General features: G+C 66.5%; 181 protein-coding genes, 2 tRNA genes, 1 pseudogene and 1 riboswitch (2 of these 185 running past the window's edge). Of the genes and pseudogenes, 110 read left to right on the top strand and 74 right to left on the bottom strand.

Features of this window, described 5'->3' with window-relative positions:
* From M2319_RS03570 to M2319_RS03595, 6 genes are all read right to left on the bottom strand, one after another.
* Positions 1-720 carry the 5' end (the start) of an adenylate/guanylate cyclase domain-containing protein gene (locus M2319_RS03570; RefSeq protein WP_264600066.1) on the bottom strand. The gene continues 1,233 nt to the left of window position 1, outside the view, so 720 of the gene's 1,953 nt are visible here — the first part of the coding sequence; it begins with the start codon at positions 718-720; its stop codon lies off the left edge, out of view.
* Between the two features lie 24 nt (positions 721-744).
* Positions 745-2,919: a caspase family protein gene (locus tag M2319_RS03575; RefSeq protein ID WP_264600067.1), complete on the bottom strand. Its 2,175-nt coding sequence runs from the start codon at positions 2,917-2,919 to the stop codon at positions 745-747.
* Positions 2,920-3,007: 88 nt separating this feature from the next.
* Complete coding sequence (locus tag M2319_RS03580) at positions 3,008-3,451, bottom strand: DsrE family protein (protein ID WP_264600068.1); 444 nt, start codon at positions 3,449-3,451, stop codon at positions 3,008-3,010.
* A 355-nt stretch (positions 3,452-3,806) separates the two neighbouring features.
* Positions 3,807-4,622 carry an alpha/beta hydrolase gene (locus M2319_RS03585; RefSeq protein ID WP_264600069.1) on the bottom strand — a complete coding sequence of 272 codons (816 nt, stop codon included), beginning with the start codon at positions 4,620-4,622 and terminating at the stop codon, positions 3,807-3,809.
* A gap of 123 nt (positions 4,623-4,745) precedes the next feature.
* A complete protein-coding gene (locus M2319_RS03590) occupies positions 4,746-5,948 on the bottom strand; it encodes a lytic murein transglycosylase (RefSeq protein ID WP_264600070.1) in 1,203 nt (400 codons plus the stop codon).
* A 71-nt stretch (positions 5,949-6,019) separates the two neighbouring features.
* Entirely contained in the window at positions 6,020-6,499 is a 480-nt protein-coding gene (locus M2319_RS03595; protein WP_264600071.1) for a MarR family winged helix-turn-helix transcriptional regulator, read from the bottom strand.
* Between the two features lie 214 nt (positions 6,500-6,713).
* Between M2319_RS03595 and M2319_RS03600 the strand changes: the two genes are divergently transcribed.
* Both M2319_RS03600 and M2319_RS03605 read left to right on the top strand, forming a co-directional pair.
* Complete coding sequence (locus tag M2319_RS03600) at positions 6,714-8,330, top strand: FAD-dependent oxidoreductase (RefSeq protein ID WP_264600072.1); 1,617 nt, start codon at positions 6,714-6,716, stop codon at positions 8,328-8,330.
* A gap of 17 nt (positions 8,331-8,347) precedes the next feature.
* Positions 8,348-8,542 (top strand): DUF2783 domain-containing protein, encoded by a 195-nt coding sequence (locus M2319_RS03605; protein ID WP_264600073.1) that lies wholly within the window; start codon positions 8,348-8,350, stop codon positions 8,540-8,542.
* Between the two features lie 12 nt (positions 8,543-8,554).
* Here M2319_RS03605 and M2319_RS03610 read toward each other — a convergent pair whose 3' ends face one another.
* On the bottom strand, positions 8,555-9,061 hold the full coding sequence (locus M2319_RS03610) for a hypothetical protein (RefSeq protein WP_264600074.1): 507 nt from the start codon (positions 9,059-9,061) through the stop codon (positions 8,555-8,557).
* A gap of 87 nt (positions 9,062-9,148) precedes the next feature.
* On the opposite strand from M2319_RS03610, the gene hypF reads away from it, so the two are divergent.
* The 5 genes from hypF (at position 9,149) to M2319_RS03635 (ending at position 16,254) form a co-directional block, all read left to right on the top strand.
* On the top strand, positions 9,149-11,446 hold the full coding sequence (hypF, locus tag M2319_RS03615) for a carbamoyltransferase HypF (protein ID WP_264600075.1): 2,298 nt from the start codon (positions 9,149-9,151) through the stop codon (positions 11,444-11,446).
* Positions 11,447-11,728: 282 nt separating this feature from the next.
* Positions 11,729-12,310, top strand: a complete 582-nt coding sequence (locus tag M2319_RS03620) for a 2-oxoacid:acceptor oxidoreductase family protein (protein ID WP_264600076.1) — start codon at positions 11,729-11,731, stop codon at positions 12,308-12,310.
* Positions 12,303-13,577 carry a pyruvate ferredoxin oxidoreductase gene (gene porA, locus M2319_RS03625; RefSeq protein WP_264600077.1) on the top strand — a complete coding sequence of 425 codons (1,275 nt, stop codon included), beginning with the start codon at positions 12,303-12,305 and terminating at the stop codon, positions 13,575-13,577. The genes M2319_RS03620 and porA overlap by 8 nt, the downstream gene beginning before the upstream one ends.
* Positions 13,574-14,617 (top strand): thiamine pyrophosphate-dependent enzyme, encoded by a 1,044-nt coding sequence (locus tag M2319_RS03630; RefSeq protein ID WP_264600078.1) that lies wholly within the window; start codon positions 13,574-13,576, stop codon positions 14,615-14,617. The genes porA and M2319_RS03630 overlap by 4 nt, the downstream gene beginning before the upstream one ends.
* Entirely contained in the window at positions 14,617-16,254 is a 1,638-nt protein-coding gene (locus tag M2319_RS03635; RefSeq protein ID WP_264600079.1) for an NAD(P)-binding protein, read from the top strand. The genes M2319_RS03630 and M2319_RS03635 overlap by 1 nt, the downstream gene beginning before the upstream one ends.
* Before the next feature lie 418 nt (positions 16,255-16,672).
* Here the strand turns inward: M2319_RS03635 and M2319_RS03640 are convergent, their stop codons facing one another.
* Both M2319_RS03640 and ppk2 read right to left on the bottom strand, forming a co-directional pair.
* Positions 16,673-17,497, bottom strand: a complete 825-nt coding sequence (locus tag M2319_RS03640; protein ID WP_264600080.1) for a lytic murein transglycosylase — start codon at positions 17,495-17,497, stop codon at positions 16,673-16,675.
* 148 nt (positions 17,498-17,645) lie between these two features.
* Positions 17,646-18,521, bottom strand: a complete 876-nt coding sequence (ppk2, locus tag M2319_RS03645; protein ID WP_264600378.1) for a polyphosphate kinase 2 — start codon at positions 18,519-18,521, stop codon at positions 17,646-17,648.
* A 179-nt stretch (positions 18,522-18,700) separates the two neighbouring features.
* On the opposite strand from ppk2, the gene M2319_RS03650 reads away from it, so the two are divergent.
* The 7 genes from M2319_RS03650 (at position 18,701) to phoB (ending at position 26,454) form a co-directional block, all read left to right on the top strand.
* Positions 18,701-20,047 carry an ATP-binding protein gene (locus tag M2319_RS03650; RefSeq protein WP_264600081.1) on the top strand — a complete coding sequence of 449 codons (1,347 nt, stop codon included), beginning with the start codon at positions 18,701-18,703 and terminating at the stop codon, positions 20,045-20,047.
* Between the two features lie 166 nt (positions 20,048-20,213).
* A complete protein-coding gene (locus tag M2319_RS03655) occupies positions 20,214-21,254 on the top strand; it encodes a substrate-binding domain-containing protein (protein WP_264600082.1) in 1,041 nt (346 codons plus the stop codon).
* 78 nt (positions 21,255-21,332) lie between these two features.
* Entirely contained in the window at positions 21,333-22,802 is a 1,470-nt protein-coding gene (gene pstC / locus M2319_RS03660; RefSeq protein WP_264600083.1) for a phosphate ABC transporter permease subunit PstC, read from the top strand.
* Positions 22,799-24,139: a phosphate ABC transporter permease PstA gene (pstA, locus tag M2319_RS03665; RefSeq protein ID WP_264600084.1), complete on the top strand. Its 1,341-nt coding sequence runs from the start codon at positions 22,799-22,801 to the stop codon at positions 24,137-24,139. Before pstC ends, pstA begins: the two co-directional genes overlap by 4 nt.
* A 69-nt stretch (positions 24,140-24,208) precedes the next feature.
* Positions 24,209-24,979 carry a phosphate ABC transporter ATP-binding protein PstB gene (gene pstB / locus M2319_RS03670; RefSeq protein ID WP_406682070.1) on the top strand — a complete coding sequence of 257 codons (771 nt, stop codon included), beginning with the start codon at positions 24,209-24,211 and terminating at the stop codon, positions 24,977-24,979.
* 25 nt (positions 24,980-25,004) lie between these two features.
* Positions 25,005-25,730: a phosphate signaling complex protein PhoU gene (phoU, locus tag M2319_RS03675; RefSeq protein ID WP_264600086.1), complete on the top strand. Its 726-nt coding sequence runs from the start codon at positions 25,005-25,007 to the stop codon at positions 25,728-25,730.
* Between the two features lie 25 nt (positions 25,731-25,755).
* The gene (phoB, locus tag M2319_RS03680; protein ID WP_264600087.1) at positions 25,756-26,454 is read left to right on the top strand and encodes a phosphate regulon transcriptional regulator PhoB; all 699 of its coding nucleotides are present in this window, start codon (positions 25,756-25,758) and stop codon (positions 26,452-26,454) included.
* Between the two features lie 99 nt (positions 26,455-26,553).
* On the opposite strand, the gene M2319_RS03685 is transcribed toward phoB, so the two are convergent.
* Entirely contained in the window at positions 26,554-27,069 is a 516-nt protein-coding gene (locus M2319_RS03685; protein ID WP_264600088.1) for a GcrA family cell cycle regulator, read from the bottom strand.
* Between the two features lie 470 nt (positions 27,070-27,539).
* Between M2319_RS03685 and M2319_RS03690 the strand changes: the two genes are divergently transcribed.
* From M2319_RS03690 to M2319_RS03710, 5 genes are all read left to right on the top strand, one after another.
* The gene (locus M2319_RS03690) at positions 27,540-28,748 is read left to right on the top strand and encodes an aspartate aminotransferase family protein (RefSeq protein WP_264600089.1); all 1,209 of its coding nucleotides are present in this window, start codon (positions 27,540-27,542) and stop codon (positions 28,746-28,748) included.
* A 2-nt stretch (positions 28,749-28,750) separates the two neighbouring features.
* Positions 28,751-29,671 carry an ornithine carbamoyltransferase gene (gene argF, locus M2319_RS03695; RefSeq protein WP_264600379.1) on the top strand — a complete coding sequence of 307 codons (921 nt, stop codon included), beginning with the start codon at positions 28,751-28,753 and terminating at the stop codon, positions 29,669-29,671.
* Positions 29,668-30,663, top strand: a complete 996-nt coding sequence (locus M2319_RS03700) for an Hsp33 family molecular chaperone (RefSeq protein WP_264600090.1) — start codon at positions 29,668-29,670, stop codon at positions 30,661-30,663. The genes argF and M2319_RS03700 overlap by 4 nt, the downstream gene beginning before the upstream one ends.
* Positions 30,664-30,775: 112 nt before the next feature.
* Entirely contained in the window at positions 30,776-32,125 is a 1,350-nt protein-coding gene (locus M2319_RS03705) for an efflux RND transporter periplasmic adaptor subunit (protein ID WP_264600091.1), read from the top strand.
* A complete protein-coding gene (locus M2319_RS03710; RefSeq protein ID WP_264600092.1) occupies positions 32,122-35,652 on the top strand; it encodes an efflux RND transporter permease subunit in 3,531 nt (1,176 codons plus the stop codon). The genes M2319_RS03705 and M2319_RS03710 overlap by 4 nt, the downstream gene beginning before the upstream one ends.
* Positions 35,653-36,697: 1,045 nt before the next feature.
* On the opposite strand, the gene M2319_RS03715 is transcribed toward M2319_RS03710, so the two are convergent.
* Positions 36,698-37,345, bottom strand: coding sequence for an alpha/beta family hydrolase (locus M2319_RS03715; RefSeq protein WP_264600093.1), 648 nt, complete (start codon positions 37,343-37,345; stop codon positions 36,698-36,700).
* Positions 37,346-37,530: 185 nt separating this feature from the next.
* Between M2319_RS03715 and M2319_RS03720 the strand changes: the two genes are divergently transcribed.
* A complete protein-coding gene (locus tag M2319_RS03720) occupies positions 37,531-38,304 on the top strand; it encodes a sterol desaturase family protein (RefSeq protein WP_406682071.1) in 774 nt (257 codons plus the stop codon).
* Here the strand turns inward: M2319_RS03720 and M2319_RS03725 are convergent.
* Positions 38,291-39,247 carry a transporter substrate-binding domain-containing protein gene (locus M2319_RS03725; RefSeq protein ID WP_264600095.1) on the bottom strand — a complete coding sequence of 319 codons (957 nt, stop codon included), beginning with the start codon at positions 39,245-39,247 and terminating at the stop codon, positions 38,291-38,293. The two genes, M2319_RS03720 and M2319_RS03725, sit on opposite strands and share 14 nt — an antisense overlap.
* 1,292 nt (positions 39,248-40,539) lie before the next feature.
* Here M2319_RS03725 and M2319_RS03730 point away from each other — a divergent pair.
* Positions 40,540-41,559, top strand: a pseudogene (locus tag M2319_RS03730) (glycosyltransferase); the annotation flags it as partial.
* 244 nt (positions 41,560-41,803) lie between these two features.
* Here M2319_RS03730 and M2319_RS03735 read toward each other — a convergent pair.
* Together M2319_RS03735 and M2319_RS03740 are read right to left on the bottom strand one after the other, a co-directional pair.
* On the bottom strand, positions 41,804-42,460 hold the full coding sequence (locus M2319_RS03735) for a carboxymuconolactone decarboxylase family protein (RefSeq protein ID WP_264600096.1): 657 nt from the start codon (positions 42,458-42,460) through the stop codon (positions 41,804-41,806).
* Positions 42,461-42,776: 316 nt separating this feature from the next.
* Positions 42,777-42,850, bottom strand: a tRNA-Gly gene (locus M2319_RS03740).
* 239 nt (positions 42,851-43,089) lie between these two features.
* Here M2319_RS03740 and M2319_RS03745 point away from each other — a divergent pair.
* Positions 43,090-43,902, top strand: a complete 813-nt coding sequence (locus M2319_RS03745; protein ID WP_264600097.1) for an ion transporter — start codon at positions 43,090-43,092, stop codon at positions 43,900-43,902.
* A 483-nt stretch (positions 43,903-44,385) separates the two neighbouring features.
* Here the strand turns inward: M2319_RS03745 and M2319_RS03750 are convergent, their stop codons facing one another.
* The 4 genes from M2319_RS03750 to M2319_RS03765 form a co-directional block, all read right to left on the bottom strand.
* Entirely contained in the window at positions 44,386-45,498 is a 1,113-nt protein-coding gene (locus M2319_RS03750; protein WP_264600098.1) for a 2'-deoxycytidine 5'-triphosphate deaminase, read from the bottom strand.
* An 84-nt stretch (positions 45,499-45,582) separates the two neighbouring features.
* Complete coding sequence (locus tag M2319_RS03755) at positions 45,583-46,986, bottom strand: HAMP domain-containing sensor histidine kinase (RefSeq protein WP_264600099.1); 1,404 nt, start codon at positions 46,984-46,986, stop codon at positions 45,583-45,585.
* Positions 46,973-47,650, bottom strand: a complete 678-nt coding sequence (locus M2319_RS03760; RefSeq protein ID WP_264600100.1) for a response regulator transcription factor — start codon at positions 47,648-47,650, stop codon at positions 46,973-46,975. The genes M2319_RS03755 and M2319_RS03760 overlap by 14 nt, the downstream gene beginning before the upstream one ends.
* The gene (locus M2319_RS03765; RefSeq protein ID WP_264600101.1) at positions 47,625-48,248 is read right to left on the bottom strand and encodes a tyrosine-protein phosphatase; all 624 of its coding nucleotides are present in this window, start codon (positions 48,246-48,248) and stop codon (positions 47,625-47,627) included. Before M2319_RS03765 ends, M2319_RS03760 begins: the two co-directional genes overlap by 26 nt.
* A gap of 139 nt (positions 48,249-48,387) precedes the next feature.
* Positions 48,388-48,466, top strand: a riboswitch (SAM riboswitch).
* A 60-nt stretch (positions 48,467-48,526) separates the two neighbouring features.
* Here M2319_RS03765 and M2319_RS03770 point away from each other — a divergent pair.
* Positions 48,527-49,705 carry an O-succinylhomoserine sulfhydrylase gene (locus M2319_RS03770; RefSeq protein ID WP_264600102.1) on the top strand — a complete coding sequence of 393 codons (1,179 nt, stop codon included), beginning with the start codon at positions 48,527-48,529 and terminating at the stop codon, positions 49,703-49,705.
* A gap of 131 nt (positions 49,706-49,836) precedes the next feature.
* Positions 49,837-50,739, top strand: coding sequence for a TadE/TadG family type IV pilus assembly protein (locus M2319_RS03775; protein ID WP_264600103.1), 903 nt, complete (start codon positions 49,837-49,839; stop codon positions 50,737-50,739).
* Between the two features lie 18 nt (positions 50,740-50,757).
* Here M2319_RS03775 and M2319_RS03780 read toward each other — a convergent pair whose 3' ends face one another.
* Positions 50,758-51,369, bottom strand: coding sequence for a CDP-alcohol phosphatidyltransferase family protein (locus tag M2319_RS03780; RefSeq protein ID WP_264600104.1), 612 nt, complete (start codon positions 51,367-51,369; stop codon positions 50,758-50,760).
* 241 nt (positions 51,370-51,610) lie between these two features.
* Between M2319_RS03780 and apaG the strand changes: the two genes are divergently transcribed.
* Positions 51,611-52,003: a Co2+/Mg2+ efflux protein ApaG gene (gene apaG, locus M2319_RS03785; RefSeq protein WP_264600105.1), complete on the top strand. Its 393-nt coding sequence runs from the start codon at positions 51,611-51,613 to the stop codon at positions 52,001-52,003.
* Between the two features lie 69 nt (positions 52,004-52,072).
* On the top strand, positions 52,073-53,524 hold the full coding sequence (locus tag M2319_RS03790; protein WP_264600106.1) for a TrkH family potassium uptake protein: 1,452 nt from the start codon (positions 52,073-52,075) through the stop codon (positions 53,522-53,524).
* Positions 53,525-53,534: 10 nt separating this feature from the next.
* Here M2319_RS03790 and M2319_RS03795 read toward each other — a convergent pair whose 3' ends face one another.
* The gene (locus M2319_RS03795) at positions 53,535-53,945 is read right to left on the bottom strand and encodes a tellurite resistance TerB family protein (RefSeq protein WP_264600107.1); all 411 of its coding nucleotides are present in this window, start codon (positions 53,943-53,945) and stop codon (positions 53,535-53,537) included.
* 262 nt (positions 53,946-54,207) lie between these two features.
* On the opposite strand from M2319_RS03795, the gene M2319_RS03800 reads away from it, so the two are divergent.
* Positions 54,208-55,833 carry a lysine--tRNA ligase gene (locus M2319_RS03800; RefSeq protein ID WP_264600108.1) on the top strand — a complete coding sequence of 542 codons (1,626 nt, stop codon included), beginning with the start codon at positions 54,208-54,210 and terminating at the stop codon, positions 55,831-55,833.
* Positions 55,834-55,920: 87 nt separating this feature from the next.
* Here the strand turns inward: M2319_RS03800 and M2319_RS03805 are convergent, their stop codons facing one another.
* Together M2319_RS03805 and M2319_RS03810 are read right to left on the bottom strand one after the other, a co-directional pair.
* Entirely contained in the window at positions 55,921-56,406 is a 486-nt protein-coding gene (locus tag M2319_RS03805) for a response regulator (protein ID WP_264600109.1), read from the bottom strand.
* A 183-nt stretch (positions 56,407-56,589) separates the two neighbouring features.
* The gene (locus M2319_RS03810; RefSeq protein WP_264600110.1) at positions 56,590-58,377 is read right to left on the bottom strand and encodes a tetratricopeptide repeat protein; all 1,788 of its coding nucleotides are present in this window, start codon (positions 58,375-58,377) and stop codon (positions 56,590-56,592) included.
* Positions 58,378-58,774: 397 nt separating this feature from the next.
* Here M2319_RS03810 and M2319_RS03815 point away from each other — a divergent pair, with 397 nt between their 5' ends.
* Positions 58,775-60,256 (top strand): methyl-accepting chemotaxis protein, encoded by a 1,482-nt coding sequence (locus M2319_RS03815; protein WP_264600111.1) that lies wholly within the window; start codon positions 58,775-58,777, stop codon positions 60,254-60,256.
* A gap of 305 nt (positions 60,257-60,561) precedes the next feature.
* Here M2319_RS03815 and M2319_RS03820 read toward each other — a convergent pair whose 3' ends face one another.
* The 6 genes from M2319_RS03820 to M2319_RS03845 form a co-directional block, all read right to left on the bottom strand.
* On the bottom strand, positions 60,562-62,472 hold the full coding sequence (locus M2319_RS03820) for a putative bifunctional diguanylate cyclase/phosphodiesterase (protein ID WP_264600112.1): 1,911 nt from the start codon (positions 62,470-62,472) through the stop codon (positions 60,562-60,564).
* 24 nt (positions 62,473-62,496) lie between these two features.
* Complete coding sequence (locus tag M2319_RS03825) at positions 62,497-63,333, bottom strand: PstS family phosphate ABC transporter substrate-binding protein (RefSeq protein ID WP_264600113.1); 837 nt, start codon at positions 63,331-63,333, stop codon at positions 62,497-62,499.
* Positions 63,334-63,630: 297 nt separating this feature from the next.
* Positions 63,631-63,951 (bottom strand): hypothetical protein, encoded by a 321-nt coding sequence (locus M2319_RS03830; protein ID WP_264600114.1) that lies wholly within the window; start codon positions 63,949-63,951, stop codon positions 63,631-63,633.
* 10 nt (positions 63,952-63,961) lie between these two features.
* Positions 63,962-64,267: a hypothetical protein gene (locus M2319_RS03835; RefSeq protein ID WP_264600115.1), complete on the bottom strand. Its 306-nt coding sequence runs from the start codon at positions 64,265-64,267 to the stop codon at positions 63,962-63,964.
* Between the two features lie 151 nt (positions 64,268-64,418).
* Positions 64,419-66,266: a sodium:solute symporter family protein gene (locus M2319_RS03840; RefSeq protein ID WP_264600116.1), complete on the bottom strand. Its 1,848-nt coding sequence runs from the start codon at positions 66,264-66,266 to the stop codon at positions 64,419-64,421.
* 12 nt (positions 66,267-66,278) lie between these two features.
* Complete coding sequence (locus tag M2319_RS03845) at positions 66,279-66,536, bottom strand: DUF4212 domain-containing protein (protein WP_264600117.1); 258 nt, start codon at positions 66,534-66,536, stop codon at positions 66,279-66,281.
* A gap of 566 nt (positions 66,537-67,102) precedes the next feature.
* Between M2319_RS03845 and M2319_RS03850 the strand changes: the two genes are divergently transcribed.
* On the top strand, positions 67,103-67,780 hold the full coding sequence (locus tag M2319_RS03850) for a response regulator transcription factor (RefSeq protein WP_264600118.1): 678 nt from the start codon (positions 67,103-67,105) through the stop codon (positions 67,778-67,780).
* 74 nt (positions 67,781-67,854) lie between these two features.
* Here M2319_RS03850 and M2319_RS03855 read toward each other — a convergent pair whose 3' ends face one another.
* Positions 67,855-71,370 carry a PAS domain-containing hybrid sensor histidine kinase/response regulator gene (locus tag M2319_RS03855; RefSeq protein WP_264600119.1) on the bottom strand — a complete coding sequence of 1,172 codons (3,516 nt, stop codon included), beginning with the start codon at positions 71,368-71,370 and terminating at the stop codon, positions 67,855-67,857.
* Positions 71,371-71,562: 192 nt separating this feature from the next.
* Here M2319_RS03855 and M2319_RS03860 point away from each other — a divergent pair, with 192 nt between their 5' ends.
* The 8 genes from M2319_RS03860 to M2319_RS03895 all read left to right on the top strand — a co-directional run bounded on the left by M2319_RS03860 (position 71,563) and on the right by M2319_RS03895 (position 79,783).
* Positions 71,563-72,222, top strand: a complete 660-nt coding sequence (locus tag M2319_RS03860; RefSeq protein ID WP_264600120.1) for a hypothetical protein — start codon at positions 71,563-71,565, stop codon at positions 72,220-72,222.
* 113 nt (positions 72,223-72,335) lie between these two features.
* Positions 72,336-74,489, top strand: a complete 2,154-nt coding sequence (locus M2319_RS03865) for a DUF294 nucleotidyltransferase-like domain-containing protein (RefSeq protein ID WP_264600121.1) — start codon at positions 72,336-72,338, stop codon at positions 74,487-74,489.
* A gap of 154 nt (positions 74,490-74,643) precedes the next feature.
* Positions 74,644-75,069, top strand: a complete 426-nt coding sequence (gene mscL, locus M2319_RS03870) for a large conductance mechanosensitive channel protein MscL (RefSeq protein WP_264600122.1) — start codon at positions 74,644-74,646, stop codon at positions 75,067-75,069.
* A gap of 112 nt (positions 75,070-75,181) precedes the next feature.
* A complete protein-coding gene (locus M2319_RS03875) occupies positions 75,182-76,354 on the top strand; it encodes a pyridoxal phosphate-dependent aminotransferase (RefSeq protein WP_264600123.1) in 1,173 nt (390 codons plus the stop codon).
* Between the two features lie 134 nt (positions 76,355-76,488).
* Positions 76,489-77,592, top strand: a complete 1,104-nt coding sequence (locus M2319_RS03880; RefSeq protein WP_264600124.1) for a two-component system sensor histidine kinase NtrB — start codon at positions 76,489-76,491, stop codon at positions 77,590-77,592.
* A 33-nt stretch (positions 77,593-77,625) separates the two neighbouring features.
* Positions 77,626-78,252, top strand: a complete 627-nt coding sequence (locus M2319_RS03885; protein WP_264600125.1) for a response regulator transcription factor — start codon at positions 77,626-77,628, stop codon at positions 78,250-78,252.
* 188 nt (positions 78,253-78,440) lie between these two features.
* Positions 78,441-78,779, top strand: a complete 339-nt coding sequence (locus tag M2319_RS03890) for a response regulator (RefSeq protein WP_264600126.1) — start codon at positions 78,441-78,443, stop codon at positions 78,777-78,779.
* Positions 78,780-79,069: 290 nt separating this feature from the next.
* Positions 79,070-79,783: a helix-turn-helix domain-containing protein gene (locus M2319_RS03895; RefSeq protein ID WP_264600127.1), complete on the top strand. Its 714-nt coding sequence runs from the start codon at positions 79,070-79,072 to the stop codon at positions 79,781-79,783.
* Between the two features lie 115 nt (positions 79,784-79,898).
* Here the strand turns inward: M2319_RS03895 and M2319_RS03900 are convergent, their stop codons facing one another.
* Entirely contained in the window at positions 79,899-80,279 is a 381-nt protein-coding gene (locus tag M2319_RS03900; RefSeq protein ID WP_264600128.1) for a hypothetical protein, read from the bottom strand.
* 193 nt (positions 80,280-80,472) lie between these two features.
* Positions 80,473-81,822: an oxygen-independent coproporphyrinogen III oxidase gene (hemN, locus tag M2319_RS03905; protein WP_264600129.1), complete on the bottom strand. Its 1,350-nt coding sequence runs from the start codon at positions 81,820-81,822 to the stop codon at positions 80,473-80,475.
* A gap of 723 nt (positions 81,823-82,545) precedes the next feature.
* Here hemN and ccoN point away from each other — a divergent pair.
* The 8 genes from ccoN to ccoS all read left to right on the top strand — a co-directional run bounded on the left by ccoN (position 82,546) and on the right by ccoS (position 90,710).
* Positions 82,546-84,198: a cytochrome-c oxidase, cbb3-type subunit I gene (gene ccoN / locus M2319_RS03910; RefSeq protein WP_264600130.1), complete on the top strand. Its 1,653-nt coding sequence runs from the start codon at positions 82,546-82,548 to the stop codon at positions 84,196-84,198.
* Between the two features lie 12 nt (positions 84,199-84,210).
* Positions 84,211-84,945, top strand: a complete 735-nt coding sequence (gene ccoO, locus M2319_RS03915; RefSeq protein WP_264600131.1) for a cytochrome-c oxidase, cbb3-type subunit II — start codon at positions 84,211-84,213, stop codon at positions 84,943-84,945.
* A gap of 10 nt (positions 84,946-84,955) precedes the next feature.
* The gene (locus tag M2319_RS03920) at positions 84,956-85,102 is read left to right on the top strand and encodes a cbb3-type cytochrome c oxidase subunit 3 (protein ID WP_264600132.1); all 147 of its coding nucleotides are present in this window, start codon (positions 84,956-84,958) and stop codon (positions 85,100-85,102) included.
* 3 nt (positions 85,103-85,105) lie between these two features.
* The gene (ccoP, locus tag M2319_RS03925) at positions 85,106-85,999 is read left to right on the top strand and encodes a cytochrome-c oxidase, cbb3-type subunit III (RefSeq protein WP_264600133.1); all 894 of its coding nucleotides are present in this window, start codon (positions 85,106-85,108) and stop codon (positions 85,997-85,999) included.
* Between the two features lie 38 nt (positions 86,000-86,037).
* The gene (ccoG, locus tag M2319_RS03930; protein ID WP_264600134.1) at positions 86,038-87,489 is read left to right on the top strand and encodes a cytochrome c oxidase accessory protein CcoG; all 1,452 of its coding nucleotides are present in this window, start codon (positions 86,038-86,040) and stop codon (positions 87,487-87,489) included.
* A 107-nt stretch (positions 87,490-87,596) separates the two neighbouring features.
* A complete protein-coding gene (locus M2319_RS03935) occupies positions 87,597-88,094 on the top strand; it encodes a FixH family protein (protein ID WP_264600135.1) in 498 nt (165 codons plus the stop codon).
* 70 nt (positions 88,095-88,164) lie between these two features.
* A complete protein-coding gene (locus M2319_RS03940; RefSeq protein ID WP_264600136.1) occupies positions 88,165-90,417 on the top strand; it encodes a heavy metal translocating P-type ATPase in 2,253 nt (750 codons plus the stop codon).
* Between the two features lie 128 nt (positions 90,418-90,545).
* Positions 90,546-90,710, top strand: coding sequence for a cbb3-type cytochrome oxidase assembly protein CcoS (ccoS, locus tag M2319_RS03945; protein WP_264600137.1), 165 nt, complete (start codon positions 90,546-90,548; stop codon positions 90,708-90,710).
* A gap of 469 nt (positions 90,711-91,179) precedes the next feature.
* On the opposite strand, the gene hemA is transcribed toward ccoS, so the two are convergent.
* Positions 91,180-92,451 carry a 5-aminolevulinate synthase gene (gene hemA, locus M2319_RS03950; RefSeq protein ID WP_264600138.1) on the bottom strand — a complete coding sequence of 424 codons (1,272 nt, stop codon included), beginning with the start codon at positions 92,449-92,451 and terminating at the stop codon, positions 91,180-91,182.
* A gap of 346 nt (positions 92,452-92,797) precedes the next feature.
* On the bottom strand, positions 92,798-93,334 hold the full coding sequence (locus M2319_RS03955) for a DUF3617 domain-containing protein (protein WP_264600139.1): 537 nt from the start codon (positions 93,332-93,334) through the stop codon (positions 92,798-92,800).
* Positions 93,335-93,535: 201 nt separating this feature from the next.
* Here M2319_RS03955 and M2319_RS03960 point away from each other — a divergent pair, with 201 nt between their 5' ends.
* On the top strand, positions 93,536-94,261 hold the full coding sequence (locus M2319_RS03960; RefSeq protein WP_264600140.1) for a Crp/Fnr family transcriptional regulator: 726 nt from the start codon (positions 93,536-93,538) through the stop codon (positions 94,259-94,261).
* A 12-nt stretch (positions 94,262-94,273) separates the two neighbouring features.
* Here the strand turns inward: M2319_RS03960 and M2319_RS03965 are convergent, their stop codons facing one another.
* The gene (locus tag M2319_RS03965; RefSeq protein ID WP_264600141.1) at positions 94,274-95,521 is read right to left on the bottom strand and encodes an NnrS family protein; all 1,248 of its coding nucleotides are present in this window, start codon (positions 95,519-95,521) and stop codon (positions 94,274-94,276) included.
* A gap of 243 nt (positions 95,522-95,764) precedes the next feature.
* On the opposite strand from M2319_RS03965, the gene M2319_RS03970 reads away from it, so the two are divergent.
* The 5 genes from M2319_RS03970 to M2319_RS03990 all read left to right on the top strand — a co-directional run bounded on the left by M2319_RS03970 (position 95,765) and on the right by M2319_RS03990 (position 98,880).
* Positions 95,765-96,178, top strand: coding sequence for a bacteriohemerythrin (locus tag M2319_RS03970; protein ID WP_264600142.1), 414 nt, complete (start codon positions 95,765-95,767; stop codon positions 96,176-96,178).
* 317 nt (positions 96,179-96,495) lie between these two features.
* Positions 96,496-97,083, top strand: a complete 588-nt coding sequence (locus M2319_RS03975) for an SCO family protein (RefSeq protein ID WP_264600143.1) — start codon at positions 96,496-96,498, stop codon at positions 97,081-97,083.
* Entirely contained in the window at positions 97,080-97,613 is a 534-nt protein-coding gene (locus M2319_RS03980; protein WP_264600144.1) for a DUF3421 domain-containing protein, read from the top strand. The genes M2319_RS03975 and M2319_RS03980 overlap by 4 nt, the downstream gene beginning before the upstream one ends.
* 41 nt (positions 97,614-97,654) lie before the next feature.
* Positions 97,655-98,296, top strand: coding sequence for an SCO family protein (locus M2319_RS03985; RefSeq protein WP_264600145.1), 642 nt, complete (start codon positions 97,655-97,657; stop codon positions 98,294-98,296).
* On the top strand, positions 98,293-98,880 hold the full coding sequence (locus tag M2319_RS03990; protein WP_264600146.1) for a TlpA family protein disulfide reductase: 588 nt from the start codon (positions 98,293-98,295) through the stop codon (positions 98,878-98,880). Before M2319_RS03985 ends, M2319_RS03990 begins: the two co-directional genes overlap by 4 nt.
* Positions 98,881-99,444: 564 nt before the next feature.
* Here the strand turns inward: M2319_RS03990 and M2319_RS03995 are convergent.
* From M2319_RS03995 to M2319_RS04050, 12 genes are all read right to left on the bottom strand, one after another.
* Positions 99,445-100,272, bottom strand: coding sequence for an ABC transporter permease (locus M2319_RS03995; RefSeq protein WP_264600147.1), 828 nt, complete (start codon positions 100,270-100,272; stop codon positions 99,445-99,447).
* Between the two features lie 7 nt (positions 100,273-100,279).
* Positions 100,280-100,789, bottom strand: coding sequence for a nitrous oxide reductase accessory protein NosL (locus M2319_RS04000; RefSeq protein WP_264600148.1), 510 nt, complete (start codon positions 100,787-100,789; stop codon positions 100,280-100,282).
* On the bottom strand, positions 100,782-101,681 hold the full coding sequence (locus M2319_RS04005; RefSeq protein WP_264600149.1) for an ABC transporter ATP-binding protein: 900 nt from the start codon (positions 101,679-101,681) through the stop codon (positions 100,782-100,784). Before M2319_RS04005 ends, M2319_RS04000 begins: the two co-directional genes overlap by 8 nt.
* Positions 101,678-102,655, bottom strand: a complete 978-nt coding sequence (locus M2319_RS04010; RefSeq protein ID WP_264600150.1) for a NapH/MauN family ferredoxin-type protein — start codon at positions 102,653-102,655, stop codon at positions 101,678-101,680. Before M2319_RS04010 ends, M2319_RS04005 begins: the two co-directional genes overlap by 4 nt.
* On the bottom strand, positions 102,652-103,392 hold the full coding sequence (locus tag M2319_RS04015) for a 4Fe-4S dicluster domain-containing protein (RefSeq protein WP_264600151.1): 741 nt from the start codon (positions 103,390-103,392) through the stop codon (positions 102,652-102,654). Before M2319_RS04015 ends, M2319_RS04010 begins: the two co-directional genes overlap by 4 nt.
* Positions 103,393-103,416: 24 nt before the next feature.
* The gene (gene nosD / locus M2319_RS04020) at positions 103,417-104,781 is read right to left on the bottom strand and encodes a nitrous oxide reductase family maturation protein NosD (RefSeq protein WP_264600152.1); all 1,365 of its coding nucleotides are present in this window, start codon (positions 104,779-104,781) and stop codon (positions 103,417-103,419) included.
* Positions 104,782-104,893: 112 nt separating this feature from the next.
* Positions 104,894-106,084 carry a hypothetical protein gene (locus tag M2319_RS04025; protein WP_264600153.1) on the bottom strand — a complete coding sequence of 397 codons (1,191 nt, stop codon included), beginning with the start codon at positions 106,082-106,084 and terminating at the stop codon, positions 104,894-104,896.
* Positions 106,085-106,177: 93 nt separating this feature from the next.
* A complete protein-coding gene (locus tag M2319_RS04030) occupies positions 106,178-106,876 on the bottom strand; it encodes a c-type cytochrome (protein ID WP_264600154.1) in 699 nt (232 codons plus the stop codon).
* A gap of 42 nt (positions 106,877-106,918) precedes the next feature.
* A complete protein-coding gene (locus M2319_RS04035) occupies positions 106,919-107,644 on the bottom strand; it encodes a c-type cytochrome (protein WP_264600155.1) in 726 nt (241 codons plus the stop codon).
* 76 nt (positions 107,645-107,720) lie between these two features.
* A complete protein-coding gene (gene nosZ, locus M2319_RS04040) occupies positions 107,721-110,018 on the bottom strand; it encodes a Sec-dependent nitrous-oxide reductase (protein ID WP_264600156.1) in 2,298 nt (765 codons plus the stop codon).
* Positions 110,019-110,761: 743 nt separating this feature from the next.
* On the bottom strand, positions 110,762-111,523 hold the full coding sequence (locus tag M2319_RS04045) for a ubiquinone/menaquinone biosynthesis methyltransferase (RefSeq protein WP_264600157.1): 762 nt from the start codon (positions 111,521-111,523) through the stop codon (positions 110,762-110,764).
* A 149-nt stretch (positions 111,524-111,672) separates the two neighbouring features.
* Complete coding sequence (locus M2319_RS04050; protein ID WP_264600158.1) at positions 111,673-112,887, bottom strand: patatin-like phospholipase family protein; 1,215 nt, start codon at positions 112,885-112,887, stop codon at positions 111,673-111,675.
* Positions 112,888-113,051: 164 nt separating this feature from the next.
* On the opposite strand from M2319_RS04050, the gene M2319_RS04055 reads away from it, so the two are divergent.
* Positions 113,052-114,149: a PrpF domain-containing protein gene (locus tag M2319_RS04055; RefSeq protein ID WP_264600159.1), complete on the top strand. Its 1,098-nt coding sequence runs from the start codon at positions 113,052-113,054 to the stop codon at positions 114,147-114,149.
* A 19-nt stretch (positions 114,150-114,168) separates the two neighbouring features.
* On the opposite strand, the gene M2319_RS04060 is transcribed toward M2319_RS04055, so the two are convergent.
* The gene (locus tag M2319_RS04060; protein WP_264600160.1) at positions 114,169-115,155 is read right to left on the bottom strand and encodes a GlxA family transcriptional regulator; all 987 of its coding nucleotides are present in this window, start codon (positions 115,153-115,155) and stop codon (positions 114,169-114,171) included.
* Positions 115,156-115,312: 157 nt separating this feature from the next.
* On the opposite strand from M2319_RS04060, the gene M2319_RS04065 reads away from it, so the two are divergent.
* From M2319_RS04065 to M2319_RS04130, 14 genes are all read left to right on the top strand, one after another.
* Positions 115,313-116,215, top strand: a complete 903-nt coding sequence (locus M2319_RS04065) for a BKACE family enzyme (protein WP_264600161.1) — start codon at positions 115,313-115,315, stop codon at positions 116,213-116,215.
* A 416-nt stretch (positions 116,216-116,631) separates the two neighbouring features.
* Positions 116,632-118,119, top strand: coding sequence for a carnitine 3-dehydrogenase (locus tag M2319_RS04070; protein WP_264600162.1), 1,488 nt, complete (start codon positions 116,632-116,634; stop codon positions 118,117-118,119).
* A 155-nt stretch (positions 118,120-118,274) separates the two neighbouring features.
* Positions 118,275-119,825, top strand: coding sequence for a trimethylamine methyltransferase family protein (locus tag M2319_RS04075; protein ID WP_264600163.1), 1,551 nt, complete (start codon positions 118,275-118,277; stop codon positions 119,823-119,825).
* A gap of 104 nt (positions 119,826-119,929) precedes the next feature.
* Entirely contained in the window at positions 119,930-121,117 is a 1,188-nt protein-coding gene (locus M2319_RS04080; protein ID WP_264600164.1) for an iron-containing alcohol dehydrogenase, read from the top strand.
* A 28-nt stretch (positions 121,118-121,145) separates the two neighbouring features.
* Positions 121,146-122,273: a mandelate racemase/muconate lactonizing enzyme family protein gene (locus tag M2319_RS04085; protein ID WP_264600165.1), complete on the top strand. Its 1,128-nt coding sequence runs from the start codon at positions 121,146-121,148 to the stop codon at positions 122,271-122,273.
* A 606-nt stretch (positions 122,274-122,879) separates the two neighbouring features.
* Positions 122,880-124,535 carry an ABC transporter substrate-binding protein gene (locus tag M2319_RS04090; protein ID WP_264600166.1) on the top strand — a complete coding sequence of 552 codons (1,656 nt, stop codon included), beginning with the start codon at positions 122,880-122,882 and terminating at the stop codon, positions 124,533-124,535.
* A 76-nt stretch (positions 124,536-124,611) separates the two neighbouring features.
* A complete protein-coding gene (locus tag M2319_RS04095; RefSeq protein ID WP_264600167.1) occupies positions 124,612-125,547 on the top strand; it encodes an ABC transporter permease in 936 nt (311 codons plus the stop codon).
* Positions 125,548-125,558: 11 nt separating this feature from the next.
* On the top strand, positions 125,559-126,710 hold the full coding sequence (locus tag M2319_RS04100) for an ABC transporter permease (RefSeq protein ID WP_264600168.1): 1,152 nt from the start codon (positions 125,559-125,561) through the stop codon (positions 126,708-126,710).
* A 10-nt stretch (positions 126,711-126,720) separates the two neighbouring features.
* A complete protein-coding gene (locus M2319_RS04105; RefSeq protein ID WP_264600169.1) occupies positions 126,721-128,820 on the top strand; it encodes an ABC transporter ATP-binding protein in 2,100 nt (699 codons plus the stop codon).
* Between the two features lie 116 nt (positions 128,821-128,936).
* Entirely contained in the window at positions 128,937-129,950 is a 1,014-nt protein-coding gene (glk, locus tag M2319_RS04110; RefSeq protein ID WP_264600170.1) for a glucokinase, read from the top strand.
* Between the two features lie 77 nt (positions 129,951-130,027).
* Complete coding sequence (hrpB, locus tag M2319_RS04115) at positions 130,028-132,457, top strand: ATP-dependent helicase HrpB (protein WP_264600171.1); 2,430 nt, start codon at positions 130,028-130,030, stop codon at positions 132,455-132,457.
* 60 nt (positions 132,458-132,517) lie between these two features.
* Positions 132,518-133,036, top strand: coding sequence for a retropepsin-like aspartic protease family protein (locus tag M2319_RS04120; RefSeq protein ID WP_264600172.1), 519 nt, complete (start codon positions 132,518-132,520; stop codon positions 133,034-133,036).
* Positions 133,037-133,199: 163 nt separating this feature from the next.
* The gene (locus tag M2319_RS04125; RefSeq protein WP_264600173.1) at positions 133,200-134,720 is read left to right on the top strand and encodes a phosphomannomutase/phosphoglucomutase; all 1,521 of its coding nucleotides are present in this window, start codon (positions 133,200-133,202) and stop codon (positions 134,718-134,720) included.
* 100 nt (positions 134,721-134,820) lie between these two features.
* Positions 134,821-135,858, top strand: a complete 1,038-nt coding sequence (locus M2319_RS04130) for a histone deacetylase family protein (protein WP_264600174.1) — start codon at positions 134,821-134,823, stop codon at positions 135,856-135,858.
* Between the two features lie 261 nt (positions 135,859-136,119).
* Here M2319_RS04130 and M2319_RS04135 read toward each other — a convergent pair whose 3' ends face one another.
* Positions 136,120-136,740: an HAD family hydrolase gene (locus M2319_RS04135; RefSeq protein WP_264600175.1), complete on the bottom strand. Its 621-nt coding sequence runs from the start codon at positions 136,738-136,740 to the stop codon at positions 136,120-136,122.
* A gap of 176 nt (positions 136,741-136,916) precedes the next feature.
* On the opposite strand from M2319_RS04135, the gene phnD reads away from it, so the two are divergent.
* Positions 136,917-137,861, top strand: a complete 945-nt coding sequence (phnD, locus tag M2319_RS04140) for a phosphate/phosphite/phosphonate ABC transporter substrate-binding protein (RefSeq protein ID WP_264600176.1) — start codon at positions 136,917-136,919, stop codon at positions 137,859-137,861.
* A gap of 50 nt (positions 137,862-137,911) precedes the next feature.
* Here phnD and M2319_RS04145 read toward each other — a convergent pair whose 3' ends face one another.
* From M2319_RS04145 to M2319_RS04155, 3 genes are all read right to left on the bottom strand, one after another.
* Positions 137,912-138,493, bottom strand: coding sequence for a TadE/TadG family type IV pilus assembly protein (locus tag M2319_RS04145; RefSeq protein WP_264600177.1), 582 nt, complete (start codon positions 138,491-138,493; stop codon positions 137,912-137,914).
* 16 nt (positions 138,494-138,509) lie between these two features.
* A complete protein-coding gene (locus M2319_RS04150; RefSeq protein ID WP_264600178.1) occupies positions 138,510-139,109 on the bottom strand; it encodes a TadE/TadG family type IV pilus assembly protein in 600 nt (199 codons plus the stop codon).
* A gap of 199 nt (positions 139,110-139,308) precedes the next feature.
* Complete coding sequence (locus tag M2319_RS04155) at positions 139,309-139,800, bottom strand: pilus assembly protein N-terminal domain-containing protein (protein ID WP_264600179.1); 492 nt, start codon at positions 139,798-139,800, stop codon at positions 139,309-139,311.
* Between the two features lie 563 nt (positions 139,801-140,363).
* Between M2319_RS04155 and M2319_RS04160 the strand changes: the two genes are divergently transcribed.
* From M2319_RS04160 to M2319_RS04200, 9 genes are all read left to right on the top strand, one after another.
* The gene (locus M2319_RS04160; RefSeq protein ID WP_264600180.1) at positions 140,364-140,543 is read left to right on the top strand and encodes a Flp family type IVb pilin; all 180 of its coding nucleotides are present in this window, start codon (positions 140,364-140,366) and stop codon (positions 140,541-140,543) included.
* Between the two features lie 210 nt (positions 140,544-140,753).
* Complete coding sequence (locus tag M2319_RS04165; protein WP_264600181.1) at positions 140,754-141,275, top strand: A24 family peptidase; 522 nt, start codon at positions 140,754-140,756, stop codon at positions 141,273-141,275.
* A gap of 137 nt (positions 141,276-141,412) precedes the next feature.
* Positions 141,413-142,207, top strand: coding sequence for a Flp pilus assembly protein CpaB (cpaB, locus tag M2319_RS04170; protein WP_264600182.1), 795 nt, complete (start codon positions 141,413-141,415; stop codon positions 142,205-142,207).
* A gap of 38 nt (positions 142,208-142,245) precedes the next feature.
* Positions 142,246-143,688, top strand: coding sequence for a type II and III secretion system protein family protein (locus M2319_RS04175; RefSeq protein WP_264600183.1), 1,443 nt, complete (start codon positions 142,246-142,248; stop codon positions 143,686-143,688).
* A 34-nt stretch (positions 143,689-143,722) separates the two neighbouring features.
* Positions 143,723-144,463 (top strand): CpaD family pilus assembly protein, encoded by a 741-nt coding sequence (locus tag M2319_RS04180; protein WP_264600184.1) that lies wholly within the window; start codon positions 143,723-143,725, stop codon positions 144,461-144,463.
* Positions 144,464-144,465: 2 nt separating this feature from the next.
* Complete coding sequence (locus tag M2319_RS04185; protein WP_264600185.1) at positions 144,466-145,740, top strand: AAA family ATPase; 1,275 nt, start codon at positions 144,466-144,468, stop codon at positions 145,738-145,740.
* Between the two features lie 27 nt (positions 145,741-145,767).
* Positions 145,768-147,300 (top strand): CpaF family protein, encoded by a 1,533-nt coding sequence (locus M2319_RS04190; protein WP_264600186.1) that lies wholly within the window; start codon positions 145,768-145,770, stop codon positions 147,298-147,300.
* 9 nt (positions 147,301-147,309) lie between these two features.
* On the top strand, positions 147,310-148,314 hold the full coding sequence (locus tag M2319_RS04195; protein ID WP_264600187.1) for a type II secretion system F family protein: 1,005 nt from the start codon (positions 147,310-147,312) through the stop codon (positions 148,312-148,314).
* Between the two features lie 16 nt (positions 148,315-148,330).
* The gene (locus M2319_RS04200) at positions 148,331-149,308 is read left to right on the top strand and encodes a type II secretion system F family protein (RefSeq protein WP_264600188.1); all 978 of its coding nucleotides are present in this window, start codon (positions 148,331-148,333) and stop codon (positions 149,306-149,308) included.
* A gap of 99 nt (positions 149,309-149,407) precedes the next feature.
* Here the strand turns inward: M2319_RS04200 and M2319_RS04205 are convergent, their stop codons facing one another.
* Positions 149,408-150,238: a tetratricopeptide repeat protein gene (locus M2319_RS04205; protein ID WP_264600189.1), complete on the bottom strand. Its 831-nt coding sequence runs from the start codon at positions 150,236-150,238 to the stop codon at positions 149,408-149,410.
* 111 nt (positions 150,239-150,349) lie between these two features.
* Between M2319_RS04205 and M2319_RS04210 the strand changes: the two genes are divergently transcribed.
* The 3 genes from M2319_RS04210 (at position 150,350) to M2319_RS04220 (ending at position 153,118) form a co-directional block, all read left to right on the top strand.
* Positions 150,350-151,759, top strand: a complete 1,410-nt coding sequence (locus M2319_RS04210) for a leucyl aminopeptidase family protein (protein WP_264600190.1) — start codon at positions 150,350-150,352, stop codon at positions 151,757-151,759.
* Between the two features lie 148 nt (positions 151,760-151,907).
* On the top strand, positions 151,908-152,258 hold the full coding sequence (locus M2319_RS04215; RefSeq protein WP_264600191.1) for a MarR family winged helix-turn-helix transcriptional regulator: 351 nt from the start codon (positions 151,908-151,910) through the stop codon (positions 152,256-152,258).
* A complete protein-coding gene (locus M2319_RS04220; protein WP_264600192.1) occupies positions 152,255-153,118 on the top strand; it encodes a C40 family peptidase in 864 nt (287 codons plus the stop codon). The genes M2319_RS04215 and M2319_RS04220 overlap by 4 nt, the downstream gene beginning before the upstream one ends.
* Positions 153,119-153,599: 481 nt before the next feature.
* On the opposite strand, the gene M2319_RS04225 is transcribed toward M2319_RS04220, so the two are convergent.
* Both M2319_RS04225 and M2319_RS04230 read right to left on the bottom strand, forming a co-directional pair.
* The gene (locus M2319_RS04225) at positions 153,600-154,550 is read right to left on the bottom strand and encodes a 2-hydroxyacid dehydrogenase (RefSeq protein WP_264600193.1); all 951 of its coding nucleotides are present in this window, start codon (positions 154,548-154,550) and stop codon (positions 153,600-153,602) included.
* 17 nt (positions 154,551-154,567) lie between these two features.
* On the bottom strand, positions 154,568-155,770 hold the full coding sequence (locus M2319_RS04230) for a DNA recombination protein RmuC (protein ID WP_406682069.1): 1,203 nt from the start codon (positions 155,768-155,770) through the stop codon (positions 154,568-154,570).
* A gap of 101 nt (positions 155,771-155,871) precedes the next feature.
* Here M2319_RS04230 and def point away from each other — a divergent pair, with 101 nt between their 5' ends.
* From def to truA, 6 genes are all read left to right on the top strand, one after another.
* Entirely contained in the window at positions 155,872-156,408 is a 537-nt protein-coding gene (gene def / locus M2319_RS04235; RefSeq protein WP_264600195.1) for a peptide deformylase, read from the top strand.
* 103 nt (positions 156,409-156,511) lie between these two features.
* A complete protein-coding gene (locus M2319_RS04240; protein WP_264600196.1) occupies positions 156,512-156,754 on the top strand; it encodes a FitA-like ribbon-helix-helix domain-containing protein in 243 nt (80 codons plus the stop codon).
* A complete protein-coding gene (locus M2319_RS04245) occupies positions 156,751-157,176 on the top strand; it encodes a type II toxin-antitoxin system VapC family toxin (RefSeq protein WP_264600197.1) in 426 nt (141 codons plus the stop codon). Before M2319_RS04240 ends, M2319_RS04245 begins: the two co-directional genes overlap by 4 nt.
* A gap of 36 nt (positions 157,177-157,212) precedes the next feature.
* Complete coding sequence (gene fmt / locus M2319_RS04250; protein ID WP_264600198.1) at positions 157,213-158,145, top strand: methionyl-tRNA formyltransferase; 933 nt, start codon at positions 157,213-157,215, stop codon at positions 158,143-158,145.
* Between the two features lie 18 nt (positions 158,146-158,163).
* Entirely contained in the window at positions 158,164-158,715 is a 552-nt protein-coding gene (locus tag M2319_RS04255; protein ID WP_264600199.1) for a GNAT family N-acetyltransferase, read from the top strand.
* A gap of 7 nt (positions 158,716-158,722) precedes the next feature.
* Complete coding sequence (gene truA / locus M2319_RS04260) at positions 158,723-159,463, top strand: tRNA pseudouridine(38-40) synthase TruA (protein WP_264600200.1); 741 nt, start codon at positions 158,723-158,725, stop codon at positions 159,461-159,463.
* Positions 159,464-159,780: 317 nt separating this feature from the next.
* Here the strand turns inward: truA and M2319_RS04265 are convergent, their stop codons facing one another.
* From M2319_RS04265 to dapE, 3 genes are all read right to left on the bottom strand, one after another.
* Entirely contained in the window at positions 159,781-160,983 is a 1,203-nt protein-coding gene (locus M2319_RS04265) for a lytic murein transglycosylase (RefSeq protein ID WP_264600201.1), read from the bottom strand.
* Positions 160,984-161,124: 141 nt separating this feature from the next.
* On the bottom strand, positions 161,125-161,721 hold the full coding sequence (locus M2319_RS04270; protein WP_264600202.1) for a hypothetical protein: 597 nt from the start codon (positions 161,719-161,721) through the stop codon (positions 161,125-161,127).
* Positions 161,721-162,914, bottom strand: a complete 1,194-nt coding sequence (dapE, locus tag M2319_RS04275) for a succinyl-diaminopimelate desuccinylase (RefSeq protein ID WP_264600203.1) — start codon at positions 162,912-162,914, stop codon at positions 161,721-161,723. The genes M2319_RS04270 and dapE overlap by 1 nt, the downstream gene beginning before the upstream one ends.
* A 367-nt stretch (positions 162,915-163,281) precedes the next feature.
* On the opposite strand from dapE, the gene M2319_RS04280 reads away from it, so the two are divergent.
* The 4 genes from M2319_RS04280 (at position 163,282) to M2319_RS04295 (ending at position 166,759) form a co-directional block, all read left to right on the top strand.
* Positions 163,282-164,355, top strand: coding sequence for a calcium:proton antiporter (locus M2319_RS04280; protein ID WP_264600380.1), 1,074 nt, complete (start codon positions 163,282-163,284; stop codon positions 164,353-164,355).
* A gap of 114 nt (positions 164,356-164,469) precedes the next feature.
* A complete protein-coding gene (locus M2319_RS04285) occupies positions 164,470-165,609 on the top strand; it encodes a transporter substrate-binding domain-containing protein (RefSeq protein ID WP_264600204.1) in 1,140 nt (379 codons plus the stop codon).
* Between the two features lie 97 nt (positions 165,610-165,706).
* Complete coding sequence (locus tag M2319_RS04290) at positions 165,707-166,114, top strand: hypothetical protein (protein WP_264600205.1); 408 nt, start codon at positions 165,707-165,709, stop codon at positions 166,112-166,114.
* An 81-nt stretch (positions 166,115-166,195) separates the two neighbouring features.
* Positions 166,196-166,759, top strand: coding sequence for a copper chaperone PCu(A)C (locus M2319_RS04295; RefSeq protein ID WP_264600206.1), 564 nt, complete (start codon positions 166,196-166,198; stop codon positions 166,757-166,759).
* 92 nt (positions 166,760-166,851) lie between these two features.
* Here the strand turns inward: M2319_RS04295 and M2319_RS04300 are convergent, their stop codons facing one another.
* Together M2319_RS04300 and dapD are read right to left on the bottom strand one after the other, a co-directional pair.
* On the bottom strand, positions 166,852-167,238 hold the full coding sequence (locus tag M2319_RS04300; RefSeq protein ID WP_264600207.1) for a DUF805 domain-containing protein: 387 nt from the start codon (positions 167,236-167,238) through the stop codon (positions 166,852-166,854).
* Positions 167,239-167,300: 62 nt separating this feature from the next.
* On the bottom strand, positions 167,301-168,158 hold the full coding sequence (dapD, locus tag M2319_RS04305) for a 2,3,4,5-tetrahydropyridine-2,6-dicarboxylate N-succinyltransferase (RefSeq protein WP_264600381.1): 858 nt from the start codon (positions 168,156-168,158) through the stop codon (positions 167,301-167,303).
* 203 nt (positions 168,159-168,361) lie between these two features.
* On the opposite strand from dapD, the gene M2319_RS04310 reads away from it, so the two are divergent.
* Positions 168,362-169,204 (top strand): LOG family protein, encoded by an 843-nt coding sequence (locus M2319_RS04310; protein ID WP_264600208.1) that lies wholly within the window; start codon positions 168,362-168,364, stop codon positions 169,202-169,204.
* 117 nt (positions 169,205-169,321) lie between these two features.
* On the opposite strand, the gene M2319_RS04315 is transcribed toward M2319_RS04310, so the two are convergent.
* The 9 genes from M2319_RS04315 to rpmH form a co-directional block, all read right to left on the bottom strand.
* Positions 169,322-170,041 (bottom strand): pyrimidine 5'-nucleotidase, encoded by a 720-nt coding sequence (locus M2319_RS04315; protein ID WP_264600209.1) that lies wholly within the window; start codon positions 170,039-170,041, stop codon positions 169,322-169,324.
* A gap of 285 nt (positions 170,042-170,326) precedes the next feature.
* Positions 170,327-171,157 carry an acetylglutamate kinase gene (gene argB / locus M2319_RS04320; protein WP_264600382.1) on the bottom strand — a complete coding sequence of 277 codons (831 nt, stop codon included), beginning with the start codon at positions 171,155-171,157 and terminating at the stop codon, positions 170,327-170,329.
* A 267-nt stretch (positions 171,158-171,424) separates the two neighbouring features.
* Complete coding sequence (locus tag M2319_RS04325) at positions 171,425-171,973, bottom strand: NapC/NirT family cytochrome c (protein ID WP_264600210.1); 549 nt, start codon at positions 171,971-171,973, stop codon at positions 171,425-171,427.
* Positions 171,974-172,129: 156 nt separating this feature from the next.
* Positions 172,130-173,425: an NAD(P)/FAD-dependent oxidoreductase gene (locus M2319_RS04330; protein ID WP_264600211.1), complete on the bottom strand. Its 1,296-nt coding sequence runs from the start codon at positions 173,423-173,425 to the stop codon at positions 172,130-172,132.
* 12 nt (positions 173,426-173,437) lie between these two features.
* Positions 173,438-174,064: a c-type cytochrome gene (locus M2319_RS04335; RefSeq protein WP_264600212.1), complete on the bottom strand. Its 627-nt coding sequence runs from the start codon at positions 174,062-174,064 to the stop codon at positions 173,438-173,440.
* Positions 174,065-174,303: 239 nt separating this feature from the next.
* Positions 174,304-174,993: a ribosome biogenesis GTP-binding protein YihA/YsxC gene (yihA, locus tag M2319_RS04340; protein WP_264600213.1), complete on the bottom strand. Its 690-nt coding sequence runs from the start codon at positions 174,991-174,993 to the stop codon at positions 174,304-174,306.
* Between the two features lie 22 nt (positions 174,994-175,015).
* The gene (gene yidC, locus M2319_RS04345) at positions 175,016-176,884 is read right to left on the bottom strand and encodes a membrane protein insertase YidC (protein ID WP_264600214.1); all 1,869 of its coding nucleotides are present in this window, start codon (positions 176,882-176,884) and stop codon (positions 175,016-175,018) included.
* Between the two features lie 82 nt (positions 176,885-176,966).
* On the bottom strand, positions 176,967-177,368 hold the full coding sequence (gene rnpA / locus M2319_RS04350; RefSeq protein WP_264600215.1) for a ribonuclease P protein component: 402 nt from the start codon (positions 177,366-177,368) through the stop codon (positions 176,967-176,969).
* A 27-nt stretch (positions 177,369-177,395) separates the two neighbouring features.
* The gene (gene rpmH, locus M2319_RS04355) at positions 177,396-177,530 is read right to left on the bottom strand and encodes a 50S ribosomal protein L34 (protein ID WP_264600216.1); all 135 of its coding nucleotides are present in this window, start codon (positions 177,528-177,530) and stop codon (positions 177,396-177,398) included.
* 502 nt (positions 177,531-178,032) lie between these two features.
* On the opposite strand from rpmH, the gene M2319_RS04360 reads away from it, so the two are divergent.
* The 4 genes from M2319_RS04360 (at position 178,033) to M2319_RS04375 (ending at position 182,267) form a co-directional block, all read left to right on the top strand.
* On the top strand, positions 178,033-178,794 hold the full coding sequence (locus tag M2319_RS04360; protein ID WP_264600217.1) for a TVP38/TMEM64 family protein: 762 nt from the start codon (positions 178,033-178,035) through the stop codon (positions 178,792-178,794).
* A 79-nt stretch (positions 178,795-178,873) separates the two neighbouring features.
* A complete protein-coding gene (locus M2319_RS04365; RefSeq protein ID WP_264600218.1) occupies positions 178,874-180,304 on the top strand; it encodes a dihydrolipoyl dehydrogenase family protein in 1,431 nt (476 codons plus the stop codon).
* An 80-nt stretch (positions 180,305-180,384) separates the two neighbouring features.
* Positions 180,385-181,911 carry a sensor histidine kinase gene (locus tag M2319_RS04370; RefSeq protein WP_264600219.1) on the top strand — a complete coding sequence of 509 codons (1,527 nt, stop codon included), beginning with the start codon at positions 180,385-180,387 and terminating at the stop codon, positions 181,909-181,911.
* A 279-nt stretch (positions 181,912-182,190) separates the two neighbouring features.
* Positions 182,191-182,267 (top strand) — tRNA-Arg (locus M2319_RS04375).
* A gap of 293 nt (positions 182,268-182,560) precedes the next feature.
* On the opposite strand, the gene M2319_RS04380 is transcribed toward M2319_RS04375, so the two are convergent.
* Positions 182,561-186,325, bottom strand: a complete 3,765-nt coding sequence (locus M2319_RS04380) for a serine/threonine protein kinase (RefSeq protein ID WP_264600220.1) — start codon at positions 186,323-186,325, stop codon at positions 182,561-182,563.
* Positions 186,326-186,340: 15 nt separating this feature from the next.
* The gene (locus tag M2319_RS04385; protein WP_264600221.1) at positions 186,341-188,005 is read right to left on the bottom strand and encodes an FHA domain-containing protein; all 1,665 of its coding nucleotides are present in this window, start codon (positions 188,003-188,005) and stop codon (positions 186,341-186,343) included.
* A gap of 254 nt (positions 188,006-188,259) precedes the next feature.
* On the opposite strand from M2319_RS04385, the gene M2319_RS04390 reads away from it, so the two are divergent.
* From M2319_RS04390 to M2319_RS04410, 5 genes are all read left to right on the top strand, one after another.
* Entirely contained in the window at positions 188,260-189,762 is a 1,503-nt protein-coding gene (locus M2319_RS04390) for an FHA domain-containing protein (protein WP_264600222.1), read from the top strand.
* Positions 189,763-189,789: 27 nt separating this feature from the next.
* Entirely contained in the window at positions 189,790-190,578 is a 789-nt protein-coding gene (locus M2319_RS04395) for an FHA domain-containing protein (RefSeq protein ID WP_264600223.1), read from the top strand.
* On the top strand, positions 190,571-191,359 hold the full coding sequence (locus tag M2319_RS04400; protein WP_264600224.1) for a PP2C family protein-serine/threonine phosphatase: 789 nt from the start codon (positions 190,571-190,573) through the stop codon (positions 191,357-191,359). The genes M2319_RS04395 and M2319_RS04400 overlap by 8 nt, the downstream gene beginning before the upstream one ends.
* A gap of 9 nt (positions 191,360-191,368) precedes the next feature.
* Positions 191,369-192,424: a serine/threonine-protein kinase gene (locus tag M2319_RS04405; RefSeq protein WP_264600225.1), complete on the top strand. Its 1,056-nt coding sequence runs from the start codon at positions 191,369-191,371 to the stop codon at positions 192,422-192,424.
* A 123-nt stretch (positions 192,425-192,547) separates the two neighbouring features.
* Positions 192,548-194,269 (top strand): caspase family protein, encoded by a 1,722-nt coding sequence (locus M2319_RS04410; RefSeq protein ID WP_264600226.1) that lies wholly within the window; start codon positions 192,548-192,550, stop codon positions 194,267-194,269.
* A 68-nt stretch (positions 194,270-194,337) separates the two neighbouring features.
* Here the strand turns inward: M2319_RS04410 and M2319_RS04415 are convergent, their stop codons facing one another.
* On the bottom strand, positions 194,338-195,306 hold the full coding sequence (locus M2319_RS04415) for an acyltransferase domain-containing protein (RefSeq protein WP_264600227.1): 969 nt from the start codon (positions 195,304-195,306) through the stop codon (positions 194,338-194,340).
* On the opposite strand from M2319_RS04415, the gene M2319_RS04420 reads away from it, so the two are divergent.
* The gene (locus M2319_RS04420; RefSeq protein WP_264600228.1) at positions 195,305-196,120 is read left to right on the top strand and encodes a 4'-phosphopantetheinyl transferase family protein; all 816 of its coding nucleotides are present in this window, start codon (positions 195,305-195,307) and stop codon (positions 196,118-196,120) included. The genes M2319_RS04415 and M2319_RS04420 overlap by 2 nt on opposite strands.
* Here the strand turns inward: M2319_RS04420 and M2319_RS04425 are convergent.
* The gene (locus M2319_RS04425) at positions 196,093-196,953 is read right to left on the bottom strand and encodes a metallophosphoesterase family protein (RefSeq protein WP_264600229.1); all 861 of its coding nucleotides are present in this window, start codon (positions 196,951-196,953) and stop codon (positions 196,093-196,095) included. The two genes, M2319_RS04420 and M2319_RS04425, sit on opposite strands and share 28 nt — an antisense overlap.
* Before the next feature lie 125 nt (positions 196,954-197,078).
* Between M2319_RS04425 and M2319_RS04430 the strand changes: the two genes are divergently transcribed.
* Genes M2319_RS04430 through M2319_RS04455 form a run of 6 tightly spaced genes read left to right on the top strand, consistent with a single transcriptional unit; the run spans position 197,079 to position 202,646 of the window.
* Entirely contained in the window at positions 197,079-197,894 is an 816-nt protein-coding gene (locus tag M2319_RS04430) for an FkbM family methyltransferase (RefSeq protein ID WP_264600383.1), read from the top strand.
* Positions 197,891-199,138: a cytochrome P450 gene (locus tag M2319_RS04435; protein ID WP_264600230.1), complete on the top strand. Its 1,248-nt coding sequence runs from the start codon at positions 197,891-197,893 to the stop codon at positions 199,136-199,138. The genes M2319_RS04430 and M2319_RS04435 overlap by 4 nt, the downstream gene beginning before the upstream one ends.
* Complete coding sequence (locus tag M2319_RS04440; RefSeq protein ID WP_264600231.1) at positions 199,135-200,391, top strand: hydroxymethylglutaryl-CoA synthase family protein; 1,257 nt, start codon at positions 199,135-199,137, stop codon at positions 200,389-200,391. The genes M2319_RS04435 and M2319_RS04440 overlap by 4 nt, the downstream gene beginning before the upstream one ends.
* 29 nt (positions 200,392-200,420) lie before the next feature.
* Positions 200,421-200,678, top strand: coding sequence for an acyl carrier protein (locus tag M2319_RS04445; protein ID WP_264600232.1), 258 nt, complete (start codon positions 200,421-200,423; stop codon positions 200,676-200,678).
* Entirely contained in the window at positions 200,659-201,891 is a 1,233-nt protein-coding gene (locus M2319_RS04450; protein ID WP_264600233.1) for a beta-ketoacyl synthase N-terminal-like domain-containing protein, read from the top strand. Before M2319_RS04445 ends, M2319_RS04450 begins: the two co-directional genes overlap by 20 nt.
* Positions 201,888-202,646, top strand: coding sequence for an enoyl-CoA hydratase/isomerase (locus M2319_RS04455; protein WP_264600234.1), 759 nt, complete (start codon positions 201,888-201,890; stop codon positions 202,644-202,646). The genes M2319_RS04450 and M2319_RS04455 overlap by 4 nt, the downstream gene beginning before the upstream one ends.
* Here M2319_RS04455 and asnB read toward each other — a convergent pair.
* Both asnB and M2319_RS04465 read right to left on the bottom strand, forming a co-directional pair.
* Positions 202,615-204,609 carry an asparagine synthase (glutamine-hydrolyzing) gene (gene asnB / locus M2319_RS04460; protein ID WP_264600235.1) on the bottom strand — a complete coding sequence of 665 codons (1,995 nt, stop codon included), beginning with the start codon at positions 204,607-204,609 and terminating at the stop codon, positions 202,615-202,617. The genes M2319_RS04455 and asnB overlap by 32 nt on opposite strands.
* Positions 204,610-204,618: 9 nt before the next feature.
* Positions 204,619-204,873 (bottom strand): acyl carrier protein, encoded by a 255-nt coding sequence (locus M2319_RS04465; RefSeq protein ID WP_264600236.1) that lies wholly within the window; start codon positions 204,871-204,873, stop codon positions 204,619-204,621.
* 514 nt (positions 204,874-205,387) lie between these two features.
* Here M2319_RS04465 and M2319_RS04470 point away from each other — a divergent pair.
* The 4 genes in view from M2319_RS04470 to M2319_RS04485 are tightly spaced (at most 3 nt apart) and all read left to right on the top strand, a layout consistent with a single transcriptional unit that may run on beyond the window.
* Positions 205,388-207,019, top strand: a complete 1,632-nt coding sequence (locus M2319_RS04470; RefSeq protein ID WP_264600237.1) for a cyclic peptide export ABC transporter — start codon at positions 205,388-205,390, stop codon at positions 207,017-207,019.
* A gap of 2 nt (positions 207,020-207,021) precedes the next feature.
* Positions 207,022-208,671: a cyclic peptide export ABC transporter gene (locus M2319_RS04475; RefSeq protein WP_264600238.1), complete on the top strand. Its 1,650-nt coding sequence runs from the start codon at positions 207,022-207,024 to the stop codon at positions 208,669-208,671.
* Positions 208,668-211,103 carry an ACP S-malonyltransferase gene (fabD, locus tag M2319_RS04480; RefSeq protein ID WP_264600239.1) on the top strand — a complete coding sequence of 812 codons (2,436 nt, stop codon included), beginning with the start codon at positions 208,668-208,670 and terminating at the stop codon, positions 211,101-211,103. Before M2319_RS04475 ends, fabD begins: the two co-directional genes overlap by 4 nt.
* Before the next feature lie 3 nt (positions 211,104-211,106).
* A protein-coding gene (locus M2319_RS04485; RefSeq protein ID WP_264600240.1) for an SDR family NAD(P)-dependent oxidoreductase crosses the window boundary here: on the top strand, positions 211,107-230,686 show its 5' portion. Its footprint extends 1,150 nt past the window's final position; 19,580 of the gene's 20,730 nt are visible here — the first part of the coding sequence; it begins with the start codon at positions 211,107-211,109; its stop codon lies off the right edge, out of view.

Consider the following 230,686-nt stretch of genomic DNA (forward strand, 5'->3'; position numbering starts at 1 on the left):
CGCCTTGCCGGCAAACCAGGCATCGGGAAGGTTGGCCGCCACATGCGCGGGGTAGACCGGGAACCGGTGCGGCCGTCCCTCGGCGTCGCTGAAATAGGTGATGCGGCCCGGATCGCCTGCCCGCGGCACCTTCGCGCCGAGCCTTGTCGCTATCGCGGCGGCGAGCCCGTCCTGCCAATCGCCGTCGACGACGCGCCCGGCGGTCAGGTCGCGCACGGTGCCGTCGTCGCGCTCGCGCAGCAGCGTCACGAGCCCCTTGTCGAAGCCGGCAAGCGCGTCTGTCAGGAACGCCGCCTGCTTCTCCGTCAGACCGTCCATGCGGGTCGCGAACCCCATGACGATCGGCGTCCTGGCCGTCCGCACAGCGGAGAGAAGGGCAAGGTCCTTTGCCGGCTCACTTCGCTGGTCGATCAGGATGTCGAGGCCGATGACGGCGGGTTTCGCGCGGTCGATGCGGGCGATCAGTTCGGCAAGGAAGGCCCGGTCGATGGGCGAGCGATAGGGAAGGGTGGACAGCGTTTCCTCGTCCACGGCAACGACGACGATGTCCTTCGGCGGATCGTGCCAGACATGGAGGACAGAGGTAAGGATGTCGCCAATCCGCGGCTCCAGCCGGTGGCCGACGGCAAAGCCGACCCCGGTGGCCAGCGCGACGGCAAGGATCGCGGCCGGCCAGCCGCCGAAGCGCAGGCGCCGGCGGCGCTCGGGTCGTTCCGTCATGGTCCCGGCCGGCCCCCGGATGGCCTATTGCGGCACCACATCGAAGCGCTTGATCTCCGATTGGGTGCCGTCCTTGTAGGTGAGCCGCAGCGAGGTGTAGCCGGTGCCGCGCGGCACGGTCGCGTAGATGTCGGTCGGATTGCCGCTCGCGGTCTCCACCACATGGGGATTGTTCGGATCGCATGCGGCGAGCCGGTATTCCCGGTCGGGCATGTCCGTGTCGAAGCCGTATTCGACGCTGTCGATGGCGCAGCGATAGCTGATCAGGTGCGTGAAATAGATCAGCATCTTGCCGTTCCAGTCGCGGTAGCTGACCCAGGAATTGGACATCTGCTCCAGAATATTCTTCTGGCCGGCGATAAGCGCCGTATCCGGATCGAAATTGATCTCATAGGGACCTTGCGTCTCGCCGCGGATGTCCCGGTAGCGCACCTGCAGCGTCGTCGGCCCGGTATGGCCGGGCAGTTCCACGGTCGGGTAGGGGATCGGCTTGCCGGTGGTCGGATGGATCGCCCCTTGCAGGAAGCCGGTGGAGCGGAAGTCGGCGCCCTCCTTGGCAACGAAGATTTCCTCCACCTGGTCGGCGATGGAAAGGCTCAGCATCCAGCCCTGGTTGCTGCGCATGGAGGTGAGGCTCACCGGGTTGGTCAGCGCCTTCCTGCTGAGGAAGGAGAGGGCGGCGAGCCTCGTCTTGGCGTCCTCGATCTGGTCGGCGGCAAGCTGCTGGTCGATGAAATATTTGAGGAACTGGCCCTCGTCGACAAGCTCCATGAAGCGGGAGAGCAGCTCAAGCTCGCGCCGCTTGTCGGCGGTCGACTGGCGGCCGAGCCGGGCGAGCGAGAAGTCGCGGCTGAGTTCGTAATAGGCCGGCGCGAAGTCCGGATTGCGCTCGATCACGCCCTCCAGCTCCTCCACCCGCTGCTCCCGGTCGTTGAGGAGGACGGTGACGAAATTGAGGATCGGATCGCGCGTCCCGGCGGCAAGGGCGAAATAGGTCTCGCGGGCCCCGGCGCGGCCCTCCTGGGCCTTCAGAAAGTTCTGGAAGCGGTAGTGCGGATCGACGTAAGGCAGGCCGAAGGCGAAGAACTTCAGATAGTCCTGCCGGGCCTTCAGAAAATTGCCCTTGATCTCGTTGAGCCGCGCATTGGAGTAGAACTCGTAGGGCTCGGTCGGATTGTCGACGATGAGCGAGCGGCTGGCGAGCTGGGCGAAAAGCTGCTCCATCTGCGGCGTGATCTCGCCGCCGCTGCCGCCCGCCTCGGCAAGCCGCGCCTTGGCGAGCCCGGCAAAGGCGCCGTCCGGAAACTTGTCGAGATAGAGCTGCAGTTCCGGAGCCGAGCCGTTCTTGACGTCATTCCAGAGCTGCAACTCGATCTGCATGGCGCTCTGGTCGCCGCTTTTTTTCGAAAGCGCCGCGACGGCCGCATTCTCGGCCGCCGCATCGGCGGGCACGAAGACGATATCGGCGGTCAGCGAGGAATGGTCCCAGGGCACCTGCTTGCCGCCGGTCTCCGCAACGACCGAGCGGCGCACGTTCTTGAACGCGGTCTCCACCGTCTGGCCGGGCCGCAGGATCTCGCGCGCAATCGCGGCCGTATAGGGGCTGTTGAGGCTCGCGCCGTCGGTCGCCGTGGAACCCGGCGCGGTGGCAAAGCTGATGAAGGAACCTCGCGGCGTCGCGCGCAGGAGCGCGAGCCCCTCATTAGCGGTGTTGATGCTGCGTGAGAGTGCGGTGTTACGGCAGGCATCAAGCACGATGACATTGGCGCCCTTGTGCGCCTGTTCCAGCTTGCCGAGCACCCAGTCGACCGACAGCGCCTCGAACTCCGCGTCGACCTCGTCCTCAAGACTGGCCTTGAGAGGCGCCAGGTAGTTGAGGCCGTTCGCCTGGAAGCCGTGGCCGGAATAGTAGAACATGCCGAGTGCGTCGGGCCCGGCCTCGGTCAGCTTCTTGCCGAAGGACGCAATCGCCCGCTTCATGGTGCGAAGATCCGCATCGAGCACGGTGTCGACCGTAAAACCGGCCTTCTTCAGCGCATCGGCGATCAGCGCCGCATCGTTGGTCGGGTTCTTCAGCGCCGTCAGCGTGCTGCTGGAATAGCCGGCATTGCCAATGACGAGCGCCAGCCGCTCCGCGGCACTGGCGGGGGCGGCGATCGCGAGTGCGATCAGAAAAAGCGCAACGATCGAGCGCCGCATGGGCATCTCCGTCAAGGACCAGAAGAGAGGGACGGCGATGGTACACGCTCCCGGCACAAGGGCAAGGCGGGCAGCCCGCAGCAAGGCGCTAGGGCCTCACATAGGTGTAGCCTTCTTCCTGCAGCTCGATGAGGCGGGCAACGCCGGAGGGAACGATCGTCGCCTCCTCGATCAACGCCACTTCCTTGCCGTCCTTGCGGCTCATCGCTTGTTGCGTGTTGGCGCAGGCGGAAAAGGTGAGGTTCTCGATCTCAAGGCTCATCGTCTCGATGCGATCCTTCACCGGGCTGGTGTCGTCCCGCAGCATCGTCAGGCCCGGCCCGTAGGCGACCACCTCGATGATCGCCGTGTCGCCCTTGGCGTCGTAGTATTTTTTGAGGTTCTGGACGTTGTTGAGCGCCATGTTGAGGACGGTCTTGTCCGACTGGTCCACATGGACGGCGATCTTGTGGGTCCTGCCGGCGGCAAATCCGGGCTGGGCGGCGGCAACAAGGAATACGGCGGCCATCGCCGCCTTCAGGCTGATCGTCATGGTGCGTTTCTTCCCCAAGTGTCTGTCAGCGCCTCTTTTTCCGGGCGCCATGGGGGGAAGCTTAGAGACATATAGAAAAAACGGAAATCGTTTTGTCGTGAGGGTGCAACGCAGAGTCTTGCCCGAGAAAAGGAGTGCACGTGCGATGTCGCCCCGGCGTTTCCACCCTCTCCCGCATCATTGCCGGGCTTGACCCGGCAATCCATAGGGCCTTTGATTTCAATCCGTTAGGTTGAAAGTTGCCGCTCCTCATCATGGACCACCGTGTCAAGCACGGCGGTGACGCGGAGTGGGTGGCAAAGTTAGCGAAAAAGCCTCAAGAGGAGGAGGCGGGCAAGAAGACGGCGCAAGGCCCTCAGCCGTTCACACTCAACATCCAGTTCAGCACGGCCCGCCAGTCGGTCATGCGGATCGGTGTGCCGTGGCTGCCGGTCTCGAAGAGGACGAATTTGACCGGATAGCCGGGCGCCGCGCGGCGGATCTTTTCGAAGAATTCCTTCTGGCTTTCCCAGGGAAACACGCTGTCGGCGCTGCCGTGGCCGAAATAGATCGGCACCCAGCGCGACTTGTCCGTCAGCATCGGCATCTTGAAGAAGTCGTTGTTCCACATGGAGCCGAGGAAGAGGAGGCCGCCGAGGAGCCTTGCCGCCTCCGGGTCTTCCGACAGCCGCCAGCAGATCGCCCCGCCCATGGAGCCGCAGGCAACGAAGATCGGCGCGCCGGGCGAATTGGCGGCGACCAGCTTCATGAGCTGCTTGACCTCGTCCTTGCCGCGGGTGCCGAAGTCGGAAAAGTCGGTGGAGATGAAGAGCCCGTCATTGCGGGTCATCAGGTTCTTGATGCGGTTGAAATTGCCGCCGAAGCGCCAGTCGTTCGCGCCCTGGAAGCGGTTGCCGCCCTGGCCGTGGATGTAGATGACGGCCATGCGGGCATCGCGCGTCTTGCCGGCGGCAATGAATTTTATCATCCGCCCGCCGGCCTTGAACTGCAGCGTCTGCTCGGACCAGCGCGGCTTCAGGGAGACGTAGTCGGACTTGACCCGCTGCTCCTTGATGGCGTCGCGCTCGTCGAGGTCGCGGCGCTCGTCATAGTCGACCCGCAGGAACGCTCCGCCGTCCGTCTTCTCCAGAATGCCCGGATAGGCAAAGAGCTGGTCCTTGAAAGGCTTCAACTGATACTCGGCCGAAGCCGGCCCAGCCATCGCGACGAGCACCGTAAAGGCAAGGCCGACGAGCCCGCAGATGCTCCCCGGGCCCTTTTCCCGGCCGTATGACGGTCCCCTAATTCCCACCGTCTAGAGCCGGTTCAAAAGATCGGGCGTCGGGAAGGAATCCGCCGGCAGGCCGAGCTTCAACTGCATGTCCTTGACGGCCGCCCGCGTCTTCAGGCCGATGAAGCCGTCAACGCCGCCGACGTCGTAGCCGCGCGCCTTCAGCTTCCTCTGCAGTTGTTTGATCTGGTCGTAGCTGAGCGAGGCGACCTTGCCGCTGCCCGAATGCACCTTGGAGGCGCCGGCGAGGCGGGTCGCGAAATAGGCCGCCGTCGTGGAATAGATGTTCGACTTGTTCCACTGCCGGTAGATGTCGAAATTCGGATAGACGAGAAAGGCCGGGCCGTTGCGCCCCATCGGCAGTTGCAGCGAGGCGGCGAGCCCGTCGGAGGGCAGCTTCTTGCCGTTGGCGCGGGTGACGCCCCAGGCGGCCCATTGCGAGCGCGGATGCTTGATGGTGACGTCGGCCTGGTCCCAGGGCAGATTGTTCGGCACGCGCACCTCGGTCATCCACGGCTCGCCGCGGCGCCAGCCGTGGTGGGCAAGGAGGTTGGCGGTGGAGGCCAGCACGTCCGGCACGCTCTTGATCAGATTGACCTTGCCGTCGCCGTCATAGTCGACGCCGCGGTGGTAGTAGTCGGAGGGCAGGAACTGGGTCTGGCCGAGTTCGCCGGCCCAGGCGCCGAGCATCTGGCTCGGCTGCAGGTCGCCGCGCTCCACGATCCGCAGCGCATCAATGAGCTGCGGGCGGAACAGCTCCGGCCGCCGGCAGTCATAGGCGAGCGTTGCCAGCGCCGTCAGCACCGGGAAATCGCCGGTATTGGCGCCGAAATCGGTCTCCAGGCCCCAGAAGCCGGTGATCACCGGCGCCGGCACGCCATATTGCTGCTCGATCCTGTCGAAGGTGCCGGCATATTTCTTCATCAAGCTGCGGCCGGTCTTGAGCCGGTAGTTGTTCACCATCCGCCCGGCGAATTTCAGGAAGGTCTGCGAAAACACCACCTGCCGGCGGTCGTGCTTGACGACCTTGGCGCTGAAGCCGACGCCGCGGAGCCCCTTGTCGATGGCGCGCTTGGAGACGCCGGCCGCGGCTGCGTCGCGCTTGAAGTCCGCCATCCAGCGATCGAAGCTGCCCGTGTTCCGGCAGTTGCGATTGCCCGCTTCCGCCGTTGCCGGCGCGGCGGTCAGCACCGCCCCGATCATTATGCCTGCAAGGATCTGCCGCATCGTGTCCCGTTCCTCCCGATCTGGATTGTCCGATCAATCGCGAAGGAGCGCCCCGACCAGCCCCGTGCCGGTCACCCCCATTGCTGCAATTCGCGCGCCTTTTGAATCAGCTTGTCGACGACCTTGTCAAATGTTCGCAATTCCTCAGGCGTCAAGGTCGACAGGATGAACGATTCGCGGGCAAGCGCCAGCGGCGCAATCCGGGCGAAAAGCGTCTCGCCCTTCTTCGTCAGCCGAAGGATTTTGCGGCGCCGGTCGGCTGCATCGAGCCCGCCGACGAGGAGCTCCTCGGCAAGCATTCGATTCACCGCGCGGCTCACCTGCATCTTGTCGAGGGTGGAATAGTCGGAGATTTCGCGGGCCGTCATCGCCCCGCGCTCGCCGAGGGCCGCCAGTACCCGCCATTCGGGGCGCGAGAGGTTGAAGCGCTCGCCATAGAGCTGGGCGACGGCGCCGGAGACCTCGTGGGCGAGCACGGCGAGCCGGTAAGGCATGAAGCGTTCCAGCGACAGCGCTTCGCGGGTCTCGGGGGCATCGTCCGGCGTCAGCATGGCGTCAGGATAGTCACAGATGCGCGAAAATGACAATGCGGGCGCGAGCAGTCGCGGAGCCGGTCAGCGAGGAGGGGATTGCTGTTTTCCGGGGAAAATGCGGCCTCCTGATCCACGTTGACTTGCATATTCGAATTTGTCTAATGTGAATGGTAACAATCGTTACTAATAATAAGCGGCGCCGGCAACGCATCGGACGTCGCGGGAGGAAGCGATGCTGAAGACCTACGAATTCCCGGAATTCGACTATATCTGCTCGGCCGAACAGCGCGACGGCCGCTTGCGCCGCCATCCGGTGGTGATCGTCGGCGGCGGGCCGATCGGGCTCACCGCCGCGCTGGATTGCGCAAAGCGCGGCATCCCGGCCGTGCTCCTCGACGACAACAACACCGTCTCGGTCGGCTCGCGCGCCGTCTGCTACGCCAAGCGGCCGCTGGAAATCTGGGACCGGCTCGGCTGCGGCGACAGGCTGGTCGAGAAAGGCGTGAGCTGGCAGGTCGGCAAGGTGTTCTTCGGCGACGACCTCGCCTACAGCTTCAATCTCCTGCCGGAGGCCGACCACCACATGCCGGCGATGATCAACCTCCAGCAATATTACCTGGAGGAGGAACTGGTGGCGCTGTGCGATGCCAGCGATCTGGTCGATCTGCGCTGGAAACACAAGGTCGTCGGGCTGGAGCAGACGGAGGACCATGCAGTCCTCACGGTGGAGACGCCCGACGGCGTCTTTGCCATGGAGGCCGACTGGGTCATCGCCTGCGACGGCGCCCGGAGCGACCTGCGCGGCATGGTCGGCGCCGATTTCGCCGGCAAGGTGTTTGAGGACCGGTTCCTCATCGCCGACGTCGTCATGAAGGCCGACTTCCCGACCGAGCGCTGGTTCTGGTTCGACCCGCCCTTCCATCGCGGCCAGTCGGTGCTGCTGCACAAGCAGTCCGATAATGTCTGGCGCATCGACTTCCAGCTCGGCCGCGACGCCGATCCGGAGGAGGCCAAGAAGCCGGAAAACGTGCTGCCGCGCCTCAAAGCCATGCTCGGGGAGGACACGGAGTTTGAACTGGAATGGGTGTCGGTCTATCAGTTCGCCTGCCGGCGCATGGAGAAATTCCGCCACGGCCGGGTGCTCTTTGCCGGCGACGCCGCCCACCAGGTCTCGCCCTTCGGCGCCCGCGGCGCCAACACGGGCGTCCAGGACATCGACAATCTGACCTGGAAGCTGAGGCTGGTGCTCGACGGCCTGGCGCCCGAAGCCCTCATCGACAGCTATGAAGACGAGCGCATCTTTGCCGCCGACGAGAACCTTCTCGCCTCGACCCGCTCCACCGACTTCATCACCCCGAAGAACCGCATGAGCCGCGTCTTCCGCGACGCCGTGCTGGATCTTGCCAAGACCCACGATTTTGCCCGCCCGCTGGTCAACAGCGGCCGCCTGTCGACGCCGACGCCCTATTGCAACTCGCCGCTCAACACGCCGGACGAGGACGATTTTAGGGGCGCCATGGTACCGGGCACCAACTGCGCCGATGCACCGGTGAAGAAGGGCGGTAAGGACGATTGGTTCCTGCGCGCGCTCGGCGACGGCTTTGCCATCGTCGTCTTCGGCGACCTGCCGCACGGCAAGACCATCGCCGTCGGCGAGATCGAGGCCCCGGTGATCGCGGTCGGCACGGACATCGTCGACGAAAAGGGCGTACTGACGGAGCGCTATGACGGCGCCAGTGGCGCGGTCTACCTCATCCGCCCCGACCAGTACGTCGCCGGCCGCTGGCGCACCTTCGACCCCGACCGCATCGCCGCCGCCCTCGCCCGCGCCACCGGCCAGCGGCATTGACAGGAGGGGAACAAGAAATGCTCAATCTCAAGCCGAACATCGCCGATCCGGACGGGTTCTACGAGACCTTGATCAACGCCCAGCGCGATCTTACCGACGACGCCGTCGACCGCATGAACGCCAGGCTGATCCTGATCCTCTCCAACCACATCGGCGACAACGATGTGCTGGCCGAGGCGATCACATTGGCGGCGGGGGAGGCGAAGGCGTAGCGGGATGGCGGCCTACCGGATGCCGCGCGTCCGGCGTTCCCGGTCGAGGGCGCCGCGCAGCGAATCGCCGGTTTTTCGCCATATCCAGCGCGCCACTGCGGTGATCTCCCGGGCGAGCAACAGGCCGGCCGTAAATGCACAGGCGATCGATGCGGTGGAAAAAATGACGAGGCCAATGGTGTGGTGCACCGGGCCAACAATCGTGAAAGTCGTCACCCCATAAGTCCATTTTTCGGCGAGCAGGTTCGCCATGAACCAGATGAAAACCGCCGAAAGCAATATATTCGCGAGCAAAAACCGTGAATATGCGATCAGTATCCCGAACAGAACACTGATTGCAGTCAGCAGGACATAGTAAGAAAGCGACCACCCGAGCGCCAAATGTCTTGCGTAGACCGGATCGTATTTCGCGATCAGAACGATTGCGCAACAGAGACCGACAAAAAGAATCAAGCTCGCGCAAGAAAGCCCGACGGGAACTCTGAGGACAGAAAGCGTTTGCCGAAATCGTGCCGGCATCGGACCTCCGGAAAACCGACTCTGGCCAAATCGGTGCGATCGATTAGAAGTGGGCGGGGTACCTCAGGGATTCAACAAAAGGGCGAAATGGCCGCAGAAAAAATCCGGGTGCGCGGGCAGGTGCAGGGGGTCGGCTTCAGGCCCTTCGTCTGGCGGCTGGCCGCGGAGTTCGGCATTTCCGGCGACGTGCGCAATGACGGCGAGGGCGTGCTGATCCGGGCCTTTGCCGGCGATGTCGACGGCTTTGTCGCGGCGCTCGGAAAGGAGCCGCCGCCGCTCGCCCGGATCGATTCAATCGCGCGCGCGCCGCTGGGGGATAATGTCATCCGGCCCGGCTTTTCCATCGTCGAGACCGACCGGTCGGAGGCCCGCACCGGCGCGACGCCGGATGCCGCGATGTGCCCGGCCTGCCGCGCGGAAATCCTCGACCCCGGCGAGCGCCGTCACCGCTACGCCTTTGCCAACTGCACCCATTGCGGCCCGCGCTTTTCGATCCTGAAGGAGATTCCGTACGACCGGGCGTCGACGACGATGCGGGGATTTGAGATGTGTCCCGCCTGCCGCGCCGAATATGAGGACCCGGCTGACCGGCGCTTCCACGCCCAGCCCATCGCCTGCCCGGATTGCGGCCCGCGCCTCTGGCTGGAACGGGACGGAGCGGAGATCGACGGCGATGCGATCGTGGAGGCGGCAAGGCTGCTGCGTGCTGGAAAAATCCTTGGAATCAAGGGTATCGGCGGCTTTCACCTGGCCTGCGACGCCGCCAATGAGGACGCGGTCCGGCTCTTGCGGGAGCGCAAGCGGCGGCCGAAGAAACCCTTCGCCCTGATGGCGGATGTGGGCGCGATCCGCCGCCATGCCCGTGTCTCTCCGGCCGAGGAGGCGCTCCTCAACGATCCGGCGGCCCCCATCGTGCTCCTGGGGAAGGCCGGGGATATTCCGCTCGCCGCCGCGCTGGCACCTGGCCTGTCCGTTCTCGGCTGGATGCTGCCCTATACGCCATTGCACGCGCTGCTGATGGAGGCCGTCGGGGCGCCGCTCGTCATGACCAGCGGCAACCGTTCGGGCGAGCCCCAGGCGATCGGCAACGATGAGGCACGGGGAAAACTCGGGCCCTTCATCGATGCGTTCCTCATGCATGATCGGCCGATCGCCCGGCGGCTCGACGATTCCGTCGTGCGCATCGTCGCAGGCGACATCCGGCTGCTGCGCCGGGCGAGGGGCTATGCGCCGGCGCCCCTCGATCTGCCGCCGGGCCTGAAATCCGCGCCGCCGGTGGCGGCCTACGGCGGCGAGCTCAAATCCGCGCTCTGCCTGACACGCGACGGCAAGGCGATCCTGTCCCACCACCTCGGCGACCTGGAAGACGCTCTGTCCTATGAGGAATTTCAGAAGGCGGCAAAGGACTATTCCCGCCTCTTCGACCACAGCCCGGAAATCGTCGCCGCCGACCTCCACCCCGACTACCGCTCAACGCAATTCGCGGAAGGGGAAGCCGAACGCCTCGGCGTGCCGCTCACCCGCGTCCAGCACCACCACGCCCACATCGCGTCCGCCATGGCCGAAAACGGCTGGCCGCTGGACGGCGCCCCGGTCCTCGGCGTCGCCCTAGACGGCCTCGGCTACGGGCCGGACGGGACCGTCTGGGGCGGGGAATTCCTTGCCGCCACCTATGCCGACTACAGGCGCCTTGCCTCTCTGAAGCCGGTGCCGCTTGCCGGCGGCGACGCCGCCAACCGGGAACCCTGGCGCAACCTCGTCGCCCAGCTAGAGGCCGCGATGGGCTGGGACGTTGCCGCGGAACGTCTCGGAAAATCCGCCCTTTCCGATCTCCTCGCGGCAAAGCCCGTCGAGAACCTTCGCACGCTCATGCAACGCCGCCTCAACAGCCCGCTGACCTCGTCGGCCGGGCGCCTGTTCGATGCCGTCGGCGCCGCCCTGGGGCTGGCGGTCGACCGGCTGACCTATGAGGGCGAGGCGGCGATGGAACTGGAGGCCCTTGCCGCAGGGATATCCCCGGATCGCGCCTATCCGTTCGCAGTCGTCGCGGCCGAGGATATCCGACGTCTCGATCCGGCGCCGATGTGGGACGCCCTGCTGACCGATCTTGCCGACAGCGTCGCCCTCGGCCAAATCTCCGCCCGGTTCCACCTCGGCCTCGCCCGCGCGACCGCCCATCTGGCCCAAAAATTAGCCGGCGAAATATCAGCCGGCGCCATCGCCTTGTCCGGCGGCGTGTTCCAGAACGCGTTGCTGCTGAGGCTGGTATTGGAGGAACTCGACGGCTGCGGCCTGCCGGTGCTCGCCCAGCGCGAGGTGCCGGCGAATGACGGCGGCCTCGCCTTCGGCCAGGTCGCGGTTGCGGCCGCCCGTGCCCTTCGCTGAGCCGTTGCAGCGCCTGCCGCGCCGGGTCCGGTGCGAGCCTCCGACGAATCGCCGCTGCCGGGCTCCGGCAACTGGCGACGCCTTCGACTTTAGTTTATAAAGATCGCATGTGTCGAGGAGGGGTGTTTGTGAGTCCTTGGCCGGGCTCCGCTGCCGATTTCTGACGGAATCCCAGTCCGTCAACCTTGCTTGTCACGACATCTTGGCGCAGGTCCGCTTTGATGCGGGTCAAGGCCCGACGCGCTCAAATTCATAAGGTGCGCCGCGAAGAAAGGGGCTCTCATGTTCGAAATTCGTATTCATGGCCGCGGCGGGCAAGGCGTTGTCACTGCCGCGGAAGTGTTGTCCGTGGCCGCCTTCGACGAGGGCATGCATGCCCAGGCCTTCCCGAGTTTCGGGTCCGAGCGAATGGGCGCGCCGGTGATTTCCTACTGCCGCATCGACGACAAGGAGATCCGGCTGCGCGAGCCGATCCTGGAGCCGGACGCCCTGATCATCCAGGACCCGACGCTTCTGCATTCCGTTGACGTCTTTTCCGGCCTGAAGCGCGACGGCTACATCCTGATCAATTCCAGCCGCACATTCGAGGAACTCGGCATCGCCGACTTCGTCGCCAACCTGCCCGACCGCCAAGTCGTCGACATCGGCGCGACGGAGATCGCCGTCAAGCATATCGGCCGGCCGGTGCCGAACGCGGCCCTCCTCGGCGGCCTCGCCGCCATCACCGGCAGGCTGCAACTGGAATCGGTGGAAAAGGCGATCGGGGAGAAGTTTCCGCCCGCCCTTGCCAAGGCCAACATCGCCGCCGCCCGCGAGGCCTATGAACTCGCCAAGGCAGCCGTAGGGGAGCCCGTCAATGCTTAAGCAGACCGAAGGATCGCAGGCCGTCGCAGAGGCAGTCGCCCTCTCGCGGCCGGAAGTGGTATGCGCCTATCCGATCACGCCGCAGACCCATATCGTGGAAGGCGTCGGCGCGCTGGTGAAGGCCGGCACCCTGAAGAACTGCGAATTCATCAACGTGGAATCGGAGTTCGCCGCGCTCTCCGTCGCCATCGGCTCGTCGGCCGCCGGCGCACGCACCTATACGGCGACGGCCAGCCAGGGCCTCCTGTTCATGGCGGAAGCCGTCTACAACGCCGCCGGCCTCGGCCTCCCCATCGTCATGACCGTCGGCAACCGGGCGATCGGCGCGCCGATCAACATCTGGAACGACCAGACCGACTCCATGGCGCTGAAGGATTCCGGCTGGATCCAGCTCCATGCAGAAACCAACCAGGAAGCCGCTGACCTCCACATCCAGGCCTTCCGCCTCGCCGAGATGCTGTCCTGCCCGGTCATGGTCTGCATGGACGGCTTCATCCTCACCCACGCCTATGAGCGGGTCGACATCCCGACCCAGGAAGAGGTCGACGCCTTCCTGCCGCCCTTCGAACCGGTCCAGGTGGTCGATCCGGCCGAGCCCTATTCGATCGGCGCCATGGTCGGCCCGGACGCCTTCACCGAGGTGCGCTACCTGGCCCACCACAAGCAGCTCCGCGCCCTCGACCTGATCCCGGAGATCGCCGAGGACTTCGAGGCCCGCTTCGGGCGCAAGTCCGGCGGCCTGATCCATCCCTATCGCACCGAGGATGCGGAGACGATCGTCGTCGCCCTCGGCTCGGTCAACGGCACCATCAAGGACGTCATCGACGCCATGCGCGACGACGGCCACAAGATCGGCTGCGTCGCCGTCTGCTCGTTCCGGCCGTTCCCGCTGGAGGCCCTGCGCGACGCGCTGCACGATGCGCTGCGCATCGTCTGCGTTGAAAAGAGCCTCGCCATCGGTATCGGTGGCGTCCTCGCCTCGGCCGTGCGGATGTCGCTGCGCCGGCTCTACCGCGAGGTCTTCACCGTCGTCGCCGGTCTTGGCGGCCGGCCGATCACCCGCGCCTCCCTGCGCGACGTGTTCGAGCGCGCCGAGGCTGAAATGCTCGACGACGTCACCTTCCTCGACCTCAACTGGGAGGTCGTCAACGCCCATCTCGCCCGCGCCCGCGAGGTCCGCAAGTCCGGTCCGATCGCGGAGAACATCCTGAAGGCCATGCACGCCGACGAAGGTGCGGACATCGAAGAAGCGGAGGCAGGCGAATGACCACCGACCCCGTAAAGACCGAACCCGCTGTAGGCTCTGGCGCCCAGCAGAAGGTCAAGTTCTACCAGACCGGCACCCACACCGTCGGCAACCGGCTGCTCGACGAGGCCCAGCGCACCGTCCAGGCCTCCATGGACCGCTCCAACGCCATCACCTCCGGCCACCGCGCCTGCCAGGGCTGCGGCGAGGCGCTCGGCGCCCGCTATGCGCTGGACGCGGCGATGATGGCGACCGAAGGCCAGCTCATCGCGGTCAACGCCACCGGCTGCCTTGAGGTCTTCACCACGCCCTATCCGGAAACCTCCTGGCAGATCCCGTGGCTGCATTCCCTGTTCGGCAATGCGCCCGCGGTCGCCACCGGCGTTGCCGCCGCGCTCCGGGTCAAGGGCCGCGACAATGTCCGCGTCGTTGCGCAGGGCGGCGACGGCGGCACGGTCGACATCGGCTTCGGGTGCCTGTCCGGCATGTTCGAGCGCAACGACGACGTGCTCTACATCTGCTACGACAACGAGGCCTACATGAACACCGGCGTGCAGCGCTCCTCGGCGACGCCGCCGGCCGCCCGCACCGCGACGACGCCCGCCGTCGGCGACGAGCCGGGCAACGTCTTCGGCACCGGCAAGAACCTGCCGCTGATCGCCATGGCCCACAACATCCCCTATGTCGCCACCGCCAGCGTCGCCGACCTGCACGACCTGGAGGAAAAGGTGACCAAGGCGATGAGCATCCACGGCGCCCGCTACATCCACATCATGGTGCCCTGTCCGCTCGGCTGGGGCGCCGCCTCCCACGACACCATGAAGCTCGCCCGCCTTGCCGTCCAATCGGGCATCTTCCCGCTGTTCGAGGCCGAGCACGGCGAGGTCAAGACCGTCCAGAAGATCCGCCGCAAGGTGCCGGTGGAGGAATATCTGAAACCGCAGAAGCGCTTTGCGCATCTGTTCAAGGGCGAAGGCGACGTCGACCGCATCGCCGCCATCCAGCGCATGGCCGATGCCAACATCAAGCGCTTTGGCCTTCTCGACGGAGAGGAACGGTAATGTCCGGCAAGCTGCCCTTTGCGATCACGCTCGACCCCGGCACCAGCCTTGCCAACCACACCGGCTCCTGGCGCACCGAACGGCCCGTCTATATCGACCGCCTGCCGCCCTGCAACAATGCCTGCCCGGCCGGCGAGGACATCCAGGGCTGGCTGTTCCACGCCGAAAGCGGCGACTATGCCGAGGCCTGGCAGAGCCTTGTCCGCAACAATCCGCTGCCGGCCGTCATGGGCCGCGTCTGCTACCACCCCTGCGAGGGCGTCTGCAATCGCGGCCACCTCGACGAGGCCGTCAGCATCCACGGCGTGGAGCGCTTCCTCGGCGACTATGCGATCAAGAACAAGCTGGTCCCGCGGATCGATGCCGAACCCACCGGCAAGAAGGTGCTGGTCGTCGGCGCCGGCCCGAGCGGGCTCTCCGCCGCCTACCACCTGACCCGGTCCGGCCACAAGGTGACGATCCGCGAGGCCGGCCCGATGGCCGGCGGCATGATGCGCTTCGGCATCCCGAAATACCGCCTGCCGCGCGAGGTCCTCGATGCGGAGATCGCACGTATCGTCGACCTCGGCGTCGCGCTTGAGCTGAACACCAAGGTAGAGGACATCGAGGGTGCCTTCACCGAGGAAGGCTTCGATGCGGTGTTCGTCGCCGTCGGCGCGCACCTTGCCAAGCGCATCGACATCCCGGCCCACAGCGCCGGCAAGATCCTCGATGCCGTCTCGGTGCTGCGCGACATGGAGGTCGGCGCCGAACCGCCGCAACTCGGCCGCCGCGTCATCGTCTATGGCGGCGGCAACACGGCGATGGACGTCGCCCGCACCGCCAAGCGCCTCGGCGCCAACGAGGCGATGATCGTCTACCGCCGCACCCGCGAGCAGATGCCGGCGCACGAGTTCGAGGCCCGCGAGGCCGAGGAGGAGGGCGTCCTCATCCACTGGCTGCGCACCATCAAGGAGATCGACGAGACCACCTTCACGGTGGAGAAGATGACGATCGACGCGGACGGCCGGCCGGTCCCGACCGGCGAGTTCGAGACGCTGGAGGCCGACACCCTGGTGCTCGCCCTCGGCCAGGACGTCGACACCGGCTTCCTCACCAAGGTGCCGGGCGTCAACGTCGCCGGCGACGGCATCGTCGAGGTCGACGACCAGATGATGACCGGCCGCACCGGCCTCTTTGCCGGCGGCGACATGGTGCCGGCAGAGCGCACCGTCACGGTCGCCATCGGCCACGGCAAGCACGCCGCCCGCAACATCGATGCGTTCCTGCGCGGCGAGCGCTACGTCCACCCGGACGCCCACGAGCTGGCCGACTTTTCCAAGATCAACACCTGGTACTATGACGACGCGCCCCAGCGGGTGCAGGGCCAGCTCGACATCGTCCGCCGCCAGACCAGCTTCGACGAGGTCCTGAAGGGCTTCAACGAGGAAACGGCCCTGTTCGAGGCCCGGCGGTGCCTGTCCTGCGGCAACTGCTTTGAATGCGATAACTGCTACGGCATCTGCCCGGACAACGCCGTCATAAAACTCGGCCCCGGCAACCGCTTCCGGTTCAACTATGACTACTGCAAGGGCTGCGGCATGTGCGCCGCCGAATGCCCCTGCGGCGCCATCAAGATGGTGCCGGAGGAGGTGTAGCGCGGAGGTCTGACGGCGGGCGGCGCGTTCGTCGCCCGTCATTGCGAACGAGCGCAGCGAGTGCGGCAATCCAGGGCCAAACGCTCAGAGCAAGCTGCCCTGTATCGCCGCGTCGCCTTCCCGGGCTCGCGTCACGCGCCGCGCCCCGTCCTTCGGACCCTCGCGATGACGGGTGGTGGCGGTGCTTGTTTGCGCGCTCCTCATAACTCGGCGTCATTGCCGGGCTTGACCCGGTAATCCATGAGGCCTTTGAAATCAATCACTTATGGTGCGCCGTGTGTGGCGAGGCATCATGGACCACCGGGTCGAGCCCGGTGGTGACGCAGAGTGTTGGGATGCCGCAGTGTGCAAGCTGCGAACGGGATAGCACTGAGGCTGTTCCGGCCGCCGTCACGGCGACGGTCGCTGCCCGCCCGGCCTACCCGTCGATCCGCGCTGCGATAATAGCAATCGCCTTCTGGTACACCCCGGCCGCGTTCCAGCCCTGGATGGCCGCAAAGTTCGGCTGGCCGGGCTGGTAGCCGGCGCCGGGGCGCCAGCCGTGGCCTTTCAGGAAATTGGCCGTGGAGGCGAGGGCGTCGGGGCGCGAGCGGATCAGGTCGGCGCGGCCGTTGCCGTCGAAGTCGACGGCGTATTTCCAGTAGTTGGACGGCAGGAACTGGGTCTGGCCGAGTTCGCCGTGGCCGGCGCCGCGCATCTCGCCCCGGCTCAGGTGGCCCTTCTGGATGATCTTCAGGGCCGCATAGAGCTCGTTCTTGAAGAAGGCCGAGCGCCGGCAGTCATAGGCGAGCGTCGACAGCGCCGAGATGGCGTCCTGGTTGCCGAGATAGCCGCCGAAGCCGGTCTCCATGCCCCAGATCGCCAGCAGCACCCCCGGCGGCACGCCGTAGCGCCGCTCGATGCTGTCGAACAGCCGGCTCTGCTGGCGCTTGATCCGCTTGCCCTTGGCGACGATGGCGTTGGCGCCGCGCTTCTGCATGAAGGTCTCGAGCGACATCTTGAAGGAGCGCTGGTTGCGGTCGAGGTGGATCGTCTTGGTCGCATAGGAGACGTTGTCGAGGGTGGCGCGGATCGTGCTCTGGCGGATGCCGTTGGCCGCCGCCTCGCGCTTGAAGTCATCGACCCAGCGCTGGAAACCGGCGGAGGTGTTGCCGCATTTGGCGGCAAGCGCCGGCGCGGCGGCCGCGGCGAGAAAGGCGAGGGCGGCGATGACGCCGGCGATGGGGCGAACCATCAGATGCATGGGAAATCCTCCGTCTCATGCTGGCCCGTCCGGAAAACCGGCGGTGCGGATCGGGATTTTGCCGAAACGTCGCGGCGCTGTCACGACAGAACATCACCGGCGGTAAACATTGACGCAAATCCCCGGATTTCGGGGGTGAAATGCCGCTTTACTCCGAGCCGCGATGGAGGAAACCCGGGCCGCTGCCGACGATCTCCTCGTCGATGGCGCCGATCGCATTGCGGTCCTTGCCCTCGTAGTCGAACAGCATCAGCATGTGCCGGATGGCGTTGATCCGCGCGCGCCGCTTGTCGTTGGCGCGGATGATGGTCCAGGGCGCGTGGTCGGAATGCGACATCTCGATCATCCGGTCGCGGGCCTCGGTGTATTCGTCCCACATGCCGAGCGACTTGCGGTCGACCGGCGACAGCTTCCAGATCTTGAGCGGGTCGTGGCGCCGCTCGTGGAAGCGCACGAGCTGCATCTCCCGGCCGATATTGAGCCAGTATTTGATGAACAGGATGCCGGCCTCCACCAGCATGTCCTCAAAGCGCGGCACCTCGCGCAGGAAGGATTCGCTCTCCGCCTCCGTGCAGAACCCCATCACCCGCTCCACGACAGCCCGGTTGTACCAGGACCGGTCGAACAGCACGAACTCGCCGCTCGTCGGCAAGTGGTTGGCGTAGCGCTGGAAATACCACTGGCCCAGCTCCTTTTCGGTGGGCTTGGGCAGCGCCACGACCCGCGCGGACCGCGGGTTCATGTTTTCCACGAAGCGCTTGATGGTGCCGCCCTTGCCGGCCGCATCGCGCCCTTCGAACAGCATCACCACCCGGGCGCCGGTCTCGCGGGCATGGGCCTGCGCCTTCACCAGCTCGATCTGCAGGGCCTCCAGCTCGTCATCATAGGTGTCGCTGTCGAGCTTCTTGTCGTGCGGATAGCCGCCGGACGAGAACGCCGCCTTCCTGATTTTTTTAGGCAGCTCAGGATCGTCGAGGTCGAAATCCGTATACAATGCCGTAGATTTTTGACTGTCGTTCTTCATGTTGTCGTCGTGCGCTGGCTTCATGGTGCGATCGCAAAGGCGCGGTGAGTCGGAAAAGTGTAGCAACCCGGGGGCCCGCGCGAAACCGCAGCCGCGGATGGCTTGTCCCGGGGCGAAGCGGCGGCATCGGAGGAAACGGCAGTGCGCCGGAACGCAAAGAACGATAACGGGAACGACGCATGAGCGACCGCGACCGCATCGACGCGCCGGCGCCGGTCAGCGTGCCGGTGGCCCATGCCGCGCGCCAGCGCCTGGTCGAGGATCGCTGGGTGCTCGCCGTCGTCGCCGCCATCCTCGCCTGGCTCGTGTTCCTGCACGAGGTGCCGGTGGCCTATGCGCTCGGCGCCTTTGCCGCCGTCCTCTTCGCCGCCACCGTGATGCCGCGCCAGCGGGCGGTCAACCGGCTGGCGGCGCGCGGCGAGCGCGCCCGGGGCCTGTGGCCCGACACCGGCATGAAGGTGATCGTCGAGGCGCTGCCCCAGGCCGGCTTCCTGGTCGACCGCCGCGGCATCGTGCGCTACGTCAACGACGAGGCGCAGCAGATGTTCGGCCCGGTGCGGCCGGGCGACCCGCTGTCCTTCCGGCTGCGCATTCCCTCCGTCCTGGAGGCCATCGACCGGGTCTCGGCGGGCGAGCCGCCGGAGCGTATCCGCTGGTCGGAAAAGGTGCCGACCGAGCGCTGGCTGGAGGCCTTTGTGACGCGGGTCGGCCTCGCCCCGGCCGACACGGGCCGCGCCGCGCTGCGCGACGGCTTCATCCTCGTCGTCGTCAGCGACCTCACCGAACAGCGGCGGCTGGAGCGCATGCGCGCCGATTTCGTTGCCAATGCCAGCCACGAGCTGCGCACGCCGCTCGCCTCCCTCAGCGGCTTCATCGAGACCCTGCAGGGCGCGGCCCGCGACGATCCCGGCGCCCAGGAGCGCTTCCTGCAGATCATGAACGACCAGGCCGCGCGCATGTCGCGGCTGATCGACGACCTGTTGTCCCTGTCGCGGATCGAGATGCGCGCCCATGTCCGGCCCGACACCCTCATCGACCTCCACGATGTCGTCGACCACGTCGTCGATGCGCTGACGCCGTCGGCGAACGAGTTCGGGGTCGCCATCGAGACCGACCTGCCGGACACCCCGCTGGTCGTGCGCGGCGACCATGACGAGCTGGTGCAGGTGTTCGAGAACCTGGTGGAGAACGCCATCAAATACGGCAGCGACGGCGAGCGGGTGCGCGTCTCGGCCGTCTCGGAGGACATCGCCGGCGGCGACGGCTTCGTCACCGTCTCGGTGCGCGACTGGGGCCCCGGCATCGCCCGCGAGCACCTGCCGCGGCTGACGGAGCGCTTCTATCGGATCGACGTCGCCTCGAGCCGGGAGAAGAAGGGGACGGGTCTCGGCCTTGCCATCGTCAAGCATATTCTCAACCGCCACAGGGCCCACATGACGGTCGACAACGCTCCGGGCAGGGGCGCCGTGTTCACAGTTCGCATGGCGCGGGCGAAAATTCCGGGCGCCGACTCCAAAGCCGAATAAATAGTTAGAATAATCAATTGACTAAACTGTCATCAAACAGTCATTCAAGAGTCATAGAACGTTCGCGTGGCGCCATTAGCGTGCCGATCGGTGACGCGGCCCCCGGCCGCGGTCATTCATCACACAACCCCCTTCAGACGACCTACACATCACAGGGAGAGGTCACGTGAAATTCAACACTTATGCAAGTGTCGCCGCGTTCGCCATCGCTGGCGTGCTCGCCACCGGTGCCGCTGAGGCCCGCGATCAGATCCAGATCGCCGGCTCGTCCACCGTTCTGCCTTACGCCTCCATCGTTGCCGAGGCCTTCGGCGAGAACACCGATTTCCCGACCCCGGTTGTTGAGTCCGGCGGTTCGTCGGCCGGTCTGAAGAAGTTCTGCACCGGCGTCGGCGAGAACACCATCGACATCGCCAACGCCTCGCGCAAGATCAAGGACAAGGAAGTCAAGACCTGCGCCGAGAACGGCGTTGCCGACATCATCGAGGTCCGCATCGGCTATGACGGCATCGTCTTCGCCTCGGACATCAACGGCCCGTCCTTCTCCTTCACCCCCGCTGACTGGTACAAGGCCCTGTCCGCCAAGGTCGTCGTCGACGGCAAGATCGTCGACAACCCGTACAAGACCTGGAAGGACGTCAATCCGGACTTCCCGGCCCAGCCGATCATGGCCTTCGTTCCGGGCACCAAGCACGGCACCCGCGAAGTCTTCGAAGAGAAGGTGATCGTTGCCGGCTGCGAAGCCACCGGCGACATCGAGGCCTACAAGGAAGCCGCCGGCGGCGACGGCAAGGCTGCCGAGAAGGAATGCATGGCGCTGCGCACCGACGGCCTGTCGGTCGACATCGACGGCGACTACACCGAGACGCTGGCCCGCATCGACTCCAACAAGGACGGCATCGGCGTGTTCGGTCTGGCGTTCTACGAGAACAACACCGACAAGCTGCAGGTTGCCACCATGTCCGGCGTGACCCCGTCCACCGAGACGATCGCCTCCGGCGAGTATCCGGTGTCCCGGCCGCTGTTCTTCTACATCAAGAAGGCGCATATCGGCGTCATTCCGGGCCTCAAGGAATATGCCGAGTTCTTCGTCTCCGACGAGATCGCCGGCCCGAGCGGCCCGCTTGCCCAGTACGGCCTGGTCGCCGATCCCGAGCTCGCCCAGACTCAGGAAGCCGTGACCGCCGAAACCACCATGGGCAACTAATCCAGCCCACGGCTTGAAGGGCGGCGGCCTCCGCCGCCCTTCCTCAAGTTCCTGTCCCCGCCGAGGGTGGTCCTCCCCATGTCCCTTTCCGTCATTCTTTTGGTGCTTCTGGCACTGGCCGCGGTCGGCTATGTCCTTGGCCGCAGCCGGGCTCTCGGCTCAGCCGGCGGCGACATGCAGAAACTGCATTCCCTGCCGAGCTATTACGGATGGAACGCAGCGCTGATGGTGCTGATTCCGTCCCTTCTGGTCCTTGTCGCCTGGCTCATCGTCCAGCCGATCGTGATCCACAACCAGGTCGCCTCGATGATCTCCGAGGCCTCGATCGAGAAGAGCTCGCTCGACCTCGTCATGAGCGACGTCAAGCGCGTCGCCGACGGTCTCGATACGGCCGTCGAGGCCGGCGCCATGACCGCCGACCAGGCCGGCTCGATCCGCACCGAATTCACCGACGTCCGCGACCGCCTCGGAGACGTCGGCGTCGCGCTCGGCTCCGACGTCAATTCCGAGACCCTGCGCGCCGCCCAGCGCTACCGGGAGCTTGCCGGCACCGGCGCCCTGTTGCGGCTCATCGTCGTCGTCGGCTTCGGCATCGCCGGCCTCGCCTTCGCCTATCTGCGCAGCCACCGCGACTTCCGCGCCCGCAACGTCGTGGAACGGGTCGTGCGCTGGATCCTGCTCTCGGCCGCCTCCATCGCCATCCTGACGACCCTCGGCATCGTCCTGTCGCTGATCTTCAACACCATCGAGTTCTTCCGCGTCTATCCGGCCGCCGACTTCTTCTTCGGCCTGACCTGGAGCCCGAGCTTCGGCGGCGGATCGGAACTCGGCATCGTGCCGCTGATCTGGGCGACCCTCTACATCTCCTTCATCGCGCTGGCCGTCGCCGTGCCGATCGGCCTGTTCGCCGCGATCTATCTGTCCGAATATGCCGGCCCGCACGTGCGCTCCTTCGCCAAGCCGCTGCTTGAGGTGCTTGCCGGCATCCCGACCATCGTCTACGGCCTGTTCGCTCTGCTGACCGTCGGCCCGCTGCTGGTCGATGCCTTCGGCCAGGGCGGCCTCTTCGGCGTCGACTGGATGCAGGGCGCGTCCTCGGTGCTGACCGCCGGCTTCGTCATGGGCATCATGCTGATCCCCTTCGTCTCCTCGCTCTCCGACGACATCATCAATGCGGTGCCCCAGGCGATGCGCGACGGCTCGCTCGGCCTCGGCGCCACCCATTCGGAGACCGTCAAGCAGGTCATCCTGCCGGCGGCGCTGCCCGGCATCGTCGGCGCCATCCTGCTCGCCGCCTCGCGGGCCATCGGCGAGACCATGATCGTGGTGCTCGGCGCCGGCGCCGCCGCCCGCCTCAGCCTCAATCCGCTGGAGGCGATGACCACCGTCACCGCCAAGATCGTCAGTCAGCTCACCGGTGATGCGGACTTCGCCTCGCCGGAGGCGCTCGTCGCCTTCGCCCTCGGCATGACGCTCTTCGTGGTCACCCTGTTGCTGAACATCGCCGCCCTCTACATCGTGCGCAAATACCGGGAGCAGTACGAATGACCGACGCCACCCTCCGCTCCCCGATTTCGGAACCGGCAAGGAAGAAATCCTCGCTGCTCGCCGTCGATGCCCTGACCAAGAAGCGCAACCGCGCCGAGGCGCGCTTCAAGGCCTATGGCGTCTCGGCGGTCGTCATCGGCCTGCTGTTCCTCGTCGCGCTGCTCTGGGCGATCCTGTCCAACGGCCTCGGCGCCTTTTCCCAGACCTTCATCCAGGTTCCGGTGAGGCTCGACAGGACGGCGATCGAGGCGGCCGAGAAATCGGTCGTCAAGACCTCCAAATACCGCGCGATCATCAACACCGGTTTCCGCGCCGCCCTGTCCAAGGCCGGCATCGACACCGACATGGACGACCGCGGCCTGCAGAAGATGATGTCGTCCGGCGCCGCGGCGACCCTGCGCGAGTTCGTGCTTGCCAATCCCGACCAGATCGGCCGCACCGTCACCTTCGACTTCGTCGCCTCCTCGCGCGTCGACGGCTACCTGAAGGGCCGGGTCAAGCGCGAGGACCTCGTCCACGACAAGAATCTCGACGCCGCCCATCTCGACCTCGTCGACCAGATGCGCAAGGCCGACATCGTCACCAAGACCTTCAACTGGGAATTCGTCCTCGGCACCGACGCCTCGGACTCCCGGCCGGAACAGGCCGGCATGGGCGCCTCCATGGTCGGCTCCTTCTTCATGATGCTGGTCGTGCTCCTGCTGTCGCTGCCGATCGGCGTCGCCGCCTCGATCTACCTTGAGGAATTCGCGCCGCAGAACTGGTTCACCGACCTCATCGAGGTGAACATCTCCAACCTCGCCGCCGTCCCCTCGATCGTCTTCGGCATTCTCGGCCTTGCCGTCTTCATCCAGTTCGCGCATCTGCCGCAGTCGGCGCCGCTTGTCGGCGGCCTGGTGCTGACGCTGATGACACTGCCGACGATCATCATTTCCACCCGTGCCTCGCTGAAGGCGGTGCCGCCGTCGATCCGCGACGCCGCGCTCGGCGTCGGCGCCTCCAAGATGCAGTCGATCTTCCACCATGTGCTGCCGCTGGCCATGCCCGGCATCCTGACCGGCACCATCATCGGCCTTGCCCAGGCGCTCGGCGAAACCGCGCCGCTCTTGCTCATCGGCATGGTCGGCTTCATCGCCTCCAACTTCCCCGAAGGCCTCGGCGACGGCTTCCTGGCGCCGAACTCGGCGATGCCGGCGCAGATCTACGAATGGGCCAAGCGCGCCGATCCGGCCTTCTACGAACGGGCCTGGGGCGGCATCATCATCCTGTTGGTGTTCCTCATGGCCATGAACATCCTCGCCATTGTGTTGCGTCGCCGGTTCGAGCGTCGCTGGTAGTAACGAAAGGGCAGACCGATGAACGAACTGACACATGTCGACGAGGCTGCCATCTCGGGCCAGCCGAAGATGTCGCCCGCCGTCGAGCCGAAGATCGTCGCCCGCAAGGTGCAGGTGTTCTACGGCGAGAACCACGCGATCAAGGATGTCGACGTCGACATCCCGGCCAATTCGGTGATGTCCTTCATCGGCCCGTCCGGCTGCGGCAAGTCCACCTTCCTCAGGTGCCTCAACCGCATGAACGACACCATCGACGTGTGCCGGGTCGAGGGCAAGATCGAGATCGACCACGAGGACATCTACGATGCCAAGGTCGATCCGGTGCAGCTCCGCGCCAAGGTCGGCATGGTGTTCCAGAAGCCGAACCCGTTCCCGAAGTCGATCTTCGAGAACGTCGCCTACGGCCCTCGCATCCACGGCCTCGCCCGCACCAAGACCGACATGGAAGAGATCGTCGTCACCGCGCTGCAGAAGGCGGGCCTCTTTGCCGAGGTCAAGGACCGGCTCGATGCGCCCGGCACCGGCCTTTCCGGCGGCCAGCAGCAGCGCCTGTGCATCGCCCGCGCCATCGCCGTCAGCCCGGAAGTGATCCTGATGGACGAGCCGTGTTCCGCGCTCGACCCGATCGCCACCGCCAAGGTCGAGGAGCTGATCGACGAATTGCGCGAGAACTACACCATCGTCATCGTCACCCACTCCATGCAGCAGGCCGCCCGGGTCTCCCAGCGCACCGCGTTCTTCCATCTCGGACTGCTTGTCGAGGAAGGGCCGACGGACAATATCTTCACCAATCCGCACGACAAGCGGACCCAGGATTACATCACCGGCCGGTTCGGCTAGGCAACGCCCAAGGGGAAGCACTCTCATGTCCGAACACATCGTCAAATCGTTCGACGAGGAACTCCAGGAGCTTGCCGCCGGCATCGCCGAGATGGGCGGCCTCGCCGAGCGCCTGGTCGACGACGCCGTGACCGCGCTGGCACGCAACAACGCCGAGCTCGCCCAGGAAGTCATCCGCACCGACATCCGGCTCGACCAGATGCAGCGGGACCTGGAGGAAAAGGCGATCATCATGCTCGCACGGCGCCAGCCGATGGCGCTGGACCTGCGCCAGGCGGTTGCCGTGCTGCGCATCTCCGGCGACCTGGAGCGCGTCGGCGACCTCGCCAAGAACATCGCCAAGCGGGCGCTGGCCATCGACGGCCAGTTCAATTCCAAGTCGCTGACCCACGGCGTGGAGCACATCGCCGAGCTCGCCATGACCCAGCTCAAGGCCGTGCTCGACGCCTATGCCGCCCGCGACATCGCCGCCTCGGCCCAGATCCGCGACCGCGACCAGGAGGTCGACGCGCTTTACACCTCGCTGTTCCGCGAACTCCTCACCTACATGATGGAGGACCCGCGCAACATCTCCCAGTGCACCCACCTCCTGTTCTGCGCCAAGAACATCGAGCGCATCGGCGACCACGCCACCAACATCGCCGAGACGATCCACTACCTCGTCACCGGCCAGCAGCTTTCCGACGAGCGGGTCAAGGACGACCTGACCAGCACGACCTCGCTGGACTTCGATCCGGCCGCCAACGATTGAGCGAATGCAACGCGTCTGACATGCCATGCCCAAGGTTCTGATCGTCGAAGACGAGGAAGCGCTCAACCTTCTGCTGCGGTACAATCTGGAATCGGAAGGCTATGCGGTCGAGACCTGCGCCCGCGGCGACGAGGCGGAAATCCGCCTGCGCGAGGCCCAGCCCGACCTGCTGCTGCTCGACTGGATGCTGCCCGGCATTTCCGGCATCGAACTGTGCCGCCGCCTGCGCAACCGGGACAACACGCGGCAACTGCCGATCATCATGCTGACGGCGCGCGGCGAGGAGGCCGAGCGCATCCGCGGGCTTGCCACCGGTGCCGACGACTACGTCGTCAAGCCGTTCTCCATCCCGGAGCTGATGGCCCGGGTGCGGGCGATCCTGCGCCGCACGAAGCCGGAGATCATGTCGACGGTGCTCCAGGCCGGCGATTTGGAGCTCGACCGGGAAACCCACCGGGTGCGCCGCTCCGGCCGCGAGATCCATCTCGGGCCGACCGAGTTCCGCCTCTTGGAATTCCTCATGCAGTCGCCGGGGCGCGTGTTCAGCCGCGAGCAGCTCCTCGACGGCGTCTGGGGCCACGACGTCTATGTCGACGAGCGCACCGTCGACGTCCATGTCGGGCGCCTGCGCAAGGCGATCAATCGCGGCAAGGTGCGCGATCCGATCCGCACCGTGCGCGGCGCCGGCTACGCCTTCAACGACCAGTTCGCGCCCGCCCGCTGAAAAACCAAAAGCGCCGGCAAAAGCCCGACCACAAAAAACGCCGCCGAAATCTCCGGCGGCGTTTTTTTGCGGCTTTCAAGCCGGCAAGACGGAGAGCGCCTAGTCCTTGTTGGAGCGCCTGTCGCGGCGACGGTCGCCGACCGGCTGGTAGGCGATGTCGGCGTGATGGTCGCAATAGGGCTTTCCGGCTTCCTTGTGCCGGCCGCAGAAATAGAAATCCTCGCGGGTCGGATCGCCGATCGGCCACTTGCAGCGGTGCTCGTTGAGGCTGAGGATCGTCGCACGCTCCTCCGGCGGGATCTCAAGCTCGTGCACGGGCGCGGGCCGGGCGACCACCACCGGGCTCGGCGCCGGCTCGTAGTCGGCCTTCAGCGCCGTGTTGCCGACGCTGCGCGTCGGGCGCGGCCGGGCCGGTGCCGTGTTGGTGGCGCGGGGCTTGCGCGCCTTCGGCTGCTGCGCGGTGGTCTTGCCGCGGCCGGACAGCCCCAGCCGGTGCACCTTGCCGATCACCGCATTGCGGGTGATGCCGCCGAGTTCGGACGCGATCTGGCTGGCGCTCAGCCCCTCGGCCCACAATTTCTTCAGCAGTTCTACCCGTTCGTCAGTCCAGGACATCCGCCTTCTCCTGTTCTCATTTTCGGCGGCGGATCGGTTGGACTCCTTCCCCGGCCTCACGCTGGCCCAAGGCCTGCGAAAGGGAAACGCCCTACAACCAAAGACTTAAGTCCGCCGCACGAGATATCGTATCGATTTCACCGAAAGCTACTATATCGCGTGTATTTCTGGCAAGTCTGCGGCCGCCATGGCCGTCGACCTTCGAGGAGTTTTCCCCATCATTCGAACCCGGCTCAGCAACTCCGGCTGATTGCGTATACACGCCGGACAATTGACAAAACACCGGAATTCGGCTCTAAGAGACTCTGAATCCGTGCCGCCGATTTGGGCGGCACTGTTTGTTTTAGGAGCCGGTCGGCCCGCGACAATACGCGCGCCTACCGAAACGCGAAGGGCGCCGACCGGACAACCGGAAACGCGGCGCCCTAAAACGTTGGTGCCGGGGTTTTCGGCACCCGGGGACGGTACCCATGTCGAATACGTCGCTTTATCCCACCTATGCGCGGGCCGATCTCACATTCGAGAGAGGCGAGGGCGTCTGGCTGGAGGCCTCCGACGGCACCCGCTATCTGGATTTTGCCGCCGGCATCGCCGTCAACGGCCTCGGCCACGCCCATCCGCATCTGGTGGCGACCCTGACCGGCCAGGCCGAAAAGCTCTGGCACGTCTCCAACGTCTTCCGCATCCCGGACCAGGAGCGCCTGGCCGAGCGCCTGTGCGCGGCCAGCTTCGCCGACCGCGTCTTCTTCACCAATTCCGGCAGCGAGGCGATCGAGGGCGCGATCAAGACCGCGCGCCGCTACCACTTCGTCACCGGCAATCCGGAGCGCTACCGGCTGATCACCTTCGAGGGCGCCTTCCACGGCCGCACCCTCGGCGCCATCGCCGCCGGCGGCCAGGCCAAATATCTGGAAGGCTTCGGCCCGCGCGTGGAAGGCTTCGACCAGGTGCCGTTCGGCGACATCGAGGCGTTGAAGGCCGCGATCGGCCCGGAAACCGCCGGCGTCCTCATCGAGCCGATCCAGGGCGAGGGCGGCATTCGCCCGCTGCCCCACGGCGACCTGAAGCGCATCCGCGAGATCTGCGACGAGGCCGGCATCCTCTTGCTGCTCGACGAGGTCCAGTGCGGCATCGGCCGTACCGGCCGCCTGTTCGCCCATGAATGGGCCGGCATTACCCCGGACATCCTCGCCGCGGCCAAGGGCATCGGCGGCGGCTTTCCGGTCGGCGCCTGCATGGCGACGGAAGAGGCCGCCAAGGGCATGACCCTCGGCACCCACGGCTCGACCTATGGCGGCAACCCGCTCGCCATGGCCGTCGCCAACGCCGTCCTCGACGTTGTCCTGGAACCGGGCTTCTTCGAGCGCGTCAGCCGCCTCGGCCTGACCCTGAAACAGAAACTGGCCGGTCTCGTCGACAGCCATCCGGAGGTCTTTGAGACCATCCGCGGCGAGGGCCTGATGCTCGGCATCAAGTGCCGCGTCGCCCCGGCCGATGTCGTTGCCGCCGCGCGCGACCAGAAGCTTCTGACCGTCGGCGCCGGCGACAACGTGCTGCGCCTGCTGCCGCCGATGATCGTCACCGAGGAAGAGATTGACGCGGCCGTCGCCCGGCTCGATGCCGCGGCCAATGACATCGAGACCCGGATCGCTGAGAACCGCAGGGGGGCCGCGGAATGAGCATGAACGGAGACGCCCGGCATTTTCTCGACCTCGACGCCGTTCCGGCGAGCGAGCTGCGCCGCATCCTGGACGACTGCCGGTCGATGAAGGACCGCCTGAAGGCCGGCGACGTCGGCGATCGCCCGCTGGCCGGAAAATTCCTCGCCATGGTGTTCGAACGGGAGTCCACCCGCACAAGGGTGTCCTTCGACGTCGCCATGCGCCAGCTCGGCGGCGAGACCATCATGCTGACCGGCAAGGAGATGCAGCTCGGCCGCGGCGAGACCATCGCCGACACCGCCCGCGTGCTGTCGCGCTATGTCGACGCCATCATGATCCGCGTGCTGGAGACCGAGGCGCTGACCGAGCTTGCCCAATACGCCACGGTGCCGGTCATCAACGGCCTCACCCGCAATTCCCATCCGTGCCAGATCATGGCCGACATCATGACCTTCGAGGAGCACCTGGGGCCGATCACCGGCAAGAAGGTGCTGTGGTCGGGCGATGCCAACAACGTGCTGAATTCCTGGATCCACGCGGCCGAGCGCTTCGCCTTCGAGCTGCGCATCGCGGTGCCGGAAGAGCTGGCGCCCGACCAGGCGCTGGTGGAAAAGACCCGCGCCGCCGGCGCCTCCATCGACGTCCTCAGCGATCCCTTCACGGCCGCCGACGGCGTCGACTGCGTCGTCACCGACACCTGGGTGTCGATGGGCGACGAGGAGGGCGAACGCCGCCACAATCTGCTGAAACCCTACCAGGTCAACCAGCGCCTGATGGATGCGGCCAACCCGAACGCCATCTTCATGCACTGCCTGCCGGCCCACCGCGGCGAGGAGGTCACCGACGACGTCATCGACGGCCCCCAGTCGGTGGTGTTCGACGAGGCGGAGAACCGGCTGCACGCCCAGAAGGGCGTCCTTGCCTGGTGCTTCGGAAAATGATCGACGCCGCTCCCGGCCAGGGCTTTGAGCTTGCCGGAGACGACACCGTCCTTCCCTACGCCGTCGAGCCGCTCGATGCGCGGGGCCGGGTGGTGCGGCTCGGCCCGCTGCTCGATGCCGTCCTCGGCCGCCATGACTATCCGCCATCGGTGTCGCGCCTCCTCGGCGAGGCGATCGCGCTGACGGCGTTGCTCGGCAGTGCCCTGAAGTTCCGCGGCCGCTTCATCCTGCAGACGTCGAGCGACGGCCCGGTCAGCCTGATGGTCGTCGATTTCACCACCCCGTCCGACATGCGCGCCTATGCCCGCTTCGATGCCGACGCCGTGGCGGCTGCCGAGGCGGACGGCCACGCGGCGCCCCCGGATCTCCTCGGCACCGGGCACCTGGCGCTGACCATCGACCCCGGCGCCGGCCAGAACCGCTACCAGGGCATCGTCGCGCTCGCCGGCAATTCGCTGGAAGACGCCGCCCACGACTATTTCGCCCAGTCCGAACAGATCCCGACCCGCATCCGCCTCGCCGTTGCCGAAATCGTCGACCGCGATCCGGACGGCGGCCGCCGCCACCGCTGGCGCGCCGGCGGGGTGATGGTCCAGTTCCTGCCGGAATCGGAAGACCGCATCCGCGCCCGCGATCTCGATCCGGGCGATGCCCCGGAGGGCGCCGCGTCCCATGGCGAGCCGGACGACGACGCCTGGGTCGAGGCCCATTCGCTGGTCGACACGGTCGAGGACCATGAGCTGACCGATCCCGACATCGGCGCCGAAAAGCTCCTGTTCCGCCTGTTCCACGAGCGCGGCGTCAGGGTCTTCGAGCCGCTCTCCCTCAACGACCGCTGCGGCTGCTCGCGCGAAAAGGTCGCGGCCGTGCTCAGCGGCTTTTCAAAGGACGAGCGCGAGGAGATGACGGTCGACGGCGAGATCGTCGTGACCTGCGAGTTCTGCTCGACCCGCTACCATTTCGACCCCGAAGGGGCCGGCGGCGACGCGTGATTTCTGCCGCCCTGCGGCCATATGCGTAAATTAATATTACGTGAATTTAACTTGTCGCTGTGCTGATGCACTATATGACGGGAACCATGTTTGATCGGGCGAGGACCGAACGTTGAAGCCGATAGACCTCAACGTCCACCAGACGGCTGAGCTGAAAAAGCGCAGCCGCTTCTGGCTGATCCCGCAGATCCTCCTGCCGGTTCTGGTCGTCGCCGTCTCCATCTTTCTCTCAAATACGCTCGTCGCCACCAAGCCGGACGTGCCCCAGCGCCCGCCGCGCGAGCAGGTCTATATCGTCGACACCGAGCCGGTGGCGCTTGCCGCCAACCGGCCGATGCTGCAGGTGTTCGGCACGCTGGCTGCCGCCCGCAACGTCGAATTGCGCGCCCTCGTAGCCGGCGAAGTGGTCTCCGTGATGCCGGATCTGGTCGTCGGCGCGACGGTCAGGAAGGGCGACGTCCTCGTCCAGATCGACCGCTTCGACTATGAAGGCGCCGTCACGGAAGCGGAAATCAACCTTGCCGAGGCCGAGGCCCGGCTCGCGGAGAACCGGGCTCGGCTGGTGCTGGAGGAGCGAAGCATCGCCCGCTACGCCGAGCAGCTCGACTTCGCCGAGAAGGACCTTGAGCGCGCCCGCAACCTGTTGAAGTCCGGCAACATCACCCAGCGCGGCCTCGACGAGCGCGAACTGGTCGTCTCCCAGCGCCGCCAGGCCCTCGACCAGCGCCGCAACACCATCGACATCGAAAAGGCCAAGGTCGAGCAGCAGGCGGTCAGCCTGAAGCGGCTGGAATGGAAGCTCTCCCAGGCCCGGCGCAACCTCGCCAACACGAAACTCGTGGCTCCCTTCGACGGCATCGTGACGTCGGAAAACGTCGAGGCCGGCCGGCTCCTCAACGTCAACGACCTCGCCGTCGCCATGTATGAGGACGACCGGCTCGAGGCCCGCTTCGTGCTCTCCGACCGGCAATATGGCGAACTCGCCCTCGACGACGCGCCCGTGATCGGCCGCGACATCGAGGTCGTCTGGCATGTCGGCGGCGAGCCGGTGCGCTTTGCCGCGGTGATCGACCGGGTTGGCGCGGAGATCGCGCCGGAGCGCGGCGGCGTCGAGGTCTATGCCCGCATCCCGCAGCAGCAGACCCGGGTGGGCCTCAGGCCCGGCGCCTTCGTCGAGGTCACCGTCCCCGGCCGCGCCTTCCCGGCATCGGCACGCCTGCCGGAGACCGCCGTCTACAACAACGACCACGTCTTTGCCGTCGTCGACGGGCGCCTCGCCAAACGCCCCGTGACGGTCGAGGCCTGGGACAACGGCACCGTCATCGTCTCCGGCGAGCTGAAGGACGGCGAAGAGGTGCTGACGACGCGCATCGCCGAGGTCGGCGAGGGGCTGCGCGTGCGCGAGCCGGGCACCGGCAAGGCGCGGGCGAAGCCGGCTGATGACGACGTTGCGGCGCGATGAACTGGCCGCGCGATGACCGCTCCGGCGTGGTGTCGCTGTTCGCGCGCCACCCCAACGCCGCCAATCTCCTGATGGTCCTGATGCTGATGGCCGGCGTCTTTGCGCTCGGCCGCATCCCGATCCAGTTCTTCCCGACCCTTGAGGTCAAGACCATCACCATCACCGTCTCCTGGCCGGGCGCCAGCGCGGAGGACGTGGAGGGCAATATCCTCGGCGCCATCGAGCCGGAGGTCCGCTTCCTCGATGGCGTCACCGACGTGGAGTCCTCGGCCCGCGAGGGCTCCGGCTCGATCATCCTGGAATTCGACCAGCACACCGACATGCAAAAGGCCCTGTCGGACGTGGAATCGGCGATCGCCCAGGTGACGACGCTGCCGGAGGATTCGGAGACCCCGAAGGTCAGCTTCCGGCGATGGATGGACCGCGTCGCGCGGGTGTCGATCTCCGGGCCGTTCTCCGAGGCGGCGATGAAGGCGTTCGCCAAGCGCATGCGCGACGACCTCATCGAGCGCGGCATCGACCAGGTCACCTTCAACGGAATGCGCGACGAGGAATTCCGCATCGAGGTGCCGGAGCGCGAACTGCGCCGCCTCGGCCTCACCGTCTCCGACGTCGCGGGCAAGCTCTCCGGCAACACCCGCGACCAGCCCTCCGGCCAGCTCGAGGGCGCGGTCGAAAAGCAGCTTCGCGCCGAGACCGGCGGCGAGACCGTGGAGGGCCTCGGCGGCATTAACGTCAAGACCTTCCCGACCGGCGAACGGGTCCTGCTGCGCGACATCGCCAGGGTGGAAAAGAGCTTCGACAAGGATGCGCTGCGCGGCTTTGCCTTCGGCGAGCCGGCCATCGAGATGACCGTGTCGCGCTCCATCGCCACCGACACGCTGACCGCCGCCCGCATCCTCAACGACTACCTGGAGGAAGTGCGGCCGACGCTGCCGAACACCCTGAAGGTCGCCGTCTATGACGACCGTTCGACCAGCCTGAAGGGCCGCATCGACCTCCTCTTCCGCAACGGCGTCCAGGGCCTCTTCGTCGTCGTCGCGATCCTCTTTCTCTTCCTCAATGCGCGCATCGCCTTCTGGGTCGCCGCCGGCATTCCCGTCGCCATGATGGCGACCATCGGCTTCATGTATGTCACCGGCCAGACCATCAACATGATCTCGCTGTTCGCGCTGATCATGACCCTCGGCATCATCGTCGACGACGCCATCGTCGTCGGCGAGCACACCGCGACGCGCTCCAGCCTCGGCGATGACCCGTTGACCGCGGCCGAACTCGGCGCCGGCCACATGATCACGCCGGTCATGGGCGCCAGCCTCACGACGATCGCCGCCTTCGCGCCGATCCTGCTCGTCCGCGACACCATCGGCCAGATCATGGGCGCCCTGCCGCTGGTCGTCATCGCCGTCGTCATCGCGTCGATCATCGAGTGCTTCTTCGTCCTGCCGGGGCATCTTGCCCATTCCCTCGGCCGGCGCGGATCGAACCGCTGGTCGTTCTGGCGCCAGTTCCTGATCGCGCTCGTCATCGCCGTCGTGATCACCGTGCTGCCCGCCGACCTCGCCGCGCCGGGCGGCCCCGGCACCGAGGACTTCTCCGAGGCCGTCGCCGCCCTCACCGACGGGGCCGGCGGCATCGCGACGGTGGCGGGCGAACTGGTGCGGCTGTTCTTTTCCGCCGTCAGCCTCGCCCTCCTGTGGATCGCCTATGGCGCCGTGACGCTCGGCGTCGCGATCGCCCATGGCATGGCGGCCTTGCGCGCGTCCGTGCCGATCTGGGCCGTGACCTTGCTCGTCGCCGTCGGCGCCTTCGGCATCGCCGGGCTCCTGGAAGCCTTCTTCCTGGCCATGGGCCGGCGCCAGCGCCGCCGCGAAGGCCAGGGCAGCCGGGGCTTCCGCCGCGCCTTCGATGCCGGGTTCGCCCGCTTCCGCGACGGCCCGTTCAACGCCATGGTCACCGCCGCCTATCACTGGCGCTACATGACCATCGCCGTTGCCGCCTCGCTCCTGATCATCTTCGGCTACGGCTTCGTCTTCGGCGGCCGGGTCGGCTTCGTCTTCTTCCCCTCGCCGGAAGCGGAGGTGATCCGCGGCACGATCGAGTTCAACGCCGGCATCTCCGAGGACCGGGCCGTGGCCGGCATCCGCGACCTGGAAGCGGCCCTGCTGAAGACCGAAAAGCAGCTCACCGGCGGCAAGGAGGAGTTGATCGTCGCCTCCTTCGTCAGCCTCGGCAAGGCCGGGCGCGCGCGCGGCGACAACGTCGCCGAGGTCGATGTCCAGCTCACCCCGTCCGAGGACCGCTCGATCCGCACGCCGGACATCATCAAGGCCTGGCGCCGGCAGGTGCCGGACATCGTCGGCGTCAAGCGGCTGGCGATCTTTGAACGCAGGGGCGGACCGCCCGGCCGCGACATCGACATCCAGCTCACGGACGGGCCGCCCGAGACCCTGAAGGCCGCGGCCCACGAGGCGATCACGCTCCTGTCCGGCTTCCCCGGCGTCTCCGGCGTTGCCGACGACCTGCCCTACGGCAAGCCGGAACTGGTGATGACGCTGACCCCGCGCGGCGCGGCGCTCGGCTTCACCATCGAGGATATCGGCCGCCAGATCCGCAATTCCTTCGAGGGCGCGATCGCAAGGCGCATCGGCATCGGCGACGAGGAGGTCATCATCCGCGTCGTCAAGAAGATGCGCGAGGCGGGCGACGCCCAATTGCGCTCGCTGGAGCTGAGGACGCCGGCCGGCGACTTCGTGCCCCTGATGGAGGCCGTGAACCTCACCGAGCGCCAGGGCTTCTCCGTCATCCAGCGCGAGGACGGCCGCTCCAGCGTCTCGGTCACCGCCGACGTCGATGCCGACGTTACCTCCAACCAGGAGATCATCGACAAGCTGAACGCCGGCCCGCTGCCGGACCTTGCTGCCCGCTACGGCATCAACTACCGCTTCTCCGGCCGCGCCGAGGAGCGCATGAAGGCCTTCGAGGACCTGAAGATCGGCATCCTCCTCGCCCTCGGCGTCATCTACATCATCCTTGCCTGGATCTTCGCCAGCTACTGGCGGCCGCTGGCGGTCATGCTGATCATCCCCTTCGGCCTCGTCGGCGCCGTCGTCGGCCACTACCTGATGGGCTTCAAGCTGACGGTGATGAGCCTGATCAGCCTGCTCGGCCTTGCCGGCATCCTCGTCAACGATTCCATCATCCTGGTCAGCCGCATCGACGAGCGCGCCCGCGACGGCGACGATCTGGAACACGCCGCCATCGGCGCCAGCCGCGACCGCCTGCGCGCCGTGCTTTTGACCTCGCTGACCACCATCGGCGGCCTTGCCCCGCTGATGACGGAGCAGAACATCCAGGCCCAGTTCCTCCTGCCGATGGCCATCACCATCGTCTTCGGCCTCGCCGTTGCGACGCTGCTGGTGCTGTTCCTGGTGCCGGCGCTGATCGGCATCGGCGGCGACGTGCGCACGGGCCTGCGGGGCCTCTACGGCCGCCGCGACGGCCGCGGCTTCCTGCCGGCGGAATAGGCGGTCGGGCGCGCGGATCGAGCGGCCATCTTCACTGTTGTCATTGCGAGCGAGCGAAGCGAGCGCGGCAATCCAGGGGCCGCACGCTCCGAGCAAGCGGCTCTGGATCGCCGCGTCGGCCTTTCGGCCTCCTCGCGATGACGACTTTATGTGACGCGATCGCTCCGAAACGACCGCCGCTCGATCCTCTCCCGTCACCCCGGGCGGAGCGAAGCGGAGACCCGGGGCCTATTGCCCCTTTCCGCGCGGTATGCCGCTTCAAGGTCCGCTGCGGCTTCCCGCCTGGGCCGATCCCCGTTTCCACCATTCGACGGCGTACCGCATGGAGATGGGCAATAGGCCCCGGCTCGGGGGCCGGGGTGACGGCAGTTGTTTTGGCGGGCGGGAGCGGTCGCTTTTTGGCGACGGCGGAGTAGGCGGGAGCAGGCAGGCCGCGTTCATCGCCGATGGATCCTTGTCATTGCGAGCGAGCGAAGCGAGCGCGGCAATCCAGGGGCCTCACGCTCCGAGCAAGTTGCTCTGGATCGCCGCGTCGGCCTACGGCCTCCTCGCGATGACGACCATTTGTGACGCGACCGCACCAAAACGACCGCCGCTTCATCCTCTCCCGTCACCCCGGGCGGAGCAAAGCGGAGACCCGGGGCCTATTGCCCCTTTCCGCGCGGTATGCCGCTTCAAGGTCCGCTGCGGCTTCTCGCCTGGGCCGATGCCCGTTTCCACCATTCGACGGCGTACCGCATGGAGATGGGCAATAGGCCCCGGCTCGGGGGCCGGGGTGACGGCAGTTGTTTTGGCGGGCGGGAGCGGTCCGTTTTCGGCGACGGCGGAGTAGGCGGGAGCGGGCAGGCCGCGTTCATCGCCGATGGATCCTTGTCTTTGCGAGCGAGCGAAGCGAGCGCGGCAATCCAGAGCGGCGCGCTCGGAGCCCGCAGCCCCTGGATCGCCGCGTCGGCCTATGGCCTCCTCGCGATGACGACCTTGTGTAACGCAACGGCATGTGCACATGCGCTGCAAAGCCTGCGTCCCGCTTGAACGGCGGCGGCCCTCAGCCCTGGCCGAGCCCCTCCACAAACCCCGAAATCGCCTCTGCCGTCTTCTCCAGATTGCCTGACCACGTCGCCTCCGCCTTGCCGCGCGGGGCGAGGTCGTGGTTGCCGTCGGACAGCCAGACGATCCGGCAATGGGCGGGGAGGGCGAGGGCCTCGATCTCGGCCCTGGTGCCGAAGGTGTCGCGCTCGCCCTGGGCGATCAGCACCGGCAGGCGGGCCTCTTCAAGCGGCGCCAACCGCCACGCGTCCGGCTTGCCGGGCGGATGGAACGGATAGCCGAGGCAGGCAACGCCTTTTACCCGTGACGACAGGTCGTCCGTGCCTGAAAGCATCGCAGCGACGCGCCCGCCCATCGACTTGCCGCCGATGAGGACGGGGCCGTCGGGAAGGTCGGACCGCGCCAGCGCCTCGTTGAGAGCCTCTGAAAACTCCACGATCAGCTTGTCGGCCCGCGGCGGCGGGCGCTTTTTGCCGCCGTCGCGCCGGCCTGCCATGTAGGCGAACTCGAACCGGGCAACGGCAATGCCGCGCGCGACGCAGCCGGCGGCCACGCGCGCCATGAACGGCGTTTCCATGTTGGCGCCGGCGCCATGGGCGAAAACGAGCGTCCCCTTTGCGGGGCCCTCGGGCGCTTCAAAGAGCATGGCTTGCAGCCTTCCTGTTCACGTGGATTTCAAAGCTCTTGAATGTCGCTTCTAGGGGAGAAGAGGGTATATCATCAAATTCGAAAATACGTGCGACAGACCAAGGGAGATCATCGGTGCTGGAACAGATCCCGGGCGGCGAGGCGACGGTACGGATCGGCGCCTTCGTCTCGGTTTTTGCCGCAATGGCGTTGTGGGAGATCGCCGCCCCGCGCCGGCCGCGCCGCGACACGCGTCAGAGCCGCTGGGTCACCAATCTCGCCGTCGTCGTTATCGACAGCCTCGTCCTGCGCCTGCTGGTGCCGCTGCTCGCCGTCGGCACCGCGGCCTATGCGGCGGAAAACGGCTACGGCCTCCTCAACCGGATCGCCCTGCCGGCCGTCCTCGAATTCCTCATTGCCTTCGTCGTCCTCGACTTTGCCATCTGGCTGCAGCACGTCGCCTCCCACAAGATCCCGATCCTCTGGCGCCTGCACCGCATGCACCACGCGGACATCGATATCGACGTCTCCACGGCCCTGCGCTTCCACCCGGTGGAGATCCTGCTCTCCATGCTCTGGAAGATGGCCGTGGTGCTGGCGATCGGCGCGCCGGTCGGCGCCGTCATCCTGTTCGAGGTGGTGCTCAACGCCATGGCGATGTTCAACCACGGCAATGTGCGGCTGCCGGCGCCCATTGATGCCGTCCTCAGGCGCATCGTCGTCACGCCCGATTTCCACCGCGTCCACCATTCGGTGGTCCGGCGCGAGACGGATTCCAACTACGGCTTCAATCTCTCGATCTGGGACCGCCTGTTCCGCACCTACCGGGCCCAGCCGGAGGCCGGCCATCTCGGCATGACCATCGGCCTTGCCGAGTACCAGTCGAAGGCCGCCAGCGGCCTCTGGTGGTGCCTGATGCTGCCCTTCGACAACGGCCGCGGGGGCGGCCAGAAGCCCTCGGATATCAATAAAAGCTGACGGGGAAATAGCGCAGGTAGAGCTCGCCGTAGCGGCCTTCCTCATGCACCCGGTGGAGGGCGTAGTCGAGCGCGGCCTTCAGGGCCGTGTTGTCGCGGGCGACGGCGATGGAAAGCCCGCTGCCGAAATAGGTCGGGTCGAGATAGGCCCCGCCGAGGAAGTCGCAGCAGCCGTCGGCGGCATCGCCGGCGAGCCAGAAGGAGAGCGACAGGGCGCTGCCGAAGAAGGCGTCGACCTCGCCGGCCTTCAGCGCCTCGCGCGCCACCTGAGGCTCCGGATAGGTGATGATCCGCGAATTGCGGAAGAAGGCGTGCAGGAACGCCTCGTGCGCAGTGTTGGCGACGGTCGCCACCCACTTGTCGGCAAGGCCTTCCGGCGTTGCCTCAAGGCCGCTGTCGCGGCGCGCGACGAACCGCGCCGGCAGCCGCAGATAGACGTCGGAAAAGCCGAGCGCCTTGCGGTTTTCCGCGCTCATCGCCAGCCCGGCGATGATCGCATCGCCCCGGTCCTCTTCAAGCGCCGTCTCCAGCTCCGCAAAGGGCCGCATCTGGATCGTGCATTCGGCCTCCAGCACCTCGCAGATGGCGCGGGCGAGCTCGACGTTGAAGCCGGAGAGCCGGCCGTCGGAAGAGACGAAATTGAACGGCGGAAAGCCGTCGCTGGTCAGGAACCGGATGGTGCGGACGGCAACGTCGGGCTTTTCCGGCCGGCTGTGCGGGTCCCAGTAATTGGGGATGGTGACCGGGCCGGAGGCCTCGAAGGGCGGGCGCGGCTCCAGCGGCTTCGGCTCCTCGGCCTTTTCCGCCTCCGGCGTCGTCGCGCCTGCTGCCGTATCCGGGGCGTCGCCTGCGGCCGGCGTCTCCGCCGCCGGGGCCTGCGCGCGCGCCGGGGCGTCCGGCAAGGCGGTAACGAGCGCAAGAAACGCGGCGGCAAACAGGATCAAAGGTCGCATTTCTACACGCAAGACACGAAATCCGGTCGCAAGGGTTGTGGTGCTTTGGTACCGTTACTTCGTATCAGTACCGGTGTTCCTTGCCGCGACTTTACGGGAGCGCCGTGTCGGGGGGAAGGGGCATGGCGATCGAAGACGTCGAGGAGGCGCGTGCCGGCGCGGCGCCATCGTCCGGCCGGCAACCGGCATTCCCCCGACCAATGATCGGCCGCCCATCGTTCTCCGTCGCACCGTCTGCCAAACCTGCCGCGGCTGCCGGCCGACCGTTGCACCCCGCGCAGGCCTTTCTCGACCGCCTTCCTGGAAGGCCGCCGCGAAACCTTCTGAAGACCATCGGCGCCGATCGCCCCCGCGCCTTCGACGACGCCATTCCGCCCGGCACCGGCTTCCTCGTCCATGTCGGCCTTGGCGGCGCGGAGATCCGCGCGCTGGCGCAGAGGGCACGGGCCTTCGGCCTTAGCGTCGCCGAGCAGGCGCTCGCCGACGGCCGGCTCGGCGAGGCAGCGCTGACCCGCGCCCTTTCCGTCCATCTCAGCCTGCCGATGCTGTCCGGCGCGTCCCTGCCGGTTCCGGCCGCAACGAAGGTCTTCCTGGCAAGGGCGGGCGCGAAGGGCCTGCGCCACCTGATGATCGACGGCGGGCCGCTCGGCCCGCGCCTGGCCGTGGCGCCGCCGCCGGCCCGGATCGAGCGTTTCATTGCCCTCATCCGGCGCCATCCGGAGCTCGGCCATCGCATCGTCCTCGTCGAGACGACGCTGATCGCCCGCACCGCCGCCGCCTGCCGGGCGGAGATCGTGGCGGAGGTCGCCGAAACGCCCGAACTGCTGCTCACCTGGGCGGGCCTGTCGCGCCCGGACGCCCTTGCCCTCGGCGCCGAAGGGCGGGAGGTTGGCATCGATCCGTTTGTCCTCGCGGTTCGCCGCGGCCGGGTGACGGCGGACAGGCTGGCCGACGCATTGGCCGATCTGGCCGGCTGCCCGCGGCTTGACCGGTTCATGCTGACGGATGCGTGCGACGGCCTGCGACCCGGCGACTATCGCGGCCAGACGATTGCGCGCACGACGACGCGGGACGGTCCGCGCATCGCCGTTGTCCCGCGCACCGAGACGGTGCCGCGCCTGCTGCAGATGCTCACGCGCGACCCCGGCCTTGTCGAAAAAACGGCTGTGGTCGCCGAGGGCACGGTCGAGGCGCGCCTGCGCACCCGCCACGCCAGGCGCGATTGCGCCGAGGCCGTTGTCCTGCTCGCGCGCGGCATGCCCGAGCTGTCGGCGGCCCGGCGCATGACGACGGTCGAGGGCGGAACCTTTCTCGCGCTCGCCGCCGTCACCAGCCTGGTCGGGGCGGCCATCGCGCCCGTCGCGGTCGTCCTCGCCGAGATCCTGTCGGCCGGCGTCATCGCCGCCGTCACCCTGCCGCGGCTGCTGGCGGCCGTCGAGCGGCGCGGGAAACCGCCAACCTCAGCGCCGCTCGCCGATACCGACCTGCCGGACTACACCGTGCTGGTGCCGCTCTACCGCGAAAAACGCACCCTGCCGGGTCTTGTCGCAGCGCTCCAGGCCCTCGACTACCCGGCGGAAAAACTCGACATCAAGCTCATCGTCGAGGTCGACGACGCAACGACCCGCGGGCGCCTCACGGACCTTGCCTTGAGCCCGGCGATGGACGTCGTCGCCGTGCCGCAGCTCGGGCCCCGCACCAAGCCGAAGGCGCTCGCCCACGCGCTCGCCTTCGCCGCCGGCGACCTCGTGACGATCTTCGACGCCGAGGATCGGCCCGAGCCGGACCAGCTTCGCCGCGTCGCGGAAAGGTTCGCCGATGGCCCGGCCGGCCTCGGCTGCATCCAGGCAAGCCTTGCCATCGACCACGCCGGCGACAACTGGCTGACCCGCCATTTCGCGCTGGAATATGCCGCCCTCTTCGACGGCCTGATGCCCTGGCTCGCCCGCCGCGGGTTTGCCTTCCCGCTCGGCGGCACGTCGAACCACATCCGCCGCGAGGCGCTCGATGCGGTGCGTGGCTGGGACCCTTTCAACGTCACGGAGGACGCCGACCTCGGCTACCGGCTCGCCCGCCAAGGCTGGACGATGGCGACGATCGCCTCCACCACCTGGGAGGAGGCGCCGCTCACCCTGCCGGTCTGGTTCCGCCAGCGGACGCGCTGGTACAAGGGCTGGCTGCAGACCTGGCTGGTCCATATGCGCCGCCCGGTGCGGCTCTATCGCGAACTCGGGCTTGCCGATTTCGCCATGTTCCAGCTTCTGATCGGCGGCGGTCTTGCCGTGCTTGCCCTGCACCTGGTGCTGGCGGCAACGCTGGGCGGCGTGGCCCTCGGCGTGGTGCCGCCGCCGGACGCCTTTGCCGGCGGCAGGGCGACGCCGCTGGTGCTGCACGGGACCATCGGCCTGTTCGGCTGGCTCGCGCCCTCGCTCCTGATTTGGCGCGCGGCAAGGCGGCGGCGCCTGAAAACTCCGGCGCGTTTCTTCCTGACGCTACCCGTCTACTGGCTGCTGATGGCGGCAGCGCTCGTTGCCGCCATTGGCGACCTCATTCTCCGGCCGCTTCACTGGGCAAAGACGGAGCACGGACTGGCCCATCGTCCGCCGCCGCCGCAGTCGTCGGAAGCGGAACCCGGCAGAAGCCCTTCGGCGGCACGCCAAGGGCGGTGTTGAACTTCGCCGACATGTTCTGGAAAGCGATGAGGCCGGCGAGTTCGACGATGCCGTCATGGTCGTAGTGCTGGCCGAGGTCGGCGATGAGGTCGTCGTCGACCGTCTGCGGATCCCGCGTCATCCGCTCGGCAAGCTCCAGCACCAGGCGTTCCCTGGCATCGAACATCGGCGAGGTCCGCCAGTCGGCGAGCTCGAAGGCCTTTTCCTCCGACACGCCGCGCTTCAACAGCGTTGCCGTGTTGAGGTCGATGCAGAAGGCGCAGCCATTGAGCTGGGAGACCCGGACGGTGAGCAGCGAGCGCATCGCCGGATCGACGGGCGAGCGGCGGCGGTCGAAGGCCCCGTAGAGCAGCGCCAGCATGCGGAACACCCAAGGCGAGCGGCCCCAAAGGAGCGCGCCGTCGAGGACCGCACCATATTTGCGCTTCTGGTTCCAGAAGAACGGCCGAAGCGTCAGCGGATAATCCTTCAACGCCTTCGGCGGCACGCGCAAATGCGCCCGCGCCGCGTCAAGCGGCTCCCGATCTGCCATCAACTTCCCCCGATGTGTTCGTCGCCGCGCCTGGCTCGCGAAGGCCGGCGCGGTCGGTCGTTGGATGCTCCGTGGACTGTAACCCCTTGATCGGGCGAATGCATCCGCCGGCCACGCACATTTTTGTGCGCGCGGCATTTGCGCCGGCGACGAGGCCAAAGTGTCGGGCACGGGAAGGGGGCGGGAATCAGGCGATTGGGACGCCTGGGTGGCGACCGTTCGAACGCAAAGCGTTCTCAAGCCCGAACGGGCGCCGGCCGGTCAGGCCGCCTCATCGGAGCGGTGCGCGAAGCGCACTCGCGTGAGATACGTCAAATGGAGCGGGTGAAGGGAATCGAACCCTCGTCGTAAGCTTGGGAAGCTTCTGCTCTACCATTGAGCTACACCCGCCAAAGCGTGTTCCCGAAAAGTGCAAAGCGGTTTTCGGACAAGAACACGCTTGGGAAACCAAAACGCGACCGGCGGCGGTCCGTCGCTGTTCCGGTGCTTATTCAAGGGCAAGTGGCCCCCGTGTCAAGGCCTGGCGTCACTGCCACTTATTTCGCCTTGACGGATCGCCCCGGAAAACCGACTTGAAGGGCTGCCGCGAACCGGGCGGCCGGACGGGATTTTCAGACAGCGGGTCGGGAATGGACAAGCTTCGCTCGATTGTGACGTCGCCGCGTTTCGAAGGCGCCATCATCGTTCTCATCGTCATCAACGCCATCACCCTCGGCCTTGAGACCAGCCAGACCGTCTATGGCGAGATCGGTCCGTTCCTGAGGGTGCTCGACCGGATTATCCTCGCCATCTTCGTCATCGAGCTGGTCCTGCGGGTCATCGTCCATGGGCGCCGCTTCTTCGTCGATCCCTGGAGCCTCTTCGATACCTTCGTCGTCGCCATCGCGCTCGTGCCGGCGACCGGCAGCCTGTCGGTGCTGCGGGCGCTTCGTATCCTGCGTGTGCTGCGGCTGATTTCCGTGGTGCCGTCGCTGCGGCGCGTCGTCGGCGGCCTCGTCGCGGCACTCCCCGGCATGGGCTCCATCGTGCTCCTGATGGTGCTGATCTTCTACGTCTTCTCGGTGATGGCGACGAAACTCTACGGCGCCGAATTCCCCGAGTGGTTCGGCACCATCGGGGCGTCCGCCTATTCCCTGTTCCAGATCATGACGCTGGAAAGCTGGTCGATGGGGATCGTCCGACCGGTGATGGAGACCAACCCCTATGCCTGGGTCTTCTTCGTGCCCTTCATCCTGTCGACGGCCTTCACGGTGCTTAACCTCTTCATCGGTATCATCGTCTCGGCGATGCAGGAGGAGCACGAGGCCGAAGCCGCCGCCGACCGCGTGGCGATCCACGAGGAGACCGGCAACGTCGTCATCGAGCTCCGGGCCCTGCGCAAGGAAGTGGCTGAACTCCGCGACGTCATCGACAACCGCCGCCAGACGGAGGAGCGGGGGTAGGAGAATGAACCGCGCTCGGTCTGTTCGCAGTGCTGGTGAACACCGCGGGGCGGCGGGTTTTTTGTGTCTCACGGCTGAGCGCTCGCTAGCCTCCGACGGGGCGGCGCATCAGCGCCGGCGCGCGGTCGCGCTTGCAAGCCCGTTGAGCTCGATGGCGCACATGCGCCTGTGCACCTCTCCTCCGTCATCCCGGCCGGAGCGAAGCGGAGAGCCGGGACCCATTGCCCGTCTCGACACGGTATGCCGGGTGTTTTTTGGTGTGGCGCTGGCGGGACCTGATTCCGTGCCAAGAGCCGCCAGGGGCTACACTGCCGATGGGGGCATTGGATCCCGGACTAAATCCGGGATGACGGCCGAGTGTGGGGTGGCCGCCATCGATCCCAACGGGATCGCAAGGCCGAACGGCCGCCGGCGCTCATGCGCCGCCCCCGCGGAGCCGCGCGCGAAGCGCGCTGGCGTGAGCGAAAACAAACGGCGAAAACCCTAATCCAACGCCCGAAAGTGCTTCGAGAGCTTCAGCGCCTGGCCCTGGTAGCTCGACGTGCCGCCCTCGCCGTAGAGCGCTTCGGGTTTTTCGGCGAGGTGCTCGTAGACGAGGCGGCCGACGGTCTGGCCGTGGTCGACGATGAAGGGCACCTCGTGGCTGCGCACTTCCAGGACCGCCCGCGCGCCGGCGCCGCCGGCCCCGTCATAGCCGAAGCCGGGGTCGAAGAAGCCGGCATAGTGGACCCGGAACTCGCCGACCAGCGGATCGAACGGCACCATCTCCGCCGCCGTCTCCGGCGGCACGCAGACCGCTTCCCGCGAGACGAGGATGTAGAATTCGTTCGGGTCGAGGACGAGGGAGCGGCTGCCGCGGGTCGTCATCGGTTCCCAGAAATCGAGGACGTCGCAGGCGTTCTTGGCATCGACGTCGATGACTGCCGTGTGCCGCTTGGCCCGGAAGCCGACGAGGCCGTCATGGGGCCGGCCCTCAAGGTCGATGGAGACCGGAACGCCGCCGGAAAAGTCGTGGCCGGCCCCGTCGATCAGCGGCATTGCCCGGTGGAGGGCGGCGAGGTCGCCTTCGGTGATCCGGGCTGAGCCGCGCCGGAACCGGATCTGGGAGAGCCGCGAGCCGGCCCGCACCAGCACCGGGAAGGTGCGCGGGCTGATCTCCGCATAGAGCGGGCCGGAATAGCCCGCCGGCACCGTGTCGAAGGCGCGGCCGCGGTCGGCGATCACCCGGGTGAAGACGTCGAGCCGGCCGGTGGAGGATTTCGGGTTCGCCGCCGCCGCGATGTCGCCGGGCAAGGCCAGCCGCTCCATCAGCGGCACGATATAGACACAGCCGGTCTCCAGCACCGCGCCCCCGGTGAGGGGGATGGTGTGAAGCCTCAGGTCCTGGAGCTTTTCCTCGACGGTCAGCTCCGGGCCGGTCAAAAAACTCGCCCGCACCCGGTAGGCGACGTCGCCGAGCCGGAGGTCGAGGCTTGCCGGCTGGATCTGGTCGGCATCGAGCGGCCGGGCGCTTTCCGCCGCGCCCGATGCAAAAAGCTCGCGGATCATATGGGCGGGAAAGATGCCCGTCGGCCGCGTCCCGTCTGTTGCCGTCATTGGATGGCCCCGTCGCACTGTTTGGCATGCTCTACCCGATCACGTCGCCGGCGCCAAGGCGAGAGGGGGCACAAGCCACCGGATTCAGCGGCTCTCCCCGGCAAGCGGCAAGATGATGCGCACGCAAAGCCCCGGTGCGTTGTCGAGCGCGGCGACGGTGCCGGCATGCAACTCGGCGATGGCGGCAACGAGCGACAGGCCGAGCCCGCTTCCCGGCGTCGTCCGGCTCCGGTCCAGCCGGTAGAGGCGGCGGAAGATCTTCTCCCGCTCGCCCTCCGGGACGCCGGGGCCGTTGTCGGCGACGGCAAGCACGGCGTCGTCGCCCTCCCGGTGCAGGGAAACCGCGATCCGCCCCGGCGCCGGAACGTGGTTGATGGCATTCTCGATGAGGTTCGCCAAGAGTTGCGTTAGCAGTTCCTCGTCGCCGTCGACCGTTGCCCCTTCGACGCTGTCCCAGGCCATCGTGTGGCCGGTGTCGGTGGCCACCTCGGCATAGATGTCGCAGACCTTTTCCACGACCTGGGCGAGATCGAGCGGGCGGAAGCGCGATCGCCGCGTGCCCGCTTCGATCTGCGCGACCCGGAGGAGCGCGTTGAAGGTCTCGATCGCCGCGTCGCTCTCGGCGATCGCCGCATCGATCGCGGCCTCGTATTCCGCAAGGCTGCGCTGCTTGCGGCGCACGCTGTCGAGGCGCTGCCGGAGGCGGGCGAGCGGCGTGCGCAGATCGTGGGCGATATCCGTGGAGACCTGGCGGAGGCTGGCCAGCAGCGTCTCGATGCGCGCCAGCATCATGTTGATGTCGCCGGAGAGGCGGTCCAGTTCGTCGCGCCGGCCGGTGACCGGCAGGCGCTGGTCGAGATGGCCCTCGACGATCCGGCGCATCGTCGCCGCGATCCGGTCGACCCGGCGGGTCGGGCCGACGGAGATCAGGAAGCCGCCGGCAAGCGCCAGCAGCGTCGTCACCAGCCCGCCCCAGAGCATCGCCGACAGGATGGTCTCCTGGGTCTCGTGCAGGTCGTGCAGATTGCGCCCGATCATGATCTCGAACGGTCCGATGCGCTCGCCGAGGCTGAGGAGCAGGATCTCGTGGCTGGGGTCCTGCGCCGCCGCTTCCTGCATGTCCGCCGACTGCCCGAGGCGATCGGCGGAGATCTCGCGCTTAGCCCAGCCGTCGCGCCAGAGATCGGCCGGGATATTGCCGCCGGTGAGGGGCCCGTTCGGCTCGCGGTACAGCAGGAAGCGGTTCGGGGAGGCGCGTTCGCCGAGTTCGCCGATCTCGTGCCGCAGCTCGGCCTCGCCGCCGGTCCGGAACGCCTGTCGCAGCTCCCGCATGTCGTCGCCGACGGCCGAGCGCAGGATGCCGGCCATTTCCGAGGAGGCGACGAAATAGGTCGTGCCGAGGATGGCGAGCACGGAGCCGAGGAAAAACACCGTGTAGATCAGCGCCACACGGAACGAGATCGAGCGGAGTTCCCTAGGAAGGAACATTGAGGATGTATCCCGAGCCGCGGATCGTCTTGATCATCTCGGTCCCGAAGGGCTTGTCCACCTTGGAGCGCAGCCGGCTGACATGGGTCTCCACGACGTTGGTCTTCGGATCGAAATGGAAATCCCAGACCCGTTCCAGCAGCATGGTCCGGGTCAGCACCCGGCCGCGATTGCGCATCATGTATTCCAGCAGTCGGAATTCGCGGGGCTGGAGATCGATGGCCTGGCCCTGGCGCTTCACCCACCGTGAGATGACGTTCATCTCCAGGTCGCCGACCTTCAGGACGGTCTCTTCCTGGCGCAGCGGCGAGCGGCGGGCAAGGGCGTTCAGCCGGGCCATCAGTTCGGAAAACGCGAACGGCTTGGCGAGGTAGTCGTCAGCGCCGGCCTCCAGCCCCTCGACCCGGTCGTCGAGGCCGGAGACCGAGGTCAGGAAGATGATCGGCGTATCGCGCCCGGCCGAGCGCAGGGCGCGCACGATCGACAGGCCATCGAGCCCCGGCAGCATGCGGTCGACCACCACGGCATCGTAGTCGCGCGTGCAGGCGAGCTCGAGCCCCATCGGCCCGGACGCCGCCAGATCGGAATCGTGGCCTTCTTCCTGCAACCCGCCGGCGACATAGTCGGCGGTCGAGCGATCATCTTCGATGATCAGAACCTTCATCTGCCCTTCCCTGGACGTCGATCGGTCCCGCGGATGCCACCTGGTTCGATGCGACGAACCGCTGGAACGCGCGGTCCATGGCACCGGTGCGGCTCCAGAGCCACGGGAAATGACCATAGGCGAAGGATAGCTGATCGTCGGCCAGAGCGGCAGCTTTTCCTGCCACGGCATATTCGTAGATCGCCGCGGCAAGGCCGGTCCGGTCCGCGCCGCCCATGCAGTGGATGAGGAGGGGCTTGGGCGCGCTTTCCAGCGCCTGCTCGATGGCCGCGAGGGTCTCCAGGCGCGGCTCCTTATCGGCGGAAATATGGATCGACAGATGGGAAACCCCGTTCCGGCGCGCGACATCGGCCTCCGCTTCGTACCAGGGCGCATCCGGATAGGCGCCGCGCAGATTGAGGATCGAGCGGATGCCCTTGGCATCGAGAAGGCGCTTCAGTTGCCCGGCGTCGAGCTGGCCGGACCGGTAGACGACGCCCGGCTCCACGGCATGGATGTTTCCCGAGACGCGCAGATAGCCGGCATAGCCCGCCGCCGGCCCGACGATGACGACCAGCGCCACCAGGGCATGTTTCAGGAGTTTCGACGGGAAGGGCATGATCCGGGCTCCGGTCTGGAAGGGACCGGATTTGCGTATCATCGCTCCTATGTGGCCAGATTTCCCGAACTATACGGTTTCGTATAGTTGGCGCGTTTCCGCGGCCGGCGTTGACGCCGGCGCCAAGAGGGAGTAGAGGCTCATAGATCGTGGTCATTTGGGCCGGCCGGCTTGCCGCCACGTAAAACAAGGCGCTAAAAGGTCGGGAGTGCATGCCCCCGGTCAGACAAGCGTCGGCCGGGTTTTTTTGTGCGTGAACTTCAAAGAAGGCGAGAAAGATGGCAAAAGGCGAAAACTGGAAACCGGCAACGAAGCTGGTGCATGGCGGAACGATGCGCTCGCAGTTCGGCGAGATGTCCGAAGCGCTGTTCCTGACCCAGGGCTTTGCCTACGACACGGCCGAGGCCGCCGAGGCCCGCTTCAACGGCGAGGATCCCGGCTTCATCTATTCGCGCTTTTCCAATCCGACGACGGCGATGTTCGAGGACCGCATGGCGCTCCTGGAAGGCGCCGGGGCCGCGCGGGCGACCGCGAGCGGCATGGCCGCCGTCACCGCGGCCTTCCTCTGCCAGGTCTCGGCCGGCGACCATGTGGTGGCGGCAAAGGCGCTGTTCAGCTCCTGCCGCTACATCGTGGAGGACCTGTTGCCGCGCTTCGGCGTCACCTCGACGCTGGTCGACGGCACCGGCCTCGACCAGTGGCGCGCCGCGATCAAGCCTGAGACCAAGGCCCTGTTCCTGGAAAGCCCGACCAACCCGACCCTCGATGTCCTCGACATTGCGGCCGTCGCGGACATTGCCCACGAGGCCGGCGCGGTGCTCATCGTCGACAACGTCTTTGCCACCGCGATCTGGCAGTCGCCGCTTTCCCTCGGCGCCGACGTCGTCGTCTATTCCGCTACCAAGCACATCGACGGCCAGGGCCGCTGCCTTGGCGGCGTGGTGCTGTCGAGCGAGGGGTGGGTGGACGAATACCTGCACAATTTCCTGCGTCAGACCGGGCCGTCCATGAGCCCGTTCAACGCCTGGGTGCTCCTTAAGGGCCTTGAGACCCTCGACGTCCGCGTCGCCCGCCAGACCGAGAACGCCGCAAAGATCGCCGATTTCCTCGCCGACCACCCGGCCGTCGCGCGCCTCGTCTATCCCGGCCGGGCCGACCATCCCCAGGCCGACATCGTCGCCCGCCAGATGCGCGCCGGCTCCAACCTCATCTGCCTGGAGCTGAAGGGCGGCAAGGAAGCGGCCTATCGCCTGTGCAACGACCTGGAGATCGTCAAAATCTCCAACAATCTCGGCGACGCCAAGAGCCTCATCTGCCACCCGGCGACCACCACCCACCAGCGCATGGACGAGGACCAGCAGCTCGAACTCGGCATCACTCAAGGCACGCTGCGGCTCTCCGTCGGCCTGGAAGACGCGGACGACCTCATCGAGGACATCGAGCGCGGGCTGGGGTAGGGCGCAGAGCGACAGGGCGCCCGGCAATCGCGTCATGCGCGCTGTCGGAAACTTCACACTTTTAACGGTTTATTTCTACGAAGCGTCTAAGATTCCTCGATTGTCCGACGATAGCGAGGAAGGTGACGCCCATGTGTTGCCAGAAGCCTTGGCGGACCGGCTCGGCGCTCTCGCGCTTTTCGAGGTCGCAATCCGGCTCCATAGCCGTCATTTTTGCACTTGTCCTGGTGCCGATCCTGGCCCTGATCGGTCTTGCGGTCGAATACACGCTCGCCTGGAAGATGAAGTCGGACATGCAGATCGCCGCGGATTCCGCGGCCCTTGCCGCGACCGTTGCCGATGTCGGGCTCGACGAGGCCGCAGCGTCCAGGATCTTTCAGCAGAACACCGGGGAAGGCTCGCTCGTCTCCTACTCAAGGACCGAGAGCGGCGACGGGGTCACCGTTACCGTGACCGCCAGCGGCGCCTCGCCCGTCTTCTTCACCAGGGTGATTGGCGCCGATGCCTTCGATGTCGGCGTCACGTCCACGGCGTTCGCGCCCAAAAAGCTGTCGTCGGCGCGGTTTTTCCCGATCTCGGCGAATGGCTGGTACAACAAGGTCGTCAAGCTGATGGTCCGGCGCAAGGGCGAGACGGAGGACGAGGAACTCGCCGAGATCCGCTACAACTACCAGCCCGCCGTCTTCGAGGTCAGCAACACCGGATGGATCGACCTCGGCGACTATGAATCGGCCTATCTGCAGATGGACGTCGATCCCTACAGCAAGGGGCTGGAAAGCTGCCGCAGCGGCGGCTGCGACCTCACCTACCGGACCGACGATCCCGAATGGTCGAACCGGCTGATCATCGACCATGTCCAGGTCCCGGCGAACACCAAGATCGACATCTTCGACCTCGTGCCCTGCGGCACGACCTCCGAACACGCCTGGGAGGACGGCGGCAGCACGGTGAGCTACGCCAATGCCGATTTCTTCTACAAGGTCACCGGCCAGTGCAATCAGGTGTCGACGGAAAACGTCCGCCTTGTCAACTGAGCGACCGGGTTGGGCGGTCTACCGCGCCGCCAGCACCCGCATCGAAAAGACGATCCGGGCTGCGGCCGAGACGAAGCAGAGCGCTGCAAAGGCAAGCGCAATCACCGGAAACCAGGCCGGCAGCAGGCAGAAGAGGACGAAGACGAGGATCGTCTCCGCGCCCTCGGCGAGGCCGCCCAGATAGTAGAGCGATTTGAGGCCCTGGGCCGAGGTCTCAATCCCCTTCTTTTCCGCCATGATCGCAAAGGCAAGGAACGCCGCGCCATTGGCATAGAAGCTGGCGAGGAGGACGGCACCGGCGAGCCCATTGGCCTGCGGATCGGCGACGACGAAGCCGAGCGGGACGGCGCCGTAGAACAGGAAATCGAAGACGATGTCGAGATAGCCGCCGAGATCGGTGCGGTGTGTTGCCCGCGCCACCGCGCCGTCGAGCCCGTCGGCGAGCCGGTTGAGGAGGATGAGGCAGAGCGCCGCTCCCGTGGCGCCAAGGGCGATGGCGCCGGCAGCCCCGAACCCCAGCGCCAGCCCGACGACGGTGACCGCATTGGCGGTGACGCCAACATCGGCAAGCGCCCGCCCGGCGCGGTCCAGCGGCGCATCGATGAGTTTCCTGAGGGCGGCGTCGAACATGGCAAAATTCGGCAAGGACGGTCTGGCCGGGTCATAACCGACCCGGGCGCCGCCGTCACGTCATCACGTCGCCTGGCCGCGCCCCGGCGCTTCAGCCATATTGCAAAAACGCCGCCGGGACGGCACAAACGGCGATGGTCGGTTTGCCGCGCAACCTCCGGGAACGGAAAACCGGCCGGGTTTTGCCGGCCGCGGCCGCACCGCCGCCTATGCAGCAGGGATTCGTCACAGGGATTTGTCCATGTATCGCGCCGTCACCCGCAACATCCAGATTACCGTGGAGCCGGTCTATCTGGACGAGGAGTCCGCGCCGGACCAGAATCGCTATTTCTGGGCCTACACCGTGGAGATCGTCAATCTCGGCGGCGAACCGGTGCAGTTGCGCACGCGCCACTGGAAGATCACCGATGCGACGGGCCGGGTGCAGGAGGTGCACGGCGCCGGCGTCGTCGGCGAGGAGCCGGTGATCGAGCCGGACGAGGCCTACGAATATACCAGCGGCTGCCCGCTTTCGACGCCGGGCGGCATCATGGCCGGCCACTACCAGATGGAGCGCGACGACGGCGAGCGCTTCGACGTCGAGATCCCGGCCTTTTCGTTGGACGTGCCCGACATGCCGCGCGTCATCAACTAGGCCTTCGCGCATGGTCCCGAGGTCCCCTCGACAGCTCTCCGCCCGCATACGCCAAGCGGGGGCGGCGCCGTGATCGATCTCAGGCCCATCATGCTGATCGTCGGAGCGCTCCTGGCAACGCTCGGCAGCGCCATGATGGTGCCGGCGCTGATCGACCTTGCCGAGGGCAATCCGGACTGGCAGATCTTCACCGCCTCCGCACTCCTGACGATGATGGTCGGGTTTTCGTCCTGGGCCGTCGCCCGCGGCGCGCCGGCGGGCCTGTCCGTGCGCGAGGCCTTCATCATGACGGTCTTTGCCTGGGTGGTGCTGGCCGCCTTCGGGGCGCTGCCGATCTACTGGTCGGGGGTGGTGCCGTCCTATACCGACGCCTTTTTCGAATCCATGTCGGGCATCACCACGACCGGCGCGACGGTGATCACCGGGCTCGACACGGCGCCGCCCGGCATCCTGTTCTGGCGCGGCCTGCTGCAATGGCTCGGCGGCCTCGGCATCATCTTCATGGCGATCGCCGTCATGCCGATGCTGCAGGTCGGCGGCATGCAGCTCTTCAAGGCCGAGGCGTTCCACGCCGCGGACAAGATCCTGCCGCGCGCGACCCAGATCTCCGGCATCATGACGATCATCTTCCTGTCGATGACGGCGGCCTGCGCCTTTGCCTATGCGGCGGCCGGCATGACCCTCATCGACGCGGCGATCCACGCCATGACGACGGTCGCCACCGGCGGCTTTTCCTCAAAGGATGCCTCGATCGGCCACTACGACAGCGCCGCCATCGACTGGATCGCCATCGTCTTCATGTGCCTCGGCAGCCTGCCGTTCCTGATCTACATCCGCATCCTGCAGACCCGCTCGCTGACGTTCCTCAAGGACGACACCCAGGTCCACACCTTCTTTGCCTTCCTGATCATCTTCTCGCTGACGATCTGGCTCTACGAGCGCTACCTGCACATCCATCCGGGGCCGGATTCCCTGCGCTATGCGGTCTTCAACATCGTCTCGGTGATGACCGGCACCGGCTACGCCAACGACGACTACAACGCCTGGGGAACGTTCTCGGCGGCGCTGTTCTTCATGGTCATGTTCATCGGCGGCTGCTCGTCCTCGACCTCGTGCGGGGTCAAGATCTTCCGCTTCCAGATCATGTTCCAGGACATCCGCCAGCACCTCAACCGGATGCTCTATCCGAACGGCGTCTTCGTGAAGACCTATATGGGCCGGCCGCTGGAGGATTCCGTCTCCGCCGCCGTCATGACCTTCTTCTTCCTGTACCTGGTCTGCGTCGTCGGCCTGACGATCCTTTTGAGCCTCACCGGCCTTGACGACATGACGGCGCTCTCCGGCGCCGCGACCGCGATCTCAAATGTCGGCCCGGGCCTTGGCGAGATCATCGGCCCGGCCGGCAACTTCAAGGAACTCAACGACACGGCGAAATGGCTGCTCGCCTTCGGCATGCTGCTCGGAAGGCTGGAGCTCTTCACCGTGCTGCTGCTGTTCCTGCCGAAGTTCTGGCGGGATTGAGAGGCCGCCCTCAGAGCGTGCGGTGGCGGGCCCTGGCGCCGGCTTCGATGGCGGCGACCGTCAGCTTGTCGAGGTCGAGCCGGTCGCGCAGCATCTGCAGGAAGCGGAGCTCTTCCTGTTCCACGTGAAGATCGGCGGCGGCGACTTCCACGGCCAGCGCATAGGCGGTGTCGTAGAGCTTTTTCGGCAGCGCCTCGGCGATCTCGTCGAGCACCCGTTGCAGCCCGTCGTCGCCCTGCAGGATGTCGCCGCAGTCCTCGGCGGCGTTGATCAGCCGTTCGCGGTTGTAGGAGCGGAAGATCGGCAGCGTCTGGACGATCTCGCCGATCCGCATCAGTTCCGGATCGGTCATGGAGCGGTCCGCCGCGGAAATCGTCACCATGGCGTAGATCAGGGCGTCGTGGTGGGTGATGGTGCTCATGAATTGAGGTCCTTCGCGTACGGATCGTCGAATCGGGGAAAGACCCTAGATGAATTCGCCGTGCGGGGAAATTGTGGCCGCCAAAGAAAGGGCCGCAAGGGGCGAAGGACCGCACCTGCCGACACGGCGGCGGGGGGTCGCCGGAATTCGCCCGCGGGCCGGCCGGCCCCGTCGCGGAATTGCTTCACAAGACCGGCAATCCGCACTAGGTTCCGCCCGCGCCCGCCTCAGCGGGCGTTTAACCCCTTATCGGATAGCAGAAATGACGGACACCCCTGCCGCTTCCCTCGATCTTTCGCCGGCCGTTGTCGCGGCCGCCCACACCTCCCGGGCCTGGCCCTTCGAGGAGGCGCGGAAAATCGTCAAGCGGCTGGAGAAAAAGCCGGCGGGGCCGGAAGGCGTCCTCTTTGAGACCGGCTACGGCCCCTCCGGCCTGCCGCATATCGGCACCTTCGGCGAGGTCGCCCGCACCACCATGGTCCGCCACGCCTTCCGCATCCTCACCGAGGACGCGATCCCGACGCGGCTCCTGTGCTTTTCCGACGATCTCGACGGCATGCGCAAGGTGCCGGACAACGTGCCGGACCCGGAGGCGCTGAAGCCCCATCTGCAAAAGCCCCTGACCGTCGTCCCGAACCCGTTCGGCGGCGATTTTGAGAGCTTCGGCGCCCACAACAACGCCATGCTGCGCCGCTTCCTCGACACCTTCGGCTTCGACTACGAATTCGCCAGCGCCACGGACTACTACACCTCCGGCCGCTTCGACGAGGTGCTGCTTCGGGCCGTTGCCGAATACGACGCCATCATGAAAGTGATGCTGCCGACGCTGGGGGCCGAGCGCCAGGCGACCTACAGCCCGTTCCTGCCGATCTCGCCGAAGACCGGCCGCGTCCTCTACGTGCCGATGAAGGCGGTCGATGCCAGGGCCGGCACCATCGTCTTCGACGACGAGGACGGCACCGAGACCGAGTTGCCGGTCACCGGCGGGCAGGTCAAGATGCAGTGGAAGCCGGATTTCGGCATGCGCTGGGCGGCCCTCGGCGTCGATTTCGAGATGTTCGGCAAGGACCACCAGACCAATGCGGCGATCTACGACCGCATCTGCAACATCCTCGGCGGCCGCGCGCCGGAACATTTCGTCTACGAGCTGTTCCTCGACGACAAGGGCGAGAAGATCTCCAAGTCCAAGGGCAACGGCATCACCATCGACGAATGGCTGAAATACGCCTCGCCGGAAAGCCTGTCGCTGTTCATGTTCCAAAAGCCACGCACGGCCAAGCGGCTCTATTTCGACGTCATCCCGCGCCAGGTCGACGACTACTACGCCTTCCTGGAGAAATACGGCGACGAGGATGCGGACAAGCAGCTCGCCAATCCGGTCTGGCACATCCACAACGGCACGCCGCCGACGGTCGACCTGCCGGTCGGCTTCTCAATGCTTCTCAACCTCGTCAGCGCGTCGAACTCCGAGGATGCCGGTGTTCTGTGGGGCTTTATCTCGCGCTATGCGCCGGGGGCAACGGCCGAGACCCATCCCGAGCTCGACCGCCTGGTCGGCTACGCCATCGACTATTTCCACGACTTCGTTGCCCCGATGAAGACGTTCCGGGCGCCGAGCGACGTGGAGCGCGCGGCGCTGGCCGACCTCGATGCCCGGCTGGCGGCGCTGCCGGCCGATGCCGACGGCGAGACCATCCAGAACGAGGTCTATGCGGTCGGCAAGGAGCACCCGTTCGAGAATCTGCGTGACTGGTTCAAGGCGCTCTACCAGGTGCTGCTCGGCCAGGACCAGGGCCCGCGCTTCGGCAACTTCGTCGCCCTCTACGGGGTCAATGAGACGCGGGCGCTGATCGAAAAGGCGCTCGCCGGCGATCTCGTCACCGCCTGAGCCCCTTCGCTTCCCGGACAAAAAAAAGGGCGCCGGAGAGAAACGCTCCGGCGCCCGGTCAGTCCTGGGAGGAAGGACTTCGAAAGTTCAAACGTAGTAGCGCTTCGCCGTTTTGAACCAGAACTCGACAATGGCGTTGAGAATCTGGCCCATGGCCTCAAGAGTGCCGACCTTGCTGACGACGGCGTTGGCCCCGGCCGCATAGGCCTCTCGACCGAGGTCGTCGTCGCCATTGGTCAGCGCACAGACCGGAATCGCCCGCAACTGCGAGGCGTCCTTCACCTGCTTCAAAAACTCGAATGCTCCCGCATCCGCGCTCTGAAGATCGAGCAGGATCAGGTCCGGCAGGGTGTGTGCCTCATCGTCGAGACACCGCCTCAGAACGTCGTGCGCGCCGGGTCCGTTGGCGCATACCTTGACGCAAAGCCTGAGGGGAGCCTCCGACAGTGCCTTCCTGACGATCGCGATGTCTTCCGGATCGTCGCAAACCAGAAGCACCGTCGCATCCGCTCCGTGCTGCCACTCGCACGGTAGCTGACGATCGAGGGACGAACCCTCGAAGCGCTTGTCCATACCGCATCTCCAAAACCAAGGAACTGTGGCGTCCATCCGCAACCCGGACGCCGAATCGACGACTTGCGCGGTGCAATGCAACAAACCGCGGTGCCGTCTGATTGCGCCGTATATGGATAATCCAGTGTGGGTTTATAAGTATGTTACCGTAACGAACGGCGTTACGCTTCCCGCCCGAGGCGCTCAGCCATGCACGGTGACGCCAAGGACTTCCTTGTATTCTTTGAGGATTTCCGGGCTGTCGAAGATCCTCTCGATTTCGCGCATCGCCGCTTCGGGATCGCCGTCGCCGTCCCGGCCGATGGCGTCGCGATAGTGCGCGATCTTCTCCGTATCGCCGAGCGCGATGGCCGCTGCCAGCGCCAGCACGAGCCCGCGCTGGTCGCCTGACTGGACGATGGTCTCCGCCTCGGCAAGGGCGGTGCGGTAGTCGCTCATGCGGAAGGCGGCGATCGACAGCGGAATGCGCATCCAGCCGGGCGGCGCCGGGCTCATGTAGACGCCCCGCCGGATCAACGCCACGCCCTCCTCCCAGTTGCCCTTCAGGACCTCGGCCCAGCCGAGATGCACATAGAGATCGGGCTTTGAGGGATTGCGCGCCATCGCCTGACGGTAGGCGTCCATCGCCGCGTCCCGGTCGCCCTTGGCGGCAAGGATGGCGCCGAGATATTCATGGCCGAGCGCGTTGGTGGGATCGAGCCGGATCGCCCGGCGGGCCGCGGCAAGCGCCTCCGACATCAACGGCTCGCGGTCGCCGGCCTCCGCATTCGTCCAGTCGAGGAAGCGCAGGAACGCCCAGGCCGCCCAGATCGAGCTGTTGCGGCTGTCGGCTGCGACCTGCTCGGTGAGACAGGCGCGCGCCGCCGCCTCGTCGTCGGGCCGCTTGCTGAGGTCGAACTGGTGGAACCGGAGCACGCAGGCATAGCTCGTCGTGCTCTCGTCGCCGAGGCGGGCCCGCCGCTCGACCAGGCGCTCCATCGCCTCGCGCGGCAGGAGGCCGCCGGGGCTCGCCAGTTCCGAGACCAGCTCGCGCACGGTCCGCGTCAGGTAGTTCTGGAACTGCGCGTCGTTGGCGGGAAAGACGGAGGTGTTCGTCCACACAACCGTGTTGGTGTGCAGATCGGTCAGTTGCAGGTTGAGATGGAGGCTCTCGTCGGTGGAAAAGAACAGCCCGTCCATGGCGTAGTCCGGCGGCGGTTCGTACCCGTCGCTCTCGCCGGTGCCGCGGCCGGAGCGCACCCGGATGGAGCGGAACTGGGCAAGGTCGGCGATCAGTTGCTGGCGGATGCCGGCCGGATATTTCAGTTGCCGTGCCTCCAGCCGCTCGTCGAACGGATGGACGACGACGATCGGCGGCTCGTCGATATGCCGGTCGGGGCCGACCAGCCGCGAGAACGGCCACGACCCGTGCAGGGAGAGGCCGGCAATGCCGATGATGACGGCAATGAGGATCGCTGCGACGGTCGCCGTCAGCACCGGATCGCTGTGCTTCAGCGGCAAGGGACGGAACCGATGACCGGTCTCGGAGGGTCGCGCCGCCCGGTGCGCTTGCGCATGCCGCGGGGCGGTGTCGCTGTCCGCCCCGTCAACGGCGTTGCCGGGCCCCGCCGCTGCGTCCGCCGTGACGTCGGCGCCGTTGCCCTTGCTGATCAGGATCGGTCGGTAGCCGCCCTTCGGAATGCTGATGCGCACGGCAAGCGAGCACCCTTCGCCGCGGTAGAACTCGTCGAGCTGGGCCCGCACCCGGCCGGCCTGGACGCGCACGGAGGGGTCTGTCTGGGGGTCGAACGCCGCCGACTTGTCGAGCGCGTCGATGCCGATGGCATAGGCCGAGATCGCATCGCCCCGCCCGGCCGCCTCCTCGCAGACCACATAGCGCAGAAACGCCGAGGCTCGCGGCGAGGCGCGGAACGCGGCCGAGCCGAGAACCGCCTCAAGCGCTGATGCGAAGGCGTCCTCCCTCGACGGCATGAGCCGTATCCCTCCCGCGGTGCCCGTTCTTTACCCGCCTAGCATACCCGAGAACGGTGCGCATGCGGCGCAAACAATTCGTCGTAAGGTGAACCGCAGATGTCGTCGGCCGAAATGCGCTCGGGAAAGCATGTTTACCGTCAGATATTTCGACCGATGCCCGTATCGAATGCATACGCTCAAAAAAAATGCAAATGAGAGGAACTTTTTCTGCATCGGAAATTCTATGCAAAACCAAGGAGAAACCATCGATTGCGCAACTGAAAGATGTGTATACATGGTTTTAAATCAAATGCTTATTCCTATGTTAATCGTCCTTTAAGGGCGACCTGCTTAGTAATTATTCCTAATGGAAAGCATTGGGTGGCCGGACGGCCCGCAATTGGAGTTGTGGCACATGGTAATGGGGTTCTCTACCTGCCGGGAGCGGGCGCAGTTGGCTGCGCTTCATCGCTCGCAAGCGATGATCGAGTTCCTCCCGGACGGCACGATCGTCTCGGCCAACGAGAACTTTCTGTCCGCGATGGGCTACGAAGCCTCCGAGGTCGTCGGCAAGCATCACTCCATGTTCATCGACCCGGCCCAGCGCAACAGTGCCGAGTACAAGGAATTCTGGAAAGCGCTGGCCAGCGGCGAATTCCGGTCCGATGAGTTCAAGCGCTTCGGCAAGGGTGGCAAGGAGGTCTGGATCCAGGCGTCCTACAACCCCGTCCTGGACCGTTCCGGCAAGACCGAGCGGGTGCTTAAGATCGCCACCGACATCACCGAGGAAAAGCTCCGCAATCTCGATTTTGAAGGCCAGATCGACGCCATCAACAAGTCCCAGGCGGTGATCCACTTCGAACTCGACGGCACGATCATCTCCGCCAACGAGAATTTCCTGAAGACGCTCGGCTACAAGATCGACGAAATCCGCGGCAAGAACCATTCCTTGTTCGTCGACGCGGATTACCGGGCGAGCCCCGAATACCGTGCCTTCTGGGACGGGTTGCGGGCCGGCCAATTCCAGCAGGGCGAGTTCCGGCGTGTCGGCAAGGGCAATGCCGAGGTCTGGATCCAGGCGACCTACAACCCGATCTTCGACGCCGACGGCAAGCCGTTCAAGGTCGTCAAGTTCGCCACCGACCGCACCGCCGCCGTCAAGAAGCGCATGCACCGCGAAGGCGTGACGCGCACCATCGACAAAGACCTCGACGAGGTCGTGAGTTCCGTTTCCGAAGCGGCGGGTCGCGCCGGTTCTGCCGCCGACGTCGCCCTTGAGGCCTCGTCGAACGTGCAGACGGTGGCCGCCGCGGCCGAGGAACTGGTCGCCTCGATCGAGGAGATCAGCCGCCAGGTCGCCCACGCCACCGAGATCTCCGGCCGCGCCGTTGACGGCGCCACCAATTCCGGCACGATCATGAGCGGGCTGTCGGAAGACGCCCAGAGCATCGGCGCCGTCATCGAGCTGATCGAGAACATCGCCAACCAGACCAATCTCTTGGCGCTGAACGCCACCATCGAGGCGGCGCGGGCCGGCGAGGCGGGCAAGGGCTTTGCCGTCGTCGCCTCCGAGGTCAAGAGCCTTGCCTCGCAGACCACCAAGGCGACCGAGGACATCAGCGCCCGCATCACGTCGGTTCAGAACTCCACCTCCAGCGCGGTGGTGGCGATCGACGACATCAAGGACGTGATCAGCCAGATCAGCGACATCTCCTCCTCCATCGCCGCCGCGATCGAGGAGCAGTCCGCGGTCACCAGGGACATCTCCGCCAACATGCAGACGGCGTCCGACGGCGTCAGCAGGATCACCGAGAACATGCAGGCGATCTCCTCGTCGACGACCCAGATCGATGCCGCCGCCCGCAAGGTCAAGGAGGCCTCCCGCTCCATCGCCTGACACCCGGCCGGGACAAACCGGCACCAGAGGGCACTCCTCCAACATGCAAAAACGGCCGCTCTCCGGGTTTCCGGGGCGCGGCCGAAATCGTTTTTAGGCCGCCCCTTTGAGCACGGCGCATTGCCGGTGCGGCCCTCTAAAGAGCATCGGCGATCCACGTCCCGGGCCGCGCGGCGGCTCGCAAGAAAGGGCTTTTTCGGCGGTCGGCAGGGAGAGGGCGCGTCGGGACCGGGCGATCCGGCCCCGGCGGGCGGCCTTGGCTGCCCGCGGCAATGTCGGGTGAAAGGTCGGCCCGAAGGCGTCCGTCAGGAGCGATGGCCGAAAGCTGCGGGCACCTCGGGCGCCACATGCACCAGCTTCGGCCGCTTGCGGTCGGCGTTGGAGATCGGGAAGTCGGTGTCGATCAGCGCCGGGATGTCTTCTGCCGGCACCGCCCGGCTGTAGAAAAAGCCCTGCACCTCGTTGCAGCCCATCGCCGAGAGCTGAACCATCTGGTCTTCGGTTTCAACGCCCTCGGCGTTGATCCTGAGGCCCATGGTCCGGCCCATGCTGATGGCGGCGCGGATGATCGCGGCATCCTTCAGGTCGCTGTTGATGTCGCGCACGAAGCTGCGGTCGATCTTCAGCTTGTCGAACGGGAATTTCTGCAGGTAGCGCAGCGACGAATAGCCGGTGCCGAAATCGTCCAGCGACAGGCCGATGCCGAGCTTCTTCAGCAGCAGCACGATGTCGAGCACCTTTTCGGTGTCGGAAATCAGCACGCCTTCGGTGACTTCCAGGTCGAGGAGCCAGGGGAACAGCTCCGTCTCCGACAGGATCCGCGAGACCTTGGCGGCAAAGGCCGGCTCGCGGAACTGCACCGGCGAGATGTTCACCGAGACCTTGATGCCGCCCCATTGCGCGGCGTCCTGGCACGAGCGCGTTAGGATCCATTCGCCGAGCGGGCCGATCTGGCCGGTCTCCTCGGCAACCGAGATGAAGTCCATCGGGCTGATGAAGCCGCGCTCCGGATGACGCCAGCGCACCAGCGCCTCGACGCCGACGAGCTTGCCGCTCGCCAGGTCGATCTGCGGCTGGTAGTGCATGACGAACTGGCCCTCTTCCAGCGCGACGTGCATGTCGCGCTCGATCAGCCGGCGCATCGCCTGGTGCTCGCGCATCGCCTGGTCGAACAGGCGATAGGCGCCGCGGCCGCCGCTCTTGACCTGGCAAAGGGCGGCATCGGCATTGACCATCAACTCATCGCCGGTCACCCCGTCCTGGGGGAAGACGGCGATGCCGACGCTGGTGTTAATGTGGAGCTTGTGGCCCTCCACGAGGATCGGCCTGGCGACGGATTCCAGGAGCGCCTCGGCAACGCCGATTGCGTAGTTGCGGCTGGCAATGGCGGGCAGAACGAGGCAGAACTCGTCGCCGCTGATCCGCGCCAGGATGCCCTTGCGGCCGCGGCCGACCGACATCCGCTCCGCCACGGCGCACAGGGCGGCATCGCCGACATGGTGGCCGTAGCCGTCATTGATGTCCTTGAACTTGTCGAGGTCGATCATCATCACGGCAACGAGGCCGTCGGTCTGGCGGGCGGTGGCGATGGCCTCGGCGAGGCTGCTCGCCAGCATGCGCCGCTTCGGCAGCCCGGTCAGTTCGTCATGGGTGGCCAGGAACGTGACCTGTCTGGCGGTGTCCGTCAGCGCCCGGATCGGCACGACCCTCAGGAAATAGAACAGCGCCAGGCCGCAGCCGAGGCAGACCAGGAACACCAGGGCCGTGTTGTTGACGAGTGCGGCGATGGAGCGCCTGAGAATGAGGGTGCCCACGTCGCGGCCGGAATCGAAGATGCTCTGGTGGGCGACGATCGTATTGAAGCCGAGTTCCCTGTCGTTGGCGCCATGAACGGCGACCGTCTTGCCGTCGGCATCCAACACCCGGGCAACGGCCATCCGGTGCCCGTCATGGGCGCCGTGCTTGTGGTCCCAGACCCGCAGCATGTCCTCGATGCGCGACGTCTCGAACTGCCACAATTTCGGATTCTGGCTGACGATGGTGGACAGGTTCTGCGACAGGAAGTGGGATTCGGCCCGCAACTCGCTGGCAAGGTTCGTATAGCCGAAGAAGAAAAAGATCGCCGGCACGGCGAGCGTGACCAGCAACGCGGCGATCACGGCGACGGTGGTCGTCCCGCGGGCAATGCGTTGGTGGAAATGGGTGATGGCGGGCATGGGAATGCGCCTTGTTCGGGTGCCTTAGTCGACGGGCTGATGTCCGGAGTTGCGGAGGATTTCCTGGCCTTCGGGTGAGCGCACGAAGGCGATGAAGGCGGTGGTCTTTTCCGGCGCGCCGAGCTTGGTCACGAACCGGAAGGTCTTGACGTGCGGATAGGCGCCGCGCTCTACGTCGGCAACGTTCGGTGCCGGCTTGTCGACGCCGACGATGCGCAGCCGGCGGCCTTCCGACAGGATCTGGGCCTCGGTCGAGACACCGACCGAGCCCGGCAGCTTCTCCAGGTAATCGGCGTTCTGCTGATCGTTGGTGGCAATCAGGAGGCCGTCGCGCTCGTAGGCGGCGTCGACGGCGCCGTCCATGCCCTTGGCGAACTTGCGCAGGAAGCCGATGTCGCTCTCGCTCTTCTGGCGCAGTACCAGGCGCACCGGCGTGCCGTTCGGCCAGGTTCCGGTCGCACCGACGAAGACGTCGGCAAGCGCGCCGCCGGAGATCTGCTCCAGGCCGGCGCTCTCGCCAGTGACCAGGATCACCGCGGTCCGCGCGTAGGGCCGGTCGATGGCACCGGCGGCGCGTTCCTTGTCCTTCAGGCCGCGCGCGGACACCGACAGGTCGATCGCCCCGGCCAGCACCGCCTTGATGCCGCCGCCGCTGCCAAGGCTCGGCAGGACCTCGACCTTCACGTCGGGATGGGTCGCCTCAAAGGCCTCGGCGAGGAGCTGCATGCCGCCGAGCGCGCCGCCGGTGCCGCCGATGGTGAGCTTTGCCTCGGCGGCGACGACGGCGGACGTCGTTACCACACCGGCAAGCGCCGCAGCGGCGACGGCAGTCAGAACGCGAGACAGGCATCGTTTCGGCATGTGGCCCCCAACGCAAGGACTCCGAAGTCCTTGAAAAATTGCGCAAACTTGATGCTTCTGTGTAACCGCAAACGCTTAATCTCCGGTTACGGCAACCGTGCAAGTGTAATAGAGTTAAGAATTGTATTCAGTGTTGCTGTAGCAAAACCAGGAATGCAGAAAAATCATCGGCTTGGCAGTCGGGAGGCTATCTTGCGTGTTTTGAAGAAAATACTTTGTAGTTTATTTTCGAATTAGTTGGTTCAAGTTTCACGTAAAACGCGAGCATTTGATCGCCGCCAGCGGGCGTGGTGCGGCTTATCGCGCAATCGCGATCACCGTCTGGATCGCCGGCAGGCTGAGAAGGGCAACGCCGGCAAGCCACAGCCAGAGCGAGACGGCGTCGGACTCGGCCCGTCCCGTCACCCGTTCGAAGACGGCGGCCGGCACGCCGCCGAGCATGATCGTCACCGTCGCCGTCAGGAGGGACGAGACGAGGAGGACGATGGCCGGCGAGGCGACGAAGAAGCCCGGCGCCATCGCCAGCACGATGACGTGGGCGACCAGCCGGAACGGCGAGAAGATGCCGTTGAGAATCGCAAAGGCGAGGATGGCAATGAGGAAGCTCTGGCGGCTCACGGGCAGACCCTCACGCGAGCGTCGGCCGGTAGCCGGCCTGTAGCAGGAGGGTGAGATAGGCGAACCGCATCAGTAAGAGCCAGATCGCGGTGAAGACGAGGATGACGGGAAGCGGCGCCGCGCGCGGCGTGACGGCGGCAAAGATCCGCACCGCTGGCTCGGTGACGGTGACGAAGGAGCGCCAGAGGACGTTGGTCGCGTCGGCGGCAAAGAAGAACGACAGCACCAGCCGGCCGAGCGTCATGTACATGAGGATCGCCAGCAGATAGTTGGGGACGTGGTAGTACCATTCGGCGGCGATCGGATCGGCGGGCATGGGCTGGGCTCTCGGTCGTCTTTCGGGCGGTGACGCCCCTTCAATCACAACACCGGCGCCCCGCAAAGCCCGAAGCCCGTTTCGGCCGGCGGCGGATGAAGAAACGGGGCCGCAATGGCCCCGTTCCGGTGTGGATTGCCCGACGGCCGGGTCAGGCGCTTGCGGCCCGGCCCCTGTCGGCGACGACGGTGCCGCTCGGCCGGCGCACCTCGTCGACGAGCTGCTGCATTTCCTCCGACGGCTCCGGCGTCAGATAGGACACCGCGATCATGACGATGAAGCCGATCGGGATGCCGAAGATGCCGGCGGAGATGTTCTGGATGCCGAAGATCAGCCCCTCGCCGAAGCCGAGCGGCGGCGGCGCGGTATAGACGAGGTAGGCGAGCGTGGTGCCGAAGCCGGCGATCATGCCGGAAATGGCGCCTGCCGTGGTGCAGCGTTTCCACCAGATGCCGAGACATAGCGCCGGGAAGTTGCCGGCCGCGGCCAGCGAGAACGCCCAAGCGACCAGCGCCAGGATGTCCGGCGGCGCCGCGGTCGCCGTGTAGGCGCCGAGGATGGCGACGCCGAGGAGGATGATCCGGGCCGCCACCAGCCGCCGCGCGGTCGGCGCGTTGCGGTCGATCATCCGGTAGTAGATGTCGTGGCTGAGGGCGTTGGCCATGGCAAGGAGCAGGCCGTCGGCGGTGGACAGCGCCGCGGCAAGGCCGCCGGCACCGACGAGGCCGGTGATGACGAAGGGAAGCCCGGCGATCTCCGGCGTCGCCATGACGATGACGTCCTTGGCGATGGAGAAGTCGGCAAGCCCGACCACGTCCTTGCCGGCGCAGGCCTGCTGCACCGCTTCCAGCGACGCGGCGGCCGCGCCGCACAGCGTCACCTTGCCGGATGCGCCCCAGATATAGACCCAGTTCGGCAGGTCCGCGAAGCTGGCCCCGATGACGTTCTCATAGACCTCCCACTTGGCAAAGGCCGCATAGGCCGGCGCGGTGAAGTAGAGGACGAAGATGAACAGCAGCGACCAGCCGACGGACTTGCGCGCTTCGCGCACGCTCGGCGTCGTGAAGTAGCGCATCAGCACATGCGGCAGCGAGGCCGTGCCGATCATCAGGCAGAAGACCAGGGCGAAGAAATTGAGCGGGTCGGTCGAGCTGAACGGTTGCAGATGCCGCTGGATGGTGTCGGCCGCGGCAAGCCCGCTGTCGACCATGCCCTGTTCCAGCGCGGCGATGTTCTGCAGCGCCTCGCCATACATGAGCTGCGGGATGGGGATGCCGGTGCGCTGCGCCGACATGATCACGACCGGCAGCAGATAGGCGATGATGAGGACGATGTACTGGGCGACCTGGGTCCAGGTCACCGCCCGCATGCCGCCGAGCATCGAGCACAAGAGAATGCCGAGGATGCCGACGAAGACGCCGACGTCGTAGGGAATGCCGAGGAACCGCTCGGCGATCAGGCCGGTGCCGCGGATCTGCGCCACCACATAGGTGAAGGAGGCGGCGAGCAGCACGACGATGCCGAGGAAGCGCGCGAGATTGCCGCCGAACCGGGCGGCCAGGAAGTCGGGCACCGTATAGGCGCCGAACTTGCGCAAATACGGCGCGATCAGCACCGCCACCAGCACATAGCCGCCGGTCCAGCCGAGGACGAAGGCGAGCCCGTCATAGCCGAGCACATAGAGCGTGCCGGCCATCGCCAGGAACGAGGCGCCGGACATCCAGTCGGCGGCCGTCGCCATGCCGTTGTAGACGGCGGGCACCTGGCGTCCGGCGACGTAGTACTCCGAGACCTGCATGGTCCGCGACAGGATGCCGATCATCGCATAGACGACGATGGTGAAGCCGACGAACAAGAAGCCGAGGATCTTGTTGGGAACGCCGACCTGTTCGAGGATGGCAAGCAGGATCACGAAGGCGGCGAAGCCGCCCGTGTACATACCGTAGATCTTGCCGAGATTGTTGATGAAATCCGAGGTGCCGCTCTGTTGTGTCGCCATCTGTCGCCCCTCCTAGTCGTCTTCGGCGACGCCGAACCGACGGTCGATGGCGTCCTGGCGATATGCGTAGAAGAAGGTCAGCGCCACGAAGACGATGAGCGATCCCTGGGCGGCCATGTAGAAGCCGAGCGGGAAACCGAGAATGACGATGTCGTTGAGCGCGTCGACGAAAAAGTGGACGACGAAGCCGAAGATCGCCCAGACGACGAGGCAGCCGATCATCAGCCCCTTCGTCCTCGACCACCAGCCCTCCTGATTCGAGGTTGCCATGGATGAGTTCCTCCCCCGTTTAGCCGGCTGAGGACTCAGCCGGGCCGTTTCGCCGTTTGTCCGGCGGTATTAAGGCCGTGCCTTTCAAAAGGAACGACCGGTTTGGGGGCGTAAATCGCCCCGATTAGGTCGAGTCTATACCCCCGGCACAGCGCCACCGTATACGACTTTTGTCTAAGATGCCCTGTGTCTTCAAGGGATTGCATGCGTTTTTATTTGCCGTAATCCAGAAGAACGTATCGCAAAATAGAAACATGGTTTGAGTAAAACTTCGGAGGGGAGATCGGCGGGCCTTAAAGAATTCAAGATGGGCGCCGCCCGTCTTTTGCGCACGACTATGTGCGACGCGTTATCCGGCACTGCGGCTTTTCCTTGCAATAACCTTTCCCAAGGACGTAAGTTTAATGAACAACAATCCGCCATTGGGTCAAACGGGTGGAGTGACGGGTAATACAAAAGGGCGTTGACGGCCTTCGTTTAAACGTGTGCGAAGGCAGGGAGGACATGGCTTTTGCAGGCACTGCAGGGGTCGCGGTCGATGCCCTTCCGTATGATGGGAGAGTAGCGTGACATCCGAAGAGGGCACCCAGTACAGGTTCATCATCGCCGACGATCATCCGCTGTTTCGCGGTGCGTTGCGCAAGACCATCGAAGAGATGTTCGACAGCGTGACCATCGTCGAAGCCGGCAGCCTCGATGAGGTCTCCGGCGAGCTGGAGTCCAACTGCGATATCGATCTGGTGCTGCTGGATCTGTCGATGCCCGGCATGCGTGGCTTTTCCGGCCTCATCTACCTGCGCGCCCAGCATCCCGGCACGCCGGTGTGCATCGTCTCCGGCACCGAGGAGGCGACCACCATCCGCCGCTGCATGAATTTCGGCGCCGCCGGCTACATCCCGAAATCGCAAGGGATCGAGAAGATCCGCGATGCCCTCGGCGCGATCCTGAACGGCGACACCTGGACGCCGAGCGAGATCGACCTCGATGCCGGCGACGACGACGAGATCCAGGCGCTGGTCGGGCGCCTGTCCACCCTGACGCCGCAGCAGGTCCGCGTGCTGATGATGCTGAGCGAGGGCCTGCTCAACAAGCAGATCGCCTATGAGCTCGGCGTCTCGGAAGCGACGGTGAAGGCGCACGTCTCGGCGATCCTGCAGAAGCTCAACGTTGAAAGCCGCACCCAGGCGGTGATCGCGGCCAACCGCATCGAGGCCGGCCAGTGGCAGACGGCGGTTGCGAGCTGACCCGTTCCGCGCCGCACCTTTCCATCATTTTTCGTTGCAAAGGTCCCTGCGTTGCGCCGGCGTAACGCGTAACGTTACTCCGCGGCCGAGCGGCGCGGGTTCACCTGGGTGAGGAATGCCCGGAGCGCGGCCGGCTTCACCGGCTTTTGCAGCACCACCAGGCCCTTTTCCTCCGCCTCCTGGCGCACCGCCGGCGAGCGGTCGGCGGTGATCAGCGCGCCCGGCGTGCGGGTTCCGAAATGCCAGCGCAGTTGCCGGGCGGCCTCGATGCCGGTGCCGGTATCGAGGTGATAGTCGAGGAGCAGGATATCCGGCACCACGCCGTTGTCGGCGAGCGCGGTCTCGGCCTCGGCGACGGAGCGCGCCGTCACCACCTGGCAGCCCCAGCCGGACAGCAGCGTTTCCATGCCGGAGAGGATCTTCGGCTCGTTGTCGATGCAAAGGACCGAGAGCCCGGTGAGCGGCTTGGCCGCCGCCGCGGGCCGGGCTTCGGCCTTCGGGGTCAGCGGCACCGCCGAGGTCACCGGCAACAGCACGGAAAAGTGCGAGCCGCGATTGTCCTCGGACTCCACAGTGACCGGATGGCCGAGCACCCGCGCGATGCGCTCCACGATGGACAGCCCGAGCCCGAGGCCGGGCGCCACCTTGACGCCGCGCTCCAGCCGGCTGAATTCGGCGAAGATCTCGCGGCGTTTTTCCGGCGGCACGCCGATGCCGGTGTCCAGCACTTCAACGCTCATCTGCCTGCCGCGGCGCCGGCAGCCGATCAGCACCTTGCCGCGCTCGGTGTATTTGATGGCGTTGGAGGCAAGGTTCTGCAACAGTCGGCGCAGCAGGCGCCGGTCGGAGCGCACGCTGAGGCTGCACGGCACGATGCGGAAGTCGAGCCCCTTGTCCCGTGCCATCGGCTCGAAGTCGACCTTGAGCTGGGAGAGGATGTCGTCGATCGGAAAGACGCCGATCTCCGGCTTCATGGCGCCGGTGTCGAGCCGCGACATATCGAGGACGGCGCCGATGATCTCCTCCACCGAATCGAGCGAGGCCTCGACGTTCTCGACCAACTCGCGGTCCTTGGTCTCGGAGAACCGCTCCACCAAGCTCTGGGCGTAGAGCCGGGCGGCGTTGAGCGGCTGCAGGATGTCGTGGCCGGCGCCGGCCAGGAACCGCGTCTTGCCGAGATTGGCTTCGTCGGCGAGGCGCTTGGCGACCGTCAGCTCCTGGTTCAGCCGGGTCAGCTCCATGGTGCGCTCGCGCACGCGTTTTTCGAGTGTCTCGTTGGCGCGGGCCAGCGCCTCCTCGGCGAGCACCCGTTCGGTGATGTCGGAAAAGGTGATGACGATGCCGCCGGTCGGCATCGGGCTGGTGTGGATCTCCAGGATGCCGCCGCTCGCCAGTTGCTCCTGGAAATCCTCCATCCGCCGGGCAACGCGCTCAAGCCGCTGACCGACCAGCGTATCGACCGCGCCCGGCCCGAACTCGCCCGCCTCGGCCACATGGGTGAAGATGTCGTGGAGCGGTGTTCCCACATGGCCGTATTCGCCCGGCAGGCCGAGGAGCTCGCGGAACCGCCGGTTCCAGCAGGTCAGCCGGAGTTCGGCATCGAACACGGCGATGCCCTGCTCGACCTGATCGAGGGCGGTCTGCAGCAGGTCGCGATTGTACTGGATCGCCGTCGTCGCATCGTCGAGGAGCTTCATGGCGCCTTTCGAAGCCGGATCGCGACGCTCCACCAGGAGCGACAGCACCAGCCGCGAGGAGGCAGCCCCGATCGCGCTGGCGAGAAGCTGTTCGGCAAAGCGCATGGTCCGGGCATCGGCCGGCTCGTGCGCCGGCGCGGCGATCCGTTCCGCCTCCAGATGGGCGACGAAGGCCCGCTCGGTGCGCTCCTCGCCGAGATAGCGGGCGACGGTCTTTTTCAGATCGTCCAGCGTCACCGCCGTGCGCCAGAGCCGGAACGCCGGCGTCGGCGCCAGGTCGCTCGGCACGAAGACGGCCGCCTGCAGCCGTTCCAGCGGCGTCGGCATGCGCGTCAGCGAGACGAACACGTAGCAGCCCACATTGATCGACAGGCTCCAGAAGACGCCGTGGATGTACGGATCGAACGACAGAGAAAAGAGGGCCTGGGGCCTCAGGAGCCAGATGCCGAAGGGGCCGGCGGTGAGCAGGGTTTCGTCGAAAAGTCCGGCATCGACGAAGGAGGGTAGCAACAGCGTATAGGCCCACACCCCGAAGCCCGACAGCATGCCGGCAATGGCGCCACGCGCCGTGCCGCCGCGCCAGATCAGCCCGCCGAAGAAGGCCGGGGCGAACTGGGCGATCGCGGCAAAGGAGAGGAGCCCGATCGAGGCCAGCGCCGAGGAATCGCCGATCATCCGATAATAGGCGAAGGCGAGGAACAGGGTGCCGAGGATCGCGCCGCGCCGGATGCCGATCAGGAGCTGGCCCATGTCGCGGGCGCCGGCGGCGTCGTCTTCGCGCCGCCTCAGGATCAGCGGCATGACGAGGTCGTTGGAGATCATGATGGCGAGCGCGACGGAGGCGACGATGACCATGGCCGTCGCCGCCGACAGCCCGCCGATGAAGGCGATCAGCGAGATCAGGCTGGCGTCGTTGTTCATCGGCAGCGCCAGCACGAAGCCGTCGGCGTGGACGGAATCCCCGAAGGTGATGAGGCCGGCGATGGCGATCGGCACGACGAAGAGGTTGATGAGGATCAGATAGATCGGGAACAGCCAGGTCGCGCGGCGCAGCTCGGCCGGGCTATTGTTCTCCGTCACCGTGACGTGGAACTGCCGCGGCAGCATGAGTGCCGCAAAGAACGACATCAGCGTCAGCCCGATCCAGCTCCCGCCGTGCAGCTCGCCCTGGAAGCGCGAGGCGATCGCCGGCCGGGACTGCATCAGCTCCATCAGGTGCCCCGGACCGTCGAAGAGGACATAGGTGACGTAAAGCCCGACGATCAGGAAGGCGATCAGCTTGACGACGGATTCGGCGGCCACCGCCAGCATCAGGCCTTCCTGGTGCTCGGTTGCGTCGATGTGCCTTGTGCCGAAGAGGATGGCAAAGAGCGCCATCGCCCCGGTCACCAGGAGCGCCACGTCGTTGAACCAGGGCGACAGCGACGCCCCGCCGATGAACCACGGCTCGCTGAGGACGGCCGTGACGGAGGTCGCGACGGCCTTCAGTTGCAGGGCGATATAGGGGATGGTGCCGATCAGCGCGATGATGGCAACGACCGCGGCGACCGGCTGGCTCTTGCCGTAGCGCGCCGCCATGAAGTCGGCGATCGAGGTGATGCGCTCGGCCTTGGCCAGGTTGATGAGGCGCAGCAGCAGCGGATAGCCGAGGGCAAACAGCAGGATCGGACCGATATAGATTGTCAGGAAATCGAGCCCGCGCGAGGCGGCGAGCCCGACGGACCCGAAGAACGTCCAGGACGTGCAGTAAACGCCGAGCGACAGGGCATAGATCAGCGGCCGCCCGCGCCCGGGCGCCCGGCCGCGGCTCGCCCGGTCGCCATAGCTGGCGATGGCAAAGAGGAGGCCGATATAGAGGAAGGCGACGCCGACCACGAACCAGCCTTGCAGCATTTCGCCTCTTCCGTCACGTTACGGGCTTGGTCGCCGCGGATGCGTTTCGGGAACGCTTTCACAGGCGGTCGACGGGAAACAGGGCCGGAGGCCCGAAGGCCCCGGAAGCATTGGCAGATCGGATCATATGCCGGCCGGCTTGTCCACACCCCGGGGGCATCGCCGCGGCACCGGACGGTCGGGAGGATTGCCTTGGTGTTTGCCGCGGTGCGCCACTGGCTGGGCGACATGTTTCGCAAGGACGCACCCGTCGTCAGTGCGGCGACGCTGGCCGACTTCCTCGACGCCCACGCCGCCTTCATCGTCCAGAAATGCATCTATGAATATGCCCGCGCCCGCGCCGGCACGATGTCGCTGGCCCTCTTCAAGGAGGAGGGCTTCAAGGCGGCGGTGGAGACCTCGCGCTGGCAGAACTATCCCCTCGGCCTTCGCTATGTCGGCGAAATGGCGATGAACGTTCTGCGCCCCGACTGGCCGGGCAGTACCGCCGACCTTTCGGAGCGGCTAGCCGGCATCTTCGCCCAGATCACGAACCGTTATCCCGTCCCGGACGGATTTCCGGAGGATTTCTGGCAAAACGCCCGGCAGGACATCTCCCGCCACCTGGCCCGGGCCGCCCTTGCTCCGGCCAAACCGGTGAAGGACATTCCGCTCGCCACCGTGGAGCAGTTCTTTGCCCGCCTGCCGATCCACGAGCGGCTTCGTGGCTACGACTACCAGCTCATCCAGAACAATTTGCGCATCAATCTCTGCCGCAGCTATGAGACCTTGCGGGCGCGGCTCGACCGGGAGGCGCTTTGCGCCGATCTCGCCGCCGACAGCGGCGCGATCGCGCTGCGGGCCGGCGCATGAAGCGCGTCACGACGGGGGAGGCGGCAGGACCGTATGTCAGCACGATAAGGTCGAGCGTGTCGCGTAGATTTCGCTGGAGGCGACAGGCTATAACAAACAAAAAAGGACCAGTCATGCCGAGGAAATCGAGTGCCACGCCGCTGGTCGCCGTCGACGCGGTGGCCCTTGATACCGAGACCACGGGGCTTGATCCGGCGAAGGCCCGGATCGTCCAGATCGGCGCGGTCCGCATCCGCGACGGCAAGCTGGTCGACGACGCCACCTTCGACGTCATGGTCGATCCGGGAACGCCGATCCCGGCCGCGACCTCCGCCGTCCACCACATCGACGACACCATGGTCGCCGGCAAGCCGCCCTTTGCCGAGGTGCGCGCCGCGCTCGAGGAATTCATCGGCGGGGCCATCGTCATCGGCCATTCCATCGGCTTCGACCTCGCCATCCTGCGCCGCGAATATCTGCGCATCGACGAGGCCTGGCGCCAGCCGCGCAGCCTCGACACGCGGCTGCTCGCCCAGGTCGCCAACAGGACCCTGCCGGATTTCTCCCTCGACATGCTCGCCTCCTGGCTCGGCGTCGACATCTCCGACCGCCACACCGCCGTCGGCGATGCGCGCGCCACGGCCCGCATCTTCCTGGAGCTGGTGCCGAAGCTCCGCGCCGACGGCGTGCGCACCGTCGCGGAAGCCGAGAACGCCTGCCGCAAGCTCACCCGGGTGCTCGACGAGCACATGCGGGCCGGCTGGGTCGAGCCGGTGGCCTCGCCGAGCCAGCGCGACGCGGAGCGGACGCTCGCGCGCATCGACAGCTATCCCTATCGCCACCGCGTCCGCGACGTCATGACCAGTCCGCCGCTCGTCGCCAGCGAGGCGATGTCGCTGCAGGACGCCGTCGGCCTGATGATGCAGAAGAAGGTGTCCTCCCTGTTCCTGGCGCCGCCGGATCGCATTGCAGGCACAGCGAAGCCCGATGCGGATGGCCCCGACGTCGGCGAGATCGGCATCGTCACGGAACGCGACGTGCTGCGGACCGTTGCCGAGGGCGGCCCCAAGGCGCTTGCCGAGACCGTTTCGGCCATCATGTCGATGCCCGTCGCCCATGTGCCGGCCGATGCCTTCATCTACCGCGCGGTCGGGCGCATGAACCGCATGGGCGTGCGCCATCTCGCCGTTGCCGACGACGAGGGCCGGCTGGTCGGCGCCCTGTCCGCCCGCGATCTGTTGCGCCTGCGTGCCAGCGAGGCGATCTCGCTGGGCGACGAGATCGATGCCGCCGGCGACGTGCCGGCCCTTGCCAAGGCTTGGGCGCGGCTGCCCATGGTCTCCGCCAGCCTGGTTGCCGAGGACATCTCCAGCCACGACATCGCCGGCGTCATCAGCCGCGAGCTCGGCGCGCTCACCCGCCGCGCCGCCGTCCTTGCCGAACAGAATATGGTCCGCGCCGGCAAGGGCGATGCCCCCTGTTCCTTCGCCGTTCTCGTGCTCGGCTCGGCCGGGCGCGGCGAAAGCCTCCTCGGCGCCGACCAGGACAACGCCATCGTCTTCGCCGAGGGAGACCCGGACGGCCCGGAGGATCGCTGGTTCGCCGAATTCGGCAAGCAGCTCTCGGCCATCCTGCACGATGTCGGCGTTGCCGACTGCCCCGGCGGAGTCATGGCCCGCAACGCCGCCTGGCGCGGCAGCCTCGACACCTGGCGCGGCCGCATCGGCGACTGGGTGCGCCGCTCCCGGCCGCAGGACCTCCTCAACGTCGACATCTTCTTCGACATGCGCGCCGCCCATGGCGATGCCGCGCTCGCCCGCACCTTGATGGAGGAGGCCTATGAGCTCGGCCACGCCGCCCCGAGCTTTGCCAAGCTGCTGGCCGAGGCGGTCACCGACTTCAAGCCGCCGCTGACCTTCCTCGGCGGTATCAGGACCGAGGCCGGCCGGGTCGATTTAAAGCTCGGCGGCCTGATGCCGATCGTCGCCAGCGCCCGGGTTCTCGCCATCCGCCACAAGATCCTGCACCGCGCCACCCAGCATCGGCTGGAGTCGGCGATCGCCATGCGCATCGGCGGCGAGCCCGACCTGCAGCAGATGATGCGCACCCACGGCCTCATCCTCGGCCATGTCCTGCGCCAGCAGCTCGCCGACATCGACGAGGGCAAGCCGCTCTCCAATGCGGTTTCCCTGAAGCGCCTGCCGCGCCACGACGCCGATGCCCTCAGGGACGCGCTTTCCCGGCTCACCCATATCGACGATCTGCTGCGCGACCTGTTGTTCGCCTGACCGGTCGGCCAGCGCGCGTGGCGCCCTTACATTGCGTCTTTGAGTTGTGAAATAAGTATTTTGCCGAATGGATTCCCATCTTCGCGCGCGATGCTCTAACCTCCGGCCGCAAGGGGAGTCGCGGCCTCGGGCCGCCAATGCGGGAGCACAGGGGATGTTGAAGGAATTCAAGGAGTTTGCCGTCAAAGGCAACATGGTCGACATGGCTGTCGGCATCGTCATCGGCGCCGCCTTCGGGGCCATCGTCTCGTCGCTGGTCGACGACATCATCATGCCGCCCATCGGCGTCATCGTCGGTGGCATCGACTTTTCCCAGATCTTCCTGGTGCTGAAGGAGGGGACGCCCCCCGCGCCCTATGACACGGTCGCTGCGGCCAAGGCGGCCGGCGCGACGACCTGGAATGTCGGGCTGTTCATCAACGCCATCGTCAAGTTCCTCATCGTCGCCTTTGCCCTCTTCATCGTCGTCAAGGGCATCAACCGGCTGCGCCGCAAGGAGGAAGAGGCTCCGGCCGCCCCGCCCGAGCCGCCGCGCAGCGAAGTCCTGCTTGAAGAAATCCGCGATCTGCTGAAAAAGTAGCTCTGGAGCCGGCGTGCCCTTGCTGCGGCGCGCCGGGCACCGGAATTGCCGAACAACCGGCCCGGCTTTCGGCCGGAATTGCAGGGTATTGTTTGCCGAAAGGGCCAAAAAGATGCTGATGGAATCGCTGCGCGCCGAGGCCCGTGAGGCCCCGGAAAGCGGTATCGTCGAAGTCATGACATACGGCTGGGAGCGCCCCGGCCTGATCCCGCTGTGGGCCGGCGAGGGCGACCTGCCGACGCCGGAGTTCATCCGCGATGCCGCCAGCCGCTCGCTCGCCGACGGCGAGACCTTCTACACCAGCCAGCGCGGCATTCCCGAACTGCGTCAGGCGCTTGCCGACTATCACACCCGGCTCTACGGCCGCCCGTTCCAGCCGGAACGCTTCTTCGTCACCGGCTCGGGCATGCAGGCGATCCAGATCGCCGTCGATGCGGTCGCCGGCGCCGGCGACGAGGTTCTGGTGCCGTCCCCGGCCTGGCCGAACATCGTCGCCGCCCTTGGCGTCTCCGGCGCACGGCCGGTGGAGCTGCCGATGTTCCTCGGTAATGACGGCTGGGTGCTCGACCTGGAACGGCTGAAGGCCGCGATCACGCCGAAGACCCGCGCCATCTTCCTCAACTCGCCGTCGAACCCGACCGGCTGGGTCGCCGGCCGCGAGGTGCTCGCCGAGATCCTGGACCTCGCCCGCAAGGAGGGGCTCTGGATCATTTCCGACGAGGTCTATTCCCGCTTCTATTTCGGCGATGCCCCGCGCGCGCCCTCCTTCTACGACGTTGCCGAGGACGACGACCGCATCCTCTACGTCAACACCTTTTCCAAGAACTGGGCGATGACCGGCTGGCGCGTCGGCTGGATTTCCGCCGCCCCGGAACTCGGCCAGGTGATCGAGAACCTGATCCAGTATTCCACCTCGGGCGTCGCCGTCTTCATGCAGCGCGCCGCCGTCGCCGCCCTCAATGACGGCGAGGCGTTCGTCGCCGAACAGGTGGCGCGCGCCCGCTCCGGCCGCGACCTCATCTGCTCGGCGCTGGAGCGCACCGGGCGCACCCGCTTTGCCTGGCCGGCCGGCGCCTTCTACCTGTTCTTTGCCGTCGACGGCGAACCCGATACCTCGAAACTCGGCCTGCGCCTCGTCGACGAGGCCAATATCGGCCTTGCCCCCGGGACCGCCTTCGGCGCCGGCGGCGAGGGCTATATGCGGCTCTGTTTCGCCCGCGGAGCCGACGGGCTGCAGACGGCGACGGATCGACTGGTGACCTGGCTGCAAACTTCCTGTGCCTGATTGCCAGCAAGGCCTTGTGAGTATTCGGTAGATTCCCTTATGCTCAGGCCGTGGGGAATTATGCCGGAAGAGAGGCGATGCGGCAGGACAACAGGAGCACGATATCGGAGACCGGAACCGTTTCCGAAGCGCGCATGGCAAGCATGCTGGACACGGCCGTCGATGGCATCATTGTCATGGACGACGCGATGCGCATCCTGGTGTTCAACAAGGCCTGCGAGAAGCTTTTCGGGTATAGCGCGGTGGAGGTCGTCGGCTCGAACGTGGCCGTGATCATGCCGCCGGAATACGCCAACCACCACAACGGCTATGTGACGCGCTACCTGGAAACCGGCCAGGAGCGGATCATCGGCATCGGCCGCGAGGTGCTTGGCATGCACCGGGACGGCACTATCTTCCCGGTCGAGCTTTCGGTGGGCGAGGCAAAAACGCCGGAAGGACGCCAGTTCATCGGCATCATGCGCGACGTCCGGTCCCGCAAGGAGGTCGAGAAGCGCCTGAAGGACCTGCAGTCGCAACTCGTCCACATGGCGCGCATCAGCGCCATGGACGAGATGGGTGCGGCCATCGCCCACGAACTGAACCAGCCGCTGACCGCGGTGATGCTCTATCTGCAGGCGGTGCTGAGGCGCCGCCGCAATGCCGCCGAACGCGGCGAGCCGCTCGACGACCGGGCGCTGGAGATCATCGACAAGGCGGTCGGCGAGGCGGAGCGGGCCGGCGCCATCATCCAGCGCATGCGCCAGATGGTGGAAAAGCGCGATCCGCAGCGGCGTGCGGTGAACATGGTCGAACTCGTCGACGAGACGATGCAGCTCACGCGGCTCGGACAGGGCGATTCCGGCGTCGAGCTGCGCCGCGAGAACGATGCGGACGAGATCATGATCGAGGTCGATCCGGTGCAGATCCAGCAGGTCATCGTCAATCTGGTGCGCAATGCGCTGGAGGCCGTGCGCGGCGCCGACGACCGCTGGGTGCGGGTTGCGGTCCGCTCCAGCGAGACCCGCGTGCTGGTCGAGGTCGTCGATTCGGGCCACGGCATCCCCGAGACCCAGGTCGACGAGCTGTTCAAGGCCTTCTCGACCGGACGCAAGAGCGGCGTCGGCCTCGGCCTCGCCATTTCCCGCACGATCGTCCAGAACCACGGCGGCGATCTGACCGTAGACCCGGGGGGGCACGGCTCCGGGGCGCGGTTCCTCCTCAGCCTGCCGCATGCGACCCAGGCGGCGACGTCCTAGGCGATCGCCGACCAAAGATAACAGGGGAAGACAATGACCGATCCGGCTGACGCAACGATTTTCATCGTCGATGACGATCCGGCCGTCCGCGACGCCCTCGGCGTGGTGTTCGAGATGGAGGGCTTTCGGGTCCTGACCTTCGCCACCGGCGATGCCTTCATCGATGTCGTCCACCGCGAGGATCCCGGCTGCGTGCTGCTCGACGTCCATATGCCCGGCCGTTCCGGCATCGACATCCTGTCGGAGCTGAACGCCGAGCACTATCCGGCGCCGATCTTCATCATCTCCGGCCAGGGCGACATCCCGATGGCGGTCAATGCCGTCAAGCAGGGCGCCTTCGATTTCATCGAAAAGCCGTTCGACGCCGACACGGTGGTCGGCCGCGTGCGCGATGCCCTTGCCGCCATGGCCAAGGGAACCAATGGCGGCGGCGCCCGCGACTGGGATTTCCCCGGCCACGAGCACCTGACCCCGCGCGAGCGCCAGGTGCTGGAACAGATCACCTCCGGGGCCACCAACAAGGAGGCCGGGCGCATCCTCGGCATCTCGCCGCGCACCATCGAGGTGCACCGCGCCCGCATCATGGAAAAGCTCGGCGCCCGCAACGCCGCCGACCTGGTCCGCATCGTGCTCTCCGGCGAGCAGCCCGGCACCGCCTGAACGGGGCGCCGATCGTATCGCGGAGCCCATGCTCCGACCGCGCCGGCCCATGCCGGCGCCTGCGGGCGATGTTCCGGAATCCTTCCAGATATGTAGAACACCGAATGGTGTTTCGCCTTTCGTCGTAGGAGTCTGCCCCGACGTTCCCTGCGGTGCCCCGCGGCCCGCGCCCATTGCAGGAAGTCGACGTGGCGATTTACATCCTTGAGGACGATCCGGGCGTTTCCGATTCCCTGTCCGTGTTCCTGGAACAGCTCGGCTATGACGTCACCGTGTTTGCCGACGCGGAATCGTTCTTCCGCCGCGAGCCGCCGACGGAGACCGACACGGTCATCGTCGATCTCGGCCTTCCCGGCATCAAGGGAACCGAAGCGATCCGCTGGATCAACGGCCTCGTCACCCGGCCGAAGGTGCTGGTCATTTCCGGCCAGCCGCGCAACGAGATCGAGCGCCAGTTCAACGGCACGGAGGTGCCCGTGGTGCTGCGCAAGCCGCTGACCGAAGCGTCCCTCGTTCCCTGGCTCTGAGCGTGCCGCCGGGCTGCCGCGCGACGATATCTCGCATTCGACGGAAGTCGAAAAACGCCCCCATAAGTAGCTGAACCGATATGCTAACGCATTGCCTCGCCGTAGAATTTCGTCTCGACGGCGGGCGGGTCCGGACAAGCTGCGGCAAAGCGGCGGGATGGACCGGATTTGAGCGTCGTCAATGCAGAACGGGCAAAGGACGGAAAACGCCCGTTCGGAACTGACAGCATGGGTTCGCTCCGGGTCGTCGCCGCCAAGGCGTGGCATGCGGGCGGACGAGGAGGACAAAAATGGCTTATCTCCACAACGAGATAAGAAACGAGACCCATCTCGTACCCGGCCTTCCTGTCGACGGGGAGCAGGCATGGTCGGACTTCATGAATTCGGTCAACACCAAGATCTGCCGTTTCGCCCAGCACGACGTCATCTTCTACGAGGGTGACATGGCCGACCGCGTCTTCGAAATCGTCGAGGGCGCCGTCATGCTCTACAAGCTGCTGCCGGACGGCCGCCGCCAGGTGGTGGAGATGCTCGGGCCCCAGGCCCTGTTCGGCATCCCGGCCCACGGCATCTACGACTGCGCGGCCGAGACCCTGGTGCCGACCGTGCTGCGCTCGCTGCGCCGCCGCGACCTTGAGGAACAGATGGACCTGCAGCAGCACATCACCCGCTGCCTCTTGTCCCAGATGGAGCGCCTGCACGACCACGCCGTGCTGCTCGGCCGCAAGTCGGCGACAGAGCGCGTCGCCAGCTTCCTGTTCCGCTTCGTCGCCAACCGCGGCGGCGTCGGCTGCACCGGTCCCGCCAAGGGCGAGACCGACGAGGAGACCGTGCGCCTCAACATGACGCGCCAGGAGATCGCCGACTTCCTCGGCCTGACCATCGAGACGGTCAGCCGGGTCTTTTCCGACATGAAGCGCCGCGGCGTCATCTGCATCGAAAAGACCGACCAGATCCGCATCAACAACGTCTGCGGCCTCTGCCACCTGACCGGCGCGCACTGACGGGTCGCCAACCGACACCCGACCGACCTGCCACCGGTGGGCCTTGAAACGCAAACGCCGCGCTTGCCAGCCGAGCGCGGCGGTTTTCGTTCTGCGCCGATGGGGGTGCACGGTCCTATCGGTTGCGGGCGGTTTCGAGCAGGCGTCTGACGTCGGCCTGGGTCTCGACGAGGTGCTGGCGATAGCCGAGCAAGGTGATGGACGATCGGTATCCGTAAGGGGCCATGCTCGGAATCGGCGGATAGGGGCCCGCTACCCGCTTCGCGTTCACCCAGATGGGGGTGTTCCCGCCGCCCGTCACGACCACCAGCGACGTCAGCGTCTCGCCGACCTTGGCGGCAACGTCGTTCGGGGCTTCCGTCACCAGGTTCATGATGCCCCAGTCGATGCGGCAGTTTGCGGCCGCGTGCTCTCCCTGGAGCGTGCGTCGAATGCGGATGACAGCGAGAGGATCAATCTCCGCAGCGGATCCGTCCGGGGCGGTGAATCGCAGCATGGGGACAGCCTTCGCCCGTTATCCTGTTCCATATACAATGCTGGATTAATGTTTTCGGAAATACAACTAAAAATACCATGACCACGACGGTCATCATCACGGTCGGCACGCTCCGATCTCCAGGTGCCGATAAGCAAAACGCCGCGCTTTGGCCGAGCGCGGCGCTTTCTTTTCGGGAACGTACGGTCTGCCGTCAGACGGCGACGGAGTGCCGGGCCTTGTTGGCGGCGAAATAGGTGTCGAAGGCGGCGGCGGCGACGCGCACATAGGGGCGGCCGGCCGGGCGCACGGTGACGTGGTAGCCGTCGACGTCGACGAGGCCGTCGGCGACCAGCTCGTCGAGCTGCTCCAGGGACTCGTGGAATTCGGCCGGGTCGCGGTCGAAGTGCCGGGCGATCTCGGTCAGGTTCACGTCGTAGACGGTCATCAACTGCTCGATAATGGCGGCACGCGCGCGATCGTCTTCCGAGAGCGCCTTGCCGCGCACGATCGGCGGCATGCCCGCATCGACCGCCCGCTTCCAGCCGCCGATGTCCGGCGCGTTCTGGGCATAGCCCTGGGGCAGCTTGCCGATGGAGGAGACACCGAAGCCGATCAGCGCGTCGGCGCCGTCGGTGGTGTAGCCCTGGAAATTGCGGTGCAGCTTGCCCTCGCGGTCGGCGATCGCCATGGAGTCGTCATTGTGGGCGAAATGATCGAGCCCGATGGCGTGGTAGCCGATCGACTTCAGGGCGTCGCGCGCGGCGGTCGCCAGCTCCAGCCGCATCTCCACGCCCGGCAGGTCGGCCTCGTTGATCAGCCGCTGGTGCTTCTTCATCCACGGCACATGGGCATAGCCGAAGAGGGCGAGCCGGCTCGGCTGCAGCGCTGCGGCCGCCTCGGCCGTCTCGCGCATGGTCTCCACGGTCTGCTTCGGCAGCCCGTACATCAGGTCCAGATTGATGGCGTTGATGCCGTTTGCCTTCAGCGCGGCAACGGAATCCAGCACGTTTTCCTTCGGCTGGATGCGCCCGATCGCTTCCTGAACGTCATAGGAGAAGTCCTGGACGCCGAGGCTTGCCCGGGTAATGCCGCACTCGCCGAGGGTTTTCGCCAGCTCCGGCGTCACCGTGCGCGGATCGAGCTCGATGGCGTGCTCCAGATTGTCGGCGAGCGAGAACCCCTTTTGCAGCGCCTCGACCACATCGCGGAAGGCGCGGTCGGGCAAAAGGCTCGGCGTGCCGCCGCCCCAGTGGATGTGGCTGACCGGCAGGCCGCCCGGCACCATGGCGCTGATCATGGCGATCTCGCGCACCAGCACCTCCGCATAGTCGTAAAGCGGAGCGTCCTTGTGTGTCACCTTGGTGTGACAGCCGCAGTAGTGGCACATCTCCCGGCAGAACGGCACGTGAAGATAGAGTGACAGTTCGGTGTCGGCGGGCAGCGCCCTGAGCCAGCCGGCATAGACCTCCCCGGTCACTTCCGGGCCGAAATGCGGCGCCGTCGGATAGGAGGTGTAGCGCGGCACGGAGCGGGTCGCGTAGCGTTCGGTGATGGTGTCCATGGATACGATCTAATCTCTTGCCGTCTCGAGCTTCCTTGATCCCTGTCAAATTCTATAGACATCTGCCGCCCGATCAACTGCGGCGAATAGGGTCTTTATACAGCAACCGCCGGCGCAGGAACCACGGCCGGCCGGCTTGCCGAACGGCCGGGGAAACGCCTCCGGCAGACCCGTTACGATGTCGCAGGCCGATTTTCGAAGCATTCTAAAACGAGAACAATAGTCAACACCCAGAGTCCACTTTTAGGGCTTTTCGGGCGGAATTTTGCGTCCCATTGATATATGTTCTGGGAACCCCTTCAATCCATCAACAGCGCTGATATGTCCCTCGAACTGCAACACAATGACGCAGGTACAAATACCGTCAAGCCCATGTGTTGACGGCTTTTTCGCGGATAGACGGGAAAAATGCGCCATCGTATATTAGAATTAATTGATATTTCTCAATGCTTTGGAAGCAGTCCAGTTCTAACTCTGGCCTGTCCGGCGCCTCTTATCGGACCGTCCTGGAAAGGGCTATCCACTTGATTGAATTACGCTTGAAGTCCCGGAGCCCTTGTATGATCATATGCCACCCGTCGAATGGCTGAATCGGCTGGGGCAGCGACATATTGATATAGATCAAAGCGGTGCCGTGGGGTTCATCCATAGGTAACCGTGGTGACCAACGGGCCCAATTCGGGGTCCGGTGGATGAAACTCAAACCATACTTAGGGCGGAACGATGGCTCGATCTGCTGAGGCAAAAAAACTGACGCTGGAGGAAGGCTTTTATGCCGTGTTCCTCGCGGCGTTGGCACTACTGTGCCTGGTAATCGCTGGCAAGGCGGTCGATCAGGTAATGGCGTTTCACGCCGCCGTCGGCGTCGTTTTTGCGGCGCTGGGCGTATTCTTGGTTTTCCGCGGCTACTCCGCACGGTCGGGCAATCCCGTGCGCGAGATCGACGGCAGGCCGAACTACAACTACGGTCCCATCAAGTTCGCGGTCATTGCGGCCCTGTTCTGGGGCGTGGCCGGTTTTCTGGTCGGCGACTACATCGCCTGGGAGCTCGCCTTCCCGGCCTTGAACCTTGATTTCCCGCTGACCAACTTCGGGCGCCTGCGCCCGCTGCACACCTCCGCGGTGATCTTCGCATTCGGCGGCAACGTGCTCCTGGCGACCTCGTTCTACGTCGTCCAGCGCACCAGCCAGGCCCGCATGCCGGGCATCGTCACCCCCTGGTTCGTCATCCTCGGCTACAACGCCTTCATCGTCATCGCCGGCACGGGCTACCTGCTCGGCGTGACCCAGTCGAAGGAATATGCCGAGCCGGAATGGTACGCCGACCTCTGGCTGACCGTGGTCTGGGTCGTCTACCTGCTGGTCTATCTGGCCACCCTGTGGCGCCGCAAGGACTCTCACATCTACGTGGCGAACTGGTTCTATCTCGCCTTCATCATCACCATCGCGATGCTGCACCTTGGCAACAACGTCACCGTTCCGGTGTCGATGTTCGGCTCCAAGTCCTACATCGCCTGGGCCGGCGTCCAGGACGCCATGACCCAGTGGTGGTACGGCCACAACGCCGTCGGCTTCTTCCTGACGTCGGGCTTCCTGGCCATCATGTACTACTTCATCCCGAAGCGCGTGAACCGGCCGGTCTATTCCTACCGGCTGTCCATCGTGCACTTCTGGGCGCTGACCTTCGTCTACATCTGGGCCGGTCCGCACCACCTGCACTACACGGCTCTGCCGCAATGGGCCTCGACCCTCGGCATGGTCTTCTCGATCGTCCTGTGGATGCCGAGCTGGGGCGGCATGATCAACGGTCTGATGACGCTCTCGGGCGCCTGGGACAAGCTCAGGACCGATCCGGTCGTGCGCATGCTGGTCGTCTCGGTCGCCTTCTACGGCATGTCGACCTTCGAGGGTCCGATGATGTCGATCCGGGCGGTCAACCAGCTCTCGCACTACACGGACTGGACCATCGGCCACGTGCACTCCGGTGCCCTCGGCTGGGTCGGCTTCATCTCCTTCGGTGCGATCTACTGCCTGGTGCCCTGGCTCTGGGGCCGCAAGGGCGTCTATTCGCTGAAGCTTGTCTCCTGGCACTTCTGGGTCGCCACCATCGGCATCGTCCTCTACATCACGGCGATGTGGGTGTCCGGCATCCTGCAGGGCCTGATGTGGCGGGCGTACACCAGCCTCGGCTTCCTCGAATACTCGTTCATCGAGACGGTCGCGGCCATGCACCCGTTCTACGTCATTCGTGCGATTGGCGGCATCCTGTTCCTGCTCGGTGCCCTGATCATGGTCTACAACGTCTACATGACCATCCGCCACGGCGAGGCTGAGGAACCCTCAACCGCCGCCGCGCGTCCGGTTGCAGCCGAATAGGAGGTCAAGACCATGGCAAACAGGCACGAAATCCTCGAGAAGAACTCGATCCTCCTGTCGGTCGCCATCCTCGTGGTGGTTGCCGTCGGCGGCCTTGTCGAAATCGTCCCGCTTTATTACCTGAAGTCGACGATCGAGAAGGTCGAAGGGGTGCGCCCCTACTCGCCGCTGGAACTGGCCGGCCGCAACATCTACATCCGCGAGGGCTGCTACAACTGCCACTCGCAGATGATCCGCCCCTTGCGTGACGAGATCGAACGCTACGGTCACTTCTCGCTCGCCGCGGAATCGATGTACGACCATCCCTTCCAGTGGGGATCGAAGCGCACCGGCCCGGACCTTGCCCGCATCGGCGGCAAGTACTCCGATGAATGGCACCGCGAGCACCTGAAGGCGCCGCGCAATCTGGTGCCGGAATCGGTGATGCCCGGATATCCGTTCCTGGCCTCGGCCAGTCTGGAGGTTCCGAACATCAAGGGCCACCTGGAAACCAACGCCATCGTCGGCGTGCCGTATTCGGCCGACCAGATCGAGAACGCGGAAGCGGATCTCGCCATCCAGGCCAATCCGGAAGCCGACGGCGTCGATGCGTTCCTGGAACGTTACCCGAAGGCGGTTGTCCGTGACTTCGACGGCAATCCGAACGAGGTGACCGAAATGGACGCCCTCATCGCCTATCTGCAGATGCTTGGTACGCTGGTCGATTTCTCGACATACAGCTACGAAGACCAGGCCAACATGAGATAGGAGCGACAGGATGTATGAACAACTCGCTTCCTTCGCGCAGACGTGGGGACTCGTCTATTTCGTTATCCTTTTTGCGGCGGTCCTCGTCTATGCGCTGTGGCCGAGCAACGGCAAGCGTTTCCGCGATGCCGCCCGCATCCCCCTTCGGGAGGACTGATCCATGGCTAACCACAACAAGCACATCGACGAGGCGACCGGTACCGAGACCACCGGTCACGAATGGGACGGCCTGCAGGAGCTGAACACGCCGCTCCCGCGCTGGTGGGTGATGGTGTTCTACGCCACCATCATCTGGGCCATCGGCTACACCATCCTGATGCCGGCCTGGCCGCTGGTGTCGAGCTATACCACCGGCTTCCTCGGCGCCTCGCAGCGGTCTCAGGCGATCGCCGCCCACAACGCGGCGGTCGAGAGCCGGTCGGCGGCCGGCAGTGGCCTGGTCGATGCCTCGCTTGAGGAGATCCAGGGCAACCAGGGCCTCCTGGAGTTCGCCATGGCCAACGGCCGGGCGGCCTTCGGCGACAACTGCGCGCCCTGCCACGGCACCGGTGCCACCGGCGCCAAGGGCTATCCGAACCTCAACGACGATGCCTGGCTGTGGGGCGGTTCGCTCGACGCGATCCACACCACGATCCAGCACGGCATCCGCGGCGAGGATGACGACACCCGCGAGTCTCCCGTTGCCTATGCCATCGGCATGCAGGCCTGGGGCGACGACGGGCTCCTCAATGAGCAGCAGATCCGCAACGTCTCCAACTATGTCGTGTCGCTGTCCGGCGGCGCGACCGAGAGCGGTGCCGATCTGGAAGCCGGCAAGACCGTCTTCGAAGAGAACTGCGCCGCCTGCCACGGCGAGGAAGGCAAGGGAAGCCAGGATCTCGGCGCCCCGAACCTTACCGACAAGATCTGGCTTTACGGCGGCGATGTCGACACGGTTGTCGAAACCGTCACCCACGGCCGCAAGGGCGTGATGCCGGCATGGTCCGGTCGTCTCGATCCCGTGACCATCAAGTCCCTTGCGGTGTACGTACACAGCCTCGGCGGCGGCGTCTGATCGCCGTCGAGACTCCAAACGCGAAGGGCGGAGTTTAAATGAGAGCAGATACCCAGGGCGGCGGCGGCGGTCAGTCACCACTTTATGCCGCCGCCAAGAAGGTCTACCCGCAGGCGGTCAAGGGAACATTCCGCAACATCCGCTGGGCGGTCCTCATCATCACCCTGGGTATCTACTACCTTCTGCCCTTCGTGCGTTGGGACCGCGGCCCCAACGCCCCGGATCAGGCGGTCCTGGTCGATCTGCCGGGCCGCCGCTTCTATTTCTTCTGGATCGAGATCTGGCCGCAGGAAGTCTACTACTTCACCGGCCTCCTGATCATCGCGGCGATGACGCTGTTCCTGATGAACGCCATCGCCGGCCGCGTCTGGTGCGGCTATCTCTGCTGGCAGACGGTCTGGACCGATCTCTTCTACGCCGTGGAGCGCCTGATCGAAGGTGACCGCCGCGACCGGATGAAGCTCGACAAGAACCGCTGGACCGGCGAGTGGATCCTGGAAAAGGTCTCCAAGCACACGATCTGGCTGTTGATCGCCTGGTGGACCGGCGGCGCCTGGGTGCTCTATTTCGCCGACGCGCCGACGCTGGTGAAAGACCTGGCGACCGGCCAGGCGCCCTTTGCCGCATATATGTTCATCGGCATCCTGACGTTCACCACCTACGTCTTTGCCGGCTTCATGCGCGAGCAGGTGTGCATCTACATGTGCCCGTGGCCGCGCATCCAGGCGGCGCTCACCGACGAGCACGCCCTCAACGTCACCTACCGCTACGATCGCGGCGAGCCGCGCGCCTCCGTCAAGCAGGCCGACAAGCTGCGCAAGGCGGGCGAGCAGGTCGGCGACTGCATCGACTGCAACCAGTGCGTCGCGGTCTGCCCGACCGGCGTCGACATCCGCAAGGGCCTGCAGCTCGGCTGCATCCAGTGCGGCCTGTGCATCGATGCCTGTAACACGGTGATGGACAAGGTCGGCCGCGAGGGCAATTTGATCGCCTATGACACCGACATCAACATCCAACGCCGCATGGAAGGCAAGGAACCGGTGTTCAAGCCGATCCGCGCCCGCACCATGGTCTACGTCGTCATGATCGCGCTGGTCGGCGCGCTGATGACCTTCACGCTGGCGACACGGTCGTTCGAGGGCCTCAACGTCCTGCACGACCGTAACCCGCTTTACGTCCAGCTTTCCGACGGCGGCGTGCGCAACGGCTACACCATCCGTATCCTCAACAAGCGCACGGAAGAGCGCGTCTTCGTCTTGTCCGTGGAAGGCATGCCGAAGGGCACGACGCTGCAGGCCGTCGGCATTACCGAGACGGCCGCCGGCGATCCTGTGATCCCGATCGGCCCGGACCAGACCCGCGAGTTGCGCGTGCTGGTCAACGCCGATAGTAGTGCCAATCTCGGCAAGTCGGTGCCGATCGCCTTCCGCATCACCGATACCGGATCGGGCGAGTCGGTGAAGACGGAGGACTACTTCAAGGGTCCGTAGGCATCTCCCGACAGACGGCGCGCCGGCCCCGAAAGGGGCCGGACGGCCGGCGGCCGGAGCAGTTTCGGGCCGCCGGCGAAAATTTTTGAAAAACGGAGCAGAGGCAAATGGAGGCAACCGGACGTAAACCGTTCACCGGGCGTCATGTTCTGATCAGCCTGATCGCCTTTTTCGGCGTCATGCTGGTGGCCAATTTCGCGCTGCTCTATTTCGCCCTGACGAGCTGGAGCGGCCTTGAGGTCCCCAGTTCCTACGAGGCCGGCCAGGTCTTCAACGAGGAACTCGCCGTCGCCCACCAGCAGGAGGCGCGCGGCTGGAAGATGGACGTCGCCGCCGACCGCGCTTCAGACGGCACCGTCGCCGTCAGGCTGACGGCCCGGGACAAGTTCGGCCAGGCGCTGCAGAACCTTTCCTTCACCGGACGGTTTTCGCGCCCCGTAAAGCGCGCCGACGACGTCACCTTCGCCATGGAGGAGACGGTCCCCGGCACCTATGAGGCGACCGTCGCCGATGTCGGGCCCGGCCAGTGGGACATCATCGTCGAGGCGAACGAGAACGGCGAACGGGTCTTCCGCTCGCGCAACCGGGTCGTCTACCAGCCTTGACCGCGCGCGGCGCAAGGAGCACGCTTGCCGCCGCAGGTCCGGGCGCCAAAGCCCTGGTGAGAGGCGCGCCATGAACACGCATTTTCGGGAATGGTCGGCCTTTGCGACGCCGGTGCGCGAGGGCGTCGTACATATGGACCTTGCCGTCGAAGGCGTCCATTGCGCCGCCTGCATGCCGACCATCGAGCGCGGCCTGATGCGGCTTGATGGGGTCACCCACGCCCGCCTCAACCTGACCACCCACCGGCTCGCGGTGGAATGGCAGACCGAAAAGACCGACGCCGACGCCATCGTCACCATGATCGAGCGGCTCGGCTACCGCGCCCACCCGTTCGATCCCGGCCGGATCAGCGAGGAGGAGGACGCCCATTCCAAGCTCCTGCTGCGCTGCCTGGCGGTGACCGGCTTTGCCGCCATGAACATCATGCTGCTGTCGATCTCGGTATGGTCCGGCAACGCCTCCGACATCACGCCGGAGACGCGCGACTTCTTCCACTGGATCTCCGCGGTGATCGCGCTTCCCGCCGCCGCCTATGCCGGCCGGCCGTTCTATGCCAGCGCGTTCCGGGCCGTTCGCGCCGGCAACCTCAACATGGACGTGCCGATCACGCTCGGCGTCATGCTGGCGCTCGGCCTCTCCGTCCTGCAGACCTTCCAGGGTGCGGAGGACGCCTATTTCGACTCCGCGATCATGCTGCTGTTCTTCCTGCTGATCGGCCGCTTTCTCGACCAGAACATGCGCCGGCGCACCCGCTCCTTCGCGGAGAACCTGGCAACGCTCCGCTCCGAGACCGCGATCCGCCGCGCCGCCGACGGCACGCTGCGCGAGGTCCCGGTCTCGCGCATCGATCCGGGCGACGTCGTGCTGGTGCGCGCCGGCGAGCGGGTCGGCGTCGACGGCGTCGTCATTTCCGGCGCCTCGGAGATCGACCAGAGCCTCGTCACCGGCGAGACCGCGCTCGCCGCCATCAAGAAGGGCGACCGGGTCTATGCCGGCACCCTCAACGGCTCCGGCGCGCTGGACGTCCGGGTCACGGCCGCCGCCTCCGGAACGCTGCTCGACGAGGTCACCAAGCTGATCGAGGCCGCGGCCCAGGCCAAATCCCGCTACGTCCGCCTCGCCGACCGCGCCGCCGCCCTTTATGCGCCGCTGGTCCATGGCGCCGCGCTCCTCACCTTCCTTGCCTGGTGGGCGCTCGGCATCGGCTGGCAGCCCTCGCTGGTGATCGCGATCTCCGTTCTCATCATCACCTGCCCCTGCGCCCTGGCGCTTGCCATTCCGGCAGTGCAGGTCGTTGCCAGCGGCGTCCTCTTCAAGCGCGGCGTGCTGCTCCATTCCGGCGATACGCTGGAGCGCCTTGCCGCCGCCGACACCATCGTCTTCGACAAGACCGGCACGCTGACCCTGCCGGTGCCGGCCATCGTCAATACCGGGTCCCATCCGCAAAAGGTCTTTGCCATGGCCGGCCGGCTGGCCCTGTCGAGCCGCCATCCGCTGGCGACTGCTCTTTCCCGCGCGGCCGGTGCCGAACGGCCGCTCGAGGCCGCCCGCGAGGTCGCCGGCGCCGGCGTCGAGGCAACGGTCGACGGCACGATCCACCGGCTCGGCAGCCCGCGCTTCTGCGACGTGCCGGACGGGCAGCTCGAAGCGTTCCTGAAGGCCCACCCGGCCGCCTCGGTGATCGCCTACCGGGAGGGCGACGAAGACGCCCATCTCTTTGCCCTGGAACAGACGCTCAGGACCGACGCAGCGACGACGGTCGCACGGCTGCGCAAGGCCGGCTACGAGCTGGAAATCCTTTCCGGCGACCGCGACGCGGCCGTCAACGAGGTCGCCGACCGGCTCGCGATTCCGACCCGCCGCGGCGGTCTCGACCCGGCCGGCAAGATCGCCCGGCTGGAGGAACTGAAGGCCGCGGGCCGCACGGTGCTGATGGTCGGCGACGGCCTCAACGACGCTCCTGCGCTCGCTGCCGCCCATGTGTCCATGTCGCCGGTCACCGCGGTGCACCTCAGCCAGGCCGCCGCCGACAGTGTCTTTCTCGGCGATCGCCTTGAGCCGGTCGCCGCCGCCCTGGAGCTGTCGCGCCGCGCCCGCCGCGTCATGCACCAGAACCTTGGCGCGGCCGCCATCTACAACATGATCGCCGTGCCGTTCGCCGTTGCCGGCTTCGTGACGCCGCTCCTTGCCGCGCTCGCCATGTCGTTCTCCTCGATCGTCGTCACCACCAACGCGCTGCGGCTGAGGTTCGGCAATGACGGCACCCGCGATTTCGAGCCCCAGCGCCCGGTCGCCTGCCCGGTGCCGGCGCAAGAGGCGTGAGGCCGGCCGGCGAGAGGCCGGCAGACGTGGGCCGCCCGCGGTGGCGCCGCACGCCGCGACGGCCCATATGACGAACAGACGGGCGATGCGGTGCGCACCGCAACGCCCTGGTACCGAAAGGACAGAGCATGCACGTCCTTATCTATCTGATCCCGATCGCCCTCATGCTGAGCCTGATCGCGCTCTTCGGCTTCTTGTGGGCGCTACGCTCCGGCCAGTTCGACGACCTCGACGGCGCCGCCTGGCGCATCCTCCAGGACGACGACCTGCCGGAAGAGGACCGGCGGCAGTAACGGGCGAGGGCAGGGACACCGGCGTTTCAGGACGCATGGAATAACCGCCGTCATCGCGAGGAGGCCGTGAGGCCGACGCGGCGATCCAGAGGCCATTTGCTCAGAGCACGCAGCCTCTGGATTGCCGCACTCGCTTCGCTCGTTCGCAATGACGTTCGCGGTTTCTTTGGCTCGCTGCGCCACACCCTCTCCCCGTCACTCCGGGCCTGACCCGGAGGCCAATGCCCCTGTCCACACGGTATGCTCGTTGGCGCGCGGCGACGTCCTGCCAGGGGCCGGGCTGGGCTACCGTTCCGATAGGGGCATTGGGTACCGGGTCTGCGCTTCGCTCCGCCCGGCATGACGGGGAGAGGAGATTGCGATGCGCGCGATGATGAGGGCCGTGTCGTCGAGCACCCGCCCAAAAAAATCGGCGCGGCCCCGGAAAGGCCGCGCCGTACGCACCGGCAGCGGGGAATGTCGGCCTCGATCAGCCCCCGGCCGCCGGAAAGATCTCCATCTTGCGCCTGACGGGCTCAGCGGCGCTTTCCGGCGTCTCGCGCACCAGGCCGATCTCGTCCCAGACCGCGCAGAGCGCGTCCCGAAGGTGCTCGATGAGCGCGTCGTCGTGGAACGGCGTCGGCGTGATGCGGAGCCGCTCCGTGCCGCGCGGCACGGTCGGGTAGTTGATCGGCTGGATGTAGATGTCGTGCTTCTCAAGCAAGAGGTCGCTCGCCCGCTTGCACTTTTCCGGATCGGCGACGAGCACCGGCACGATATGGGTCTCGGACGGCATCACCGGCAGGCCGGCGGCCTTCAGCACGTCCTTGGTCCGCTGCGCCTGGCGCTGCTGGCCCTCGCGCTCCGCCGAGGAGGTCTTCAGGTGCCGGATCGAGGCGGTTGCCGCGGCGCAAAGGCCGGGCGGCAGGGCGGTGGTGAAGATGAAGCCCGGCGCGTAGGAGCGCACCGCGTCGACCACAGCCTCGCTTGCGGTGATGTAGCCGCCGAGGACGCCGAATGCCTTGGCAAGCGTGCCCTCGATGACGTCGATGCGGTCCATCAGGCCCTCGCGCTCGGCAATGCCGCCGCCGCGCGGGCCGTACATGCCGACCGCATGGACCTCGTCGATATAGGTCATGGCGCCGTATTTCTCGGCGAGATCGCAGATGCGCTCGATCGGCCCAATGTCGCCGTCCATGGAATAGACGGACTCAAAGACGATCAGCTTCGCCCGTTCCGTGCCGGCCTCCTTCAGCAGCGCTTCCAGGTGGTCCATGTCGTTGTGGCGGAAGATCTTCTTGTGGGCGCCGGAGCGCCGGATGCCCTCGATCATGGAGGCGTGGTTGAGCTGGTCGGAGAGGATCAGGCAGTCCGGCAGCAGCCGGGCGATGGTCGAGATCGCAGCTTCGTTCGAAACGAACCCGGAGGTGAAGACGAGGGCCGCTTCCTTGTGGTGCAGGTCGGCGAGCTCATGCTCGAGCGCGACCAGCGGATGGTTGGTGCCGGAGATGTTGCGGGTGCCGCCGGCGCCGGCGCCCATGCGCCCGACCGTGTTGCGCATGGCGTCCGTGACGTCCGGGTGCTGGCCCATGCCGAGATAGTCGTTCGAGCACCACACGGTGATTTCGCGCTGGTCGATGCCGTTGTGCCAGATGGCGCGGGGAAAGCGGCCGGCGATGCGCTCCAGTTCGGCGAACACCCGATACCGCTTTTCGTCCTTCAGCGCATCGACCGCGCCCGCAAAGATCTCGTTGTATTTCATGTGCCTGTCCTGTCCTGCCCCTCCGAGGACACCCTGTTTCGGCCGGTTCTAGCGCGCCTGGCCTAAGGAATGCCTTCATTAATTTAACACATTCGAATTTATGAAGGCTATCCCGGTTGCCGCCATGGGACAGATTGCCCGGCGAAGCGGCATCCGACTTTCGCCTTTTCCGTCTCCACAATGATATTGGAAAAGTTCCAAACTGTTCGCTTTGACCAAGGTCAAGCGGCCGCGAAGCCCGGCGGGACGCGGCGATGCCGGTGTATACAGAAATGCCGCAAATCCGCCGGTTCCGGCCGCAAGGGGGCAGGAAGGCGCAAACTGTCGCAGGCCGTTAACGATCCCGTTACCGAGAAAACGAAACCTTTAAAGAGGAAAAGCTCTGTCCGGTGGCAACGTCCGTTTCCACCGCCTCGATGGTGAAGCCGCTGCCCTCAGGCGTGATCGTCACCACGCCCCGGGAGGTGACGTTCTGGCGGCTGTCGTAGCGCACGGTCTTGAGCCGCAAGGTGTTGCCGGCGAGCGCGCCGCTGGAGGTGGCGGTGCCGTCGCCGTCGCCGGTGGAAATGAACCGGCCGGTGAAGAGCCGCGTGTCGGGATTGTAGGAGAGCGACCCGGCGATCTTGGCCTTTCCTTGCGCGCCCGCGCAGGCGCCCGAATTGGAGATCTTGCGGCCGCTGTCGGAAAGCGCGCTCTCGATCCGGCAGATGATCGCCTCCGGCTCCGATTCCACCTTGGTCTGCGCGGTGCCGCGCCCCTGCCAGGCGCCGGCGATCGCGGCAAGGAAATCCGTGCCGGCATCGGCCAGGGCGGGCGAGGCGATGCCTGCCGTCATGAGGAGCCCGGCGGCCGGGCCAAGAATACGGCGAAACAGGGTGCGCATGCGGGACCTCTCGCAAAGCTGGGGCAGGGGGATCGCCCCCCGCGGTTCCGTTGCCTTCGATATAAACGGCCCCAGCAATGTGGCAAGGTGTTGGTGGCTGCCGCCGCCGGGTGCCTCCGGCCGAGACATTTGCCGGCGAGGTGTATATCGTGGCGCCGGCGATCGGGAGAAACGCGGCGCCGGCAGGCAGGGGCAGTCGACATGGCCAGGGGCATCAGCGAAGCCGACTATGCGCTGATCCGGAAAACGCCGCTCTTCAGCGGCATTTCCGGGGTGCAGTTCGATGCCGTCCTCAGCGATGCCGCAACCAAGACCATATCGCGCGGCGAGACGTTGTTCCTCCAGGGCGATCCGGCCGAGGCCCTGTTCGTGGTGCTGGAAGGCTGGGTCAAGCTCTACCGGGTGACGCCGGCCGGCGACGAGGCCGTTGTCCACGTCTTCACCGACGGCCAGAGCTTTGCCGAGGCGGCGGCCTTTACCGGCGGCGTCTATCCGGTCTCGGCAGAGGCGGTCACCGACGGGCGCCTCCTCCACATTCCGGTGGCGCGCCTCTTTGACCGGGTCCGGGCCGAGCCGGAGATCGGCTTTGCGCTCCTTGCCTCGACCTCGCTGCATCTGCACACGCTGGTGCAGCAGATCGAGGCGCTGAAGGCCCAGACCGGCGCCCAGCGCGTTGCCGAATTCCTCGTTGGCCTGTGCAAGGACCGCGACGCGGCGGGCCGGCGCACCATCGTGCTGCCCTATGACAAGGCGCTGATCGCCGGCCGCCTCGGCATGAAGCCGGAGAGCCTGTCGCGGGCGTTCCAGCGCCTGCGCGACTACGGGGTGCGCATCGCCAGCAACAAGGCCGAGATCGCCGACATCGAGACCCTGCGCCGCCTGGTCGACGAGGAACGGGCGAGCGTCCGCCAGCGCCACCATTCCTGAATTCGGATCTGCTCAGGGCGCAGTAGGCTGGGCGTGCGGCGTCTCCGGCAGCACCCGCGGCCGGGTCAGGATCGGAAAATAGATCAGCCCGAAAAGCGCAAAGCCGAAGATCCAGAAGCCACCGGAGATGAAGATCGGCGTGTAGTAGTCGTCGGGCAGCACGGCCGGCCCGAAAGTGCGGGTCACGGCGGCAAGGGCGATCGCGACATAGGCAAGGGCGATGGCCGGCGCCGCGGCGAGCTGGCGCCCGGTATGGCCGAGCGCGATCCGCGTCATGATCGCCAGCGACATCAACCCGAGGGCGCCGATGCCGAGGAAATGCCAGGCCGCGATCTCGTCGACGGCATCGAAGAGCAGCGACGCGGCGATGGTGGCGTAGCCGACGACGAGCAGCAGGAACGCAAGGTGGAGGCTCCAGGTCAGCGGGTCGTGGAGCGCCCGTAGCCCCTGCCAGCGCGAAAGCCTTCCGGCGTTGAAGACGGCGGCCGCCGCTGCCGCGAGCCCGCTCCAAAGCGCCGGCGCGTCGAGCGCGATCAGCAGCGCAAAGACGAGGCCGGCGGTGATCGCGGCCTGCCCGAGCCGGGGCGTGACCACCGGCAGCCGGTCTCCCTTGCCCGCGCGGATCAGGGAATTGCGCGTGAACGCCGGCGTCACCCGGCCGCCGACGATGGCGATCTTGACGGAGATGAGCGCGATGCCGGCGCGGATGCCGAGTTCGGCGCCGCTGTCGGCAAGCCCGGTCCATTCCAGGTGCACCATGAGATTGGCAAGGAACAGCCCGGTCGTCAGCACCAGGAAGAGGAGATTGCGCGGCTTGGGATCGTGCGACAGCATCATCGCCAGCCAGATCGTCAGCGCGGGAAAAAACAGGAGATCGATGCCGGCAACGACGGTGGCCGGCACCAGGGCGGAGAACCAGACGGCAACGCGCCCGGCCAGCCACAGGCCGGACAGAGCCAGGAGCGTCGTCGGCTTGGTGCCGGGCTGGCCGGTCCAGCTCGGAACGGCGGTGGTCAGGAACCCGGCGAGCGTTGCCCCGGCATAGCCGAACAGCATCTCGTGCCCATGCCAGAGATGCGGCGCGACGGCGATCGTCGGCTCCGGCACCATGCCGTTGAGGGCGTGGATCGCCAGCCAGGCGAGCCAGGCGCCGATGCCGGCGAGCGCGATAAGGCCCGCCAGCAGGAAGAACACGCGAAAGCCGCCGCGAAAGACGATCGGCAGGGCATCGGTCCGAAGGGTGGCGGTGTCGTCCGGCATGGGAGAGGGGGACTCCTGGGAAAGGCGGCAGGGTAGTCGTCACCGCTGCCGGCCGCAATGCGCACCGGGCGGCGTTTTCGGCACGTGCCTGTCCGTTGCCGGGACGGCCCGCGCCGGTTGCCATAACAATCGAGTGAGGTCCACAATCCCTTGACTTTGGTCAAGGAGAGGACCTGACGATCGGGCGATTTTGCGTTATAGGGCGGCGCTTCTGGCGTCGCTACCTTCTGTGGAGCAAGGATCATGGTCGCAAAACCCCCGTCCTCGATGGCCGCGTCGATCGCGGTGGCGACCGGTGATGCGATCATCGATGCCGACCATGTCGCCTTCGAGGTGCTGATCGACGAGGCCGCCGCTGCGGACGATGCCAGGCTCGGTGCCGCCCTCAAGCGCCTGCGCCGGCACCTGGTGGAACATTTCGAGCAGGAAGACGTGATGATGGCCGAAACGCGGTTTCCCGCGGCGGGCTTCCATCGCGGCGACCACGAAAAGGTGCTGGCCCGGATCGATCGCGCCATTGCCGACAATGCCGGGGGCAATCCGCGTGCGGTCCGCACCTTCCTGGAAGACGAGCTTCCCGTCTGGTTCGTCGGCCATGTGGCGACCCTCGACGCCGTCACCGTGCATTGGGCAAGGACCGGCGTTCTGGGGTTCTGACGACCCCGAGGGCCGGCGCGCCGCACCGCCCAGATCCCTCCGGATCGCGTGCCCCGTGTCCGGCGATCGGGCGTGCGCGCGCGCCGGCCGGTTGGCTCGCCAGTTTTGCCGTCGATCCCCAGGGCCGGCTTGCCGGCCCGTTTTTGCTGTCAATCCCCAGGGCCGGCTTGCCGGCCCGTTTTTGCTGTCAATCAATGACGCGAGGGGAAAACCGGAGTAGGAGAGACTGAATATATTCCCGGTCGGCGATCCGTTCGCCTGCGGGAAACCGACCCGTTCAAAAGCAACAATAAATGAGGCATGCGATGCGGGCTCGAATGCGGACGATCGGCCTGATGGTCGCCGGCGCCCTTGCCGTCACCATCGTCGCCGTCCTTATCGGACTTGGCCTCGGCCTTGGCGAGCGCGAGGAAGGGCCTGCGATCGGTGGGCCGTTCCACTTCACCGACGAGACGGGCAAGGTGGTGAGCGATGCCGATTTCGCCGGCCGCTACATGCTCGTCTTCTTCGGCTACACCCATTGCCCGGACATCTGCCCGACGGCGCTGGTGACGGTTGCCGAGGCCTTCGAGGGCCTGCCGCCGGAGATGGCCGACGAGGTGCGGGCGGTCTTCATCTCGGTCGATCCGGAGCGCGATTCGCCTCAGGTGCTGGCCGAGTTCACCGATGCCTTCCACGAAAACATCATCGGCCTGACGGGCACGCGCGAGGAGATCGACAGCGCCGTTGCCGCCTACAACGCGTCCTACACGATCGTGAAATCGGAAGATCCGGAATTCTATCCTGTCGATCACTCGTCCTTGATCTATCTTATGGACCGCAAGGGCCGGTATGTGACCCATTTCACCCACCGCACGCCCGCGGAAAAGATCACCGAAACCCTGAAGGCCGAATTGCAGGAATGAGAACGACCCGATCCCGCCACCTCGCCGGCGCGCTCCTTGCCGCAATGGTCCTGTCCGCCGCCGCGCCGGCCGGGGCATCCTGGGAGGCGCCGAAGTCCACCGGCGACTATGTCTGGCGCGCCGTGCGCGGCGATGAGTTCCTGAAGGACGCGTTTTCCGCAACGCCGGACGGCACGACGCCGGTCCATATCTGCCGTGTGCACAATTACCGCGACGTCCTCATCGGCTATCTCGACAACTGGCTCTGCCAGGTCGGCGGCGACGGCATGAGCCGGCCCTACAGCATCTTCCTGACGCTGATTACGGCGCCGGCGGGGGCCCACTGGCAAAAGCCGGAGGGCGACGAGGTGCCGGCCGGGGCGCTGGAGCTGAACGAGGGCTACGGCCCGCCGACCTATGCCTGCCGCGTCACCTATGAGGGCAAGACCGTGGTCGGCATGGTCCGCGAGAACATCTGCTCGGCCGGCTATGTCGACGGCGAGCTGCGCTCCGACGACTACGAGGTTCTGGTCGGGGGCGGCTCCAAGTGAGCGGCGTTCCGACCCTTGGGAATGAAGAAAGGAGAACGCCGATGTCGGATCATCAAAGGCGTCTTGTGACGGCGAGTATGGTCGCCGGTGCCGCGCTTCTGGCCGCGATGGCCGTGCTGCCCGCCGCCCCGGCCGATGCCGCAACGGTGGTCGTGCGCGAGGCGGACAAGACGGAGGCGGCGCCGGAGCGCCGCGCCTTCGTCATGACGGACACGAAAGGGCGCATGTTCACCGACCAGGACATGCTCGGCTCCTTCGCGCTGATCTACTTCGGCTACACCTCCTGTCCCGACGTCTGTCCGACGAGCCTGCAGACCGTCGCCATGGCGCTGGACGAACTCGGCGACGACGCCGACCGGCTGAAGGCGATCTTCGTCTCGGTCGATCCGGAGCGCGACACGCCGGAGGTCATGCGCCAGTACATCAGCATGTTCGACGAGCGCATCATCGGCCTGACCGGTCCCAAGCCCTTCATCGACTCCATGGTCGCCGCCTATAACGTGAAATACGAGATCGGCGAGATCGATCCGGAGCGCCCGAAGGACTACCTCGTCGACCACTCCGCCTCGATCGCCTTCGTCGGCCCGGACGGCAAGCTGATCACCCGCTTCGGCTACGGCATGACGTCGGAGCAGATCGCGGAACGCATCCGCGACATCATCTCAAAGACGACAGTCAATTGAGCGCAACCCATCCAGGTCCGCTGTCGACGCCGTCGACGGGCGTGTTGTTGCGCCTTGTCATCGTCGCGGCGATCCTCGCTCTCACGCTGACCGTGGCCTTGGCCGAACGGCTGGCCGGGCCCCTCGACCGGCTGAAAACGGCCGACCCGCGAACGCCGGTCGCCGATCTCGTGCTCGAAACGGGAGAGGGCGGCACGACGCGGTTTTCCGACTTCCGCGGCAAGCTGCTCGTCGTCAATGTCTGGGCGACCTGGTGCGCGCCGTGCCGCAAGGAAATGCCCGCGCTGGCGCGCCTGCACGGTTTTCTGGAAGGTGAGGACGTCGAGGTGCTGCCGGTCGCGGTCGACCGCGAGGGTGTGGCGGCGGCAAAGCAGTTCTTTGCCGCCAACGACATTGCCGGCCTGCCGCTGCTGGCGGCGCCCGCCAAGGAGGTCGTCGCCGCCTTCGGCGAGGACCGGCTGCCCTATACGGTGCTGATCGACAGGAAAGGCCGGGAGTTCGCCCGCCTCGTCGGCCCGGCCGCCTGGGACGACACCGAATTCGCCATCCTCATCCGCACCATGGCCCGCAGCGCCGACGAATAGTCAGCCGCGTTGGTGTGGCAGTGCAGGGGGCCACACCCTCTCCGTCATCGCGAGCGACAGCGAAGCGATCCAGAGCGGCGCGGGCGGAACGCCTCCGTGCAGCCAAACCCTCTCCCGTCATCCCGGCCGTAGCGAAGCGGAGAGCCGGGACCCATTGCCCGCCTCGACGAAGTAGCCCGTTGCGGGTCTTGACGTGTCCAACACCCACGCCATGCCCGTTCCGGCAACAGACGGCATACCGTGCAGATGTGGGCAATAGGCCCCGGCTCGGGGGCCGGGGTGACGACGGAGGGTGGGGCGACTGGGAGTGCGCCACTTTCAAAGACAGTGCTTTTCGGCGTCATCGCGAGGGTCCGAAGGACGGGGAGCGGCGCGTGACGCGAGCCTGGGTAGGCCGACGCGGCGATCCAGGGGCAACTGGCTCGGAGCATGTGGCCCCTGGATTGCCGCGCTCGCTTCGCTCACTCGCAATGACGGCTGAACGGATCAACGGCCACCGTGCTCACGCATACCTCCGATCGGCGCCGTTGCGCCGAAAAGCCTGCGTGGCGTTTGAACGCCTGATTAAACCAAATCCCCGGACTTGAACCGCCAGTAGCCGATGGCGGCGAGGATGAGGCCGATGGCGGTGGGGTAGGCGAAGGCCCAGGCGAGATAGCCGTAATAGCCGAAATGGTCGAGGATGACGTAGGCGGACGGGCCCAGCAGCACGAGCTGCGGGTCGAACAGCATCATCGCCGCGGTCCGGAACACCTGCATCGGGTTGGCGAGCGCAATCGCGACCAGGAGATCGGCCGGGAACTGCTCGCGGACCATGACGCCGAGGAGGATGAGGTCGAGGAACAGGAGAAGCACCAGCCAGATCAGGAAGGCGGTGCCCTGTGCGATGTCGATCGACGGCGCAAAGCTCGACAGCATGAACGAGATGCCGAGGAAGCAGATGCCCAGCGCCGCGAGCAGCGCGGTGTAGAACAGGATGTGGTCCCAGGGAACGCTGGCGCCCTTGAAGGCGCCATAGGCGACCGCACCCATCATGGCAATGAAGACCGGCGCAAAGACGATCAGGAAGCGGCCGGCAAAACGCCCCCAGTACCAGGCGGCAAGCGAGACAGGAAAGGCGAGCATGTACTCGGAGACGCCCGTCTCCCGGTCGCCGGCGAGCGAGCGCACCGTGGTGATCAGGACGAAGATCGGCAGGATCGCCATGGAAAGCTGGATATAGGTGACGAGCAGCCGGGTGAGGCCGGTAAAGCCCATCACCCGGGATTCCGTCAGCCCGAAGGCGAACAGCGCCGCGATCAGGCCGCCGAAGACGACCACATAGACCACGAACCACTTGGCGCGCAGGGATTCGGAGATATCGAGGCGCGCGGCGACGAGGAACTGGGACAAGGTCGGGCTATCCTTGGGGCTGCGTGAGGGGGGTGATCGCCGGTCCGCTCTGCGGCAGGCAGCGGCTGCTGGGGCCGGCTTCGCGCACCTTGTCGGCCATCTCGGCAAAGGTCAGCGTGCCCTCGCGGGCGTCGGGGATCGCGGCGTAGCCGTAATCCATCGGCGTCGGCTGGCCGCGCAGATAGTGGGCCTTGCGCGCATCGAGCCAGGTCTCGGCGTCTTCAGAATTCATCACCCAGAACTCGACCTTGGGATCGTCCTTCCATGCCTGCTGCTCCAGGAAATGGATGCCGTCGCCGATGTCGTCGAACTTGTAGGCGGTGTGCTTTTCGCCGCCGCGGATCTGCGCCGCAAAACGCGGATCGGAAATGATCATGCGGCAGAAGTCGCAGGTATCCCGGCCGTAGCGGATTTTGACCGGCCCGGTCTCCGGCTCGCCGAAGCAGCCGGCAAGGACCAGCGGCAGAAGCACCAGAATGGCAAGGGACCTCAGGACGGAGACGGCGTGCTCAGGCATGAAGGTCTCCCTGCGATGGACCGGCCTGTGAGGGCGCAGTCGTCGGCGCCGCCTTCAGGTGCACCGAGCGGATGAGGCCGGCATAGCGGGTCATCAGGCCGAGGAAGCGGATGCGGTCCGGCCCGGCGATTTCGCCCGTCCAGGTGGCGCCGCCGTCGGGTGAGGCAAACTGCCAGTCGGCAATCGCCCGCTCGAACGCGCCGTCGGGCTGGATGAGCTCGATCTCGCAGGCCTGGATGTCGGCAATCTCTCCGGCATCGGCCACCCGGTCGTCGAGCACCACCTTGCCGCGGTCGAGCTCCACCACCCGGTTGACGAGGCCGGAGATCTCTTCGAGCCGGTGCGAGGAGATGATCATCGGCTCGTCGAGCCGCTCGCTGATCAGCGAGAAGAGGGCGCGGCGCGCCTGCGGGTCGAGATTGGCGGTCGGCTCGTCGAAGACGAGCAGCTTGCTGTCGCGGCCAAGGGCGATGGCAACGAGGATCTTCTGCTTCTGGCCGCCCGAGAGCTTGTAGAAGGGGCGGCTATCCACCTCCGAAAGGTCGAGGCCGAGCCGGTCGGCAATGCCGCCGATGCGGTCGACGGTGGTGTGGCAGACCTTGGAGGAAAACCGGATCAGTTCGCCGACCGGCATCTTCAGCGGCGGCGGAAGCTGCGGCACGAAGCCGATTTCCGACAGCACCTCGCGCCGGTCCTTGCGCGGCTTGTGGCCGCTGACGGTGATCGTTCCGGCATGGACGTATTCGCCGAGCAGGCACCGGATCATCGTCGTCTTGCCGGCGCCGTTGGCGCCGATCAGCGCGATGCGGTCGGTCTCGTGGATCGCCAGCGACAGCGCGTCGAGCACCCGCCGCCGCCGGAACGTCTTGGAGATGTCCTCGATGCGGATCAAAGCAGGCCTCCGGTGCCGCGCAGCTTGAAGGTCAGCGCCCCGGTCGGGCAGGCGTCCACGCACATGCCGCAGCGGGTGCAGTCCGCGCCGATGTCTATCTTCAAGTCGGTCGCCCTTTGCTTCTTCGTCATTTCCAGCACATGCGGCACCATGCAGACCTTGCGGCACTCGCCCTCGTGCAGGCAGTGTTGCAGGTCGTAGCGCACGGCCACCGGCGACACGCTGCCGACGAAGCCGTAGGTGAGGCCGATCGGGCAGGCATAGCGGCACCAGAACCGCCGCGAATAGAAGATCTCGATGAGGAGAAGCACGACGACCCATATCAGCGCAAGGCTGGCGCCGTAGATCAGCGCGCGGCTGAGGATGCCGACAGGCGAGATCGTCTCGAACACCGTGTAGCCGGTGACGAAGGCGAGCACGGCAAAGATCACGTAGAGCGCCGGCCGCATGCCGCGATGGAACTCATGGTCGCTGACCAGCTTCTTCTCGGCGAGCCAGAGATGGATCTTCTCAGCGAACTCCGCGATGAGGTGATAGGGGCAGACCCAGGAGCAGAACGAGCGCCCGCCGACCAGCCACCACACCAGCGCCACCGTCACCGTGCCGATGACGAGGTTGATGAGGATCTCCTTGTGGGCCAGCACCACCTGCAGCGAGGAATTGAGGTCGGCCATGTGGAAGCCGACGAAGCGCGAGGCGGTCAGCGCCCCTTCCACGAGCTGGACGTCGAAATGGAAGGAGACGATGAACATCAGATTGACGATGATGATCGAGGCCCAGCGCAGGTTCCGCCACTTGTGGCTCTTTTCCTTGTCCTCGAACTCCGCCTTGATGGCGGCAACGCGCAGCTTCTTCTGCTCCGGCGTCTGCTTGAACTTGTGCAGCGCCGCGGCCTCCTCGGTGAAGTCTTCCTTCTCCGGCCGGTGCGGGGCACCGCCGAGCATGATGCGGATGGAGTCGATGAAGTGGTTCATGCCGTCCCCCACATCTTGCGAGACTCGACCTCGATGCACGGCTCCTCGACCGGGCAGATCATCTCGCACATGCCGCAGCCGACGCAGGCCTCCTGGACGACGGGCGTCCGGCGCTTATCCGTTGGATCGTCGCTCATCGGCTCCAGCCTGATGGCGTTCTCGATCGGGCATTCGCGGACGCACAGGTCGCACAGCTCCAGATCGTAGGGGTGGTCGGCGATCTTGATCGGATTCCAGCGGTCGACCTCGGTGTAGCGGTGGATGCCCTCGAAGTCAGCGCCGCGGGCAAGGCCCTTGAAACCTTCGCCCTTGCGCGCCAGGCACGCATTCGGCCGGGTGAGCTGGGCAAGGCCCATGCGCACCTGTTCCTTCTTGTCGATGTCGTGGGTCAGTGCGCCCGTCGGGCAGGCGAGCACGCATTGCACGGCGTCGCAGGAAAAGTCGCAGGCCTGGGTGCGGGCATCGAGATAGGGAACGCCGATGCCGAAGCCGTCGCCGGCGTCGGCCAGCTTGATCGCCTCGACCGGGCAGACCTGGACGCATTGGCCGCATTTGATGCAGGAGGCGAGGAACGATTTTTCCACGAGCGCGCCGGGCGGGCGCAGCCGTTTCGCCGCTTCCGCGAGGATCGGCACGAAGCCGAGCAGCGAGAGCCCGACGGTGCCTGCGCCGGCAAGGACCGACATCAGGATCATCCGCCGTTCCGTGCGCTGCTTTGCCGTGAGGTGTTTGGCCATGGGTTCAGCCTTTTTTTGTGTGGCCTAGTTCGAATGCAGCCCAAAGGGGTCGATGCGGCCGCTGGCCGATCCGGCATCGGCGTTGTCGGCCGCGTTCGTTGCCGGATCGAAATGGGTGGAGATGCGCGGCTCCTGGTCCTCAAGCATGATCAGCGGATCGGAGAACGGCGCCAGGCGCTCCAGGAAGTCGAGGGCGGTGAGAAGCGGCGTTCCCTTGAAGAAGCCGGCGGGCGGCACGTCCATCCAAAGCCGGTCCGAATAGACCTTCGGCGCGTAGGGCCGGTCGCCGGTGCCGTTATGATCGAGGTCGAAGCCCTCGTAGTCGTCCCAGTAGTTGCCCTGCCAGACGTTGCGGGCAGCGCTCGCGAACGAGCCGACGCCGACCTGGCGGATGTTGTTCCAGAACACGTTGTCCTTGAAGATGTTGTTGGTCCAGTCGCTGAGGAACAGGGCGCCGGTGGCGTTGTAGGCGATCTTGTTGCGATAGATGCGGTTGGTCGTTTCCGGCTGGAACGGCGACAGGTCGAGATAGATGCCGGTGGCGTTGTAGAGGATGTCGTTGTCGGTGATCTCGACGTTGCTGGTCTCTTTCAGGCCGACGCCGATGCCGGTCGGGCCGAGCGCCTGGAACACGCGGTTGCCGCGCACCACCACGTCGTCGCTGTACATCAGGAAGATGCCGACGGAGTTCTGGCGGATCTCGTTCTCCTCCACCAGATTGTATTTGGAATACATGAAATGGAGGCCGTAGCGGCCGTTGCGGATCTTGTTGCGGGCGATCGTGTTGTCGGAGGAGTACCAGACGACGGCATCGCGGCTGTCGAAGATATCGTTGTCCTCGACCTTGTTGTTCTTTGAATACCAGAGCCGGATCGCATCGCCCTTGACGCCGAGGCCGCTGTCGGCCTTCGAGGAAATCTTGTTGCGCCGGACGACGTTGTTGTCGGCCTGCTGGATGTCGACGCCGAACAGGCACTCGCGCACGACATTGTCTTTGACGACGTTGAAGTCGCCCTCGATGTGGACGCCGGCGTCCAGATCGTTGTGCAGGTCGCCGGAGTTCTGGATGACCAGCGACTTGACCGTGGCGCCGTTGGTGAAGAGGGAGACCACCGTGCCCTTGCCGCCGCCGTCGATGATCGCCTTGCCGCCGCCATCGAGCGTCAGTGGCTTTTCGATGACGATCGGACCCTGATAGACGCCCGGCGCCAGCTCGATGATGGCGTTTTCCTCCGCCGCATCGATGATCGGCTGCAGCGGCGTCATCTCGGCCTGGGCCGCGGTCTGGGCAGCCGGTGCCGTCCCGGCGCCGCTGGCATAGGCGCCAAGGACCGCAAGGCAGGCCACCGAGAGGCTGCCGAGGAAAAGGGTCGTCCGGTTCAGTGTCATTGTCTTTCGCATCCCGGCGCCGCCGCGGCGCGTGCTGCCATGCGGCCGGCGCGGATTGTCCGTGTCGCCCGCGCGGGAAACGGGAGCGTCCCCGCGCGGGTGAGGGCCTTTCTCAGGCCGCGTCGCCTTGCGCGTCGCGCAGCGACTTGCGCCGGATCAGGGCGGCAAGGATCAGGAGGACGGACGACGCCACCATCAGGCCGAAGCCGATATTCGGATAGGAGTGGGTGGTGAACTGCGCCACCTTGCCCTGTCCGAAGACGGTCGGCATGAACGGTTTCAGCGTGAAGGCGCCCATCTCGTTGAGGCTGTGCCCGTACCACCAGAGCCAGGCCGAGTATTCGGCAATGAAGAACACCGGCAACAGGATCGGGATGATCACCAGCAGCCAGTAGAGCGGCCAGGTGGTCTTCCAGGCGGCAATCAGCATCGCCACCATGCCGGCGATCACGACCCAGAACAGGATCGTCCCGGCCATGTGCATGTTGGCGACCATCGGGTTGATTTCCTGCGGATTGTTGAACCAGCGCCCGAGCGCCCGGTGATAGTGCCAGAACAGCACCTGCTCGCCGGAGCCGGTCCATTCCTCGCGCTCGTCGGCGGGCTTGCGGGTCTGGTCGTTCTCAAAGGCGCTTCTCAGGATCTGGTAGTTCTCTTCCGAGCTGCCCGGCTCGGTCGCCACCGCCACGTCGGGCGCGGAGGTCTCGGTCCGCACGCCGCTCTGGCGCAGGGATTCCTTGAGCTGGGCGATGATCGGGTTGACCTCTTCGGTCTTGGTGTCTTCAGAGGTCTGGTCGAGCGAGATCACCATGGAGGACAGGTAGCCGGGCGTCTGCCACCTCAAACCTTCCGGCGTGTAATAGGTGACGTACATCCAGGCGGCGACGCCGCCGAAGCCGATCACCATGACCGTCAGCCGGACGCCGCGATGGGTGATCATGAAGCCGATCATCATGACGCCGAGCATGGAAATCAGGAATGGCGAAAACGCCTTTTCCACGACACCGCCCGAAGCGATCGGGTACATGCCGACGAAGTGGTTGATGGTGTCCATCTCGTGGACGCAGTCGAGCGCCACGTCTTCGTCGATTTCGGCCTTGTCGACCTTGCGGCAGCCATTGAAGACGCCGTTCATGTGGAAATTGATGCGCACGCCGTCCGGAAACGCCTCCGGCGGATAGTTGGGCGCGGTCAGCGACACCCACCAGATCGGCATGAAATAGAGGACGGCGAGCAGAACCACCGCGACGGAGACCAGGAATGTGACGACGATTCCGCGTTTTTTTTGAAGTTTGTCACTCATGCCAGAGCCGTTTCGTCTTTAACAAAATGAAAGGTGCCGTGCGGCCGGGCCGCGTGGCGGGCGCCCGATCGGCGCCCGCCCGGCGGGAAGGGTTCAGTCGAAATCGGGATTGATCCAGCCCGGAGGTCCGAGCTTGTCTGCCGGCGGCTTCTGGCGCGAGACGTAGTCCATCACGGCGACCATGTCCTCGTCGGAGAAGTTCTTGATCTGCTCGACCATCTCCGGATTGGCGTTGCGGCGCTTGCCGTCGCGAATCCATTCGAACTGGCGGACCAGATACTTGTAATGCTGGCCCTGGATACGCGGGTAGTAGTTCTCCGGCTTGCCCTGGCCATTGTCGCCGTGGCAGCGCACGCAGTTTTCCGCATAGAGCTTGGCGCCGAGTTCCAAATTGTCGCCCGGGCCGACGCCCGGTTCCGGGTTCATCGGCAGTTGCGCGATATACTCGGCCACGTCGGCGATCGACTGGGCGCCGCCGATCTCGCGCGGCAGCGCGAACGGATACATGGTCGGGTTGTCGCGGTTCTTGGCGCGGATGTCGGCGAGCTGCTTGATGATGACGGTGCGGTGCTGGCCCGCGAGCTGCGGGAAGGTGCCGTCCTCGGTGCCCCAGCCTTCCGGCAGGTGGCAGGCAGAACAGACCTCGTAGACGTCCATGCCGTTTTCCGCGTCCGGCTCCAGGTGCATCGCTTCGTCCTGTTCGCCGCCGCCTTCGTTCCAGCCGTAGGAGGCCGGCGTGGCCAGCAGCAGAATCCCTGCGGCAAGCGCCAGCCCGGTTTTCATGAGTTTCATAATAAGAACCTCCGTTGCTTGTATTTTCGGGTCGCGACGCCGTTAGTCGGCGGTGCGATCGATCTGGGAAAGATAGTCGGCGATGAGGGCGATCTCCTCGTCCTCCATCTTGCGGACGAACGGGAACATCAGTTTCGAGCGACCGTTGGTGCGGATTTTCTCACGCGTGTCGGTCATCTGCGCGATTATATAATTCCGCTTTTGGCCCGCGATATAGGGGTATCCCTTAAGCGGCTTTTTGCCCTCGGGCCCGTGGCAGGTGCGGCACCGTCCCTTCTTGTAGGCGGCAGCGCCGGCAGCCATCCGTTCCTCCGTGACCGGCGGCTCGAGCGGCTGTACGGGGGCCGGCTCCATGTCGCTCAGCCAGGTCGAAACTAGCTTGATTTCCTCGTCGGTTATCCGGACTTCGCCGTCGGCCGTGACAAGCGCGCCGCGCATGCCTTCGGTCCGCGGATTGCCGGTCTCGTCGGGACTTCCGACCCGCTTGCCGGAGATGATGTCCTCCATCTGGCTGATCATGTATTTGACGTCCTGACCCGCCAGATTGGGGTAATCCATAATCGCCTTTTTGCCGTCGCGTCCGTGGCAGGCGATGCAGGTCTTGCGCATGAAGATCCGCTTGCCCGGATCGCGCTTCGGTTTCGCATCGGCCGCCTTTTCGGCCGCTGCCGCCGGTCCCGCACCGGCAAATGTCGCTGTCGCAAGTCCGCCGCCGATGAGGGTGGCGAGGACGAGGGCTGGTATGGCGTTGAGGCCGCGCATGCTCATTTTTTTGTCTCCCATTGCCGGATGGAAAGGGGGCGGGACATCCCGCCCCCGATCCGTCATGCGTCATGCGCAGGCGTCACTGATTGACGACCTTGGCGTCGTTCTGGTCGAGGTAGGTCTTGGCGCGAAGGCCGATATCGGCCGCCTTGACCTGATACTGGAACCACTGCTGTGCCCACAGGGTGGCGTTCTGCCAGTCCCCGCTTGCCGCATAGTCCTCGGCCTTCTTCTTCGCGTCGGCGGCGAAGTTGAGCTGGTCGGTGGCGTCCTCGACGAGGGCGACGACCGGGTCGAAGTCCTTGAAGTTGCGGGCAGTGATGTACTCGACGACGCTGTCGATCACGGCCTGGGTGTCGGTGTTGGCCTTGACCTGCTTGTCGAAGTCTTCCTGGCTGTAGGACTGACCTTCCTGCAGCGAGGCTTCCTCGGCCTGGTAGCCCTTCGGGGTCACCAGCAGGTAGCCCTGCATTTCCAGGTGCAGCGCGGAGCAGAATTCCGTGCAGTAGTACGGATAGACGCCCGGCTTATCGACCTTGAAGGTGGCCGACACGGTCTTGCCCGGCTCGGCCGACAGGTTGACGTCGAAGCCGCGGATGGCAAAGCCGTGGGTCTCGTCTTCGGCGCGCTCCACGTTGGTGAAGTGCAGGGAGACCGTCGAGCCTTCTTCGACCTGGATGATTTCAGGCGTGATGTGCGAGCGGATCAGGGTGCCGTAGACGTGGGTGACGCCGTCGGCGACCTCGGTGCGTTCGCGGCCCGGACGCACGCGATACTCGGAGCGCTCGTCCTTGCGGCTGTTCCAGCCGGTGCTGTAGCGGATCTTCGGCTTCAGCTTGTCGGCGGAGATGGCAACCGCGTAGTGCGGCTCGCCGAGCGGCAGCGGCATGTCGTAGATCAGCTCCATCTTGTCGTTGGAGATGTCGATGAGCTGATGGTTCTGCGGATGCAGCGGGCCGACCGGGTTGAAGCGGTCGATGGCGAGCTTGTTGAGCGAGACCAGATAGTGGCCCTTCGGCGAAACGGTGTCGCCTTCCATGCTCATCAGGTGACCGATGTTATAGTGGATGGAGATCTTGTCGAGAACCTTGCCCTCGCAGTAGTTCCACTTGGTGACCTGGCTGTCGACGTAGATCGAGGTGTAGACGATGCACGGCTTGGAATCGTACTGGTTGTGCAGCGGGCCGAGGCCGACCTGCACCTGGGTGTGCAGCGTCTTCTTCAGGTCGAGGATCGGGATACCGTAGGGATCGGTACCGGCGAAGTCCTTGGCGTCGATCAGCGCCTTCATCTTCTCGAAAGAGTAGACCGAGGCGTGGGTGTCGAGCTTGCCGGCGACGATGATGTACTTGCCGTCCGGGGAAACGTCGACGCCGTGCGGGCTCTTCGGTTCCGGGATCAGGAACAGGATGCCTTCCTTGATGGCGGTGTCCATCGTGATGACATCATGGTCGTTGATCTTGGTCGCCTTGCCTTCCGCAACGAGTTCGGCGGCCCGCTTCCAGTTGATCATGTGCAGGAAGTCGGTGTCCTTCTGCGAACAGCCGGCTTCGAACGGCGGACGGCCGGACTCGATGCCGCCGATGTAACGCTCGGTGCAGAACGAGTTGGTGAACGACCAGCCGTCGGAGTCCAGCTTGCCGGCGTCCGAAAGGTCCTGGCTGTACGGCGGCAGTTCGACGGAGAACGAGTTCTCCGGCTCGATGCGGCCCTTCTCGCGGTTGAACTTCCAGTAGGTGACGGCGCCGCGATACTCGTCGTTGAACTTGGAGAGCGGCACGAAGTCCTTGCTGTACGGGGCGGCGTACTGGGTCGCCTCGATGACGTATTCGGTGTTCGGCGTGACGAAGGCGCCGCCATGCTCCGACTTCATGATCGGGTTGACGACGATCTGCTTGGTCTCGAAGTCCTTCAGGTCGATCACGGCAACGCGCGGATTGGCCTTGTCGTTGATGAACAGCCACTCGCCGTCATACTCACCATTGGTCTCCGAGATCGCCGGATGGTGGGTGTCGCCGTAGTTGAGCTGCTTGCCGTCGATCTTGCCCTGGGCGAGCACTTCCTTGGACTCGTCGTCGAAGCCGTAGCCCTGCCAGGGTTCCGGGGTAAAGACGGCGATGTATTTCAGGATCCGCATCGACGGAATGCCGTAGACGAGAACCTGGCCGCTCTGGCCGCCGGAGGAGAACACGAGGAACTCGTCGCGCCCGCCGGTCGGCGTGTAGGTCTTGGCTGCCGCCAAGAGGTCCTTCTGGGTCAGTCCCCGACGCTTCATGACGTCGTCGAGGGATTCCGCCGACCAGGCGGCGGCCGTCCAGGCGAGACCGATGCCGAAGGCGGTCGATACTGTCAGTATCTTCTTCACAGTGCTTTTCATGTGATTTGCCCCGTTGATGTGACAAATGCCGTTCACATTCCACTTTTGAATGAGTGTAGTTGTGAACGGCGACGGGTTGCGCATTTGCCTGCGCGAGCGGGTCGGAGGCTAGAAGAGGTTTTGCGGACCTGTCTTTGTCTTTAGTCAAATCCGGAAATGCTGTTTTCCGCTGCCAGCTCCGGTTCTCTGCGCTTCCTCCGAATCGCTGCGTCACTTTGGCACGGATGCAATATCAGGTAAATTAGAATGTGCTATCAAACTTTCTAAGATAGGGTGAATAAGCCGTTGAAATTCATAGTGGTATAAAAAAGCTCCTGGTACCTGTTTTATTAAGATTCAACTTATGATTTTCGGGTTCGCGCCGACAAAAGGCAAACCCTGAGGCGACGCCACATCACGCATTTTGAATGTGCATTCTGTGCGTGCACCCAGGGCGCGAACCGCGGTCGCGCTCAGCACGAAAACCCGCTGGCCAGCAGCCGGAAAAAGCGCGGATTTTGCTGGAATACCGGAGTGTATAATGTGTATTTTGTCCGTCGCGGCGGGCCTGTTGCGGAGCCGGTTACCGGTTCGCGATGGCCGCGCGCGCTGATATCGCCGCAGCAGGCCGCGCGAGCGCAGTGCACGCCCCGCCGCCGGCCCGTAGCGTCCTTCCAGGACGATGGCCGACGTCCTGGAAGAGAAGCCCGGTCGAAACAACGGGTTAGGGAAAATCGCGTGGTTCGGGCGAAGCGCGCCTTGCGTCAGGCCTCAGCCTTGGTGGCGGCGTGGATCGCGGCGATACCGAAGAAGAGCCGCTCGATGTCCACCCTGGCGTAGCCCGTCGCCGTCAGCGAGGCGGCGACGACCTTGGGGTCCGGGAAGCCGGCGATCGATTCGATCAGGTAGCGATAGGCGCCGCGGTTCCGGGTGACGAGCGCGCCGAGCGTTGGGATGACAGTGCGCGAGAATGCCCGGTAGAGCGGCGCGAACCACGGCTCCGGCTGGGAAAACTCCAGGATGAAGAGCTGGCCGCCCGGAACGAGCACCCGGTTGACCTCGGCAAGCGCCCCTTCCGGCTCCGTCATGTTGCGAAGGCCGAAGGAAAGGGTCACCGCGTCGATGGAGGCATCGGCAAAGGGCAGGCGCTCGCCCTCCGCGGCAACGCAGGTGCCGGTGAGCTCCGGGCGCTGCTGCGCGACCGACAGCATCGCCGTGCTCGGGTCGCAGACGAAGATGTCGGCGTCGGCGACGCGCGCCCGGATGCGCTCGGCGATATCGCCGGTGCCGCCGGCAAGGTCGACGATCCTCGGCGCCGTGCCCCGCGCCGCCGCTGCGGCGACCGCCGTGCTTTCGGTCACCATGTCGGCGAACCGCGCCTTCCACATGCGGTGGGTGCCGCCGCTCATCAAGTCGTTCATCAGGTCATAGCGCGGCGCGATGTCCTGGAAGACGGAGCGGATGCGGCTGCGCCGGCCCTCCGGGTCGACGGTGTCACGGCCGAAGGTGCGCGAAAGATCGTCCATGGCGGTGCGCCCTCCGGGCTTGGGGTGGCGGACCCGGCCGCGGCGAGGCGGCGGGCCCGGGACCAATCGATGCTCCGGCTGAGCTTATGGCAAAGCCGCGCGGGGCTGTCGACTGCCGCTGCGACGCATGCCTCCGGCTGGGCGGGGCGTCACTGGTTCGGCGGCTTCCGGCTCCAGTCATAGCCGTCGCGGCCGAGTCGGTAGCCGAGGGAAAAGAGTTTCGACATATAGTCGGTGTCGAAGATCTCGTGGCGCTCTTCCTGGAAGTCCTTCGGAATGAAGGCCAGGTAATAGTCGCCGTCGACCTTTTGCGAGAACTGGTAGATGCGGCCGAGGTCGTTGAGGCCCTGATATTTGATGAGGGTCGAAATCGACCGTCCGGCAATCGAAACGGTGCTCGCCTTCACCGGCTCCCATTCCGGGTCCACCTTGCCGTTCCAGATCACGTAGAACTTGATCTTCTGGTCGCGGCGCACGTGCTGGCGGACGAGTTCGCGCGCCGGCATGTCGAGCGGGGCCACGTAGATCTCGGTCGTCGCGCCGCCGTCCACATGCAGCTCCTCGTGCTCTGTGCCGTTGACGGTGACCGGAATGCGCACCGGCGGGAACAGCGCCGGCACCGAGGCCGACGCCAAGAGCACCTTGCGGAACAGGTCGAGCGATTGCGGCGTGTCCTGGGCCGCGATCAGCCCCATGTCCCAGACCACCGGGCGCTGGGCGTCGAGATTGGTGGTGACCACATAGAGCCGCCGGCCGGTCTTGTACTCGGCGGCGACCTCGCGCAGGAAGTCGCGGGTGACGTAGCGGGCGATGATGTCGGCGAGCGGCTTGCTGTCGGCGACCGACGGGGACGAGCCGAGGATGCCCGACGCGATCGTATAGACGACCAGGTCGTTGGTCTTGAACTCGGTGTACATCTGCTTCAGGTCGCGGTCGTATTGCGGACCGAGAAACACGAAGGAGGCCATCAGCGCGCCGGTGCTGACGCCCGTCACCATCTCGAAGTCCGGCCGGTCGCCGCGCGCCGTCCAGCCGTTGAGGAGGCCGGCGCCAAAGGCGCCGTCCCAGGCGCCGCCGGAAAGCGCAAGCACGTCGAAGGTCTTCTCGCCCTTCAGGCGGTCCGAGGCCCGGTACTGCGCAACGCGGAGCCGCTCGCGCTCAAGGACGTCTTTCGGCGCCGCATTGGCCCAGTGCCGGACCGGCAGTCCGCCGAGCGGCTTGGCCTCGCCGACTTCCGCTTCCGGCACCACATTGCGCGCTGCCGGCGTCGCGCAGGCAACGAGCGCGAGAACGCCGAAAGCGGCTGCGGCAATGCGCAGGAACGGCCGCCGCCTGCCGCCAGGCGATCCGGTGTCGGATGTCATCAATCGGCCCCCATACGCTGCGCCTCGACCGGAGCGTCCACGCAACCGGCACTCCAAACAGGATACCTCAATATGCGCTTTTGGCTTACCCCGCAAAAACCGCGTATAGCAGGAGGCGTTAACACCCGCTTGCGGCCGGCGGCCAGCCGCGCAAGGGAGGTCCTTTGACCCAGACCGCGATTCCCTGCCTTTTCATGCGCGGCGGCACCTCGCGCGGGCTCTATTTCGCCCGCGCCGACCTGCCGGCGGACCGCGAGACATTGAGCGCCGTGCTGCTCGCCGCACTCGGCGCCGGCCATCCGCTCTGCATCGACGGCATGGGCGGCTCGGAATCCGTCACCACCAAGGTGGCGATGCTGTCGCGCTCCGAGGAAGAGGGGACGGACGTCGACTTCTTCTTTGCGCAGATATCCGGCAACGAGCGCAGCGTCGACTACGCCCCGACCTGCGGCAACATCCTCGTCGGCGTCGGCCCGGCGGCGATCGAGATGGGCCTCAAGGCGCCGGACGGGGAGGCGACGTCGGTCGATATCCTTGCCACCAACACCGGCGCCCGCATCACCGAGGTGGTGACGACCCTGGACGGCAAGGTCGTCTATGACGGCGACACCGCGATCGCCGGCGTGCCGGGCACGGCGGCACCGGTGCTGGTCAAGTTCCGGGGCGTCACCGGCGGCAAGACCGGCGCGATGTTCCCGACCGGAAGGACGGTCGAGGAGATCGACGGCATCCCCGTCACGCTGATCGACGTGGCGATGCCGATGATGATCGCGCGCGCAGAAAGCTTCGGCCTCACCGGATATGAGACCAAGGCCGAACTCGACGCGAACGCCGCCTTCTTTGCCCGCATGGAGCCCATGCGCCGGGAGGCTGGAAGGCGAATGGGCCTCGGCGATGTCGCCGGAAAAGTCGTTCCGAAGGTCGGCCTGCTGGCGCCGCCGCGCGGGCCCGCGCACCTCTCCTCGCGCTATTTCGTGCCCGATGCCTGCCATCCGAGCCATGCCGTCAGCGGCGCCATCTGCACCGCCGCCTGCCTGCTCTCGCCCGGCACCGTCGCCGAAGGCCTCGGCCCCCCACCGCCCCCTTCGCCCGCCACGATCCGCATCGAGCATGTGATGGGGACGATGGAACTGGCGATGGAGTACGGCCACGATCCGGCCGGGGCGCTGATCGTGGACTCCGCCGGGGTGATCCGCACGGCCCGCCTGATCATGCGCGGTGAAGTCATGGTGCCGCGCCGCGTCTGGGACGGGTGCCGGTAGTATAAAGAGTGTGCTGGCCTCAGCGCGCCGCGGCGTCGGACCGCCGGGTCGCCCGCGGGCTTTCGCCGTAGCGCGCCCGATAGCAGCGCGAAAAGGCGGTCGCCGAGTGGAAGCCCGTCGCCGCGGCGATGTCCGCGACGGGAACCCGGGTCTCGATGACGAGCCGCCGCGCGCTGTTCAGCCTCAGCGCCTGGTAATGGGTGTGCGGGCTGACGCCGAGGGAGCGCTGGAAGAGGGTCTGCAGGTGCCGCGCCGTCACGCCGACCCGGCGGGCGAGTTTCGTCAGCGGCAATGGCGTGTCGATGGTCTCCTCCATCAGCGCCGCCGCCTCGGCGACCCGCGCATCGATCAGCCGCAGATTGCCGATGGAGGGCGTGTGCGCCGTCGCCGCCGCCGTTCCCGCCGGGTCGTAGATGAACTGCCGCGAGACCTCCAGCGCCAGCGTGTAGCCCTGGCGCCGGCGGACCAGTTCCAGCATCAGGTCGAGGGTCGGCAGCGGTCCGCCGGTGGTGATCCGCCGCCCGTCGACGACAAAGCGCTCGCGCACCAGGTGGACCTCCGGAAAGTGCCGCTCGAACGCCTCGAAATCCTCCCAGTGGGTGGTCGCCCGGCGCCCGTTGAGGAGACCCGATGCGGCGAGCACCCAGCCGCCCGTCTCCGCGCCGACGAGCGCGATGCGGTGCCGCGCGGCCGTTGCGAGCTGCCGGCGCAGCGTTGCCGTCGCCTGGGTCTCCCAGCCATAGCTGGCAACGACGACCAGCGCGGCGGTCCCGTCGGCGGGCTCGAACCGGCCGTCCACCGGGATCGGCAGTCCGCTCGCCGTCGGCACCGGTTCGCCGTCCGGGCTGAGCAGGCGCCAGCGATAGAGTTGCTGGCCGGCGAGCCGGTTGGCCGCCCTGAGCGGCTCGATGACGGCGGCGATGAGGATCAGCGTCGCCTCCGGCAGCACCAGGATATCGAGGTCCAGCGGGTCGTCACCGTTCTTTGAAAGGGCATCATCGAACACGGCAAAGTGCCTCGCTCGTTCCGAAAAAGACAGAAATCCTTCTGAAAATATCATGCATGACATGCCTGCGCGATGTCACTCTCTTCGCCAATCGCATCGTGCCTGCTGGTGTTGTCCGCCGGATCGGTGCGCCAATGAACAGCGAAAAAGGAACGCCATGCCGCTCGCCATGAACCGGGAGGTCTTCATCACCTGTGCCGTCACCGGCGCCGGCGACACCACCGCCAAATCCGACAAGGTGCCCGTCACTCCAAAGGAGATCGCCGAGGCCGGCATCGAGGCGGCAAGGGCCGGGGCCGCCGTCGTCCACTGCCATGTCCGCGATCCGGAGACCGGCGCTGCGGCGCGCGACCCGGCGCTCTATCGCGAGGTCGTCGACCGCATCCGCTCGTCGGACGTGGACGTCGTCATCAACCTGACGGCCGGCATGGGCGGCGATCTCGTCCTCGGCGGCGTGGAGAACCCGCTGCCGCTCAATGATGCCGGCACCGACATGGCCGGCGCCACGGAACGCCTCGCCCACATAAGCGATTGCCTGCCGGAGATCTGCACGCTCGATTGCGGCACCATGAACTTCAGCGTCGGCGACTACATCATGGCCAACACCCCGGACATGCTGCGCGAAATGGGCCGGCAGATGACGGACCTCGGGGTGAAGCCCGAGATCGAGGCCTTCGATACGGGCCATCTCTGGTTCGCAAAACAGCTCGCCGAGGAGGGGATCATCGAGGATCCGGTCCTCGTCCAGCTCTGCATGGGCGTTCCCTGGGGCGCGCCCGACGATCTCAACACGTTCCTGGCGATGGTCAACAACCTGCCCGAAAGCTGGACGTTCTCCGCCTTTTCCATCGGCCGCAACGCGCTTGCGTACCCGGCCGCGGCGGTGCTTGCCGGCGGCAACGTCCGGGTCGGGCTGGAGGACAACATCTACCTGTCGAAGGGCGTCTTTGCGTCCAACGGCCAGCTTGTCGAAAAGGCCGTGCAGGTGGTGGAAGGCATGGGCGCGGCGATCATCGGCCCGGACGAGGTGCGAAAGCGCCTCAAGCTGACGAAGCGGTAGGGGCACCCCATGCATCCCGATCATCGGCCTTTGGCGAGCATGGATAGCGGCAGAAATTTGCGTGCTGCATGCAATTTTTTATCCAGGCCGGCCGCCCTCCCTGTCGTCGTCCCGGGCGGTCCGACACGCTTCCTCGTCGTGCCGTGCGGAGGGAAGCGGAGATCCGGTATCCATTGCCCGCCTCGACACGGTTGCCCGTCGCGACCGTTTGCTGGATTGCCGCGTCGGCCTGCCGGCCTCCTCGCAATGACATTGAAAACACAGAAGAAACACAACCAAGGCCGTCATTGCGAGCGAAGCGAAGCAATCCAGAACGCGACGTGCACCAACGACCGGCATGCCATGCGGCCCGGGGCATTAGACCCCGGGTCTCCGCTGCGCTCCGCCCGGGGTGACGGGAGAGGGGAGGCCGCCCCATGCACCGGATAACGAAGGCCGCCTGCGTCGGCGGCGGCGTCATCGGCGGCGGCTGGGCCGCCCGGTTCCTGCTCTCCGGCCACGACGTCGCCGTCTACGACCCGCACCCGGACTGCCGGCGCCTGGTCGAGACGGTGCTCGCCAACGCGACCCGCGCCTATGGCCGGCTGACCATGGCCCCGCTGCCGAAGCCCGGCACGCTGACCTTCGCCGGATCGCTGGAAGAAGCCGTCGCCGAGACCCAGTGGGTGCAGGAAAGCGTGCCCGAACGGCTCGATCTCAAACGATCCGTGCTCACCGAGATCGACGCCGCCGCGCCCGAAGACGCGATCATCGGCTCATCGACATCGGGCCTTTTGCCGAGCGACCTCCAGCGCGACATGGCGCACCCTGAGCGCTTCTTCGTCGCCCACCCCTTCAATCCCGTCTATCTGGTGCCGCTGGTCGAGATTGTCGGCGGCAAAGGAACTAGCCCGGATGCCATCGCCCGCGCGAAAAAACTGCTCGGCGAGATCGGCATGAAGGGCGTTGCCATCGAGCACGAGATCGAGGCCTTCGTGGCCGACCGGCTGATGGAGGCGCTGTGGCGCGAGGCCCTGTGGCTGGTCAATGACGGCGTCGCCACGGTCACCGAAATCGACGACATCATGCGCTACGGCTTCGGGCTCAGATGGGCGCAGATGGGCCTCTTCCAGACCTATCGGATCGCCGGCGGCGAGGCCGGCATGCGCCACTTCCTGCACCAGTTCGGCCCGGCCCTGAAATGGCCCTGGACCAAGCTGATGGACGTCCCGGACCTCACCGAAGACCTCATCGACCGCATCGCCGCCCAGAGCGACGAGCAGGCCGGAGACCTGACGATCCGCGATCTCGAACGCATCCGCGACGACAACCTCGTTGCCATCCTGCAGGCCCTGAAGGCCGGCAATGACGGCGCCGGCTGGGGAGCCGGGGCGCTCCTGAAGGATTTCGAGGCGCGGCTGCAGTCCGAGGCCCCAAGGCCGGAGCTCGATCTCACCGGCCCCTTGCGCCTAGTCGAGACAACCGTCGGCCCTGCCTGGATCGACTACAACGGCCACATGACCGAGCACCGCTACCTGCAGCTCTTTGGCGACACCACCGACGGGCTGTTGCGCCTCATCGGCGTCGATGCCGACTATGTGGCAAAGGGGACGAGCTACTACACGGTGGAGACCCATATCCGCCACCTCGGCGAGGCGAAGCTGGGTGAGCGGCTCGACACCACCTGCCAGGTGATCGCGGCCGACGACAAGCGCCTGCACGTCTTCCACACCATCCGGCATTGCGTGAGCGACCGCATCGTCGCGACGGCCGAGCAGATGCTGCTCCACGTCGATACCGAAGCGGGACGGGCAACGCCCGCGCCGCGCGCCGTGCTGGATCGGCTGGAACCGATCGCCCGCGCCCATGCGGCTCTTCCGGAGCCGGGCGGTTTCGGGCGCAAGGTCGGTGCGGCAAAGGGGTGACGAGGCGTCTCCCGCCGCAGCGCCGGCGAACGGCGCGTTGCAAGGCACTGGACGGATGCCGTCGCGCAATCGACAGTATCCGTCGAGCCCTGCACAACGCCGGGTCGCGTTCGCCGCCACGGTGAACGCCGCACGCCAGCCAATGGGGAGCCTTGATGACCGGACGCGAGGAAAGGCCAAGGGGGCGCCGCCGCAACCGCGGCGAGGCTGCGTCGAAGCCGGTCCTCGACCAGATGCCGTGGCGCCAGCCGGTCTACCAGGACCCGCCCATCGAGCCGCTCGACGAAGAGGGCGTGGAAAAGATCCACGCCACCGCCATGCGGATCCTGGAGGAGATCGGCATCGACTTCCTCAACGAGGAGGCAAAGGCGGTCCTCAAAAAAGCCGGCGCCGACGTCGACCCGAACGGCGACCGCGTTCGCATGGACCGCGACTTCGTCATGGACCGCGTGCGAAGGGCGCCGGCGCAAATCACGATCACGCCGCGCAATCCGGATCGCAGCATCGTCTGGGGCGGGCGCCACACCACCTTCGGCAACGTTTCCAGCCCGCCCAACGTCACCGACCTCGACCATGGCCGTCGCACGGGCACAAGGGAGGACTTCCGCACCCTCCTAAAACTCTCCCACGCCTTCAACTGTATCCACTTCGTCGGCGGCTATCCGGTCGAGCCCATCGATATCCACCCGTCCGTCCGGCATCTGGATGCCATCCTCGACAAGCTGGTCCTCACCGACAAGGTGATCCACGCCTATTGCCTCGGCACGGAGCGGGTCGAGGACGCCATGGAAATGGTGCGCATTGCCGCCGGCCTGACCCATGAGGAGTTCGACGCCCGGCCGCGCATGTTCACCAACATCAACTCCTCCTCGCCGCTGAAGCACGACTGGCCGATGCTCGACGGCGCCATGCGCATGGCGCGCCGTGGCCAGCCGGTGCTCGTCACCCCGTTCACCCTGTCGGGCGCCATGGCCCCGGTGACCCTTGCCGGCGCCATCGCCCAGCAGACGGCGGAAGCGCTCGCCGCCATCGCGCTCCTTCAGGAGATCAATCCGGGCGTGCCGGTCGGCTATGGCGCCTTCACGTCCAATGTGGACATGAAGACGGGTGCCCCGGCCTTCGGCACGCCGGAATTCATGCGCGCCACCCAGATGTCGGGCCAGATGGCGCGGTTCTACCGCCTGCCGTTTCGCTCCACCGGCGCCAATGCCGCCAACTTCCCCGACGGCCAGGCGGTCTGGGAGAGCATGAACTCGCTGTTCGGCGCCACCACCGCCCACGCCAACGTCATCTACCATGCCGCCGGCTGGCTGGAGGGCGGGCTGCTCGCCAGCATGGAAAAGTTCGTCATGGACTGCGAGGTGTTGCAGCAGATCGCCTACTACCACCAGCCCGTCGTGGTCGACGACGCAACGCTCGCCTTCGACGCCATCGCCGAGGTCGGTCCGCACGGCCACTTCTTCGGCGTCGCCCACACCATGGAGCGCTACCGCACGGCCTATTACGCGCCGTTCCTGTCCGACTGGAGCAACTTTGAGACCTGGATGGAGGCCGGCGGGCGCACGGTGCACGAGCGCGCCAACACGCTCTGGAAGAAGATCGTCGCCGCCTATGAGGCCCCGCCGATGGATCAGGCGATCCGCGAGGAGCTGGAGGCCTTCGTCGCCAGGCGCAAGGAAGAGGGCGGCGCGCCGACCGATTTCTGATCGGCTGTCCTTGCCCGTGCCTCTTTTTGATGCGCGCCGCTTTTTTGGCTATGGTCCAAAAAGTTGGATGATCGAAGCGCCGTTCCGGTCAGGGGGACCGCACCATGACCACCGAAAACCCGCTCGATGCTTTTGCGACCCAGCCCTTCCGGCTCGGCCCGATCCCCGAACTCGTCTTCGGGGCGGGCGAGGTGAAAAAGATCGCCGACCATGCGGCCGCCTTGCGGGCGTCGGGCGGCGAGGCGCCGATCCTCCTCATCGCCGATGCCACCCTTGCCGAAATGGACGCCACCGCGCCCGTTGCCGAGGCGCTGGGTGCGGCGGGCGCCACGGTCGAGGTCCATGCCGAGATCGCCGGCGAGCCGAAGGCCGCCGACATCGACGCCGCCGCCGAGCGCGTGCGCATGACCGGCCCCGGCCTCGTCGTTGCCATGGGCGGCGGCTCGGCCATCGATGCGGCAAAGATCGCCGCCGCCGTCGCCGCCTCCAAGGAGGGCGTGCTCCACTACAAGCTCGGCGAAAACCCGCTGCCGCGCCGGCAGATGCCGATGATCGCCGTGCCGACGACGGCCGGCACCGGCGCCGAGGTGACGGCGACCGCCGTCTTTGCAGGCCCCGACGGCAAGAAGCTCTGGGTCCATGACGCCGCGGCAAAACCCGACGTCGTCATCCTCGATCCGGAGACGACCGTCTCCCTGCCGGCGACGCTGACGGCCTGGACCGGGCTCGACGCCTTCGTCCATGCGCTGGAAGCCTGCACCAACCGGCGCCGCTTCGCCGCCGCCGACATGCACTCGTTCCTCGCCCTGCAACTGATCGCCGGCGCGCTGGAGACCGCGGTCAAGACCCCGACGGACCTCGCCGCCCGCGGCCGGTTGCTGCTCGGCGCTGCCTATGCCGGCATTGGCATCGACGCCTGCGGCACGGCCATCGCCCACACCATCTCCCACGCGCTCTCCGGCCTCGGCCCCATCCACCACGGCTTTGCGACGGCGCTCGGGCTCGACGCCACGCTCGCCTGGTCCGTGGAGGAGGATGACGGCCGCTTCGCCCGGGCCGCCCGCGCCTGCGGCCTCGATAACGCCGCGGCCCTGCCGGGCTGGTTCTCCGGCCTGATGGCCGCATGCGGCGTGGAAAAGCGCCTGCCTGAATCCTTCAAGGAAAAGACCGCTGGGGACCTTGCGGACGAGATGCGGCTGCCGGCCAACGCGCCGATGCGCGAGGCGACGGCCCGCACCGTCACGGATGCCGACATCGACGCCTTCGCCGCCCGCATCATGGATCTCGCCTGAGCGATGCCGGGAGGGTAGACGGAGCGCCATGAGCCGCATCGCGTCCATCGCCATTTCCCACCACCGACTGCCCCTCGATCCGCCCTTCAAGGCGAGTTGGGACGGCCGGCCGCGGGAGCATTTCGACGCGACCATCGTCCGCGTCCGCGACGACGAGGGCAGGGAAGGCATCGGCTCCGGCGACCTGATGCTCGGCTTTGCCGGCCACGAGAACTTGTTTCTCGGCGAGGACCCGCGCCGCGTCGAACGCCACTACGAGGTGCTGTCCCACATCCAGTTCCACTATGGTCGCTGCTGGCCGCTCGACCTCGCCCTCTGGGACCTCTACGGAAAAATCACCGGCGAGCCGGTCTGGCGCCTGCTTGGCGGCCGGGCCGACCGGGTCCGGCTCTACGCCTCCTCTGGGGTGCTCCGCGATACCGCCGAAATGGTCGAAATGGCAGAAAAATTTGCCGGCGAAGGATTTCCGGCCATGAAGATCCGGTTTTCCTCAAGTGCCGGCGGCCGCGACGGCTGGCGCGCCGATCTGAAGGTGCTGGAAGCGATCCGCGCCCGCCTCGGCGACCGTCTGGAGCTGATGGTCGACTGCAACCAGGGTTGGCGCATGCCTTGGGACACGGCCGCGCCCTGGACCTACAAGGACGCCCTCCAGGTCGCCCGCGAACTGGAGCGTCTCGGCGTCTACTGGATGGAGGAACCGCTGCACCGGGCCGACCGCGCCGGCATGCGGGCGCTCCGCGAGGCGACGTCGTTGCGCATTGCCGGCGGCGAGATGACACGCGAACTACACGACTTCCGCGACCTCATTGCCGACAGGGCCCTCGACATCCTGCAGCCCGACGTCGCCCTCGTCGGCGGCATCACGGGCCTGAGACGTGTCGCCCTGATGGCCCGCGAGCACAACATCGCCTTCACGCCCCATAGCTGGACCAACGGCATCGGCGTGCTCGCCAACGCCCATCTGACGGCCGGGATCGGCGAGACGCCATGGCTGGAATTCCCCTACGACCCGCCGGAATGGTCCCCGGCGCGCCGCGACTTCCCGCTGGCCGCCCCGATCACCCACGAGGACGGCTGGCTGGTGCTCGGCGAGGCGCCGGGCCTCGGCATCGCGCTGGACGAGGAGCGCCTGGCCGCCACCCGGAGAACGCCCTGACGGCGCGGGCCGGCCGCCGGCATTTCGGCCGAAGGCGCATGCGGTATTACATGCCGTCCGTTACGTTCCATTGCATATGAGAAGCGAACGACAGTATTTAAGCAAGCGCTTCCTGTAGATTGCGGCTCCATATAAGTTATTCTGCTGTATTTCCTTTTTGCCGAAAGCAGCGACCCGGATTTTTCTCCCAATATCCGGATAGGCGGTTGCGCCCCGTGCTCTCGGCGCACTATCCTCGGACGAGCGCGTTTCAAGAACGACACCGCGCCGGGAGGAAATAAGCTGTAACCGACAGGGCTTGACGCCGCCAAATTACGAGATTTGGACGATGGGTGTCGCTTTTCCGCGGGCCGCGAACGGTCCCGAAGGCTTCCATTGTCCGGCCCCGATAGAACAAATCACCGTGCGGTCCGGCGATGACCGGTCCGCGAAACGACAGGACGGGGCGAGGGGAACAGCACTGACGAGCGCATCTTCGTCATGGCGTTTTGAGACGATCGACGCGGGCCGCCTCCTATCCGGGACGGCGCGCCAACGAGACGAGGCCGGCTGATGACGGCCGGCTCCAAAACGACAACGCACCGCGAGTGATAAGGGAGTGCAGCAATGACCCAACACGATGAGACCATCAACGGCAAACCGCTGAAACCCCAGATCCGGGAGTGGGCGGAAGCCGCACGAAAAGGCCGGATCGACCGCCGCGAATTCCTCGCCATGGCGACCGCCTTCGGCGCCACCACCGCCACCGCCTACGGCCTTCTCGGCCTTGCCGCGCCGAACGAAGCGCGGGCTGAGGAGCCCAGGAAGGGCGGCATCCTGAAAGTTTCCATGAATGTGCGCCGCGTCGACGATCCGCGCATCTTCGACTGGTCGGAAATGGCCAATGTCGCCCGCCAGGTCGTCGAGCCGCTGGTGCTCTACACCCACGACTTCACCTTCAAGCCGTGGCTGCTGGAAAGCTGGGACGTCAACGACGACGCCACCGAATACGTGCTGAATGTGCGAAAGGGCGTGACCTGGAACAATGGTGACGATTTCACCGCCGAGGACGTCGCCCTCAACCTCAATCGCTGGTGCGAAAAGGGCGTGGAGGGCAACTCCATGGCCGGCCGCATGTCCTCTCTCATCGACGACGAGACCGGCAAGGCCCGCGACGGCGCCATTGAGATCGTCGACGACCACACCGTCAAGCTGACCCTGCCCAAGCCCGACATCACCATCATCCCGGGCATGGTCGACTACCCGGCACTGGTCGTGCACCGCGACTTCGAAAAGATGGGCGGCAAGCTGTCGGAGAACCCGATCGGCACCGGCGCCTTCGAGCTGGTCGCCCTGGAGGTGGGCGTGCGCGCCGAGGTCAAGCGCCGCGAGAACGGCTCCTGGTGGGGCGGCGAGGCGTTCCTCGACGGCGTTGAATGGACCGATTTCGGCACCGATCCGGCGGCCGAGGTCGCCGCCTTCGAGGCCGAGGAAGTGCAGATGAACTACGAGTCGACGGCCGACTTCGTGGAGGTCTTCGACGCTCTCGGCCTCAAGAAGTCCGAGGCGGTGACGTCGGCAACCGTGGTCGCGCGCACCAACGTCAACAACAAGCCCTATGACGACCAGCGGGTGCGCCGCGCCCTGCAGCTTGCCGTCGACAATGAGGTGGTGCTGCAGCTCGGCATCAGCGGCGCCGGCACGGTGGCGGAAAACCACCATGTCTGCCCGATCCATCCGGAATATTTCGAGCTGCCGCCGGTCAAGCGCGACATCGAGGCGGCCAAGAAGCTGATGGAAGAGGCCGGCCAGATGGATTTCGAGCACGAGCTCATCTCCATCGACGACGACTACCGCCGCAACACCACCGACGCCATCGCCGCCCAGCTCCGCGAGGCCGGCTTCAAGATCAAGCGGACCGTCATTCCCGGCTCCTCATTCTGGAACAACTGGACCAAATACCCCTATTCCACGACCAACTGGAACATGCGCCCGCTCGGCGTTCAGGTGCTGGCGCTGGGCTACCGCAGCGGCGGCGCCTGGAACGAGTCTGCCTGGTCCAACAAGGAGTTCGATGCGGCCCTGGAAGAGGCGCTGGCGACCCCGGACGTGGAAAAGCGCAAGGCGATGATGGAGAACGTGGAGAAGATCCTGCAGGACTCCGGCGTCATCATCCAGCCCTACTGGCGCTCGCTCTTCAAGCACATGACCGATGCCGTGAAGGGCGACGCCATGCACCCCGCCTACGAGCAGCACTTCCACGACGTCTGGCTCGACGAATAAACAAATCGGACGGGGGGCGGTGTCGGCCGCCCCCGTCCCGGTTCGCCTCGGCTCCACGGGGGAGGTCCGGCTCTAAATGCTCGGTTTCATTCTGCGGCGTCTCGGCGTCATGCTGGCGACGATGGTCGCCCTGACGTTCATCGTCTTCTCGCTGGTCAATCTGGAGCCCAACCTGCGCAAGCTGGCGCTGGAACAGGGCAACATCCGCATGTCGGACGAGGCCATCGAGACCTGGCTGGAAAACAACGGCTACCGGCGTCCATTCCTGTTGCGCTACGGCGAGTGGTTGACCAACGCCATGACCGGCGAGCTCGGCCATTCCACCCGCTTTCGCCGCCCGGTCAACGACGTCCTTCCCGAACGCCTCGGCTATACGGGGATCCTCGCCTTCTGGGTGATGGCGACCATGGTGCCCGGCGCGCTGATCATCGGCGTCCTCGCCGGCATGCGCGAAGGCTCCAAGACGGACCGAAGTCTGTCCATCTTTTCCATCATCACGACGGCAACGCCGGAATATGTCTCCGGCATCATCTTCACCGTCATCTTTGCCACCTGGCTCGGCTGGTTCAAGGGCGTCGCCAAGGCCGGCGACATCGACTTCTGGAGCTTCACCCTGCCGGTGATGACCATGGCGCTCTACGGCATGGGCTACATCGCCCGCATGACCCGGGCCTCCATGACCGAGGTGATGACCTCGCAATATATCCGCACGGCACGGCTGAAGGGCCTGTCGTTCCCCGTCATCGTGCTGCGCCATGCCTTGAGGAACGCTCTGATCGCCCCCTTCACGGTCATCATGCTGCAGTTCCCCTGGCTTTTGACGGGCGTCGTCATCGTCGAGAAGCTCTTTAATTACAAGGGCTTCGGCTGGGTTCTGGTGGAAGCCGCCGACAACAACGACATCGACCTCCTGCTCGCCTGTTCGCTCGTCTCCGTCGCCGTGGTCATCGTCACCCAGTTGATCTCCGACGTCGGCTACGCCTTCCTCAATCCGCGCATCCGCGTGCAATAGGGAGCTGAACGATGACCGAGATCGGTTCCCTGGAAATCCTCATTGGCGTCCTCTTCCGCTTCTGGCCGGTCTGGGCCTGCCTCGCCGCGATCCTCGGCACCAGCTTCTATTTTCGCGGCCGCCTCGGGCTCTACGGGCACCTCTTTGATTCCGGGGTCGGCTTTGTCGGCCTGATGCTGGTCCTGTTCTGGCTCCTGACCGCGCTCTTTGCCGACGTCGTCGCCACCTTCCCGCCGCTGGAGCAGTTCGCGCTCCTGAAGCGCGCCGTGCCCGGCACCGTCGAGGCGGAAACCGGCATCCCGTTCTATTTCGGCGCCGACAATCTCGGCCGCGACCTCTTCAGCCGCATGGTGCACGGCTCGCGCTTTGTCCTGGCGATCGCCCCGGCCGCGACCTTCGTTGCCTATGTGGTCGGCATCACGCTCGGCCTGCCGGCCGGCTATTTCGGCGGTCGCATCGATGCCGTCCTCTCCTTCATCGCCAACCTGGTGCTCGCCTTCCCGGTGATCGTGCTGTTCTACCTTCTGGTGACGCCCGGCGTGCGCGAGACGGCGATCCCGGTGTTCATGGCCGGGCTCTTTTTCATTTTCCCGATCCTTTTCCTCGGCATCCTGTTCCATTCCCGCTATGCGGCCCGGCCGCAGATATTCTGGTCGCTGATGGCCGTCACCCTCGTCGTCGGCGGCTGGATCTATGCCGGCCTCGTCTTCGATGCCGACCCGCTCGGCGTCTTCTCGCTGGCGCCGAACGAGCTCAACATCTTCGCCGCCGTCGTCTTTGCCTCCTCGCCCGGCGTCTTCCGCATCGTGCGCGGCCTCACCATGGATATCCGCACCAGGGACTATGTCGCCGCCGCCCAGACCCGCGGCGAGCGGCCGGCCTACATCATGCTTTGGGAGATCCTGCCGAACGCCCGCGGGCCGCTGATCGTCGATGCGTGCCTGCGCGTCGGCTACACGACGATCCTGCTCGGCACCCTCGGCTTCTTCGGTCTCGGGCTGGCGCCGGAATCCCCCGACTGGGGCTCCATGATCAACCAGACCCGCGGCTTCATCCGCATCGTGCCGACCATCGTGCTGCCCCAGACCATCGCCATCGCCACGCTGGTGCTCGGCCTCAACCTGTTGGCCGACGGGCTGCGCGAGCAGTCGCTGAAAGACTGAGGAACGGATCATGAGCGAGACGACCCAATCCGCCGCCGTCGAACCGATCCTCGACATCAAGGGCCTGTCGATTTCCTATTTCACCCGCGCCGTGGAGATCGACGCGGTGAAGGATTTCTCCTGCCGCGTCATGCCCGGCGAGGCGATGGGCCTTGTCGGCGAATCCGGCTGCGGCAAGTCGACGGTGGCGCTCGCCATCATGCGCGACCTCGGCACCAATGGCGGCATCGTCGACGGCTCCATGACCTTCATGGGCCGCGACCTCGTCAACATGTCCGATGGCGAACTGAGGAAGATCCGCGGCTCCAAGATCGCCATGGTCTACCAGGAGCCGATGGCGAGCCTCAATCCGGCGATGCGCATCGGCCGCCAGCTCATCGAGGTGCCGCTGGAACACGAGGACGTGTCGAAGGCCGAGGCCGAGGAGCGCGCGCTCGCCATGCTGGAGGCCGTGCGCCTGCCGGACCCCAGGCGCATCATGCGCGCCTTCCCGCACCAGATCTCCGGCGGCCAGCAACAGCGCATCGTCATCGCCATGGCGCTGCTCTCGAAGCCCTCGCTCCTCATCCTCGACGAGCCGACGACGGCGCTGGACGTGACCGTCGAGGCCGGCATCATCGAGCTGATCGCCGAACTGGCGGAAAAGTTCGGCACCTCGATCCTCTTCATTTCCCACAATCTCGGCCTCATCCTGGAGACCTGCGACAAGATCACGGTGATGTATTCCGGCGAGGCGGTCGAGGTCGGCACCTGCAAGGAGATGTTCAACAACATCCGCCACCCCTACATGCAGGGGCTCCTGCGCTCCCTGCCGCTGCCCGGCGCCAACAAGAACACACGGCCGCTGGTCGCCATTCCCGGTCAACTGCCACTGCCGACCGAGCGCCCGGACGGCTGCCGCTTCGGCCCGCGCTGCGAGCACTTCCGCCCCGGCATCTGCGACGTCGGCCCGATCCCCATGATCCCGGTGCCGGGCACCGAAGGCCACAGGAGCCGCTGCGTGCGCTTTGAGGAGATCGATTGGCAGAAGCCGCCGGAAAATGCCGTCCAGCAGGACGCGGTGGAGGCGGGCGGCCCGGTCCTCGTCGTCAGCGACCTGAAGAAGCACTACGAGGTCTCCGCCAACAAGATGTTTGGCGGCGGCGAGCAGCGCGTCGTCAAGGCGGTGGAGGAGATCGAGCTGACGGCGCTGGAGGCGGAAACGGTCGCCATCGTGGGCGAATCCGGCTGCGGCAAGTCGACCTTCGCCAAGGTGCTCCTCGGCCTTGAGACCGCGACCGACGGCTGGGTCAAGCTCGACGACCGCAACATCGGCAGTCTTGAGGTGGAGAACCGCGACGCCGGGACGCTGAGTTCGATCCAGATGGTGTTCCAGAACCCCTTCGACACGCTCAATCCCAGCCATGCCGTCGGCATGCAGATCATCCGTGTCCTGGAAAAATTCAAGGTCGGCAAAAGCCAGGCGGAACGCCGCGAGCGCATGCTGGATCTCCTCGACCTCGTCAAGCTGCCGCGCGAATTCGCCGAGCGCATGCCGCGCCAGCTCTCCGGCGGCCAGAAGCAGCGCATCGGCATCGCCCGCGCCTTCGCCGGCCGGCCCCGTGTCGTCGTCGCCGACGAGCCGGTCTCGGCCCTCGACGTCTCGGTCCAGGCCGCCGTCACCGAGCTCCTGATGGACATCCAGCGGAGCTCGCGCACGACGCTGCTCTTCATCAGCCACGACCTCTCCGTGGTGCGCTATCTCGCCGACCGGGTGGTCGTCATGTATCTGGGGCACATCATGGAGGAGGGGCTGACCGACGAGGTCTTCGCCCCGCCCTACCATCCCTATACCGAGGCGCTTCTGTCGGCCGTGCCGATCGCCGATACCGCGATCGAGAAGAAGCGCATCGTGCTGGAGGGCGAGATCCCGTCCGCCGTCAATCTGCCGTCCGGCTGTCCTTTCCAGACCCGCTGCCAGCACAAGCACCGCGTGCCCGGCAATCTCTGCGAGAGAGAAAAGCCGGCCTTGCGCGATCTCGGCGCCGGCCACCTGATCCGTTGCCACCTGCCGGACGACTTCCTGAAGACCATGGAATCCGTCATCGTCCAGGTCGACGCCGCCCAATAGGCCGCGCCGGGGCAGCGCGGAACGGCTTCAAGTTTATCGAGAACCGCTTTAGAGTGGCGTCAAATCAGGCGCCGCTCCGGCGCGAGACATCCCTCCGGTAAAGAAGTCCGCCCGACGTGACCGACGGCGCCCCATTGCCCCAGCATCTCCACTTCCCGCTCGTCCTTGCCGATCTCGGCGGCACAAATCTGCGGCTCGGCTATCTTGCCGATCCGGCCGCCGACATGCGGTTCCTGAAGAAGGTCAAGGTCGCCGACTATCCCGGCCTCGGCGCGGCGATGGCCGCCGTGCTGTCGGAATTCGGCACCCCGGTCCGTACCGCGATCATCGCCTTTGCCGGCCCGGTCGGCGGCGACGACATGCGCCTCACCAACCATCCCTGGGACATCACGCCGAAGAAGGTTGCCGGCGATGTCGGCCTCGACGAAGTCATTCTCGTAAACGATTTCGCGGCCCAGGCGCTGGCCCTCCCGGGGCTCGACGCCGGGGAACTCTCGCAGATCGGCGGCAGGGGCCCGGTGGCGCACGCGGCAAAGCTCGTGCTCGGCCCCGGAACCGGCCTCGGCGTTGCCGGTCTGGTGCCATCGCCGGGCGGCTGGGTGCCGGTCGCCGGCGAGGCGGGCCATGTGGAACTCGGTCCCGGCGATGACGATGCGGAAATCTGGCGCCACCTGGAACGCATCGAGGGGCGGGTCACCGCCGAGACCGTCATATCAGGGCCGGGGCTCCTCAGGCTCTACCGCGCCGTCTGCGCCGCCGCCGGCACAGCGCCAGTGTTCGACGCGCCGGAAAAGATCACCGCCGCAGCCAAGGACGACCCATTCGCCGCCAGGACGCTGGAATGCTTCGTTTCGGCCCTCGGACGCACCGCCGGCGACCTCGCCCTGGTGTTCCTCGCAAAGGGAGGGGTGTTCCTATCCGGCGGCATCGCCCCGCGCATCGTCCCCTGGCTGCAGGCCGGCGGGTTCCGGGCGGCCTTCGAGGCGAAGGCCCCGCACCGCGACCTGGTCGCCGCCATGCCGGTCTATGTGGTGACGACGGCCGAGCCGGCGCTCGCCGGCCTCTGTGCGCTGGCCAAGGGCACCGACCGCTTCGCCATCGACCTCTCCGCCGCCCGCTACACGGCGTGAGCGGGCGCAAAGGGCGTTGACGAGCTTCGGTTCAAAAAACCAAAGGCATTGACGGTCCCCGGCTCATATAATCCGCCATGACTTTGCCCATCGAATCCGCCCTGCCGGAGCTTCTGAAAAGCCTCAGCGAGCGGCCCGACGCCGTGCTCGTCGCGCCGCCGGGCGCGGGCAAGACGACGCGCGTGCCGCTCGCGCTCCTCGATGCCGACTGGCGCGGCGACGGCCGCATCGTTGTGCTGGAGCCGCGCCGGCTCGCCGCCCGCGCCGCCGCGCGAAGGATGGCATCCATGCTCGGCGAGGAGGTCGGCGAGAGGGTCGGCTACCGGGTCAGGATGGAGAGCCGCGTCTCGAAGCGGACCTGCATCGAGGTCGTGACCGAAGGCGTCTTCACCCGGCGTATCCTCGCCGATCCGGAACTCTCCGGCGTTGCCGCCGTCCTCTTCGACGAGTTCCACGAGCGGAGCCTCGACGGCGACACCGGCCTCGCACTGGCAATGGAGGCCCGCGAGGCGCTCAGCCCCGATCTCCGCCTCCTCGTCATGTCGGCGACCATCGACGGCGCCCGCGTCGCCGCGCTTCTCGGCGAGGCTCCCGTCATCGACTGCCCGGGCCGCAGCTTTCCCGTCGAAACCCGCTATCTCGGCCGCGATCCCTTGAAGCGCATCGAGGATGAGGCGGCTGCCGCCGTCCGCAAGGCGCTGAGGGAGGAGACCGGCTCCGTGCTCGTCTTCCTGCCCGGCCAGGGCGAGATCGAACGCACCGCCGATCGGCTCGGCGAGGCCGTGCCGGAGACCGTCGATCTCTGCCCGCTCTACGGCGCCTTGAGACCGGCCGACCAGGACCGCGCCATCCGCCCGGCCGAGGCCGGACGGCGCAAGGTGGTGCTGGCGACCGCCATCGCCGAGACCTCGCTCACCATCGAGGGTGTCCGCGTCGTCATCGACTGCGGATTGGCGAGAAAACCCGTTTATGAGCCGGCTAATGGACTGACGCGCCTGGAGACCACCCGCGTCTCCCGCGCGGCCGCCGACCAGCGCCGCGGCCGCGCGGGCCGGCTCGAGCCCGGCATCTGCTATCGCCTCTGGGAGGAGGGCCAGACGGCCGCCTTGCAGCCGTTCGACCGGCCGGAGGTCCTGGAAGCCGATCTCGCCGGCCTCGTCCTCGACCTCGCCGCCTGGGGGACCAGCGATCCGGCGAGCCTTCAGTGGCTCGATCCGCCGCCGAAGCCCGCCTGGACCGAGGCCGTGGCGCTCCTCAAGAGCCTTGATGCCCTCGACGGCGACGGCCGGCTGACCGATGCCGGCAAAGCGATCGCTGACCTGCCGCTCCATCCCCGCCTTGCGCATATGGTCGCCCGCGCGGCGGAGACCGGCGAGGCGCTATTGGCCGCCGAAATCGCCGTCCTCGTCTCCGAACGCGGCCTCGGCGGCACCGATGTGGACCTCACCGACCGCCTGCGCCGGCTGCGGTTGGAGAAGGGCAGGGCCGCGAGTGCCCGCAAGCTGGCGGAAGGCTGGGCGCGCCGGGCCGGCGGAGCACTCAGGAAGGGCGATCCGGCGGATGCCGGCCGCCTCCTGGCCATCGCCTATCCCGACCGCATCGCGCAAGCGCGTGGAGCGCACGGTCATTTCCGTCTCGCCAATGGCCGCGGCGGCCGCCTCGACGAGACGCACCCGCTGGCGGGCACTCCGTTCTTCGCCGTCGCCGAGTTGCAGGGCGCGGCCAAATCCGCGCGGATCACGCTCGCTGCGCCGCTCTCCCTCGCCGACATCGAAGCCGATTTCGCCGACCGCATCGAGACGACGGTCGACGTCGCCTTTGACCGGGGCGCCAGGGCCGTCCGCGCCAGGCGCCGCCGTCGCCTCGACAGCCTCGTCCTCGACGAGACGCCGGAGCCGAACCCCGATCCGGAGGCCGTCACGGCCGCGCTCCTTGGCGGCATCAAGGGCCTCGGCCTTGCCTGCCTGCCCTGGACGGCCAAGCTGGAACGCCTGCGCGGTCGCATCGCGTTCTTGCATGCGCGCGATCCGCAAAGCTGGCCGGATGTTTCCGACGATGCCCTGACGGGAACGCTGGATACCTGGCTCGGTCCCTTCATAGCCGGCAAGTCGGCATTGGCCGACATCTCCTCAGGCGACCTCCACGCCGCCTTCGACGTCCTTGCGCCCCGCGCCATGCTTGACCGGCTGGCGCCGGAGGAAATCTCCCTGCCGACCGGCCGCACCGCGCCCGTCGACTATGGCGCGGAAGCCGGCCCGACCCTTTCCGTCCGTCCCCAGGAGCTCTTCGGCCTCGACACGCACCCGGTGCTCGCCGGAACGCCGGTCGTCATCGAACTCCTGTCGCCGGCCGGCCGGCCGATCCAGTTGACGCGGGACCTGCCCGGCTTCTGGCGCGGCTCCTGGGCGGATGTCCGCCGCGACATGCGCGGCCGCTATCCCAAGCACCCCTGGCCGGAAGACCCGCGCACTGCTGACCCGACGACGCGCGCCAAACCGAGAAAATAGCCGCTTTACGGCCCGACAAGGTTTTTCTGATACCGGAAAGACGTCTAGGGAGCGGACGCCATGGTGCGCATCATCGTTATTCTGGTCCTTGCTTGCGTTGCGGCGCTCTATGGCCCGCGGCTCTTGCAGGATTTCGCCGACAATCCGGAGAGTTTTGCCGTCTCCGTCCCCGGCGACGAGCCGGCGCGCGAGCCCGCCCGGGCGAGCGGCGGCACCATGGTTCTGAAGGCCGACCGCAGCGGCCATTTCTTCGCCGAGCCGCGCATCAACGGCCGCCAGATCGACGCCGTCATCGACACCGGCGCGACCGCCGTCGTCCTCACCTATGAGGACGCGCGCAGCATCGGCGTGCTGCCGCCGGAATCGAAGTTCACCGTCCCGGTCAGCACCGCCAACGGCCGGACCACGACGGCCGCCACCGACCTTCGCGAGATCCGCCTCGGCTCCATCCGTGTCGGCAATGTGCGCGCCCTCGTCGCCCGCCGCGGCGAACTCTCCGTCACGCTCCTCGGCATGTCGTTCCTCAGCCGCCTGTCGCGCGCCGACATGCGCGGCGGCGAACTCGTGCTGCGCCCGTAAGCTCCGCATCCTTGCGGCTGCTGCCCTCCCGGCTGCCGTTGCGGCCGGGGCTGGAACAACTGCGCCCTTCCCCTCATTCCACCTATGTCCGGTCTAGGCAAAAGTTGGCCGATCGGCTAACACCATCCTAGATATTCTTCTATTCACATCGCGAGGCCTTTTGATGTTTCCGACCCCCAAGCCGTCGCTCCAGCCCAATACCTATGCCTTTGAATCCGAGCCGCTGGTCAAGCCGACCGGCTTTCGCGAATACGATGCGCGCTGGTGGTTCGGCCACCCCGGCTCCGACAAGCCGCCCGAGCTCAACCTGATGGGCGTCCAGGCCCTCGGCATGGGCCTCGGCACCCTGATCAAGGAGCGCGGCGTCAAGCCGGAACTGGTCACCGGCCACGACTACCGGTCCTATTCCTCGGCCATCAAGATGGCGCTGGTGAACGGCCTGATGGCGGCGGGCGTCAAGGTCCACGACATTGGCCTGGCGCTCTCGCCGATGGCCTATTTCGCCCAGTTCGCCCTCGACGTTCCGGCCGTCGCCATGGTCACCGCGTCCCACAACGACAATGGCTGGACCGGCGTCAAGATGGGCTGCGACCGCCCGCTCACCTTCGGTCCGGACGAAATGGGCCGGCTGAAGGACATCGTCCTCAACGGTGAATTCGACCTGTCCGGCGGCGGCACCTATGTCTTCGTCGAAAACTTCCCGGACAAATACACCGAGGACCTGACGTCCAGCTTCAAGCTGAAGCGGCCGATCAAGGTGGTCTGCGCCTGCGGCAACGGCACGGCCGGCGCCTTCGCGCCGCGCGTGCTGCGCGAGATCGGCGCCGAGGTCATCGAACTGGACTGCGAGCTCGACCACACCTTCCCGCGCTACAATCCGAACCCGGAGGACATGGAGATGCTCCATGCCCTGCGCGACAAGGTGCTGGAGACCGGCGCCGAGATCGGCCTCGGCTTCGACGGCGACGGCGACCGCTGCGGCGTCGTCGACAACACCGGCGAGGAAATCTTCGCCGACAAGGTCGGCGTCATGCTCGCGCGCGACCTTTCGGCCCAGCATGCCGACGCCCAGTTCGTCGTCGACGTGAAGTCGACGGGCCTGTTCATGACCGACCCGGTCCTGCAGGCAAACGGCGCCAAGACCGACTACTGGAAGACCGGCCATTCCTACATCAAGCGCCGGGTGACCGAACTCAACGCCCTCGTCGGCTTCGAGAAGTCCGGCCACTACTTCTTCAACAAGCCGATCGGCCGCGGCTATGACGACGGCCTCGTGTCGGCCATCGCCGTCCTGAAGATGCTCGACAACAACCCGGACAAGACCATGGCGGACCTGCGCAAGGCCCTGCCGCACACCTGGGGCTCGCCCACCATGTCGCCCCATTGCGACGACGAGACCAAATACGGCGTCGTCGACAAGGTCGTCGCCCGCTTCCAGGAAATGAAGGCCAACGGCGACAAGGTCGCCGGCCACGACATCCTCGACCTGGTCACGGTCAATGGCGTGCGTGTCGTCGCCGACGACGGGACCTGGGGCCTGGTGCGCGCCTCCTCCAACAAGCCGGAGCTGGTCGTCGTCGTCGAAAGCCCGGTCTCCGAGGAGCGCATGCGCGACATGTTCCACGCCGTCGACGGGGTCCTCCGCGAGAACCCGGAAGTCGGCGACTACAACCAGACCATCTGACGATAAACGCCGCGGCGACCCTGCCGCGGCCGCATCGATTTCGGACCGGCGTGCCGCCAAAGTGCGGCGCGCCGGCCGTCCTTTCCCGGAAGTTCCCGCCATGCGGACCGTCTATTCTCCCGACCACGCGCGCCACGACCCTCAGAAAGAAATCTCCGACGGCGCCCTCGTCGATGCCGTCGAAAAGCCCGCGCGGGCCGAGATCGTGAAGGCGCGTATCGAGGAGGTCGGGCTCGGGCCGCTTGAAGCGCCGACGGCCCATGACGATACGCTCATCGCCCGCGTCCACGGCGCCGACTATCTGCAGTTCCTCAAAGGCTTCTGGGCCGACTGGCAGGACGCCGGCCGCGCCGGCGAGGCCTTTCCGTTCGTCTGGCCGGTGCCGGGTCTCAGGCGCAACGCTCCGCCGCGCCACATCGACGGTCGCCTCGGCTACTACTCCTTCGATGCCGGCTCGCCGCTGACGGAAGGCACCTGGATTGCTGCGCGCAAGGGCGCCGACACGGCGCTTTCCGCCGTCGACATCGTGTCCGGTGGCGAGCGCGCCGCCTTCGCCCTCTGCCGCCCGCCCGGCCACCACGCCGCCTCCGATTTCTATGGCGGCTACTGCTTCCTCAACAACGCCGCGATCGCGGCCGAAGGGTTCCTGGCAAAGGGCGCGGAACGCGTCGCCATCCTCGACGTCGACTATCACCACGGCAATGGCACCCAGGCCATCTTCGAGGACCGCGCCGACGTCCTCTTCGTCTCGCTCCACGCCGATCCGGCCGACGAGTTCCCCTATTTCCTCGGCTATGCCGACGAGACCGGCATCGGGGCGGGCGAGGGCTGCAACATCAACATGCCGCTAGCCATCGGCACCGACTGGCTGGCCTATTCCGACGCGCTGGCAGCCGCGCTCGTGCGCATAAAATCCTCCCGCGCCGACGCCCTCGTCGTCTCCCTCGGCCTCGATACCTTCGCGAAGGACCCGATCTCGCGCTTCACCCTGGAGAGCGACGATTTCCTGAAGATGGGCGCCGCGCTCGCCGGCGCCGGCCTGCCGACGGCCTTCATCATGGAGGGCGGCTACGCCGTCGCCGAACTCGGCATCAACTGCGTCAACGTACTGACGGGGTTCGAGGACGCCGCGGGGTGAGATATCGCGATTGTACACTTCGGAGTGTGCAGCGTTCTGGATTGCCGCGTCGGCCTAACGGCCTCCTCGCAATGACACTGAAATATTTGAGGAAATCGTCATTGCGAGCGAAGCGAAGCGATCCAGGCAACGGCGGTCCGACAACGACCGGCCTACCGTTTGGACAGGGGTAATAGGCCCTGGGTCAAGCCCGTGGTGACGGCAGGGGGTGTCGCAGGCGGAAGGGCAACGGTCGTCCGACCGTGCCCCGACCGAAAAGCGTCACTCCACCGGCAACCCGAAGCGTTCGAAATCCGCCCGGAGCTCCTCCGGCGAGATGAACTGTACCGCCTGAAGCCCGACGGAGCGTGCGCCCTCCACATTGGCGGCGACGTCGTCGATGAAGAGCGCCCGCGCAGGCTCGATGCCGAAGCGCTCGATCGCCAGCTGGAAGAGGCGCGGGTCGGGCTTGCCGAGCCCTTCCTCGGCCGAGACGACGATGTCCCGGAAGAGCGAGAGGAAGGAAAACCGCGCCCTGGTCTCGGCAAAGGTGTCGCTGGAAAAATTGGTGATCGAGTAGAGCGGAACCCCGCTCCGGTGCAGCGCTTCCAGGAGTTCGACGCTTTCCGGGATCGGCCCCGGCACCATTTCCTGCCAGCGGGTCCGGAACGCGCGGATGGCCTCTTCCTGGTCCGGGAAACGCGCGATCCGCTCGGCAATCGCCACATCCCAGCTTCGCCCCAGATCCTGCTGGTAGTTCCATTCGGACGTACAGACCTCGGCAAGGAACCGGTCGACGGCCGCCTCGTCCGGCAGGATCTGCCGGAACAGCAGGCGGGGCTCGTAGGCGACGAGCACCCGGCCGATATCGAAAATGACGGCGTCGATCTTGGGTCTGGTCATGGCGAAAGTCCGGGGCGGTGCGTCGGCGAAGGGGGAAACTGGCGGCACGGATGTCCCGTTTTGGCCGGGCGATTCCGGCAAGGCAAGCGGATCGCGCAAGCATTTCGGTTTGAAATCGCGGGCCTTGTGACGCAGTATCTGAGGCGCGAGGGGCGGAACACAGGGACCAGGTGAGGATGATCCGGATCGGCGCCATGCCGCTCCTCATTGCCGCCGTCGTCGCAGTGCTGGCGGCCGGGCTGCCCGCGCGCGCCGACTGGCGCGACACCGTCAAGGTGCTGCGCATCGGCGTCGTCGTCGGTGCCAATCCGATCGAGCGCCTCAAGCAACTGGAGCCGTTCCGCCGCCGCATCAGCGTCGAGGCCGGCCTGCCGGTCGAGTTCGTTCCCGCCATCGGCTATGCGAGCCTCATCGACGCCCACGCCACCGGCCGCATCGACTACGCAATCTACAGTGCCGCCGCCTATGGCGCCGCATCGGCGCTATGCGGATGTATCGAGCCGATAGCCGCGCCCGCATCCGCCGATGGCAGCCTTTCCTATCGCGCTGTGATCGTGGTGCGCGCCGACGCGGCGACCGAGACCATCGACGACCTGAAAGGAAAGTCGCTGATCCTCGGCCGGTCCGGCGCGACGGCCGGCGATCTGGTGCCGATGGCCGAAATCGCCGCTGCCGGTATCGAACCGGCGGCGTTCTTTTCCCGCATCCGCCATGCCGACGGGCCGAAGGCCGCGATCCGCACGGTGCTGGCCGGGCTCGGCGATGCCGCCGTCGCCTGGGAGCCGGAAGGCGGAACCCGCGGGCCGCTTGCCGATCTCACGGCGTCCGGCGAAATCGCCGGGCGGGATCTGCGCGTCGTCTGGCGCTCGCGCCCGATCGCCCACGGGCCGCACGCGGTCTCCCGGCGCCTGCCGCAGCCCCTGAAGGACCGGCTGCGCTCCGCGCTCCTCCGGCTGAAGTCCCTCGACCGCACCGCCTATGACGCGGTCGAGCGCCATTTCGGCGGCGGATTTTCAGGGGTTGCCGAGGATGCCTATCTGCCGATGGTGGAGGTGTTCGCCCCCGCCGCGAAGGTGCCGGCAGCGGCGCCGCCGGCGGGTGCCGGCCCGGACAATGGATGAGGCGGGGCGAGGGGAAAGGTCGACCGTCCGCGAAAAAGGCACCGGTCCGGTCAGTTATACTCGATGGTCGCCGAGTTGCGCGGCCTCAGGAGAGTCGTCTCTTCCATTTCGAAGTTCGGCGAGCCGAAGAGCTCGTCGGCAAGGGTCGGGAAGATCGCCTCATAGCTGAATTCGACCTTGGCGATGATCAGCCACTGGTCGGAAAGGTCGAGGCTGTCCGGAATGGCGATCGGCGGCGCGGCGCCTTTGCTCCAGGCGGTATCGTTCTGCGCCTTGCTCCATTTCACCTCGGCGTTGCCGGTGTCTTCGTCCTCGCCGACGGCGGAGACGATGATCTTCAGACCGCTGGCGTCGTAGGGCGACATCACCATTTCCGTCGCCGAAAACACATTGTCGATCTCGTCGTCGGTCATCTGGGTTTCCTGGGTGACGAGGTCGGCGAGCGTGCTCGCGGTCTGGGTGATCTTGCGGTTGATGGTGATCGCTTCGGAGAGCTCCACCGTGCCGATGAAGGTGGTGATCAGGATCGGCGCCAGCAGCGCGAACTCGACCGCGGCGATGCCGGCCAGATCCCGATGGAAGCGGCGGGCGCTCTCAACAACAGTCTGGACGATGCGGGACGGATACGTCATCGGCGGCACCTGCGGGTCACCAGGGGAACGGTTCGTTGCGGAAGGCGGCAACGGAGGCGAGCAGGCGGCGGCCGTTCGACAGGTCGGAAAAGATCAGGCTCGACATCGGGCTGATCATCGGCCACTCATAGTAGGCCCGGACCACGACGATGTCGCGGGCCCCGCCCTGGTCGTACGCCATCTTGCCTTCGTCGATTTCCCGCTTGGTCTCGCCTTCTTCGTCGGTGACTTCCTCAACCGGACTGGACGCCTCGTTCGCGGAGGTGAAGTTGTCGAAGGTCCGCACATCGATATGCAGGAAATTGTCGCAATCGAACATCGCCGTGAGTTGGCCGCAGACCTCTTCCTTGAATTTGGCCTTGCTGAACGACTGCTGCTGCGCCTGGCCGGTGCGGATCAGCCGCGCGGTGTCGGAGACGGCATTGTCGAGCAACTGATTGGCGAAGATCGTGAAGGCGACCTCGAAGATCATGAAAAGGAGCGGGAAGAACCAGATCGAGACGAGGGCAAACTCGATCGCATAGACACCGTCCTCATTGGCGAGGAACCGGCGCGGAACGACGCGCCGGGCCATGCGGCCAATGATCTTCCCGGTGGATGTCGCGAAGTCGCGCATTCCTTCCCCTCTTGGCTCCGTCAACCAAACGATCGACCGGAACAATTTCGCTCCGGATTAATATCAGGGGAACATTGATGAAGGGTTTCGATTGTCGGCTGTAGACGCCAAACGCCTTGGATTCGGCGGCATCGTAAACGCCAGGTTACCGGACCGGAGGCGCCGGCAGAAAAGCGGCGGGCCGCGCCGGCAAAAGAGCCTACTTCTTCTTGAAGCCCATGGCGGCCGCCTGTGCGGCTTCGTTGCGCTGGGAGGTCTGCTTGCCGGCGTTTTCGAAATAATCGTTCTGGTCGCCGGGCATCGGCGCCGGAACGCACGTCGGGGCACAGCTATAGGAATAGCGGGCTCCCTGGCGCTGCACGGTGACCATGGAGGTGTCGGTGGGGCGTACGATGATGGTCTCGTCGGCGATCGGCTCGTTGTCGGCGTTCAGCACGATGAGATTGGTGGTGCCGTAGCTCCGCCCGACGATGATCAGTGTCGTGGCGTCGTGCATCACCGCATCGGCGACAGCGGGATTGCCGACGATGATCGTGTCGGCACCGCCCTCGATATGCATGACCTTGGCGCGATCGACGGAGGCGAAGATCGGTTGCTTGGCGAGCGCCGGCGCGCTGCTGGCCGTTGCAAGGACAAGAAAGCCAATGGTGATCGCCAATGCGGCAGACGCCGTCTTTGCGGGCCGGAACATGAAACCGCTCCTTAAGAAGGGACGTCCCGATCCTTTCCCGAAATTGGTGAATCTTTCCCTAACTGTACGACCCGTTGGCGGAAAACCCCGTGAAATGGCCGCGTTGCGGGCCCCGTAGTATCTCAGGTGGGCACTGTATGGTGTTTATCCGCAGTTTTGCGGAAGCCTTCGGGCATGCTTCTTGGCGCGTGATGTCGAAACGGACCCGGGCGCGGTTGTCTGAGACTTGTTCCCCCGGCTTGCCACCTTTTACTTGGGCGGTGGAAGCCGTTTCGTCTTGCCGTGGCGAAGCGAAGCCCTGGGGCGGGGAGCGCAGAATATTTCAAATCAAAAAGTTACCCCCAGTAAAATATAAAAAAATACTCAGAAAAATTTCGGTTTCGATGTGTACGATCAAGTTGAAGGATTGTTAACCAAACCAATAATCATGGCGAATAGGGGCGGATGTGTACGATCAACTTAATCATTGGGAAAGATGCCGTTGCTAGGGTGCACACGGTTTCGATCGGCCGGACAACAATCCGACGAACCGGTGCAAACTTTAGAGAAGTATGGAGCTGAAAATGAAGAACCTGGTCATGCGTTTCGTCAAGGACGAAGAAGGCGCTACCGCCATCGAATACGGCCTCATCGCCGCCCTGATTTCCGTCGCCATCATCACCATCGTCAGCCAGCTCGGCGACGAGCTCGTGACGACCTTTACCACCGTCAAGGATCAGCTGGCGGCGAACAACAAGATCTGATTTCAGATCGACAGCGGGATGGCGGTGCTTTCAACCAGTGCTGCCCCGTTCCGCGCAAGGTTTCAGGAAAAGCCGGCGCGCCTTGGCGGGTCGGCTCTTCTTGCATGTGGGGCTGGTGCACGGCGCATGACCGGCATTTGAGCGGCTGCGTTTACCGCATCTTCAGCCGTCACTGCTACCACAGGAGTGCGGTCAGCGATGGGAGGCGGCATGTTTTCCGATATCGGATTCCTCGGCCTGGTGCTTTTGGTCTTTTTCCCCGCGGCGATGGCCTTTGCCGCCAGTTCGGACCTCTTCACCATGAAGATTTCCAACTGGGTGTCGCTCGCGCTTGCCGGCGGGTTTTTTGCGCTCGCGCCCTTTGCCGGCTTCGACCTCCAGCTCTTCGGCCAGCACCTCGCCGTCAGTGCCCTGGTGCTGGCGATCGGCTTTGCCTGTTTTTCCGTCGGCTGGATGGGCGGCGCAGACGCCAAGATCGCTGCCGCCGTTGCCCTCTGGTTCGGCTGGCCCGCGACATTCGAGTTCCTTCTGGTCGCCTCCATCATCGGCGGCGGGCTGACGCTTGCGCTCCTCAGTTTCCGCCATGTGCCGCTGCCGGCGGCGGTCTCCGGACAGGACTGGCTGAAGCGTCTGCACAACGCTGGCAACGGCGCGCCCTTCGGCATCGCGCTGGCGGCCTCGGCACTTCTGATCTACCCCAACACGTTCTGGATGGCGGCGATAGTTCGTTGATTTGTCGGCCGAAACCGGCCGCTTACCATTTGTGAACCTAAAAACTTCATGCCGCATTAACCGTAATTTGACCATTTGCCGACGAAAGTGAGCGGCGTGGTGACAAACCGTCACCGGGTCACCGATCGGATTTGGGCATGAAAGTCACGCGTATCATCGTTCTTGCCGTAGCGTTAGGCGCCGGTCTGATTGCCGCCATGCTGCTGATGAACATGGTCGGCAAAAAGCCGAGTGCGCCGCAGATCGTCCGTGAAGTCGAGCAGGTTCCTTCCGACGACGTTCTCGTCGCCTCCGTCGACATCCCGATCGGCAAGTCGGTCGGTCCCGACGATTTGCGCTGGCAGAAATGGCCGGCCGAAGGCCTGTCGCCGACCGTGATTACCCGGGCCAAGCGTCCCGACGCCATCACCGAGCTTTCCGGCGGCATCGCCCGCACGCCGTTTCTCGACGGCGAGCCGATCAAGGAGCAGAAGCTGATCCGCGCCGATGCCGGCTTCATGTCGGCGATCCTGCCGAAGGGCCGCCGCGCCATCGCCGTGCAGGTTTCCGCGCTCAATACCGCCGGCGGCTTCATCCTTCCCAACGACCGCGTCGATGTGGTGCTGACCCGCCAGAGGAACACCGGCAACGACGAGCGCGCCGAGTGGTACAGCGAGACCATCCTCACCAATATCCGCATCCTCGCCATCGACCAGAAGATCGAGGACAAGAAGGGTGAAAAGGTCGTCGTTGCCCGCGAGACCGCGACGCTGGAACTGACGCCGACCCAGGTCGAGGTCGTCGCCCGGGCCCAGCAGGTCGGCACCCTGTCACTGGCCCTGAGGTCGATCGTCGATGCCCGTCCGGATGCTGACGATGAGCCGATCAAGAAGCGCCGGTCCGGGGTCAATTACGTCAAGTTCGGCCTGCAGTCGCAGGCGGTGTCCCAATGATGAGCGTGGCCATGGGTTTGCTTGCAAGGAGTAGGGCAATGGTTGGATGGGTGAAGCCAGGCGTGCGGCCGGCCCCGTCATTTGCCGCCGCGCTGGTGCTGGCCTTCGTCGCTGCCTTCGTGGTGCTCGCCGGTCCCGGCACCGCCCTTGCCGGATCGGACTATCCCAAGGTCATCCGCATTTCCAAGGCCGACGCCGGGGTCACAAGGCCGCTCAATGTCGGCCTCAACAAGTCGGTCGTCGTCGAACTCGGCGAGGACGTCCGCGACGTGCTCGTCTCAAGTCCCGAGATCGCCGACGCCGTCGTCCGCAATTCCCGACGCGTCTACATTCTCGGCGTCGCCTTCGGCCAGGCCAACATCTTCCTGTTTGGCGACGGCGGCCGCCAGATCGCCGCCTTCGATCTGTCCGTGGAACCCGACACCGGCGACCTTGCCCGCATGATCCGCCGCGTCATTCCCGACAGCGCCATCGAGGTCGAGGCGGTCAACGGTTCGATCGTTCTGCGCGGCTCGGCCGCGAGCCCCGTCGATGCCAAGCGCGCCTCCGACATTGCCGCTAAGTTCGTCGGCAACGAGGTGGAAAAGGTGGTCAACATGATCGCCGTCGCCGGCAAGGAGCAGGTCCACCTGAAGGTGACCATCGCCGAGGTTCAGCGCTCCATCATCAAGCAGCTCGGCGTCGACCTCAGCGTTGCCGGCGAGAACGGCCGCGTCGCCTTCGACCTGCTCACCGAGAACCCGTTCTCCACGAACGGCACGGCCCTGTCGTCCACCGCCGGCGCCTTTTCCTACGCGGCCGGTGGAACAACTGCCGACGCCACCATCCGCGCGCTGCAGGAGGATGGTGTCATCCGCACGCTGGCCGAACCGACGCTGACGGCGATCTCGGGAGAGAAGGCCGACTTCCTGGTCGGCGGCGAGTTCCCGGTCCCGGTCGGCTACAGCGACGGCGAGGTCTCCATCGAGTTCAAGTCCTACGGCGTCAGCCTCGACTTCACCCCGGTGGTTCTGACCGAGGGCAATATCAGCCTGCACGTCAAGACCGAGGTCAGCGAGCTCACCAATGAGGGTGCCATCACGCTGTCGAACACGGGCCTGACGATCCCGGCGCTCAGGGTGCGCCGCGCCAACACCACGGTGGAAATGCCCTCCGGCAGCGCCCTGGTCCTCGCCGGCCTGATCAAGGACGACGTCCGCCAGAGCATTGCCGGCGTCCCCGGCCTGATGCAGGTGCCGGTGCTCGGCGCGCTCTTCAAGAGCCGCGATTTCCAGCGCTCCCAGACCGAACTGGTGGTCTTTGTCACCCCCTATGTGGTCAATCCGGTGTCGCCCAAGAAGATCACGCGCCCGGACAAGAACTTCAATCCGCCGTCCGACGCCGCCGGCTACTTCCTCAACCGGCTGAACCGCACCTACCGCATCGGCGGTGGCGAGACGGATACCAAATATTACGGCCGCTTCGGCTTTATCTACGAGTGACGTGCACGAGTAGCGCGTTCGGAGGTCACGGAAGATGACAGGTCAAAGGTCAACAAGGCTGCAGCGTCAGACGGTGTTCCGGCGTCCGGCACGGCGACTGGCCGCCTTTGCTGCGCTCGCCATGGGCATTGCCGCCCTTGCCGGGTGCAAGAGCCAGACGACCGGGGCCATCGCCACCGACGGTTACCGGACGCGCCATCCGATCGTTCTGGCCGAAGCGCCGGAAACCTTCGACATCCCGGTCGGAAGCGCGACCCGGACCCTGGCGCCGTCCCTTGCCCGGAAGGTGCGCGCCTTCGGCCGCGATGCCCTGAAGCGGGGCGACGGCGGCGTCGAGATTCTCGTTCCCGCCGGTTCCGCCAACGAGACCGCGGCCATTTCGGTCGCCCGCCAGATCCACGCCGAACTGACCGCAGCCGGCGTGCCGCGCGGCGTCATTTCTCCGCTTACCTACCGGGTCGACGATCCGCTCGTCGAGGCGCCGATCCGGATCTCGTACCTGCGCATGCAGGCGATGACGGATCGTTGCGGCGTCTGGCGCGACGACCTGACCGCCAGGCACCAGAACAATGGCTATGACGAGTTCGGCTGCTCGACCCAGAGCAATCTTGCGGCGATGGTCGCCGATCCGACAGACCTGATCCAGCCGCGCGCCGCCACCCCGGGCGACCCGGCCCGCCGCGGCGTCGTCTTTGACAAGTTCCGCAAGGGCGAGAAGACGGCGACCGACTACGGCGACGACAACAGCGGCAACGTCGCCAAGGTCGGAGGCTGATGATGTCCAGTCTTGCGTATGAGAGTGGTCAGGATCCGGCCGAACAGGCGCCGACGCTGAACCGCGATGCGCGCCCGGTGCCGCGCATTTCCATCCAGGCATTCTGCGAAACGCCCGAGGTCGCCCACACCATCGAGCAGGCCGCCTCCGACCGGCGGATGATGAAGGCCCACGTCAAGGTGCACATGGGCGGCATCGATTCCGCCGTCGAGTTCTACCAGTCCGCGCCGACGCCGAACCTCGTCGTGGTCGAGAGCCAGTTGCCGCGCGAGGCGCTGTTCGGCCAGCTCGACAGTCTTGCCGATGTCTGCGACACCGGCACCCGCGTGGTCCTGATCGGCCATATCAACGACGTCGTCCTCTATCGCGACCTGATCCGCAAGGGCGTCAGCGAATACATCATCGCGCCGATCGACGTCTTCGACTTCGTCGCCATGGTCGGCGATCTCTACAATTCCGAGGACGCCGAACCGCTTGGCCGGTCCATCGCCTTCATCGGCGCCAAGGGCGGTTGCGGCTCGTCGACCGTCGCCCACAATGTCGCCTGGTCGATCGCACGCGCCTACCAGAACGACGTCATCCTCGCCGATCTCGACCTGCCCTTCGGGACCGCCGGGCTCGACTTCAACCAGGACCCGATCCAGGGCATCGCCGAGGCCGTTGCCTCGCCCGACCGGGTCGACGACGTCTTCATCGACCGCCTGTTGTCGAAATGCACCGAGCATCTCAGCCTGCTCGCGGCTCCGGCGACCCTCGACCGGACCTACGATTTCGACGAGAAGATCTTCGACAACATCGTCGACGTGCTGCGCTCGGGCGTCCCGACGGTGGTGCTCGACGTGCCGCATATCTGGACGAGCTGGTCGCGCCGGGTGCTGTCGATCGCCGACGAGATCGTCATCACCGCGTTGCCCGATCTGGCCAATCTGCGCAACGTCAAGAACATCTGCGACTACCTGCAGTCCGTGCGCGCCAATGACGGCCCGCCGCACCTGGTTCTGAACCAGGTCGGCACGCCGAAGCGCCCGGAAATCCGCACCGAGGAATTCGTGCGCGCGCTGTCGATAAAGCCGATCGCGGAAATCCCCTTCGACGGCCAGCTGTTCGGCGCCGCCGCCAACAACGGCCAGATGATCGGCGAAGCCGATCCCAAGAACGCGGCCACCGAGACGTTTCATTTCATCGGCCAGGTGGTGACCGGCCGCACCGAGGCGCGCAAGCAGAAGCGCTCCGCCCTGGCACCCATCCTGTCGCGCCTGCGCGGCAAGAAGGACTGATTTTGGTAACCCGGAGTATCCTCAGGCATGTTCGGTAAGCGGGGCAGTTTCGGATCTGGCGCCAAGGAAAAGCCGGCCGTGACCACGGCCGAGCCGCCGAAGGTGTCCAAGGCCGAGCCGAGCAGCCCGATCGAGCCGCGGATCGATCCGCCGCCGATCAAGGTCGGCAACGTCAACGACGAAAACGCCATGGACGACGCCGAGCGCGCCGGCCCGTCCGCGCCGGCGCTCGCCGAGTACAAGGTCGAAAGCACCTCCCGCCGCAAGTCCGAGAACTATTACGACGTCAAGACGCTGATCTTCTCGGCGCTGATCGACACCATCGACCTGTCGCAGCTCGCCAAGCTCGACGTCGAATCCGCCCGCGAGGAAATCCGCGACGTCGTCAGCGAGATCATCGCGCTGAAGAACGTCGTGATGTCCATTGCCGAGCAGGAAGACCTGCTGGAGGACATCTGCAACGACGTCCTCGGCTACGGTCCGCTGGAGCCGCTGCTGGCCCGCGACGACATCGCCGACATCATGGTCAACGGCGCGGAATGCACCTACATCGAAGTCAACGGCAAGGTGAAGCCCACCGACGTCCGCTTCCGCGACAACCAGCAGCTCATGAACATCTGCCAGCGGATCGTCAGCCAGGTCGGCCGCCGCGTCGACGAAGCGAGCCCGATCTGCGACGCCCGCCTTCCCGACGGCTCGCGCGTCAACGTCATCGCGCCGCCGCTGGCGATCGACGGGCCGGCACTCACCATCCGCAAGTTCAAGAAGGACAAGCTGACCCTCGACCAGCTCGTCCGCTTCGGCTCGATCACCCAGGAAGGCGCGACGCTCCTGCAGATCATCGGCCGGGTCCGCTGCAACGTCATCATCTCCGGCGGTACCGGCTCGGGCAAGACGACGCTGCTCAACTGCCTGACCCGCTACATCGACGCCGACGAGCGCATCATCACCTGCGAGGATTCCGCCGAACTGCAGCTCCAGCAGCCCCACGTGGTGCGCCTGGAAACCCGCCCGCCGAACCTTGAGGGCGAGGGCGAGATCACCATGCGCGACCTGGTCAAGAACTGCCTGCGCATGCGTCCGGAACGGATCATCGTCGGCGAGGTGCGCGGCACCGAGGTGTTCGACTTGCTTCAGGCCATGAACACCGGCCATGACGGCTCGATGGGCACGATCCACTCCAACAGCCCGCGCGAATGCCTGTCGCGCATGGAATCGATGATCGCCATGGGCGGCTTCAACCTGCCGACCAAGACGGTGCGCGAAATGATCGTCTCCTCCGTCGACATCGTGGTGCAGGCGGCGCGCCTGCGCGACGGCTCGCGCCGCATCACCCACGTCACCGAAGTGCTGGGCATGGAAGGCGAGGTCATCATCACCCAGGACATCTTCGTCTACGACATGATGGGCGAGGATGCGACCGGCAAGATCATCGGCCAGCACCGCTCCACCGGCATCGGCCAGCCGCGCATGTGGGAACGCGCCCGCTACTACAACGAGGAGACGCGCCTCGCCGCCGCCCTCGATGCGTCCGACATCAAGAGTGCGGTCGGTGAGTGAGGCTGAGCGATGTTCGATTCCGGCCTGATCGTCCTTGCCGTCGTCGGTCTCGTCGTCCTCAGCGTCGGCGGCATCCTCTATGCGCTGCTCTATCCCATACTGTCGGGGAACTCGCGCGCGGAAAAGCGGCTGGAAGTCGTCAACCGCAAGCCCAAGCCATCGGCCGGCAACGTCCGGGCCTCTTCCGACATCAACCAGCGTCGGCGCCAGGTCCAGGACCGGCTGGCCGAGCTTGAGCAAGCCCAGAAGGCAAAGGCCAAGAAGCGCGCCGGCCCGGGCCTGAAGGTCAGATTGCGCCAAGCGGGCCTGAACTGGTCGAAGACCAAGTTCTACATCATCAGCGCCATCTGCGGCGTCGTGTTCTTTATTGGTGCCAAGATGCTGGGCGCGCCGATCTTTGTCGCGGCGGGCCTTGGCATCGTTGGTTTCCTCGGCTTTCCGAACTGGCTGATCAAGTTCATCCGCAAGCGCCGGGAAAAGAAATTCCTCAACGAGTTTCCGAACGCCGTCGACGTCATCGTGCGCGGCGTCAAGGCCGGCCTGCCGCTTGGCGACTGCCTCGGCATCATTGCGCGCGAGTCCCAGGAGCCGGTGCGCACCGAGTTCCAGCGCATCCTGGAGACCCAGCGGATGGGCATCCCGCTGTCGGAAGCCGTCCAGAAGCTTCCCGAAAACATGCCGCTGACCGAAGCCAACTTCTTTGCGATCGTCATCTCCATCCAGCAACAGGCCGGCGGCAACCTGTCGGAAGCGCTCTCCAACCTTTCCAAGGTGCTGCGCGACCGCAAGAAACTGAAGGGCAAGATCGTCGCCATGAGCCAGGAGGCCAAGGCGTCGGCGGCGATCATCGGCTCGCTGCCGATCATCGTCATGGCCCTCGTCTACCTGACGACCCCCGCCTACATCGCGATCCTGTTCAACGAGACGATCGGCAACATCGTCCTCGGCATTTCCGCGCTGTGGATGTTCATCGGCATCATGGTGATGCGCAAGATGATCAACTTCGATTTCTAGGGTGGCGGCCGGCGCAATGTTCCAGACCCTCACACAGCTCATCGCCGATCCCCAGGTCCTCCTGATGGTCTTCACCGTCATTGCGGTGTCGGCGACGATCATGACCGTCGCGTTGCCGATGCTGCAGCGCGACGAGTTGAAATCGCGCATGAAGAATGTGGCCACCGAACGCGAGGCGATGCGCGCCCGCGAGCGGGCCCGCCTGCAGCAGAGCAAGGCCGAGCAGGTCAATCTGCGCCCGCAGCCGAAGGACTACATGCAGCGGGTCGTGACCAAGTTCAATCTGCGCGAGCTGATGATCGACGAGAACACGGTCAATAAGCTGAAGATGGCCGGGTTCCGGGGCCAGGCGCCGCTGGTGATGTTCCTGTTCGCCCGCTTCGTCGCGCCGATCGCACTGTTCCTGATCGCGCTCCTCTACATGTTCTTCGTGCTGCCGTCCGGCCAGCCGGTAATGGTCAAGGTGCTGATCGCCTCGGTCATCGCTGCGGTCGGCTTCTACGCGCCGTCGCTCTACGTTTCCAACGTCACCTCCAAGCGCCAGCTTTCCATCCGCCGGGCCTGGCCGGACGCCCTCGACCTGATGCTGATCTGTGTGGAATCCGGCATGTCCATCGAGGCTGCCTTCCGCAAGGTCTCCGGCGAGATCGGCGATACCTCGATCCCGCTGGCCGAGGAGCTGACCCTGACGACGGCCGAGCTCTCCTACCTCCAGGACCGGCGCCAGGCCTACGAGAACCTTGCCAACCGCACCGGCCTTGAAGGCGTCAAGGCGGTGACGACGGCGCTTCTCCAGGCCGAGCGCTACGGCACGCCGCTGTCCCACTCGCTCCGCGTCATGGCCGACGAGAACCGCGAGATGCGCATGACCGAGGCGGAAAAGAAGGCGGCCGCCCTGCCGCCGAAGCTGACCGTGCCGATGATCGTCTTCTTCCTGCCGGTGCTGTTCGCCGTCATCATGGGCCCGGCGATCATCCAGATCGTCAACCGCTGACGGCTTGCCCCGAAAGGCGCTCCACCGGCTTTTTCCCCGAACAAAAAAAGAGCGGCGAGAAGGCCGCTCTTCAAGGCTTCGCGGTAAAGGCGGGTCGGCTTACCCGGACGTGCGCCTGGCGTCGGCTTCCTTGACCTTCTGCCAGGAATTGCGCTGCGAGAGCATGCCGCGCAGATAGGCGATGTTGGCTTCCGCCTGGCGCGGGTCGAGCTCGTCGCGGGCGATCTTTTCCGCCTCGTCGAACTTGCCGGAAAGGCCGAGGACGAGGGCAAGGTTCTGGCGCACCCGGCTGTCGGAGCCCGGCTGGGCGACGGCCCGGCGCAACACCGCTTCGGCCTTGGTGAGGTCGCCGGAAAGCACGTAGGAAAGCCCTTCATTGTTGAGGACGGAGGGCTCGTTCGGCCGGATCTTCAGCGCCTGGGCGTATCTGGTGCGGGCCTCGTCGTGGGCGCCGGTCTGGTCGAGGATTGCGCCCTCGGCCGACAACAGCCGCCAGTCCGGCTGGTCCGGGCTGTGCGCGGCGCGGATCACCTTCATTGCCTCGCCGAAGCGGCCCTTGGCGGCCAGCGCCTTGCCGTAGGCGGCGGCGATTTGCCGGTCCTTCTGGTGCTTGATGGTCGCCTTGCGCAGGACCGCGACGGCCTGGTCGAGCTGGCCGTTCATCCTGAGGACGGTGGCGTAGTTCAGCGCGATCTCCGGATCGTCCGGATCGGACGAATAGCGCTTGCCCCATTTCTCGACCGCGGCGCTGACCTCGGCCGCCGAATAGTCCTTGCCGCCATAGCTGGCGCCGGTGGCGTCCGTATGCGAGCCGAGCGAGGCTTTCTTCTTGGAGGCGCAGGCCGAGACGGCAAGCGCCAGCGCGATCGGCAGGACGAGCCCGCCGGCGGCGGGGCTTTTGGCAAGGCGGCGAAGGGAAGATATGGACATCGTCATCTCTGGCCATTACGGCTCTTTGGAACCGGATGAGCTTTCCCGATCAATAGTCTGTTAACCCTAATAGTTGGTTAACCCGGCCGTCCGCCAAGGAGTTGTCTGCCGATGTCCGTTGCCCTGCCCGATTGCCTGATCGCCGCCGCCGACCCCGATGCCGCGGCGGCCGTCCCGGTCCTGTTCCTCGGTCCCGACAGCCTTGAGGAAACCCTTGCCGGCGGCACCGGCATGGCCCGCGCCTGGGTCGCGGCGAACGGCTTCAAGGCGGGCGCGGGCGCGCTCCTGACCATCCCCGACGAGACCGGCGCCCCCGCCGCCGTCCTCTTCGGCCTCGGCAAGCCCGAGGTCCGCGCCGAGACCCCGTCCCTTGCCGGCAAGCTGGCGACCGGCCTCGCCGACGGCGTCTATCGCCTGGAAGGGGAGGTGGACGACCTTGAGGCGGCGATCCTCGCCTTTGCCCTTGGCGCCTACCGGTACGACCGCTACGCCAGGAAATCGGCCCGCGCCGTGCGCCTCGTCGTGCCGGAGATGGTCGATGCCGAGGCGCTGTCCCGCACCGTTGCCGCCGTCACGCTGGTCCGCGATCTCGTCAACACGCCGGCCAACGACCTCGGCCCGGCCGAGATCGCCGATGCGGCGCAAAAACTCGCCGAGGCCCACGGCGCCGCCTGCGAGGTCACCGTCGGCGATGACCTTCTGGACACCAACTTCCCGATGATCCACGCCGTCGGTCGCGCCAGCAGCTCCGCGCCGCGGCTCATCGACATGACCTGGGGCGATGCGGCCGCGCCCAAGGTGACGCTGGTCGGCAAGGGCGTCGCCTTCGATACCGGCGGCCTCAACCTCAAGCCTGGCACCTCCATGGCGCTGATGAAGAAGGACATGGGCGGGGCCGCCAACGTCCTCGGCCTTGCTTCCATGATCATGGCCGCAAAGCTGCCGGTGCGCCTGCGCGTGCTCATCCCGGCGGTGGAGAACTCCGTTGCCGGCAACGCGTTCCGGCCCGGCGACGTGTTGCAAAGCCGCAAGGGTCTCACCGTCGAGATCGGCAACACCGACGCGGAAGGCCGCCTGGTGCTCGCCGATGCGTTGGCGCTTGCCGACGAGGAGGAGCCGGACCTCGTCCTCGACCTTGCGACGCTCACCGGCGCCGCCCGCGTCGCCCTCGGCACCGACCTGCCGCCCTTCTACACCGACGACGAGGCGCTTGCCGCCGCCGTCGCGGAGGCGGCCGAGGCGACGAGCGACCCGCTCTGGCGCATGCCCCTGTGGAAGCCCTACAAAAAGCTGCTCGATTCCAAGATCGCCGACATCAACCACATTTCCAGCGGCGGATTTGCCGGCTCGATGACGGCGGCCCTGTTCCTCGCGCGCTTCGTGGAAAAGGCGAAAAGCTGGGCCCATTTCGATATCTATGCCTGGTGCCCGGCCGGCAAGACCGGACGCCCGGAAGGCGGCGAGGCGCAGGCCATCCGCGCTCTCTTCAAGGTGCTTTCGGATCGCTATCCGCCGGCCTGAGCCGAAAACCCCGAACGCCGCCCTTGCCAAGGGCGGCGCTTCCGTCGGAAACTGTCTCGGAGCCGAAATGATCCCGCGGGCACGGCCCCGCCGGGGCGTCGTCCCTCCCATGCGACAATTCGGTGAGTTGCGAGAGTGTGCGTATCCGATGACCGTTGATATTCGCCCGAGCCAGGCGCTGAAACTCTGGCATGACGTGACGCTCGATCTGGTGCGTGGCGGCGATGCGGATCTGTCGGCACGGCAGATGACGATCCTGATGACGGTCTATCTGGAAGCCCCGCCGCACACCGTGCGCGGCCTCGCCGAAAAGCTCGGCGTGACCAAGCCGGCGATCACGCGGGCCCTCGACACCATGGGCCGCCTGAAGCTCGTTGCCCGCCGCCGCGACGACAAGGACCGGCGCAACGTCATCGTCCAGCGCACGGTGGAGGGCGCGCTTTACCTGGAACGTGTCGGCGATCTCATCGTCGACAAGGCGAAGGGGTTGCCACGATGACCGAATTCGATCGCCGCCGCCATCCGGTCCGACCGGACCTTGCCGCCGAGGCCTATCGCGGCCGCGTCGAGGCCGGCATTTTTGCCGAGGGCATCGAGCGCCGCATCCTCGCCGACGCCGTGCCGCTCAGGCCGGAGGCCGACGAGCGCACGTCCATCGACAGCGAGGCCCTGTTCGGCGAGACCTTCACGGTCTTTGAGGAGGGCGATGCCTGGTGCTGGGGCCAGCTTGCGACCGACGGCTATGTCGGCTGGCTGCCGGCGGGCGCCCTCGGCATGCCCGGCCCGGAGCCGACCCACCGCGTCGCGGCGCTTCGCAGCTATCGCTATCCCGAACCCGAACTGAAGCTGCCGCCGCTCGGGCTCCTCTCCATGGGCGCCCGCGTCACCGTCGTCGGCGAGGAGAGGGTCCGCGACCTCGACTATGCCGTCCTTGCCGATGGCACCGCCATGGTCGCGCGCCACCTGATGCCGCTCGGCGAGGCCGAGCCGGACTGGGTGGCCGTTGCCGAGCGCCTTGCCGGCACGCCGTATCTCTGGGGCGGGCGCACCAGCCTCGGCCTCGACTGTTCGGCGCTGATCCAGCTTGCTTGCCAGGCAGCGGGCATCGACGCCCCACGCGATTCCGACATGCAAGAGGACGAGCTCGGCAGCCGCATGAACAACGAAAAGGCCTGCGCCATGCCGTGCCGCGGCGACCTCTATTTCTGGAAGGGCCATGTCGGCGTTCTGAGCGACCCGCAGACGCTCCTCCACGCCAACGGCTTCACCATGACGGTGGATTACGAACCGCTCGCCGCGGTTACGCGGAGGCTGGAAGAGGCCGGCCTCCCGGTCACCGCGATCAGGCGCATTGCGTGAGGGTGGGCGGAACACGTACATAAGACGCCGTCATCGCGAGGGTCCGAAGGACGGGGAGCGGCACGTGACGCGAGCCTGGGAAGGCGACGCGGCGATCCAGAGCGACTTGCTCCGAGCGTGCAGCCCTGGATTGCCGCACTCGCTGCGCTCGTTCGCAATGACGGCGGGGCTGTCGAGCATTGCGGTCCAGCCGCCAGCATGACCAAATGCACACGTCTTTCGACAATGGCCGCCAACCCGGTGTTTAAGGGCCGAGCACGCTCGCCCGCCAAACACTCAGCCGTCACCCCGGCCCCTGAGCCGGGGCCTATTGCCCCTGTCCGCACGGTATGCCGTCCGTGAATGGGTTTGGGCATTTGCGTGACGCAAGGCCTGTGCAGGCGCCGCGGCGGCGTACCGGGCCGATGTGGGCAATGGGTCCCGGCTCTCGGCTTCGCTCCGGCCGGGATGACGGCGGGGAGGGCGTGCTGCAACGGCGGCCTCAATACCCCCGCGTCCGATCCACCACATTGACCAGTTCCCCGCCGGCCTCGAACGTTTCCATCTGATCGAAGACGTAGTCGATGATGTGGTCCGGATCGCTTTCCGCCGCTACGTGCGGCGTGAGGATGGCGCGCGGGTGGCCCCAGAGCGGGCTCGCCTCCGTCAGCGGCTCGGTCTCGAAGACATCGAGGCTGACGCCTGAAAGCGTGCCGTCGTCAAGCGCGCGGGCGATGTCGGCTTCGACCTGCGACTTGCCGCGCCCGGCATTGATGACGACCGGCCCCTCGATCCGGCCGTCGCGGGCAAGCTTTGAGAACAGGTCGGCGTTGAGGATGCCTTCGGTCGCCGGCGTCATCGGCAGGAGACAGACGAGGATGTCCGTGCGCGCCAGAAAGGGGTCGAACCCGGCATCGCCGGCAAAGCAGGTGATGCCCTCGATCTGCTTTTCGCTGCGGCTCCAGCCGGCAACGTCATAGCCAAGGTTCTTCAGCATCTCCGCTGCGTCCCGGCCGAGTTCGCCAAGGCCCATGACGCCGACGCGCACGTCCTTGGCCATCGGGCAGCGGTGCGGCCGCCATTCCCGGCGCCGCTGCTGTTCCAGATAGCGGAGCGTTTCCCGGTGATGGGTCAGCACCTGCAGCACCACCCATTCGGTCATCCGCCGTGTCAGGCTCGGATCGACCACGCGCACGATCGGCACGTCGGGAACGTTCGGATCGGCCATCAGATGGTCGACGCCGGCCCCCAGCCAGAAGATGACCTCAAGATTGGGAAGGTCGGAGACGACGCCATGCGGGGCCTGCCAGAGGAGGGCGTAGCGCACGGCGTCCGGATCGGCGACGACGCCGTCCGCGCCGGCCGACTGCAGCGCCCGGCCCGGCGCGCGCTCGCGGATGCGCCCCATCCAGACGTCCTGGTCCCAGCGGGGGGCGGAAAAAAGCACGGTCATTTTTGGAAAGGTCCTGTCTACTCGGCCGCGTTCCGGGCGGCGGCGGCATCGTCGCGCCCGGTCCCGCCATCACGCCCAGGCTCTGTATCGCGATGCACGTCGTCGAAGTCCAGTGCCTCGATCTTGCTGCCGCGCTTGATGATCTTGTCGCTGGAAATGAGGATCTGCTCCACATCCCGCGTCGCCTGGCCGAAATGGTTCTGCAGCTTCAAGACCCGGTCGCGCAGCCGGTTGGTGTCGTCGGCAAGGTGCGCGACCTCGCGCTGGATGACGAGGGCCTCCTCGCGCATCCTGACGTCGCGCAGCACCGTCTGCACGATCTGGATGGAAAGGACGAGCAGGGCCGGGGAGACGATGACGACCCGCGCCCGGTGCGCCTTCTGGACGAGGTCGTCGAAATGCTCGTGCAGGTCGGCGAAGATCGCCTCCGACGGCACGAACAGGAAGGCGGTGTCCTGGGTCTCGCCGGGAATGAAGTAGCGTTCCGAAATGTCCTGCACGTGCTTTGAGATGTCGCGCCGCACCTGCTGCGCCGCTTGCTGCGCCTGCTCCGGCGTCTCCGCCTCGCGGAACCGGGTGAAGCCTTCTAAGGGAAACTTGGCGTCGACGACGAGCCCAGGCGCCTCGTTCGGCATGTGGATGAGGCAGTCGGGCCGCGTGCCGGAACTGAGCGTTGCCTGCAGGGTATAGCTGCCGGCCGGCAGGCCGTCGGAGATGATCGCTTCCATGCGGCCCTGGCCGAAGGCGCCGCGGGTCTGCTTGTTGGCAAGTACCTGCTGCAGGCCGCTGACCTGGCCGGTGAGGTCCTGGATCGACTTCTGCGCCCGGTCGATCAGCGCCAGCCGCTCGTTGAGCTGGCTGAGGTTGGACTGGGTGTCCTTGGAGGTCTGCGACATCGACTGGCCGAGCCGGTGGCCGAGCCCGTCGAGCCGCTCGGCCAGCGCCCGCGTCAGGTCCGACTGGCGCGAACCGAACACCTCGGCCATCGTCTGCATGCGCCCGGTCATTTCCGACTGGGTGCGCAAGAGGTCGGCGATGCGCGCCTCCATCTCGTGGCCGCGCTCCGCCGCGGCCGCTTCCGCCTCGGCCCGGGCCCGCGCATTGCGCCAAAGCGCCACGGTCATGACCAGAAGGATGAGGAAGAAGAGGAGGGCTGCGGCAAAAACCGCCTCACCGGTGGAGACGGCGCGGTCCCCGATAAGCAACAAGGTCTCGTTCATGAAACAAAGATAGAACGATTCGTCACGTCGTTCGACATCCAACGCGTGCACGCGCGCGTACAAAGTTGACCAATAAATGTGGATTGCCTATTTCTAAGCCCATGGCCAAGCTCGATATCATAACCCTGCCCGATCCCCGCCTCCGCCTGGTTTGCGAACCGGTCAAGGAGGTCGACGATGACATTCGCCAGCTGATGGACGATATGCTGGAGACGATGTACGACGCGCCGGGCATCGGCCTTGCCGCGATCCAGGTCGCCGTGCCGAAGCGGGTGATCGTCGTCGACGTCGCCGGAAAGGACGAGGAGGAGAACCCGATCTGCCTCGCCAATCCGGAAATCCTCTGGAAGTCCGAGGAGACCAAGGTCTACCAGGAAGGCTGCCTGTCGATCCCGGACTATTACGAGGATGTCGAGCGGCCGGACCGCATCCGGGTGAAGTTCCTCGGCTACGACAACACCTGGCAGGAGATCGAGGCCGACGGCGTGCTCTCGGTCTGCATCCAGCACGAGATCGACCATCTCGATGGTGGCCTCTTCATCGACTACCTGTCGAAGCTGAAGCGCGACCGGGTCGTCAAGAAGTTCAAGAAATACGCCCGCCAGGACGTCAAGTTCGAAAAGGTCGGCGCGGCGTAACCTCAAATTTCGCAAAACTTCCGGCGTTCCGAACCGTCTTCGTTTCTTGTGCCTTGCGTGATATCATCTGATATCAAATTGGCGTATGGCGAGGCGAGATGACATGGCCGATCTCCTGATCCGCAATATCGATCCGGGCCTGAAGGAACGACTGCGCCAACGGGCCGAGGCGCACCGGCGCAGCCTTTCCGACGAAGTGAAGGCTCTGTTGGGCCAGCAACTTGCGCCAGCAGATGAGCGCAAGGGGCTGGGTACCCGGATACATGAGCTGTTCGCACCGCTTGGCGGCGTTGATCTGGAGCTTCCCGAGGACCAGTTCCCCGAAGCGCCGCCGCGTTTCGAATGATCCTGCTCGATACCAACGTGGTGTCGGAACTGATGCGTCCGGCACCGAACCGGCAGGTCGTCGCGTTCATTGATGGCCATGCAAGGACGCACTTTTTCCTCCCGGCGCCTGCGCTTGCGGAGCTCTTCGCAGGTGTCGAGCTTCTGCCGGACGGGCGCCGCAAGGCAGACCTGCGTGGCCAGCTGCAGCGCGTGGCCGACGACTTATTTGTCGGTCGTATCGCTCCGTTTGATGAGGAAAGTGCGCGTGCCTACGGGCTGGTCATCGCGGAGCGCACGCGCCAGGGTCGACCCATCTCCGTTGTGGATGCCGAGATCGCGGCCATCGCCCGCCACACCGGCTTTGCCGTTGCGACACGAAACCTCGGTGATTTCGTGGGGCTCGGGCTTGCTCTCATCGACCCGTTTGATAAACCGGCCTGACCGACAACAAACCGCCGGGAAGGCGCGCTGCCAGCCATGCCTCTCAAGATCGCCTTCATGGGAACGCCGGACTTTTCCGTGCCGACGCTGGTGGAAATCCTCGGCCAGGGCCACGAGGTCGCCGCCGTCTACACGCGCGCCCCGCGCCCGGCCGGTCGCGGCATGGACGAGCGCAAATCCCCGGTGCACGAAAAGGCCGAGGCCTTCGGCATTCCGGTGCACACGCCGAAGACCCTGCGCGATGAGGCCGAGCAGGCGCGCTTTGCCGACCTCGGCGTTGATGTCGCCGTGGTCGTTGCCTATGGCCTGATTCTGCCGGCCCCCGTGCTCGATGCCCCGGTCCATGGCTGCCTCAACCTCCATGCCTCCCTGCTGCCGCGCTGGCGCGGCGCGGCGCCCATCAACCGGGCGATCATGGCCGGCGACGCGGCCACCGGCGTTATGGTCATGCGCATGGAGGAGGGGCTCGACACGGGCCCCGTCTGCATGTCCGAAGAGGTTGCGATCACAGGAGAAATGACGGCCGGCCAGCTTCACGACCGGCTCGCCCGGCTCGGCGGCGACCTCATGGTCCGGGCCTTGGCCGCGCTGGAGCGCGATGCCCTTTCCTGCACGCCGCAGGGCGCGCAAGGCGTCACCTACGCGAAAAAAATCGACAAGGCCGAGACACGTATACACTGGACGCGGACCGCCGATGAGTTGCATGATCACGTCCGTGGCCTCTCGCCATTCCCGGGTGCCTGGTGCGAGATGGCCCGCGGCGGCAAGACGGAGCGCATCAAGGTTCTGCGCACCGAAACCGCCGAGGGGACAGGAGCACCCGGAACGCTGCTTGACGACGCACTGACCATTGCCTGCGGTGACGGAGCCATCCGACTGCTGGAGGTTCAGCGGGCCGGCAAGGCGGCGATGTCGGCGGAGGCCTTCCTGCGTGGTGCCGGTCTGACGGTCGGTGCTGTGCTCCGGTAACAGACGGAGGGGGCCGTCATGACCGAACCCGCCGATTTGATCGTTCGCGAGGAGCACATCGCGGAGCGGTCGTCCGTTGTTCGCCTTCTGTGCGACGCCTTCGGCAAGATCGATGAAGCCCAACTCACCGAGGACCTGCACCGCGACGGCGACGTCCTGGTCGGTCTCGTCGCCGAGGCCGATGGTGACATCGTCGGCTATGTCCTGTTCTCGCGCGTCGTCATCGAGACCCTGGAAGGCCCGGTGCCCGCCGTGACGCTGGCGCCGCTCGCCGTCGCCGAGGCCTATCGCCGGCGCGGCATCGGCGCCGCGCTCGTCGAACAGGGGCTCGGACGCCTCGCCGCCAAGGGCGAAGACATCGTCTTCGTCATCGGCCACCCGGACTACTACCGGCGCTTCGGCTTTTCGTCGGAAGACGCCAGGGCGTTCCGCTGCCCGTGGTCGAAGGAGGCGGGCGATGCCCACATGGTGCTCTCGCTGACGTCCCGCAGGCTTGCCGGCAAGACCGGCAGCGTCACCTACAGCCGCGGCTTCGAGCGCTTCGTTCCGGCCGGAGAGGCCTCGAGATGACCCGGCCATGCCACGCTACAAGCTGACCGTCGAATATGACGGCGGACCGTTTGTCGGCTGGCAGCGGCAAAAGAACGGGGTGAGCGTCCAGGAGGTGCTGGAAGCGGCCGTCGCCGGCTTTTGCGGCGAGACGGTCACCGTCGGCGGAGCAGGGCGCACCGATGCCGGCGTCCACGCCCTCGGCCAGGTCGCCCATGTCGATCTGGCGAAGAACTGGCCGAGCGACACCGTGCGCGACGCCCTCAACGCCCATCTGCGCCCGCATCCCGTGGCGGTGCTTTCGGCCGAGAGCGTTCCAGACGATTTCGACGCAAGGTTTTCCGCCACCGCCCGGCATTATCTCTACCGCATCGTCAACCGCCGCGCGCCGCTGACCGTGGAGCGCGGCCGCGCCTGGCAGGTGACCAAGCCGCTCGACGCGGAGCGCATGCACGCGGCGGCCCAGCACCTCGTCGGCCTGCATGACTTCACCACCTTCCGGTCCAGCGAATGCCAGGCGAAGAGCCCAGTGAAGACGCTGGATGTCCTCAGCGTCGAACGCATCGGCGAGACCATCGAGATACGCGCCTCGGCCCGCTCCTTCATGCACAATCAGGTCCGCTCCATGGCCGGCTCGCTCGCCGAGGTTGGCACCGGCCGCTGGTCGCCTGAGGATATGAAGGCCGCGCTGGAAGCGTGCGACCGCACCCGCTGCGGCCCCGTCGCTCCGCCCGACGGGTTGTTTCTGACGGCGGTGGATTATGAGTAGGCACGATTGGTCGCAGGCGCTTCCGTCGGCTGGGCGGTCGCACTGGATTGCTTCGCTTCGCTCGCAATGACGGCGAATGGTTAATTCCTAAGACATTTCAACATCATTGCGAGGAGGCTGCCAAACACTCGGCCGTCACCCCGGACTTGATCCGGGGCCCATTGCCCCTATCAAAACGGTATGTCCGGTGTTGTTAAAGCAAGGCGCTGGCGCAGGGATCTGCCACGGCAAGACTCTCGACGGGCTACTGTGTTGCCAACGGGCAATGGGTACCGGGTCTCCGCTTCGCTTCGCCCGGCATGACGGAGAAGGATGTCCTACCGCCCACCCAGCCGTCGATAAATCTCCCGACCCGCTCGCCCGGTAACCTCCATGCCGAAATGGGCTTCGGCCCGCTCGATGCCGGCGCGGGTGGCCTGGCCGACCTTGCCGTCCGGCTCGCCCACATTGAAGCCGGCGCGGTTGAGGAGCTTTTGCAGCTCCAGCCGCTCCGCCCGCGACAGGCCGCCGTCACGGGTCGGCCAGGGCGTCTGGATCGGCCCGTAGCCGGCCAGCCGGTCGGCGAGGTGCGAGATCGCCAGCGCGTAGGATTCGGCGAGATTGTAGGAATAGATGGCGTTGAAGTTGCGGAACACGAGGAACGCCGGGCCGCGCTTTCCGGCAGGAAGCAGAAGCCCGGCATTGCCGCCATTGCCGAGCGGGCGCCCGTCGACCTTGGTGAGGCCGCGCTTGCGCCAGGTGGCGATCGAGGCCGTGCGCTTGCGCCCCGACGGCCCGCGATAGCCGTTCGGCAGCTTCACCTCCCAGAGGAAGGATTCGCCCGGCCGCCAGCCGGATTTCCTCAGGAAATTCGCAGTTGAGGCGAGCGCGTCGGGCACGGAGTTGATGAGGTCGCGCCGTCCGTCGCCGTCGCCGTCGACGGCGAGCCGCCTGTAGGTGGTCGGGATGAACTGGGTCTGGCCGAAGGCGCCGGCCCAGGAGCCGTAGAGCTGGTCCGTCCTCAGGTGATCCTGGCTGGCCAGCTTCAGCGCCGCAATGAGCTGCTCGCGGAAGAAGCTTGAGCGCCGCCCGCCGACGCAGGTCAGGCTGGCGAGCGCGTGCGGGATATAGAAGTCGCCCTGGTCGCGGCCGTAATTGCTCTCAATGCCCCAGACCGCGGCGACCACGTGGCGGTCGACGCCATAGCGCTGCTGCACTGCCCGCAGCACCCGGTCGTATTTCCGCATCATCGCCTTGCCGTCGCTGATGCGCTGCTCGTCGACGAGGAAGGCCATATAGTCCCAGATCGGCGTCTTGTGCTCCGGCTGCTTGCCGGAGAACCGCACGGCCTTTTCGTCGTAGCGCGCGCCGTCGAGCGCCTTGGAAGCGACCGAAGGGCTGACGCCGGCGCGGACGGCGTCGCGTTTCAGCCCGGCGACGCAGCTCTCGAACGAGGCTGCTGCCGGCCGCGCCACGGCCATTGCCGCCAGGGCGAGGGCAAGCGCCAGGCTGGCGCGTCGGGTTGTCGGTCGGCCGGGCATCCCCTTCTCCGCGAATCATCCGTATTTGCCCGACTATGGCAGCGGATTGGGGCAGGTAAAGGGGGATGGCGAAGGGCCGGCGGTTGCGGCCGCGCGCCGCCAGTCACATTCCCGTGTGGTCCGGGGGGCGGCGAAGAGCGGTCAGGTAATGCCGACCATCTGGCCGATCAGTTCGCTGAGGAAGAGCCCGAGCACGAAATCGAGGGCGACGAGGCCGACGACGACCGAGGTCTGTCCGCCGAGTGCCGCCCGCGTCACCACGTAGCGGTAGCGCAGCACCACGCCGACGGCGACCAGCGTCAAAAGCATCATCATCTGCCCGGAGACGACGCCGAGGGCGTAGAGGATCTGCGGCAGGGCGTAGGGCACGAGGGCGATGACGCTGGTCCAGTTGCGGGCAACGATCAGCGGAATGTAGCGCTGGGAAAAGCCGAGCGGCCCGGCGATCGCCGCGGTGACCAGCGGAAAGGCGAGCCAGTCGACCGCGATGCCGAGGGCACTGACGAGGAAGAACAGGCCGTCGGGAAAGTCCGCCGCCGTCACCGGCAGCATCTCGATGCTGACGGCGCGCTGGGCGAGCAGCGTCGGCAGATAGAGCGGCAGCATCAGGAGGATGGCGCCGAAGGAGCGCCAGAAACCGTCGATGCTGATATCGAAGGCCCGCATGCCGGCGTCCTTGCCCTTCATCAGAAGCCAGGCGCCGGTCAGCGAACGCGAAATCTCCTCAAGCGTCAGCATCAACGGCTGTTTCCGTTCGCCGCGGCAAAGAAGCCGTCAAGGAAGCGCTCGTAGATCGCCGACAGCCGGTCGAGGTCGGCGGTCGGCACCCGCTCGTCGACCTGGTGCATGGTCTGGCCGACGAGGCCGAACTCGACCACCGGGCAGACATCCTTGATGAAGCGGGCGTCCGATGTGCCGCCATTGGTGGAAAGCTCCGGCCGCCGGCCGATGACCTCGGCAATGGCATCGGAAAGGGTACCGATGAGGTCGCTCGCCTCGGTGCGGAACACGTCGCTGACGGCGGGCTCGAAGGCGAGATCGTAGCGGATGCTATTGCCGGCAGCCGCATCGAGCGTCTCCGTCAGCCAGGCCTTCAGGCTTTCCGTCGTCCAGGTGTCGTTGAAGCGGATGTTGAAGCGCGCGGTCGCCTTGGCCGGAATGACGTTGAAGGCCGGATTGCCGACGTCGATGGAGGTGACCTCCAGGTTCGAGGGCTGGAAATGCTCCGTGCCGCCGTCGAGCGGCTCGGCGATAAGCGCGTCGATCAGACGGACGATACCGGGGATCGGGTTGTCGGCGAGATGCTGGTAGGCGGCGTGGCCCTGCGTCCCCGTGACGGTCAGCGTCGCGGACAGGCTGCCGCGCCGGCCGATCTTGATGGCATCGCCGAGGGTTTCCGGATTGGTCGGCTCGCCGACGATCGCCGCATCGAAGGCCTCGCCGCGCGCCGTGCACCAGTCCAGGAGCTTGCGCGTGCCGTTGACGGCCGGACCTTCCTCGTCGCCGGTGATGAGGAACGAGATCGAGCCGGAAAAGCCGTCGTTTTTCTCCAGGAACCGCAGGGCTGCGGCCAGGAACGCGGCGATGCCGCCCTTCATATCGACGGCGCCGCGGCCATAGAGCACCCCGTCGACGATCGTTCCGGCAAACGGATCGTGGCTCCAGTGCGCCGCATCGCCGACTGGCACCACGTCGGTGTGGCCGGCAAAGGTCAGGTGCGGCGCACCGCTGCCGATCCGCGCATAGAGGTTTTCCACGTCCGGCGTGCCCGGCTCGGAGAACACCATCCGGTGGACCGTGAACCCGGCCGCCGACAGCACCTCGTCCAGATAGGCGAGCGCGCCGCCTTCCTCAGGCGTCACGGACGGGCAGCCCAGCAAGTCACGGGCAAGGCGGATCGGATCGGTCGTCGGTGCAGCGGTATCGGTCATGAAGGCTCGTCGGTCTCCTTTCGGCAGATGAGCATTTAGAGCACTTGGCCCTGATATTGAAGCGATTCCGCAACGAACCAATCCAGCCGTTCGGCGGCAAAACGTCCGCGTTGGTTGTGGCCTTCGTGCAAATACCTCTTTTGCATCACCGTCCTTGCTCGTGTCCTCCCCCGTTTTTCGGGGTCGGTACATCCTGCGGGTGCACGAATTGTTCGCATTTTCGCGGTTCAATTGGCCGGTTGACCTTGCGCGGCCCGCACGCCGCCGCAGGCGCCTTACCGAGGGGGACGGCCTTTTGGACGAGACGACGACAGAGACCGCGGCAACGTCCGGCACCGGCTGGGGGCCGGCAATCGCCCGCGAATGGATGCTGGCGGCGGCGGCCGTCACCTGCGGCATCTTCCTCGTCTATGGCGAAACCCTCTTTCCGGACCTGTCCGATCCGGTCTCCCTCGTCCTCTTGTCGGCCTGGCTGTTCGCGATCGTCCTCGGCTCCGCCCTCGGCGTCGTCCGCCATGCCGAGCATGTCTCGGAGCGGCTCGGCGAGCCCTACGGCACGCTGGTGCTGACGCTCGCCATCGCCGCCATCGAGGTGATGAGCATCACCGCGGTGATGATGCATGGAGAGAACAACCCGACGCTGGTGCGCGACACGCTCTTTTCCGTCACCATGATCTTCATGGCCGGCATGGTCGGCATCGCGCTGCTCCTCGGCGCCATCCGCCACCGCGAGCAGAGCTTCAACCTGCAGGGCGCCAACGCCTATCTCGGGCTCATCGTGCCGCTCGCCGTGTTCAGCCTCGTGCTGCCCGAATTCACGCGCTCCACCTCCGGCCCGACCCTGACGCCCGCGCAGCAGTTCATGGTCGGCGCGATGGCGGCCGGGCTCTATATCGTCTTCCTCTTCATCCAGACGGGCCGGCACCGGGACTATTTCGCACAGCCCGATGTCGCCGTGGAAGCCGATGCCGGGGAAGGGCATGCGCCGCCGCCGCTGCTGCCGCACGTGCTGCTGCTTCTTGCCTATATCGTGCCGGTCGTCTTCCTCGTCGAACAGCTTGCCCGGCCGATCGACTACGTGATCGGGGCCTTCGGCGCCCCCCACATCGTCGGCGGCGTCATCGTCGCCGTCCTCGTGACGACGCCGGAAGCCATCGGCGGCGTCAAGGCGGCGCTGCGCAACCGGCTGCAGATCTCGGTCAACGTCTTCCTCGGCTCGGTGCTGGCGACAATCGGGCTCACCGTTCCGATCATGCTGGTGGTGTCCAACCTGATCGGCCTTGAGTTGGTGCTCGGCCTGCAGTCGACGGAGATGGTGCTGCTGCTCCTGGTGCTGGTGGTCAACGTCATCACCTTTTCCAGCGGCCGCACCAACCTCCTGCAGGGCGCCGTCCATCTGCTGTTGTTCCTGGCCTTCCTGTTCCTTTTGTTCCAGGACTGAAAACCCCTTTCGAAACCGTTTGTTGAGTCCTTGGCGCTAGGGTCTCCCGCAGTATGTGTGCGTCGCACGGATGCCGGTGCGACAGGAATTCGGGTCCAGGCCAGGGGGCATCGCATGACCGTTTCTTCTTCCCGACAATTCGGACTTCTCGCCGCTCTCGCCATGGTCCTGGCGATCGCCGTTGCCGGCGCCGGCGCGGCCCGCGCCCAGGACGCCGGCGATGCGACGACGGCCGTTCAGGAGGCCTCCAAGGAGGTCCGCGTCGGCTACCGCGTCAGCGCCCCCTTCGTCATGCGCGACGGCGACGGCAAGCTCGGCGGCATGGCCGTCCAGCTCTGGGAAAAGATCGCCGAAGAGCTCGGCTACACGGTGACCTACAACGAGTATCCGCATATTCCGGAGCTCCTGAAGGCGGCGGAGACCGGCGAGATCGACGTTGCCGTCGGCGGCATCTCGATCACCGAGGAACGCGCCAAGCATGTCGATTTCTCCCAGCCCTGGTTCGATGCCGGGCTCAGGGTGATGGTCGACGAAAGCGGGACGACGTCGTTTGGCGACATCTGGACCGGCCTGGCCGATGCCGGCTACCTGAAATCCTATGGCTGGCTGATCTTCATCATCATCGTCGCGACCGTCGGCCTCACCCTCTTCGACCGCCGCTTCGACAAGAACTTCACCAAGAGCTGGCGCGAAGGCGTCGCGGAAAGCTTCTATTCGGTCATGCTGGTGGTGACCAAGGGAACGCTGCCGAGCCGCTCCAAGCTGTTCGGCTGGATGGGCCGGATCTTCTCCGCCTTCTGGCTGGTCGTCGGCATCGCCGTCTTTGCCTACATCACCTCCTCGGTGACCAGCGTCATGACCAGCCTTGCCATCGAGGGCGGCATCAACGGTCCGGACGACCTCAACGGCCACACCATCGCCGTCTTCACCGGCAGCATCGGCGAGGAGGTGATGCGCAACGAGGGCATCGACACCCGCGGCTATGACGATGTCGATGCCGCGGTCGAGGCGCTGCGCGCAAACGACGTCGACGCCATCGTCGCCGATGCCGCCGTGCTGGAATATTACAAGCGCGAGCATCCCGGGCTCGGCCTCGACGTGGTTGGCCGCATCTTCCATCCCGACAAGTTCGGCTTCGCGCTGCCCTACAAGGACACGTCGCTGATCTTCCCGGTGACCGTCACGCTCTTGATGCTCCAGGAAGACGGCTTCGTCGACCAGCTCGAAAAGCAGTATTTCGGCGACGAAAGGTGAGGGACAGAAGGTCCGTCCGGCGGATGGCCTTCGGGCGGCAGGGCCGGCCCAGCGAACCGGCGTTTACGACGCGACCGAAAATGCTATGTAGGGCCGCATGACGACTGCGGCATCAGACCGGCAACGAACGCGCATCAGCCTGTTCTGCGCCTTGCGCGAGCTGCGGGGCCCTCTGGCCGCGCTGTCGCTTTTGATGTTCGTTGCCAACGTCTCCTTCGCCGGCGGCGTGGCGGTCGTCGTCGATGATGGGGCGGGCGGCTACAGGCTGGTCACCTGCCTCCATCCGGACGGCCACCGGATCGACGGCGACAGCACCGCCAGCGCCGTCACCGACTGCCTGACCTGCTGCCTCGGCGTCGCAAAGGCGATGGCCGTGCCCGAAGCGCCGGCCGACATCCTGCGGCCGATCGGCTATCTCACCTCCGCGCTTCCCGCGGCAACGGACCCCGCCGATCCGGCGGCCGCGCGGCACCGCTCGATCCGCGCCCCGCCGATCTTTTCCTGACACCCCGTGACCAATCGGGCCCGGCCTCGCCGATGGCATCCGCCGGCCGCCCGCTGCCATGAACGAACAGGAGAAGATGAGATGTCCCGACTTTCCGCGATCCTTGCCGCTGCAACGCTCAGCCTTGCCGCCGCGACCCTTTCCCCGGCCGCCCGTGCCGACGATCACGCCATGATGATGGAGGGCGGCTCGGCGACGATCGGCGATCTGCAACTGACCGGCGCCTGGACCCGCGCCACGCCGCCTGCCGCCCGCGCCGGCGGCGGCTATCTGAAGATCACCAACAACGGGTCAAAGACCGACTATCTGGTCTCCGGCTCGGTCGATTTCGCCGAACGGGTGGAGATCCACGAGATGTCGGTGATCAACGACGTCATGAAGATGCGCCACCTGGAAGACGGCCTGCCGGTTCCCCCGGGCGAGACCGTGGCGCTGGAGCCCGGCAGCTACCACGTCATGTTCATGGGCATGACCGAGCCGTTGACCGAAGGCAAGGCGGTCGACGTCACGCTGACCTTCAGGAATGCCGGCGACGTCACCATCAAGATGCCGGTCGCCAAGGTCGGCGCGCGCTCGCTGTCCGGCAAGGACGGCGGCGCGATGCAGCACGACCACGGCCAAATGGACATGCAAAAGAGCGAGTAGCCGCTCTTTTTCGATCCGAAACACAGTGCACCTTGCGCCGCCGCGAAAAACCGGCGGCGCCTTTTGGCCCATGGCCAGGCCTCAGAGCCAAATCAGTCGGGAATGTTCGCCCGCTTGCCGTAGGCGTTCGGTCCCTTCTCGCCCGCCATCACGCCGAGGAAGATCTCCGTCAGGATATTGACGAAGGGCACCAGGGCGAGCAGCGCCACGAAGCCCGTCAGCCCGTAATCATGCGCGCGCTTCGCCATCAGGGCGATTTCCGCCCAGACCATCGGGATTGCCGCAAAGGTGAGGATGGCGCCGACCATCGGCTGCGTCTGCGGGTAGCGCACCGCCGTGCCGAGCAAGATGATCGTTATCAGGTGCAAGAAGAACATGCCGAGCCAGTAGGGCTCGCGCGAAATCCGCCCGTCGATGCCGGCGAACAGCCAAAGGACGCCGCGCATCTTCGGCAGGCCGCCGCCCTGGCCCGTGCTCATGGCCGCGCCTTTGCGGCCATATGCCCGCCGAATTCGCGATATCCTCTCTGTCGCTTCGCCATTCAGTCGCGCAAGAGCTCGTTGATGGAGGTCTTGGAGCGCGTCTTCTCGTCCACATGCTTGACGATGACGGCGCAGTAAAGGCTCGGCCCCGGATCGCCGTTCGGCAGCGGCTTGCCGGGCATGGAGCCGGAGACGACGACGGAGTAGGGCGGCACCCGGCCCATATGCACTTCGCCGGTGTCGCGGTCGACGATCTTGGTCGAGGCGCCGATGAAGACGCCCATGGAGATCACCGAGCCCTCGCCGACGATGACGCCCTCGACGACTTCCGAGCGCGCGCCGATGAAGCAGTTGTCCTCGATGATGGTCGGGCCGGCCTGCAGCGGCTCCAAAACGCCGCCGATGCCGGCGCCGCCGGAAAGGTGCACGTTCTTGCCGATCTGGGCGCAGGAGCCGACGGTCGCCCAGGTGTCGACCATGGTGCCCTCGTCCACATAGGCGCCGAGATTGACGAAGCTCGGCATCAGGACGACGCCCGGCGCAACGAAGGCGGAACGGCGCACGGTGCAGTTCGGCACGGCGCGGAACCCGGCATTCTCGAAATCCATCGCCCGCCAGCCGTCGAACTTCGACGGCACCTTGTCCCACCAGGCGGCATCGCCCGGCCCGCCCTTGATGACTTCCATGGGGTAGAGCCGGAACGACAGCAGCACGGCCTTCTTGGCCCACTGGTTGACGACCCAGTCGCCGTCCTTCTTCTCCGCCACCCGGATCCGGCCCTTGTCGAGGAGGTCGAGCGCGGTGTCGACGGCCTCGCGCACCTCGCCCCTGGTCGAAGTGCCGATCGTCTCACGGTCGTCGAATGCGGCGTCGATGATGCCGGCAAGCGCGGCGATGTCCGTGTTGAGGTGATTCATGTCCGTGCGGGCTCCGGTCGTCTCGAAAAAGGCGGGGGTCACCCCGGTTGTCCGTTTTGAAGCGCGGACGATAGCCGCGGCGGTCCCTGAGTGCAATGCGGCCCCGTCGCCCTCCTTGCGGCACTCTTGCGCTGGTGCCGCGAAACGCCTACCGAGGGCGGGGCCGCGGGAGGCCCTCAAGGCGCGACAAGGGGAGAGGCGCAATGCAAGATGGCGAAGGCCGCCGGTCCGGCAAGGGCTTTCCGACCGCGGTCCAGGACCGCGAGGCCTGGGAGCGCACGCCCGACACGCCGCAGACCCTGTCGCCGGCCTACCGGCTCGCCTTCGATGACCCGGACTTCCTGCTGCGCCCGGAGCTGCGGCCGATGCGCCTGCAATTGGAGCTGCTGAAGCCGGAGATCATCCTGCGCGAGCGCGGCATCGATTCGACCATCGTCATCTTCGGCTCGGCCCGCATCGCGGCGCCGGGCGGCGAGCCGATCGTCGATGCCACGCCGGAGATCGCCGAACGGCTGGCCGCAAAGCAGCACTATTACGACGAGGCCCGCAAGCTGGCGCGGCTCGCCTCCCAGGAATCCATGAAGCATTACGGCCGCGAATTCGTCGTCTGCTCCGGCGGTGGGCCGGGCATCATGGAGGCCGCCAACCGGGGCGCGGCGGAAATCGGCGCCCCCTCCATCGGCCTCAACATCGTGCTGCCCCACGAGCAGGCGCCGAACGAGTACATCAGTCCGGCGCTGTCGTTCCAGTTCCACTACTTCGCCGTCCGCAAGATGCATTTCCTGCTGCGGGCCAAGGCGCTCGCCTGCTTCCCCGGCGGCTTCGGCACCTTCGACGAGCTCTTCGAGGCACTCTGCCTGATCCAGACCGGCAAGGTCGAGCCGATGCCGATCCTGCTCTTCGGCGAGGATTACTGGCGCCGCGTCATCAATTTCGAGGCCCTGGTGGAGGAGGGGACGATCGCGCCCCGCGACCTGCATCTGTTCTCCTATGTGGAGACGGCCGAGGACGGCTGGAAGATGATCCGGGACTATTACGACATCTAAAGCACTTTCCCAAAAAGTTGATAGACTTTTTGGATAAGAAATCGCGTCGAAACAGAGACCTAAAGCATGTTGCGTGTTTCGGAAAAACGCAACATGCTTTAACGGCGGCGCGGCCCGTTACTCCGGCCGGCGTATCTTCACGAGAATCTCGCCGAGGAACTCCGCCAGCCCGTCGGCGACAAACTCGATATGCGGGTCGGCCGAGCCTTCCAGTTCCCAGCTCTCCCGCAACACCTCTCTTGTGCCGCGCGGCACGATGAGGACCGTGCGCATGCCGAGCTCATGCGGGACGGTGAGGTTGCGCGGCAGGTCCTCGAACATCGCCGCCTTCGTCGGATCGATGCCCTTCAAGGTCAGGAAGCGGTCATAGGTCTCCGCGTGCGGCTTCGGCAGGTGGTCGGCGGCGACGATATCGAAGATATCCTCGAAACGGTCGGTGATGCCGAGCCGGTTCGCCACCTTTTCCGCATGGCTGACCGTGCCGTTGGTCATGATGAACTTGCGGCCCGGCAGCTTGTCGATGGCAGCGCCCAGTTCCGGGTCCGGCTGCACCGCGGAATGGTCGATGTCATGGACGTATTTGAGGAATTCGTCGGGCGAGATGCCATGCTCCAGCATCAGGCCGCGCAGCGTGGTGCCGTAGCGCCGGTAATAGTCCTTCTGCAGCCGATGCGCCTCGTCCGGCCCTGAGCCGGTCAGCCGCTGCACGAAGTCGCGCATGCGCACATCGACCTGGGCAAAGAGGTTGATGTGTTCCGGATAGAGCGTGTTGTCGAGGTCGAAGATCCAGGTATCGACGTCGCAAAACGCATCGAGGGAACGCAGGTGCTGGCGCAATTTAGTGCTCGGATAGGGGAAAGGGTTGTTGCCGGGAACCTATAGCGCCCAGCGGCAAACGCAACAGGCCCCGATGACCGTTTCGCGGATCATCCTGGTCACGATGGTCTTCCATCGTGACCAGGCAAGCGCGAACGCGCGCCGGCGCCGATGCGCCGAAAAGCCTGCGTGGCGCTTGAACGCAAGGATCATCCTGGTCGCGATGGCCTGCCATCGTGACCAGGCAAGGCCGAACGGCCGCCGGCGCCGATGCGCCGTAAAGCCTGCGTGGCGCTTGAACGCCAACTAACGAGTGATCAGCGTGCCGGCGCCGTGCTCGGTGAAGATTTCCAGGATCACCGGGTGCGGCACCGTGCCGTTGAGGATGACGACGCCTTCGACACCCTGGTCGAGCGCATCGATGCAGGTCTGCACCTTGGGGATCATGCCGCCATGGATGGTGCCGTCGGCGATCAGAGCCTTGGCCTCGGCCTCGCTCAGCTCCCGGATCAGCTTGCCGTTCTTGTCGAGGACGCCCGGCACGTCGGTGAGGAACAGGAGCCGCTTGGCGCTGAGCGCCCCGGCGATGGCGCCCGCGAAGGTATCCGCATTGACGTTGTAGGTGGCGCCCGCATCGTCGGCGGCGACCGGGGCCAGCACCGGGATGAACTCGCCGCGGGCAAGGAGGTCGATGACCTCGCGCCGCACCTTCTTCGGCTCGCCGACGAAGCCGAGGTCGACGATCCGCTCGATCGCCGATTCCGGATCGCGCACGGTCCGCTTCAGCTTTTCCACCGTGACCATGTTGCCGTCCTTGCCGCAAAGGCCGATGGCGCGCCCGCCCTCCGCGTTGATGGCGGCGACGATCTCCTTGTTGATGCCGCCGGCGAGCACCATTTCGACGACCGCGATGGTCGGCTCGTCGGTGACCCGGAGGCCCTCGCGGAACTCGCTCTTGATGCCGAGCCGTTCCAGCATCTTGCCGATCTGCGGCCCGCCGCCATGGACCACGATCGGGTTGACGCCGGCCTGCTTGAGGAGCGTGACGTCGCGGGCGACGGTGCGCGAGATTTCCGGATCGCCCATGGCGTGGCCGCCATATTTGACGACGACGGTGGTGTCGTCATAGCGCTGCATATAGGGCAGCGCCTCGGAAATCGTCCGTGCCCGTTTGATGAAGCTCTCAAGCTGCGGCAGCTCGACTGTATCCACGGCTGGCGGTCCTCGTTCTGGGTCTGTCGGGCTGTTCGGCCGCCATGCCGGTGCCGCGCGAGGCGGCTCCGGCGGCGCCGGAAAGGGTGGGCGACGCAAACAGGATTGTTCTGTCCCTAAAAAGACGCCGGATGCGCCCGCCGTCAAGGCGCGCTGCAGCGAAGCGCGGAAAGCGGGCGCGCCACCTTCACCCTAACCGTCGTAATTGGCCGGCAGCTTGTGGACGATGCCCTTGTGGCAGGAGATGCAATGGTCGCCGGTCTCGACCGCCTCGGTGTGCTTGCGCCGGGCGCGCCGGCTCTGCTCTTCCAACTCCATGGATTCAAAGTCGTGGCAGCCGCGACAGTTCTTCGACTTGCGGCTTTCCATATGGCGCCAGACCCGCTTGGCCATCACCAGCCGCTGCGCCTCGTATTTCTCCGGCGTGTCGATGGTGCCGAGGAGGTGGTGCAGTACGTCCTTGGAAGCGGCGATCTTGGCGATGTATTTGGCCGGGAAATCCTTCGGCACATGGCAGTCGGCGCAGCCCACATGGACGCCGGAGATGTTCTTGTGGTGGAAGCTGCGCTTGTATTCTTCGTAATTGGTCTGCATCTCGTGGCAGGAAATGCAGAACTCGGTGCGGTTGGTGTAGTCGAGGGCGGCGCTGAAGCCGACCATGGCAACGAAGATGCCGAGTGTGCCGAGAAACAGCGTGCCGAGCACGGCAGGCCGTCTCACCCAGTTCCAAAAACGCTTCACGTCTCGTTCCCACCCTTGGCGAAGGCGACGTTGCGCCTTCCGTTCATCTCGCGGCTGGTTTGCCGCTTTGCCTATGTGTTGCGCTCACAGATCGCTCTGACAGTCGGGACTCCCCGCCGGAGCGGGAAGTCCCTTCTGCCTCCGGGGGCGGTCAGGCTACCCCCAGGTGTCCTTGCGGATGTTGTTGTACCAGCTATGCGCGAAGGCGACCTCGCGCTTGCGCTGTTCGGGGCTGGCATCGACCGGCGTCAGGCCGCCGGCGCCCTCGACGCCGGCGATCGTGTTGTCGTCGGCTTTGTAGCGATAGACGGCGGCGACGGAGAAGCCGTAGTCGGTGCCGGCGATCGAGTAGCAGGTGTTGACGTAAGAGGGCTGCGGCATCTCCTTGCCGGCCAGCGCCGCAACGATCGCCGCCGCCGTGACCTTGCCCTGCGAGTTCGCCGAATAGCCCGACTTCGGCATCGCGGTGGCGATCGCGGCATCGCCGATCACATGCACGCCGGCATGCTTCGACGATTCGAACGTCATCTTGTCGACCGGGCACCAGCCGCTGTCGTCGGCGAGATCGGCATCGAGCGCGATCTTGCCGGCCTTCTGCGGCGGGATGTAGTTGATGACCGCCGGATCGAAGCTCTCGAAGTCGGTCTCCACGGTCATCGCCGCCGCGTCCAGCTTGTTGATCGCGCCGACCTTGGAGAAGGTGTTCCACTCGATCATGCTGTTGTCGGTGCCGTGGCCGTAGAGGTCTTTCCAGGCCTGCATGAAGAGGCCCTGCTTGGAGAATTTCTCCTTCGGATCGAGGATCATCACCTTCGATTTCGGCTTTTCGGCCTTGAGGTAGTGGGCGATCATGCTGGCCCGCTCATAGGGTCCCGGCGGGCAGCGGAACGGGTTCGGCGGGGCGATGATGACGACGAGGCCGCCGTCTTCCATGGCCTCCAGTTGCGAGCGCAGCAGCGCGGTCTGCGGACCGGCCTGCCAGGCGTGCGGGATCTTTTCCTGCGCCGCCTCGTCATAGCCCTCGATGCCGTCGGTGACGAAGCTGATGCCCGGCGCCACCACGCAGCGGTCGAAATTGAGGGTTTCGCCGCCGGCCGTGGTCACGGTCCTGGCGTCGGGATCGATGCCGGAGGCCCGGTCCTGGACCATGGTGATGCCCATGGACTTCAGCCCGTCATAGCCGACCTCGATGCCCTCCAGCGTGCGCTCGCCGCCGAGCACCTCGTTCGACATGAAGCAGGTGTGGTAGCTCGACTTCGGCTCCACCACGGTGACCGAGATGTCCGGATTGGCGAGCTTCAGGTAGCGCGCGGTGGTGGCGCCGCCGACACCGCCGCCGACGATGACAACATTGCCGCCGGTCGCCCGCGCGATGTGGGGAAGGCCGAGCGTGGCGCCGGCCACGGCGGCACCGCCGATCCTGATGAAGTTGCGGCGTGATAATCTGGTCATGGTGTCCTCCCCCTAGTTCTTCGAGCCGAAGAAGTGGATCACGGCTGTGACCCCGTCCTCGCCCTCGGTATCGACCAGTTCCTTCAGGTTGCGCATCTTCTTGCGCCGTTCCTTCGACGACAGCGCCTCGTTCTTTTCCAGGTCGCGCCGGCCGGAGATCAGGTCGTGAAGCTGGTGGTCGAGATAGGGCATCATCTGGCCGGCGAGCGCCGGATAGTCGATCGCCGACATGCCCTCGTCCTCGTGGCAGTCCTCGCACAGGTTGTCGTAGATCTGCTTGCCCCTGGCGACGAGGTCAGGGTCGGTGTTCTGGTCGACGACGCGGCCGAAGGGCTGCTTGGCGAAATAGTCGGCGATGAGCTTCAGCTCCTCGTCCGAATAGCCCTTGGCGATGCGCTGCATGATCGTCGACGGCCGCTCTCCTTCCCGGAACGCCACCATGGTCTCGAACATGTAGGCGGCATTGGTGCCGCCGATGGTCGGCGCCGCCGGCCCGTAGCTGGTGCCGTTCGGGCCGTGACAGCCATTGCAGGTGTTGGCGAGCATGGACGCTTCCAGCTCGGCCGCGGGCGCCTGGCCCGCGACGCTCACCAGCGCCATGACAGCGAGTGCTGACGAAAGAATCCCCCGAGCTTTCATGTTTCCTCCCTTCTGGTGTTTGGTTTTTATCGGGACGGAAAGCCTAATATTCATTTTTTTGAAAATAAACAGGTGTTTCGACGTACTCCGCAATAAAACGGCCGTATGGACATGTCGTTCCGCAGTGCAACATCAAGAGACGTTGCACGTGCAACACTTCGTTGTTTTGTTAGGAATAGTTTTCAGGTTTTTTCGGCGGAATTATCAAATAATACCAGGGTCGCGTACCGGAATCTCTGTCAGAGCGCGGAAAGACGACTGATCTCGGCCCGTAATTCGGCAATTCCGGTGCCTTTTTCCGAAGAGGTCACGATGATCTTCGGGTGCGCCGCAGGGCGCTTGGCAATGCCGGCGGCGGTCTTTTCGATGACCGTTTCCAGTTCGCCCTTTTTCGGCTTGTCGGCCTTGGTCAGCACGATCTGGTAGGACATCGCGGTGGCGTCCAAGAGGTCCATCACCGCGCCGTCGTTCTCCTTCAGCCCGTGGCGGGCATCGATCAGGAGATAGACGCGCTTCAGGCTGGTCCGGCCCTTCAAATAGTCGACGATCAGCCCGGTCCAGTTGGCGACCGCGGTCTTGGCGACCTTGGCGTAGCCGTAGCCGGGCATGTCGACGATGACGATGGGCGAGGTGGCGGCGGTCTCAGCAGCTGCGAAGAAGTTGAGCTCGCGGGTGCGGCCGGGCGTGTTGGAGGTGCGGGCGAGCGCCTTCCTGCCGGTCAGCGCGTTGATGAGGCTCGACTTGCCGACATTGGAGCGGCCGGCAAAGGCGACCTCGATGCCGGCTTCCGGCGGCAATTGCCGGGTCGCCGCGACGCCGAGCAGGAACTGCCAGGGCCGGGCGAACAGGAGCCGCCCGGCCTCGATCTCGGCCTCGGTGAGAGCGTCCGGATCGCTGTCCGGGCTCTGGTCTTGCGGGTCGTCGGCCATCGCGGCGGACCGGCAGCAGCCCCTAGCTGCCGCCTTCCTTCGGTTTCTTCTTCTTGAAGGTGTCGGCGACGTTCTTGAACAGCTCCACCTTCACCCCCTGGCGCCGCATGATGACGTATTGCTGCAGGATCGAGAGCGAGTTGTTCCAGGCCCAGTAGATCACCAGACCGGCCGGGAACGAGGCCAGCATGAAGGTGAACAGCACCGGCATCCAGGTGAAGATCATCTGCTGGGTCGGGTCCGGCGGCGCCGGGTTCAGCTTCATCTGCAGGAACATGGTGACGCCCATGATCAGCGGCCAGACGCCGATCATCAGCATGTGCGGCGGGTCCCAGGCAATGAGGCCGAAGAGGTTGAAGACCGATGTCGGGTCCGGCGCGGCCAGGTCCTGGATCCAGCCGAAGAACGGCGCGTGGCGCATCTCGATGGTGACGAACAGCACCTTGTAGAGCGCAAAGAACACCGGGATCTGAATGACGATCGGCAGACAGCCGGACAGCGGATTGATCTTCTCCTTCTGGAAAAGCTCCATCTGCGCCTGCTGCTGCTTCACCTTGTCGTCCGGGAAGCGCTCCTTCAGGGCCTGGACCTGCGGCTGGATCTTCTTCATCCGGCTCATCGACACGTAGGACTTGTTGGCCAGCGGGAAGAACACGAGCTTGACCATCACGGTGACGACGAGGATGGCGATGCCGAAATTGCCGACCAGCCGGAACAGGTAGTCGATGATGTAGAACAGCGGCTTGGTGATGAAATAGAACCAGCCCCAGTCGATCAGGAGGTCGAAGCCCTCGATGTCGTAGGCATCGCCGTAGCGGTCGATGACGGCGACCTGCTTGGCGCCGGCGAACAGGCGCTGCTCGGTCGTCGCCGAGCCGCCGGCCGCGACCGTCACCGGATCGGCCAGGTAGTCGGCCTGGAAGATGTTCTTGGCCCCCGCCGCGCGCGAAGAGAACTTCGGCTGGAACTGGGTGCCCTGGCGCGGGATCAGCGTCGCCGCCCAGTACTTGTCGGTGATGCCGAGCCAGCCGCGCGAGACCTTCGGCGGCGTCACGTGGCGGGCATCCTCCGTCAGGTCGTCATAGTCGACCTCCTGCAGGCCTTCGTCGCCGAAGACGCCGAGGAGGCCCTCGTGCAGGATGTAGAAATTGGTCGTGTGCGGCTTGCCGTGGCGCGAGATCAGCGCATAGGGATAGAGGACGGCGGCATCATCGCCGCTGTTCTCCACCGCGTCGGAGACGGTGAAGAGATAGTCGTCGTCGACCTTATAGGTGCGCTTGAAGGTGAGCCCGGCGCCATTGTCCCAGGAAAGCACGACCGGGCTCGAGGGCGTCAGCGTCGCCCCGCTTTCCACCGACCACACCGTGTCGGCGGTCGGCAGCGACAGGTTCGCGGCCGGATCGGCGACCCAACCCATCTCCGCATAGTAGGCATCCGGTGCGCCGGACGGCGAGAACAGCACGATGTTGGGGCTGTCCGGCTTCACGGTCTCGCGGTACTGCTTGAGTACGATGTCGTCGATGCGCCCGCCCTTCAGGTTGATCGAGCCGGAAATGCTCGGCGTGTCGACGGGGACGCGCGCGCTGTTGGCGATGGCGGCGGCCCGGCTCGTCTCCGCGGCGGCCGGCGCGGTTCCGCCCGGCTGCGGCGTTGCCTGGCCCGGCGTCGGCGTTGCCGGCGGGGCCGCCGGCGCGGCGCTGTCGCTACCGGGCGTAACATCCGGCGCCGGCGAGCCCGGCGTTGCCACCGTCTGTTCCTGCTGCTGCGTCTCCAGCGCCGCCTGGCGCTGCTGTTCCTGCTCGATCTTCGGGCCGGCGTAGAAATACTGCCAGGCCACCAGCACCACCAGCGAGAGGACGATCGCAAGGATCAGGTTGCGGTTTTCGGACATCGAATGCTCTCGCTGTTGTCTTGCCTGGCAAAGGGCCGCTCGCGGCCGCGCCGCACTGGCCCGTCTTGCTGGCCCGAACGCATCAGGCCGTGTGTCTGGGGGACCGCTTGGTCTTGTGGATCATTCCAATCGCTGCCGAAAGGTCTCGTGTCAACAGGTCGAACGGCACCCGGAGCGCCTTGCGCCGGCCGATCAGCACGTAATCGCAGCCGCCGCGCGCCTGCGGCAGGACCTCTTCGACCGCTGCCTTCAGGCGCCTGCGGATGCGGTTGCGCTCCACGGCATTGCCGGTGCGCTTGGTCACCGTGAAGCCGAAGCGCGGCGGTGCCTCCGCCGGCCGCTCGCACAGTCCCTGCAGCACGAACGCAGAACGCGCCGCCCGCGCGCCGCGGGCAGCGTTCAAGAATTCGGAGCGCTTTTTCAGGCGGTTCATGACGCAAGAGGCGCTCAAAGCGGTGCGGGGCGCCGGGGTGGCCTCGGTCATTGCCGCGCCGTCCCCTGTCGCCGTCCGCTACGCTGAAAGGCGCTTGCGGCCACGGGCGCGGCGCCGCGCGATCACCTGGCGGCCGCCCTTGGTTGCCATGCGGGCACGAAAACCGTGCCGCCGTTTGCGCACCAGCTTGCTGGGTTGAAAAGTCCGTTTCATCACATGCCACCGCCGGCTGGCGGCCTCTTTACCTGTTGCGAATTGTCCAATGAGGTCTCGCGACAAGACGTCGCGACACGCCGGTCGCGGCGATCCTCTGCCTTTCGGCTGCGCTGCCGGGCTTATAAGGGCGCCTCTGCGGCAAGTCAATCGCGCCGCGTCGCCGCAACGGCGGAAATCTGGCGCCCAGGCTCACGTCCGGACTCACGTTCCGGTTCACGCCGGGGTGAGCGGCGGGTGAGGTCGGATCAAATGACCTTGAGGAGGACGCGCCAAGCCGCCGTCATCGCTACATTGCCAATATGCGGGGCGCGCCGGCACGAGGCAACGGCCGGCACCGTACCCGGGATCGGCACCGGCCTCGCGCCGTGCGCTTGACCCGGGCCGCAATACAACGAAGGAATGAAAGACAGGCATGTCGATCGACGAGGCAGAACGGGGCACGCGGCCCGCACGCCCGGCAAGGCGGGGCAGGGACGAGCCGGTTGGGGGTGACAGGGGTTTGGCAATACACGCAAAGCGCTGGGTGCCGCTGGTCGCCATCCTCGCCCTCATGGTCGCCGGCTATCTGGCCGGCTGGCACGAATATCTGAGCCTGTCGGAGCTGATCCGCCACCGCGAGACGGTTTCCGGCTTCATCGCTGAAAACCTGGTCACCTCGATCCTCATCTATGCGGCCGTCTACGCCGTCGTCATCGCGCTCTCCTTTCCCGGCGGCTCTTTCCTGACGATCGCCGGCGGGCTGTTCTTCGGCTGGCTTATCGGCGGCCTCGTCACCGTCGTTGCCGCAACGCTGGGCGCCACCGCCATCTTCCTGGCCGCCCGCACCTCCCTCGGCGATGCGCTTCGTGCCCGCGCGGGGCCCCGGCTCGCCCAGCTTTCCGAAGGCTTCCGCAAGGACGCCGCGAGCTATCTCCTGTTCCTCCGGCTGACGCCGATCTTCCCGTTCTGGCTCGTCAACCTTGCTCCCGCGCTGTTCCGCGTGCCGCTCGGCACCTACATGGCCACCACCGTCATCGGCATCATTCCCGGCACCTTCGCCTATGCCGTCTTCGGCTCCGGCCTCGACAGCGTCATCGCCGCCCAGGAACAGGCCAATCCCGGCTGCGGCGCGAGCGGCACCTGCTCGATCGACACCTCGGCGATCCTGACGCCGGAGCTGATCGCCGCCTTCGTCCTCCTCGGCGTCGTCGCGCTGATCCCGGCGGCCCTGAAAAAATGGCGCCGCGCCCGCACGGCCGGCAAGGAAGCGAACAAAAGCTGAGCCGCCGCGTTATCCTGCCGCAATATTCCGGGCGGGCCCTCGGTCCGTCCGCCCTGATTTTTCATTCCCTGGAGCAACGATGAGCGAGACCCTCACCCCCGACATCTGTGTCATCGGCGCCGGCTCCGGCGGCCTCACGGTGGCGGCCGCGGCTGCCTCCTTCGGCGTGCCGGTCGTGCTCATCGAAAAGGGCGAGATGGGCGGCGACTGCCTCAACACCGGCTGCGTGCCGTCGAAGGCGCTGATCGCCGCGGCAAAGCACGCCCATGCTTTTTCGACCGGCGAACCGTTCGGCATCGCGGCTCAAGTGCCCGCCATCGACTTCGAAAAGGTCAACGCCCACGTCCACGACGTCATCGCGGGGATCGCCCCGCATGACTCCGAGGAGCGCTTCGAGGGCCTCGGCGTCACCGTCATCCGCGCCGAGGCCCGCTTCACCGACCGCGACACGGTCGTTGCCGGCGGCACCACCATCAAGGCCCGCCGCTTCGTCGTCGCTGCCGGTTCTTCGCCCGCCGTGCCGCCCATCGACGGGCTGGCAGGGGTGCCGTATCTCACCAACGAGACGATCTTCGACCTCAAGACGTGCCCGGAGCACCTGATCATCGTCGGCGGCGGTCCGATCGGCATGGAGATGGCCCAGGCCCATCGCCGCCTCGGGGCAAAAGTCACTGTCCTGGAAGCGGCAAAGGCCCTGCCGAAGGACGACCCGGAGAACGCCAAGGTGGTGCTCGATGCGATCCGGGCCGAGGGCGTCGAGATACGCGAGGGCGTCACCGTCAAATCCGTCGCCAGCGACGGACCCGGCATCGCCGTCACCGTGGAGACGGGTGAGGGGGCCAGGGAGCAAATCGCCGGCTCGCACATCCTCGTTGCCGCCGGCCGCACGCCGAACCTTGCCGGCCTGAACCTGGACGCCGCCGGCATCGCCGCCGACAAGAAGGGAATTTCGGTCGATGCCGGCCTTCGCACTAGCAACCGCCGCGTCTATGCCATTGGCGACATCGCCGGCGACCTGCAGTTCACCCATGTCGCCGGCTACCACGCCGGCCTCGTCATCCGCTCCATCCTCTTCCGCCTGCCGGTCAAGGCGAAGACGCCGATCATCCCCTGGGTCACCTACACCGACCCCGAACTCGCCCAGATCGGCCTCACCGAGGACGCCGCCCGCAAGGAGCACGGTGATGCGGTTACCGTCCTCACCGTGCCCTTCACCGGCAACGACCGCGCCCGCGCAGAGCGCCGCACGGAAGGCCGCATCAAGGTGGTCGCTAGAACGGGTGGGCGCATCCTCGGGGTCAGCATCGTCGGCGTCTCGGCCGGCGAGCTGATCGCGACCTGGGCGCTCGTCGTCTCCGCCGGCCTGAAGCTTCGCGACCTCACCGGTGTCGTAGCGCCATACCCCACTTTCTCGGAGGTCTCGCGCCGTGCCGCCGTCGATTATTATGCCCCCGGCGCAAAGAATCCCTGGGTCCAGCGGCTCGTTCGCTGGCTCCGGGTCTTTGGATAAGCCGCGACCGTTCCTAAATAACAGCATGCGGGAGCATTTTGAGCGGCGCCGGCGGCGCGGCGCCGGAGCCAGGAGCATTTATGGACGCGGGGGCCGACAACGGGGGGCAAAGGGGCACGGCGACCAGCGCCGGGCCGGAGGGATTGCGCGCCGGCGGGCGCCACCGTACCGGGCTTTCCGGCAAGCTGCTGTTCCTCACCATCCTTTTCGTGATGCTTTCCGAAGTGCTGATCTATGTGCCCTCCGTCGCCAATTTCCGCGACGGCTGGCTGCGCGACCGGCTGACCATGGCCGGCATCACCGCGGTCTTCCTGCATGGCGAGCGGTCCTTCGACAGGGCGACCCAGGACAAGCTGCTGGAGGCTTCCGGCGCGCTCGCCATTGCCGGCTATGACGGCGAGCGCCGGCGCCTGATCGCCGCGACCACCATGCCGCCGGAGGTCGACAGCCACATCGACATGCGCGACATGGACCCCTGGACCTCGGTCGCCGAGACGTTCGAGACCCTGGTGTTCGGCGGCGACAGGACGCTTCGCGTCGTCGGCGCCCCGGCCATGGGCGAGGGCTTCGTCGAAATCCTGATCCGCGACGCGCCCCTGCGCGAGGCGATGCTGACCTTTTCCCGCAACATCCTGGCGCTCTCGCTGATCATCTCCGCGATCACCGCGACCCTCGTCTATCTCTCCCTGCGCTGGCTGTTCGTGCGCCCGATGCAGCGGCTGACCCGGGCGATGGCCGAGTTCAGCGACGACCCGGAAAACGCCGACACCGTCATCGCGCCCTCCGGCCGCGCCGACGAGATCGGCGATGCGGAGCTCCGGCTTGCCGCCATGCAGCGCGAACTGGTCAAGACCCTGCACCAGAAGCGCCGGCTCGCCGACCTCGGCCTTGCCGTCTCCAAGATCAACCACGACCTGCGCAACATCCTCGCCTCTGCCCAGCTCTTTTCCGACCGCCTCGGCACGCTGGAGGACCCGACGGTCCAGCGGGTGACCCCGAAGATCGTCGGCGCCCTCGACCGCGCCATCGGCTACACCCGCTCCGTGCTGGAATATGGCCGTGCCGGCGAGGCGACGCCGGAGCGCCGGCTGATCCGGCTCTCCCACCTTGTCGACGACGTCGGCGACCTCCTCGGCGTTGCCGGGTCCGAGACGATCGAATGGACCAACGCGGTCGCCCCGGAACTGGAGATCGACGCGGACCCGGACCAGCTCTTCCGCGTCCTGATGAATCTCTGCCGCAACGCCGTCCAGGTGCTGGACGGCAAGGGCGACCCGACGCTGGTCCGCCGGCTGGAGGTCGGCGCAAGGCGCGGCGACGGCGCGACGCTGATCCAGGTCCGCGACACCGGCCCCGGCGTGCCGGAACAGTTGCGCCCGACCCTTTTCCAGGCGTTTTCCGCAACGGCGCGAAAGGGCGGCACGGGCCTCGGCCTTGCGATCGCCGCCGAACTGGTGCGCGCCCATGGCGGCACCATCAGCCTCACTGACGCCGGCCCCGGCGCCTGCTTCGAGATCCGCATCCCCGATCGCGGCCGGAACGGAGGCAAGAACGGCACGCGGGAGCGCGGCAGGCCTGACAACGGGCAGAACGGCAAGGCCGGATAGGGGCGCTCCTCCCGGCCTTCCGATTTCCGGAGCTGATGTCCCCGACGACCCGCCCGTCCTCGGCGATCGTCCGGTGTCGACGTGGGATTCGATCGGCAAATCATCGAGTCTCAGCCAGATAGCCGGCGAATTTCCGCCATGCTGTCGCGGCCGTTGAAAACATTGTCGCCAAGGCTTGCAATTCGGATCGGATCGACGTACCTCTAGCCTCCGCTTCGGCAGTGCGCTGCCGCAGGCGACAGGGGTTTGGCCCTATAATCGGCCACCTCGAGACGGCAGGCGCCGGTAGCTCAGCTGGATAGAGCACCAGACTACGAATCTGGGGGTCAGGAGTTCGAATCTTCTCCGGCGCGCCATTTCTTTTCGCTCACGCCACTTTTTTCGCTCACGACAGTCTCGCGGCGCTCGACGTCTCCGCGGCGGCGGCCTGGCCGGCCGGCGCCCGTTCGGGCTTGCGAACCCTTGCGGGTTCGGCCGGCCTTCCTTCACATTCCACACCATAGCGCTCACGACGGTCCCGTTTTTCACATCGTCTCCAGGGGACGAACGAAAGACCGGACGCGATGCGGATCGCGAAACTGCGCTTCGGTGATGGTGTGGGGTTCGCCGATGCGCCGCCCTTGTGCCGGCCGGACGGAGTGTCCCGGCCCTATCTCGCCGATATCACATAGGGCAGCATGACGACGGACATGCCGGTCTCGCACGCGGTGCTGAGGGTCTCGAAGAACGATGATCCTGAGATCGCCTGGACGAGCGAACTCGTGCTCGTCTGGCCGGCGGTCGGCGCGAAGGTGCGGAAGTCCGTCCGGTCGCGGCAGGCGACCAGCACGATCGCCTCGAAATTCGATTGGCTGCCGGGCGCCGGTGCGCTCATGATCGCCGGGTCGCCGGGCGGCGGGAAGGTCATCGTCTCGCCGGCGGCAAGGTCGATCCGCGACGTCCCGGAGCGCGGATAGAGCCGCACCACGGTCTCGTTCTCGAACCAGGCAAAGACCCCGAGGCTGACGGCGACGTCCCCTGCGGTCGCGGTGAACCGGATCGGGTCGCGCACCGTTATCCGGTCCTCAAGCAACTTGGCCTCGATCAGCGGCTCGGCATCGAACAGCCGGACGCCGGCATCGAGGCTGGCCGTTGCCGCGCCGTCCCCGGTGCGGCCCGCCGTCCAGGCCTCGCCATGGGGAATGCCGTGGCGGATCGCGGTGAGTGCCTCGGCCCACTGGTCGTAAGTCGAAATCGGGGCGGAGGCCGGCTCACCGGTTTCGGCGGCGGCCTCGATGGCGCCCGCCCGGGCCTGCGCCCGCGCCGCCATCCGCACCGCCTCGTCCGTCGCCAGGTCGTCGCTCTTTATCGCGCCGCCGGTCGCCTCGAAGCGGGACGGCCGCGGCGGCGGGGCCGGCGGAAGGGCGGGGGTTGGCGCGACACGCGCCGTCTCCCGGCTGCGGTCCGCCGGTTGTTTCTCGTCATCGCCGCCTTTCCCCGGTGCCGCTTCCTCTTCCGCGCTCGGCTCCGGCTCCGGCCGGGCAACGGCCCGCGCCGCGACGGCAAGGTCGTAGTCGCTCGGCCAGGAACCGTTGTTGCGGATGATGAGTGTGAAGCGTCGTGTCCGGTCGGAGGCGGCAAGCCGCAGATCCTCGTCGGCGACGCCGGAAAGGCGGCTTGCGCCGACGGTAGTGCCGTCGCGATCGCGAAGCAGGAGGTCGAGGTCCTCGCTCGCGCTTGAAAGGGCGATGGCAAGGTCAAGGTCCGGGCCGAGGCTGACGGGGATCTCCCTGGTCGCGCCGCCGCCGACGACCTGCCGGTCGCGCGCGACGCTCGCCGGCGCGGTGATCTCGATCGGCTCCGGCGCCGTCTGCGCGCCGGCCGGGATGGTCCGCGACAGGCCGAAGGAAACGGCGAGCGTCTCCGCCGTGTCGCCGACGAGCCGCAGCCGCGCCACATATTGCCCGGCATCCAGAAGCACGCTGCCGCGGCCGCCGCCGAGCACGATGGTCTTTTCCACCGATCCGCCTTCCCGCCGAAGGCTCGCCTCGAACCGGTGCTCCGCGTCGACGGGCGCCGTCTCGGCAACCTCCAGGGAGACGCGGGCAAGCTCGCCGAGGCCGAAGACGAAATGGGCGACGTCGCGGTCCGGCTCGAAGATGAGGGGCGCGCGCGTGAAGCGGTCGTCGAGGGAGCCGAACTCCGCCGGCCGGCTTTCCAGCGCCCCGGGCGGCTGCACCGTCTCCTGGATCGGGTCGGCCGAGAGCGTCACCACGAGGCTGCCTGCCTCTCCGCTGGAAAGGTCGAGCATCATGACATAGTCGCCGGCGCCAAGGTCGATGGCCTCGTCCAGGTCGCCGCCGTCGATCTCCTTGCCGGCGAGCCGGCGGGCCGTCGCCTTTTCAAAGAGCGCGAAACGAACGAGGCGCGGCGAGCTTGCCGCGACCTGGACGGCTGCCCGCTCCGTCAGGCTGAAGGCGAGATAGCGCACGGCCGCTTCGGCCGGCACCTCGAGGGACGGGCGGATCGGCTCCGTCGTGAGGTCCGGCAACAGCCGCGCGGTCTCGAAGCTGGCACCCTCGTCCACCCGGTAGCGCACCGTCGGCGGGGCCGGCTCGGCCGCTCTCGGCGGGGCCGAGACGGCAAGGCTCAGTGTGTAGTCGTAGGGCCCGTCGCTCGTGCGCTGAAGGCGGACGGTATAGCGGCCGGGAGCCAGCCGCTCGCGGGCGACGGCGGCGACGTCATCCTTGCTGTCGAGGCGGCGCACCAAATTGCGGGCATCGTCGTAGAGAACGAGCTCGCCCGCGCCGGAACGCCGTTCCACGCGCAGTTCCAGGACCGAGGCGGCACCGGTGCGGAGCGTGTAGTAGTGATCCTCGCGATAGGCCGGGATCGATCCCTGCCGGGTGACGCTGTCCGTTCCCCCGGCGGTGAGGGTGCCGAGATCGGCCGCACCGTTGATGTTGCGGCCGGGGCGCTCCTTGCCCTGAAAGAACGCCGCCGACAGTTCGAACTCGTACGGCACTTCGCCGGCGTCCTGCGCGATCGTCAGATAGTGCGTACCGGCATCCAGTTCGGCGACGAGGCCGTCGCCCGCCTTGATCAGGCGCCGCGCCTCTCCGGTCTCGTCCTGCAACGAAAGGCCCGAAAGGCGGTCCGCCGGATCGACCACCAGTCGCACATCTGCGGGCTCTGAAAGCCGGAAGCCGTAGACGTCCGCCGGATCGCCGCCGCCGACGGCGTCGGCAAAGGAGAGGGGCTCGGTGCCGAGGACGCCAAGGTCGCGGGCCGTTTCCACGCTGTCGCCGGCGGCATCGACGGCGGCCGGCTGCCGGGTCAGGAAATAGCCGGCGGCCGCGGCGGCAAGGAGCACCACGGCGATGACCAGGGCAACGAGCGCCGGCTTGCGGTTGCGTTCTGCGCTCGCAGGTACGTCCTGATCGGGGAACGGGCCGGTCTCGTCCTCGTCGTCGGTATAGAATTCCGTTGTCGCCGCCGGGCGCGGCGGCGGCGCCAGGTTTTCGTTCTCATCCGTCCCCGCGCCGTCGTCGTCGAAGGATGCCCGCCACTCGGCGATGCTTTGCGGGCGGTCGCCCGGCCGGATGTTGAGCGCCCAGTCGACGGCGGCCAGAAACGCGGGGTCGTAGCCGGAAAGCCCGGCCGTCGCCAGTTGCACGCACGGATCGGCCGCCCCGGACAACGTCGATTCCACCCTGAGCGGCGCCTCGGGCGGATCCTCGCAAAGGATCAGGCGGTAGAGCACCGCCGCCAGCGAATAGACGTCCGTGTAGGGCCCCTGATTGGTGCTGGTGCTGTACTGCTCATAGGGGCTGAAGCCCGGCGAAACGATCGCCGCCATGGTCTGGCTTTTGCCCGCCACCGTGTTGCGCGCCGCGCCGAAGTCGATCAGCACCGGCCGCCCGTCGGCGGCGATCAGGATGTTGTCCGGCTTGATGTCGCGGTGGGTGATGCCCTTGGCGTGGATTGTCGCCAGGGCATCCAGCAGCGGCCGCGTCAGGGCCGTCAGCGCCGCCTGCGGAACGCCGCCGCCGTAGCGCTCCGCCCAGTCGCCGAGCGTCTCGCCGTCCACATGATCCATGATCATGTAGCCGGTGCCGTGGGCGCGCATGAAATTCAGCACCCGCACGATGTTCGGATGGGTCAGGTTGGCGAGGATACGCGCCTCTTCCAGGAACCGGTCGAGGCCCCAGCGGAAGATCTCGTCATATTCCTGCGACTGGATCATCACCGTCTGCGTCGCGTCGCGGAACGCGATGCTCGACGGCAGGAATTCCTTGATGGCGACGTGCTGCCTCAGCGTCGTGTTTTCCGCATCGTAGGTGATGCCGAAGCCGCCCTGGCCGAGGACGCCGTGGATCGTGTAGTCGCCGAGGACGGCTCCCGGAGCCAGCGCGTGTTGTTCTGAAATCGCCATCGCCGCCTGCCGGCCTCAACTGTTCTTCTGCACCAGGAAATCGACGGCGCCGATGGTGAGGCGTTGGCCGGGCGCGAGGCGGCGCGGCTCGGACGGCGGCAACCGGACGCCGTCGAGGAACGTCCCGTTGGTCGAGTTCATGTCTTCCACCTGGGGCTGGCCACCCGCCAGCAGGAACCGGCAATGGCCGCCGGCGGACACCGCCTCGTGGCTGATCACCGCATCGCAGCGGTCCGGATCGCGGCCGACGACGAGGCCGCGCCCGGAAAGGTCGTCGGAGGAAAACTCAATGACGATCTGCTGGCCGGACTTCGGCTCGATGCCCTTCAGCACCCACTGGGTGCCCTTCGACGAGCGCTCGCCATATTTGCGCTTCTGCCAGTCGGTGCTGCTGAGGAACAGGAAGCGCTGGTCGACGAAGCCGAGTTCGTCGCCGGAGCCGATGCCGACCGGCCGGTTGGCGGCGAGCTTGCGCCCGTTCAGCCGGGAGCCGTTGCGCGAGCCGAGGTCCTCCACCAGGAAGCCCCGGTCGGTGAAGGTGAACCGCAAGTGCTCGCGCGAGACCTGTGGCAGGTCGAGGACGAGCCCGCCGGATCTGGGCGCACGCCCGAGCACGACGCCGCCGGCGGCCGCCCGCGCAACGTCGATGCGGTATTCCGACCCCACATGGCGCGAGCCCTTCGGCACCAGGTAATGGTCCTCGCGGACCACCGGACCCCTGCTGCCACCGCCGGAAAACAGCGCGGTGACCCGCTGCATCAGCGTCGGCTCGGTGCCGGGGCCGCGCGACCCCGGTCCGGCCGGGACGGACTGGCGCGTCGCCGCGCCGAGCGCGACGAACAGCGCAACGATCGCCAAAACGCCGGTAAGCGCAACGCCCGCGATCAGATAGTACTGGCGCAGCGCCGGGACGCACGGGCTGGTGACGATCGAGACCGGGATGCCGCGTTCGGTCAGGGTCTTGGCGATCTCGCTGGCATGGGACGAAAAGAACGTCGAATTGGCATTGATCGCATAGACGTTGCCGCCGGCATCCTTGAGCCGTTCGACGGCGCGCTGGGTGTTGACCGCGACCACCTCCTTGCAGGCGTTGATCAGCGGTCCGCCCGAATTGCCCGGATTGATCGGCGCGGTGTGCTGCACGATCTTCAGCGGATGGTTCTTGGTCTCCGACCACGATCCCTCCACGACCCGGCTGACCTCGCCGCGCGTGCGGGTCGAGATCAGCGCCACATCCTGGGTCGCCTTGGTCACCTGGTCGCTGGCGCCGGGAAAACCGATCGCGGTGACGGTGTCCTCCTTTTCCAGATCGCCCGTGTTGAGCTCGAAGGCCGGGGCGTTCAGCCCGGGAACATGGAGGATCGCCAGGTCCAGTTCGTCGGATGCCCACGTCAGGTCGGCATGGAATTCGACCGGCTTCTCGCCCTCCGTCTTGACGAAGATCTCGAACTGCGACTTGCCGAGAACGGGGACGTCGGCACCGCTGATGACGTGCTGGTTGGTGACGACATATTCGGGCGCCACAACGAATCCGGTGCCCGTTGCCCCGCTGATGTCGCGCTTTTCGTCGACCCGGATCTTGAGCACGAAGACGACGCTGTCGTCGACGTCGAACCGGTCGCATCCGGCAAGGCCGGTGAGCGTGAGGAACAGAACGAAAAGTCCGATTGCGCGACGCACCTGCAACGTCCCCCCGGCCGTCAATCGTCAAAAAAACGCCTGCATGCGCCAAAACACGGAACCGATCCGGTTGTCACAACGCCCGATTCGGCCGCTCTGGAAGGCGCATGTCCTGGTTGCGGAACTTTGCATAAACGGGTACCACTGACAAGTTGCCGAGACGGGCCCGCGACGCCGTGGTGGCCTTGAGCTCATTAGTGTTTTTACGGTGCCTGAGGCACGCGCGGGGTGTTGCACGGGGGGCATTTGGAGCGATGGAATTGTTGATTGCCACGTCGGTCCGGCGTCTCGCAGGGGTGCTCTGCGCGGCTTTGGTCGGCGTGTCGGTGCTGGCAGCGCCGGGCAGCGCGGCTTCGGAAAAAATCCTCACCAGGTGCTCAGTTCTGGGCGAGGCCTCCAAGACCAGATGCCTCATCCGCTCGGTCGACGGCGCCGCGATCACCCGTGTCGAGGCGACGGTCGACGGGCGCCGCAAATCCGTGGAGACCCTGCGGCAGGTGCCCGAGGATCCGGACGATCCGGCCGAGTCGATCGCCATCCTCTTCATGATCGACGCCAGCAAGTCGATGACGGTCGACGCCTTCATCGCCATCGCCGACCAGATCGCCGACATCGTCGACATGAGCAAGCCGCGCCACCGCTTCGGCCTGGCGACCTTCCACGACGATCTCTACCTCAAGGTCGCGGTCGGCGCCGACAAGTCGAAGATCCAGACGGCGCTCGGCAACCTGGAGCGCGACGGCGACAACACGGCCTTCTATGAGGCCGTGAAGAAGGGGCTGGACACGTTGTCGCGGGAGCGCTCGCAGCGCCGCTTCCTGGTCGTCATGTCCGACGGCCTGTCGGAGGACAACGCCTATTTCCCCGATGACATCGTTCCGCTCGCCCGCCAGGCCAACATCGCCATCGTCGGCCTTGGCTACCCGAACCCGAACCAGGACCCCAATGCCATCCCGCTGCAGCCGATCAAGCGGCTGGCGGAGGAAACGGGCGGCCTGTTCGAGAGCGCCGACGCCGACGGCCTGTTGCCGGCGGACTTCGCCGGGACGCTGTTTTCCCTGACCGATTCCGGCGTTTCCGCGCGGATCGATACCAGCGACGAGGCCGGGACCGGCAATCTCATGCTGCTGGTGACCGACGCGGACGGCGCCACCGCGCAGTCGGCGCATACCCTGACCTTCTCCGGCAAGGTGCCGCTGCTGCGCCGCGTCCAGGAGACGGCGGAGGAGATGTGGGCGAACCAGCCATTGCTGCTTGCCGCGATCGCGCTGGTCTTCCTTCTCGTCCTGTTCCTGCTGTTGTGGCTCATTTCCCGGCTGTTCGCACGGCGGCCGGATGACCGCCGGCGCGACGCCGTCGACACCCTGCCCCAGGATGACGGCCTCTGCGAGGGCGGGGACGGCGACAACGAGAACATGCGGCTGCCGCCGGCCATCATCTACGCCCATATCGACGTGCTGGAGGGCGACCCGCCGCCGCGGCGCTTCGACATTTCCGACACCAAGGTGCGGATCGGCCGCGGCCCCGGAAACGACCTCGTGCTGTCCAGCGATACGGTGTCCAACGACCATTGCGTGCTGACGCTCCAGGACGACGGCGGCTTTGAGATCCGCGACGTCAATTCCTCCAACGGCACGATCGTGGAGGGCGAGCGCATCGGCCGCGACGTCCTTGAGGGCGGCGAGAAGATCGTGCTCGGACATGTCGTCCTGAAATTCGTCTCGGCCGCCCAGGCCGCGGCGAAATACGGGGCATAGGCGAACAGGACAGCAGGGGAGAGGGCAATGGCTCGCGACGACCGGCCAAAACAGAACAAGACGACGATCCTTTACGGCGACTCGGTCTCCTCGACGCGCAAGGTGACCCCCGACATCGTCGATCCGGGCGCCGGCATCGACCCGCGCCCGCGGCCGGCCGGAGCGGGCGATTTCGTCGACCCGCAACAGGTGCCGGGCGGCGCGGGCCAGGCGCCGCGCAGCGGCACGCCGACCCAGATCCACAGCGGCGAAGGCCTGATGCCGCTGCCGAAGCAGGAAATGAATGCCCAGGTGCTGCTGGAGCATCTGGCGATGGTCGCGGGCCTCAAGGTCGACACGCCCGCGCTGATGGCGACGCTGAAATCGGCCCTCGGCATTTCGGTCGAGCCCGGCGCTCTGATCGAGCGGCTGGCCAAGATGGCCGGCATCAACCTCGTCCTGCAGGAAGAGCCGGTCAACGAGAACCCGCGCCCCGTCACCGGCTGGCTGGTCGTCGTCAAGGGACCCGGCAAGGGGTTTTCCCAGCCGATCACGATCGGCCGCAACCAGATCGGCCGCGCGCCGGACCAGCCGGTGCCGCTCAACTATGGCGACCACGGCATCAGCCGCGAGGGGCATTTCTCGATCACCTACGATCCCCGTTCCGGCCGCTTCCTGTGCACGCCCGGCGAGCGCCAGGTGAACCTGTGCTACATCGACAACGAGCCGCTGGTCGAAACCGTCACCCTGAAGGGCATCACCGACATCGAGGTCAGCGACTCGGTCTTGCGGTTCGTTCCGCTCTGCAACGACGACTTCAAGTGGGTCGATGCTTGAGACGGTCGTCGCCACGCGGCAGATCGTCGGCGGCCGGGCCTATCAGGAAGACCGTTATCGCGTGCGCCGGGTCGTCGCCGCGAACGACCGCGGCACGCCGATCCTGTTCGCCGCGATTGCCGACGGCATGGGCGGGCACACATCGGGAGAACGCGCCTCGGAACTGGCGATCGAGGCGTTCTGGCAGTGCTTCTGCCGCCAGGCGAGCTTCGACGAAAAGGCCCTGACGGTCGCGCTGCACGCCGCCAACGAGGCGATCGCCCGCGATCTTGCCGCGGCGCCGGAACGCCGGGGGATGGGCACGACCTTCCTCGGCGTCGTCGTCTGCAATGAGGAACTGCGCTGGGTCAGCGTCGGCGATTCGCCGTTGCTGCTTTACCGGTCCGGCGAGCTGCACCGGGTCAATGCCGACCATTCCCTGGCGCCGCTCCTCGACCAGATGGCCGAGGACGCCGACATCACCCGGGAAGAGGCGCTGTCGGATCCCCGTCGCTCGTCGCTGCGCGAGGCCTTGATGGGCCAGGACCTGACGCTGATCGACACCGGCGAGTCCTTTCCGCTTGAGGAAGGCGATGTCCTCCTCGTCGCCAGCGACGGGGTCCTCACCCTTGAGCCGCCGCGGCTCGCCGCCCATCTGGCGGCGGTTCCCGCATCGTCCCCCGAGGAAGCGCTCGCGGCGGCCTTCGACGAGATCGCGATCACCGGCGGGTCCGCCCAGGACAACACCACGGCGATACTGGTTTTCCTGCGGCATGCGGACGGTGCCGAGGGCGCAAGGTAGGCAGGCGTGATGGCGGACGATGCGCTTCCGCTCGGATTCGAACTCGGCGACTACCGCATCGACGGCATTCTCGGCCAGGGCGGCTTCGCCATCGTCTATCGCGCCACCCACACCGAGCGCGGCTACCGGGTCGCCGTCAAGGAGCTGTTTCCCCACGACGTCGTGCGCCGCCGGCCGGATCTCGGCGTTGCCCCCGTGGACGCCGAGAACGAACGGGTCTTCGACGTCATCCGGCGCGATTTCGACCGCGAGGCCGCGCTCCTGTTCCGGTTTCCGCACCCCTATCTGCCGCGCATCCACGCGGTCCTCGGCGCCCACGACACGTTCTACCTGGTGATGGATTTCGAGACCGGGCAGCCGCTCGACGAGTGGATCCTGGCGGTCCCCGTGCGGTTGCGGGCCGAACGGGCGATGGACATGCTGGGGGCCGTCTGCGAGCCGCTGGAGCGGCTCCACCGCAACGACGTCTTCCACAACGACATCAAGCCGGACAACATCCTCGTCCGCGATGACGGCACGCCGGTGCTCCTCGATTTCGGACTCGCCGGATATTCCGACGGCGCCAGGGCCCTCGGCCGGCAGAACCTCCATTTCGCCTCCGACGGCTACAGCCCGGTGGAACTCTATACGGGCGGCGCCACCGGGCCCTGGACTGACGTCTACGCCCTTGCCGCGACGGCATACCGGCTCCTCGACGGCCACGTCCCGGTCTCGGCCAAGCACCGTGCGCGATCGATCTACCAGGGCGGCCCGGACCCGATAGCGCGGCTCTCCTACAGTCCGCGCAACGCCCGCCAGAGACAGTTCCTCGAGGCCATCGCCGCGGGATTGCGCTTCGATGCGGCACACCGCCCGCAATCCCTCGCCGACTGGGGCCGGGGCTGGCGCCAGGCCGCCGTGCTCGCCCCGTTGCCCGGCCGCCCGAAGGCGAAGCCGGGCGCGCGTCCGCGCCCCGGCAACCCGTTGCGGACCCTCCTTCCGGCGCGGATCGCCGCCCCCCTTGCCCTGGCGTTCCTGTTGCTCCTCGTTCTGGCGGTCTGCCTTGCCGCCCTCTTCGCCCGGTAGGCGAGACCCTCTAGGGGATATACGTATTCAGTTTATTTCGATTTCAGGTTGTGGCACTCGCCATGCTTGGGTAAATTGGCAACATCCACTTTTTTGATTCAGATTTGACTAGGGAAGCTGTTGATGACGGGACATCCGATAACGATGCAGGGCCGGTCCGGCGGTCGGTTCGCGATGAAGACGACGGCAATCGTGGGCGCGTTCCTGATCATGAACGTGATGGCCGGTGCGCGCGACGAAGCCAGCGCTGGCGGCAGGGATTTCCTCGGCGGCGTTGCCGTCGGCGTGATCGGCGGCGCCATCGTCAATCAGATGCAGAGGAACAACCGTCGTGGTGGGGCGCAGAAGCGCCGTTCACAGCGCAATCGCAACGTCAACCGCCGGGCGCCTGCGGCCGCCCCGGTCCAGCGCGCCGATTCCGACATCGTCAATGATCAGGAAGCACTGAGGGACCTCGGCTTCTATGGCGGCGCCATCGACGGCGTGAAGGGCGGCGCCTACGAGATGGCGGTCGTCCAGTACAAGGTCTCCAAGCACCTGATCGCGACCAGCATCCTCAGCTCGACGGAACGCGCGCTGCTTCATGCCGAGGCAAAGCAGGTCAGCGCCGCCGCAATGCTCGGCGATCCGGCGATGGATCCGATGATCGCCCCGCGCCCGGACCACCGGCTGCAGATGGCGCTCCAGGTGCTCGGTTTCTATGACGGCCGCATCGACGGCAAGATCGGGCCGAAGTCGCGCCGGTCCATCGTTGCCTACCAGCAGTCGGTCGGCATCGCGCCGACCGGCGTCCTCAGCACCGACCAGACCAAGCAGTTGATCGCCTCGGCGGTCGCCGGAACGCAGCAGCGGCTGCAGGGCATTCAGCAGCAGATTGCCCGCCTGCCGGGCCGCCAGCCGGCGACGGTTGCCGCCGCGCCGGCGCCGGCCGCGCCCGCTGCGCTCATGCCGGTCGCGATTTCCGCGCCGAAGGCCGTTGCCCCGGCAACGCCGGCGGCAAGCGAGGCCGATATGGATGCGTTCAAGAACGCGTCCTGGCGCCCGATCGAGCCGCTGCATCCCTCGGCCAACGCCGACCGCCGCTTCGACGTCGCCGTCCTGATCGGCAACCGCAACTACAAGAACGACATCCCGGCGGTCACCTTCGGCCATCGCGATGCCGAGGCGATGAAGGCGGTGCTGGTCAACAAGCTCGGCTTCGATCCGGAGAACATCATCGACCTGCGCGATGCCAGCCAGGGCGACATGGCGACCGTGTTCGGCAACCAGAATTCCTACAAGGGCAAGATCTGGAACTACATCGATCCGGACGGCCGCTCCAAGGTCTACGTCTTCTATTCCGGCCACGGCGTTCCCGACATCGCCACCAAGACGCCGTACATCCTTCCGGTCGACGCCAATCCGAGCACGGTGGAGATCAACGGCTTTCCGCTCGACTTGATGTACTCCAACATCAACAAGCTCGACATCGATAAGGCCTATGTTTTCCTCGACGCCTGCTTCTCGGGCGGCAGCAACGACCGCATGCTGATCGAGGCGGCATCGCCCGTCTACATCTCCGCCGAGATCGAGGTGGCCGACAACAACGACAAACTGACCGTGATGGCGGCCGCCACCGGCGACCAGCTCGCGAGCTGGGACGAGAAAGAGGGCCACGGCCTCTTCACGCTGTTCACCGTCAACGGTCTCAGCGGCGAGGCCGATGCGGACCACGACCACAAGATCACGACGGCCGAGCTGCACAAATACGTGCGCTACAACGTCCGCCGCCAGGCCCGCCGGATCTATGGCCGCGAGCAGACGCCGATCCTGATCGGCGACGAAACCGCGGTCCTCGCCAACTGACCGGTCAGACCGGACCGCAAGGCAAACGACCGGCGCTGCGCAAGGACGTGCGGCGCCGGTTTCTTTTGTTACGCCCGGCCCACGCCAAACAATGCCGACAGCCGTTTCAGATTGCCGCCGAAGGGCGAGACGAGGGGCACGATCTCCGAGCCGCCGTCCCTGAGGTCCTGGCGCAGCACCGCGGCAAGGCTGCCGCTCGGGCTGAGGTCGAGATAGCGCGCACCGCCGCGCGCCTCGATCGCCGAAAATGTGTCGCGCAGCCGCATTCCGTCCCGCACGATCCGCCAGGTGAGGGCGCCGTCCATGCGCTCCACCGGGGCGGCGAGGCACGCCGACCACACCGGCCAGAACGGCGTCTCGAAGGAAAGGTCGGCAACGGCGGCAAGGTAGGCATCTTTCGCGCTATCCACCCAGCGCGAATGGAAGGCGAACGGCACCGGCAATTGCTGGAAGGCAACATCGAGGCGCCTCAGTTCGTCAAGGACGCGCCCGGTTTCCGAGGCCGGGCAGGCGAGCACGCAATGGGCCGCGGCGTTGGTCCCGGCGAGTTCCGTTGCTTCTGCAAGGACAGGCGACGCCTCGCGGATCGTCTCCGGCGCCAGCACGGCGATTAGTGCGCCTTTCGGCGCCGTTTCGGCAAAGACCTTCGGCTGCCTGGCAACCGCCCGGAGCGCCGTCTCGAAGGGAAACATGCCGGCAACGCTCATGGCGACGAACTCGCCGAGGCTGACGCCGAGGAGCATATCCGGCTTGATCCCCTTTGCCTGCAGCAGCTTGGCGAGCGCGAACTGCACCAGGAAGAGCGACGGATGCGAGTGCTCCAGCCGGTCGAAGGGCTCGCTTGCCTTGCGGCCGGCCCCATAGATCGCCTCCAGCGGCGAAAAGCCTTCAGCATTGCGCACGATCTCGTCGCCGATCTCCATCCATTGCCGGAACACGGCGTGCTCCCCCATGACATCGCCCGCCATGTGGTAGTACTGGGAGCCCTGGCCGGCGAAGCAGAACACCGTCGGCAGGGAAGGCGAAACGGACGACATGAACGAGACCCCGGAAAGCGAGCGCACGGCGCCCCAAGACGCGCCCTTCTCACATGCGGCAGGCCCGAACGGCAAGCCGGAGATCGGCCGCGATCGCGTTAGCGCCTGGTGGCTCCGCCTTGACGACATCGGCGCGGGCGACTGGCCGCTCCTTGAGACGCTGCTGTCCGACGGGGAATTGACCCGCGCCCAGCGCTTCCATTTCGACCGCGACCGTGACGTCTATATTGCCGCCCACGCCCTCTGCCGCGCCCTGCTGACGCGCTGCGCCGGCGGTCCGCCGCGCGACTGGCGCTTCACGGTGGAGGACCACGGCAAGCCCGAAGTGGTCGCGCCGGCCGGCACGCCGCGGCTCAGGGTCAACATCTCCCACACCAGAGGCCTTGCCGCCGTCGCCCTCACCGCCGAGAACGACATCGGCATCGACGTGGAATGGCTGCAGCGCGAGGCCGCTACCGAACAACTCGCAGAACGGGTCTTTGCCCCAAGGGAACGGCAGGTTCTCGCGGACGCAGCCGAGGCCCAAAAAATCGAGACATTCCTGACCTTCTGGACCCTGAAGGAGGCCTATGTGAAGGCGATCGGCAAGGGCCTCTCCCAGCCGCTCGACGCCTTCCATTTTGACCTGAAAACCCTGGCCATTGCCTTCGACGATCCCGAGGTCGACGACCCGGCGACATGGCAGTTCGCCCGCTGGCGCCCCGGCCCGGACCATCTGATGGCCTTGGCGGTGCGCCACCCGGACCGGGCGCGGCTGGAGATTTCCGCCGGCCCGGTGCCGCTCGATTACCTGAGGGCGCTCGCCGGTTCCTGAACGTCGGCCTCTTCGCCGAGGATGGTGCGAAGGTACGGCGCCATGCCCTTCTCCTGGTCCCACTGCCGCGGATAGCCGAGGGAGACTTCTTCGAACCGGGTGCCGTGGCGCCAGTCGGTGCGCCGAATGTGGATGTGGCCGGAGATGACGACGCGGGCGTTGAATCTCCGGTGCCAGTCCTCGGTCCGCCGCGTGCCGCACCAGGGCGAAAAGCGCGGCGCCCGCGGAATGCGGATAAGGTCCTCGCGCATCGGGAAATGGTTGACGAGGATCGTCTCCATGCCTTCCGGCAGCGCCGACAGCCGGGCCTCGGCCTCGTCGCAGCGGCGCGCGCACCAGGCCTCGCGGCTCTCGAACGGCGCCGGGTTGAGGAACATCTCGTCGGCGCAGACCGAGTTCTGCTCGCGCGCCCAGGCGACGACCTCATGCCGTTCGATATGGTCAGGCCGGAAGCTGTAGTCGTAGAGCAGGAACAGGGGCGCGATCGCGCAGGGCCCGCCGGGCCCGGTCCAGACCTCGAACGGGTCTTCTGGCGTCACGACGCCATAGGCGCGGGCGAGGTCGACGAGCGCCCGGTAGCGCTCCTCGCCGACGAGCGCCGGCCCCTTGCCGCCCTCTTCGGGGATCGCCCAGAGGTCATGGTTGCCCGGCACCCAGAACACCTTGGCGAATTTTTCCGTAAGGGTGGTAAAGGCGAGCCGCACATGGTCAAAGCGCTCGGCGACGTCGCCGGCGAGGATCAGCCAGTCATCGGGGAAGAACGGCAGTTCCTGCAGGGCGTCGCGATTGGCCGGGCTCGCCAGGTGTAAATCGCTGATGGCACGGATGGTCATGGTCGGGGATATCTGCGCCTCTTTCCTTGACGCTGGCGGGCGAATTTCGAACACTTCCCGGAATCGGGCGGCAATGTCCACCCCGATGCGGCCCAAAACTCAGTTGGATAACGATCTTGGCGCTCGTGAAGAAGGCCTTGCCCGGCGGGCGGGAGATTTCCTGCATCAACCCCTATGAGGTGGATTTCTCCGTCCACGAGATTTTTTCTGCCGACCTTTCCGCCCATGGCATCGCGTTGCCGGCGGACGGCACGATCCTCGATGTCGGCGCCAATATCGGGCTCTTTTCGCTCTGGCTCAGGGAGAAATGCCCGCAAACGCGCATCCTCGCCTACGAGCCGATGCCGGGCGTCTTTGCAGCGCTGACCGAGAATATGGGGCGGATGCAGCCCGCCGGCGAGGCCTATGCGCTGGCCCTTGGCGCAAAGCCCGGCACAGCGACGTTCGACTATTTCCCCGGCCTGACGGCGATGTCCTCGTCCCATCCCGACGTGGCGGAACGGATAGCAGACGGCATCCGCGCCATCATGGCGGGCGCCAGCAAATCGGCGGACGTCCGCGATCTGGTGGAGGCGACCGGCGCCGGGGAGCGGGCAACGGACGCGGCCTATATGGAAGACCTCTTCCGGCGCGAGCGGGTTACCGTCGCCGTCGACACGGTCTCCGGCCAACTGGAAAAGCACGGCATCGACAGGGCCGATCTCCTGAAGGTCGACACCGAGGGCGCCGAACTCGACGTCCTCGCCGGCATTGCCGAGGCCGACTGGCCGAAGATCTCCCAACTCATGGTCGAGGTGCACCTCGGCGACGATGTGCTGAATCAGCTCGCCGCCGATTTTCAGGCGCGCGGCTACGCCGTCTCCATCGACCGCCATCCGCTCGCCGACGGCGGCGCAGCGGTCTCGCAGATCTTTGCGGTGCGCCGCGGGGCCAACGCATGAGCGCGGCGGGGCAAAGCGGCGACATCGACTGGTGGGGCATCCTCTCCGACCCGGCCTTTCTGGAAAATCCCTATCCGGAACTGCATCGGCTCAGCGCGCGCGGCCCGGTGCAGTTCGATCCCGCGAGCGGCATCTGGTTCGTCCTCGGCCACAAGGCGTTTTCCAAGGTGCTGAAATCGCCCTCCTTCGGCCGCGATACCCGCAACTGGGCCGGCGGCTGGACCACCGAAGATTACAAAAAGGCCGATCCGATCGGCTACGAGCTCTTCAGCGCCTTCCAGCCGCAGATGATCAATTGCGACGGCGCCGAGCACAAACGCATGCGCGGCGTCTACGAGCCGGCCTTCCGGGCCCAGGCAATGGCCGACGTGGTGCCGATCATCGAAGCCGAGGCCGCGGCGCTGCTCGATGCCATGCCCGAGGATGGCGAGGTCGACTTCATCACCGCCTTCGCCGCCCCGCTGCCGCTCCGGGTCCTTTGTCAGCTCTTCGATCTCTCCGCCGGTACTGACGCCCGCGTCGCCCGCTGGAGCGCCTCGCTGATCAGGATCGGGGATATCCTGATGACGCCGGCGCAGAAGCAGGAGGCGCTGCAGGCCCTCTCCGAATTCAAGTTTTTCCTCAAGGAGTGCCTCGCCGAAGCCGACTCGGCGAGCGCCCGGAACTTCATGGCGCTGGCCCTGAAGGCGCGGGACGACGGCACGCTCGACGAGGAGGAAAGCCTCACCAATCTCCTCTCCATGCTGATCGCCGGCCACGAGACGACCGTAACCCTCATCGGCAACGGCATGCTTCTCCTCCTGCGCAACCCCGAGGCTATGGCGCGCCTTCGCGCCGAGCCGGCGCTGATGCGCACGGCCATCGAGGAGTTCCTTCGCATGGAGCCGGGCGGCAACATGATCCTGCGCGTCGCGCTGGAAGACGTTGAGGTGGAGGGAACGGTGATCCCCAAAGGCGCGCCCGTCCTTGGCCTCATCGGCGCGGTCAACCGCGATCCGGCCCGCTTCGAGACCCCCGACGACCTCGACATCGCCCGGCCCGCCAACGCCCAGCTTACCTTCGGCGGTGGCGCACATTCCTGCATCGGCGCACCACTCGCGCGCCTGGAAGCCCAGATTGCCTTTTCGGCCTTTTTTGCGAAATACGAGACCATCGAACTGGCGGGCGCACCGGAATGGCGGCTCGACCGTCTGAACGCCCGCGGCCTCGCAAAGCTGCCCGTCCGGCTAGGAGCCTCTCAATGATCCGCCCGGTTGGCATTGAAGCCATGAACGTCTTAGGCGGCATGGCCTTCCTCGACGTCCGCGAACTCTGCGACCATCGCGGCCTCGACATGCCGCGTTTTGAGAACCTGCTGATGCAGGAAAAGTCCGTCGCGCTGCCTTACGAGGACCCGGTTACCTTCGCGGTCAACGCGGCGAAGCCCCTCATCGATGCCATGACGCCGGCGGAGCGCGCGCGCATCGAGATGGTTATCACCTGCACCGAATCCGGCATCGACTTCGGCAAGTCCCTCAGCACCTATCTGCACCGCTATCTGGAACTGCCCGCCAACTGCCGGCTCTTTGAAATAAAACAGGCCTGCTATTCCGGCGCTGCCGGTTTGCAGATGGCGGCAAACTTCGTTCTTTCAGGCACTTCGCCCGGGGGTAAGGCGCTGGTCGTCACCACCGACATCTCCCGCTTCGCGCTGGCCGACGCCAATGCGGTGCAGGAATGGGCCTATTCGGAGCCGAGTTCCGGGGCCGGTGCCGTCGCCATGGTCGTCTCCGATACCCCGCATATCCTCGCCCTCGATGCCGGCGCCTATGGCAACCATTCCTTCGAAGTGATGGACACCTGCCGGCCCGGACCGGACACCGAGGCCGGGGATGCCGATCTGTCGCTGATGGCCTATCTCGACTGCGCGGCCGGTGCCGTCGGGGATTACCTGCGGCGGGTCGAGGGCGCGGATTTCAGGGAGAGCTTTTCCCAGCTTTGCTTCCACACCCCCTTCGGCGGCATGGTGAAGGGCGCGCACAGGCATTTGATGCGCAAGCTCTACAAGGCCAAGCCCGACGAGATCGCCGCCGATTTCGAGGAAAGGCTCGGCCCCAGCCTTTCCTACGGCAAACGCGTCGGCAACACCGCCGGCGGTTCGGTCTTCGTCGCCCTTGCCGGCACCATCGATACGGCGGGGATTACGGAGCCCGTCCGCATCGGCCTTTTTTCCTACGGCTCCGGCTGCTGCTCGGAATTCCTTTCCGGCGTCGCCGGGCCTGAGAGCGCGGCGCGGCTGGGAGCCATGGGGATATCCGAGGCCCTCCACAAGCGCTATCGGCTCTCCATCGCCGACTACGAGCGGCTGCTCGCCGGCGACGCAGTGGTGCGGTTCGGGACCAAGGATGCCGAGCTCGACCACCAGATCGTCCCCGGCGCCTGGCCGGCAGACGGCGCGGGAACGCGGCTTGTCCTCGACAAGGTGGTCGGCTACCACAGGCACTATATCTGGGTCTGACCGACCCCAGCGCAGCGGGCATAAAGAGGATGGCACATCCCTTGGACAGCGACCAGATCGTCGACATCATCATTGGCGAAATCCGCGAAACCGTCCCGGAACTTGCCGATCGTCCCATCGGCCGTGCCGACTCCATGGCCGATCTCGGCGTCGATTCCATCGAGCGCTCCGAGATCATTCTGGCGACGCTCGAAGCCGTCGGCCTGAAGATCCCCATGGTCCAGCTCCACGGGCCGCGCAATATCGGCGAGCTCGCCGACCTCATCGATGCCAAGAAAAGCGGCTGACCCGATCCGCTTTGCGGGGATAGGCGTTGCCTCCGGCCTCGGCCATGGCAGGGCGGCGTTCCGGGAGGGCTTGTTCGCCGGCCGCAACGTCTTTTCCAAACTGACCCGTGAGGGGAGGGAGGCGCCCGAAGGCGAAGAACCCTTCCTCGGGGTGGAAATGCCCGAGCCGCCGCAAGTCTTGCCGCCACGGATCGCCCGCACCGCGACGCTGACCGGCCGGGTCGCCGCATCGGTACTGGCCGAGGCCTGGGAGGATGCCGGGCTCGACGCCATCGCCCCGGAGCGCATCGGCCTTGTCGTCGGCGGCAGCAATCTGGCGGCGCGCGAACAGGCGCTGGCGCTCGCCGCCTATGCGGAAAGGCGCGCCTTCGTGCCGCCGCGCCATGGCCACATGTTCCTCGACACCGATCTCTGCGGGCTCTGCACGGCCGCCTTTCCGATCCGCGGCTTTGCGATGACCGTGGGCGGCGCCTCGGCGAGCGGCGCGGTCGCCGTCGTCGAGGCGCGGAACGCCATCCGCTCCGGCCGAGTCGATGCCTGTATCGCGCTGGGCGCCATGCAGGACCTCGGTGCCCACGACCTCCAGGCGCTCCGGGCCCTCGGCGCCATGGGCTCGGCCCGCTTTTCTGAGGCGCCGGAAAAGGCGTGCCGGCCGATGGACGCCGACCATGACGGGTTTCTGTACGGTGAAGCCGCCGCGGCTCTGGTCCTTTGCCGGGAAAGTGTTGGCCTGTCGAAGACCTACGGCACGCTCCTCGGCGCGGCCTCGATTGCCGACGGCACCCGCGGGCCGGAGCCCAATCACGAGGGCCAGGTCCGGGCGGCCAGGATGGCGCTCGCCGAGGCGGGGCTGACGGCCGCCGACATCGACACCGTCAACGGCCACGCCACCGGCACGCCGTCCGGCGACGACACGGAATTGGAAACCTACCGCGCGCTAAAACTCCACCACGCCCGCATCAACGCCACGAAGTCGATCCTCGGCCACGGCCTTGCGGCGGCCGGCGCCATCGAGGCCGCCACCGTGCTGATCCAGATGGCGGAGGGCCGCCTGCACCCGACCCGCAATCTGGAAACACCGCTCGACCCAAGCTTCCGATGGGTCGGCGCCGCGCCTGTCGACCATGAGATCCGCCACGCGCTGAAATTCTCCTTCGGCTTCAGCGGGGTGAACACCGCGCTCGTCCTAGGCGCGCCGGAGGCGAGCGGATGACCTACGAGACCCTGAAGGTCACGACGGAAAAAAACGTCTGCCGCATCGTCTTCGACCGGCCTGAAGCCGGCAACGCCCTCAACGACAAGCTGATCGCGGAATGCGCCGAAGTCGTCGCTCGGTGTTCCGCGGAGGACAGCCCCGTCACCGTGGTCATCCTGGAGGGCGGGCCCGAGGTCTTCTGCGCCGGCGGCGATTTCGAGGCGGTGTCGGACAGCGGTTCGGCCGGCGATCCCGCCCCGCTCTACGATCTCTGGCAGGCGCTCGCCGACGGGCCGTTTGTCACCGTCAGCCTGGTGCGAGGGCGGGTCAATGCCGGCGGCGTCGGCTTCCTCGCCGCCTCCGACATCGTCATTGCCAAGGAGAGCGCCCGGATAAGCCTCTCCGAACTTCTCTTCGGGCTCTATCCGGCCTGCGTTCTCCCCTTCCTCATCCGCCGCATCGGCCGCCAGCGCGCCCACTACATGACGCTGATGACGCGGCCACTCAGTGCAACGGAAGCGCGCGATGCCGGCCTCGTCAACGTCATCGCCGAGGACACTGAGCGCGCCTTCCGCCAGCATCTGTCCCGACTGGCGCTCCTGAAGAAACCGGCAATCGCCCGCTACAAGGCCTATCTTTCCGGCTGCCGGGGCGAGCCCGCCGGCGACCGGGAGGCAGCGCTTGCCGCCAATCGCGAGATGTTCCGGGATCCGGAGGTACTCGCCGGCATCCGGCGCTACGTCACCGAGCTGAAGCTTCCCTGGGAAGACTGACCTCGGCCTGGCGCGCCGTCAGGTCGACCGCCTTGTCGAGCGGCGGCAGCACCGGGTCCGATAGCCCTTCGCGCCGCACGAACGCCCGGTCGAGGAGCGCGATGGAGAGAAGATAGAGGAAGGTCTGGTTTTCCTTGGTGCTGATCTCCGAGGCCGGCTTGGTCAGCACTTTTTGCGCCAGTCGTGAGGCGAATTTCGGCTCCAGGAACGGTACCTTGGCGAGCTCGTCGGCGCTCAGCACCAGCTCCAGATAGTCCGGCCGTTCGGCCGCAAAGGCGGCCGCGTCCGGCGCCCGGTAGGGGAATTTGCGCTTGTCGGTGATCGCATCCGGCACCCGGCCCCGGAACGCCTCGCGCAAAAGCCGCTTTTCGACAAAACCGTCGTCGAATTTCAGGTTCACGGAGGTGGCGAGGGCAAAGACCTCCGGGTCGAGGAACGGGCAGCGGTTCTCCACCCCGTGGGCAAGGCTCATCCGCTCGCCCTGGGTGGAGAGGAGATAGCCCGGAAGGAGGGTCTTGTATTCCAGCCACTGGGCCTTTTCGACCGGCGAAAGGCGCTGAAAGCCGGGGGCATTGGCGGCGAGTTCGGAGATCGCCCGGAACGGATCGCCTTTTTCCTTCATCAGGCGTGCGGAGAACTGACCGTTCTGGAACCTGAGCTCGTGGGAAAAGAGGCCCGGCATCTTTTCCTTGGAAAACTGCGCGTAGAGCCCGGTGACAGCCGCGATATCCTCCGGCCCGTAATGGGAGAGATGCGGATAGAGCTGCGCCAGCCGCGACCGGCGGGTCTCGTCCGGCAGCTCGCGCCAGGCGTCGCGTAAGAGCGTCTCCTTGAAGAGGTCGTAGCCGAGGAACGCCTCGTCCGCCCCTTCGCCGCTGAGGATGACCTTGATGCCTTCGGCCTTCGTGCGCTTGGAGAGCAGATACATCGGCACGAAGGCGCTGCGGAAGGCAGGAACCTCGGCATGAAAGACCGCCTCCGGCGTTGCCGCGGCGATATCCGCATGGCGGATGCGTTCGGCATGATGGCTGGTGCCGAGATGGTCGGCGACGAGCCGCTGCTCGGCGGATTCGTCAAACTCGGCGTCCTCGAATTCGACGGAAAAGGTCGAAAGCGGCTTGGAGGCGAAATCCCGGGCGAGCGCCGCGACGATCGCCGAGTCGACGCCGCCGCTGAGATAGACGCCGACCTCCACGTCGCTGCGCAGGCGCAATTCCACGCTGCGCGACAGCCGCGCGCGGATCGCCTCGATCGCCTCTTCTTCGCTCTCTACCCGCGGCCCGATGTCGAAGCGCAAGCTGTCGTAGGCGCGGGGGGTGAGCGCCCCGTCCTTGACGGAGAGATACGCCCCCATGCCGAGGCTCTTGATGCCGAAGAAGCCGGACTGCTCCGGCAGCGGCGTCCATTGGGCAAGGATGGCGGAGAGCTGGTCGGGGTCCTGCTCGAAGGAAAAGCCGGGAACAGCGAGGAATGCCTTCATCTCCGAGGCGAACAGCACCGTGTCGCCGCGAATGGCGTAAAAGAGCGGCCGCTTGCCGAAGCGGTCGCGGGCAAGGAACAACTCGCCGGTTTCGGCATCGTAGAGCGCAAAGGCAAAGCCGCCATTGAAGCGCGCCAGGCAGTCCGGCCCCCAGGCGATCCAGGCGGCAAGCACCACTTCGGTGTCGCATGCGGTGCGGAAGGAAAAGCCGCGCGCTTCCAGCGTCGTCCGCAGTTCCCGGTAATTGTAGATTTCGCCATTGTAGCAGAGCCAGTAGCGCCCGCTCGGATCGCCGAAGGGCTGGGCGCCGCCGGCCGGATCGAGGATCGCCAGGCGCACGGTGCCCATGGCGAAGCCGTCGTCGATGAGGGTGCCGTAGCCGTCCGGTCCGCGATGGGCGATGCGCGAGAGCATGCCCTTGATGTCGTGGCCGAGCGCCTCGGCCGGTCGGTTGGGTTTCAATATGCCGGCAATGCCGCACATGGCCCGGCCTCAGGCGCTGGCGGCGCCGCGTTGCGACACCTTTTCGGCTACAGTCGCCTCGATCTGCGTCAGGCTGACCATGACGCCGCCGGTCATCTCCTTTTCGGAGAATTTGATACCGTATTCTGTCTCCAGGAAGCGGATGAGCTGGATGTAGCCGAAGGAGTCCATGACGCCTTCCTTGAAGAGGTCGGAGCTCTCCGGAAAGGTCTCGTCGAACTCGATCAGAAACTGCTCCTCGATGAAGTCGCGAATCCTGCTCATGGGCCCTGGTGCCGCCTGATACCCGAGATCGTCTGACTGTGACGGCGCGTCGCCTCCGGAACCGTCCTGGGGTGATTCTCTTGAAGTCCCGCCGCCCGATAAGGCTAGCCAATCGCCGGGGGGAGGGCGAGGGGATATCCGGCCGAAAGTGCTCTCGCGAACAGAAAATACCGTGATTTTACCCCTATTGCGGGAGGGATCGGCGGCCGCAGGCTGGGGTTCTTCAAAGTATCCGACGTATGCGCCGAAGGGCGTTTTCCACAAGGCGGCTATGGCGCCGAATTGATGTGGATGCGATGCCGGTTCGGCTTGCGCGGGTCAAGGTAGCTGCCTAGCATTATCCGAACCCGGCAGATGCGTTTTCCGAGAACGAGCGTGCGGCGCGTCCGGCGTCGCAGACCGTCCGCCCGTCGGCGGAGGGCCGAAGACGTATCGCCGGCCGGGGAATCCGTCGGCGCGGCACGGGCGCAAAAACGGCCGCGGGGGAGAACACGCCGAAAATGGCAGGTGTTGAATGAATATCCTCCGCCTGCTCCAGGGCGGGCCGCCGGCAAGCCGTCGCTTCCTCTTCGCCATCACCTCGTTCACGGGCCTCGGCAATGCCGGCCTCATCGGGCTCATCAACCAGGCCGCGGAGCGCTCGCTGCTCGGCGCCGAGGTCGGTGCACAACTTTTGATCGTCTATGGGCTGACGCTCGTCTTCTTCCTCGTCTCCAACCGCACCTCCCTGCACCAGGCGAACCGCTACGTGCAGCAGAGGCTGGAGGCGACGCGGCGGCGCATCGTCACCAAGATCCGCCGCGCGGATCTCAGGACGCTGGAGCGGCTCGGCCAGGGCGACATCTACATCACCGTCGCCCAGGAGACCGACCACCTCTCCCAGACCCTGCCGCTCCTCATCGGCGCCGCCCAGAGCGCCTTCGTGCTCGTGTTTTTGCTGCTCTATATCGCGACCCTGTCGCTGATCTCCTTTGCCGTCGTCGCCGGCGTCACGGCGCTCGGCCTCACCATCTTCGTCATCCGCCAGCGCGCTCTCACCGCCTCGCTCGCCGCGGTCCACTATCGCGAGGCGGAGATGCTGGACAGCCTCTCCCACTTCACCCTCGGCTTTCAGGAGATCCGCCTCAACGCCGACCGCAATGACGGCCTCTTTGCCCATTTCACCGAGGTCGCCGACAGCCTGAAGGACGAGGTGATCGCCATTGGCGGGCGCTGGGTGGCGCTCCTGCAGTTCTCCAACGCCTTCATCTTCCTTTTGGTCGGCGTCGTCGTCTTCGTGCTGCCGGCGTTCTTTGCCGGCTATACGGACACCATCTACAAGATCACCGCCGCCTCGGTCTTTGCCATCGGCCCCGTCGCCGCGATCACCTCCGTGGTGCGCCTCATCGGCCGCGCCGAGGCCGGCCTCGGCCACGTCTATGCGCTGGAGGCAAAGCTCGACGAGAACGCGCCCGGCCCGGCGGAAAAGGCGCCGCGCCAGCGCTCGCCGTTCAAGGATTTTGAGACCATCGAGCTTGCCGGCGCGACGTTCCGCTATGTGGACAGCGCCGGCCTGACGACCTTTACCGCCGGCCCCCTCGATTTCACGCTGCGGCGCGGCGAGACCGTCTTCATGACCGGCGGCAACGGCAGTGGCAAGTCGACGGCGCTGAAGCTCCTCTGCGGCCTCTACCGGCCGGACGGCGGCCGCATCCTCTGCGACGGCACGGAGATCGGCGACGACAACCGCCAGCAATACCGCGAGATCTTTTCCGGCGTCTTCACTGACTTTCACCTCTTCGACCGGCTCTACGGCATCGACGCCGATCCGGACGACGTCGCCCGGCTGATCGCCCGCATGGAGCTTTCCGACAAGGTCGGCTTCGAGAAAGGCCGCTTTTCGACCAGCGACCTTTCCACTGGCCAGCGCAAGCGCCTCGCCATGATCGTCGCGCTGCTGGAGGACCGGGAGGTCTATCTGTTCGACGAATGGGCCGCCGACCAGGACGCCCATTTCCGCGAGGTCTTCTACGGCGAGATGCTCGCCGACTTCAAAGCCCGCGGCAAGACGGTCCTCGCCGTCACCCATGACGACCACTACTGGGACCGCTGCGACCGCCGCGTCGCCCTCGACCTCGGCATGATCTCGGGCGGGGAGGGGGCGTGACCATGGCGATCGTCGATTTCATCCGCGGCGCCGATGCCCGCCAGCTCCGCATCATGTTCCTGCTGACGCTGATCGCCGGCCTTGCCAACGCGACCCTCATCGTCGTCATCACCAAGGTCGCCGAGACGGTCTCCAACGCCGGCACGCCGGGCATCTGGGCCTGGCTCGCCTTTGCCGGCGCCTTCGCGCTCTATTACGGCGCCAACCAGGTGGCGCTGGTCCGTTCCATGGCGATCATCGAGGACCTCCTCAACAGGAAGCGCCTGGAGATCGCCGACCGGCTGCGCCGTTCCGAACTCCTCGTCGCCGACCGGCTCGGCCGCGGCCGGCTCTACAATCTCGTCGCCAAGGAAACCAACCACCTCTCGGTGACCTTCCCGCTGATCGTCGATGCCGTCCAGCAGACGGTCCTCCTCGCCGTTGCGCTCGTCTATCTGCTCTATCTCTCGCCGCCCGCCTTTGCCGTGTTCCTGGCAACGGTCGTCGCCGGCATCCTCGGCTACAAGGCCATCGACAGCCGCTACCGGGAGATCCTGCGGCTCGTGGAACGCATGCAGGCCGAACTGCTGGACGCCATCACCGACATCATCCGCGGCGCCAAGGAACTGCGCCTCAACACGACGCGCAGCGACGCCGTTGCGGCGGCCTACCGCAAGCGCTCCAACATCCTGGAGCGGCTGATGGTGCGCTCGGTCGAGCACTGGGTGTCGCTGATCCTCCTCGGCGGCCTCACCACTTTCGTCATGCTCGGCGTCGTCGCCTTCGCCTTTCCCGGCTACGTTTCCGGCCACAACGCCATCATCTTTCAGCTCGTGCCCGTGCTCCTCTTCTGCATGGGCACGCTGACCAAGACCGTCGCCCAGTCGCCCATGTTCATGCGCGCCGAGGTCGGCCTGAACGCCATCCTCGCCATCGATACCGAACTCTCCGAGGCCTCCTCCATCGGCCCCGACGAGGCGCGCCGCCAGGCCCGCGCCTTCCTCGATTTCTCCACAATCTCCTTCAACGGCATCCGCTTCAGCTACGACCGCAACGACCCGGAGGCCTATACGGTCGGCCCCCTTGACCTCAGCCTCACCCGCGGCGAGATCGTCTTCCTCGTCGGCGGCAACGGCAGCGGCAAGTCGACGGCGCTGAAGATGATGACCGGGCTCTACCCGCTCGATGCCGGCTGGATCGGCGTCGACGCCGCCGCCGTCGCGGGCGTCGCCCGCGCCGGTTACCGCGAGCTCTTCGCCTCGGTCTTCGTCGACTTCCACCTCTTCGACCGGCTCTACGGCATGGAGGACGCCGACCCGGGCCGGGTCAACCGGCTGATCGCGGAATGGGGGCTCGCCGACAAGGTCACCTTCGAGGACGGCCGCTTCAACCAGCTCCACCTGTCGACGGGCCAGCGAAAGCGCCTGGCGCTGATCGCCGCCGTCGTCGAGGACCGGCCGATCTATGTCTTCGACGAGTGGTCGGCCGAGCAGGACGTGCACTACCGCGAGCATTTCTACACGACCTTCCTGCCGGCTCTCCGGGACCAGGGAAAGCTGGTGATCGCCACCTCGCACGACGAAAAATACTGGGGCGTTGCCGACCGGGTGGTGAAGCTGGACCTCGGCCGCATCGAATGGATCAGGACCGGGGCAGAGGTGGCAGGACGATGAAGGCCTATCTGTTTCCGGGACAGGGCGCACAGCGCATCGGAATGGGCACAGACCTCTTCGACGCCTTTCCCGACCTCACCTGGCGCGCCGGCGAAATCCTCGACTACGACATCGCCGCGCTCTGCCGCGAGGGTCCGATCGAAAAGCTGAGCCAGACGCAATTCACCCAGCCGGCGCTCTACGTCGTCAACGCGCTGAAATACCTGAAGCACAGGGACGAGACCGGCGAGGCGCCCGATTTTTTGCTGGGCCACAGCGTCTCCGAATATGTTGCGCTCTTCGCCGCCGGCGTCCTCGACTTCGCCACCGGCCTGTCGCTCGTCGCAAGGCGCGGTGCGCTGATGGCCGAGGCTCGTGGCGGCGGCATGGCGGCCGTCCTCGGCCTCGATCCGGACGCCGTTGCCGAGCTGATCGCGCGGGAGGGGCTGACGGACATTTACCCGGCGAACTTCAATACCCCGCGCCAGATCGTCGTCTCGGGCCGCAAGGACGCGATCGTCGCCGCCGAGCCCCTGTTCCTTGCCGCTGGCGCCAGCCACTACAAGGTCCTGCCGGTGAGCGGCGCTTTTCACACGCCGTTCATGGAAGCTGCGCGGGCCGAGTTTGCCGGCATCGTCGCCGCTGCCGATTTTTCCCCGCAGCAGGTGCCGGTCATCTCCAACGTCACGGCGCGCCCGCACGTCGATGCCGATATCCGCGCCCGCATGGTCGAACAGATCACCGCGCCGGTGCGCTGGGCGGAGAGCCTGCGCTACCTGATAGCGCGCGGCGTGACGTTTGCCGAGACGGTCGAACTCGGCCCGGACGGGCCGCCCGTCGTGCGGCCGATGTTCCGGCGCACAGAAATGGAGGCCGGACCGCTGCCGCCGGAGGAGATGGAGGCGCCGGCATCCGTGGGTGCCGCGGTTACACCGGAGCCCGCTTTTGAAACCACCGCCCCTGCCGCCCAACCGATCCAGCCGGCGTCTCCGGAGCCCGTCGCGGACGCCGGACCGGCGCCCTGTCCTGAGCGCAGTCTAGATGCTGTAACGTCCGACGCGGCGCCGCCGAAGATAGGGGTCGAAACGGCTCCAGGTTCCTGCCGCACGCCCCACTTCTCCGTCGACCGCCTCGGCTCCCGCGCCTTCTGCGAGGCCTTCGGCATTCGCCACCCCTATGCCAGCGGCGCCATGTATCGCGGCATCGCCTCGACAGACGTCGTCATCCGCATGGCAAACGCCGGCCTCCTCGGCTTCTTCGGCGCCGCCGGCCTGTCGACGGCGGAGGTCCGCGACGCGATCCACCGTATCCGGTCGGGCATCCACGAGGATGCGCCCTTCGGCGTCAATTTCATCGCCCGGGTCAACCGGCCCCATCTGGAGGACGACCTCACCGACCTCCTCTTGGAAGAGGGCGTCACCATCGTCGAGGCCTCCGCCTTCATGGAGGTGACCCAGGCGCTCGTCCGCTACCGGGCGAAGGGCCTGACCCGCGAGGCCGGCCGCACGCGGGCCGCCAACCGCATCATTGCCAAGGTCTCCCGGCCCGACGTCGCCGCCCAGTTCCTCGCACCCGCGCCCGAAGACGTGGTGACAAAACTCCGGGCGACGGGCGCCATTACCGCAGACGAGGCGGAGCTTCTCGCCCATCTGCCCGTGGCCGACGCGATCTGCGTGGAGTCCGATTCCGGCGGCCACACCGACCAGGGCATGCCCTTTGCGTTGATCCCGCCGATCCTGAAGCTGCGCGACGACGCGCAAGCGCGCTTCCCCGATGCCGCCCCGATCTTCGTAGGCGCCGCCGGCGGCATCGGCACGCCGGAGGCCGCCGCTGCCGTTCTGGTGCTGGGTGCCGATTTCCTCGTCACCGGCTCCATCAACCAGTGCACGGTCGAGGCCGGCACCAGCGACGCGGTCAAGGACCTCTTGGAGGCCATCAACGTCTACGACACGGCCTATGCGCCGTCCGGCGAGATGTTCGAACTCGGCTCCAAGGTGCAGGTGCTGAAAAAGGGCGTCTTCTTCCCCGCCCGCGCCGAAAAGCTGGTCGCCATCTACCGCCAGCACGAGAGCCTTGAGGCCATCGACCCCACCCTGCGCCGCCAGATCGAGGAGCGCTATTTCCGCAAGAACTTCGAAGAGGTTTATGCCGACCTCGCCAAAACCTACGCGCCGGCCGAAATCGCCCGCGCCGAGGCGATGCCGAAGCACCGCATGGCCCTCGTCTTCAAGCGCTATTTCAGCGACACCACCGACTGGGCGCTCAATGGCGACATGGCCCACAAGGTCGATTTCCAGGTCCATTGCGGACCCGCCCAGGGCGCCTTCAACCAGTGGGTTGCCGGCACGGAGCTTGAATCCTGGCGGAACCGCCATGTCGACGACATGGCCTTAAGGCTGCTCGACGGCACGGCGGACCTCCTGTCGCGCCGCTTTTCGGCATTGGTGGGCTAGCCGATGGCCGAGCGTCCCGTCGCCATCATCGGTCTCGGCATGCGCCTTCCGGGCGCCGACGACCTCGACGGGTTCTGGCAGCATCTGGCCGCCGAACGCTCGCTGATTTCCGAAGTGCCGCCGGAGCGCTGGGACGCCGCCGAACTGAAGGGCGATCCAGCGAACGGTAACAAGACGGCCAGCATCTGGGGCGGCTTCGTCGACGGCGCCGATACCTTCGATGCCGCCTTCTTCGGCATCTCGCCGCGCGAGGCGGCGTGGATGGACCCCCAGCAGCGCTTTGCCCTGGAAATGGCCTGGCACGCCATCGAGGACGCCGGCTATGCCGCCTCGGCGCTTGCCGGAACCCGCACCGGCGTCTTCATGGGCTGCTGCCATTGGGACTATGCCGAGCTCCTGGAAAAGCACCTCGCCCAGCTCGATGCCTACCTTCCGACCGGCATCGCCTTTTCCATCATCGCCAACCGGGTCTCCCATTTCTTCGACTTCCGCGGCCCCAGCATCACCAACGACACGGCCTGCGCCGCCTCGCTGACCTCGCTCTTTGAAGCCGTGCGCGCGCTCCAGGCCGGCGAATGCGACCTGGCGCTCGCCGGCGGCGTCAACCTGATCTGGTCGCCGAACCATTTCGTTGCCTTTTCCAAGGCCGGCATGCTCGCCCGCGACGGCCGCTCCAAGGCGTTCGACGAGGCGGCCGACGGCTATGTGCGCGGCGAGGGCGGGGCCGTGCTGCTCCTCAAACCCCTGTCGCGGGCGCTTGAAGACGGCGACCCCATCCACGCCGTCATTGCCGGCATCGGCGTCAACCATGGCGGCCGCACAAACTCCCTGACCGTCACCAACCCCGCGGCCCAGGCGGAACTCATCGCCCGCGTGCACCGCGAGGCCGGCGTGCCGCCCGACGCCATCGACTACATCGAGGCGCACGGGCCGGGAACGCCGCTCGGCGACCCGATCGAGGTCTCCGGCCTCAAGGAGGCGTTCGCGACGCGCGCGGCCGAGACCGGCGTGTCCTTCCGGCCGGAGACCTGCGGCATCGGCTCGGTGAAGACCAATATCGGCCACCTGGAGGGCGCGGCCGGCGTTGCCGGCATCGTCAAGGTGCTGGCGGCGCTTAGGCACGGGCGGATCCCGGCCAATGTCGGTTTTTCGGAGATGAACCGCCTCATCGACCTCGCCGGCACCCCCTTCCGCATCCAGAAGGAAGCAACGGACTGGCAACGGCGAGACGACTGCCCCCGCCGCGCGGGCGTCAGCTCCTTCGGCTTCGGCGGCAGCAACGCCCATGTGCTGCTGGAAGACGCGCCGGCGCGTGCGCACAGCGTGGCGGCGGACGAACCGGTCGTCGTGCCCCTGTCTGCGGCGAGCGAGGACCGGCTGGAAGCCTTTGCCGAACGCCTGCTCCGCTTTGTCGAGGAGAATGGCGAGCGCGTCACGCTTGCCGACCTCGCTGTCACCTTCCAGTACCGCGAAGCGATGGATGCGCGGATCGCCGTCGTCGCCGCGACCCTCGACGGTCTTGCGGTCCGGTTGCGGGCCTATCTGGCGGGGGGCGAGGCCATCCTGCCCGGCGGCGAGGACCCTTCGCACGATCTCGCCCGGCGGTGGATCGCCGGAGCGGACGTCGACTGGCCGCACTGCGCCGGCCGCCGCATCCACGCCCCGCTTTACCCCTTCGACAGGCACCGCCACTGGATGGACCTGTCGCTCGGCCAGAAGCCCCAGGGCGAGACGCCCCATCCACTCCTCCATCGCAACGCCTCGGGCTTTGCCGGCCCCGCCTTCGAGACGGTCCTTTCCGGCGACGAATTCGTCCTCGCCGACCACCATGTGAACGGAACGAAGGTGCTGCCGGGCGTCGCCGGCCTCGAAATGGCCCGCGCCGCCGCCCGCCTCGCCGGCGGGCTGGAGGAGGACGCGTTTGCGATCGAGAATGTGGTCTGGAGCCGGCCGATCGCGCTCGACGGCCAACGGACAGTCCGCGTCGAGACCCGGCTCACGCGCAAGGGCGGTGCAATCGCCTTTGCACTTCAAACCGGCGAGGCGTCGCCCAATCTTCAGGGCATCCTTCGCAGCCTCGAAATCGAGGCATCTGCGGGTGAAGACCTCGCCGCGCTCCGCACACGCCTCACCGAGCGTATAGATCCCGCGACCTGCTACGAGCGCCTTTTCGCAAGCGGCGTCGACCACGGCCCGGCGTTCCGGGCGCTGTCGCAGGTCTGTCGCGGCGGCAATGAGGTGCTGGCGCAACTGAAGCTGCCGCGGCGCCTGCTGCCGTCGCTGGAACAGATGCCGCTCCACCCGGTGCTGCTGGACGCCGCGATCCAGGCCTGGGTCGCGCTCGGCGATGGACCGCCGCCCGGCGCCGGCGTGCCGTTTTCCTGCGAAAAGGTCGAGGTCTTCGGCCCGTGCGCCCCCGTCATGTGGGCGCATCTGCGGCTGCGCCCCGGCGCGGCCTCCGTCCGCCACCTCGACATCGACCTCTTCGACAAGGACGGACAAAAGCGCGTCGCGATCCGCGACCTCGTCCTGCGCGTCCTGGCGCCGGCGGAAACGCACGAGCCACCCACCAAGCCCGCCTTTGCCGCGCCTGTCATCCTCGCCGACGGCATCTGGCGCGAGGCACCGCTCACCTTCCGCGCCGACGAGGCCGCCGAGACCCGCATCCTCCTGGCGGGCAGCGACGCCGCCATGGCCGAGGCGCTGGCACGCCGCACGCGCTGGCCGGTCGACTGCCTTCCATCGCTTGAGGGGCGCGATCCGGCGGACGCGGCGGAAATCCTCTTCCGCGCGGTCCATGGCATTCTCGCCGAGACCTTGGCAAAGCGGCCCGCCGAGCCCGTTTCGTTCCTGGTGCTCGCCACGGAGCCCACGCCGGCAACGGCCACCGCGCCACTCGCGGCGCTGCTGCGGACCGCGGCGAGCGAAAATCCGAAGCTTTCCGGTCGCGTCGTGTCGCTCGCCGGTGCCGTCTCGCCGGACCGGCTCGGCGTCACCGCCATGGCCGAGGCCCGCGCCGCCGACGGCTTCACCGAGATCTGCTACGACGCCGCCGGAACGCGAAGCGTCTGGAAACCCGAAATCCGGAATATCTGGACTTCCGACCCTCCGTTTTTCGTTAATCCCGACGGCGTCTACTGGATCATCGGCGGCCTCGGCGGGCTCGGAACGATTTTCGCCGGCTGGCTGGTCGACAAGGGCGCGAAGAAACTCGTCCTCAGTGGTCGGCGCCAAACGCCAGATCCAGAGGGAGAAGAAGCCCTCGATGCGCTGAAGGCAAGGGGCGCCGAAATCCTCTATCTTCCCGGCGATATCGCTTCCCCGGACGACGTCGAAGCCCTTGTCTGCCGCGTCGCCGAGCTGGGGCCACTGAAGGGTGTCATCCACGCTGCCGGCATCCTCCAAGACGGCTATATCCTGACACAAGGCGCGGACCGGGCCGTTGCCGCCTTTGCCCCCAAGGTCGCCGGCACGGTCCATCTCGACCGGGCGACCCGCGATGCCCCCCTCGATTTCTTCGTCCTCTGTTCCTCGGTCGCCGCCGTCTTCGGCAATCCGGGCCAGGCCGGCTACGCGGCGGCGAACGCCTTCATGGACGCCTTTGCCGAGGCCCGCGCTGGCGACCCGGCCGCCCCCGGCAAGACCGTCTCGATCGCCTGGCCGCTCTGGGCCGAGGGCGGCATGTCGGTCGATGCGGCGACCCTTGCCGCCATGGAAAAGCGCCTCGGCCTCACGCCCCTGCCGACCGCCGCCGGCCTTTCCGCGCTCGAGGCCCTGCTTGCAGCCGATGCGACGCCGCGTACGACGGTTCTCCACGGCGATGCCACTCGGATCCACGAGGTGCTCGGCGCCTATGGCCAAGAGCCGACGCCCCCGGCGCCGGTGGAAAAACCCATAGCCAAAAATGCCGCGCCTGCGCCCGATGACGCCGCCCTGACGGCCTTCACCGTCGCCCACGTCCGCGACATCCTCGCCGAAGTGCTGGAGCTCGACGCCGCGCGCATTCGGCCCGACCGCAAGCTGGAGGAATACGGCCTCGATTCCATCGCCATCGTCGAGGCCACGAGCCGGCTGGAAGAAGCCCTCGGGCCGCTGTCGAAGACGCTCTTTTTCGAGTTCGTCGACCTTGCCGGCGTGGCGGGCCACCTGGTGGCGGAGAAGGGGGAGGTGCTCCGCGCGCTTTTCGCCGACGAGCACCCGGCTCTGGATGAGACGCCGCCGCCCGAACCGCCCCGGCCGACGGCCGCGATCCCGCTCGCCGCCAACGACGACCGTATTTCATCATCGCCACCCGATCGCAAACCCGGCCGCCCGCGCCGCCCGCCCGACGCCTCCGACGACAACCACGACATCGCCATTGTCGGCCTGTCGCTCCGCGTCGCGGGCGCCGCCGACCAGGACGCCTTCTGGAAGATGCTCTCGGAAGGCCTCCATGGCTTCACGCCCGTGCCCGCCGAGCGCTGGGACCACGCCGCGATCCATCACCCGGAACGCGACGTCCCCGGTAAGACGGTGGTGAAGACCGGCGCCTTCCTTGCCGATATCGATAAGTTCGATCCTCGGTATTTCCGGATTTCGCAGGCCGAGGCCGAGCTGATGTCGCCGGAGGTGCGGCTGTTCCTGGAGGCGAGCGTCGAGGCCTTCGAGGATGCCGGCTATTCCCGCGAGACCATGGCGCGGCGCTATGGCGGCGACGTCGCCGTCATCGTCGGCTCCATGACCAACGAATACGACCTTTACGGCTTCCAGAACATGCTCCTGCGCGGGGCCCTCGCCAGCGGCAGCTATACCGGCACCGTGCCGAACATGGTCTCCTATTTCTATGGCTTCACCGGGCCGTCCTATTTCCTCGACACGATGTGTTCCGCAGCCTCCACCTGCGTCCACGAGGCCGTGCACATGCTGCGCGCCGGCCGCTGCAAAATGGCGCTCGCCGGCGGCGTCAGCCTGCTTCTCCACCCGCAAAAGCTGATCGCCACCTCCCAGGAGCATTTCACCAGCAAGTCCGCCGACGTCATCCGCGGCTACGGCCTCGGCGCCGACGGCACGATCCTCGGCGAGGGCGTCGGCGCGCTCGTCCTGAAGCCGCTGGCCGAAGCACGGCGCGACGGCGACCACGTCTACGGCGTCATCATCGGCTCCGGCATTTCCAACGCGGGCGTCCGCAACGGCTTCACGGTGCCGAACCCGAACCAGCAGGCCGTCGCCATCGAGGCCGCGCTCGACGACGCCGGCATCGGGGCGGAAACCATCGGCTATGTGGAGGGCCACGGCTCGGGCACGGCCCTCGGCGACCCCATCGAGGTCAAGGCGCTGACGACGGTGTTCCGCAAGGCGACGGACGCCGTCCAGACGGTCCCCGTCGGCACGGTCAAGAGCAATGTCGCCCACCTCCTCGGCGCCTCGGGCCTTGCCGGCATCGCCAAGGTGCTGGCGCAGTTGAAGCACGGCCAGCTCGCCCCCTCGCTGCACGCCGAAACGCTCAATCCCGACATCCCGTTCGCAACCTCGCCGTTCTACGTCCAGCGGGAATTGGCCGAATGGGTGCGCTTGAAGGATGCGGACGGGGCGGAGCTTCTGCGCCGCGCCGGCGTCACCTCGATCGGCGCCGGCGGCATGAACTCCCACATCGTCATCGAAGAGGCGCCCCACCTTCCGGCCTTGCCGGAGCCGGAGGGACCGGAGCTGCTGGTCTTTTCCGCGCTCAACCCGGAGCGGCTGAAGGTCGTTTTGGAACGCTTCCGCGACCACCTGCGAAGCCATCCGGACGAACGGCTCGCCGACCTCGCCTTCACGCTGCAGGTAGGAAAGAACGAGCTTTCCGCACGGCTCGCGATCATCGCGCAGGGCCGGGACGAGGCCCTTGCCGCCATTGATCGATTCCTCAGGACGGGAGAGCCCGGCGACGGCACGGTCTACCAGCCGTCGATCCTCGACTGCGATCCGCCGGGTGACCGCGAGGCTCTGGATGTCGACTGCGCGGCCCGCCGGCTCGACCGCATCGCCGATGCCTGGTGCCGGGGCGCGGTGGTCGATTGGGATCTGGTCAACCGGGGTCGGGCGCTGCGCCGCGTTTCCCTGCCGGCCTATCCGTTCGAGAAGGTGCGCTGCTGGTACCGGGAGGAGCCGGACGCGCCGTCGGTAATCCGCCCGCTCGGGGCGGGGCAAAAACTTCATCCCTTCGTCGGCGTCAACCGCTCCGATGCTGCGGGCCTGCGCTTTGAAACAGGAATCCTCCTGACGGAACTGCGTGACTACGTCTTCGCCGATGCCGGTCGTGAGGCAATCCTGCCGCTCGCCGCCGTCGATGCGCTCGCCGCCGCGGCGTCGCTCGCCGGTCTTTCCGCCCGGCCAACCTTCCGCCAGATACAGATACAACCGGCGAAAGAATGGGCGGAAATCGCATCATGCGATATCCGGATTAACGGTAATTCGAATAAAAGACCGGACCTCGCAATCGATACGATCGACCGCTCGGGCGACAAAAGGACCTGGGCGCGCGGCCTCTTGTCGGCCGATGGTCCGAAACCGGTCGGGTCGGTCGACCTTGCAGCTTCACGCGCCTCTGCGCTGGAAGAGCTGGATGCCAAAACCCTCTATGGCGCGTTGAAGGCGCGCGGCCTCACCTTCGGCCCCTACCTGGAAACGGTCGCGGCGGCATGGCGCCTTACCGATGGCAGCGTGCTCTGCCGCCTGCGCCCAGACCCGCCGCAGCAGGATGCCTTCAAGAAGAATGCCCGCCTGCCGGCGCCGGCGCTGGGTGCAGCCTGGCAGGCCCTGCTGCTTGCAAGGCCCGGGGAAGATGATGCAGCGGCGTTGGCGATCGATGCCATTGCGCTTGCCGACGGCGCGGTCACGGATGTCCTCTGCCGTCCGGACGGCAGCGGCGGTCACGACATCCTGTTTCTGGACGGCACCGGAACCATCGTCGCCGAACTGAGCGGCGTTTCCGTCGGTGCATCCGGCGCCGAGGAACGGGGTGTCGCGGCGGTTCCGGATGGAGCCGAGGCCGGCGCGCCCATAGACGCCTCCACGAAGCTCCCCGCGAGCCTGCCCGCGAACGCCCTTTGCGACGACCTCCGCCGGATGGCGGCAAGCATCCTGAAATTCGCGCCCGCCGACATTTCGCTGCGCGAGCCGTTCCACGATCTCGGCTTCGACTCCATCTCGCTGACCCGCTACGCCGGCGACATCTCCGCAGCGTTCGGCATCGCGCTTTCGCCGGCGATTTTCTTTGAGTGCGAACATATCGAGGCACTCGCCGACCACCTGGCCTCAAGATACAGCGTTGCCGCACGACCAAACTCCGTGGCGACTGTCCCGGCGAAGACGGCGTCCGACACCGTTTCGGCACCGGCCATCCCGGCCGGACCTGCGGTCAAGACACAGCGCCCGCAGGCCGTGTCCTCAAACGAAAAAATCGCCATCGTCGGCATGGCCGGCCGCTTCCCGGAAAGCCCCGACGTCGAGACGTTCTTCGACAACCTCCTCGCCGGCCGGGACCTCACCTCCGACCTGCCGCTGGAGCGCTATTCCCCGACCTGTCGGGCGCGGCTCGATGCGGCCGGCTTTACCAAGCGCGGCGGATTCCTGTCGGATATCGACCGCTTCGATGCCGCGTTCTTTCGCATCTCGCCGGCCGAGGCCGAACGCATGGACCCGCAGCAGCGCCTGCTGCTCGAGACCGCCTGGCGGGCGCTGGAAGACGCCGGCTATGCCCCCGAGGAGTTGCCCCGCGCGGGCGTCTTCGTCGGCATCACCTCGCTGGATTATGCCGATCTCTGGCGCGCGGAAGGGCTTCCCGCCGACGGCTTCCTTGCCACCGGAAACTCGCTGGCGATGGCCGCCAATCGCATCTCCCACCGCTTCGACCTTTCCGGCCCGAGCGAGGCCATCGACACGGCCTGTTCCTCGTCGCTGGTCGCGCTCCTTCGCGCCCGCGACGCCCTCCTTGCCGGCAAATGCGACGCGGCGCTCGTCGGCGGCGTCAATCTCTGCCTGGCGCCGGACGGCTTCGAAGGCCCGCACCAGGCCGGCATGCTGTCGCCCACCGGTCGCTGCCACACCTTCGCGGCCGATGCGGACGGCTACGCCCGCGGCGAGGGCGTTGCCGTCCTCGTCCTCAAGCGCCTTGTCGATGCCGAGCGCGACGGCGACCGGGTGCTCGCCGTCGTCGCCGGCGGCGCGGAGAACCATGGCGGCCGCGCCGGTGCGCTGACGGCACCGAACGCCAAAGCTCAGGCCCGGCTGATCGTCGAGGCGATGGCCGGCATTGATCCGGAAACAATCTCCTTCATCGAGGTCCACGGCACCGGCACGGAACTCGGCGATCCGGTCGAGATCAACGGCCTGAAGCGCGCCTATGAAGAGCTGCTCGGCGAACGCCGGGCGGATATCGGCCTCGGCGCAGTCAAGCCCAATATCGGCCATCTGGAAGCCGCCGCCGGCCTTGCCGGCGTCGTCAAGGTGGTGATGGCGATGGGGCGGGGCGAACTGCCCCCGACCATCGGCTGCGACGCGCCGAATCCGCATATCGACCTCCAGGGCAGCCCATTCCGGCTGGTGACCGCGCGCGAGGCCTGGCCGAAAAAAAACGACGCGCCGCGCCGCGCCGGTGTCAGCAGCTTCGGTTTCGGCGGCACCAACGCCCATGTGGTGCTGGAAAGCTACGACGGGGCCCGCGAGGCGCGCCGATCCCTGCCGCCGCGCCAGTTTGCCGACGCGCGCTTCTGGATCCCCTTCGAAAAGGAAACGCAAAGCGAAACGCTGCTCTTTGCCGCCGAATGGGCGCCGCAAGAGGCAAGCGGCACGGCTTTCGCAGGGCGGCGCATCGTCGTTGCCTGCGGCGTCCCGGTCGCCGAGGCGGGTACCGAAATCGTCGATCTCGCGCCGACGGGCATGACCATGGCGGAGCGCTATCGGGATGCCGCCGGGCGTTTGCTGCGGTTCCTGAAAAAGGAAATGGCGGCGGCGATCGGTGACGACGTCCTGATCCAGCTCGCCGTCCCGGCAGACGACGCCCTGTTCGCCGGCCTCGGCAGCATGCTGCGGACGGCAAGCGAAGAAGAGCCGCGCCTCAAGGCCCAGATCGTCGAGGTGCCGGCCGCGACCGCTCCGGCGACGGCCGCAAGATGGCTGCAGGGTGAGGCGGGCGGCCCGGCCGGCACCCATAGCCGCTATGTGGCCGGCCGGCGCGAGGTCCGGCGCTGGCGCGCGCTTTCCGAGCCGGCGCCCGCCGAGCGCTGGCAGGACGGTGGCGTCTACCTCCTTACCGGCGGCATGGGCGGGCTCGGCCGGCTGGTTGCGAGGGACATTGCGGAAAGCGCGAAGGGCGCCGTGCTGGTGCTCGCCGGATCGGGCCCGCTCGACGAGGATCGCACTGCCTTTCTTGAAGAGCTTCGCGGCCTCGGCGCGGTTGCCGCCTATCGCCGTGTCGACGTCGCCGACAAGGCGGCCGTCAAGGCGCTCGTCGACCACATCGTCGAGGTGCACGGGAAACTCACCGCGGTCCTCCATTGCGCCGGCATCTTGCGCGACGGGTTCCTGGCCACCAAGACCGAGGACGATCTTGGCGCCGTCCTCGCCCCGAAGGTCGCCGGCAGCCTCGCGCTGGTCGAGGCCTGCGCGGGGCGGGGCGTCGAAGAGATTGTCTTCTTCTCCTCGCTCGCCGGCCCGTTCGGCAATGCCGGCCAGGCGGACTACGCGGCAGCCAACGGTTTCCTCGATGCGCTCGCCGAGCGTGGGGCTGGCGAGACCAAGATCACCGCCATCGACTGGCCGCTCTGGCAGGACGGCGGGATGACCGTCGATTCGGGCACCAGGGACGCCCTCTTCCGCCGCATGGGCCAGCGCCCGCTGTCGGCGCAATCGGGCCTCGACGCGCTCGCCCGTGCCCGCTCCGCGAACGCCGCTCAGGTCGCCGTCGTTGCCGGCGATGCGGCCCGCATCCGGCGCTTCTTCGCGCCGCCGGACGCTCCGCCCGCAACGCCGCGGGTCGACACCGGCCCGGCCGCCGCCGCGCCGTCCCCGGATATCGCCAAGCGCACGCGCGAAAAACTCCGCGCCCTCTTCGCCGGCATTAGCGGCCTGGCCGAGGCGGCCATCGACCCGGCCGCGCCGCTGGAAGACTACGGCATCGACTCGCTGATGATTACCCGGCTCAACAATGAGCTTTCAGGTCGCTTCGCGGCGCTGCCGAAAACCCTCTTCTTCCGCCACCGCACGCTTGCCGCCGTCGCCGACCATCTGGCCGAAGCCCAGCCCGCTGCCTGCCGCGCCTGGACCGGGCTTGATAAAGAACCGGCGCAGCTTGCCAACACGTTTTCGCGGGCAGCGGCTCCCGCCGCGATCTCCATTCCGGCCCCGGACGACCCCATCGCCATCATCGGCCTCAGCGGCGCCTATCCGGATGCCCCCGATCCCGATGCATTCTGGGAAAACCTCGTCGCCGGCCATGATGCAGTGACGGAAATTCCTGAGGAGCGCTGGCCGCTCGGCGGCTTCTTCGAGCCCGACCCGGACGAGGCGGCTGCAAGCGGCAAGAGCTATTCGAAATGGGGCGCGTTCCTCCAGGGCTTCGCCGATTTCGATCCGCTCTTCTTCCGCATCTCGCCGCGCGATGCCGCCGCCATGGACCCCCAGGAGCGGCTGTTCCTGACGGCCGCCTGGCAGGCCGTGGAGGACGCCGGCTACAGCCCGGCGCGGCTCAAGGCGGCAACGGGCGGGCGCGTCGGCGTGTTCGTTGGCGCCACCAAGACCGGCTACGCGCTCCACGGCCCGTTCCGCGCCGAGGGCGGCGCCATGGTGCGTCCGTCAACCTCCTTTGCGGCGATGGCCAACCGGGTCTCCTTCGTGCTCGACCTTTGCGGCCCGAGCGTTCCCGTCGATACCATGTGTTCGTCGTCGCTGACGGCGATCCACGAGGCGGTTCAGCATCTTGCAGCCGGCACCTGCGAGATGGCGATCGCCGGCGGCGTCAACCTCTATCTCCACCCCGCCACCTACGCCGACCTCAGCGCCGCCCATATGTTGAGCCCGACCGGTCGCTGCCGCAGCTTCGGCGCCGGCGCCGACGGTTTCGTGCCCGGCGAGGGTGTCGGCTGCGTGGTGCTGAAGCCGCTGTCGGCGGCGCTTGAAGATGGCGACCGCATACATGCCGTGATCCGCGGAACGGCCGTCAACCATGGCGGCCGTACCAACGGTTTCACCGTCCCGAACCCGCTCGCCCAGCGCGACGTGGTGCGTGCGGCGCTGGCAAAGGCGGGGCTGTCCGCCGGTGACATCTCTTATATCGAGGCCCACGGCACCGGCACCGATCTCGGCGACCCGATCGAGATCGACGGGCTGAGCGAGGCGTTTGCCGGCGCGCCGGGCGCTTGCGCCCTCGGCTCTGTGAAATCCCAGATCGGCCATCTGGAAGCAGCGGCTGGCATCGCCGGAATGACCAAGGTCGTCCTGCAGATGCGGGAAAAGACCTTCGCGCCGAGCCTTCACGCCGACGACGTCAATCCCAACCTCGATCTGGCGATTACACCCTTCGTCCTGCAGCGCGCGGCAGTTCCCTGGCGGTCCGAGGCCCCGCGCCGGGCCGGCATCTCCTCCTTTGGCGCGGGCGGCGCCAACGCCCATGTGATCGTCGAAGAAGCACCGCTGGACGAGGCGGCGGCAACGGACGGCGGACCGCAGGCGATCGTTCTTTCCGCCCGCACCGAAGAGCGGCTTCAGGCCGCCGCCGGGCGCCTGCTCGCGTTCCTGGAAAAAAAGAGCCGGCGGTCCGTTGCCCCGGACCGGGACGCGCTCGCCGGTGCGCTCTCGCGCCAGCTTGCCGATCTCCTTGGCGTCGAGAGCGCCGACATCGACCCGACCGAGAGCTTCGACGGGCTCGGCCTCGAACCCTCCGACGCCCATGCGCTCCGCCGCGCGGCGAACGCGGCCTTCGGAACCGATCTCGGGTCGCAAGACCTCGCCGCCGCCGGCTCGATCGCGGGCCTTGCCGGCCTGATCGCGGCAACGGCCGCACCCACGGCGAGCGCCGGCCCCGCACTCGCCGACATCGCCTACACGCTCCAGGTAGGCCGCGAACCGATGGACGCCCGCCTCGGCATCATGGCGTCCGACGTCGACGATCTGGGCGAAAAGCTCCACGCCTGGCTGGCCGGCAGCGACGTGCTGGCCGGCGTCTTTGCCGGCAATGCCGGCGGCCCGAACAACGGCTTTGCGGCGCTTTCCGGAGACGAGGTGCTGGCCGAGGTGATCGCGCGGGCCTGGGCAACAGGCCGCGCCGAAACCCTCCTGCGGCTCTGGGTCGAGGGCGTGGAGATCGACTGGCCGCTGCTGCGCGCCGGCGACCGGGCCCGCATCGTCTCGCTGCCGACCTATCCCTTCGAGGCCCAAAAATACTGGATCCCGGAAGACGTCCGGCGTGCCTCGGTGGCGGACGCACCCCGGCGCGAGCATACCCCTGACGCGGCCGTTTGCCGGGCGGTCGAGGCGCCTTGCGGCGACACCTTGCTCCTCGGTGCGATGGACGCATTCGACGAAGCGATTGCCGGCGTCCTCAAGTCGGTGCTCGGCGACGTGTCGATGGACGCGAGCGTCGAAAAATACCGGCCTTGGCGGGCGGCGGCGGAAAGCCTGCTGGCAGATGCGCCCGAGGTCGATCCGGCGGAGGCCTCGACCGCCTGGCAGGCCCGGCGCGAGGTCTCGCCCGCACAGTGGGCGCTCGCCGATGCCGCGCTCAAAGCCCTGCCGGAAATCCTCACCGGGCGGCTGCGCGCCACCGACGTCCTCTTCCCGGACGGCCGGCAGACCCTCGTCGAAGCCGTCTACAAGGAAAACGCCGTCGCCGCCCGCTTCAGCCGGACGCTGGCCGAGGCCGCCGCGGGGATCGTCGCGGAAGGCACCGGCCGCGAACTGCGTATCCTTGAAATCGGCGCCGGCACGGGCGGCACCTCCGAGCCGGTCTTCGATGCCCTTCAGCCCCATGCCGACCGCATCGCCGAATACTGCTACACCGACGTCTCGAAAGCCTTCCTGATCCACGCCGAGCGCGACTATGCGGGCCGCGTCCCCGGCCTCAGGACGGCGCTCTTCGACGTCGAGCGCCGGCCGCAAGAGCAGGGTCTGGGAACCGGCTACGACCTCATCATCGCCGCCAACGTCCTCCATGCGACGGCCGATATCCACCGCACGCTCTCCCATGTGCGGGAAGTGCTGGCACCGGGCGGGACGCTGCTTCTCAACGAGACCAGCAGGCCGACGCTTTTCACCCATGTCACCTTCGGCCTGCTCGACGGCTGGTGGCGGTTTACCGACCCGGACCGCCGTATCCCCGGAACCCCATCGCTGACGCTCGAAGCCTGGCGGCGCGCGCTGGAGGGCGCCGGCTTTGCCTTCGTCGCCGGTTCGTCGGAGCCGGAACGCGCCCTCGGCCAACAGATCGTCGTGGCGCGGGCGGGAGGCGCACCGGCCGGCGAAACGCCTTCGGGGCCTAAGGCGATCCCGACCATATCGGACGCCGCTGCATCGCCACCGCCTCGCGAAAACGCCGTCCCCTCCGGCACCCTCCGCGACCGCCTGCTTGCGGCCCTTGCCGAAACCCTCAACGTCGCGCCGGAGCGCATCGAAGCGGACAAAAGCTTTGCCGACTATGGACTCGATTCCATCCTTGGCGCGGAGTTCGTCCATCGGTTGCGGAAATCCCTCGGCATTGCGCTCGACCAGACCACGCTTTTCGATTTCTCGAACGTGACGCGACTGGAAGCGCATCTGACGGAAGACCATGCGGACGCCGTGACCCGCCTTGTCGAACCCGGCGCCCCGCCGATCCGGTCGAAAGAAACGGTGGCTGCCATCGCCGCGCCCGCGATCCGCACCGCTCCCGCCGCCCGCACCGACCCCATCGCCATCGTCGGCGCCAGTGGCCGCTTTGCGAAATCGGAGACCGTCGACGCCCTCTGGGAGCACCTCCTTGCCGGCGACGACCTTGTCGAGCCCGTCACCCGCTTCGACCTTGCCCCGTTCTACCGCAACGCCGCGCCGGGAACCTATGGCCGCCACGGCAGCTTTCTCGATGCCGTCGACCGCTTCGATCCGGTCTTCTTCGGCATATCGGGCCTGGAAGCCACCTATATGGACCCGCAGCAGCGGCTGTTCCTGGAAGAGGCCTGGAAGATGCTGGAAAACGCCGGCCATGCGGGAACCGACATGGTCGGCCGCCGCTGCGGCGTCTTTGTCGGCGCGAGCCACGGCGACTACCAGGAACTCTTCGCCGACCAGCCTCCGGGCCAGGCGTTCTGGGGCAACACGGCCTCGCTGATCCCGGCCCGGATATCTTACTGGCTCGACCTCAAGGGCCCGGCCGTCGCCGCCGACACCGCCTGTTCGTCGTCGCTGGTCGCGCTGCACCTTGCCTGCCGGAGCATCAGGGACGGCGAGTGCGAGATGGCGCTTGCCGGCGGCGTCTTCGTCCAGTCCTCGCCGCGCTTCTTCCGCTATGCCAATGCCGCGGGAATGCTCTCGCCAACCGGGCGCTGCGCCGCCTTCGGCGCCGGGGCCGACGGCATCGTGCCGGGCGAAGCGGTCGGCGCCGTGCTGCTGCGCCCGCTCGCCGACGCGCGCGCCGACGGCGACACGGTGCTCGGCCTGATCGCCGCCACCGGCACCAACCAGGACGGCACCACCAACGGCATCACGGCGCCGAGCGCGGCCTCCCAGGAGCGGCTGATCCGCGAGACCTATGAGGCCTTCGGCATCGACCCCGCCTCCATCGACATGGTCGAGGCCCACGGCACGGGGACGGTGCTCGGCGATCCGATCGAGCACGCCGCGCTCGCCCGCGCCTTTGCCGGCGTCGACAAAAGAATCCTGCTCGGCTCGGTGAAGTCGAACATCGGCCACGCGACGACGGCCGCCGGCATCGCCGGGCTCCTGAAGGTGCTGTGGAGCCTGAAGCACGAGACGATCCCGCCGAGCCTGCATTTTGCCGGCGGCAATCCGGCGATCGACTTTTTGACTAGCCCGTTCCGGGTCAACGGGGATCCTGTCCCCTGGCCGAAGGGGGCGCAGAAAAAACGCCGGGCGGCGATCAGTTCCTTCGGCTTCAGCGGCACCAACGCCCATGTGGTCGTGGAAGAGGCGCCGGATGAGGCTTTGGTGCCCGAGCCGACGCGAACGCAACTCTTTGTGCTGTCCGCCCGCACGCCGGAGCAGTTGAAGAGCCAGGCCAAGCGGCTGGCCGATCATCTGGAAACGCATCCGGAGCTCACGCCCGAGGATGTCGCCTTCACGCTGATCGCCGGGCGCCGAGCCTTCGAGCATCGCCTGGCGCTGGTGGCGGAGGGGCTCGCCGACGTCACCGCGCGCGTGCGGGCCTGGCTCAGGGGTGACCCCGAGGGCGACGAGGAGACGGGCGCAACCCGCGCGGCCAGCGCGGCCGAGGATGCCGAAGCGTCTCTGCCGACGGCAGTGACGGCCACCGACGGCGACCGGCGCATGACGGACCTCCGCACACTCGGCCGGGCTTTCCTCGGCGGCATGGCGCCCGATCCGAAAACCCTCTTTACGGCACCGCGTCGCCGCGTGCCGCTGCCGACCTATCCGTTTGCCGATCGGCGCTATTGGGTGGGGCGGCAAGGCACCAGCGACGGTGCCGCGCGCGCCGCGGCCGCCGCGTCTTCGGAGTCGATCCTCTCACCGCAAGCGCGGCCCGCTCCGGCGATGGCCGCAGCGGCGGCGCCTTCGCCGTCCATTTCCTCGCCCGCAGACGATGACCGAGCCGTGCCGACGGCTGCGCCAAGGCCTGCGGACGCGCCGTCGTCCGGCGGTGCGCAGACGCCCGTTTCAGGCGAGCGCGTGAGCCTCGCCAATCCGGCCGTCGTCGTCGCGAGCATCGGGGCGGCCGCAACGGGTGGCGCCATGAAGGTTCGGCTCGCACCTCTCGGCGTTCGTCAGACATCCACGGCGCCCCTCGCCGGGACTCTCGCGCAGCGCGCTCCTGCGACGTCCAGCGAAGCAGCCGGCTCCGTCACCCGCCGGCCCGATGCCGACGGCGTCCGCGTGCTCGACCTTGCCGGCCGCTGGGACCGGTCGCTGGAAGCGGCGCTTGCCGCCGAGCTGGATGTGGCGCGCACCGACGAGGCCGTCCGCTGCGTCGTCCTTGCGGGGCGCGACGCCTGGTGCGGGGAGGGCGCCTTCGATCCGGCTATGCTTGTCGATTGCGCCGTCCCGGTCGTTGCCGCGGTGTCGGACGCGGCCTCGGGAACCGGGGCGTTGACCGCGCTCCTCGCCGACTTCCTCGTCCTTGCCGACGGGATGCGCTTCGAGGCTATCCCGGAGCCGGCGACCGACCTCGGCGCGCGGCTCCCCAATCGCCGCATCGGCGCCCGCGTGTCGGTCTCTGCCGCCGATCTCGCGGCGGCCGGCTGTCTGGTCCGCCCGGCCACGGAGGTGGAGGCCGCCGCGCGCGATCTTGCCCGCCGGATCGCCGAGGCGCCGCGGGAGGCCCTCATGCTCCTGAAGAACCACATGCGCCGGCAAATGCCGGTGCTGGTCGGCGATGCACGGCCCGACCCCCTGTCGCTCGACCTTTCCGCCGAGCCTCCCGTCCTTGCCCCGCAGACCATTCCCCTGCGCTCCGACGTCATCGAGCTGGAACGCTTCGCCGACGGCGTCGTGCTTATCAAGATGATCGAGAAGACCGGCCGCAACATGTTCACGCCGGCCTTCATGGACGGGCTGGACGAGGCGTTCGCCGCGATCGCCGGAATGGCCGATGCGAAGGTCGTGGTGCTGACCGGGTTCGAGGCCTATTTCGCCTGCGGCGGCACGGCGGACGGCCTTGCCGAACTGCAGGCCGGTGCCGGCCGCTTCACCGACCGGCGCATCTATGCTCTGCCGCTCGCCTGCGATCTTCCCGTCATCGCCGCCATGCAGGGCCATGCGATCGGCGCCGGCTGGTCGCTCGGCCTCTTCTGCGATGCCGCGGTGCTGGCCGAGGAGGGCGTCTACCACAGCAACTATCTCTGGTACGGCTTCACGCCCGGCGCCGGCGCGACCCTCGTCTTCCCGGCACGGCTCGGCGACGACCTCGGCCGCGAGGTGCTGTTTTCCGCGCGGGAATACCGCGGCGCGGAGCTCGGAAGGCGCTCGGCGCGCGTCACCATGCTGCCGGCGCGGGACGTTCTTCCAGGAGCCCTTGCGGCCGCCCACGCGCTGGCAGCGCGTCCGCGCGCCGACCTCATCGCCGAAAAGGCGGTACGTGCCGCGCCTTTGCGCGAAGGGCTTGATGCCGTGCTGCAACGGGAAGTCGCCATGCACGAAAAGACCTTCATCGGCAACGACGCCGTGCGCGCCCGCATCGCGGAGAAATTCGGGTCTCCTCCCGCCGAGCCCGCGCCGCCGGCACCGATGGTCGATGCGGCCAGGGTAAAGTCCGAAATCATCGCCTCCCTCGCCGAAACGCTGATGATCGACACCGCAGACATCCGCGACGGCGACAGCTTCCTCGACCTCGGGCTCGATTCCATCCTCGCCGTCACGTGGATCAGGGGTCTCAACGCCCGCTACGCCATCGACCTGCCCGCAACGGCCGTCTATGCGCATCCGAGCGTCGGAGCGCTGGCGGCCCATATCGCGGCGCTCCTTCCGGTCGACGAACGGTTGGCTCCGGGGGACGCGCCGGCGGTCGCGATGCCCGCGCCCCTGACAGCCGAACCAGCACCAGTACCGGCCGCTGCCAAGACCCATGGGAGCATGGTGAAGTCCGAGATCATCGCCTCGCTTGCCGAAACCCTGATGATCGAGCCGTCCGACATCCGCGCCGGCGACAGCTTCCTTGATCTCGGCCTCGACTCCATCCTGGCTGTCACCTGGATCCGCGGCCTCAACGCCCGCTACGGCATCGAGTTGCCGGCGACGGCCGTCTATGCGCACCCGAGCGTCGGCGCGCTCGCGGAACACATCGCGGCGCTGCTTCCGGCCGAAGAAGAACCGGCCTCAAAAGAAACGCCAGTAATGGAACCAACGCCCGCCACCCCGCAGGCTGCGCCCGTCGCTCCGGTGGCCATGGCCGCACCCGAACCCGTTGCCGCGCTGCAATTCGCCGCCTCAGCGGCAACGTGGGACTCCGGCCCGCAGCCCATCGCCATCATCGGCGCCTCGGGCGCCTTCCCGAAGGCCGGCGATCTGGAACAGTTCTGGGAGAACATCCGGTCCGGCCGCGACTGCATATCGGAAGTTCCCGCGTCGCGCTGGAAGATCGCGGACTTCTACGATCCCGACCCCCAGGCGCCGGGAAAGACCTACTGCAAATGGATGGGGGCGCTCGACGAGCCCGGCGCGTTCGATGCTCGCTTCTTCGCCATCACGCCGCGCGAGGCGGAGCTGATGGACCCGCAGCAGCGGCTCTTTCTGCAAAGCGCCTGGCACGCCATCGAGGACGCGGCGATCGACCCACAGAGCCTTTCGGGAACCCGCACCGGCGTCTATGTCGCCTCCGGGGCGAGCGGCTATGAGGACCGGATTGCCGAGCGCAACACCTACAGCCTTCTCGGCGCCTCCGGCTCGATCCTTGCGGCCCGCATCTCCTACCTGCTCGACCTGCGCGGGCCGGCGCTATCCGTCGACACCGCCTGTTCCAGCTCGCTGGTGGCGCTGTGCCAGGCCTGCGATAGCCTCGCGGCTGGTGCCATCGACCTGGCGCTCGCCGGCGGCGTTTCGGTGCTGGTCGGCCCGAAGATGTTCATCGACACCGCCAAGGTCGCCATGCTCTCGCCGGACGGCCGGTGTTTCGCATTCGACGACCGGGCCAACGGCTTCGTGCCCGGCGAGGGCGTCGGCGCGGTGCTCCTGAAACGGCTCTGCGATGCCGAGCGCGACGGCGATCCGATCCGTGCGGTGATCCGTGGCTGGGGTCTCAACCAGGACGGCCGCACCAACGGCATAACGGCCCCGAACCCTGAAGCCCAGACCGCACTCCTGAAGGACGTCTACGCGCGCTTTTCCATCGACCCGGCGACCATCGGCCTCGTCGAATGCCACGGCACCGGCACCTCCCTCGGCGATCCCATCGAGGTCGAGGGGCTGACCGGGGCGTTCGCCGGCGTGCCGGACGGCTGCGCCCTCGGCTCGGTGAAGAGCAATGTCGGGCACCTGCTTGCCTCGGCCGGCATTGCCGGCGCCCTGAAGGCGATGCTTGCGCTGGAACACCGACAGATCCCGCCCTCGATCCATGTCGAGACGCTGAACCGCCACATCCCGTTCGACAGGACCCCGTTCGCCGTCAGCCGGGAGCTGCGCGACTGGCCGGGGAAACGCCACCGCGCCGCGGTCAGTTCCTTCGGCTTCAGCGGCACCAACGCCCATGTGGTTCTGGAAGAGGCCACCGCGCCCGAACCGCGCGCACCGGCCGCTCCGGGGCCTCACGTTTTCGTCGTCTCCGCCAGGACCCGCGAGGCGCTGACCGAAGCGGCGGGAACGCTGGAGCGCTTCGTGGCGGCCCGGCCGGACCTCGACCTCGCCGACCTCGCCGTCACGTTGCAATCCGGCCGCAGCGCCTTTGGCGAACGGCTTGCGGTCATCGCATC

The sequence above is a fragment of the Rhodobium gokarnense genome, from assembly GCF_025961475.1.
Lineage (GTDB): Bacteria > Pseudomonadota > Alphaproteobacteria > Rhizobiales > Rhodobiaceae > Rhodobium > Rhodobium gokarnense.

Bases quoted from the DNA above. Each gene is read 5' to 3' on its own strand.
- M2319_RS04415 (WP_264600227.1), bottom strand. From the start codon at position 195,306: ATGTCGTCCGTTTCGCCTTCCCTGCCGACGGTGTTCTGCTTCGCCGGC.
- dapD (WP_264600381.1), bottom strand. From the start codon at position 168,158: ATGAATCACCTCAACACGGACATCGCCGCGCTTGCCGGCATCATCGAC.
- cpaB (WP_264600182.1), top strand. From the start codon at position 141,413: ATGAAAGTCACGCGTATCATCGTTCTTGCCGTAGCGTTAGGCGCCGGT.
- M2319_RS04010 (WP_264600150.1), bottom strand. From the start codon at position 102,655: ATGAACCACTTCATCGACTCCATCCGCATCATGCTCGGCGGTGCCCCG.
- M2319_RS04420 (WP_264600228.1), top strand. From the start codon at position 195,305: ATGAACGAGACCCCGGAAAGCGAGCGCACGGCGCCCCAAGACGCGCCC.
- M2319_RS04450 (WP_264600233.1), top strand. From the start codon at position 200,659: ATGCCAAGAAAAGCGGCTGACCCGATCCGCTTTGCGGGGATAGGCGTT.
- M2319_RS04085 (WP_264600165.1), top strand. From the start codon at position 121,146: ATGAGCCGCATCGCGTCCATCGCCATTTCCCACCACCGACTGCCCCTC.
- M2319_RS03895 (WP_264600127.1), top strand. From the start codon at position 79,070: ATGGCTTATCTCCACAACGAGATAAGAAACGAGACCCATCTCGTACCC.
- M2319_RS04440 (WP_264600231.1), top strand. From the start codon at position 199,135: ATGATCCGCCCGGTTGGCATTGAAGCCATGAACGTCTTAGGCGGCATG.
- M2319_RS04455 (WP_264600234.1), top strand. From the start codon at position 201,888: ATGACCTACGAGACCCTGAAGGTCACGACGGAAAAAAACGTCTGCCGC.
- M2319_RS04160 (WP_264600180.1), top strand. From the start codon at position 140,364: ATGAAGAACCTGGTCATGCGTTTCGTCAAGGACGAAGAAGGCGCTACC.
- M2319_RS03605 (WP_264600073.1), top strand. From the start codon at position 8,348: ATGCTCAATCTCAAGCCGAACATCGCCGATCCGGACGGGTTCTACGAG.
- M2319_RS04335 (WP_264600212.1), bottom strand. From the start codon at position 174,064: ATGAAAGCTCGGGGGATTCTTTCGTCAGCACTCGCTGTCATGGCGCTG.
- M2319_RS04015 (WP_264600151.1), bottom strand. From the start codon at position 103,392: ATGGCCAAACACCTCACGGCAAAGCAGCGCACGGAACGGCGGATGATC.
- M2319_RS04270 (WP_264600202.1), bottom strand. From the start codon at position 161,721: ATGCTGACGCTTGAGGAGATTTCGCGTTCGCTGACCGGCGCCTGGCTT.
- M2319_RS04285 (WP_264600204.1), top strand. From the start codon at position 164,470: ATGACCGTTTCTTCTTCCCGACAATTCGGACTTCTCGCCGCTCTCGCC.
- M2319_RS04075 (WP_264600163.1), top strand. From the start codon at position 118,275: ATGACCGGACGCGAGGAAAGGCCAAGGGGGCGCCGCCGCAACCGCGGC.
- M2319_RS03965 (WP_264600141.1), bottom strand. From the start codon at position 95,521: ATGCCGGACGACACCGCCACCCTTCGGACCGATGCCCTGCCGATCGTC.
- M2319_RS04105 (WP_264600169.1), top strand. From the start codon at position 126,721: ATGAGCGAGACGACCCAATCCGCCGCCGTCGAACCGATCCTCGACATC.
- M2319_RS03980 (WP_264600144.1), top strand. From the start codon at position 97,080: ATGAGAACGACCCGATCCCGCCACCTCGCCGGCGCGCTCCTTGCCGCA.
- M2319_RS04095 (WP_264600167.1), top strand. From the start codon at position 124,612: ATGCTCGGTTTCATTCTGCGGCGTCTCGGCGTCATGCTGGCGACGATG.
- M2319_RS04310 (WP_264600208.1), top strand. From the start codon at position 168,362: ATGCAAGATGGCGAAGGCCGCCGGTCCGGCAAGGGCTTTCCGACCGCG.
- pstA (WP_264600084.1), top strand. From the start codon at position 22,799: ATGACCGACGCCACCCTCCGCTCCCCGATTTCGGAACCGGCAAGGAAG.
- M2319_RS04300 (WP_264600207.1), bottom strand. From the start codon at position 167,238: ATGAGCACGGGCCAGGGCGGCGGCCTGCCGAAGATGCGCGGCGTCCTT.
- phnD (WP_264600176.1), top strand. From the start codon at position 136,917: ATGATCCGGATCGGCGCCATGCCGCTCCTCATTGCCGCCGTCGTCGCA.
- M2319_RS04470 (WP_264600237.1), top strand. From the start codon at position 205,388: ATGAATATCCTCCGCCTGCTCCAGGGCGGGCCGCCGGCAAGCCGTCGC.
- M2319_RS04130 (WP_264600174.1), top strand. From the start codon at position 134,821: ATGCGGACCGTCTATTCTCCCGACCACGCGCGCCACGACCCTCAGAAA.
- dapE (WP_264600203.1), bottom strand. From the start codon at position 162,914: ATGACCGATACCGCTGCACCGACGACCGATCCGATCCGCCTTGCCCGT.
- M2319_RS04165 (WP_264600181.1), top strand. From the start codon at position 140,754: ATGTTTTCCGATATCGGATTCCTCGGCCTGGTGCTTTTGGTCTTTTTC.
- M2319_RS04065 (WP_264600161.1), top strand. From the start codon at position 115,313: ATGCCGCTCGCCATGAACCGGGAGGTCTTCATCACCTGTGCCGTCACC.
- apaG (WP_264600105.1), top strand. From the start codon at position 51,611: ATGTATCGCGCCGTCACCCGCAACATCCAGATTACCGTGGAGCCGGTC.
- M2319_RS04370 (WP_264600219.1), top strand. From the start codon at position 180,385: ATGGACGCGGGGGCCGACAACGGGGGGCAAAGGGGCACGGCGACCAGC.
- M2319_RS04410 (WP_264600226.1), top strand. From the start codon at position 192,548: ATGACGGGACATCCGATAACGATGCAGGGCCGGTCCGGCGGTCGGTTC.
- fabD (WP_264600239.1), top strand. From the start codon at position 208,668: ATGAAGGCCTATCTGTTTCCGGGACAGGGCGCACAGCGCATCGGAATG.
- M2319_RS04380 (WP_264600220.1), bottom strand. From the start codon at position 186,325: ATGGCGATTTCAGAACAACACGCGCTGGCTCCGGGAGCCGTCCTCGGC.
- M2319_RS03735 (WP_264600096.1), bottom strand. From the start codon at position 42,460: ATGGCAGATCGGGAGCCGCTTGACGCGGCGCGGGCGCATTTGCGCGTG.
- M2319_RS04255 (WP_264600199.1), top strand. From the start codon at position 158,164: ATGACCGAACCCGCCGATTTGATCGTTCGCGAGGAGCACATCGCGGAG.
- M2319_RS03920 (WP_264600132.1), top strand. From the start codon at position 84,956: ATGTATGAACAACTCGCTTCCTTCGCGCAGACGTGGGGACTCGTCTAT.
- hypF (WP_264600075.1), top strand. From the start codon at position 9,149: ATGGCCGCAGAAAAAATCCGGGTGCGCGGGCAGGTGCAGGGGGTCGGC.
- M2319_RS04215 (WP_264600191.1), top strand. From the start codon at position 151,908: ATGACCGTTGATATTCGCCCGAGCCAGGCGCTGAAACTCTGGCATGAC.
- M2319_RS03970 (WP_264600142.1), top strand. From the start codon at position 95,765: ATGGTCGCAAAACCCCCGTCCTCGATGGCCGCGTCGATCGCGGTGGCG.
- M2319_RS03805 (WP_264600109.1), bottom strand. From the start codon at position 56,406: ATGGACAAGCGCTTCGAGGGTTCGTCCCTCGATCGTCAGCTACCGTGC.
- hemA (WP_264600138.1), bottom strand. From the start codon at position 92,451: ATGAAATACAACGAGATCTTTGCGGGCGCGGTCGATGCGCTGAAGGAC.
- M2319_RS03685 (WP_264600088.1), bottom strand. From the start codon at position 27,069: ATGTCCTGGACTGACGAACGGGTAGAACTGCTGAAGAAATTGTGGGCC.
- M2319_RS04330 (WP_264600211.1), bottom strand. From the start codon at position 173,425: ATGACCAGATTATCACGCCGCAACTTCATCAGGATCGGCGGTGCCGCC.
- M2319_RS04155 (WP_264600179.1), bottom strand. From the start codon at position 139,800: ATGTTCCGGCCCGCAAAGACGGCGTCTGCCGCATTGGCGATCACCATT.
- rnpA (WP_264600215.1), bottom strand. From the start codon at position 177,368: ATGACCGAGGCCACCCCGGCGCCCCGCACCGCTTTGAGCGCCTCTTGC.
- M2319_RS03630 (WP_264600078.1), top strand. From the start codon at position 13,574: ATGACCACCGACCCCGTAAAGACCGAACCCGCTGTAGGCTCTGGCGCC.
- M2319_RS03820 (WP_264600112.1), bottom strand. From the start codon at position 62,472: ATGCCCGCCATCACCCATTTCCACCAACGCATTGCCCGCGGGACGACC.
- M2319_RS03765 (WP_264600101.1), bottom strand. From the start codon at position 48,248: ATGCCCTTCCCGTCGAAACTCCTGAAACATGCCCTGGTGGCGCTGGTC.
- ccoG (WP_264600134.1), top strand. From the start codon at position 86,038: ATGAGAGCAGATACCCAGGGCGGCGGCGGCGGTCAGTCACCACTTTAT.
- M2319_RS04295 (WP_264600206.1), top strand. From the start codon at position 166,196: ATGTCCCGACTTTCCGCGATCCTTGCCGCTGCAACGCTCAGCCTTGCC.
- M2319_RS04100 (WP_264600168.1), top strand. From the start codon at position 125,559: ATGACCGAGATCGGTTCCCTGGAAATCCTCATTGGCGTCCTCTTCCGC.
- M2319_RS03940 (WP_264600136.1), top strand. From the start codon at position 88,165: ATGAACACGCATTTTCGGGAATGGTCGGCCTTTGCGACGCCGGTGCGC.
- asnB (WP_264600235.1), bottom strand. From the start codon at position 204,609: ATGTGCGGCATTGCCGGCATATTGAAACCCAACCGACCGGCCGAGGCG.
- M2319_RS03620 (WP_264600076.1), top strand. From the start codon at position 11,729: ATGTTCGAAATTCGTATTCATGGCCGCGGCGGGCAAGGCGTTGTCACT.
- M2319_RS04205 (WP_264600189.1), bottom strand. From the start codon at position 150,238: ATGTCCATATCTTCCCTTCGCCGCCTTGCCAAAAGCCCCGCCGCCGGC.
- M2319_RS03825 (WP_264600113.1), bottom strand. From the start codon at position 63,333: ATGCCGAAACGATGCCTGTCTCGCGTTCTGACTGCCGTCGCCGCTGCG.
- M2319_RS04225 (WP_264600193.1), bottom strand. From the start codon at position 154,550: ATGACCGTGCTTTTTTCCGCCCCCCGCTGGGACCAGGACGTCTGGATG.
- M2319_RS04220 (WP_264600192.1), top strand. From the start codon at position 152,255: ATGACCGAATTCGATCGCCGCCGCCATCCGGTCCGACCGGACCTTGCC.
- M2319_RS03600 (WP_264600072.1), top strand. From the start codon at position 6,714: ATGCTGAAGACCTACGAATTCCCGGAATTCGACTATATCTGCTCGGCC.
- M2319_RS03780 (WP_264600104.1), bottom strand. From the start codon at position 51,369: ATGTTCGACGCCGCCCTCAGGAAACTCATCGATGCGCCGCTGGACCGC.
- M2319_RS04425 (WP_264600229.1), bottom strand. From the start codon at position 196,953: ATGACCATCCGTGCCATCAGCGATTTACACCTGGCGAGCCCGGCCAAT.
- M2319_RS03635 (WP_264600079.1), top strand. From the start codon at position 14,617: ATGTCCGGCAAGCTGCCCTTTGCGATCACGCTCGACCCCGGCACCAGC.
- phoB (WP_264600087.1), top strand. From the start codon at position 25,756: ATGCCCAAGGTTCTGATCGTCGAAGACGAGGAAGCGCTCAACCTTCTG.
- M2319_RS04245 (WP_264600197.1), top strand. From the start codon at position 156,751: ATGATCCTGCTCGATACCAACGTGGTGTCGGAACTGATGCGTCCGGCA.
- phoU (WP_264600086.1), top strand. From the start codon at position 25,005: ATGTCCGAACACATCGTCAAATCGTTCGACGAGGAACTCCAGGAGCTT.
- M2319_RS03795 (WP_264600107.1), bottom strand. From the start codon at position 53,945: ATGAGCACCATCACCCACCACGACGCCCTGATCTACGCCATGGTGACG.
- M2319_RS03640 (WP_264600080.1), bottom strand. From the start codon at position 17,497: ATGCATCTGATGGTTCGCCCCATCGCCGGCGTCATCGCCGCCCTCGCC.
- M2319_RS03595 (WP_264600071.1), bottom strand. From the start codon at position 6,499: ATGCTGACGCCGGACGATGCCCCCGAGACCCGCGAAGCGCTGTCGCTG.
- fmt (WP_264600198.1), top strand. From the start codon at position 157,213: ATGCCTCTCAAGATCGCCTTCATGGGAACGCCGGACTTTTCCGTGCCG.
- M2319_RS03815 (WP_264600111.1), top strand. From the start codon at position 58,775: ATGGTAATGGGGTTCTCTACCTGCCGGGAGCGGGCGCAGTTGGCTGCG.
- truA (WP_264600200.1), top strand. From the start codon at position 158,723: ATGCCACGCTACAAGCTGACCGTCGAATATGACGGCGGACCGTTTGTC.
- M2319_RS04475 (WP_264600238.1), top strand. From the start codon at position 207,022: ATGGCGATCGTCGATTTCATCCGCGGCGCCGATGCCCGCCAGCTCCGC.
- M2319_RS03840 (WP_264600116.1), bottom strand. From the start codon at position 66,266: ATGGCGACACAACAGAGCGGCACCTCGGATTTCATCAACAATCTCGGC.
- M2319_RS03775 (WP_264600103.1), top strand. From the start codon at position 49,837: ATGTGTTGCCAGAAGCCTTGGCGGACCGGCTCGGCGCTCTCGCGCTTT.
- yidC (WP_264600214.1), bottom strand. From the start codon at position 176,884: ATGTCCGAAAACCGCAACCTGATCCTTGCGATCGTCCTCTCGCTGGTG.
- M2319_RS03955 (WP_264600139.1), bottom strand. From the start codon at position 93,334: ATGCGCACCCTGTTTCGCCGTATTCTTGGCCCGGCCGCCGGGCTCCTC.
- nosZ (WP_264600156.1), bottom strand. From the start codon at position 110,018: ATGAAAAGCACTGTGAAGAAGATACTGACAGTATCGACCGCCTTCGGC.
- M2319_RS03580 (WP_264600068.1), bottom strand. From the start codon at position 3,451: ATGACGATCAGCCTGAAGGCGGCGATGGCCGCCGTATTCCTTGTTGCC.
- M2319_RS04125 (WP_264600173.1), top strand. From the start codon at position 133,200: ATGTTTCCGACCCCCAAGCCGTCGCTCCAGCCCAATACCTATGCCTTT.
- M2319_RS04405 (WP_264600225.1), top strand. From the start codon at position 191,369: ATGGCGGACGATGCGCTTCCGCTCGGATTCGAACTCGGCGACTACCGC.
- M2319_RS04280 (WP_264600380.1), top strand. From the start codon at position 163,282: ATGCTGGCGGCGGCGGCCGTCACCTGCGGCATCTTCCTCGTCTATGGC.
- ccoN (WP_264600130.1), top strand. From the start codon at position 82,546: ATGGCTCGATCTGCTGAGGCAAAAAAACTGACGCTGGAGGAAGGCTTT.
- M2319_RS04000 (WP_264600148.1), bottom strand. From the start codon at position 100,789: ATGCCTGAGCACGCCGTCTCCGTCCTGAGGTCCCTTGCCATTCTGGTG.
- def (WP_264600195.1), top strand. From the start codon at position 155,872: ATGGCCAAGCTCGATATCATAACCCTGCCCGATCCCCGCCTCCGCCTG.
- M2319_RS03865 (WP_264600121.1), top strand. From the start codon at position 72,336: ATGCCGAGGAAATCGAGTGCCACGCCGCTGGTCGCCGTCGACGCGGTG.
- M2319_RS04025 (WP_264600153.1), bottom strand. From the start codon at position 106,084: ATGAGTGACAAACTTCAAAAAAAACGCGGAATCGTCGTCACATTCCTG.
- ccoO (WP_264600131.1), top strand. From the start codon at position 84,211: ATGGCAAACAGGCACGAAATCCTCGAGAAGAACTCGATCCTCCTGTCG.
- M2319_RS03690 (WP_264600089.1), top strand. From the start codon at position 27,540: ATGTCGAATACGTCGCTTTATCCCACCTATGCGCGGGCCGATCTCACA.
- M2319_RS03760 (WP_264600100.1), bottom strand. From the start codon at position 47,650: ATGAAGGTTCTGATCATCGAAGATGATCGCTCGACCGCCGACTATGTC.
- M2319_RS04175 (WP_264600183.1), top strand. From the start codon at position 142,246: ATGGTTGGATGGGTGAAGCCAGGCGTGCGGCCGGCCCCGTCATTTGCC.
- M2319_RS04200 (WP_264600188.1), top strand. From the start codon at position 148,331: ATGTTCCAGACCCTCACACAGCTCATCGCCGATCCCCAGGTCCTCCTG.
- M2319_RS04465 (WP_264600236.1), bottom strand. From the start codon at position 204,873: ATGAGCAGGATTCGCGACTTCATCGAGGAGCAGTTTCTGATCGAGTTC.
- hrpB (WP_264600171.1), top strand. From the start codon at position 130,028: ATGACTTTGCCCATCGAATCCGCCCTGCCGGAGCTTCTGAAAAGCCTC.
- M2319_RS04290 (WP_264600205.1), top strand. From the start codon at position 165,707: ATGACGACTGCGGCATCAGACCGGCAACGAACGCGCATCAGCCTGTTC.
- M2319_RS04230 (WP_406682069.1), bottom strand. From the start codon at position 155,770: ATGAACGAGACCTTGTTGCTTATCGGGGACCGCGCCGTCTCCACCGGT.
- yihA (WP_264600213.1), bottom strand. From the start codon at position 174,993: ATGGCCGACGACCCGCAAGACCAGAGCCCGGACAGCGATCCGGACGCT.
- M2319_RS04395 (WP_264600223.1), top strand. From the start codon at position 189,790: ATGGCTCGCGACGACCGGCCAAAACAGAACAAGACGACGATCCTTTAC.
- M2319_RS03720 (WP_406682071.1), top strand. From the start codon at position 37,531: ATGGCGTTGTGGGAGATCGCCGCCCCGCGCCGGCCGCGCCGCGACACG.
- M2319_RS04120 (WP_264600172.1), top strand. From the start codon at position 132,518: ATGGTGCGCATCATCGTTATTCTGGTCCTTGCTTGCGTTGCGGCGCTC.
- M2319_RS03650 (WP_264600081.1), top strand. From the start codon at position 18,701: ATGAGCGACCGCGACCGCATCGACGCGCCGGCGCCGGTCAGCGTGCCG.
- ppk2 (WP_264600378.1), bottom strand. From the start codon at position 18,521: ATGAAGAACGACAGTCAAAAATCTACGGCATTGTATACGGATTTCGAC.
- porA (WP_264600077.1), top strand. From the start codon at position 12,303: ATGCTTAAGCAGACCGAAGGATCGCAGGCCGTCGCAGAGGCAGTCGCC.
- M2319_RS03800 (WP_264600108.1), top strand. From the start codon at position 54,208: ATGACGGACACCCCTGCCGCTTCCCTCGATCTTTCGCCGGCCGTTGTC.
- M2319_RS03960 (WP_264600140.1), top strand. From the start codon at position 93,536: ATGGCCAGGGGCATCAGCGAAGCCGACTATGCGCTGATCCGGAAAACG.
- M2319_RS03835 (WP_264600115.1), bottom strand. From the start codon at position 64,267: ATGCCCGCCGATCCGATCGCCGCCGAATGGTACTACCACGTCCCCAAC.
- M2319_RS04190 (WP_264600186.1), top strand. From the start codon at position 145,768: ATGTTCGGTAAGCGGGGCAGTTTCGGATCTGGCGCCAAGGAAAAGCCG.
- M2319_RS03845 (WP_264600117.1), bottom strand. From the start codon at position 66,536: ATGGCAACCTCGAATCAGGAGGGCTGGTGGTCGAGGACGAAGGGGCTG.
- M2319_RS03770 (WP_264600102.1), top strand. From the start codon at position 48,527: ATGGCAAAAGGCGAAAACTGGAAACCGGCAACGAAGCTGGTGCATGGC.
- M2319_RS04070 (WP_264600162.1), top strand. From the start codon at position 116,632: ATGCACCGGATAACGAAGGCCGCCTGCGTCGGCGGCGGCGTCATCGGC.
- M2319_RS04145 (WP_264600177.1), bottom strand. From the start codon at position 138,493: ATGACGTATCCGTCCCGCATCGTCCAGACTGTTGTTGAGAGCGCCCGC.
- pstC (WP_264600083.1), top strand. From the start codon at position 21,333: ATGTCCCTTTCCGTCATTCTTTTGGTGCTTCTGGCACTGGCCGCGGTC.
- M2319_RS04030 (WP_264600154.1), bottom strand. From the start codon at position 106,876: ATGAAACTCATGAAAACCGGGCTGGCGCTTGCCGCAGGGATTCTGCTG.
- M2319_RS03985 (WP_264600145.1), top strand. From the start codon at position 97,655: ATGTCGGATCATCAAAGGCGTCTTGTGACGGCGAGTATGGTCGCCGGT.
- M2319_RS04135 (WP_264600175.1), bottom strand. From the start codon at position 136,740: ATGACCAGACCCAAGATCGACGCCGTCATTTTCGATATCGGCCGGGTG.
- hemN (WP_264600129.1), bottom strand. From the start codon at position 81,822: ATGGACACCATCACCGAACGCTACGCGACCCGCTCCGTGCCGCGCTAC.
- M2319_RS04195 (WP_264600187.1), top strand. From the start codon at position 147,310: ATGTTCGATTCCGGCCTGATCGTCCTTGCCGTCGTCGGTCTCGTCGTC.
- M2319_RS03875 (WP_264600123.1), top strand. From the start codon at position 75,182: ATGCTGATGGAATCGCTGCGCGCCGAGGCCCGTGAGGCCCCGGAAAGC.
- M2319_RS03975 (WP_264600143.1), top strand. From the start codon at position 96,496: ATGCGGACGATCGGCCTGATGGTCGCCGGCGCCCTTGCCGTCACCATC.
- M2319_RS03900 (WP_264600128.1), bottom strand. From the start codon at position 80,279: ATGCTGCGATTCACCGCCCCGGACGGATCCGCTGCGGAGATTGATCCT.
- M2319_RS04365 (WP_264600218.1), top strand. From the start codon at position 178,874: ATGAGCGAGACCCTCACCCCCGACATCTGTGTCATCGGCGCCGGCTCC.
- M2319_RS03935 (WP_264600135.1), top strand. From the start codon at position 87,597: ATGGAGGCAACCGGACGTAAACCGTTCACCGGGCGTCATGTTCTGATC.
- M2319_RS03755 (WP_264600099.1), bottom strand. From the start codon at position 46,986: ATGTTCCTTCCTAGGGAACTCCGCTCGATCTCGTTCCGTGTGGCGCTG.
- M2319_RS04090 (WP_264600166.1), top strand. From the start codon at position 122,880: ATGACCCAACACGATGAGACCATCAACGGCAAACCGCTGAAACCCCAG.
- nosD (WP_264600152.1), bottom strand. From the start codon at position 104,781: ATGACACTGAACCGGACGACCCTTTTCCTCGGCAGCCTCTCGGTGGCC.
- M2319_RS03700 (WP_264600090.1), top strand. From the start codon at position 29,668: ATGATCGACGCCGCTCCCGGCCAGGGCTTTGAGCTTGCCGGAGACGAC.
- M2319_RS04180 (WP_264600184.1), top strand. From the start codon at position 143,723: ATGACAGGTCAAAGGTCAACAAGGCTGCAGCGTCAGACGGTGTTCCGG.
- M2319_RS03750 (WP_264600098.1), bottom strand. From the start codon at position 45,498: ATGACGGCAACAGACGGGACGCGGCCGACGGGCATCTTTCCCGCCCAT.
- M2319_RS03610 (WP_264600074.1), bottom strand. From the start codon at position 9,061: ATGCCGGCACGATTTCGGCAAACGCTTTCTGTCCTCAGAGTTCCCGTC.
- ccoS (WP_264600137.1), top strand. From the start codon at position 90,546: ATGCACGTCCTTATCTATCTGATCCCGATCGCCCTCATGCTGAGCCTG.
- M2319_RS04400 (WP_264600224.1), top strand. From the start codon at position 190,571: ATGCTTGAGACGGTCGTCGCCACGCGGCAGATCGTCGGCGGCCGGGCC.
- M2319_RS04080 (WP_264600164.1), top strand. From the start codon at position 119,930: ATGACCACCGAAAACCCGCTCGATGCTTTTGCGACCCAGCCCTTCCGG.
- argB (WP_264600382.1), bottom strand. From the start codon at position 171,157: ATGCAGCGCTATGACGACACCACCGTCGTCGTCAAATATGGCGGCCAC.
- M2319_RS04210 (WP_264600190.1), top strand. From the start codon at position 150,350: ATGTCCGTTGCCCTGCCCGATTGCCTGATCGCCGCCGCCGACCCCGAT.
- M2319_RS04435 (WP_264600230.1), top strand. From the start codon at position 197,891: ATGAGCGCGGCGGGGCAAAGCGGCGACATCGACTGGTGGGGCATCCTC.
- M2319_RS03715 (WP_264600093.1), bottom strand. From the start codon at position 37,345: ATGCTCTTTGAAGCGCCCGAGGGCCCCGCAAAGGGGACGCTCGTTTTC.
- M2319_RS04445 (WP_264600232.1), top strand. From the start codon at position 200,421: ATGGCACATCCCTTGGACAGCGACCAGATCGTCGACATCATCATTGGC.
- M2319_RS04390 (WP_264600222.1), top strand. From the start codon at position 188,260: ATGGAATTGTTGATTGCCACGTCGGTCCGGCGTCTCGCAGGGGTGCTC.
- rpmH (WP_264600216.1), bottom strand. From the start codon at position 177,530: ATGAAACGGACTTTTCAACCCAGCAAGCTGGTGCGCAAACGGCGGCAC.
- M2319_RS04185 (WP_264600185.1), top strand. From the start codon at position 144,466: ATGTCCAGTCTTGCGTATGAGAGTGGTCAGGATCCGGCCGAACAGGCG.
- M2319_RS03810 (WP_264600110.1), bottom strand. From the start codon at position 58,377: ATGCCGTCGAGGGAGGACGCCTTCGCATCAGCGCTTGAGGCGGTTCTC.
- M2319_RS03885 (WP_264600125.1), top strand. From the start codon at position 77,626: ATGACCGATCCGGCTGACGCAACGATTTTCATCGTCGATGACGATCCG.
- M2319_RS03590 (WP_264600070.1), bottom strand. From the start codon at position 5,948: ATGCGGCAGATCCTTGCAGGCATAATGATCGGGGCGGTGCTGACCGCC.
- mscL (WP_264600122.1), top strand. From the start codon at position 74,644: ATGTTGAAGGAATTCAAGGAGTTTGCCGTCAAAGGCAACATGGTCGAC.
- M2319_RS03855 (WP_264600119.1), bottom strand. From the start codon at position 71,370: ATGCTGCAAGGCTGGTTCGTGGTCGGCGTCGCCTTCCTCTATATCGGC.
- argF (WP_264600379.1), top strand. From the start codon at position 28,751: ATGAACGGAGACGCCCGGCATTTTCTCGACCTCGACGCCGTTCCGGCG.
- M2319_RS04265 (WP_264600201.1), bottom strand. From the start codon at position 160,983: ATGCCCGGCCGACCGACAACCCGACGCGCCAGCCTGGCGCTTGCCCTC.
- M2319_RS04035 (WP_264600155.1), bottom strand. From the start codon at position 107,644: ATGAGCATGCGCGGCCTCAACGCCATACCAGCCCTCGTCCTCGCCACC.
- M2319_RS03575 (WP_264600067.1), bottom strand. From the start codon at position 2,919: ATGCGGCGCTCGATCGTTGCGCTTTTTCTGATCGCACTCGCGATCGCC.
- M2319_RS04045 (WP_264600157.1), bottom strand. From the start codon at position 111,523: ATGGACGATCTTTCGCGCACCTTCGGCCGTGACACCGTCGACCCGGAG.
- M2319_RS04050 (WP_264600158.1), bottom strand. From the start codon at position 112,887: ATGACATCCGACACCGGATCGCCTGGCGGCAGGCGGCGGCCGTTCCTG.
- ccoP (WP_264600133.1), top strand. From the start codon at position 85,106: ATGGCTAACCACAACAAGCACATCGACGAGGCGACCGGTACCGAGACC.
- M2319_RS03745 (WP_264600097.1), top strand. From the start codon at position 43,090: ATGGACAAGCTTCGCTCGATTGTGACGTCGCCGCGTTTCGAAGGCGCC.
- M2319_RS04150 (WP_264600178.1), bottom strand. From the start codon at position 139,109: ATGCGCGACTTCGCGACATCCACCGGGAAGATCATTGGCCGCATGGCC.
- M2319_RS04240 (WP_264600196.1), top strand. From the start codon at position 156,512: ATGGCCGATCTCCTGATCCGCAATATCGATCCGGGCCTGAAGGAACGA.
- M2319_RS03710 (WP_264600092.1), top strand. From the start codon at position 32,122: ATGAACTGGCCGCGCGATGACCGCTCCGGCGTGGTGTCGCTGTTCGCG.
- pstB (WP_406682070.1), top strand. From the start codon at position 24,209: ATGTCGCCCGCCGTCGAGCCGAAGATCGTCGCCCGCAAGGTGCAGGTG.
- M2319_RS03880 (WP_264600124.1), top strand. From the start codon at position 76,489: ATGGCAAGCATGCTGGACACGGCCGTCGATGGCATCATTGTCATGGAC.